Genomic DNA, 230,686 nt, shown 5'->3' on the forward strand with positions numbered 1-230,686 from the left:
GGAAAAATATCAAGAAAGGCTAGGGTATATTCATTTTCATAAAAAACCTTAGAGGCCATTTCCTTATTAACAATTTTACAAAAAATACAATCCATATTTTAACTCCTCGTTTCTTAAATATTTTATAAAAAAAATAAACCTAATGGGGGTTTATTTTTAATTTTATTCGTCTTTATCATCTTCACTTTTAATATATGTTCCAATTTTATCTCAAAGACCAGCATAATAAACATCATCTTTATCCAAGTATTTTGAATATATGATTGTTTTAGCTAAATCACTTGAATTAGCATCTTTTGAAATTCCAAACATAATTTGATTTAATAAAGCTTCTTGTTTTTTTGCATCTGTTGCTAATTGAGCAACATCTTTTGAATGTAAAGTTGAGTTATTTTTATTATTTCATCTATCCTTATAAATAGTGTCATTTCCAATAGTGTTACTAAATTTTATAGCACTTTGTTCTTTATTATCTTTACCAACAATTTTATAAGTTGCTTCTTCACTATTAGATCCACCTAGTAATTCAATCATATAGATTGGAAGAACAATTACTAAATCTGCATAGTTATTATTTTCTGCATCCATAGTTAAGAAGTTTTCTGAACTTGATTTTATAATACCAGGACCATTATTTCATGATTTTACTTTAGCTTCGTAAGCTTTACCTGCAATTGGGCTTTCCCCAATTGCATTATCACCATCATAAATAGTTAAACCTTGATAACCTTGTAATCCAAAGTATGAGTCATAAGCAGTTTTATTATCATTAATAACAAGTGCATCATCTTTAAAGATATCTACAATTTCCTTTATTGATTTTCCTTCTTTTAAAGCACCACTGCTAGTATTTAAAATATCTTTTTTGGCATTAATTTTATTATTTATTTGATCTATTGCTTCTGCTTTAGTAACATCAAATTTTAAAGTTCAAACCATTTTAACATTTGATTTTCAATATTCATTAATTGAGGTTTCATTTAATGTTTGTGTTTTTGAAAACATTGCTGAAGAAGGGTTAATGAATGGTGCTTTTTTTTCTTCAATTGTTTTAATATTAAACATTGTTGATTTTAAGTAGGCATTTGTTAAAAGATTATCATTCATATCTTCTAACAATTTAGATTCAAAATAATCTTGAAATCTTAAATATAATGCAGATTTTGCACTAATATTTTCAAATTCATTTTTTTTATTTTTAACTCAAAACATTGATGAACCATTTTCTTGATATTCTTTTGTTAATTCTTCAATTGTAGGTAGTTTACTTTTACCTGTAATTGTACCATTATTTCCTTGTTCATTTGAGAATTTTCAAATGCTATCTTGAGCTTCACCAGTAGGTTTAGAATCAGAAATATAAATATATGGATTAGAACTATTAACTTCTACTTGTTCACCGCTCACAGAATTTACTTTTGTTTGATCATTTTGAATGTTTAAATTATAATTATTTCTTATTGCTCAATAATCAAGTCTTGTTGTTCCAATTGATTTTGTATAATCTTCAAAAAGTTTATTTTCAGCAATTGTTCTAGATTCAAGACTGTATTTAGTTTTAAATGATTCTTCAATTCCTTTATCTTTATCAGAAGTATAAAGTTCTTTAAAATCTAAACTTTTAAACATAGTGTTTGTTGAATCAAAACTATATTGTAATGATAATAATTCATTTATCATGTTAACAATTACAGATTCAATTTCAGCATCTGTAAATAATGAACCAAAATCAATGTTTGCAAGGTCTTTATTACCAGATATTTGTACTAATAATTTTTTAGCTAATTCTTTATTTAATTTTGGTTTAGTTATTCTTGCACTTGTACAAGCTACAACAAGAGAAGGGGTAGATACAGTTAATGAAACTGCACTAAGTATTCCTAATAATTTTTTCATTATTTACTACCTCCTTTTTTGAAAGAAAGATATGATGTTTCAATGTTTTTAATAATTGAATTATAATCAAAGACTACTGATTTTAAATTATTATTTAAAGTCATATCACCTGTAGTTTCTTCCTTTATTGTTGGTTTTCAGAATATTTCAATAGTTTTTGAAACAATTTTTTCTTTATATTCACTGTTATCTAAAAGTAATTTTGGATAACCACTTGCATCAGTTTTTGTTTTTATTTCATCAGTTCATTTTTCACTAGCTTCAATGAATAAGATAGCTGGATCAATTGCTGTTAAACTTTGTTTTGAATTAACTGCTGCATAGAATCAAGATTGAGTTTTTTGAATAACTTCTTCTTCTTGACTTTTTTCTTCACTTATATTGAAAGTAATATAATTATTTATAAATTCTTCTTGACTAAATGATGAGTCATTTTCTTTTTCTTTTTCTTTTACTTTTGAAATAGTTTTAAAATAATCAAATACTGATGTCATTCAATATGATGCAGAACCATCTGTTGAAGAAGATACTTGTGCTCAAGTTTTAACTTCTGACATGATATCAAAACTATATGCAGAACCTGTAATTCCTTTTAACATTGAAGAGTTTGTTAAATAATGTAAGTAGGGGTTAACTACTGTTTTATTTAATTTCCCATATGTACCATCTTTACTTCTATTTGTTTGTAAAGCAGCTACTTTTTCAGTATCTTGTAAAGCATTATATTTTTTGAATTCATTTAATTCTGCTAGTGTATCTTCATTAATCTTATTGTCTATAATTCCTTCTTGACGTTTACCTTCTTTTGAAGCTGAATTTTCAATTAAATATTTGTATCCGTCAATTTGAACTATGTGTAATCCAGTAGAATCTACATAATAAACTCTTCCTTGTTCTTTACTATATACATAGAATTTTTTACCGTCTTTTTTTTCTCTTGAAATTTCGTTAATTAAATTTTCTAATCTTTTTTCGCCTTCTGTTGGAACAAATTCTTTTCCATTTGCTTTAACATCATCACTTAGAATAAAGTCATAAACAACTGCTCTCATATCTTGAGTAAAATCTGTTGAGTTGCTTAAAGTCATAAGTTTATCGTAGTTTTTTACAGTTGCTTTTGGATGTTTATCTGTTTTTGCTTCAACCATTCATCTTCTTCAAGTATTAGTTGAGTTATCATTTGCTATTTGCTCTAGTAATTCATTAGTATTTTTTTCATCATTTCCATCTAATGATTGGAAATCTGATACTGTAACTCCATCATCGAATTTTCCATTTTCAGAAAATGGAACCACAACTTCACTTATAGCAAGAGGGGCTTGAGTATTATAGAAACGATCTAAGAAAAATTTCTGTGAATTACTTAAGAAACCTGCTCTTGAGTTATTTGTATCACTTATTGTGAAGTTATTTAAATTAACTGGAGTATCATGTAAAATTGTCTCTTTTTCAATTTTGCTTACTTCTTTAGCAGCAGCAGCAATATCGGCATCACTTGATTCAGAAGTTAATTTAGTTTCTTCTCAATTACTTGTATCACTTTTTGTTGAATTTTTAATTTGAGCTATTTGATCTAAATCAGCTCTTAAATAACTTGCAATTATTGCATCGTTATCTTTATTGTCATTAATTACTTTTTTAAGTGCGTTATATTTTTTAATAATATCATTTGAACTTATTCAAGTAACTCCTGTTTGATCAGTGTTAATTAAAACATCTAATAACGTTTTTGAAGCGTTATTATTTGTATCTGTTAACAGAAGATCTGCTTTGTATTTGTTTTCTAGGAAGTTTTTATCCATTGACTTGACATCATCTTGATAAACGCTGTACTTATCTACAAGCATTTTATTTCATTCTTTTTCTCATTTTTTACCGTGTTCTTTTTTATATACATCTTTTTCATTAACTATTTGTCTATCAACAATTGAAATAAGATTTGTTCATCTTTCTTTTAAAGTGTTTTTTAAATCATAGTTTGTATATAAGTTATCTTCATCTATTACAAATTCATTTTCTTCTGAATCTATATTAGCTAGAATAGATAAATTAATCATTTTCAATAGGTCTAAAGTAAGTTTTTCTCTATTTTTTGGACCATTTGATGAGTTAATTAATTTTCATAGAATATCAGTAGATGTAATTTTTGCTTTTCCATCTATTGATTGTAAAAATTGAATAAGAATTGAGTTTCCGTTTTCTTTAATGTCATAGTCAGTACCACAAGCAACAGCCATTGTTGCTGTTGTTGCTGTTAAGCTAACACTTCCTAACAGTGTTAATAATTTTTTCACACCATTCACTCCTTGGTTTGTATCAAAATAATTATAATGAAAAATAACATAAAATAACATTAAATTACAATTAAAAATAAAATATTTGTCATTTTGCTCTTTTAAAGTTCGCTTAACTTTTACTATAATAATAACTATAATAATAGAGCAAGGAGCTTAGAAATGCATAAATTAGAAATTAAAGATCTATATGTAAATATAGAGGACAAAGAAATATTAAAGGGAATTAATTTAATAGTTAAATCAGGAGAAATTCATGCTTTAATGGGACCAAATGGTAATGGAAAATCAACTTTATTGATGGCAATTATGGGTCATCCAAAGTATGAAATCATATCAGGAGATATTTTAGTTGATGGTGAATCAATTTTAGAGATGGATGTTAATGAAAGAAGCAAAGCTGGTTTGTTCTTGGCAATGCAAAACCCTCAAACAATTCCAGGAGTTTCAAACTTAGAGTTTTTAAAATATATAGTAAATGCTCACAGTGATGAAAAGAAAAAATTACAAGAAATCTTTAAAGATATTAAACAAGGAGCAAAGGAATTAGACTTTGATTTAAATATGTTAAAAAGATTTGTTAATGATGGTTTTAGTGGTGGAGAGAAAAAGAAAAATGAAATTTTACAATTAAAAATGCTAAATCCAATTTTTAGCCTAATTGATGAAATTGATTCAGGATTAGATGTTGATGCTTTGGAAGTTGTTTCAAAAAACTTAAATCAAGTTGATTTATCAAGAAACGCAATGGTAATCGTTTCTCATTATGATAGATTCTTTAAAAAGGTAAAACCAACTCATGCTCACGTTATTATTGAGGGAAAAATAATAACAAGTGGGGGTAAAGAAATTGTTGAAAGAATTAATACAGAAGGTTATACATGAGTAAAGGAATTATCTAAATAATGACTAATTTAAAATTAAATGAATCATATATAGATTTTAGAAACAAACTACCTAAAAGTTTTAATTTTGAAGATAATGAAAGCAAAATTATATTATTAGAGAATAAATTTGGAACAATTGATTTAAATATTAAAGAAAATGTTGAAATGAATATTATTGTCTTATTTTTACCTTCAAGTGAGGTAAGTCAAAAGGACTTTAATATAAATTTTAATTTAAGTAAGAACTCTTCATTAAATTTAAAAATATCAAATATTGCAAATTATGATTGTAATGATAATTTTACTATTAACTTAAATGAAGAAAATACAGCAGTGGAATTTTATAATGCTACAATAATAAATAAAAGTTTTAAGAAAAACTCAATTATAAACTCAGTACATAAAGCAAGAAACTCATATTCAAATATTAGAACCTATGAAGTGCTAAAAGATACATCAAAAGGCTTTATTAGATGTATTAGTGATATTAAAAAGGGTTCAAATCAAGCAGAAGCACATCAGGAATTGAGATTATTGGTTCTAGATAAAAAGGCAAAAGCAGATTCTGACCCAGTTTTATTAATTGATGAAAATGATATTGTGGCAAGTCATGCTAATGCAATTGGTATGCTTGACCCTGATCAAGTATTTTACTTGCTTTCAAGAGGTTTAAATGAAACTCAAGCACAAGAATTAATCATAAATGGGTATTTTGAACCAATATTTCAAGAAATTGAAGACGAAAAGCTACTAAAATACTTAAAAGAACAACTAAAGGGAATGATTTAATGAATTTTAAAGATAATTTTTCATATTTTAAAAACAATAGTAAGGAAATTTATTTCGATTCAGCTGCGACATCAATTAAATTTGATAAAGTTATAAAAGCTCAAAGCGACTATGATTTAAAGATTGGAGCAAATACGCACAATAATCTATTTGATAATGCTTATAAAGCAAATCAAATGGTTAGTGAAACTAGGTCTAAAATAGCAAAGTTTATTGGTATTGATGATAAAAATGAAATTATTTTCACAAGTGGAACTACACATTCATTAAATCAATTGGCTTTTGGTATGAGAAATTATCTTAAAAAAAATGATGAAATTTTATTAACTAAGTTGGAGCATTCATCTAATTTATTACCTTGAATGGTGTTGGCACAAGAAGAAAGTTTAAAAATTGATTATTTAGATTTGGATGAAAATTTTTTAATTGACATCTCAAAACTTAAAAATAAAATAACCACTAAAACTAAAATTATTTCTTTTGCAATGAACTCAAATACAACTGCGGGTTTAAATGATGTTGTAGCCATAGTTAAAGAAATTAGAAAACTTAATAAGAAAATTATAATCATTTTAGATTTAGCACAATCAATCAAACAAAATAAAATTAATATTAAACAATTAGATGTTGATTGCATTGCTTTTTCAACACATAAGATTTATGGTCCTTTTGGATTAGGCATCTTATGGGCGAGAAAAGAAATTTTAGAGTTTCTAAATCCAATTTTTTATGGTGGGGGTAATAATATAAGTATTAGTACAAATACTTATAAATTAGCACCAATTCCTGATAAATTTGAGGCAGGAACTCTTAACTTGTCAGCTATTTATGCTTTTAAGGTCTGTTTAGATATATTAGAAGAGTTAAAAATTGAAAAAATGATTGCTTATGAAGAAGAATTGAAAAAATATTTTAGAGATAAAGTTAAAGATATTGATCATAAGAAATTTGAATTCTATAATCTTGAAAATGATCAACCAATTGTGCTATTTAATATGAAAAATGTAAACTCACAAGACTTTGGATCTTTTTTAAATAAAAAATATAATATCTCTGTAAGAGTTGGAAAGCATTGCTCAAGATTGGCAAATGAACTTTTTAAAGTAAGTTCAACTATTAGAGCTAGTTTTTCAATTTATAATACTAAAGAAGATATTGATAAATTTATTGAAGCTTTAAAAGATTGTGATAATTGAATTAATGAGATTTTATAAAGGAGTGATTATGTAATGTTTGATAAAAATGATAAGATTCAATTAAGGCAAATAATTATGGAGCACTATACGCAACCAGATTTTAAAGGCCTTATTGAAAATGAAAAATCAATTATTAAATTTCAAGATTCACCAACTTGTGCAGATGAAATTAATGTTCAATTACTAATAGAAGGTGAAAAAATTGTAGATGCAAGATTTGATGGCAATGCTTGTGCAATATCAACTGCTTCAACTGACATATTATGTTCAAAATTAATAAATTTGACTCGTCAAGAAGCTAAAAAACAGCTTTTTAATTATTTTAATATGATAGCTGGCAATGATTATGATGAAGAAATATTAGATGAATTAATTGCTTTTTGAGAAATTAATAAGCAAGGAAATAGAATTAATTGTGCTCTTTTAGGAGCTGATGGTTTGAAGTGAATTGTAAATAAGGAGGTGTAGGATATGAAAAAATTAAAACAAGAAGAAGAAATTAAACAAATATCTGATTATAAGTATGGGTTTAATGAAGGTGAAGTTTCAACATATAAAGTTCAAAAAGGTTTAAATGAAACTGTTGTAAGAGAAATATCAAAACATAAAAATGAACCACAATGAATGCTTGATTACAGACTAGAAAGTTTAAGGGTTTTTGAGAAAAAAACTCAACCAAGTTTTGGTCCAGACTTAAATTGAATCGATTTTAATGATTATTATTATTATACTGAAGGAGCAGGTAAAACTGTAAGGTCTTGAGATGATATTCCAGATAATATCAAAAGAACTTTTGATCGTCTTGGAATTCCAGAAGCAGAGAAAAACTTTTTAGCAGGAATTAATGCACAATGAGATGCACGCCCAGTTTATGAAAGAATGAATGAAGAATTAGTAAAACAAGGAGTGCTTTTTACTGACTGTGATACAGCTTTAAGAAAATATCCTGAAATCTTTAAAAAGTATTTTGGTCAATTAGTTAAAAATGATGATAATAAATATGCTTCTTTAAATGCAGCTGTTTGATCAGGGGGAACTTTTATTTATATCCCAAAAGGAGTTAAATTAGAAAAACCTTTACAAGCTTATTTCAGAATAAATTATCAATCTTCAGGACAATTTGAAAGAACTTTAATTATTGTAGAAGATGACGCACAATTACATTATATTGAAGGATGTACTGCACCAGTTTATTCAGAAAATAATTTACACGCGGCTATTGTTGAAATATTTGTTGGAAAAAGATCAAGTGTAAGATATACAACAGTTCAAAACTGAAGTGATAATGTTTTAAACTTAGTTACAAAAAGAAGTATTGTTGAAGAAGATGGAAGAATGGAATGAATTGATGGAAATATTGGCTCAAAAGTCAATATGAAATATCCTTCATGTATTTTAAAAGGTGACAGAGCACAGGGAGATACTATCTCAATTGCTGTTGCTAAAAAGGGTGTTTATCAAGACGCAGGAAGTAAAATGATTCATTTAGGAAAAGAAACTAAATCAAAAATAATCTCAAAATCAATTACTTTCCAAGGGGGAACTGCAAATTATAGAGGGCTTGCATATATTGGTCCAGAAGCTATAAACTCAAAAGCAAGAGTTGAATGTGATACATTAATTTTAGATAATCAATCACACTCAGATACAATTCCTCAAAATAAAGTTCATAACAATCAATCTCAAATTGAACATGAGGCAACTGTCTCAAAAGTTAGTGAAGAACAGTTATTCTATTTAATGAGTAGAGGACTTGATGAACAGGAAGCTTTGGAAATAATTGTTATGGGGTTCTTAGAACCATTTACAAAAGAATTACCTCTAGAATATGCAGTTGAACTAAATCAACTTATAAAAATGGATATGGAAGGTTCTGTAGGTTAAGAAAACTTAGTAAGGAGATAATATGTCTATGCTTAAAAAAGATAAGATAAAAAAATGGTTTAAATATTTTTTTTATGTATGGTGTACTTTAGCTTTAGCTTTAGCACTTTTATTAGATCTCATTTGTGGAATCCTATATGATCCAAACAAAAGAGATTTTAATGTTGCTATTATAGAACAATCAATTTATTTTTCAGTTTGAGTTGCAGCTTTAACTTCAATATTTGGTTTAATAAATTGAATTCATTTTCATAGTAAAAATATGGCTAAATGAATGGTTGGCAAAAATATTCATACTTCAATCACAACCTTAAATGTCTTAATTTTTATACTATTTAATGTTACATTTATAGTTCAAAAAGGAGACATAATTGGTTTTGATACTTGATATGGAAGGACTAAATCTATAATTGAGCATTTTATAACACCAATTATGGTTTTAACTTTCTATTTTATTTATCAAAATGAAAAGGTAGAAGATAAAGTATTTATCAAAAAATATTGTTGATTTAATTTAATTTTTGTAACAATTTACTCTTTTTATATTATTTTAAGAATGATTATGCTATTAAAATTAGAGATTGAAACCAATGAAACATTACCCTTAATTCCATATCCACAAATTGATCCAACAATTGTAGGCTATCCTTTATTTATAACAGGTACATTATGTGCTATTTTTGGAACTGTTTTTATCTCAGTCTTTTTTAATAAGATGTCAAATCTTAACTATTCAGCAATTCAAAAGAATTTGGTGGAAAATGAAGCAAAGAAAAAGATTAGTTAAAAAAACGTTGGTTTAACCAACGTTTTTTTATCATTAAATATATCACTCTTATTGAAATAACCTTATGTATTTAGTGCCTTTTTTGTTACTTTTTTATTAGTACATTTATAGCAAAATAGGGCAGTTAATTCAATTTTAAAACTCATTTTTCCAGTTTTAAAAGAGAAATTATTAATTTCAGGAATAGTTTTATCTACTGTTTCAAATCATGACATATATTTTTTTGAGTTACATTTTTTCTTACAATTAGTACATAAAACTGAATTCACTTCATAACGCTTTAAAACAGCTCTTATTTCTGCCAGATATCATTCGAAATCATTTTTTGAATATTCATCTGAGAAGTATTTATTAAAGGCATCTAATAATGCTCTCTCAGCTGCATCAAATTTTTGCTTCTTATCATTGTACTTCTTTACTAAAAAAGGTATTAGTAAAGAAGCTGTAAATACAGTTATTGTTGAAACTGCAGTTAAAATAGTATTTATTATCTCTGTTTCATATGTTAAAAAAATCATTAAATTAGTCTCCTAGTTCCAATTTACATTACAAGTTCTACACCATCAATATCATAGGGGAATTCTTCAATTAAAACTCCCTCAACACCTTCTTTAAAAGTTAATTCAGTAAGTCCACATCCAACACAATTACCCTTAAGACGGATATAAACAAGTCTATCTTTTATAGCAACAAATTCCATATCTCCACCATCTTGTGTAATATACATTCTTAATTGCTCAAGTGTAGCCTTTACTTTCTCTTCTAAATTATTTTTTTCCAAAAAATCACCTACTTTTAAAAATTTTTTTCAAAATAATTATTTCTATCACAATTTAAGTTTATAATTATTTTGTAAGGAGAGCAAGAGTATGTTGAATAAAGGACAAAAAGTAGAAGCAAAGATTACAGCAATTGTTAACTACGGTGCTTTTTGTGAAATTCACGATGACAATGAACTAGTTAAAGGACTAATTCATATTTCTGAAATATCGGATTTTTTTGTTAAAAATATTGACGAATTCTTAATGATAAATGAATCATATGAAGTTGAAGTTATTGAGTATTTAGAAGACAAAAAACAAGTTAAATTGAGTTACAAAGCAAATAGGCCGCATTTATTAAAGTCATCAGAAACCAAAATACCAGAGACAAAAAGTGGTTTTGATAATTTAAAAAATAGCGTAGAATCAAAGTAGTCATAAGGAGAGTATTAGCAATATGATAAAAATAAGTTTTAAAGACTCAAAAATTAAAAGTGAGATTAATAAATTTAGGGAAGCAAAAATTAAAGAAGTACATGATATGATTGAAAATAAAACTGGTGTAGGTAGTGAATTTTTAGGGTGAAATAACTGACCAGTGAATTTTGATAAAGATGAATTAAAAACAATGAAAAAAGTAGCACAAGAGCTTAGAAATAAAATTGACATTCTTCTAGTTGTAGGAATTGGAGGAAGTTATTTAGGAGCACGTGCAGCCGATGAAATGATCAGAGGTTTATACACAAAAGATAAAGTAGAATTAATCTATATAGGAAATACTATATCATCCACATATACTCAACAAGTAGTTGACTATATTAAAGATAAAGAATTTGGTATTGTAAATATATCAAAATCAGGAACTACAACAGAACCTGGAATAGCATTTAGAGTATTTGAAAAACTTTTAGTTGATCTAAAAGGAAAGCAAAATGCAAAAGAAAGAATTGTAGCAGTAACTGATAAAGCTAAGGGAGCTTTAAAAGAACTTGCAACAGCTGAAGGCTATGAAACATTTACAATTCCAGATGATATCGGTGGAAGGTTTTCAGTATTTACACCAGTAGGAATTTTTCCTTTATTAGTAGCGGGAGTTAATGTTGATGAAATCTTTAAGGGAGCTAAAAAAGCTATGCAAGATACAAAAAACATTAATAATGATGCTTATAAGTATGCAATAGCAAGATATATTTTGCATATTGAAAAAGGTTATAAAGCCGAAACTTTAGTAGGTTATGAACTTCAAATGCAAACATTTACAGAATGATGAAAACAATTATTTGGAGAATCAGAAGGTAAAGAAGGCAAAGGTTTATTTCCTACAAGTTGTATTTTTTCAACGGATTTACATTCATTAGGACAATTTATTCAAGAGGGTACAAAAAACATATTATTTGAAACAATAATAGATGTTAAGAAACCTAATTTTGATTTAAAAGTTCCAAAAAATAGTGACGATTTAGATGGTTTAAACTATTTAACAACTAAATCATTTCATGAAATTAATAAGATAGCACTTGAAGGTGTTATTGATGCCCATGCAAATACTGGAGAAGTTCCAAATATTGTATTAGAATTTGATAAGATGGATGCTGAAATGTTTGGCTATGCAGCTTATTGATTTATGAAAGCATGTGCAATGAGCGGATATTTATTAGGTATTAATCCTTTTAATCAACCAGGAGTTGAAGTCTATAAAGCAAATATGTTTAAATTGCTAAAAAAACCAGGATTTTAAAAAAATAAAAAAATGATAGACTACTATCATTTTTTTAAACTAAAATTACTTTATATAGGAGTGAAAAAAAATGTTAACAAAAGAAAATTTGATTTATTTAAAAGAGAAACAGATAATCTTGGATAAATATATAATCGATACAAAAAAAATAGTTGTAGATAAGAAAATAATTAAAAAGAAAATAATAGCTTTTCTTGTTGAGGTATCAGAATTTATTAATGAATATAGAGCCTTTAAATATTGATCAAATAAGCCGGCAAGTGAAAGATCGATAATATTAGAGGAATTAATTGATTGTGTACATTTTATTATAAGTTTAGGAATTGATATAAATTTTGACTTTTTAAAATTTAATAATAAAATTATAAAGGCTAGTGATGTTGATTCATGAAGTATTAATGTTTATAGAAAAGCTTTAATATTTGAAGATAAATTTAATAGTGAATCTTATAGTGAGTTATTAGATGAGTTTTTATCAGTTATGTACATTTTAGAAATTACAACTGATGAAATTATTAGTATTTATAACAAAAAAAATGAAATAAATTTTAATAGACAAGATACTGGTTATTAGTTTTTTAAAAAAGAAGAAGGGGATTAATAATGTCAAATAAAGATTTTAAAAATATATATAATTATCAGCCTTTAGACCCACATGACCCAAAAATGCCTTCTTTAACAAAAACTGAATCAACTTATGATAATTATGAAACTATTAATATTGAAGAGAAAGATATAGTTAGTAAAGATCCAACACAAGAACTTATTTTTGAATCAGAAAGACCAAAAAAAGTAAAAGTGGAAAGTGAGGCTATCATTGAAGGGTTAGAAGATAATAAGAGGAGTGCTTCAAGCATTATTTCAAAACTAAAAAGACAAAATGAAATCACTAAAACAACTGAATTAGATGAAGAATTACTCACTCACGATTTTGTCTTTCCTGACCCCAAATCAGATTTAAATATTCTTAATTCTTTTGCACATAAAAGAAAGACATCTTATAACCAATTAAATGAAACAAAAGCAAGAATAAAAATGTCTCGTGGTGAAGTTAGATTAAAATTAACCGAAAATGAAATACAGTTAATATTAAATAAATTTAAAGCTAAAGTTATTAAAATTACTTCGAAAGAAGTTGTTATAAAAAATAGTAAATATGGTTTTGAAATTTATCGAAATTCTTCTGATAAGCGTTACTGAGTAGCTGCAACAAATTTTGAAGAAATATGAGATCCAAAATCAAGTAATTATATGAATGTATGAACTGGAAATGCCTTTACTGGTTATGGGTTTCATGACTTTAATGAAACTTTGGAGCAAACCGAAACTATGATGACAAAAGGAAAAACTGGTTGAGTAATGTGAAGAGATCATGTAATTGATTGAAATAAAGACACTAATCGTTTTTATTCTGGTAGTGAACCAAAACAATTTACTTATGATGAATATAAAAAAATTGTTAAGTGATATAAAGAGAATAAAATTTGAATTTTAGTAAAACAAGAAAAAGTTAAAGATATTGAAGATTTAATGGAAGAGAATAAAGATAAAAGAAGAAAGGGTGAAGCGATTGCACCAATTGCAACAATTCAAGCCAAATTATTACAACCACCACGTAGAGCCTCATTAGTTTATGGTTATCCAATTGATAATCCAAGTTATAAAGGAAAGGACTATGTAAAACCAGAAAATAAATTATATCAAATTGGTTTTGCTTTTAGTGAATAAAAAATGAAGATAACATCTGTAAATAATTCTTTAATTGAAGAAGTCTTATCATATAAAGAAACTAAAGTTCAAAAAGAACAAAAAAAATACATAATTGAAGGCATCAAAATGGTTGATTTGGCTATTCAAAAAGAGGTAGTTGAACTACTGTTGGTTGAAAGTAAGCTGTTTGATAATTATAAAAATTTTAAAAATGTTGTTGAAATTTCAGATAATGTTTCAAAAAAATTAAGTGATCTAAAAACTAGTCAAGGAATTTATGCAATTTGTCGTATTGAAAAAAAACAAGAGTTATATGGTAATTATCTTATTATTGATGGTGTACAAGATCCAGGAAATTTAGGAACTCTAATCAGAAGCGCTTTTGCTTTTGACTTTAAAAACATTATTTGTTCAAATGATTGTGTAAGTTTTTATCACCCTAAAGTCTTAAGAGCAACTCAATCAAATCACTTTGATTTAAATCTTTTAAATGAAGATTTAAATAATTTTATAGATAATTTAAAGCAAAAGAATATAATAGTTTTAGGAACTTTATTAAAGCAAAAAAGTGACTTACTAGAAAATTTGAAGAATAAAAGAGTAGCTTTAATTCTTGGTAATGAGGGCCAGGGAATTTCAAAAGAAATTTCTCAAAAGATTGATAAGAATATAATAATTAAGACTAATGAAGAACTTGAAAGTTTAAATGTAGGTGTTGCAGGTTCAATATTAATGAATATTATTTATTCACTTTAGAAAAGGAAAGATAATTAAATGAGACAATACAATGCATTGATTAATAATAAATTAATTGATAATGGACAATGATTAGAAATAATGAATCCTGCAACTTTAAAGGTTGCAGGTAAAGTAAGTGCTTTGAATGCTAAAGATATAAGCGAAGCATTTTCAGTGGCAAGAAAATCACAGAAAAATTGAGAAGAGACAAAATTATTAGAAAGAATAAGTATTTTAAAGAAATTTAGAGACTTAATTGACCAAAACAAGCAAGAGATTTCTAAGATAATTTCTGAAGAAATTGCAAAAAACTTAAAAGAATCATTAGCAGAAGTTGTTAGAACAATTGAAATTATTGATTATACTTTTGAAGAAGCAAAAAGGATAGAACCTTCAGCTTTTACAGGTGAAGGTATGGGTGCTCAAAATAAACTAGGAATATTTTCAAGGGTTGCAAAGGGAGTGGTTTTAGCTATTTCACCTTTTAACTATCCTTTTAATTTAGCACTTGCTAAAATAATTCCAGCTTTAGTAATGGGAAATACTGTTGTTTTTAAACCAGCAACAGCAGGAAGTTTAGTAGGAACATTCTTATCTAAATTAGTCATTGAATCTAATTTACCAAAAGGTATTTTTAATATTGTTACAGGACGAGGAAGAGAAATTGGAGATATCATAACTTCAAATCCTGAAATTGATATGATTTCTTTTACTGGAAGTGTGGGTGTGGGAAATCAAATTAGAAAAAATGGTAGCACAACTGATTTAGTTTTAGAATTGGGTGGAAAAGATCCAGCTTTAGTTTTAGATGATTTACAACTTGATAAATATTGTGAGGAAATAATTAATGGAGCTTTTGGTTACTCTGGTCAAAGATGTACTGCAGTAAAAAGAGTTTTAGTAAGTAATAAAATTGCAGATAAGTTAGTTCCGCTATTAAAAACTAAATTAGAATCACTAAGTGTTGGTATGCCAAAAGACAATGCCTTTATTACACCTGTAATTGATGAAAAATCAGCAGATTTTATTCAAACACTAATTGATGATGCAAAACAAAAAGGGGCAAAAATAATTACAGGAGATAAAAGAACTAAAAATCTTATGTGACCCACATTAATAGATAAAGTTTCATTAGATATGAAAGTTGCTTGAGAAGAACCTTTTGGACCAGTTCTACCAATCATAAGAATTGATTCAATTGAAGAAATGATTGAGGTTTCAAATAAGTCACAATTTGGTTTACAAGCAAGTATCTTCTGTCAAGATATTTCAAAAGCTATTAGTACTGCAAAAAAAATAAAAACAGGAACAGTTAATATTAACTCAAGACCTCAAAGAGGACCTGATAGTTTTCCTTTTTTAGGAATTAAAGACTCTGGTGAAGGAGTTCAAGGAATTAGAGAATCATTGTTGAGTATGACAAGATACATGGGATTAGTTATTAATTATTAATATTTAATTAATGAAAAGAACATTTGCTGTTCTTTTTTTTTTTTTTTAATGCCCATGAGTAGAAATAAAATAAAAGCTCAAAAATTTATTTTGGAATTATTGTGAAATATTTTAATAAGTAATATTTAGTTTTTTAGAAATATGTAAAAATTTTTTTTAGTATTTTTATTTTTTTTAATACTTGTCTTTACAATTTAATGGTGCTAAAATAAAGGTATATTTTAGGGCTATATAAGATAGGGGTATCTATTATGAAAAGTATATTTTTAAGCTTGTTTATTTGATTAACAGCTTTACTAACAAGTTTTTTGGGCATTTTTTTAATGCAATGAACTAATTTTATAACGTTTGCATTTGAAGCGGAGTTTGCAATTTTTAATACAATACAAATTTTGGGATTATTATCAATAGGAGTTTTCCTTGTAATTGGAATAGTTAACTTTATTACAAAACCAAATAAAATAACACCAATTATATATGCAATTTCAGCAGTTATTTTAAGTGTAGTTAATGTTGCTTATTTATCGGTTTTAATGTCAAAAATAGCTACACCGATTACTATAATAAATAGTGACTTACAAATTACAAGTGTTGTTTCAAACGCAATCTTGCTTACAATAGCTGCATTTTGTGCACTGAGTTCTATAATAACTATGTTTATGTTTAAATTACAAACAGTTAATAAACCAAAAACAAACCAAACTGTAAATTCAAGCTATTCACAGGTTTCTTCACCTGCAAATAGAGCAGAACCTTTAATTTCAAAAGAAAATCCATCAGCAATTAAAGAATTTAATTCTGAATTTACCTCTACACCAAATGAAAAAACTTATAATATGTCAGATAAGTTGGCACGTTTGAAAGAAGATATTAGCAATAATAATTTTAGACATACTTTAACTGAAACTCCTTTAGAAGAAACAAATAATGAACCTATTAAAAGAGAAGAACCAATAAATGTTCAAAAGGAAGATACAGTTGATAATATTTATCCAATGGAAAGAGAAGAAATACCATTTGAAAATAATCAACCTAAATTAGTTGAAAATGAGCAATTTGTAGAACAAATTCAAGACCCAAATGACTCATTTAATAAGTTATTAAAGCGACCAAATCAAAAAATAGCACCAGTTAATAATCTACCTAAGGTTGAGGATTTACCACCAATTGGAGAACCTAAGGACCCTTATAAACAAACAATTGTTCCTAGAAGATCTGCGAAAAGAGAAAAAGAATTTAACAATCCTATTGGAAATGTAGCAAAACCATTATATGTTGATAGAAATGTTAGAAGAACACCAAAATTGGATGAAAATTACCAAGGGAAAGTATTCTTAGGAGATTCAGATAAAATCTGAGAAGCTATGAAAAATCAAGAACGTAGATTACCTCAAAAGGTATCTAAAACAGCTCCTTTAAGCACTAAATGAAATACAGCAAGTGCTCCAAAAAAGAGTAAATCAAAGAGTATGGAAGTAGATCTTGATAAGATTTTAGACCCAGTCAATGAGCAAAATAGTGTTGATTTAAGACCCACAATTGATTGAGATGAGTAAAATAAAAAAGTTAAAACTTTTTTATTTTTTTTATGCTTTTTAAAATTTAATATGTTATTATCTTTCTTGTCAATGAGAATGCCTATTTTAAAGGGTTTTTGAAAAATTTTGAAGTTTTATTCATAAAAATATTTTACTGAAATAAAAATAATTAATTTTAAAATAATTTTTAAAAAGTATTGCTTATTGGTTTCAAATCATATATATTCTTATATGTCGTTGGTTTGCAAAAAAAACTAACGTGAAACGATCTTTGAAAACTAGATAGAACAACAACAACCAATTAATTTGTACAATTTATACAAGTTCAATTATTTGAGAATAAAGATATAGTCATGAATCAAAATTTTCACATTAATTAAATTTAATGAGAGTTTGATCCTGGCTCAGGATGAACGCTGGCGGCATGCCTAATACATGCAAGTCGAACGGGGTGCTTGCACCCAGTGGCGAACGGGTGAGTAACACGTATCTAATCTACCTTTTAGTGGGGGATAACAGTTGGAAACGACTGCTAATACCGCATACGACATCATTATCGCATGAGAAGATGTTAAAAGGCCCGTCTGGGTCGCTAGAAGATGAGGATGCGGCGTATTAGCTAGTAGGTGGGGTAAAGGCCCACCTAGGCGATGATACGTAGCCGAACTGAGAGGTTGATCGGCCACATTGGGACTGAGATACGGCCCAGACTCCTACGGGAGGCAGCAGTAGGGAATTTTTCACAATGGACGAAAGTCTGATGAAGCAATGCCGCGTGAGTGATGACGGTCTTCGGATTGTAAAGCTCTGTTGTAAGGGAAGAACAGCTAGAAGAGGAAATGCTTTTAGTTTGACGGTACCTTACCAGAAAGCCACGGCTAACTATGTGCCAGCAGCCGCGGTAATACATAGGTGGCAAGCGTTATCCGGATTTATTGGGCGTATAGGGTGCGTAGGAGGTTAGTTAAGTTTGAGGTTAAAGCCCGGAGCTCAACTCCGGTTCGCCTTGAAAACTGGCTAACTAGAATGCAGGAGAGGTAGATGGAATTTCATGTGTAGCGGTGGAATGCGTAGATATATGAAGGAACACCAGTGGCGAAGGCGGTCTACTGGCCTGTGATTGACTCTGAGGCACGAAAGCGTGGGGAGCAAATAGGATTAGATACCCTAGTAGTCCACGCCGTAAACGTTGAGTACTAAGTGTCGGCTTTAAGTCGGTGCTGCAGCTAACGCATTAAGTACTCCGCCTGAGTAGTATGCTCGCAAGAGTGAAACTCAAAGGAATTGACGGGGACCCGCACAAGTGGTGGAGCATGTGGTTTAATTCGAAGCAACGCGAAGAACCTTACCAGGGCTTGACATCCAGTGCAAAGCTACAGAGATGTAGTGGAGGCTAACATTGAGACAGGTGGTGCATGGTTGTCGTCAGCTCGTGCCGTGAGGTGTTGGGTTAAGTCCCGCAACGAGCGCAACCCCTATTATTAGTTACTAACATTAAGTTGAGGACTCTAATGAGACTGCTAGTGTAAGCTAGAGGAAGGTGGGGATGACGTCAAATCATCATGCCCCTTATGTCCTGGGCTACACACGTGCTACAATGGCTGATACAAAGAGTCGCAATCCTGCGAGGGGGAGCTAATCTCAAAAAGTCAGTCTCAGTTCGGATTGAAGTCTGCAACTCGACTTCATGAAGCCGGAATCACTAGTAATCGCGAATCAGCAATGTCGCGGTGAATACGTTCTCGGGTCTTGTACACACCGCCCGTCACACCATGAGAGTTGGTAATACCAGAAGCACGTATCCTAACCGTAAGGAGGGAGCGTACCAAGGTAGGATTAGCGATTAGGGTGAAGTCGTAACAAGGTATCCGTACGGGAACGTGCGGATGGATCACCTCCTTTCTATGGAGTATTCGTAGATTAAGAAAAAATAAGCTGAGTGAAACGATAAAACAGCTTTTGATTATATCTCGTTCTATCTAGTTTTCAGAGATTGTTTTTTAGGGCCATTTAGGCCCGAAAGCAATTTCTGAAAAGAAAATCGTTCTTTGAAAACTGAATATTAGATGAAAATAGACATTTTATTTTTCTTACGTTTATATACAATATAAAACGTATTTAGTAACTTAATTTAGATTAATACTAAGAAAACTAAAATTTCATTAATTTTATAGATTATCTATATATGCAATAGGTTTTTCTTTAGAAAGTATAGTAAGGGCGTATGGTGAATGCCTTGGAAAATGGAGCCGATGAAGGACGTGACTACCTGCGAAAAGCGCCGGGGAGCTGGAAGTAAGCTTTGATCCGACGATGTCCGAATGGGGAAACCCAGCACGATTAATCTCGTGTTATCCATAACTGAATACATAGGTTATGTGAAGGGAACCTTGGGAACTGAAACATCTTAGTACCAAGAGGAAAAGAAAACGAATGTGATTCTGTCAGTAGCGGCGAGCGAAAGCGGAACAGGCCAAACCGGTCTACGGGCCGGGGTTGTAGGACTCTTGTTAGAGTTACAAAGTTAGTGTATAGCAGAAGCTGTTGGGAAGCAGCACCGCAGAGGGTGATAGTCCCGTATGCGAAATGCACTAACCTCGAGAGAGTATCCTGAGTACGGCGGGGCACGAGAAACCCTGTCGGAATCTACCCAGACCACTGGGTAAGCCTAAATACTACCATTTTACCGATAGTGAACCAGTACCGTGAGGGAAAGGTGAAAAGTACCCCGTGAGGGGAGTGAAATAGTACCTGAAACCATATGCTTACAAGAAGTCAGAGCCCGTTAATGGGTGATGGCGTGCTTTTTGTAGAAAGAGCCGGCGAGTTACGATATCGTGCAAGGTTAAGTGGAATACACGGAGCCGTAGTGAAAGCGAGCCTTAATAGGGCGTTTAGTACGATGTCGTAGACACGAAACCAGGTGATCTAGCCATGAGCAGGTTGAAGTTAGGGTAAAACCTAATGGAGGACCGAACCAACGTTCGTTGAAAAGACCGTGGATGACTTGTGGCTAGGGGTGAAATTCCAATCGAACCTGGAGATAGCTAGTTCTCCCCGATATAGCTTTAAGGCTAGCGTCGAGGTAAAGGATTATGGAGGTAGAGCTCTGAATGTGTGATGGCCCCACCTAGGGGTACTGATCACAATTAAACTTCGAATGCCATAATTTCATACTCGGCAGTCAGAACATGGGTGATAAGGTCCATGCTCGTGAGGGAAACAGCCCAGATCAACAACTAAGGTCCCTAAATTTACGCTAAGTGTGTAAGGATGTGGAAGTGCACAGACAGCTAGGATGTTGGCTTAGAAGCAGCCATCATTTAAAGAGTGCGTAACAGCTCACTAGTCGAGTGCTTCTGCGCCGAAAATGTACCGGGGCTTAAGCGTAGTACCGAAGTTTTGGATTTGCAGCAATGCAAGTGGTAGGGGAGCGTTCTAATTGCTATGAAGTTCGACCGTGAGGACGGGTGGAGCGATTAGAAGTGATTATGCCGGCATGAGTAACGTTTGGGAGTGAGAATCTCCCATGCCGTTTGACCAAGGTTTCCTGGGCAAGGTTCGTCCACCCAGGGTTAGTCAGGACCTAAGGCGAGGCCGAAAGGCGTAGTCGATGGACAACAGGTTGATATTCCTGTACCACCTAATAAAGTGATGGAGTGACGGAGAAGGATAGTGGATGCCGGCTGTTGGTTATGCCGGTCTAAGCACAAAGAGGTGTACGTTGGCAAATCCGCGTACTATAACCTTGAAGTGTTATGGGGAGTGAACGCTTCGGCAAGTAGCGAAGTCCATGACTCCACGCTTCCAAGAAAAGCTTCTAGCGTTAATTTATTAGGTGCCTGTACCTAGAACGAACACACGTGGTCAAGGAGAGAATCCTAAGGCAAGCGAGATAACTATAGCTAAGGAACTCTGCAAAATCACCCCGTAAGTTAGCGAGAAGGGGTGCTCACTTTACGTGAGCCGCAGTGAAGAGGAAGGGGCAACTGTTTAGCAAAAACACAGCTCTCTGCAAAGTCGTAAGACGAAGTATAGGGGGTGACGCCTGCCCAGTGCCGGAAGGTTAAGAGGAGATGTTAGCTTCGGTGAAGCATCGAATTGAAGCCCCGGTGAACGGCGGCCGTAACTATAACGGTCCTAAGGTAGCGAAATTCCTTGTCAGGTAAGTTCTGACCCGCACGAAAGGCGTAATGATCCCTTCGCTGTCTCGGCTATAGACTCGGTGAAATTTTAGTACCAGTGAAGATGCTGGTTACCCGCAACTAGACGGAAAGACCCCGTGGAGCTTTACTATAACTTAATATTGAATCTTGGTGTAACATGTAGAGGATAGGTGGGAGACTTTGAAGCGGTCACGCTAGTGATCGTGGAGTCATCCTTGGAATACCACCCTTGTTACATTGAGGTTCTAACCTAGACCCGTTATCCGGGCCAGGGACAGTGTTTGGTGGGTAGTTTGACTGGGGCGGTCGCCTCCTAAAATGTAACGGAGGCGCTCAAAGGTACCCTCAGTACGGTTGGAAATCGTACGAAGAGCGCAAAGGTATAAGGGTGCTTAACTGCGAGACTTACAAGTCGAACAGATGCGAAAGCAGGACTTAGTGATCCGGCGGTCCCGTGTGGAAGGGCCGTCGCTCAACGGATAAAAGTTACCCCGGGGATAACAGGCTGATCTCCCCCAAGAGTTCACATCGACGGGGAGGTTTGGCACCTCGATGTCGGCTCATCGCATCCTGGAGCTGTAGTCGGTTCCAAGGGTTGGGCTGTTCGCCCATTAAAGCGGTACGCGAGCTGGGTTCAGAACGTCGTGAGACAGTTTGGTCCCTATCTGTTGTGGGCGTAGGAAAATTGAGAAGAGCTGTTCCTAGTACGAGAGGACCGGAATGGACGCACCCCTGGTGCTCCTGTTGTCACGCCAGTGGCACAGCAGGGTAGCTATGTGCGGAAAGGATAATCGCTGAAGGCATCTAAGCGAGAAGCCTCCTTCAAGATGAGTTTTCCCATTCTTCGGAAGTAAGATCCCATGTAGACCACATGGTTGATAGGTTGGGTGTGTAAGCACGGTGACGTGTTTAGCTTACCAATACTAATAGATCGAGGACTTTCAAAGAAAAACCTAACAAAATTGCTTGTATAGATATATAAAATCATCTAGTATTCAGTTTTGAGAGTACGATTTAGTTTTTGAAAAAAAACTTTGTCTCTCAGACACAATAAAACTTAAGATCTGGTGGTCATAGCGCTGAGGTCACACCTGTTCCCATGTCGAACACAGAAGTTAAGATCAGCAACGCCGACGATAGTATAATGCAAAAATAGGAAGCTGCCAGTTTAAAGTTTAAAACCCACTCAAAAGAGTGGGTTTTTTTTGTAAAATATAGTTAAAAGAGGTAATTATGATAGTTGAACAAATTTCTAAAAGATTTAAAAAGAAAATTATACAAACAACTTTAGAAGAAATTAATTTTAAGTGAGAATTTGAGAACTTTTTTCAAATTCTAAATATTAATAATTTTCTAACAATGATGCAACATCAGTTAAAAGTTGAGTATAACTTTCAACAAGAAGAAGATATCAAACAAAAAATAATGAGTATTAGAGAGTTTCTTACAAAAATGGTTGAAGAAATTAAAGATTATAAAATAAACTTAAATCAAATAACAATATTGGACAATCTTATTCATATGATTTATATGGAAATTAAAAATATTATTAATGAAGGCTTAATTAAATATCTCTTTTATGAAAAAATTCATTGCTCTGTTGAATATAATCAAAAGGTTTATGATACAGATGACTACTTTAAACTAAAATTTTTGGAGTTTATGGAAAATACTGATAATCATTTTGAAATTTTTACTATATCATTTAAAAATAGAGTAAATAAGGATAATTTTTCTTTTTAATTATATTATTTTTGCAAATAATTATTAAAAATAAGAATATCTTAAACAAAAAATTTATCAAATAATAATTTAATTAATTTATTTAGTATAATTAAATTGCTTTAAATTTAGAAAAGGTGTATTTATGTTAAAAAAAATAGATGAAATATTAAATAGTTTTAATAAGCAATTTAATAAAATTAAAACAAAAGAAGAATTGGAAATTTTGAAGAAAGAATTTACAGGTAAAGAATCTCCATTGACAGATATTCTTAAGAACTTGAAATCAGCTTCGCCTGAAGAAAAAAAAGAAGCAGGAATGAAAGCTAATGAAATTAAGATTTTAATTTTTGACAAATTAAATAATCTAAGTGAAAAATTTGAAAATGAAAAATTAAAAAAAACATTGCAGAATGAAAAAATAGATTTATCTTTATCTGGAGTTAATTTAAAAATTGGAACAAAGCATCCACTTAATTTAGTTATAGATGAGGTATCTTCAATTTTTACTGAGCTAGGTTATGAAATGATTGATGGAACTGAGTTTGAAACGGATGAATATTGTTTTCAAAAACTAAATATGCCTATTGGTCATCCAGCAAGAGATATGCAAGATACATTTTATATAGATAAGCATACTGTTTTAAGAACACATGCAACTAATATGACAGCTAGAATGCTTACACAAGCTTCTAAAACTGGAAATATTAATATGGCAGCTGTCAGTTATGGTAATGTTTATCGTCGTGATGATGATGATGCTACACATTCACATCAATTTATGCAAATGGACGTATTTGCAATTGGAGAAAAAATTAGTTTTGCAAATTTAAAATGAGTTCTAGAATATATGTGTAAACGTTTATTTTCTGAAGATACCATAATTAGAATGCGACCAAGTTTTTTTCCTTTTACGGAACCCTCTGCTGAAGTAGATGTTAGATGTATTAATTGTAGTGGTAAGGGTTGTGCAATTTGTAAATATACTGGCTTTATTGAAATTTTGGGCTCAGGTATGTTAGCGCCAGAAGTATTAGAATCAAATGGATTAGATCCAGAAAAAGTTACTGGATTAGCTTTTGGAGTTGGAATTGAAAGATTAGCAATGTTAAAATATGGTTTAAAAAACATTAGAGATTTATATGAAAATGATATTAGATTTTTAGATCAATTTAAATTTTTTGGAGATTAGAAAGTGAGATTAATATGTATTTAACAAGAAAATGATTAGAAAAGTTAATTGATTTAAAAGGTGTTAAAAATGAACAAATAACAGTTGCATTAAACTCACTTGGATTTGAAGTAGATTCATTTAAAGATTATTCAACTTTAAATGACAAACTAAAAATAGCACATTTAGGAAATGTAGCACCTATTGAAGGAACCCATTTAAATTTTTGTTTTGTAGACAAGGGCGAGGATTTAGTTTCTCCAATTGTTTGTGGAGCAAGTAATGTTAAAGAGGGTCAATATGTTATTTTAGCTGAAGCTGGAAAAAAACTTGCAAATGGAATTACATTAACAAATAAAGAAATTAAGGGCAAAATGTCTGAAGGAATGCTGTGTGCATTACCAGAGATAGGTTTAAACCCTAAGGCTCTTTCAAATAAGGAAAAAGATTGAATTTATCAAATTGTTACAAAAGAAGACACTTATTCAATGATAGGTAGTGAAAATGCATTAGATGAAATAGGTTTTTTAGATGCTGTATGAGAAGTTGATTTAACTCTTAATCGAAGTGATGCCCTTGGTGCAATGCAATTAGCTAAGGAAATAGCTAATTATTTTAATAAGAAGTTAGAAGATATATCAAAAGAATATAAGTTAAAAATAAATAGCTTAAAAGCACCTGTATCAATAAAAATTGATAAAGAAGTAGATAAATTTGTGAGAAGTGCTGTAGTACAAACAATAAAAGTAAAAGATGTTATTAGTATTGGAGATAAAGAATATAAAATTTATTCTAATCAAGATTTATGACTTAAATTTAATGATTCAAAAACAACTCATAATTTTTGATTAGATTTAGCAAATGCCATTGCTATTGAAACAGGTCAACCAGTTATGTTCTTGGATCCAAAAAAATTGAATTCACAATTGGAAATAAAAAATAATAAGAATAGCGAACATGAAGTTAATTTACAGTTATTATGTGATAAAAAAGTTATTTCAACTCTTGGAGTAGAAACTAATTTAGATTTTTTACCAAATGTTGATTCAAAAGAAATTTTAGTAGTGTATTTATCTTTAGACCCAATTTTTATGAGAAAACAACAAAAGGAATTTAATACTTCAACTGTTGATTTACAAAGATATATGAAACCCGTAAGTTCTAAGTTATATACATTGGCTCAAAATAGAGTAATGTATTGATTAGACCAATATAATATTTATGAATCAAATAGCCAATTTGAAATTATAAAAGAATCAAATGAAAAACAAACTCAGGTTAGTGTTAAATTGGAATATATTCATAAGTTAATGGGTATTAAATTATCTATAAGAGAAATCAAAGCCTTATTTAGGGTTTTAGATTTTGAAGTAATTGATAATAAAGATGAAATATTATTTATAATTGATCAGTTTAGAACAGATATTATTCACAAAGCAGATATTGTTGAAGAAATTACAAGAATTTATGGTTACAATAATGTAACTTCAATTGCTCCTAAAATTCTTTCAGATAATAAATCTAAAAAATTAGATCTACGTTTACAAAAGCAAAGTGAAAACTATTTATTAGGTTTAGGATTTACAAATATTAAGACGTATTCATTATTATCTAATGAAGAAGTGCAAAAATGAAATTTATTTAATATCGAGAACCCAATAAACCTAATGAGTCCTTTAAGTAAGCTTAGAGAGACATTTAGATTAAGTTTGTCAAGATCAATTATAGAAAGTGCAGCATTTAATTATTCAAAAGGTAATAAAAATGTCAAATTATATGAATTTGGTGATATTTACAATATGAATAATTTAAGACAAAGACACTTATCTGTTCTTATTAGTGGAGATATTTTAAATCAAAAAGGTTATGACATCTCAATAAAAGCAAGTTATGCATATATTAAAGGGATTTGTGATGCAATTATAGAAGCATATAATATTGATTTAAATGATGTATCATTTGACTCAAATGAAGATATTATTAATGAGATTCACCCTTACATTAACGCAAAAATTAGTTTAAAAGGCAAAACACTAGGCTTTATTTATAAACTAAACCCTAGATTTGAACAATCTCAAAAACTAGATCCAACTTTCATTTTAGAATTGAATATTAGTGAAATACAAAATACTAAAAACTCTATAATTAGAGTTCAAGAAATATCAAAGTTTCAAAAAACTACAAGAGATGTTTCAATTATATTAAAGGCATCAGATAAATACTCAGACGTTATTAATAAAATTATTAAAAAAGTTAATTATTTAGTAAAAATTGAACTGATTGATATTTATCAAGACAATAAAATGAAAGAAAATAACTCTAAATCTGTTTCAATTTCGTTTGAATTTAATAGTGTCTCAAATCAATTAACAGATCAAGAAGTTCAAAAGGAATGGAATAAAGTGCTAAATAATCTCTCAAAACTTAAAATAGAGGTAAGATAATGCTTAAAAAAGATATTGAACTAAAGGGAATTGTAAATTTAGATAAGGAATTTGAAATTAACAAGGAATTAAAATTAAGTAATGACTTAATAAAATCAATTGATAAAGTTCATATTAAGGGTATTATAAACTATCAAGATGCAATGAAATCTGTAATAGTTTATGCCAAAATCACAGCATCATTGACAGCAATCGATGCAAGGGACGGAACAATAATTAAGTTGGAAGATCAATTTTACGATTGAAGTGAAGAATATTACTTTGAAGACATAAATGATGACCAACATAACATTGTTTTTGGTGATAAATTTAATATATTAGAATATGCAATAGAGCAAATTGTTTTAAATATTCCTATGAATTTAAGTAATAATTATGATAAAATTTCATTTGTCGGTAAAGATTACATACTTATGTCTGAAGATGAATACCAACAAGAACAAGAAAATCAAGTAGATTCAAGATGAGATAAACTAAAAGAATTTAACTTTGAAAAATAAAACAACGGAGGTGTCAACATGGCTGTACCATTTAGAAAGACCAGTAAAGCTGCTAAAAACAAAAGAAGAAGTCACTTGGCTTTAGTTAGCTCAGCAATTATTTCATGTCCAAACTGTGGAAGTATGATTAAACCACATAGAGTTTGTCGTGAATGTGGTTTTTACAAAAATAAAGAAGTTAAAAAAGTTGATTAATAAATAGGGTGCTTTATAAGCGCTTTTTTTTGTATTTTTTTTTTTTTTTTGTATTTTTGTAAAAAAAATAAAAAAAGTATCGATTAATGTATTTATGGAGGAACTTTTATGTTAAATAATATTAATGAAATTTCTAAGAATATAATACCCTTATCGGCTTTAAATTCCTTAAATGAAAATGGTTATCACTTTTTTATTAATGAAGTCAATGAAAAGACTTTTTATGAGATAGTAGAAAAATCAGACCCTTTAACTTCAGTGAATTTATTAAGAAGCTTTTATATGTATTATAGAATATACTTAAATAAATACTTTATAAGACCTTTAAAGCTAAGCAATAGTCCGTCTTTAAATGAAGTTTTAACAAACGAAATAAACTTAAAACAAAAACTTGATCGAATTATTAAGTCTTTGGAAAGAAAAATAACTCATTAAAGGTGCTTTTATAGGCATTTTTTTGTTATAAAAAGTGGGTAAAAAAACTTAAAAAATAGTTGATTATGTAAGAAAGTGGTATATAATTGTTTATGTGTGGGAGAAAGTGGGTGACTTTGTGTTATTTGGGACATTTGAACATAATTTGGATGATAAATTTAGATTAACAATCCCTTCAAAATTACGTAACAAATTGGGCGAATTAGTTTATGTAACAAGAAGTATTGATGGTTTATGTTTAGAAATAAGAACTCCAGAGAACTTTAAGGAATGATATAACGAGTTAAAATCACAAAGTGCACTTTCCTCATCTACACGTACTGTTGTTAGAACCATTTTTTCAAATACAGATGAAATTTCAATTGATGGATCAGGAAGAATTAAATTACCTTCAAATTTATTAGAAGAAGTAGGAATCTCTAAAACTGTGCAGATCACCGGGGCTGGTGAATGAGTTGAAATTTGAGATAAAAATAAACATCAAGTATATGATAAAGATGCAAAAAATAAGCTTGTAGAAGCTGCAGAAAAATTGGGCGGAGTAAATTAAAATGGCACATGAACATACATCTGTTTTGCTTAATGAATCAATAGACTTATTAAATATAAAAGGCAACGGAATATATGTTGACTGTACTCTTGGGCGAGCAGGTCATAGTGTTGAAATTTTAAAAAAAATTGATAACGGACATTTATATGCAATTGACCAAGATCAAGAAGCAATTGCTATAAGTAGAAAAAAACTTGAAGATATTTCAAGTAATTTTACTATTTTAGAAGGCAATTTTGCAAATATAAAAGTCCTACTTTCATTAAATAATATTAAAAGAGTTGATGGTATCTTATATGACTTAGGAGTATCAAGTCCACAATTTGATAAAGCAGATAGGGGATTTAGTTATCGTTTTGATTCTGAATTAGATATGAGAATGGATCAAAAGAATAATAAAATCACTGCAAAAGAAGTTATAAATACATTTAATGAAAAACAATTGGCAGATATTTTTTATCAATATGGAGATGAAAAATTTTCATGAGAAATTGCTAAAAAAATAATTGCAAGAAGGAAAATAAAAAGTATTTCTACAACTTTTGAGTTAGTAGATATTATCAAAGAATGTTTACCACAAAAAGTTTTAAAGCAAAAAAAGCACCCTGCAAAGAAAGTGTTTCAAGCTTTAAGAATATATGTAAACAATGAGCTTGAAGTTTTAAAAAGGTCTTTAAGTAACTCACTTGAGCTATTAAATATTGGGGGAGTTATTGTAGTAATATCTTTTCATTCATTAGAAGAAAGGATAATTAAAGATATTTTTAAATCTAAAACTACATCAAAAGAAGATAAATTTTTAAATAAATTACCTATTTTAGTTGAAAAGAAAAAGAATTATGAATTGGTAGTTAAAAGACCTGTAGTAGCAGGTGAAGAGGAACTTGAAAAAAATAGAAGATCTCATAGTGCAAAATTGTGAGCTATTAGAAAGGTTGGTGATTAAATGCAAAATGAAACATATGCAGTTATTGAAATAACTAAAAAGTATATAAAATTTGCTGTTGGAAAATATAAGAAAAGTATTGGTTTAAAAGTTGTCTTTAAAGAAAGAGAAAAATCTAAAAGTAACTGATTAACTGATAAAAATGATATTGTTGATACAAATATTGTTGCTCATCGATTAATAAAAATGATTAATCGATACGAATCAATTTTTAAAGAAAAAATTAGAAGAGCATCAATTGTCTATCCAACAGCAACACTTCAAATAAAAGATGCTAATCCAAGTATTTTTATTGAAAGTGCTGATAAAATTGTTAGAGAAGAACATATAAAAAATTTATATAAGGATGCAAAAAGAGTTGTTTATGAAGATAACTTAATTGTTACAAATATAAAACCGTATGCTTTTAAATTAAACGGTATGCAGAGTTTTGCAAAACCACCAATAAACTCTAAGGCAAATATGGTAGCAATGAGTGCTAAGGTATATACTGCTGAAAAACATGTTGTCGATTCTTTTGAAGGTGTATTAAAAATACTAAAAATTGAAAGATTATCAGCAACAAGTCAATTATTCTCACTGGGAAAACAATGCAGTGAAGGATTGAATTTTAGAGAAACATTTGCTCTAATTAACTGAGATTGAGAAAGTATTGATATTGGTTACTTTTCACGTGAGACACTTGTAAAAAAAGATGTAATTAAATTTGGTTTAAAAGATATTATTGAAAATTTAGCTAAAAAAATGAGTGCTAAATTTGATATTGCTAATAAATATATATTTAAGCTATTAGATTTTTCATCTAATACATTAGATAATACTGTGATGTATAGAAAATATATAGCTTCTGAAAAAAGGTCGTATGAACTAAAAGCAATTGATATTAAATATATGTTGTTGGAAGAAATAAATGGGGTAATTGATAAGGCAGATCTCTTAATTTCAAGAGAAATGGGAAGCATAAAAAACTTTAAAATTTATCACACCGGAAAAAGCACTGAGATTGCAGGTTTTGAAAAACTATTGCTAAGAAGTACTTATAAAAATATTTCAGAAATATATTATTCATTAATTACTGGAGCAAGTGAAATTTGAACTAATTCATTATGCGGAATGATGAGACAATCTCATTTAACAAATAAAAATCTAAGAGAAGTAAAAACAAGTACAGAAACTTATGAGAATCCAAATATGTTAGCTTTAGCTCAAATGCAACATGCACAACAAGTTTTGGGTCAAAAAGCATTTGACCAGCAGTTACGTGCTCAACAAGCTCAAATGCAAGTTCAACAAGCGCAACAAGCTCAGTTGGCACTTGCTCAACAGTTACGTGCTCAACAGTTACGAACAGAGCAATTGCGTTCACAACATGGAGATTTCATTCCACCTTTGATGAATACGCAATTAGTTCAACAAAATAATCAAACTCCACAAAATTTTGTGGGACAACAAAATTATCAAAATAATGAAAACTATTTAAAAAATGGTATTATAAATACGCAAAGAGATAAATATTAAAAGTGAGGGAAATAACATGTCTACAAAATTAGATTTAAATCAAAATGCCAAAATTAAGGTAATTGGAGTTGGTGGAGGTGGCTGTAACGCTGTTAACAGGATGGTTGACGATAATGTTCAAGGAGTTGAATTTATTGTTGCAAATACTGATGCACAAGTTTTAGCTGCAAGTTCTGCTACAACAAAAATTGTTTTAGGGCAAGAAGTCTCAAAAGGGCTGGGAGCTGGAGCAAATCCAGAAATAGGTAAACAAGCAGCAATAGAATCAGAAGAAGAAATTAGAAAATCATTAAAAGGATCAGATTTAATTTTTGTTGCAGCTGGAATGGGTGGAGGAACAGGAACAGGAGCTGCTCCAGAAATAGCTAGAATTGCTATGGAAACCGGAGCATTAGTAATTGCAATTGTTACTAAACCATTCAGATTTGAAGGAAGATTAAGAAATTCTTATGCTGTTCAAGGATTAAATGAATTAAGAAAATTTGTTGATTCAATTATTATAATTTCAAATGACAGATTGTTAGAAATTATTGGTGGAATTCCAGTAAAAGATTCATTTAGAGAAGCTGACAACATTTTAAAACAAGGAGTACAAACAATTACTGATTTAATTGCAGTGCCAGCAGTAATTAACCTAGATTTTGCTGATGTTAGAACTGTAATGAAAGGTAAAGGTAATGCTTTATTTGGAATTGGAATTGGTTCTGGAGAAGATAAAGCAATTGAAGCTGCAAATAAAGCTATAACTTCTTCATTATTAGAAACTTCAATTCGTGGTGCAAAAGATGCTATCATTAACGTTACTGGTGGAAAAACAGTTTCTTTAAATGATGCATATGATGCTGTTGATATTGTTCAACAAGCAAGTGGAGAAGATGTAAATATTATTTTTGGTATAGCAATTAATGAACATTTAGATGATGATCTAATAGTTACAGTTATTGCTACTGGATTTGATGACGATTATAAAGCTCCAAATATATCTCATAAGAAGCCTTCATTATCAAATGAACAATATTCTTCTATGCAACAAGAATTATATTCAAATTATGAACCAGAACCTCAACCTGTAGAGACTGCTTATGATCAAAGAACTTCATTTATGACAAATCATGATAAAAGACCTGATTTTGTAAAACAAACTGAAGAAGAAAGAAGAATTGCACAAGAAAGAGCTGGACAATGAAATCAAAATAATAATTATGAAAAGCATGATGAAAGAGTAGCTCAAAAAATTGAAGAAACCGGGGATGAAGAAGATGGAGATTTCCCAACATTTTTAAGAAAAAAATGATAATTTAATTAAAATTTTTTAATAAATAAATTTAAAATTAATTAATTTTATTAAACTCACTTTTAATTAATTTTTTAAGAAATTTAAAGATAATTACTTACTAATAGATATTTAAATATCTATTTTTTTTAATTTAATAGCCCATACAGTTGCATTTTTAAAGACACTTTGCTACTATGTAAATAGGCGATGAAGGAGATCAAAAAATGCACCAATTATTGACTAATAAAAAATTCAATAAACCAACTGCCTTTTTTGCGTTTTCTACATTGTCATTTAAAAATATGTTTTTTAAAGACAATGCGAATCTAATTATTAAAATGGCTATGTATAATATTACAAAACAAAACATGGCAGAGTGATCGTAAAGGTTTATAGAATTAAACAAATTTTAAATGATATTGTTAGATAAAAATTCAATTTTATTAAGAGCATTTAATATTTAAAAGAGTGATTTTATTTTATAAACAGTTAGGATGAAGATTAAATCTAAACTATTTATTTAATAAAACACTCTTTTTTTTATGGAATATAAAAAAAATTACACTCAAAGTGTAATAGCCAATATTATTGAAGTTATAGACAATACCAAGCAGATTAAAAGGATTATTTTAGAAAGTCTTCTTAAAAATCCTTCATCTTCTGATAAAGTAGTTTGATATCTTCTTGTAATATCATTATAGTATTTTGCAACTTTTCTATTTTTTATTCAATTAGTAATTAAAAAAGCTAAAAGACTGATTAATGCAAAAGCGGTTATGACTCATTCTGATTTCTCTGTACTTTTTAGTGCAAAAATACCAAGAATGAAACTTAATCCGATTAAAGCAGAACTTATAATTAATACTATAAGGTAGTCATATCATCTAAGTTTCTTAGAATCAATGTATCTGGTTTGAGTACCAATTGGTTCTTTAGAAATTTGACTAATTTTATCTTGTACTTGTTGTTTGTGAGCAATTTTTTCTTGCTCACGCAAATCTTTTAGTTTTTTAAAATTACTTGTTTTATTTTTATCTCTCATATTTAACACCTTTATAAAGATTATATAGGTTTTAAATAGTAAAAATTTAGAAAGGATAATATAAATTTATGGAAAAAAAAGCAAATGGCTCTGAAAAAGTTAACTCCTCGATTCTTGAACTACTTGATGAAATTAGTTTAACTGAGGAAGTAAAGTCAACAAAAACAAGCCATAAAGAGAAAATTATAAATGGATTTAGACGTTCAAATTCTACATTTAGTGAATTCATGCAAAGAAATCCATTATTCACATATTCTCTTAAAAGAATTTTATATGCCTTCATTACATTGTATGTAGCAGTAGCTGTTGTATTTGTAATGTTAAGACTTGTTACAACTGATGGTGTTTATTTATCAGATGTAAACCTTGATAAACTGGGACCGGATTTTCAATATGGAACACCAGGTTATGAAAAATTATTAAATAACAGAATGAAATTATTTGGAGTTGCTGGACCAATGTTAAATCAAATGTTTATTTATTTGAGAAACATAACTCCGTTTATTCCAAAAACAATCATAATTAATCCAATTGTTCAAGATAATGGAGATATTGCAGGAACTCCAACAGTAATGTGATTTTATTTAGGTGTATTTATGAATAAAGCTAGTGGGGGACAAGTTTTATCACTAGTTCAAGATGCATTTAAAAGATCAATTCCAACTTCTTTTAAAATAGGAAGTATAGCAGTTACATTATCTTACTTAATTGGAGTACCTTTAGGTATTCTTGCTGCTAAAAATAAGGAAAAAGCAGCAGATAATGCAATTAATGGTTCGAGTTTATTAATTAGTGCTATTCCAGCATTAGTAGTAATTTCGCTTTTATATAAAATGTCGATTTATGTCTTTGGAGCGAATGGAACTTATGAAGGTTCATCTTTTGGAACAAAAATATGGCCAATAATTGGAATAATGTTACTGATTATGCCAATGATTATTGTAAACACAAGGCGATTTGTTTTAGATGAAATGACAGCAGATTATGCGAAATTTGCACTTTCAAAAGGATTAAGTGAAAAATATGTATTTTATGTTCACATTTTTAGAAATGCAGGAATTAGATTAATCAAAACATTACCAGAAGTATTTGTATTAACATTGTTTGGTTCAAGTATTCTGGTTGAAAGACACTGGTCAATTGATGGTATGAGTAAATTTATTTTAAATGGTGTAGCTAATAAAGATACATTCGTTGTTTTAGGATATATTTTCGTATCAGCATCAGCTGGAGTATTTTCAAGTTTAATTGGAGATTTATTACTTGCAACATTAGATCCAAGAATTAAATTAACAAAATAGAGAGGAATTTTTTATGGAACAAAAACAATATACTATTGAAGAAATGAAATCTATAGATAATTCTCTCTTCAAAGTAATCGGTGCTAAGCACGAAGAATCAGAAAGAATAACAAATAAACCTTACAGTTACTGAAAATCAGTATTTGCAAGAGTTTTTAAATCAAAAACTTTTATCATATCATTATTTTTATTAGTAGCAATTATTTTAATGGCCTTCTCTATTGGAATAGGAAAAGACCCAGTTCCAACTGAAAGACCAGGAATTGATATTGAAGCACCAAGCTGACAACATGTATTTGGATTAGGAAAATTTGGTGAAGATTTATGAACTAAAATGTGAATTGGTACACGTACAACATTAATATTTACATTCTTTGTTGCATCAATTCAAATCTTATTAGGAATTTTATTAGGATCAATTTGAGGATTCTTTTCAAAATTAGATTTAGTATTTATTGAAGTTACTAGATTTTTAACACTAATACCATCATTAATTTTATGACTAATTGTTATCTTCTTATTTGGAGGAACTACAACAATTCCAGTTTTAATATTTGGTATTTCAATAACTAGCTGAATTGCTTTAGCTTCAGTTATTAGAGTACAAATTATGCTTGTAAGAAATGCTGAATATAATATAGCTTCAAGAGTTTTAGGAACACCTAGCTCAAAAATTATTAGAAAAAATGTAATGCCAAAAATTTTACCAATAGTTATTCAAACATCAACATTTGCAATTCCATCAGCAATTGCCATCGATTCATTGTTGGCATATTATAACTTTGGATTTGTAACAAATACATTAGATCAAGCATCTTTAGGTTCAATTCTAAATGAATTATTATCTGGTTCAGATTGAGAAGTGTTTCCTCACTTATTAATTATTCCAGTAGCTTTTGTTGGGGGAATATCATTATTATTCTTCTTAGCTGGAAAAGTATTTGCAGATTCATTAGATCCTAAAACACATAGATAGGAAAAAAATTATGAATAAAGAAAATAGAATTATATCTGTTCGTGACATGGAAGTTAAATTTCAAGTTAGAGGTAATTTTTTAACTGCTATTAGAACTGTTGATTTAGATGTTTATGACCAAGAAATTTTGGCAATTGTTGGCGAATCTGGAAGTGGTAAATCAGTTATTACAAAAACTTTTACAGGAATGTTAGAAGCTAATGGATGAGTAAGTAATGGCTCAATTGTTTATCGACCAACTCAAGGATCAATTGATGATCAAGGAGCATATTTTAAAGAACCAATTGATATTGTTAACTTACAAAGTCCTTTAATATCAAAAGATGTAATTAAAAATGTTACAAAAATAAATAATGAAAAAATAAAAGAATTATTTAAAGAAATTAAGCAATTATACAAATTAAATCCTAAATATAGAGAGAATTTAGAAAAACAAGAATTAAAAAAACTAAGATTAGAAAATAAAATTGAATCAGAACAAAATGAATTAGTCTTATTAAGAACTAAACAAGAATTACAAGATTTAACAGAGGATTTAAACTCTCGCTTGTTAGAAGATAATGAAATTTCACTAATTAAGCAAAATAATATCACTAAACAAAATGAACTGTTAGAAACTTTAAAAACTAAATTAAATGCAGTTCAAGAAAATATTGGTTTTAGTGGAAATAATAGAACAGCTAATAAAATAATAAAATTAGAATTAAAAATTAAAGCTGCAGAAGAAACATTAAAAATTATTAATGATAATGTAGTAAGAGATGAGTTAATAAATTCAAAACTTGAATCTATTTTAAAATTAGAAATTGATATTAATAAGGTAAAACCGCTTAATATGAAAAGTAGACATCAAGTTTCAAAAATAACTTCAATGATAGAAAACTTTATTGAAAATAATACTGAATGAGATGAAGTAGAAAAACAATTTATTTTAAATTACTTCCACTCAAAAGAACATTTAAAAAGATTTGAAAATGAATTAAGAGATATTTGTTTATCAATTATTGAAACAAAAACTTTGGATAAAGATCATTTTCATAATATTTTAGTTGACTGAAAAAGAATTAAAAACTCTGATTTAGTTAATAAAATAAAAGCATTGAAAGAAATTAGACAATTAAGAGGAAAAACAATTTCTACAATTTTTCAAGATCCAATGACTTCATTAAACCCATTATTACCAGTAGGTTTTCAAATTACTGAGGTTTTAAGAAAGCAAGTTGGATTAAGTAGAAGTGAAGCAAAAACTGAAGCTATAGAACTTTTACGAAAAGTAGGAATTCCAAATCCAGAAAAACGTTTTAAAGATATTCCAGGTAGATATTCTGGTGGAATGCGTCAAAGAGTTGTAATTGCAATTGCTCTTGCATCAAGACCAAAAATATTAATTTGTGATGAACCAACAACTGCACTTGATGTAACAATTCAAGCTCAGATATTAGATTTAATTAAAGAATTACAACAAGAATATAAATTCTCAGTTGTATTCATTACTCATGACTTAGGAGTAGTTGCCAAAATTGCCGATAGAGTTGCTGTTATGTATGCTGGACAAATTGTGGAAGTGGGAACAACAAAAGAAATTTTTGAAGATTCAAAACATCCATATACTTGAGCATTATTATCTTCATTACCTCAATTAGGTAAAAAAGGAGATGACTTATTCTCAATTGAAGGAACTCCACCATCATTATTCAATGAAATAGTTGGAGATGCATTTGCTCCAAGGAATAAATTTGCATTAGAACTTGATTATATTAAGCAGCCTCCAATGTTTAAAGTTAGTGAAACTCACTTTGCAAAAACTTGATTATTAGATCCACGTTCTCCAAAAGTTAAAAAACCAAATGTCTTAAATAACTTACGCAAAACAATAAAAGAATCAGAAAAGGTAGGCTAAAACTATGTCAACAAATAAAGAAGTACTTTTAAATATTAGGGATTTAGTAATTGAATTCCGTGTTAAAGGTAAAAAATTTAGAGCTGTTAAAGAAACTAGTTTTGATATCTATAAAGGTGAAATATTTGGTTTAGTAGGAGAATCAGGGAGTGGTAAAACTACAATTGGTAGAGCTATTGTTGGAGTGCAACCACTAAAAGATGGTGCAATCTATATGGAAGATAATATCGTTGCTGGTAGTCCAACAAGGTTATATAAATTAAATAAAGAAATTTCTAAAAAACTTGAAAATATGTCATATAAAATGGATATTACAACAAGAGAAATTCAAGCTAGAATTGATGGGTTAAAAGGATTGTATGAAAACTATACTAATAATCCAAGAGTGCTAACTCAAGAAGATCTTGAATTACAAACTAAAACTTCTAAGTTAGCTTATTTAAAAGCAATTATTTTAGAGAATTTAAAATATATAAATTCAATTATTAAAAATGAAGATAGAATGATTAAGTTTGTAGATAATTTACATTCTTATATTCCAGAAGTTTCAAAAGAACTTGAAAGATCTGTTTTATCAAAGTTAAAAGAAACTAAAGAAGCTATCATATCAATTAAAGAAAATGCTGATGAAATTTATTTAAAGGTTCAAGAAGTTTCTGATTATAGAGATGAAATTGATAATGTTCCCCCAGAAAAATTGGACTCAGTATTTAAAAAATTAATAGGCTTATGAAAGGTTATTACTGATAATCATAAAGAGTTTTTATCAAAACTTTCATGAGCTAAATCATTACAATTTCAATTACATGCACTATCTTCTCCAATGAGGAAAAGAGAAAAGTTTATTAATTATTATAATAAATTGATTTATATAAATAGAAATGAATTTTTTGAAGAGTGTAAAAAACAATTTGAGATTATGAAGGCAAATGGTGTACCTTCAACTGATAAGGAATATAAGAAATTAGAATACTTTATTACAGATTTTTGATCTCGTAAAAATTTAAATGTAGCTGCATGTAAAGAAATTTTAAATTTACTTTCAGAACAAAAAGTAATAACACCTAAAATAAATTCATTAGTTTCAAAATTAAAAAATACTGATTTTGAAAATGAATTAAAAAATTTAGCTACAGATGAATCAAAAATAACTGATGAAAAATTAAAAGAATTAAAAAAAGAATTTAGTTATATTACAAAAATAATTGAAAAAAATATAATTAAGGATAGAGAACTTATTGAAAACTTTTATGCTTGAAAAGGAATTGAAAATACTTATACACCAGAAGAAATTGAATCATTTATTGAATTAACAGATTTTCTAGATTTACCTTCAATTGATGAAATTATTCAAGAATCTTATTTCTTTGAGAGTCAATCAAAAAAACAAAGAAGAATTAATAGAAAAAACATTCAAATGATTTTCCAAGATCCAAGTTCTTCATTAAATGATAGAATGGCTATTGAAGAAATTATTGCTGAAGGAATGGAAAACTTCCCTGAACTTTATAAAGGTGAAGAGGCAAAGGAATTATATGTAACAGAATATAATGAACAAAATCCAAATGAAAAAATTACTTTGGATCAAGCAACTCCAGCTTTAGTTAAAAAACACATTATTTTAAAACTTGTTAATTCAGTAGGGTTATTGCCTGAACATTTATCAAGATATCCTCATGAGTTTTCAGGAGGACAAAGACAGCGTGTTGGAATTGCAAGAAGTTTAGCAATGCAACCAAAAATTATTGTTGCTGATGAACCAATCTCAGCTCTTGATGTTTCAATAAGAGCTCAGGTATTAAATTTATTTAAAAAATTCCAAGAGGAATTAGGAATAACATATGTATTTGTGGCTCATGACTTATCTGTTGTTCGCCATATTGCTGACAGAATTGCTGTTATTTATCATGGGCAGATAATTGAAATTGCACCAGCAGAGGAATTATTTAAAAATCCTCTTCATCCTTATACTAGGGCTTTACTTTCTGCAATTCCAATACCAGAACCTGAACTTGCAAAAAGTACTAAACTTGTTGTTTATGATCCAGAAAAAGAGCACAGTGATTACATATTTGACTTACCATATTTTAAAGAGATTACAAAAGACCATTTTGTATGAGCAAATAAAAGAGAAATTAAAGAAATTAAAAAATTAGTAAAAAAATAGAACAACGAAAGGAAGAATAAAATGTCAATATTATTTAAAAAAACATTAGGGCTTTTAGGTTTAGGTTTAACAACAACATTGGTTTCATCTTCTGTTGTTTCTTGTGCAACTTCTTTAAAATATTTAATGGACAGAACAGTAAGCACTGATGTATTCAAATCAATTTATACATCAAATGTAACAAGTTGAAATACTGCATATTCAATGCAAGCAGAAGATTCAAGAATTTGAGCTAATTCATTTGATACATTTTTATCAACAGACCAATATGGAAGAATCTATGGTTCTCTTGTTGAAAGTGAATATGGAGAAGAGCAAAATCAATCAGATGCGCAATATTCTTATGTAGGAGATATGAAAAATGAAGGTCAACAATGAACTTATAAAACAAGACCTATGACTTGAGTTAACTATCAAGGAAAAATAGTTGATCAAAATGGTTATATATCTTCGGATCAAACTAAAACTGGAGAAGGAAAAGCTTCAGTCATTGAAGGAGTTAGACAAGCAGCTTTATTTGCTTTAAATCCAAAAAATGGTTCAGATGTTGCTTCATTGTGAACATCATTTATTAAAGGTGCTGCTGAAATTCAAAAGGGAATCACGATAGCTCAAAGAGCTTATGAAGATAGTGAAAAAACTGATGAAGATGCTGCAAAATTAACTGCAGCCATAAAAGTTGAGAGAGATAAAATATGAAGTAACGATCCTGAGAAATTTGGAATTACTGTAAGCATTGAAACTCCAGAATTACTTACTTTTGACTTAACAAAAAAAGCACCATATTTTGAAAGTTTATTAACATATTCAGTGTTCTCACCAATTTTTACAGCAGAAAAGGGAGATATTAAAGATTTTAAAGAGGCAATGTACAACGCTTCTTACTATCCAACTCAAGCTAATCCAAATGGAAAAATTATTTTACAAAAAAATGAACACTATGTATTAAAAGAAAGTACTAATATTAAAACTTTAGAATATAACTATGTTGATGATGCGTCTGCTACTAAAGAAAGAATCTTATTTGAATCAGGTTCAACAACAGGATTTGAATTAAAATCAGATGACTTAAAAGGATGAAATAACTATATCGGTCAAGGTAAAGAGTCATATGAAAATCCTAAATTTGAAGGAGCATATCCAGTTTCTTCTCCAGATGCTTCTGGTTCATTTCTGTTAGTATACAACTACTATAATTCAGAAATTGATGATTATTCATTAAAACCTGATGAAAGAGAAAGAGCATTAGATGCTTCAAAATTGCTTCAATCAATTGATGCAAGAACATTTATATCAACAGCTTTAGACAGAACTGACTTTGTTAGGTTTTTTTCAAAAACAATTGATGAAGTTGGAGAACCATCACAAATGTTAAGAAATACATATACAGGTTATGGTGTTGCAAGTAATGGTGCAAAAGATTATACACAATATGTATCTGATAGTTATGATGAACTAATTAGTAAAAATGGGGCAACTGTAACTTCTACTGATGCTGATTGAAGTTTAAAAGATGGTAAAGATTCTTACTTCAATAAATCAAAAGAGTTAGCAGGAAAAACTAATGAAGAATTAATTAAAAATATAAATGAATATATTAGTTTGAACAATATTAAAAAAAGAAAAGTAAAAGGGAAATCAGAAAACAAAGTTATTTTAAAACTTATATTAAGTCCATCAAATAACAACTCATTAAATCCATATTTAAATATGATGTTTAAAAAATTTAATGAAATTAAAAATAACCCAATATTTGTACAAACTAAAGTTCTTTCATCAACAGATGAATACAGAACAAATGGTTCAAGAGGGGCAACTGATTTATTTATAAGTGGTTGATCACCTGACTATAAAGACCCATCAAGTTTTTTAGAAACAATGACACTATGAGGACCTTATGGTGCTTATACTGGAACCTCAAGATTATTTAAATCAAAAGCAGCAGCAAGTGAAGATAATACAAATGATGATTCAGAATATAATATAACAACTAAAAAACTTTATGCAAGATCTTTAGAAAAACCAAATGAAGAAAATAGTGCTACAAAGGCATTATTAAAATCATATGAAACATATTCAAATAGTTTTGAATCTACAGATTTAAATGTTGCTGAAACAGAGCGCAGATTTAAAGAATTTGCTGAAACAGAAACACAATTATTATATAAAGATTTTTTAACATTAACTTTATATACTAAGGGAATGCCAACTGTTTGAACAGTTAATCATTTAGCACCCTATACAAAATCATATGAAGCATTTGGTACTGGTCAATATAAGTATTATAATGCTAAAATTAACTCAAAACTTTTATCAAAAGAAGATTGAAAAGCTGCTTATCAACAATATTCAGATGATAAAATAGCTATTGCAGACAATTGAACCCTAAAAAGACAAGGTGCTCATTGAAAAAAATAAACTAAATAATTAATAAAAGTTTTAAAAAATCTACAAATTTGTAGATTTTTTTTATACTATTTAGTAAGTGAGGAAAAATTATGAATAATATACTAATTGAAAAAGTTATAAGTTTAATAAATAGTCGTAATCGTCAAAATTATGATCTATATAAAAATAATGGTTATTTAAACTTATTGAGTTCATATCAACAAGCCATTTTTGAACAGACACATGATCAAGAAATTTTAAATCTTGATATTAAGGAATTTAAAAAAGTCGAATTCAAATCTTTTGACTCAAAAAATATTGTTGGGATATATCATTTAAATAAGAAAAAAACTAAGAAATGAATTATTGCTTGTCATGGTTTTTCGTCTTCAAAAGAATCATCTGCCATTGCAAGTTACTATTTTAATAAGCTTGGTTATAATATTTTTGCATTTGATTTTAGAAACCATGGTGAATCTGATGACGCAATTATTACAATGGGTATTAATGAGGAAAAAGATTTATTAAGGGCTTTAAATTTTGTTAAAACGAATTTTTCATCAAAAGAAATATCTCTAATTGGTTTTTCAATGGGAGCTCATACAGTTAATAGGGTTGCGATTTCAAACAAAATTAAAAAATATAATATTAAATTTGCTGTTGCTGACTCTCCATATTTTGAAACAGCAAAAGTTTTGGAAAGAGTTATAAATACAATTGGTGGAGCATTTATTGGTAATTTTTTAGATAAAATTTTACAAGGGGTTTATAAAGTATATAATGATAAATATAAAATAAATATTGAAGCAGACACTATAACATATAAAATTCCATTGTGTAAAACTTCTTTTCCAATACTTTATTTACATTCTAAAAAAGATAAGGTAACAGATTATCAAGACAGTGAAAAATTTTATAACTTAAGAAAAGTTTTAAAAGTAAAAGATGCTTTACATATTTTTTTAACAGGAGAACATATAAGAACTCAAGTTTTACATACTGAAATGTATTGGAAGCTTGTTGGAAACTTTGTAGATAAAAAATAGAAGGGGTAAAAAGATGAAAAATAGTGAAGTAACCGTTTCTTTGGAAAATGTTTCAAAAATATTTAATAAAAAAAATTGAGTTATTAAAAAAATAAATTTGAAAATTAATAAAGGTGAAGGATTAGCAATTATTGGACCCAATCAATCTGGAAAAAGTGTTTTGGGTAGATTAATAGCTAGTCAAATAAAGCAATCTGGGGGAATTATTCAATATAATTTTAATGATGAAAATGTTATGGCAAATATTGGATTTCAGTTTAGACAAACAACTTGACCTGAAGGTTTTCTTGTAAAAGAAGTTTTTAACTTATATAAGCATATTAATGATATACAAGATAAAGAGTGAATAGATAAACTTGTTGAAGTATTTGGTATTGATTTGAGATGAGAAAAAACATTAACATCATGTAATACCTCTTGATTACAATTATTTTCAATTGCCTTAGCTATTATTAATAGACCAAGATTAGTTGTTTTGGATGAAGTTTCATCTTCAATTGGTCTAGATTTTAAAATTAAAATTTTAAAATTTTTGAAAGAATATAAGGAAAAATATGAAGCTTCATTTGTTGTTATTTCACCAGATGATTCAACTTTTGAATTACTTTGTGAAAGGGTAATCGTTTTAGAAAATGGCTTTATAATATCTGATGACCATATCACTGATTGAGAGAAAAATTTGACTTTTGAAAAGTACTCACTAAATATAATGGATGCTATTAGTCAACAAGAAATTAAAGTCAAACCAGATCCATTATTTAAACCTATTTTAAAAAAATTTGAAGAGAATAGAAAAATATTTAAAGAACAATATGATTACTTTTTAGAAAAAAATATAGGAAATGAACATGAATCAAATATTGTTTATATCAGAAATATTAATTATCATTTAAATGAGCTAGAAAATGTTTTAGTTAGTTTATTATCAACAGCTATTAATAGAAGAAATATTGATGAAGTTTTATTACATACAAAAATGGCTATTAAAATATTTAAAAAAACTAGAAAAAGAGTTACTAAATTAGACATCAAAGTAAAATATAAAAAATCTGCATTAACTTTTTTTAAGAAGACAGAAAAGTTCTTTAATTTTTTAGAAGAGGATCTTTATAATAGTTTTAAATCAAATAAGTATATTGTTTATGCAACTGAGCTTACAGCTCAATTATCGAAAAAAGAGTTGGAGCAGTTATCTTCATTAAAGAAAAAATATATTCAAGAAGAAATTAAATCGATGAAACTAGAGAGTAAATCAGTAAGAAAGCAACAAAAACTAGAAAAGAAACATAAAAATAAATAGGGGGTAGAAATATGAATAAGAGTAATTGAAGTACTTTTAAAATAATCTTTGCAATGCAATTGTCAAATTATAAAAAAGACTTATTTATAGTTTTTTCTGGTTGAATAATTACAACAATTACTCTTGTTGTATGATTGGCTTTTAAAAATGCAGGCACAGGAGCGGGCAATAAGGATTTAGTAGTTGATAATTTTATTGTTGCAAGTGCTATTGGTATTAGTGTTATTAGAAACTGTTTATTCAATCTTGTAAAAACTATCTATGATTTTAAATCCTCTATGTTTCTTGAACGTCTCTTTTCTACTAAAGTTTCAAAGACATTTGTATTCTCGATTATTATTTTATTTAGTCAAATAGTTAATATCTTAGTAGCAATATTTATGTTTGCAATTAGCATGTTATTTCCAGATCAAAGACAAGAAATAGTTAATGTTAATTGACCAGTTCTATTTTTAGGTTTCTTTCTTCTAGCAATTTCATCAAATCTAATTGCTTTAATAATAGTTTTTCATGCAAAAAGTTATGAATGAGCATCTGTAACAGCTAATCTTTTCTACTTTTTACCAATGTTTTTACTAGGATTAGGAATACCTTGAACTTTATTAGAGCAAAATAAACCAATTATAATAATAGGTTTCTTTCTCCCCCAAAGATATTTTTTAAATATTATGGCGTCTGGTTGAGCAGATGATATTGGTATGAAAACAAATCAGTTTGGTTACAATGGTAACTTTTGAATAGCTTATTTGGTCTCATTGATTATATTAATATTATTGACGATCTGATTAGTTATACTGTTGAAAAAGACTTTTGGTTATAAAAAGAAATTACTTAAAAAGTATCCGACTAATTTAAAACATATTGCAATTATTTATAGTATTAAAAAGGCCAATTCAATTGAAGAATTAAATCAAATTATTGAAGTTAAAAATTTAATAATAGAAGCAAAAAAAAGAGAAAATAAAGTAAAGGGAAAAAATAAGAATGATGAATCAAAAAAAATATAAAAAAGTAAATAATAATTTTAAGAGTTTTAAAGACCTTTATATCCTATCTTTAAAGACTTTTGTTTATTCTCCCTTAAATATGTTTCTTGGTGTTTTTCTTGTTATTTTTACTTTATTTATATGATTACTTTTTAAAGGTAATAATCCATTTTTGTTTTCATCAGCTATTGGAGCATTAATTGTAAGAAATGGAATACATACTTTTCATAGAGCACTTTCAAATAATAAGAATACAGGTTTTGACCAGAGAATTAATAATACAGGATTAAATGGTTTTATAAAACCTGGAGCAAATATTTTAGCCAATTTTACAATTAATTTTTGTATTATCTTTTTATTAATGGGTTTAACATTGATATTTTTTAAAGATCAAAGAACTTTATTCTCTTCAGTTAATTGAACTATGTTTATTACAGGAACGATTAGTTTATGATTGCTTTGTGTTTTAATTAGTTACACAATCTTTATGTTTGTAAAATCAACAGTAGTGGGCTCAATTTATGTCTCTTTAATTTATATATTTTCTTATAATTTATTAGGATGTGCCTTTCCTTATGAAGTTGTGGCAAAAATAAAATGGCTAAATTTTATTTTATATTTTTTACCCCAAAGATATATGCTTAATGTTATGCAAGCAGGGTGAGTAAATGCAAAGAATTTAGTATATGAAGGTTTGGGAGAAGAGCAACTATATAAAGTAGATTTTAGGTTAGGAGGAAATTTAGCTGTTCCTTTTATTATTACTTATAGTTTAATTTTAATCTTATCTTTTTGTTTAATAACATTTATAATATTAAAAGTGAAGCAAAAAAAAGTTGATGTTTATGGAACAAGTGTTGTTTTGAAATTATCAACTGATTATATTAAAGAAATTAAAAAATGCTCTAGTATAATAGAATTAAATAGGTTAAGAGATCAACATATTAAAGAATTAAAAAATAATTCTATTCATGTTAAAAAATTCTCTTTAATAAAAATAAAAAAAAGAGGTAATTAAGGGATGAAAATAATTGAGTCAAAAGACAAAAAGTTAAACTCAACAGAAAGCTCAATATTAAATTTGGTTAATAATGACCCAGATTTTTTTTGTAGTAACTCAATACAAGAGGTTTCAAGAAAGAGTAACGTAAGTCCTTCAACTATGACAAGAGTATGTCAGAAACTAGGATTTAAATCGTTTAAAGCAATACAAATGTTTGTTTATGAAAAGTCAAGAATGCAGGGAAGTTATTATAAATTAGGAGAGGACAATACAATTGAAGAAATTATTCATAATGTAAGAGGGGCCGCCGTTTATACAATTAATGAAACTTTAAACAGTATTGATAATGAAGAAATTGAATTGGTTTCTAAAAAAATTTACTCTTCAAAAAGAGTAATGATTTTTGGAATAGAACAACAGCAAATAAGTGCAAGTTCTTTTGTATTAAATTTATCAAGAATTAATATAATGGCACAAGCTGTTTCAAATATTCACAATTATGTTCAAAGAGCAATCTTTTTTGATGAAAATGATTTTGTAATTTTTATTACAAGAACAGGATGAACCAAAGAAATTATTGAATCAATCAAGTGAACTTATAATAAAAATATTCCAATTTTAATTCTAACTTCTGACAAGGAAATAACATTTAAACAATTGGGAAAAGATCTAGATGTTAATCAAATCCACATAATAGAAACACAAACAATTAGTAATGATAAAATAAAATATCCTTCAATTTCATCTGTTCCAGGAGAAATGATTATCTTTGATTTAATTATTAATATAATTGTTAGCAAAAATGAAGAATATCGTGACAAATTTAAAAAAACAGCAGAGATATCATTAAATTGAAATTTTGAGGGAAAATTATAATGGAAAATTCAGAATTATTGTTAAAAATCAAGTTACTAGAAAAAGAACTAGAAAGCTATAAAAACAAGGAAGAATATACAAAAATTGGATTGCAAAGAACCAAAAATGTTTATGAAATTGCAAGAAAAAACTCAGAGATAATAATATCTAAATCAATTAATTTGGCATATGAGTTTAAAAAAGAAATAGAATTGACATTGCAAAAGATTAATAAAAATCCATTAGAATTTAGTCAATATTTACAAGAATTTTTAGCTAAGCATGAATATTTTATTAATAATAAAGATCAAAAAATTGATCAATATTTAGAAGAAATTATTAATAAACTAAATAAAAAATAGTAAGTAATAGCAAAAAGACTTTACCAATTTTTATTGTATAATCATAAAAAGGAGAGATCTTTATGAAAAAATTATTAGCTTTATTGGCTTCTGGTTCATTTCTTGTTTCAACTACATCAACGACTGTTGTTGCTTGTTCTTTTAGTTTGAAAGATATAGAATCTTTCCAATATAATTTTAATCTGGGTGAAATGTCAGAAGTAAATCAAAAGGAAGTTATTAAAAGAATTGCCAAAATTAATAATATAACTGTTGATAGCAAAAAAGATATTGAAAGAATTGCAAATTTTCAATTAGATGTTAATTCAATTAGAGAAGAATCATATACAATTATTAACTCTAATTTTAATTTAAATAATAAAAACGAAAATGAAGAAGAACTGAAAAACTATGTTGCAACTATTAGAGTATCAGAATACTCTTGAATTGCAAAAGGAACAGGAACAATTCATTTTCAAGCAACAGATAAAATTGTCAAAAAAGCTCAAAATCCTATGGAACAATCAGAATCCTCTTTAATGGGTTATTGATGAAATTGAGGAAATGAAATTCCAGAAATAGGTAATTTAGCTTGAAGGCAACCAAAATTAGCATCAGTAATTGAATCTGAAAACAATCCTTATGATGTTATAAATATCTCTTCATTATATACAAAAGAAAAAGAGGGAGATATTGATAGCTTAAATATTAATGATTTTATTACAGAACCTGAAGGTGCTGATTCAGGAGTTTATGATGTTGATAATTCTAAGTATTTAATAGATAGAAAACAAATGCAGATTGATGGTAGTTGAGAAGATGACACTAAAATTATTACAAATTGAGGTGGAGCTACTGCAGATAGAATGATTTGAAAGTGGAAACAAAAAGATAAGCTTAGAGATAGAATGTATTTTTTACTTGATAGTTATGGTTTAGATGGAATAAGTTTGGCTATTGCAGGAAAGAGTCTTTACAATAGAGAAAGTCAAGCAACTATTTCTCAAGTAATAAAAGAAATAATGATTATTTATTGATTAAATGATAAAGATTTTTATTTATCATTATCAACTAAAATTCAATGATTATTTAAGGATGGAGTTTCTACAAACAAACCAACTTCAATTCCCTTCATTGAAGATTTGGCTGGTTGATATGAATGTATTGATTTACTAATGTATAATGTATATAGAGATGTCAATTTTGTAACTGCAAAAGAAGATATTTCAATTAGTTACAAAGGTAATACAACAGTAATTAAAAAAGGGGAAAAAATAAAATCCACATATGGAAATGGAAAAGAAGAAGATCCAGCTTATTTCTATGGAACACTTAAAAATCTAATTGATAAGAAATGAAATGAACAATCAGAAGTTTATTATTTAGGTGATAGGCCTGTAAAAATTGGAGTGGCAAGTACATATTCTTCATCTGCAAGTGGGTTTAGTGTGAAAAATGAAGATGAACCAGAAAATGGAGAAAGTAATTTAGCTGCGGCTTTGGCTAAATTACATAAAGATAAAAATGAATGAGGGAATTCAATAACAAATAATTTATTAGGGCTTGGATTCTTTGGAATAAATATTGATCAAATTTTATCAAATCCAAACATACCTAAAAAAGAGGAATTATTGGAAAATCAAGATAAAAGCAGCAGCAATGGACCTACAAATCCAAAAAAATGAGATAATGGAGTAAACTTAAAAAAATTTATTGAATATAGTGAAGAATATAAAAATAGTAAGACAAGATTTTAATAAGTTCTTTTCACAGAGAGTTAACATTTGCTGAGAGTTAATAAAGAATTATTAAAATTATCACTTATGAATATTAGAAGAAGAAAAGTATTTTTACTTAGTAGAACTTCTCGCAAGAAAAGCGTTAACATTTCAATTGAGATAAATAAATATCTATTTTTAGTATTTATTTAAATTAGGATGGTACCGCGTTAAAACGCTCCTATTATAGGAGCGTTTTTATTTTGAAAGGAAAAAATTATGGAAAAAAATTATAAAGATACATTACTTATTAATCAAACAAGTTTTGATATGAAAGCAGATTTAAAAATTAAAGAACCAAATATTCAAGAAAAATGAGATAGTCAAAAAATTTATAAGAAGAAAATAGAGGCTAATAAACAAAAGCCTAGCTTTGTTTTACATGATGGTCCTCCATATGCTAATGGAAATATTCACGTTGGACATGCTTTAAATAAAATATTAAAAGATATTATAGTAAGATGAAAAAATCAATCTGGTTATTGCTCACCTTATATTATGGGTTGAGATACACATGGTCTTCCAATTGAAACTGCAGTTACAAAAACTGGAGTTGATAGAAAAACTTTAAAACCTGTAGAATTTAGAAATCTTTGTAAACAATATGCTTTAACTCAAGTAAAAAACCAATCTGAACAGTTTAGTAGATTAGGAATTTTTACAGACTATGAACAAAAATATATTACATTAACTGATGATTTTGAGTTAAGTGAACTTAGATTATTTGCAAAAATGGTTGAAAAAAAATTAATATATAGAGATTTAAAACCAATCTATTGATCTCCTTCAAGCGAGTCTGCATTAGCAGAAGCTGAAATTGAATATGCTGAAGTAAAATCACCAACAATCTTTGTATCTTGTAAAATAGTAGATAATGAAAAATTTAAAGATACAAATTTAGTGATATGAACAACTACTCCTTGAACAATTCCTTCAAATCAATTAATTGCAGTTGGAGAAGAGTTGGAGTATGTATGAGTTAAACCAGAAAATGATCAAAGAAAATTTATTATAGCAAAAGATTTAATTAATTCAGTATCAGAACAAATTGGATGAGAGAATGTAAAAGTTTTAGATACTTTTATGGGTTCACAATTAATTAACATTAATTATCAACATCCATGATATGAAAATAAAATGGGATTTACAGTTTTAGGTCATCATGTTACAAGTGAAGCTGGAACAGGACTTGTTCATATTGCTGGAGGTTTTGGAGAAGATGACTTTGAAATTGTTAGCAAAAATAATATTAAAGCTTTTGCTCCAATTGATAATCAAGGTAAATTTGATGTAACAATAAATGATTCAAGACTAGAAGGAGTTTTTTATGAGGATGCAAATAAAATAATTGGTACAACTTTACAAGAAAAGAATCTATTATTAAAACTTAAGTTTGTAAAGCATTCATATCCTCATGATTGAAGAACTAAAAAACCAGTAATTTATCGTGCAACACATCAATGATTTGTTAGTTTAGAAAGTGTAAAAAAAGATATTGATAAAGTTATTGTTAAAGATGTACAAACAAATCCAGAGTGGTCAAAAGAAAGATTAAGAAATATTATTAAAGATAGAAATGATTGAACAATCTCTCGTCAAAGACTTTGAGGAGTACCAATAATTGCATTTTTTGATAAAAATAAGCAACCTCAACTAAATAAAGAAATTGTTGATTATGCAATAGATATTATTGCCCAAAATGGTACTAATGCTTGATTTGATTTACCAGCTGATACTTTTTTACCTGAAAAATTTAAAGGTCTAGGTTGAGAAAAGGAAACTGATATTCTAGACGTTTGATTTGATTCAGGAAGTTCTAATTTAGCAATGGAACAAAATTTTGGTTTAAAAAGACCTTTTGATATTTATTTAGAGGGAAATGATCAATATCGAGGTTGATTTAACTCTTCAATGATTAACTCTGTTATTTATGATGGTAAACCTGCTTATAAACAATTAATTACTCATGGAATGACAAATGATGAAAAAGGTAAAAAAATGTCAAAATCAATTGGTAATACAATTGACCCGTTAGAAATAGCCAATGATTTAGGAGCAGATATTTTAAGACTTTGAGTATTCTCAACAGATTTCACAGATGATCAAAGAATTGGAAAAGACATTTTAAAACAAGTATCTGAATCATATAGAAAAATTAGAAACACAATTAGATTTATTTTATCCAATTTAGTTGATTTTGACCCTAAAAAAGATTATCAAAAAGAATTGGAAGAAGTTGATAAATTTGCTTTAAATAATTTAACTGTTACAAAAAACAAGTTTTTTAATGCAATGGAAAATTATGCTTTTAATAGTGGTTTTAAATTAATTAATAACTATGTTACTAATGATTTATCTTCTTTTTATTTAGATTTTATTAAAGATATTATTTATGTAGAAGCTGCTAATTCAAAAAGAAGAAGGCAAGTTCAAACTGTAATTTATGAACAACTTTGAGCCTTACTTGATATGTTAAAACCAGTCTTAATTCATACAGTTGAAGAGGCATATCAAAGTATTGAAAAAATTAAAAAGGAAGAATCAATTCATTTATTAGATTTAAAAGAACAAAAATTCTTACAAGAAAAAGATTTTGTTTCTAAATGAAATAAAGTCTTAGAATTGCGTGATGTTGTTAATGAAGCTTTAGAAAAAGCAAGAAATGAAAAAATAATAAAAAAAGGTTTTGAAGCAGTTATTAATATAGAAATTAATAAGGAATTTAGTTTCTTTAAAGAAATTAAAGATTTAAATCAAATTTTAATAGTTAATTCAATAAATTTTTTACAGTTAAAAGACAAAATTAACTCTAAGCTAGCAAATGTTAGTGTAGAATTAAAACAAGGGTTAAAATGTCAAAGATGCTGAGCAATTTTTGATGAATTAAAAGAAGATATTTGTCAAAGATGTTTTAACGTAATAAATTAAGGTGAGATGAAATGAAGGATTTTCTATTTAATATTAAGTCAGGGTTAAAAAGTCATAATTATATTTTTAAATTTAAATTAATTTGATGTATACCTTTAATAGCAGTTTTAATAGGATTTGATTGAATTAGTAAAGCTATTGTTGTTAATACAATGAAATATGAAGGCAATGATGCAACATTTATTCCAGGATTTATTAGTTTTAATTATATAATAAATCCTGGTGCAGCATATGGAATGAATGCTGATAATAAGGGATTGGCTATTACAATCGCAACACTTGTTACATTACTTTTAATTACTGTCTTTATTTTTTTAAAAAACAAATATTGACTAATACCAATTAATTTAATGGTAGCTGGAAGTGTAGCTAATTTATTAGGTAGAGCTTGAGCTCCAATTTCAAAAGATGGAATAAGTGGTGGAGTTGTTGACTTTTTAAAATTTGAATTTTGAAACTCAAATTTTATATTTAATTTAGCTGATGCTTGAGTATCAATTGCAGTAGCTATAATCTTTATAATTTTTATAGTATATATAGTTATAGAAATTAGTGAGTTTAATATGAAGAAAAAAAGTCTTGAAAAATATGAATTTTATTGTGATATTAAACATAGAAAAATGCTTTTATTTGAAAGCTATTGATCTAAAATAATTACTAAAAATCAAGAAAAATTCTCATATAAAGATTATTTATCAAAAAATAAACAATTAGAAAAAGAATGAAAAGAATATAAAAACAAGGAGTAGATTATGAATCAATTTGAAATTAAATTAGAACATGATGCAGGAAGATTAGATAAGTTTTTAACTGAATATTTAAAAGAAGAATATGATTTTTCAAGAAGTTACGTTCAAAAATTAATTGAAGCAAAAGATGTTCTTGTAAATGACCAAGAGGTAAGTGTTAAACATAATCTATTAGCAGCTGATATTATAAAAATGAATATTAAAGAACCAACAGAAATGGAAGCAAAACCAGAAGATATTGATTTTGAAATAGTTTATCAAGATAAGGATTTATTAATAGTAAATAAGCCTAATGGTCTTGTTGTTCATCCAGCCGCAGGTAATCCAACTGGGACACTGGTAAATGGCTTATTATATAAAATAAAGGATTTGTCTTCAATTGGGGGAGTACTAAGACCTGGAATTGTCCATCGATTAGATAAAATGACAACTGGTTTGTTAATTGTTGCTAAGAATGATAAAACACATAGAAGTCTTACAAAAATGTTAGCAAATAATGAAATTCACAAAGAATATATTGCTTTAGTTCATGGTGTAGTTGAACCTAATGCAGGTAAAATAAATGCTCCAATTGGTCGTCATAAAGGTGATCGTAAAAAAATGACTACAACAGATATTAACTCAAAACATGCAGTTACTAACTTTAGTGTTTTAGAACGTTATAAAAATAACTCAAAAATAAGTTGTGTAATTGAAACTGGAAGAACACATCAAATTAGGGTTCATTTAGCTTATATTAAGCATCCAGTGGTTGGAGACCCTTTATATGCTTTCAAAGAGGATATGAAAGAAGAATTTGGTCAATATTTACATGCCTATAGATTGGCATTTAATCACCCAATAACTAATGAAAAAATAGATTTAATAAGTGATTTACCAAAAGAATTTAATGATAAAATCAATATGTTTAAAGAATAGGTGAGTATTATATGATAAATTTTAATGAATTGAAATTGAATTTAGTTCACTATTTTGTTAAAGTTGAGAAATATAGAGCTTTAGAAAAGTACAGTAATGATTATGTATCTTATTTAATTAACCCTAAGGCTAAATTTAAAATAATTAGAGTAACCTTAGGTTCTCCAGTTACAATTGATAAAAACTTAAATGAAATAAAAGCTACTTTAAAATCACAAAAAAGAGAAAAGTTAGAAGTTTTAAATATTGCTTTAAGTGACTCTGACATAGATATTGAATTAGAAGGGACAACTTTTAGTGTTTCTAATTTAGAAAATACTAAAATAAAATTAAAACCTTATTTTTCTAAAATAGATTCAATTAAAGAAGAAGAGAAGGAATCAAAAGAGGATTATATTTCAGATGAAGAAATGGTAGAAATCTTAAAAGATCCAACTAAATCTTCTAATATTAAGTTTAAAAAAGCAATTCAGAGAATGAATAGGAATAGTCCTGTTTCAATACTTTTAATTGCTGTATTTATGATTATGCCTTCAATTACAGCAGTATTTAGTATGTTATGATTTCCTCAAATAAATGGTCTTACAATTGACTTATTTTTTGGAGCAACAAATAGAAACTTAACTATTGTAGGTCAACAATGGTGAAGAATTTTCACTTATGGATTCACTTCAAATTCTAATGGACTTTTCATGGCAATTATTCAAATATTTTTAGCTGGAACAGCTATTAAATTAGCAAGATATACAGAAGGATTGGTAGGTTCAATAAAGTTTGCAATTGCAATATTTATTACTTATCCACTTGTTGGTTTTTTTGTTAGTGCAACTGTTCCAACTCAACAAGCTGTTTTTTCAGGCGGTTTAGGGTTTATGGCAAGTGTATTAGGTGTTTTAGCAGTTACTACATGAGATAAAAAGAGAGAACCGATTCAATTATTTTCAAAAAATAGAATGGTATTTCCAATTCTATGTTTAGTTATTTATCCATTATTTTTATCTCAAGCTCACTTATATATAATGATTATTGCATCAGCTGCAATTTCTTCAAGTATTTATTTATTATTAACTTATAAAAAAGATACTTTAGATAAATTAATAATATTGCCAATTACTATTCTAACTATTTCTTTTTTACTACCACTTACATTTTCTTTAATCAGTTATTATTCACCAGCTCATGATCCATATAGTGTAATGACTTTACAACTATATGTTATTAAAGGTTGAATGCCATATACAAAAGGAAATTCAATTATTTTAAGAAATGGTTGAGATTGATATCTTGATTCTAGTGGAAATATTTCAAAATGAGGCTAAAAATATGAAAAAAAGAAGAGATTATATTGATTGAGATACTTATTTTTTAGCAATGGTACAATTAAATGCAATGAGAAGTAAGGACCCAACTACACAAGTGGGGTGTGTTATAGTTAATGATTTAAAGCAAGTTGTTTCAACTGGCTATAATGGATTGCCAAGAGGTCTTAACGATGATAATTATCCATGAGAAAGAGATGGAAAGCTTGAAGAAACTAAATATCCTTATATAGTTCATGCTGAATTAAATGCAATTTTATCTTCAAAAGAATCTGTAAGAGGATGTGAAATGTATACTAGTTTATTTCCTTGTAATGAATGTACAAAAAGCATTATTCAATCAGGTATTAAAAAAATCACTTATTCTTCTGATAAATATGAAGATAAAATAGAAAATAAAATTGCTAAAAAAATGTTAAAGGAAGCCAAAGTTGAATGTACTTATAAAAGGGAAGTAAAAATAGTTTTAAGTTAAAAAATAATTTGATAATTATTTTTTTTTTTTTTTTTATTACCTTATAATTATAAAGTGTTAGTTTACTAGCACTCTGTATTTCGTGTATTATTTATTAATACGATAACAGTAAATACTCATTGCGTCCATCAGTGAGTATCAAAAAAACCCATCATAATAGGGTTTTTTTACTTTTTACTGTTAAAATGCATTTTAGTAAACTTTTCGACTTCGTCTTTCATTTCAACTTTATATTTATTAACAAACTCTTTTACTGTATTACTAGCTCCTAAAGGTAGTTTCACTTTATATTTTTCTTCTAAATTTCTTATGCTTTCTAAAAAATGATATCGAGCAATAATACTTGCACAAGCAACAGATATGTATTTAGATTCTGCTTTTGTTTCAAAATGAATATCTTCTATTATAATTGCTTGATCAGACAAATAATTATAATAATTTTTTTCACTGGCAAATTGATCCATAATTATTGGTATTGTTTTTAAATTATCATTATTTCTAAGTAATCTTTTTAATGCTTGATTATGACAAATAGCCTTTAAAATATGAGTGTTTTTATAAAAATCATAAGCTTGATTATATTTTTGATTCTCTAAAATATATACTTCCCAAATAACTTTATCTGTTATCTTCTTAAAAAGAGAATATATATTTGAATCTGTTATTTTTTTTGAATCTGTTATTTCAACTAATAAATCAGGATATTTTTTCTTAAAGTCCTTTTCCACATAAGCACAACAAGTTACTAAGGGACCAAAAAAATCACCAACTCCAACTTCGTCACAACCAATATTTGGTAATTCAAATGATTTACTTATATTTTTAGAGGGTTGTACTTGTTTTAAATTATATTTTAAGCTAAATTCTAAGGCCTTATTTCCTTGAATTAATAGGGTATTTGTATTATAAATACTTATAACAAGACCATTAATTTTTAATAAAAACCTTATATTTAGGTTATTTGAAGGAGTTATAAAATTCTTATTTTCTGTAATAATTTTATTAATTATTTTCTCGTCTACATTTTTAAAACTTAAACTTTTCATATTTTTTTCAGTCTTTCTAGATAAATTATAATGTAAAATATTGGTTATTATAAAATAATAAAATTGGTATAATTAAATTTAAGTAAGAATGGAGGTAAAGTTTAATGATTAATATAGGACCTTGATGGCTATTTGATATATTGGCTTTTTCCATTATTATTAGTTGTACAGTTTTTGGTATGACAAAAGGTTTTTTTATTACCTTTTATGTATTAATTTTACAATTAATAGTTGTTATTATCTTACTTTTTGTTCCAGCATTGCTAACAAATGCTTTAAACCCTTTGTTAATGCAATTGTGAGTTAAATTAAAAATTGTAGATGTTTTCTCCTATTTTGGTGACACGATAAGTAAATTAATTAGTTCATTGTTACCAGTTGGAGAAAGTGGATCATCATTACCAATTAGTGGATCAGGAACTGGTTATGAAATTTTAAAAACACTATCTGGATTAGTTTTATATCTTATAATGTGTATTTGAATCTTTGTAATAATAAATTTAATTGGTCTTATTTTATATAGAACATTTAAAAGAAAAATTAGTAAAATCAAAGTTATTAGAAAAGTTGATACATTACTTGGAGCATTTAATGGTCTTGCTATTGGTATGACTTTATCAATGGGAGTAAGTCTTGTTGTTAGTTTTCCTTTATTTCAAACCGAAAATCAAAAACTTGGCTTAACAGATTTTTCAAATATGACAGAAGAGCAAATAAGAGATGTTTTTTTAAATGGTAATGCCTATAAAAAATACTCTATATCACGTAAAGTTGCCTCACCATTACCATCAATACCTTTATTTAGTTTTACTTATACAAATGCTTGTGTAAGTAAATATGTAATAAGTCCGTTATCTGTTATGGGAATGCAATTAATTACAAATCAATCAATGCCTAAATTAAAAAACTTTTTTTTAGTATATGAAGATGTTATGGCAGAAGGGTATGCAACAACTAATCCACTTAAATTTCCAATTTCTGCATGTATTGAAACAATGCCACAAGATACACGTGCATTATTTAGATTAACTTCAGAAATGATGTTGATGGGTTCAACAATATTTGTCAATGGTTTAGAAAGTCCAAAAGCAACAATTACAAGTGTTGAATTAATTAATGCCTTTGATAATTATTATTTATCATCTGGTAAAGAGGAAAGTAAAATACATGATGGTTGACTAGATTCTAATGAATTGGAAAAATTTTATAAATGAGCTCAAGAAAAAACAAATAACGAGGGTATTGAAGCAAATCCATTTATTAAGCTCGCAGATAATTTGGATAAAATAACTAGTTCAGAGTCAACTGCAAAACAAAGATATCTATCAAAAATATTAAGGGATGCAAAGATGACTTATAATTTCTTTAAAAGTATTAATTATGTAAATGCTACTACTAGAAATAATTTAGACTCAGTACCATTTTTATCAACTATATATACAGCAACTTATCTAATTGAAGGATTTGAAATTACCCCTTCTGGGGAAATGAAATTAGGAGAATTTTATGACTCAAAAAGTTCTAAGGATGGGGTTAAAGCTTCAAATAATGATATTGAAAAAATAGAGCATGATCAAGAATTTTGAAGAAATAAAGATAATAAGGGTTATAGTGGAAGTTATTGAATAGAACATTACTTTGATTTTGCAAAAGGATACTGAAATTAATTATGGCAAAAATTGGTATTGATATTGTTGAAAATGAAAGAATAAGTTTAAATGAAAGTTTTTTAAAAAAATTCTTACACATTGATGAAATTAGTTTGCTTAATAATTTAGAAAGCAATGATGCCAAACTGCAATTTGCATCAGGAAGATGAGCTGCTAAAGAAGCTTTGATTAAATGTTTAGAAAAGCCTCTAAAAATTAGTGAAATAAATATTATTTATAATAAAAATAAACCCATTATAGAAAATAAAGAATTTAAAAATATTGAATTATCTATTAGTCATGAAAAGAAATATTCAGTTGCAGTAGCTTTAAATTTATAAAAAAAATTTTGAAATAATTCAGAATTATAATTATATTTATGAAAAATTTATTAGTAGGTTATAATAAATTTTTTTGTTTTTCTGAAAATTAAAATAAAGAGTTATAGTTTCTATAACTATTTTCAGTGTTAATGCCTCACGGAACCTTTAACTAATTAATATAAAAAGTTGCTTTTTTTATTTATGTATGTAAAATATTTTTATATTGTAAAAAGTTTTTAGGAGAGAAATAAAATATGAAAAAATTATTAAGCTTATTAGGAGGTGTTAGTTTAATTGCAACATCAGCAATAACAGTAGCTGCTTGTGGAGAAACAACTCCACCAATAATTGTAGAAGATATTAGTGGGGTTATCAATGACTTAAAAGTTGAAACAAATGAAATCTTTAAAAAACACTTAGAAACTAATGTTTATAAAAATTTAATTGGTTTAGAAGAAACTGAAAAAGGTAATGGAAATTGAATGTGAAATGATAGGAATTTTATTTGAATTACAGATAACCATGGAATTAGTCCTAAATGAAATAAAACAAATTACAATATAAATAATAGTATTATTCTTTTTGACTTAGATTATATTAATTTATATATTGATTTAGCTCAAATTACTATGGGTACAAAAACATTGGATGAAAAACACTTTATTAAGTTTTCAAAATAAGGATTTACTAAAAAAATGAAAAAAATGAAAAAAATTATTCCGGGCTTATGAATAATAAAATACAGTTTTAAATCAATTATAAAAGAAAGATCTTTTATAATATTTAATGCACTTTACTTATTATTCTCATTATTTATTGCCTTTTACTCAGTAATTCAAAAAAATAATAGTAATTTTTTATTAGTTTTTGATTATTATGTTTTATTAACTATTTTTATAATTCTCTTTATTTTATGTTTAAGATTAACGCAATATTTTTATATGGTCAAAAGAGAAGATAAAACCTTAAATATAATAGTTACCCAGCAATTATCAAGAAGTAAATTATTTACTCATCAATTTATTGCATTTATTTTACTAATGTTAGTTAATTTATTAATAACTTATTTATTAATAAATTTTATTAATATGATTTTCTTAAGGAAACTCAATATGTTTTTATTAAGAATTACAACAACTTACTTAATTTATTCATTTTTAAGTTGCTTATTTCTAATTAATTTCTTTCTGTTAATATCATTATTTGCCAATATTCAAGTTTCAACAATTATAGCAACTTTAATATTATCAAGCTCTTTCATAAGTAATTTACCTTATACATTTTTAACTCAAGGTGAAGAAAATAAAAGCATAACGTTTTCTTATAAAAACTCAAATACAATTATGCAAGTTAATGAAATATATGATTCATACAATCTTAAAAATCATGTCTTGAATAAAAAAATTAAGTACTCTAATTTAAGTTATGAAATCTATAATTATTTTATAGAAAATCAATTTGAAACTGATCCTAACTCAATTGAAAATAATTTTAATAATACAGAAAGTGTTCAAAAAAGATTAGATTTTTGATTGGACTTGGGAATTGTTGAAGAGAGTCCTCAAATTTTTGAACTAAGTGAACCAACAAAAATAATGTCTGCAAATAATAATTCAGAATTAGGAAATTGAAAAGGTGATGAAATTAACTTAAGATTTGAATTAAAATACAAATTTTTATCAGTTGAGGAATTAGAACAAAAATTAAACTTAAATTTATTTAGTCAAAGTGATCAAAAAATTATTAAAGAGTTTATTGAATTTACAAATTATATAGTGAAGTTTTCCAAAAATTTTCAAGAAAACTTTGCAAGTCTGTTTGACTCATTTATATTTTTAAATGATGAAAGAAACATTGAAAAAAATTATATAAAAAATTTAACATCTCCTGAAAAGGAAAATATACTATTAAATGATAAAAATATAGTTGAAATATATCAAAGCTTTTATTCTTCTTCGGGTAATAAATTAAGATTAGAAAGAGATAAAGTTAGTAGTTTAATAGAAGAGCAATTATTTTTTCCTACAATGATAAGTATGAGAATATTAGAAAATTACTTTATACGTTACACAAATAATATGATTATTTTTGATAATAGTACTGTAATTAAAAATGAAAATTGAGATAAATATATTAAATCTAGAAATGTATACAAGGGTTTCTTTCAACTTAACTTTGTTTCAAATATGTTACAAAGCTATACATATTATGGTGGAAGAAGTTATCAAGATATTTGATTTGAACCTGAAAGTTCAAGCAAAATATTCTTTAATAAACAAGATAATTTATTTATCTCTCAGCCTTCATATACATTTAAAACGGACTCAGAGAATAAACTCAACTCAAAAACTTATAATAATTTTATACCACCATACTTTTATATAATTCTTCAAGGGTTTATAAGTGTTATTAATTATTATATTGCAAAAAATAAATTTAGAAAGTTAGATTTAACAGGTTAAAAAATATGGAAGATATTATAAAATTTGAAAATTATACAAAGAAATTTAAAAAGAAAGTCATAGGACCTTTAAACTGTACTATTAAAAAACAAAGAATTACAGCCTTACTTGGTAGTAGTGGAAGTGGCAAGACTGTTATTTTAAATTCCTTATTAGGAATAATAAAAGACTTTAAAGGCAATATTGAAATTGACAATATATCTAGAAAAGCTTGAAAATATTATTTAGTTAATTTGAAAATCGGTTATTATACTCAAATGGATTTTTCTCTTTATACAGTAAGTGCATATAAGTTTTTATTAGATATTTGTATTATGATGGGTTTAGCAAAAAAAATATCAAAAGAAAAAATTGAACATTGAATGAAATATTTTGATATTTGAGAATCAAGAGAAAAATCAATTAGAAGTTTTTCATGAGGTATGAAAAATAGAATGAATCTAATCTTGTGTTTTATTAAAGATCCAGAAATTATTATTTTAGATGAACCAGGTGCTAACTTAGATTCGTATTGAAGAAATAAAATTAAAATATTATTGATGGATGCAAAAAAAGATGGAAAAACAGTAGTAATCACTGTTCATAACATTGATGAAATTGCTGATATTATTGATGATTTTATAATTATTGATAATGGAGAAAATATTTTTAATGGATCTGCTGAAGACTTAAATGTTTATTCTAAGTATAAAATTTTTATTAACGAGTATTTTAAAGAAGCAGACTTTAGAGATTTTTTAACAAATTTAAATATAAAGACATTTAAGTATGACCCTGATGAAAATTCATTGGTTGTAGCAATTGAAAATTTTAAACAAATAAACTATTTATTTTTATACTTAATAAAAAATAATCTTCCTTTAAAGAATTTGGTTAAGTTGCCAGTTAACATGGAATCAATATATAAGGCTTTAGAAAATAAAAATAGCATTGTATAAAGATTTAAAATTAAATAATTTAACTTAATTCTATAATAAAAGTGTTATTACGAAATTTATAAGCTTTTGCTATTAATTTAAAAAATATAATTTACTTTAGTAAAACTATTTTTTGATAATTTAAAAGCAGTTAAGAAGGGAATGCCAATAAATTGAAAATCAAATCTGTACCACTACATGTAATGTTTAAAATGAATTGAAAATTATTATTTATTGATAAAGCAATATTAATACTATCAATATTTTCTATTGTTATGGGTTTACTTGTAAATGCAATTTTTATTATTATGAAACAAAATTCAGACTTTGTAATTTTTTATAATTTCTATTTTCTATTTTTTACTGGAGCATTTTGAATAATTATTATAATGAGATTGGTATTTTTGTTCTTATATTCCAAAATTGATGATAAGACAATTTATATTATATCCGTCCATCAAATTTCTAGAAAAAAAATATTTACTTCTCAGTGACTTGCAATGATATTTTTTCTATTGTTATTAAGCATGATTAATTTCTTTACCATTAATATTATTTCTTTACTAATAAATTTAAATTTTAATAAGTTGGTTTTTAAAGTTACTCTTGTTCATTTCATATACTCAATATTTATTTCAATTTGCTTAATTAACTTTTTTGTTTTATTAGCAATGATTTTAAAAAGTTCCATTACAACTATATTAATAACTTTAATGTTGTCAGCTACATTTATTTCTAATTTGCCTTATCAATTTTTAGAGAGCAATGAAAAAATTAGTAATATAGCATTTAACTCAAGTGTAGGAACACCCTATGTTGCAAAAACACAGGATGTTTATAAAGCTTTTGATTTACAACAAAGTATTAATAAAGGACACATAAAATATCCAAACTTATCCAAATATATTAATGATTACTATGTTAATGAAAAATTAAGAAAAGATCAGTTTTCTTCTAATGCAAATATTAATCTAAGATACAATTTATGAAACTCATTAGGATTAATAAAAAATGAACCAAAAAAAGTTACTGCTAATAATTTAAAAGTAAAAGCTGTTCCAAGGCAAGGAGTTAACTCTGAAATTGCAGTGGGGACAGCTGTTGATTTAAACCTTACATTTAGTTATACTTTTATTTCATCTGAAGAATTAAAGAAATTGATTGATCAAGAAATAGACTCAACTAAAATTAAAATACTAAAAGAGCTATTAGAATTTTCTGAATCTATAACTGAATTTTATACAAGTGCTTATGAATTTCAAAATGAAACTAAAGACTTTTATGGTGATATGATCAAACTTGATGAAGGTACAATTAAAGCAAAAGATGGAGTAATTGAAACAAATTATTTAGAAAGCAATTTAATTAATAGTTATAAATTATCTTTTACTGATGGGATAGAGGGAATTCAATTTGAAAAAAGTGATAGCTCTAGACAACTATTTGAAAATTTATTATATGAACCTTTATACTTATCCATAAGAGTTTTAGAAAATTACTTTATAAATTATACATCTGATTATGTAATTTACAAAAGCTATGAGGTTAATAAAGATAGCGATGAGTGAAAAAAATATATGAAATCAAGAACAAATTATAATATTTTTAGTATGTTTAACTTTATTGGTAGTACTATGTCAATTTATACATATTATTCGGGTGAATCTTACCAGGATATTTGATTTGAACCTAAGCAAAAATCTTTTATAGATTTAAAAAAACAAAATAATTTATTTCTAAGTTATCAAACTTATACATTTAAATTAAAAAATAATATTATTAATTATGATTCGTATAATAATTATATTAAACCTTACGTCTTTTTAATATTGCAATTAAGCATTTGTGCATTTAATTTTTTTATTGGAATTTACTTATTTAGTAGAAGGGATTTAATTTAATGAATGAAAATCTAATAGAATTTAGCGAATTTTTCAAAAAGTTTAGCAAAACAGAAATTGGTAATTTATCTTTTAAAATTAAACCAAGCAGAGTAACTGCAGTTATCGGTAGAAGCGGTAGTGGTAAGTCTGTAATATTGAATTCTTTAATAGGAGCAATTAAAAAATATAAAGGTAATATTTCTATTAATAATAATAATAGAAAAAAAATGGATAGTTATAAAGAAAACTCACTAATAGGTTTTTATACTCAAATGGACTTTTCACTTTATGATATTTCCGCTTTTAAGTTTTTGCAAATTATTTGTCCCTCATTTGGTATAAAGAAAAAGGAATTAAATGAAAAAATAGAATACTGAATGAGATTTTTTGATATATGAGAAAGCAAGGATAAAAAACTTAAAAACTATTCTTGGGGAATGAAAAATAGAATGAATTTAATTTTATGTTTCATTAAAGATCCCCAAATAGTTATTCTGGATGAACCAGGAGCAAATTTGGACTCAATTTGAAGAAATAAGGTTAAAAATTTATTAATTGATTTTAAAAGGGAAGGTAAAACAGTTATTATAACTGTTCACAATATAGATGAAATAGCTGATATTATTGATGACTATTTGATTATTGATTCTGGAAAAATTGTATTCCAAGGATCAGCTGAGGAATTAAATATCTATACTAAATATAAAATATTTTTCTTTGATAATATAGATTATAAAAGAATGAAATTATTTTTAGATAAAAAAAACATTAGGTCATTTAAATATGATTTTGAAGAAAAGTCATTAGTTTTTGCAACAAATAATGCAAAAGAAATAAACTGAATTTTTTTATACTTATTAAAAGAATCAATTCCTATTTTTAATTTAATTAAATTACCAATTAATATGGACTCAATTTTTAAAGCAATTGAGAGTAAATAAAGTAGCTAATGGAATTCTAATTAAAGATTTTCTTGCTTCCTTTAAATGTAGATAATAAGCTATTATGTCCCAAAATACAAGATTTATCTAATAAAAGATCTTGTATTTTTTCTTTTTCTATCAAAAAAATATCAGTTAGTTGCTTTTCATGGAGAGTCAATTTTGGATATTTTAGTAGTTTCAAATTCTTCATTAGATAGTGTTTTTATACTTCCATGTAAGCGTTCAACTTCAACTTGAATAAGATTGTAAATGTCATTTCCAATTAGTGCATAATACTTCTTATTTATCGTTTCCATAACCATTACTTTTAACTTTGGCTTAAAGTAAATTGGAGTAAAGTTCTTACAAATAAATCACTTAGTTTTTTTAAAACTGATACTATGACCACTATCAATAATTCTTTCACTTCGATATGAGAAAACAATATCTTCATCTTGATCAAATTTTCTAGTTACTTATTCTAATTGGTCTAAGGGCATTGAAAAATCTTGGTTGTATTCCTGAATAAGATGGGGTAAATAATTATTTAACTACTCAATATTTTTTAAATCTGAGAGTCTAATTATTTGAGGTCATCTTCTTTGTAATGTTCCAAAAGTTCTTTCGACTAATGCTTTTTCTTGGGGGATTGATGTTGTTTTTGTATTTATTCCTAAAGAGTGAAAAATAAATTGTAATTTTGTATTTGAAACACTATTACCAAAATGGTCACGCTTATTTTTACTACTAAAAACATTGCGATTATCACTAACATTTAGTTTTGGTAAACCATAATTTTTAAAGCTTTTTTATAGATATTATAATAACTTTCAGTAGTTTCTTGCTCTCTGAAATAGCCTGCCAAAATCCTTTTACTGCTTTATCAATAACAATATACAAATGACATTTTAAGCTCTTAATTCATTGATGATTTGAAGCATCAGTTTCGTAGATTTCTCCAAACTTTACAATTTTCTTTTGCGTAGGATGCGGTTTGCTTGTTATAATTGAATTTGAAAGATACTCGCTTGTTAAATTTTCTTGGTTTGCTACCTTTAAATTTTTACGAATATCTTTTTTGTTTTTCTGTTAAGAGTCTCAATTAAAATATTTTCTTCTATTAATATGTGCCTAATTGCAGAGTGACTTATTTTCTTTTTTCAATTTAGTTCTCAATAATGTTTAATACTAAAGTCATAATATTTTGTTTGAAATAATTCAATTATTTCATCTTTGAATATTTGTTGAAGTTTATTTACAGGTATTTTTATGAATAAAAGCTTTTGCTCCAATTTCTTGATATTCTTTAAGTTTTCTTCTTGTGTGTCTGACACTATAACTTAATTTAAAGGCTGTATTTTTAATAGAGTCTTTTCTTAAAGATAATTGCTTAATTAATCTTAATTGTTCTTGTTTCATGATATTTAATAGTAGTCCTTTCATAAAACCTCCATTTATTGATTATAAACGAGGACAAAGTCGCTTGTTAATATGTAGGGACATAATCGCTTATTACTCATAGTAAAATTATGTAGGCCCCTTTTTGTTGATAAATGCTACATTTTTAATATATAATTAATTTATCCTAATCTAATAGTATTAGGAAAAAAGGGGAAATAAAAATATGAAAAAATTATTAAGTTTATTAGGAGCAGTCAGCATTGCTGCATCAACTAGTGCAACTGTAGTTGCATGTGGAGAAACTGAGCCACCAGTTGAACCTATAAAACCAGATTATGATCAGATTTTTTTAAATTTAGAACAAGAAGTTAATAAGATTTTTTCAAATCACTTATCAAGTAACGTCTCAAAATTACTATATGTGGTTGAAAGTTTTGAACAAAACCATTTGAACTATGCTTTTTTAAATTATAAGAATCTAGAAAAACTATTAAATGAGTCAAATGAAGGTAAAGGATCTTTTGAAGGTTCAGAAGAAAAAAAATTATTGTTAGAAGAGGACCTTAAAAGTATTTTAAATTTATCTGATTTAGAAAATGAATTAAATGAATTAAAAAATGATATTGATAATGGTTATTCATATTATTTAAATAATATTGATAATGTTTTTGATGGAATTAAAATTAAAGATAATTATGAAATTAAAGTGTTAGACGGGAAAGTGGAGGAAGAAAAAGTATATCAGTTTATAGTTGAAATAGATTTTAATTGAAAATATAAAAAAAATGACATTGAACAAATTAAATCTTATACAGGATATAATCTAGTGTTTTCAATGACTAATGATAAAGTATTTTCTAAGTCAATTGAAAATTTTTTAGGTACTTATAAAAAAGCTATATTTGAAAATAAAAGTAGTGTAATGCACTTTACAAATGACACATTTAATTGAAAACAAAATGAAGCTTTTAAATTTAAAGATGATGATTTTATAAATTATGTAAAAACTGATGAAATTTTAAAGAATAAAATAATTAAAGGTGAATTACAAAATATATTAAACTCGTCATCTGGAGAGCAATTTAAATTAAATTTAGTTGCGGATTATGCAACTCTTGCAAAAGAAAATAGTTTAAAGGTAGCTGGGAATTTTAATAATTCAGAAGTTATAATATTATCAGGAAGTGTTGATGAAAATTATTTAATGGTGCAAAATTATATTTTGGGTAATGATCAGAGTTATAATAATATTCTAGATGTACAAAAGCTAGTGCAAACTTGAATGTCTAAATCTATATCTTTTAAATCATTTAATAATAAGTATGAAGAATTTTTAAAAGATTTAAAATTAAATGAATCACTAGATGCAGCAAATGTTTTGGAGTATGGATACATCTCCTTAACAAATGTTGCAATTGGATATAACAATGATTTATTTACTCTGCCCGATATTGATTTACCATTTGAATATTCAGCTATTAACTCAAAGTCGGCAACAACTTTAGCAAATGTTTTAAATAATTCAATCAAAGCTTTTCACAAAATATATAATGTTAAAGATATAAGTGGTTCTAAAAATGATATGAATACTTTGTCTTCATTTGATCCAAAAAGTACTGACTATGACTTATGAAAATATATTGAAGATAACTATTCAAAAAATAAATCTATAACAACAGAGGAACTTGGGAAAATAATGAATGGAAGTTTTGATGGTTCTAAATTAAATCAAGCCATTTTAAATGAAGCAAGTATTAGTGATTTTACATTAAAAATAAGAAGTGATTATAATTTTTTCTATGATGGTTATGGAATTAAAACAGATGCTATACCTTCTACAAGTGGAAAAAAAGATGTGCAAGTAAGATTAGGATGATTTTCTGTGCAATTAAATTACATTAATAATGACATTAAAAAAGAATCAAAAATTAGCAGTATTTTTGATAATTCAACAGACAGTTATATATTTAAAAAATAAATAAATGTAAAATTTATTTTAATATAATGCAATTTTAAAACAGAATTGACAACCTTAAAAAGAGTAAAACTCTCAATATAAAGGTTGTTTTTTTATGTCAAAAGCCATATTTTTCCCCTTATAATAAATGATATTTTTGAATAAATTATTAATTATTATTACTAGTTATTTTATTTTTAGCTAAGTTTATTTAATAACAATCAAGATAAATTCAATTAAATATTAGAAGCACATTTTATTAGTTTCATATATAATTTTAAGTGGTGATAACATGAAACAATATTTAGATTTAGTAAGTGAAGTTTTAAAAACTGGTGAAAAGAGATTAGATCGAACAAATACTGGAACTATTTCAAAATTTGGAACCCAATCAAGATATGATTTGCGAGAGGGTTTTCCACTAGTTACAACTAAAAAGGTATTTTTTAAAGCAATAGTACATGAAATTCTTTGATTTATTAGTGGAGACACTAACATTAAATATTTAGTTGATAATAAAGTAAATATTTGAAATGAATGACCCTATGAAATTTATAAAAAATCTAAAGATTTTAAGAATGAAACTTTAGAAGAATTTGTTGATAAAATTAAGGAAAGTAAAAGATTTGCAGATAAATATGGAGAATTAGGTCCTGTTTATGGAAAGCAATGAAGAGACTTTAATGGAGTAGATCAATTTAAAAATTTAATTACTGATATTAAACAAAATCCTTTTTCAAGAAGACATATAATCTCTGCTTGAAATCCAGCAGAGGTCAATCAAATGGCTCTGCCTCCATGTCACTCATTATTTCAATTCTATGTATCAAAAGACGGCTTTTTAGATTTACAACTTTATCAAAGAAGTGGTGATATATTTTTAGGAGTGCCTTTTAATATTGCTAGTTATTCTTTATTATTAGAACTTATTGCAAATGAGTGCAATTTACAAGCACGTTATTTTATTCATACAATTGGTGATGCACATATCTATTCCAATCATGTTGAGCAATTACATTTGCAATTAACAAGAGAGCCAAAAAAATTGCCAGCATTAATAATTTATTCAAGCAATAAATCAATTTTTGATATTAAATTTGATGATATTATTTTAAAAGATTATGAAAGTCATCCAGCTATAAAAGGAGTTGTGGCCGTTTAATGATTTCTTTAATATGAGCTCAAAGCAAAAATAAGGTTATTGGAAAAGATGATAAATTACCTTGAAATATCAAAGAGGAAATGCAACATTTTATTAATTATACAAAGGGCAAAACTATCTTAATGGGTAGAAATACATGGGAGTCGCTTTCAAAGAAACCTTTACCAAATAGAAAAAATATTTTAATTACTTCAAGAGAATTAGAAAAGGGTTATAATAATTTAGAAGTATATAATAATTTAGAAGAAGTTCTAAAAAAATATAAAACATGTGAGGAAGAACTTGTAATTATTGGAGGCTCTCAAATTTACAAAAGTGCATTAGACTACACGGATAAATTAGTAGTTAGCATTATAAAAGAAGAGTATCAGGGCAATGTTTTTGCTCCGCAATGAGATGAAAGTTTTTTTAAACTAATCGATAAGAAAGAGTTTGATGAATTTACAACTTATTTTTATGAAAGGTAACATCTATGCAAGAATTAGAAGAAAAAAAAGAAGTTAAATTAAAAAATGAAATTGAATCAAAAAAAGAAGTTAAATCAAAAAATGAAATTGCAACTCAAGAAGATAAAGATAAAAAAGAAATGGCTTATGTAAGTAAGTGAAGACTATTTACAAATGCTTGAAGTATTTGAAGAGTAACAGCAAAAGCAAAAAAAATAACAAGAAAAATAAAGCAAGATCCTAACTTATATTCTGAAGAGTGAAGATATAACTGAGTTAAAAAGAAAATTAGAAAAGTTTTAAAAATTGCTAATGTACAAATTGATGTAATTGGAATTGAAAACTGATTAGATCGTGGAATAGTATTGGCTCCAAATCATCAATCAAATTTAGACTCAATTTTAATGTTAGCAATTAATGATTTTTCATTACAACAACCTGTCGCTTTTATAGCAAAACAAGAATTATGAAAAACTAAAATATTTAAGCATTTTATGAATTTAACTGATAATGTTCCTTTAGATCGCAATAACCCAAGAAGTGCATTGAGTGCTATGAAAGAGGCAAAAGAATTAATTTCTGATTATAAAAGATCAGTTGTAATTTTTCCAGAAGGGACTCGTAGTGCAAAACAAGAACCAGAAGAGTTTATGGCAGCAAGTATGAAATTAGCACAGATGGCATATGTGCCAATTGTGCCAGTTTCAATAATTGATTCTTATAAATTATTTCAAAAAAGAGAGCATGGTAGATTTGTTATTAAAGTGGTTTTTGGAAAGCCAATGATGCCAGAAAAATTTATTTCACTTAAAACTGAAATGTTAACAAAAAATGTGCAAAAAGAAGTAGAAAAAAATATCAATTTATATAAAGATTGAGATCCTAAAAAATTAGGTCTTAAACCAAAAAAAATAGATAAAAAAAATAGAACTAATTTTTATTAATTTATATAAGTAGGAGAGATAAGAATGAATTTTGCAGAAATCATCAATAAAAAGAAAAATAAAATAGAATTAACTTCTCAAGAAATTTTTTGAGTGGTTAATTCTTTTGTTAATAATACATTAAAAGATTATCAAATGGCAGCATTTAATATGGCAATTTGGTTTAATGGAATGAGCTCATCTGAAATTGCCAATTTTACACAAGCAATGATTAATTCAGGAATTACTTACAATTTAGATGATGTAGTAGGGTTGAAAGCCGACAAGCATTCAACTGGAGGAGTTGGTGATAAAACAAGTCTTATCTTTTCTCCACTAGTTGCTAAGTTTGGAGTAAAGGTTGCAAAATTATCAGGACGAGGTTTGGGACAAACTGGAGGAACAATTGATAAACTTGAAAGTTGTCCAGGATGAACTGGAGAAATTAGTGAAGAAAAGTTTAAAGAAATTTTAAATACGGTTGGAATGTCAATTATGAGTCAGTCAAGTGATATTGTTCCTGCTGATAAGAAATTATATGCCTTAAGAGATGTTACTGGTACAGTAGATTCAATTCCTTTAATAGCTTCAAGTATTATGTCAAAAAAACTTGTAATCCCTGCTGATAGCATTATTTTAGATGTAAAAATGGGTAGTGGAGCTTTTATGAAGGATTTAGCTAGTGCTATTGCCTTATCTAAAGCAATGATAACAATTGGAAAAGAACACAAGAGAAATGTTAGTGTTATGATTACAAATATGGATCAACCTTTAGGAAGAGCTATTGGTAATGCAATTGAAGTTAAAGAAGCTTGAGATACATTAAATGGAAAAGGACCACAAGATTTAGTTGAATTATGTGTAACTGCAGCTGGTCTAACTTTAGTTCAAAATAAGGTTTTTAAAGACCTAAAAACAGCTAAAATTGAATTAACTAAGGTTTTAAACGATAAGAGTGCTGCTTACTTGCTTAGAGACTTTATAGAGGCTCAAAATGGCGATTTTAGTGTTATATTAGACTATGAAAAAAATTTCTCAACAAAACATGTAATTGAAATTAAGGCAAAAAAAGATGGTTATATTGCATTTTCTTCAGCAGATGAACTAGGTTATCTTTCAATGCATTTAGGAGCAGGTAGAGCTACTAAAGAAGAAGAAATAGATTTTGCTGCAGGGATTTACTTAAATAAAACTACAAATGAGTTTGTTAAATCTGGAGAAATTGTAATGACACTATATACAAATAGAGATGATATAAAAGCTTTTAAACAAAAGGCACAAGATTTAATTTTAATAAAAGATAAGGCTCAAAATGAAAAGCTGATTTTAAAATTATTAACTAATGAGAATATCTAATATTTTGAAATTTCCATTTAATAACCATTGAAATTTAATAAAATTTAAAATATAATAAATAAGTCTGGAATAGTTTTAAAAATCATTAGCCCATAATGTTTATTTAGCCCTATCAAATGAACATAATTATTTAGATTTATAATATTAGCTATTCTAGAAGTTTTAAATAAGTGCTCCGCCCAGAGTGCTTTTTTTTATTTCTTTTGAAAAAATATTGACTTTATATTCTATTTTTTTGTATAATTGAAAAGGTTCTTACTTTTACAAAAAAAGGATAATTGCTGACTTAGCTCAGTTGGTAGAGCAATTGACTAGTAATCAATAGGTCGAAGGTTCAACTCCTTTAGTCAGCACCACAATTTTATATTTTATATCTATGGGGAGTTAGCGAAGTGGCTAAACGCGGGTGGCTGTAAACCATCTCCTTACGGTTCGGCGGTTCGAATCCGTCACTCCCCACCAGTAATTGGGCTATAGCCAAGCGGTAAGGCAAGGGACTTTGACTCCCTCATGCGCCGGTTCGAATCCTGCTAGCCCAGCCATTTATTTTTATTATTAACGTCTCGTTAGCTCAGTCGGTAGAGCAACTGGCTTTTAACCAGTGGGTCATAAGTTCAAGTCTTATACGGGACACCATTTATTTTTATTATTAATCCCCGGGTGGCGGAATTGGTAGACGCACTGGACTTAAAATCCAGCGACTTTAAGCGGTCGTGCCGGTTCAAGTCCGGCCCCGGGGACCATTATTACGGACTTGATTAAAAAAGCACTTTATAAGTGCTTTTTTTATTTCTCTAATTTAAATTTAATTTATACCTTTATAATATGAATATATAAAAATAAAAGAGAATAAAGCAATGAAAAATTTTTTAACTCTATTTGCAATTATAGGTTTAATTTCTTCTACAAGTACTATGGCAATATCGTGTGAAGAGAAAAATCCAAACATAGTAAAAATATATGATTACAATGGAAAACTTGTTGATAAAGTCGATAAGACTACTGTTAAGGGATGATATTGTTTTGGAATGCAATCTAGCAAGTCAAGTTATCTTATAATACGTTTTAAAAGTGGAGAAGAAGAATCTATAAAAGAATACGGGCAATTAGCTGGAGAAGTGGATTGATGAAATATCTATTTATTTAAATTAATTTGAGATATAGATATTGAGCTTTAAATTTAAGAATATGTTTTATAAATAAAAAAATCTTCTAAATTTAGAAGATTTTTTTATTTATTTTTTAAACTATTAAATGAATAACTATTTATTAAATCATCTTGTTCAATTAAGTAGTTAAAATTATATGTATTTGCTATTTCTTCTCCTGGATCGGTTCCTGGTCCCTCTGGATCTGGTGCTTCTGGATCTGGTGCTTCTCCTCCACCAGTTGATTGTCCTTTATTGACTTTATCAATAAATACTGTTTCTTGATCACTGTTATTCATTGCAATGATAAATGGTTCAAATAATTCATCAATTATTTTTTCTGTTCATCCTTGTTCTGATGAACCAAAACCAACTTCTCAAGATACTAATTTACCATTTCTAATAATAATAAACATTGGTACACCGTTATTATTATTAAAATAAGTTTTTACTTTCTTTTTAGATTCATTGTATGCAATTTTATCGCTTATTCCAGTATTTCCAAAAACCTTAGTTTTATAAATTTCAGTTACTTCTTCAATCATTCAATCTAAGATATTTTTACTTCATTTTTCATTGAATTTATTTTGAACTTCTTCTGTTTTAAATTCTCTGAAATCAACTTTATTATTTAATTTTTCACCATAAGCTGTCATTGAATCTGGATAACTTGGTCCTTGATTAACAACTTTTTGTTCATAACTTGTATTTAATTCATTCATTTTTGAATCAAATTTATCACTATAATCTTTTTTAGCATTATCAAAGTCCATACAATGTGGACAATCATCTGCTCCCATATATAAGATAAATGACTCTTTATTGTCAATTCAACCTTTAAATTCATTAAATTTTTTGTTTGAACTACAAGAAATAACTGCTAATGTTGATGTTCCAACTAATGCTGTTGATGAAATTATATTAAGTAATTTTCTCACTTTTCTCACTCCTAAATTACTATTATTATTTTACACATATTTAAGCATTATTACTTTATTTATTAAAAAAATCCTAAAGATAAATATTTTTAAAAATTGGTATAATTTGGTTAATCATAAAAAAAAATTTTTTAAGGAGAATATATGAAAGATAAATATATTGAATTTGCAGAAATTTTTAAAACTCTTGGAGATCCAACAAGATTGCAAATAATAAATATGATCTGCGATTGTGGATGTAGTAAGTGCGCACAAAATATTTTAGATAATTTAAACATAACACAACCAACATTAAGCTATCATATGAAGGTGCTTGAAAAGGTGGGTTTGATTACTTCTATCAAAGAAAAGAATTCTAAAATATATAAAATTAATAATCCAGTAATTGACCAATTAAAACTGTTTGTTTCTGAAATGCAAATTGAAAAAAGTCTACTATTTTGTTCAAACTGTAATGAAAAAAAATAGAGTTCTTTTTTACAAGAACTCTATCTTTTATTTTCCACATTGACAATTTGCACAAGTACATACTTCACAAGTACATAATGAATAAAATCCTAACATATATCCTCCTTAAGATGGTTATCTATATAGATAACCATCTATATAGATAATACTACATATATTTCATAATGCAACAATATTAAAAAAAAAAAAAAAATTTAAAATTATAGTTTTCTGAAAAGCTTTATTTTTAAATAAAATCAGTGAAAATTTAAAAAAACCAAGAATTAATGATTTTTTTTTGGTATTATTAATTTGCTTATTATCTTAAAAACAGTATCAAAAGGAGGATTAAGACTATGCGTGAAGGAGTTATTTTACGTTGTGCAACTTGCAAAGAAGAAAACTACATAGCAAAAAACGACAAAAGAAAAGAAAAGATTGAAGTTAAAAAACATTGCTTTAAATGTAATTCACACCAAGTTCATAAACAAAAAAAATAGGGATAGAAAATACTTTTTATAAGGTTTTTTCATCCCTTTTTTTGTATAGTTATATATAAGGAGTTATTAACTATGAAAAAAGACTTATTAAATAAAATTTTAAAAGAAACAGATGCAGACGCCATTTTATTATATTCACCTCAAAATAGATATTGATTTTCAAGATTTCATTCATCATTAGGATATATTTTATATACAAAGAATAAGTCTTATTTATTTGTAGATGGTAGATATATTACTGCTGCAAGAAACTCAGATTTATTAATAAATATTGATGAAATAGTTGAATTTGGAAAATTGTATGACTTATTAAATAATAAAATTAAAGAGAATAGTGTAAAAACTATTGTATATGAAAGTGATTGAGTTTTTGTAAAAGAAGCTCAAATTTTTCAAAGACATTTAAAAGCAGAAGTTATTTCACATAATTTTGATGCTATAAGAATGATAAAAGAAAAATGAGAAATTGATCAAATTAAAGGAGCTTGTGATATTACTCATAAAGTTTTTTTAGAAGTATTAGATTTTGTTAAACCAGGTATGAGTGAAAAACAATTGGCAAGATTTGTAAGTGATTCATTTTTAAAAAATGGAGCTGAAAAATTAAGTTTTGATACAATTGTTGCTAGTGGTGAAAATGGTAGTATGCCGCATGCAGTACCAACAGATAAAATAATTGCTGAAGGAGATTTTGTTACATTAGATATGGGATGTTACTATAATGGCTATTGTTCTGATCAAACAAGAACATTTGCTGTTGGAAATTCAAATAATGAAAAGTTAAAAGAAATCTATGAAATAGTTTATCAATCACAGCAGTTAGGGATTGAAAGTATTAAACCAGGAATCAAGGGAAATGAAGTACATAAAGTTTGTTATGACTATATAGAGTCTAAAGGTTATGGTCAATATTTTACTCACGGAACTGGTCATGGTTTAGGAATTGAAATTCACGAAGAACCTTATAATTCAATTGCAGGAGATAAAACTTTGCAAGAAGGTATGTGTGTTACTGTTGAACCAGGAGTTTACATTCCTGGAATTGGGGGAGTAAGAATTGAAGATGATATCTTAGTTACAAAAACTGGTTATGAATTCTTAACAACACCCTTGAGAGAATTACAACTAGTTAAATAAAAAAGAGGGATATTCATTAAAAAATTAGAACATGTTGCTTTCATTTTAGATGGTAATGGAAGATGAGCAAAAGAAAAAAGTAAGCAAAGAACCTATGGGCATAAAATTGGCATGGAAAATATTTATCCAACAATTTTAGATGCAAAAAGCTATGGTATAAAATATGTTTCAATGTTTTGTTTTTCAACAGAAAATTGAAAAAGACCACAACAAGAAGTTAATTATTTAATGCAATTTCCATCTGAAATTTTTTCAAAAAAACAACAAGAAAAATATTTAAAAGAAGGTATTAAAGTTGTATGAATTGGTAGAAGAAATATAGTACCTGAAAAAACTCGAAAAGATTTAGAAGAAATGGAAGAAAAAACTAAAGAGGCAAATCAAATTATTGTTCACATTGCTTTAGATTATGGTTCTTATGAAGAGGTGGAAAATTGTTTTAAAATAGTGTTTAATGATATTAATAGTAAAAAATTATCAATTGAAGATTTTTCTATTAATACTGTTATAGATAATTTATATACAAAAAATGCTCCTCAAATAGATTTATTAATTAGAACTGGTGGGGAAAAAAGATTGAGTAATTTTATGTTACTTCAATTAGCATATGCAGAACTATATTTTGTAGATACATATTGACCAGACTTTAAAAAAAACGATTTAAAATTAGCTATTGAAGAATATAATAATAGAAATAGGAGATTTGGGGTTATTCAAGATGAAAAAAAATAAAGATAAAAATGAGTTTGAAATGCCTGAAACAGTTGAAGTTACTCCAGATATAAATGGTGAAATTGGTAAAAACCGTTTCAAACTTCCATCTGCTAAACGTAATTTTAAAATAAGAGCTCTTTCAACAATAGTACTTTTAGCATTACTTTTAGGCTTTGTTGTTTCTGGAGCAATTTATACTTCATTAAAATCTTATACGGATTTAAATGCTGAAGCAGCTTCATATACTTCAATCATTTTAACTATTGGTTTACTATGAATATGTATGTTTGAAATGAATAAAACAATGGGATTTAAAAAATGATATTATCAATTGTTAATGAGTATGTTTGCTTCAGCAATATTTATTTTTCCATTAAGTTTTAAAATGTATAATTTCTCATTTTATACATCAATGAGTTTAGAAAACTGATTACAAGCATGACAATTTCCAGTATTAGTTACAACTTATTTGATCTCAACAATTATAGTTGGATTTGCTGATAAAAAAATTGATGTTAAAAATGCTTTAATAAACTTTGTTATGACAATGATTATAATTATGGGATTAAAAGCATTTTCAATTTCTTCTTTAGGATTAGTAGAAACAATTAATCCAGAAACTAATGAAGTTAAAATTAGTGCCAGATTCTCATTTGTTACAATTGTTTGAATTTGAATGATGATTATTTTAAGTGATTCATTCCAATATATTGGTGGAATGAGATTTGGAAAAACTAAATTAAGTCCAAATATAAGTCCTAAAAAAACTTGAGAGGGTGCTTTAATAGGACTTGGAGTTGCTGCAGGTTCTGGAATTATCTTTGCAATGATCTTTAAATTTGCACCACCACTACAAAACTTTCAACCACTAAGAGAACCAATGCAATCATTGGGTGGTCAATCAATTGCTCTTGAAATAATTGTTTATATTTTGTTGGCAATTGTCTTTCCAATAATTGGATTGTTTGGAGATTTATTATTTTCATGAGTTAAAAGACAAGTTAACATTAAAGATTATTCGAACTTAATTCCAGGTCATGGTGGAGCTTTGGATCGAATGGATTCAATCTTGTTTTCATTATTTGTATTATTTATCTTTATTAGCAGTGTTGCCTAATTAAAGTGAAAAATATTGTATTATTTGGAGCTTCAGGAAATATTGGTCAACAATGCATAGAATTATTACAAGAAAATAAAGATAAATTTAATTTAATAGCTTTGAGTGTAGGTGAAAATGATTCAAAAATTGAATCTTTTTTACTTTGTTTTCCAACAATTAAAAAAGTATATTCAAAGAAAGAATTAGACTCTTTAAAACTAAAATATCCACAGGTTGAGTTTTTAACAAACAATATTTTAGATATTTTTAGCAAGGATGATGAAGTAATTATTAATGCCTTAAGTGGGTTTTATGGTTTACAAGTTACATTAAAAACAATAGAAAATAACTTAGTTTTATTAAATGCTAATAAGGAATCATTTGTTACTGCTGGAAACTTAATAAATAATATGCTAAAAAAAAGTGAGACAAAAATATATCCTTTAGATTCAGAACACTGTGCAATTTTTCAATGTCTAGAAAAAGAAAATTCAGCAAAAGTTTTATTTATAACAGCATCTGGGGGAAGTTTTAGAGACTTAACTTTACAAGAAACTAAAAAAGTAAGTTTAGTTGATGCTTTAAAGCATCCTAATTGAATTATGGGTTCCAAAATAACTATTGATAGTTCAACAATGTTTAATAAAGCTTTTGAAATCCTTGAAGCTTATCATTTATTTGGAATTAAAAATATCATAACTTTATTACATCCTCAATCAATAATTCATTCAATGGTTGGTTATAATGATGGGTCAATAAAAGCACAACTGTCAATACCTGATATGAAACAAGTAATAAATTATTTTTTACACTTTCCTAAAAAAAATTCATATTATAAGCAAAAAGAAATAGATTTTAATGATTTAATAAGATTAGATTTAAAGGAAATTGACCAAGATAGATTTAAACCAATTAAGTTTGCTTTACAATGTTTGGAGTTAAATAATTCAAAATCAATTGCTTTAAATGCAGCAAATGAAATATGTGTTAAATACTTTTTAAAAGAAAAAATAGATTTCTATCAAATAACTGAAATAGTTGAAAAAATATTTAAAGAATCTGAAAATATTGAATTAATAAGTTATGAAGAAATAGTAAAATATGACAAAATTATTAGAGAAAAAACAATGAAAAGAATTGAGGGATAAATATGAATGAAGTTAGTAGTGGAATGGTAGTTCTAGCTTTCTTTATAGGAATAGTGATTATGCTTTTATTAATTACTATTCATGAATTAGGACATTTAATTCTGGCCAAAATAGCTAAAGCGTATGTCTATGAATTCTCAATTGGATTTGGACCAAGGCTTTTTGTTATCAAGGGTAAGGAAACTTGAATCTCAATAAGAGCATTTCCTCTAGGGGGATATTGTTCAATTGCTTCCGATAAAAGTGATCCACCAAAAGATAGAGAAGATATTGAAATTCCTGACGAAAGAAAATTGGATTATATTGCTAGATGAAAAAAAATGTTTTTTATTTTAGCAGGACCTGCTATGAATTTATTTGTGGCCTTACTTTTATTTACAACCATTTTTGCAGCAGTGGGAGCTAAAAAAAATGACATGACTTATTTTGGAGCAATTTATGATCAAAATAAAATAGCTGCACAAGCTATTTTAGAAAATGAAACACAAACAGAAAATAATATTAATTATATTGGTCAAGAATATATCATTTGAGGATGAAGAATGACAGCAATTGAAGAAAAAAAAGAAGTTACTCTTTTTGATAATATCTGTAGTGACTTAGAAAGCACAAGAGAATGTAATGCCAAAATAAATGAAGTTGATAATCAAAAAGCTGTTAGTTATACAAAGACAGTTTATAACTTCATTGATAATTTGCCTCTTTCAAAAGATAAAGAGAATGTTAAAATTCAATTTATGTATAAAAAAGTTGATCCATATAGTGGACTTGCTTTAAAAAATTATGAGCAGGGAAAGTTAACACAATTAAAGGAATTTGAACCAGCAAGTAGTATTGGAATTAGTGCCCCAAGTAGAATTTATAAAACAACAGCTCAAGCATATGGAGCAGGTTGGGGTGAGACATTTAAGGCTTCTATTTCAATTTTAGAAGCATTTGGAAATATATTTACAGGGAAATTTTCAAATTTAGTAGGACCAGTTGGAGTTGCTAAACAAACAGCAACTTTACTTTCAAGTCCTGAACAGTTCTTTATTTATGTTGCTACAATTAGTGCAAATCTATTCATCTTAAACTTAATTTTCATACCACCACTTGATGGGTATAGATTACTTGAAAATTTTATTGAGATGGTTATAAGAAAAGAGTTGCCAACAAAATATAAAGTAATTGTTAACGCAACAGGAGCTATTTTATTTTTAATATTATTTATAATGATAACAATTAAAGATTTCATAGTATAAATATATTAAAGGGGGGAAAATAAATATGCATAAACAAATTAAAGATCTGTTTGATAGTTTAAACGTTTTTTTAAATTCAGATGAAGAAGCATATTTTGAACAAGCCCATTTTTATAAGGAAGCTGAGTTTAGTCAAAGTGCAAATAAATTAAGAGTCTTTATTAAAATTAAAGATTTTTTACCAATTCATTTATTACATAAAATTGAAACTATTATGTTAACAAATACATTAGTTTCTACAAAATTAAATTTTTGAGTGGAAAATGAATTATACTCAAAGGAATTAGTTTGAAATCATATTGAGTATGTCAAAGAACAAAAAGCAGAAGTAAAAACAGGAACTATCAAAATTCTTTCACCATCAAATGTTGATTATATTGAAGAACATAGAATGGTATTTTTTAATGTATCAAATCAAACTGAAAAATTACTTTTAGAAGAACATAAGCAATATTATAAAAATAAATTATTAAAATATGGTTTTAGAGATATTGATTTAGAAATTAGAGTAAAAGAAAATTTAGAAAATGATGTTTTAGAATCTATTAGAGAAAAGTACCAAAAGGCTTCTGAATATATTCCAACAACTCAAAAAAGTAATTTTGAAGCTCAAAGTGTCTCATCATCTGTAAAGTATAAATACAAATCAAACAATGATATTTTAAATACACCAACCTATGAATCAATAATTGATTTAGAAGAGGACGCTCAAAATGTAACAATTCATGGGGAAGTTATTTCTAAGAATGTTAGAAAATCAAAAACTGGAAGAAATGTTTATAATATTGCAATTACTGATGGAACCTCATCTGTAATGTGTATTTTCTTTCAAAGAAATAATGAACCTACTTTTTTTGATGAAATAACAGAAGAAACAAAAAGTAGTTTAATGGGCTTTGAAAATCAAATTATAAATAAGGGTGATTGAGTTTCATTTAATGGGAACTTCAATTATTCTTCTTTTGATAAGGGTTATATTTTTTATATTAGTAAATATAAAAAAATTGAGTCTAAAACAGTCTATAGAAAAGATGATGCAAAAGTTAAAAGAGTTGAACTCCACACTCATACAAAAATGTCAGTTATGGATGGTGTAAGTAGTGCCAAAGATTATATTGATTGTGCAAAAAGATTTGGATGAAAAGCAATTGCAATAACAGATCACTTAAATGTACAAACTTTTCCTGATGCTTATTATTCTTTATTAAATGCCAATAAGGGAGTTAGCGATGAAGAAAAAATTAAATTAATATATGGAAGTGAACTTGTGATGCTAAATGATGAGTCGTGAGTTGTAAAAAACCCAACAGGTAAAAAATTAAGAGAAGCCAAGTTTGTTGTTTTCGACTTAGAAACAACAGGTTTATCTCCTGAATTTGATGAGATCATTGAGTTTGGAGCTAATGTATATGATTATGCAAAGGGAACTTCAAAAAAATATGATATTTTTATCAAACCTAAAAAACCTTTAAAAAAATTTACTACTGATTTAACGGGGATTACAACTGAAATGTTAGAAGATAAAAACTCAATTGAAGTTGAATTTAAAAATATAATGGATATTATTGAAGATGGTATTTTAGTTGCTCACAATGCCAATTTTGACTTTAATTTTTTACAAACATTTGCAAAAAAACTTGGTTATGGAGAATTAAAAAATACAATTATAGATACATTGTCATTGGGGAGACTTTTACAACCAAGATTAAAAAATCATAGACTTGGAACTGTTGCAAAGGCTTATCAAATTCTTTATGATGAAAAAATTGCTCACCGTGCTGATTATGATGCAGAGGTTTTAACTAATATGTATGAACATATGTGAACAGAGGCTAAAAAAATAACTCCAATTGATATTGACAGTGATTGAAATAAATTTAATAAAGAGAAATATGAAAATGAAAACTTTAGAAGAACAAGAGGTTATCATATAAATGTTTTGGCAAAAAACCAAAAAGGTTTGAAGGATTTATATAAATTAATTTCTCACTCGCATACTGAAAGTTTTTTAGGATCTCCAAAAGTCTTTCAATCAAAAATTTTAGAGGTTAGAAATAGAAATAATATTTTAATTGGAAGTGGTTGTGTTAATGGACTAGTTTTTGAAAATGCTAGAACAGGTACTTTTGAAATGTTAGAAAATGCTATACAGTTTTTTGACTATATTGAAATTCAACCTTTAAGTGTGTATAAGAAATTAATTCAAACAGAAGATTTAACTATGGAAGAATTAAAAAATCTTATTATTAAAATCATTGAAGTTGCAAAAAAATTAAATAAAACAATAATTGCAACAAGTGATGCACATTATGTAGAACCAGAGCTTAAAAAAATTAGAGATATTTATATAAACACAAAAGGATTAGGTGGAGCTTATCATCCTCTTTATGACTTCAAACAAAGAGTTAAAGATAATCCAGATCAACATTTAAGAACAACAAAAGAAATGCTTGAAGAATTTAAGTGATTAGAGAATAGTGAACTAATTAATGAAATTGTTCTTGATAATCCAAATAAAATTGCTGATATGATAGATGAAAATATAATTCCAATTAAAACAGGATCTTATCCTCCAAATATTGAAAACGTAGATAAATTATTAACAGATGAATGTTATAAAAATGCAAAAATTCTATATGGAGAAGAGTTACCGGAAATTGTAAAAGAAAGATTGGAAAAAGAGTTACTTTCAATTATTAAACATGGTTTTGCAGTTGTTTATTGAATTAGTCATTTACTTGTTAAAAAATCAAATGAAGATGGTTATTTAGTTGGAAGTCGTGGTTCTGTTGGAAGTTCATTTGTAGCGACAGTTGCACTTATTACAGAAGTTAATCCACTAAAACCTCACTATAGATGTATAGAATGTAAATACTCTGATTTTAAAACCCCACAAGAAATTAAATGTGGTTATGATTTACCAGAAAGAAAATGTCCAAAATGTAATATAAAATTATTAGGTGATGGTCATGATATTCCTTTTGAAACTTTCTTAGGTTTTGACGGAGATAAAGTTCCAGATATTGATTTAAATTTCTCAGGAGAATATCAGCCAATAGCTCATAATTTTACAAAAGAAATTTTTGGAGAAAATAATGTTTTTAGAGCGGGAACAATTTCAACTGTTGCTGAAAAAACAGCCTTTGGTTTTACAATGGGGTATTTTGAAAAACAAAATATTGATTTTGATTTAATTAGAAGAGCAGAAATAGAACGATTAGCAGCACTTTCTACTGGCGTTAAAAGAACAACAGGACAACACCCTGGGGGAATTATTATTCTGCCAAAAGAATATGAGATTGAGGATTTTACTCCAGTAAATTATCCAGCAGATGATGATCAAAGTGATTGAAAAACAACTCATTTTGATTTCCATTCAATTCATGACAATTTACTAAAAATGGATATACTTGGGCACGTTGACCCAACAGCTTTAAGAATGCTTTATGATTTAACTGGTTTCGATCCAATTAAAGTTCCAACAGATGACAAAGCAGTTTATTCTTTATTTTCTGAACTTTCAGCTTTAAATATTGAAGCTGATTCACTTCTGGGTGAAACTACAGGAGCAATCGGACTTCCTGAATTTGGAACACAATTTGTTAGAAATATGTTAAAAGAAACTAAACCAAAAAATTTTGCAGACTTAGTACAAATATCAGGATTAAGTCATGGAACAGATGTATATGTTGGAAATGCTCAATCTCTAATTAAAGAAGGAGTAGCAAATATTTCTCAAGTTATTGGATGTCGTGATGATATTATGGTTTACTTAATGGCGAAAGGATTAGATTCATCTACTTCTTTTAATATTATGGAAAGTGTTAGAAAGGGAAAAGGTCTTTCTAAGGAATGAATTAATCTTATGAAAGAAAATAATATTCCCGAGTGATATATTAATAGTTGTTTAAAAATAAAATATATGTTTCCAAAAGCTCATGCTACTGCCTATGTTTTGATGGCTTATCGTGTTGCTTGATATAAAATATATTATCCAGAAGAATACTATGCTGTTTGATTTTCAACAAGGGCTGACTTCTTTGATTTAGAAACAGTATTAAAAGGAAAAGAAGCAATTATTAAAACAATGGAAGATATTAAAAGCAGACAAAATAATAAGTTGCCTGTAACAGCAAAAGAAAATGCTATGTTAACAATTTTTGAAGTCGTCTTAGAGATGTTTGCAAGAGGAATAGAAATTACAAATATTGATTTTAATATTTCTGAGGCAGAAAGATTTGTCATTATAAAAAATAATGAGGATAAAAAAGTATTAGTGCCTTCATTTAACGTAATTGATTCCTTAGGTTTTGCAGTGGCAAATTCTATTGTAAAGGCTCGAAGTGAGAGACAAATAACAAGTGTTACTGATTTAAAATTGAGAACCCAAGTTACTCAAACTCAAATTGAAATTTTTAATAAATTAAAAATTACAGAAAAATTGAAAGATGATGAGCAACTTTCATTTGACTTTTAAAATGAAAATCATTATCTTTTTTTATTTATTAACTTAAAATGCTATAAAATTAATCTATAAAAGAGGTAAATATGTCATTAGAGATTATTAAAAATAAATATTTAGAAAATATAAAAGAAATTCTTAAGGAGTGTGACTTTTTACTTTATGAACTCAATATTGTAAATGATTTTGACTCAAAAGTACTACAGATTCTAGTAGAAAATCAAGATATTAGTAAAAAAAATATGGATTTTGATTTATTAATAAAAGCTAATGAGAATATATCAAGTTTTTTGGACAATATTAAAGAATTAGATGATACATATATTTTGGAAGTAGCTAGTGCTGGTGCTGAAAGAAATGTTAAATCATTTGAAATATTAAAGCATAATATTGGTAGTTTCTTTTATTTAACAGTAAAAGAGCCGATTGAAGTATTTACAGAATTTTCTGGAACTTTAACTGCAATTAAAGGCGAAGAATTATTGTTTAGTTTTTTTATTAAGGGTAGACCTAAAAAAGTTAGTCTAAAATGAACGGATATTGAATTTATAAGATTTGCCGTTAAATTTTAGCTTTCTTTTTTTTTCTTTTAAAAAAAGCGATTAATTAAATGGTGATAAAATTGGAATATAAATTTTCAATACAAAAAAGTGAAAATGATTGTGGCGTAGCAGTATCAACTATGTTAATAAATTATTATCATAGTAAAAATTTTGGAATTGAAGAAGTTAAATTTGATAATTCTTTAAGTGACGATATGTTGAGTTTATATGATATGGAGCAACTTTTAAATAGTTATAATATTGAGATGACTTCTTATGCATGTAATTATGAAGAGTTTAAAAATATAGAAATTACAAATCCAATAGTTTTAAATGTTTTAAATAAAGAGAAAAATGAGCATTTTATAATTATTTATAAAAAACGAAAAAACTATTATTTAGTTGCAGACTCCAATTTAAAAGATCTAAAGTGATTGAGTGGAGATGAGATAGAAAAGAGTTATCAGGGTTTTTTATCTTTAACAAAACCATATAATAAAATAAAATTTAAATCGAAAACTATTTTGAATTGATTTACTTTTATTAAGCAATTTAAATTAGAAATATTTATGTTATTTTTAATATCTATTCTTTTAAATTTATTAATTTTAATAACAAATAATTTTTTAAAAATATATATGGACAATATTGTAATAAAAAATAATCAAGGAATGAAAATCCTTTTTTTAGTTTTTTTAATTGTTTTTATTATTCAAGTTTCAGTTTCTTATTTTATAAATAAAATAATTTTTAGTATTAAAACAAAAGTAAGTAAAAATATATTTGTTCTGTTTAAAAACAAAATGCTAAATTCGGATATTGAAAAGTTTAACTCGAACTCAAAAGAAGAATGAATAAAAAAACTTGAGTATATAAATCTTTTATCTGAGTTTATTGTTAAATCTAGTATATCTTTTCCTTTGGGTCTAACTCTTTTTTTAATGTCTTCTATTTTTCTAATTTTAATTTCTCCTTTAATATTAACTTTAGTTTTAATTCAAAACTTAATTTCTGTTTCTCTTTCTGTACTCTTATTTTTTATTTTAAAAGAGTATAAAATAAAAAAAGAAAGAGAGTTAATTAATTTTTCTTATAGTTATAGAGAAATCTTGGATGGGTTTGAAGAAATAAAGTATAAAAATATTGAAGAAGAAATAAAATCAATAAACTATAAAAACTTTAACTCCTCTGTAAAACAATCCAAGAGTATTTTTAATTTAAATAATAAGGCAGAATTAATTTTTTCCTTATTAAATAAAATATTTTTCTATTTAATATTTTATATTTCTATAGTATATATAAATCAAGACAAATTTAGTGTAGCAGACTTGTTATTTTATACCTCAATAAGTTTTTATATAAATTTATTTTTTAATCAATTAACAAGTTACATAGTTGATATGCAAGAAATAATAATTGCAGATAAATCATTAAATTTTATTTTCCTAACTGAAGAACTTGAAAATGATTATATAGACATTAAAGAAATAAAAACTATTGAGGCAAAAAGTTTATATAGTTATAAATCTGATAAATGTGCTTTAAATAATTTTAGTTTTAAATTTGATAAAAATACATTTGTTCATGGTAGAAGTGGAAGTGGTAAAACAACTCTGTTAAAAATACTATCGGGACATTTCAAAAAATATGAAGGTGAGATCTTACTAAATAATACTGCTAACACTAATAAAATTAATATAAAAAGTTATCAGAAGAAAAATATTTATTTAGGTCAATATGATTATTTATTTAAGGGAACAGTTTGAAATAATATTCAACAATTTAAAAATAAAATAAATTTAGATATATTAGAAAATTTTAAAATAATAGAAATATTAGAAAGAAATAATATAGATATAAATAAAAAAGTTTATGATAATGGAATAAATCTTAGCAAAGGTCAAAGGCAAATTATTAATTTTTTAAGTTTATTTTTTACTAATAAAGATTTATATTTAATTGATGAGCCTTTAAGTAATGTTGATAAACATACTGCATATTATTTATTTAAGTTATTTATAGAGTTAAAAAAAGATTCTCTAATAATTATGTGTGATCATGATATTGCATATTCTAAATATTTTGAAAATAGAGTAGAGGTGATTTAATGAAAAAATATTTGAGAGTTCATTTCTCTTTATTATTTATACTAGTTATATTTATAATTTTTTTAGTCTTATTAAAAAAACAGCAAATATACACTGGCTCAGTTTTTATTCAGGAATACATTGATGAAGACGGAAATATTAGTGCAGATTTATATTTAATTAGCAATAATAGTTTGAATATAACTCTAATTGATTATATAATTTTAGAAACTAATCAAGGAAATATGTATGTTTATTCTTCTAATCTTGAGTATAGTAACTCTTTAATCAAGATAAACATAAATAATATAGGAAGTATAAAATATCCTTCAAATAATGTTTTAATATTTGGAGAAAAAATATCATTACTTTCCTATTTATTATCAAATGTTTTCTAAAAAAAGAGGATTTATTATGAAGGATTTATTAGAATTTAACTACAATACAGATGAGGATTTAAAAGGCTATGAAGTGCTTTTTAATAAATTATTAAAAGCTGCAAAGCAAATATTAGATATTAATCAAAGTCTTAGTTTTTCAGTAAATTATATTGATGAAGTTAAATCAAGACAACTTAATATGGAATATAGAAAAAAAGACTATGTAGGAGATGTAATTTCATTTCCTATTAATGATGATTTTGGTATATATAATCAACTAGATTTTAAAGAAGTGGGTGATATTTTTATAACATTTGGGGAAGCTAAAAATAAGGCATTAAAATATAAGCATAGTATTGAAGTTGAAATGGCTTGATTATTTGTTCATGGACTTCTACATATTTTAGGATATGACCATGAACTTAGCATAGAGGACGAAAAAGTTATGTTTGATTTGACAGATAGAATTTTAGATAAAGAAAATATCAAGTATAAAATGTCATTTTAATGGCATTTTTTTTAATGTAAAGTATAATAATAAAGCAGAAAAAGGTGTAATAATATGTCAAGAAAAAATGATATTAAAAAGAAATCAAAGGTTGGTACAAGAGTAAAAAATAAATTTGCAAATGCCGCTAGAGGTATCTTTACTGCTTTTAGAGAAGAGTCAACATTAATTGTCTATCTAATTATTGTTATTTTTGCAATTGGATTAGGAATTTGAGTTGGTTTAGATACAACTCAATGATCTATTGTTATTCTAACAATTGGAGTATTGACAGGTTTTGAATTTGTTAATACCTCAATTGAAAACTTTGTAGATCTATTAAGTTTTGAGTATAATATTCAAGCAAAAAAAATTAAAGATATTTGTGCAGCAGCTAGTATTATTAATGCACTATTATCTGTTGTTATTGGTTTTTTGATATATTTGCCAGCATTAATAACAACTATTGAAAACTTATTTAAGTAAATGGAGAAAAAAGATGAATTTAAAAAGAGACAAAGTTTATGAAGAGTTAAAAATATTAAGAAAAAACGCCTATGCACCTTATTCAAATTTTAGAGTAGCTTGTATTATTTATTTAAAAAATGGTAAAAAAATAAAAGGTGTTAATGTTGAAAATGCGGCCTATAATCCTTCAATATGTGCAGAAAGAACTGCTTTACCACAAATGATAACTCAAGGCTATAATAAAAATGATGTTGAATTAGTGGCACTTTATACAGATTCGGAGGGATTTGGTTCTCCATGTGGAACTTGTAGACAAACTCTTTCTGAATTACTTTTAGAAAATCAGACAATATGGGTTTATAATAAAAAAGAATTTATTAATTCATACAGTGTTAAAGATTTTTTACCATATGCTTTTTCAAGTACAAATATTGGTTAAAAATCTTAAATTAATTTAATGAAGAACCAAAAACTATGTATAACAGACATTAAAGTAGATTATAGTTTTTTTTAATATTTATATAAAAAATAATAATAAGGGAGGGTATTAGTATGTTTTATAGAAATAATGATTTTTGAAATGAAAAGGGAGCAGAATACATATCTTCTTATCTAAACTTAATAAAAATTGAAAATTCAAAAGAGGAAATCTTTGAATTACTTGTAGAGAATGATTATACTGATGAAGAATTATTAGAAGAATTTGATGTTGAATTTTTAAATCACATCAAAGCCTGGGAAGTAGTTAGAAAAGTTGTTTTAAAAATAAAAGAATATGAGGAAAGTTTCAAAAAAAGATATGATGAATTAATTCTTGAGGAACTAATAGAAATATATGAATATTTGGATCCTAGTAAAGAATACTCTTATATGTTCAAAGGTGAAAATGATAAGAGTAAAGAGTTTTTAAAAAAATTAAAGAAAATTATTGAAAAACTAAGTATTGTTGAAACTTTTGATTCTGTATTAGAGTATCTATTAGCTGCAGCATTTGACTTAACTTCACATCAATTTCTTGGGGAAAAAACATTCTTGTATTTTTTCTGATTGTTTCAAACTGCAATGATCTCTAGAAATCATGGGATTGCTGTCTTTGAAGAAAAATATGAATTAGATAGAATTTTAGAATTAAGTCAGCAAATTGTAATTTATGCAAGACAAAATAAATCAAGAAATTTCTCATATTGTTCAGAATTTAGAGAATTTGTCTCTTTATGTAGAGATAAAATTGACATTTTTTCCAATTATGAGAGACACAAATACGAGTAAAACTGTAAAAAAATGATATGACTATAAACTATTAATTAAAATTTTTTTAGTAGATTATAGTTTTTTTATATTTATAAAAATTTCCAATTTATATTATAATAATGGAAATTATATGATTAAATAGATTTGAGGCCTAGAGCTTCTGAAAGAGGGAAAAAAGTGGAGAAATGATAGAGAGAAAATTTTTTAACTTTTAATTGAATATTAAAGGACGATATAGAAAGAGAATACTTATGACTAAAAATAATTATGATATTTGTATAATTGGTGCTGGAATCATTGGAGCATCAATTGCAAGAGAATTATCTAAATTTAAGCAGAAGGTTATAATTTTAGAAGCCAATGCTTCTTTTGGTTTAGAAACTACCACAGGAAATTCAGGATTGATTCATGGAGGTTTTGATCCAACTCCTGGAAAATTAAATGCCAAGTTAAACTTATTTGGACGAAAAAGATATAAAGAAAATTGATTTAAGGAATTAGATTTTAATCATAAGCCTGTTAACTCATTAGTTTTGGCTTTTAATAAGGAAGAAGAAAAGCACCTTGATATGTTAATGGAAGGTGGTTTTAAAAATGGATGTACAAAGGAAGAAATAACTTTGATTAATAAAAAGGAGATTCAATTACTTGAACCATCTATAAGCAAAGAAGTAACAAAAGCTTTATTATGTACTAGTTCTTTTATTATTAATCCAGTGGAATTAACTTGTGTACTTCTAAAAAATGCTAAAAAGAATGGAGTAGATATTAAATTTAATCAAAAAGTTATTGCTATTAAGTATGAAAATGATATTTTTGATATATCATCTGAAAATACAAATTATAAGGCAAAGATTATTATAAACTGTGCAGGACATTTTGCGGATAAAATAGCAGCTCTAAGTGGCTATAATGATTTTCAACTATCCACTAAAAGAGGTGAGTATATAGTTTTGAAAAAAACTAAAGAAAATCAAGTTAACAATGTTTTATTTATGGTTCCAACAATTCATGGTAAAGGTGTAATTGTTGCTAAAACATTAGAAGGAAATTTACTAGTAGGTCCAACATCTGAGGATAATGTTGCTAAAGAAGATATTAACTTAATAACTGAAGAGAAATTTAATCAAATAAAGGAAATAGGTAAAAAAATAATACCATCTTTGGATATGTCAAAAGTCATTTCTAGATTTGCAGGATCTAGACCTATTTATAAAGAAACAGATGATTTTTATATTCAATATGCAAAATTTAATAATAAATTTATAAATGTTGCCGGAACAAAAAGTCCAGGTATTTCTTGTGCTCCATCCATTGCTGATTATGTAATTAATATGGTTAAAGAGCAAATGAATTTGGAACTAAAATTAAATTGAGATAAATATGAAAAAAATATTTTATTTTAATAAAGAGGGAAATAATTTTAATATTTCAGCTTTAATATAAAGAGTCTTTTTAATGTATATTAAAAAAATATATTTAATAATACATTAATATTTTTTTAGTGTAATTTACTAACAAAAAATGAAGTATTTTAAATATTTCATAACTTTATATGAAAGGAAAAATATAATGGAAAAATATATTGTAACTTTAGATGAGGGGACAACTAGTGCAAGAACTTTGGTTGTCAATAAAAATGGTGAAATAGTGGCTTCAAATCAAAAGGAATTTTCTCAAATTTACCCTCAAGAAGGATGAGTTGAACAAGATGCAGTTGAAATCTGAAATACACAAAGAACTACGTTAGTCTCTGCATTAAATTCAAAAGATATTGCTCCTGAGCAAATTGAAGCAATAGGAATTACAAATCAAAGAGAAACAGTAGTGGTTTGGGATAAAAATACGGGTAATCCAATTTACAATGCAATAGTTTGACAAGATAGAAGAACAGATAAGTTTTGTATTGAATTGGCAAAAACTCATAAGGATATAATTAAAGAAAAAACTGGATTAGTAATTGATGCTTATTTTTCGGCAAGTAAAGTAAAATGAATTTTAGATAATGTAAAAGATGCAAAACAAAAGGCATTAAATAATGAGTTATATTTTGGAAATATTAATACATGACTTATTTGAAAACTAACTGGTGGAAAGGAGTTTTATACTGATCATACAAATGCTTCAAGAACAATGCTTTATAATATTTCAACTCATGAATGAGATGAAGATTTATTAAAATTATTTGACATACCTTTAAGTATGTTACCTAAAATAAAAGGGAATAGTGAGATTTATGGTTATACATTTCCTGAACTACTATCTAAAAACTCAAATCATAAAATAGCAATTGCATCTTCAATTGGTGATCAACAATCTGCTTTATTTGGTCAAATGTGTTTAGACTCTGGTGATATTAAAGTTACATTTGGTACTGGAGCATTTATTCTAATGAATACTGGTGATAAAAAAATTGACTCAAAAAATGGATTATTAACAGTAATTGGTTATTCAATTAATAATAAATTTACTTATGGTTTAGAAGGATCAGTAATGATGGCGGGAGCTACTTTACAATGATTAAGAGATGATTTAAGAATAATATATAAAACACAATTAAGTGAGTGATATTCAGAACAAGTTAATGATGATAGACAAGTTTATTTCGTTCCAAGTTTTTCAGGCTTGGGTTCTCCATATTGAGATCCTTATTCAAGAGGGGCTATATTTGGTCTTGATAGAGGTGTAAAAAAAGAACATATTATAAAAGCAGCTCTTGAATCAATTGCATTTCAAACAAATGATGTTTTAGAGGCAATGAGAGATGATTCAAAAATAAACATAAAAAGTATTAAAGTAGATGGCGGAGCTTCAAAAAATAATTACTTAATTCAATTCCAATCTGATATTTCAGAGTCCGAGTTAATTAGACCTAAAAATGTAGAAACCACAGCAATGGGGGCTGCTTATTTGGCTGGCCTTGCTGTAGGCTATTGAAAGGACATTGATGATATTAGAGAAAAATGAAAAGTAGATAAAAAAGTTGAGCCAAAAAATGACTCTTCAAAATTAATTAAAGGGTGAAAAGAAGCAGTTTCAAGAACTAGAAATTGATTAAAAGATATTAACAATTAAAAAATTTAAATAGAGTACTTATCAAATTTAAAATTTATTCTTAAGAAAGGATTAAAATATGAATTGATCTGTATTGATATTAACAGAACTATTTGGTACGGCATTACTAATTATTTTAGGTAATGGTATTGTGGCCAATGTAGTTCTAAAAGGAACTAAAGGTAATAATAGTGGATTTTTAGCGATAACTGTAGGATGGGCATTAGCTGTGTTAACAGCAGCTTTAATTGCTAATGCTTTTGGAGGAGTAGCGCATTTTAACCCAGCTGTGACAATTGCAATTGCTATTTCTGATAAAAGTAAGAACTTAGGTTTTGGAGGCTATGTTGGACTTTCACCAGTTGCACTATTCTTTTTAGTAATTTTAATTCAATTTATAGGAGCTATGATGGGTCAGTTAATTGTTAATTTTGTTTATTATAAACATATTAAAAATACTTTAAATTCACTTAAAGTTGAAGACCAATCAAATGTACTTGCTATGCATGCAACAATTCCAACTGAGAGAAACCCACTATTTAATTTTGCTATGGAGTTTTTAGGAACAACAGTTTTAATAGTTGCTATATTGTCTTTTGGAAAATTTGCAAATGGAAATGGATTACCAAACTATTTTGCACCAATATTAGTTGGAACAACAATATTAGCAGTTGGGTTATCACTAGGGGGAACAACTGGTTATGCTATTAATCCCTTTAGAGACTTAGCTCCAAGAGTTGTTCATTCATTAATGCCTTTTAATAATAAAGGAACATCAGATTGAAAATATAGTTGAGTGCCAGTATTAGCACCGTTATTAGCGGGAGTTACAGTAGGATTATTATTTTTAATATAATTTATTAAAAATGTTAGTAATTGTCTTTTAAATTTTTTTAAAAAACTTACTATAAGAAAATATATGTAATAAAACTAGGTTTTTACCTAGTTTTTTTATATAATTTTATAAGATTAAAGGGAGAAAAAAAGATGATCAGATTAGATACAATAGTAACTGATGTATTAGCTGCAATTGGTTTATTTATAATAGTATTTTCTCCTTTGATATTTTCTAAAATTCAAAGAAAAATTTTGAATCAAAGATTACATACATCAATAGATGGTGAAAAGCTATTTGAAAAACTTAAATATGATCTTAAGTTATCAAAACTAACAGGAATTAATAAAAAAAGACTTTACAAGGATATTGATTATGCAAAGACTATTTTTAGAGGAGCTATGGAATATAATTCAAGAGAATTGGTTTGATATTTTAATGAATTATATGCAAAAACATACATTCACAAAACTATTAAGAAAAAGGCTGTAATTTATACATGAGTTTGAATAGTAACTATTGGAGTTATTATGGGGGGTTCATATTTAGATATTCTTTCATGACTATTTGATATGAAAAAACTTAATTCTTCATCAGGGATTGTATCAATTTGAATACTATTTTTCTGTGCAATGGGATTTAGTATCTTTATTAAATATCTAGAATTTTTTAAGGTAAGAAAAGTTATAAATGATGAAGTTAGACAAATAAATTTAACTAAAAAGGAAAAAGTTTGAAAAGACTATTTAATAATTTATTGAGTATCTTGTTCAGTTCCTTTTGTTGGTTTTGCATTAATTTTAATAAATATTTTATTTATGTAATTATTTTTTTAGAGAAAAGGTGGTGAAAATATGAAGAAGACTGATTTACTAATTAGAGGAAAATTAGGAGAAATTATTACAAAAAGATTTCTAAAATCAAAGCATGTTAAAATGGTTTCTGAAGGAGATTATATTGCGAGATTAAGAGCTTGTTGTAAAGTAATCTACAGTATTCCAATTCAAGCAATTTGAATTGGCTTTTTCTTTTATGCACGTATTATTGTTCAAAATCATGTTGCAAATACACCATCAATACCAGAAAGTGAACTGTGACTGTATACTGATCAAATTAATGTTTTAAATACTTTTATTTTGATTCAATCATATCATCTCTTTATAATGTCTTGTGTTTTAATTGTTATGCTTAATATGACCATGTCTCGAGGAACTTCCATATTTACAGCAATATTTAATATTTTGTATATATCTGAAGCACTTCTTTATGGTAGTTTCTTATTCATTCTTGATTGAGTTGGTTTACTTCATAAATTTCAAAGTCCACAAGAATTATTAATGGCAATAAGAACTCAATGATTATGAGTTATTGCAATATTTATTGCAATCTTTTCTTGATTACCTTTAAAATCAGTTTTTGCAGATGTAAATATGTGAAATAGAGAATGAATTAGAGTTGATCGTTATAGAAAAACTGAAGATAGAGAAAATGGTTTTGTATTTAAAACTTGAGTAACACCTGGAGAAATTAGTGCAAGAAGATTAATGATCTCAACAGGGTGGTATCTAATATTTACAGCAAGTATTTTTCACTTAATGGATATATTTGCAAATACACAATTTAATACTGTAAAATATGTTTTATTAGTTGCAGGTTATATTATCTTTTTATCTGCCTATGTAGTACCATATAATAGTTTAAGTTTAATTTTTTATTGAGCCAACTTTATATTCTTATTCTCTTTTACAGTTTATGGTTTATATATGGTTCAAAATGTAGCATGACAATCAACAATGTGATATTTATACTTATATCTATTATTAATAATTCCTTGTATAATTTCGTTTAAATCAGCTGTAAGATATACTTGAACGATTAAAGATAAAGAAGAAATTAAAGCAGTTGTTTTGAATATGTTTGAAAGTGAGAGTGCCTTTGAACAATTTATAGAAGAACGCGATAGTAAAGAAATAGTTAAACAATCAGAAGATACACTTTAGGAGACAATACATTGGAAAAAATAAGATCAGGATTTATTAGTATTATAGGTAGACCTAATGTTGGTAAATCAACATTATTAAATACTTTATTAGGTAAGAAAGTTTCAATTGTTACTAATAAAGCACAAACAACAAGAAATCGTATTAATGGAATATTAACTCATCAAGATGCTCAATATATTTTTGTAGATACACCAGGAGTTCATAAAGCTCAACATGAATTGGGAAGATATATGAACAAAGTAGCGTTATCTTCAACAAAAGGAGTAGATGTTATTTTATTTTTAGCACCTAGCGATGAATTTATTGGAGAAAATGATAGATTTATTTTAAATGCTTTAAGGGAAAGGGATGTACCAGTATTTTTAATTATTACTAAAAGTGATTTACTTTCAGAAAGTCAACTTCTAAATAAAGTTGAAGAATGAAAACAACAAGATTTTGAATTTGAAAAAATTCTTAGTGTTTCATCAACAATGGGAAGTAATTTAGCAATGCTTTTAGATGAAATTAAAAAAAGTTTACCTGAAACAGGAATTAAATTTTATCCTGATGAAACTTTTACTGATCAACCTGAACGTTTCTTAATTCGTGAGGTTATTCGTGAAGAAATTTTATTGCAAACAGAGCAAGAAATTCCACATTCAGTTGCTATTTTAATAGATATTTTAGAGGAGAAAAAAGATATTATTAAAGTAATTGCTTCAATAATATGTGAAAGACAAAGCCAAAAGGGAATTATTATTGGTAATAAAGGTAGCAAAATTAAATCAATTGGTATTAATTCTCGTGAAAAGCTTGAAACATTATTTAACAAAAAATTCTATTTAGAGTTATTTGTTAAAACAAAAGAAAAATGAAGACAATCAGCATCATTAATCAAACAATTGGGGTATGACAAAGATAGTTATTAGGTGATGAAAATGGGAGCAATAAAAATAAATGCAGTAGTTATTGAATCTAGTGATTTTGATGATTATGCCAAAATTGTTAAAGTATTTAGCAAACAATTTGGTAAATTAAGTTTTATAGCTCCAGGTGTTAATAAATCAACTTCAAAAAATAAGTATTCAGTTCAAACTTTTAGTTGAAGTGACTTTGAAATCTTTAAATCAAGAGGCGAAGATAGAATAAGTAAATTAAAAACAGGAGTTTTAAAGAAGGAATATTTTGACATAGCTAAAAATTATAATAACTATGTTTATGGATCAATTATTTTTAAAATTGTTGATCAAATAGAACAAATTAGTAATAAAAATTATAAGATTTTCAAAATGCTAATTTTTGTTTTAGAAAATATAAATAATAATAAAAATCCATTTATAAACTATTTATTTTTTATTACTCATTTAATTCAAGAAACAGTACAACCTTTTAGGTTGAATGGTTGCATCAGATGTAAAAAAACAACTTTTCCAATTGTAAGATTTGAATATAGTGAAAATGGGTTTGTTTGTGCGAGATGTCTATGACCTGGTGAAATTGTTCACCCAGAGTCATTTATAAAAGTACTTTCAAATATTCATAAAAAGACAATTCACTTTAATATTGAGCAAAAGTATGAGTATATTGATTTAATAGTTATTCACAATATTGTAATTAACTATTATGAAAATAATTTAGGATTTTATTTAGGACCAATATATCTATTAAAAAATACAGTAGCTTTAAATGTAAATGAAAAAATAGCAGAGCGTTATAAATAACACTTATAATGTATTGACAAGACTAATTTAATGTAAGAAAATTCATAAGTATCTCGATATGTGCAAACATCAAGTTTGCTTTTTTTATTGTTAGGAGAAAAAATGAAAGTAGAAATAGAAAAACTAATTTCGCATTTAAAAACACAAGGTTTTGTATTTCCAGGATCAGAAATTTATGGTGGTCTTGCTAATTCTTGAGACTATGGACCGTTAGGCTCAGAAGTAAAAAATAAATTAAAAAAACTTTGATGGGATTTTTTTGTAAGAAGAAATCAATATAATATTGGTTTAGATTCATCAATAATATTAAATCCAAAAGTATGAAATGCATCAGGTCATTTAGGTAATTTTAATGACCCATTAATTGATTGTAAAAAGTGTAAATCTCGTTTTAGAGCAGATAAGTTAATTGAAGAAAAATTTAATGATATTAATGTTGGTGGATGAAATAATCAAAAAATCGAAGAATTTATTAAAGAAAAATTAATAAATTGTCCAAAATGTAACGCTAATGATTTTACAAATATTAGACAGTTCACATTAATGTTTAAAACAAATCAAGGTGTTGTTGAAGATGAAGCATCAACAGTATACTTGAGACCAGAAACAGCTCAGGGTATTTTTGTGCAATATAAAAATTCTCAGCGAGCTTTAAGAAAAAAACTGCCTTTTGGTATTGGACAAATTGGTAAATCATTTAGAAATGAAATAACACCAGGGAATTTTATTTTTAGAACAAGAGAATTTGAACAAATGGAATTAGAATTTTTCTTTTCACCCAATGATAAAACTGACTGATTTGAGTATTGATTGGAAAAGGTTAAGTTTTTTTTAGAAAAAGTAGTACTCATTGATGAAAAAAAATACTCGATAAGAGAACATGAAAAAGATGAGTTAGCTCATTATGCTAAACGAACAGTAGATATTGAATTTGATTTCCCATTTGGGAGAGGTGAACTATGGGGTATTGCTCATAGAAGTGATTTTGATTTAAAACAACATCAAACCCATTCTGGACAGGATTTAACTTATTTAGATCCAGAAACAAATGAAAAATATTTAGCCAATGTAATTGAACCAAGTGTTGGAGTTGAAAGATTGCTTTTAGCAATTTTTTGTCAAAGTTATGTTGAAGAAAAAATTGACAGTGGAGAAAGAATTGTAATGAAACTTCCTTATAAACTTGCTCCATATTCAATAGCAATTATGCCTTTGCAAAAACAGCAAAATAAAAGGGCAAAAGAACTTTATGATACAATGTTAATTGATTTCGATGCAACATTTGATGAGACAGGAAATATAGGAAAACGTTATAGAAGACAAGATGCAATTGGAACACCATATTGCATAACTATTGATTTTGATACTGAAACAGATAACAGTGTTACTGTTAGAAATAGAGACACTATGAATCAAGAGAGAATTGAAATTAAAAGTCTCAAAGAGTATTTATTAAAAAAAATAATTTAAGTAAGGAGTGATAAATTTGGCAATATCACAGAATCAAATTGATTCAGTTTTATTAAAAGCTAATATTGTGGATGTTATTGGCAAATATATTGACCTTCAAAAAAAGGGAAGAAATTATGTATCAATTTGTCCATTTCATGATGATTCAGATCCATCCATGAATGTATCCCCAGATAAAAAAATTTTTAAGTGTTTTGTATGTGGCACTGGTGGAAACGTTATTACATTTGTACAAGAATTCAATAATATAACTTTTTTTAAGGCACTTTCCTTAATTGCAAAAGATTTAAATATTAAAATTGATGGTTTAAGGGAATTTGAAAATAAAGTAAAACATAACTCAAAAGAGAGTACTTTGTTTGAAATAAATAAAGCTGCTGCAAACTTCTTCAATGGTTTATTAATTTCTTCACTTTCAATTAAGGCTAGAGATTACTTAAAAGAAAGACACATTAGTGAGCAAGAAATTGAAAAATTTAAAATAGGTTTTTGTCCAAAAAATATAAAAGTTTATGATTATTTAATTAAACTTGGCTTTTCACAAGAAAGTATTTTTGACTCAGGAATAGTTTATAAAAGTGGAGTAGATTATAATTGTACTTTTGAAAATAGATTAATTTTTCCAATAACTGATGAAGACTCAAATATTATTGGTTTTTCTGGAAGAGTAATTAATTCAAAGGATTCTCCAAAATATAAAAATAGTAGTGAAAATTTAATTTTTAAAAAATCTCAATTGGCTTATAATTTTGATAAGGCAAAAAAAGAAGCTAGAATTAAAAATGAAATAATTATTTTGGAAGGTTTCATGGATGTTATAAGTTTAGAAGCCATTAATATAAAAAACTCAGTTGCTATTATGGGAACCACAATGAGTGATTATCATTTAAAATTATTTTCAAGAGTAGCTAAAAGATATAAATTGTTTCTTGATGGAGATAAAGCAGGAGTCAACGCAGCATTAAAAATTTCTCAGTTTTTACTTGAAAAAAATATTGATGTAACAATTGTGGAAAATAATACTGGTAAAGATCCAGATGAACTAGTTAAAGCTGGAGAAAAAAATTTAATTAATCAAATGATTGAAAATAGTTCCCATCCTGCAAACTTTGCTACTAGATTTTTTTCAAAAGATTTAGATATACAAAATTCTTTAAAGGTTAATGATTTTATTGAAAAGGTTATTGCAGTTCTGAAATATGAAAGTAAAGAAAACATTATTGAATCAGTTGTTGCGAATTTGGCAGATATTACAAGACTTGAAAAAAGTACTATATTTAAAACTTTAAACAAAGCAACTAGTAAAGTAAAGGCCAATATTTCAAAAAATATAGATATAAATTATCAAGAAAATAATATGGTTGACTTTAACGAGGGACAAGAATATATCAACAGAATGCTAAATACTTTTGTAAATGATGAAAATAGTCAATTTGAAATTCCTGAATATGGTTATGAAACTATTAAGAAGGATAAAATAGTACAGTCTAATCTTCAAAAAGTTAAAAAAAATCATTCTAAAAATTTTGCAGAGGCTGCAATTGTTTGAAATATTTTAGATAATGATTCTTTACTTGATAATTTGGATAGAAAAATAAATAATATTGAAAATATTAATGTTAAAAGAACAATAAATTTTATAATTGAACAATATAAAAAAAATGGCTATGTTGGTCATAATTGAGAACAAATAGCAAATGAAATAAAAAAACTAAATAAAAATTATTGTGAATACATTTATGAAATTAAAAATAGACATTTCACAGCTTTGCAAAAAACTTTATCACCCAAGGGTTTAGAAGATTGTTTTGATGCAATAGAACTTTATAAAATTGAAGATGAAATAATGCTTTATAGCGAAAAAATTAATTCAACTCAAGACAATGAATTAAAAATTAATTATGCAGAACATAGAGAAGAATTATTAAAACTTAGAAATAAAATATATGAAAAAAGGAGAAAAATATAATGGCACTAAACTTAAAAAAATTTGAAACAATGGAAGAATTTAAAGATTATCTTTGAACTTATTTAGATAAAAATGACAATGAGATAGCACAAGAGGAAATTCAAGAAGTTATTTTTAAAAAATTTCAAGATATAGAAGAAGAAGAAATTAGTTTACTTTTTGATGAATTAGCAAAAAGAGAAGTAGTATTTACAGATGACCTTATTGAAGAAGAACTAGATGAAGATGAAGATGAAGAAGAGGATGAAGATGAAGCTGATGAACTTGAAGGTGAGTTTAGAAAAAGAGATAAAGAAAGAAAAGATCTAAAAAAAGCAAACGAAAATAATGCTCCTGTTAAATATCGTGTTGGGGGAATTAGTAATGAAACAAAAATTCAAGATATTATTAAATCATACTTTAACCAAATTGGATCTTCAAAAATTTTAACAAAAGATGAAGAAGTTGAATATGCAAAAATGTTAGAAGATAGTGATCCAATTATTGCTAAAGAAGGTCGAGATAAATTAATTACTTCAAACCTTAAATTAGTTATTTCTGTTGCTAGAAAACATTTAAATAGAGGACTTGATTTTGCTGACCTAATTGAAGAAGGAAATATTGGATTAATGAAAGCAGTTGATAAATTTGATTATAAAAAAGGATTTAAATTTTCAACGTATGCAACTTGATGAATTCGTCAAGCAATAACAAGAGCTATTGCTGACCAAGCAAGAACAATTCGTATTCCAGTTCACATGGTAGAAACAATTAATAAACTTACAAGAATTGAAAGACAATTAACTCAAGAATTAGGAAGAGATCCAACTTCAAAAGAAATTGCAAAAACTTTTGGTAAAGGGATTACTCCACAAAAAGTTATTGAAATTAAAAAATTATCAATTGAACCAGTTAGTTTAGAAAAACCATTTGGAGATGAAGATGATACTCACTTTGGTGACTTTGTGGAAGATAAAGATATTTCTTCACCTGATGAATATGCTGAAAAAGAAGCTTTAAGAGAAGTGATTGATGAAGTATTTTGTGATATTCTTGCACCAAGAGAAGAAAAAGTTGTAAGAATGAGATTTGGAATTCTGCCAACTAAATTAAGAACACTAGTTAGATTAGCAGAAGAATGTGATGATGAAAGTTTTGAAGATTTAAAACAAGAAATTGCTAATTTAGATATTCACTATGATACATCAATTGAAAGAATTCAAAAATACAAAAGTGCTATTATCCAGTTACATCTTTCAAAATTTGATTCACCTAAAACTTTAGAAGAAGTTGGAAAAGAATTAAAAGTTACTAGAGAAAGAATTCGACAAATTGAAGCAAAAACAATTAGAAAATTTAAACCATCTGCATCAAATCCTAAAGCAAGAGTTTTAAGAGATTTCTTTAAAGGATAAGAAATGAGTTTTCTTACACCAAGATTATTTTCATTGGCAAAGTTAATTACGGAAGGAGAAGTTGTAGCTGATATTGGAACAGATCATGCATATCTTCCTATTTATCTTGCCAAAGATGGTAAAGCAAAAAAAATATATGCAACAGATGTTGCAAAAAAACCACTTGCTGTAGCAACAAACAATATTGCTTCATTTGGAGTTACAGATAAAGTTGAGACAATCCTTGCAGATGGAATTGAGTGAACAATTTCTAAGAACATAAAACTTGACTCTTGTATTATTGCAGGGATGGGTTCTACATCAATTTTAGATATATTAGAACAAGATAATGAAAATATTTATTCTTATGTTATTGCACCTAATACGAATTTAGAACCAATTAGAAGTTGAGCCAAAAAATTTAAATATTTTGTAGAGAATGAAATAATTGTTGAAGATAATAAGATTATTTATGAAATAATAAAAATTAATAAATTTGCTGGAACAAAAATTAAAAGTCAAAAAGATATTATATTTGGACCTTTATTAAGACGTGAAAAAAATAATAAATTATTTTTACAAAAATGATTAGAAGAAGAACAAAAACTTTTAAATTTGTTACAACATGTACCTAAAAAAGATATGAAATATAAGGAAATTGCAAAAAAGAAAAAAATTATAAATAAACTTCTAAGAAGGAGAAATTTAATTAATGAATAAAATAAAAGCAAATGCTTTAATTAACTATTTAAATGATGTATTTCCACAAAAAAATGCATCTGAATGAGATAAGGTAGGATTACAATTAGAAGAGGTATATAACTTGGAAAGTCAAGATGAGATTGAACACATAGTTATTTGTCTTGATGTAACAAAAGAAGTCGTTGAGTTTGCAATTGCAAACAATTCGAACTTTATTATTAGTAGACATCCATTTTTATTTTTTGATCTGGATACAGAATTAAAAAATTTAGCAAAAAAGGAAATTTATGAACTATGTATAAAAAATGAAATTCAATTATTTTCTATACATACTAATTACGATAATAGTGATAAGCAAAATATTATTGATTTAATTGAAACGCAATTAAATGTAAAAAATGTTGAAAAGGTGGGAGTATTTAATGAAGGTTATAAAATTAAATTATTAAGTTCATTAAGTTTAAAAGAAATAATTGAAAAGCTAAAATTTATTTTTGGAAAACAGCAAGCGCTTCTAACTAGAAATTCAAATTTAGAAAAAGAAATCGATTATATTTTCCTAACACCAGGTTCTGGGGCATCAACTATGATGGACTTACAGTTGCAAAATGAGTTTTTTATAACTGGAGAGGCAAAGTGAAATGAATGACTTTATGCTGATCAAAATAAAATGGATTTATTAACTCTAGGTCATTATATGGAAAATCATTTTATTGATGATTTAGAAAATAAATTATTAAAAACATTTAATGATGAAGTTAAAATAAGTGCCTTTGATATTAAAAATACTTTTATCATTTTATAAAATATATTAAAAAAACGAAATTACTTAATTTCGTTTTTTATTTCCTCAAGATATTTTATAACCTGATTTTGAATAATACTTGATGTAGATGCTCCTGCAGTAACTGCCACTGTGTCAATATTTTCTAAGTCATTAATTTCAATATCTTCTTTACGATTTATTCTTATTGACTTTATTCCTTTATCTGATGCCAACTCTACTAATTTCATTGTGTTATTACTTCTTTCATCGCCAACAACGTATAATAGATCAACTTCTTTTGGATTTAAATCAAGTATTGCTTGCTGTCTTACAAGAGTGGCCTCACAAATATCATTTTTAAAAATGGCATTTTTATATTTTTCCTTTATTTTTTTATAAATTAAATCAGTGTCAATTATTGACAATGTTGTTTGATTTGTTATAAAAATATCTTTATTAGATATATTTAAATTTTCAACTTCTTGACTGTTTGTTACTAAATGAATTTTTTTATTATCCAAACTTGTTAAAGCTATTGTTTCAGGGTGAGAATGTTTACCAATAAAAACAATATCAAATCCAAGATTTAAGTATTTTTTTATTATATTTTCTGTTTCTAAAACTCATTCACATTTAGTATCTACAACAATTAATCCTTGCTCTTCAGCCACCTTTAAAACTTTTAAATCGGTTCCATGAGCTGAAAAAATAACAACACTCCCTTGTGGAATAGTTTTTATAATATCTAAACGAGACTTTTTTCAATCATCAATAGCTATTATGCCAAGTTCTTCAAGTTCATTTACTATTATTTTATTGTGCACTAAAAGACCAATCATATATATTTTTTTGTCTGGATATGCTTTTACTGTATCTTTTGCCATTTTTATAGAAACTACAACTCCAAGACAAAAACCACGTGGTGTTACTTTTAAGACTTTCATTAATTACCTCACTTTTCTTATTTTACTATTTATTTAAGAGTAAAGATAGGAAAGTATTATTTTTGCTTTTCTTCTAAAATTTTAACTCTTTATTAACTTTTATAAAGTAGAAAAAAAATCATTAAGGTTATTGGGGTGCATATCTTCATCATCAAGTATTGGTTCTTGTTTAATAGTACATCATGGATTAATTCTACATTTAAAGGTGTTTTTTTAATTTAGAAAGAATTTTAAGAGTAAAAGAATTAGCAATTATTAAAGATATATGAATTAATTTCAAAAGTTTACAAAAAGTTTTAAAATTAAAATGATCAATAGGTTTAAAAGATATGCTATTTATTAAGGAAGCAATAGCTAAGGAATGTGTATTAAAGTTTTTGAAAATAAGGTTTATCAAATCTTAACTGGAGAAGCCAAATTTATATATATGAGAAATAAAAAAACTATAATGAAGGAAAAAAAAGTAATCTAAGTTTACAAGTAGTAAAACTACTGGTTTTTTATTTTTAATAGTATTTATAAATTAAAAATAGTATATTTTCTGGAATTCTATATTAGTGTTTTCAAATATCTTTAATTTTATAATTGCAAAAATATTTATTAAAAGACAAATGAGAAGAATAGTATTGTAAATAGAATTAAAAGTCAAATTTTATTAAAAAAAATATGATAAAAATAATTGAGGTATTAATAATATTGCATTTTGCAATTTATTTAAATTTTTCATATAAAACTTTTAGAATACAAGGATTTTAAAAATATTTTATAATTTTAATTACTATTACTATAATATATGTTTTGTTTTTAAAGAGAATAAACTTAACTCTATAGTTATAAATAATTAAGGAGAAAACATGAAAAAATTACTTAGCTTATTAGGGGGATTGAGTTTAATTGTAACCTCAAGTGCCACTGTAGTTGCTTGTGGTAACACAACAAAACCAGAAATAACAGATTATAACAAATTAATTAAGGACCTTAAAGAAAATGTTAATGAGATTTTTGTAGAACATTTAGAAAATAATGTTTATAAAAATTTAATAGGTTTAACTATGAACGAAAATGAGAACAAGTTTTTAAATAGAACAACTATTAAAGTATTTAAAGGTAAATCCGCAAGTGAAATAGGAGAAAAAAATTTAGGTCATTTAGTTGATGATATTAGTAAAATATTAGAGCTTGATCAATTGGAATCTAAATTAAATGAATTAAAACTTTTTAATAAGTATAATATTCTTTTAAACGATGTAAATACTTTATACAAGGGAATTGTTTTTGATTGAGATACTTTGGATATTAATACAAATGAAAATGACAATTTATATTTAGCTAATGTTTTAATAGATTATAAAATAGAAGTTCAATATAAAGGCGAAAAAGAAATTGAAGTTATAGAAATGAGCGATTCAGTTAAATATACGTTAACAAATGAACAGACTTTAAAGAACTCCTCTGATAAATTTTACAAAAATATTACAAAAGATTATTTTTTAGGACAAGATTCAGATTCTAAAAAATACTCAAATTTACTTTGAAACGATATCAAAGGTTCAAAAAGTAAGTTAGATGGATATGGAAATATTGATAAAGAGATGGACAATTACTGAAATAATACTGTGCAAGAAAATAGCTTTAAAGATTCTATTAGTAACTTTATTAAAACTAATTATTTTAGTGAATTGCCTACATTACCTCTATTTTTTGAAGAAGATAATTTTTATAAGAGCTCAGAATTAAATAAAACATCTTTATTTAATTCAATTAATAAACCAAAAGCTTTTAGTGATAGCGAAGCAATTAAGTTTGATTATAAAACTGAGAAAGGTCAATTAATGTTGGAAAGTATTTTTAGAAAAAATCCTGATATTAATCCGACAGATTTTATATTAAGAAATAATTATTTTACTGAAGAAAATTTTAGTATTTGAATAAAAGATTATAAAATATTAAAAGAGGAGTTTATTAAAAAGTTAAATGTAGACTTACAAGAGATTGAAAAAACTGAGGAATACAATAGTTCATTTTCAATGGGTTATGTTAATTTAACTGGACCTTCAATTAATTTTCCTGAGGATAAATATGTACATCATTTGCCTGATTTTAAAATAGCTATTAATTATATAATTGATTTAAATCAAACTTCAGATGAAATTTTGAATGATATGAATGAGTTTTCTATAAATTCCATTAAGTCATTTCATAAAGTTTATGGTGTGGATTACAATTATAATTATTTGGATAATAATTCGAAAAAAGATATACTAATGGCTATTAAAAAGTCTGATTTTACAAGGGACCTTCAATTCTCAAACACAAATTCATCAACACCATTTAATCTATTTATGTCATTACATAAAAATAATTTAGCCTCTTATAGAGAAGAATTATTAAATACTTCAAAATTACCATTAGATTCAATATATTTATTTGATTTTAGAAAATATTACGAGGATTCAAGTATTCCAGGAAGTACTCCTATAAGCAGATACTATAAAGAATATGATCTTGAAAGAGGTATAGTTTTGAAAACAGATTCGAATGCTAATTATCAGAACGAGAAAATAATGTATTGAAATTTAGGTTACCTAAACTTACACTTTGATTTAGCTGAAATAATTGAGGGAATAAGTGTTTTATATGAAAAGGACTTTATTGTATTTTCATAAAAAGTATTTGTATTTCTGATTATAAATAAAAATATTGCTTTTGAGTTTAAACCTAAAAGTAATATATCAAGTATATATATTTTATAAGGAAAATATAGTAATTTATGTTTAACAGTTTGCAAGATATTGCAAACTGTTTTTATATTATATTTAAACGCAATATTTGTTTTTAAAATTTTTAAAAAATCTAAAAGTATACTATAAAATTTAAATAAAGAGCAATTCTGACCCAATATGCAAGTTCATCTAATAAATAGTTTTTTTATTTTCTAGCAATAAAATAGCAATTAATATATTATATTCTATTAATAAGTTTATAATTATATAGGACTTATTATTTAATTTTCGTCTCTTGTTTATTATATATAATCTAGTTTAAAGATTCTGGTTTAACAAATTTTTTTAAGGATCTATAGTTAATCTTAGTTGTTCTTGCTTAAATGTATTAATACTAGTTCTTTCATAAAATCTCCATTTATTGATTATAAAAGAGGATATAATAGTTTGCCAATTTGTTAGTACATAGTTATTTCTCTTTTAAGAGAAATCAATTTTTTCTTTTTCTTAAATTAAAAGAGAGATTTTCATTTAAAATAATATTATGGAGTAAAAATATGAAAAAAATTAGTGAGTTTTTAATAAAATTAAAGCCATATAAAAGACTATATAAAATGTTTTGAATGATATTAACAATTACGATTTTGTTATTTTTTCAAATTTTTATGTTGTCGCTTTCATATGCTGTTCCACATGCCAATGGGGGATTTCATTATTGATTTAAGGGATTACATTCTTTACTTGGTGAGTCAAGACATGAACCTAATTCAAGTCAAGGTTTTATCTTTGCAGCAACAATAATTGGCTATATTCCAATTATTCCAATTATTCCATTTTTATATTTCACATTTACAAATTGATTAATTCAAGAGAAATTGAGTGATAAATTTATTGATGTTCCAAAAAGTAAATATTTATATTGATCAACTTTTATTCATTTTTCAGCAATAGCATTAGTTTTTTTAATAATTCCAGGACTTTTAACTTATCTTGGTGGAGGAGGAATTCTTCCTCATCAAGCCTTTATAGCTGTGCAAAATACTTTTAGTGACAATGTCGGTGAAAGAATAGCTGCAATAAGTGGAATTTTATATTATGGTGTTGGTTGTCTATTTGCCACAATTATAATTTTTTGAGTAATATGAATGATGCTTTCTTGAGTTGGTAAGCAATTTCAAAAACTTATTGATATTTTTAATAATTGAAGGTATTCAAGAAAAGAAATGAAACGTGAATTAAAACTTCAAAAACTAGAAGCAAAAGCAAACAAGAAGAAAAAACAAGAATAAGAAGAGTATAATAAAATAAAATTGAAAGGGAGTTAAGTTATGAAAAAGTTGTGTTCAATTTTAGGTTCATTGAGTTTGGCTGTATTTTCATCTGCAAGTGTTGTTGCTTGTAAGGGTGGTCTTGATCTTAGTTTAAATTACACTGATGAAGAAAAAATTATGTCTATTTATAACTTGACAACCAAAGATTTAGTTAAAAACGGTGTTAAAATAAAAACTTTAGTATCTCCTGAAGATATCGATGCTGTTATTGAATCACTAGAACTGAGTGAAATTGTTAATAAAAATCCTAATGGAAGCTTATTAAAAAGCAGTTTGGGTGTTTTTATTATGTCAAATCAATTATTAAATGAAATATCTTCAAAAGTTCCTGGATATGGATGAATTTCAAATAAATTAACTTGACAGTCACAATGGTCAATAAAAGATTTAATGGCAAGAGAGGATTTATCATTATTTAATAATGTAAGCGGATGAATGTACAAAGGAAAAGAAGAAGATAACTCAAAATGATCTTTATCTGTTACATTCTTAAATGAAGATAAAACTGGTTGAAATGGTGTTGAACCTGCTAAATATGCAAGAATTAATATAAATAGAAAACTTGTTGCAGATGATTTTGGAACAGTTGATGGTAATTTATCGAATAAGGATGTAGTATATGGTGGTAATACTGCTAATGCTCAAGATAGTTTTTTAAATCCTAATAATCCTAAGTTAGGTGTAATTTATCAAGGTTATGCTAATTCGTCTAAATTAATTGACTTAGAAAAAATTTTAAGCGATGATATTGGAACAATTCCAATTGGCTTTTTTAATTATTCACCTAGTGCAACTGATTTTGTGAATAATAAAATAATCTTATTAGATTTTGCAAATAAGGTTTTACAAGCAAGTAAAAAAGAAATTGAAGAAAGTTTAAATGATTATCTTTTAAATAACCCAATTTATTTGGGAGAAGGTTTAGTTGTTGAGGAAATTAATAATATTATAAAAAATCAAATATATATTATTTTAATGACCAACTCAATTGATAGAGAAAACTTAAGAGATAAAGAAGGAAAGCCATTATTTGTTGATGAAGCAGAGCAAGCAGAATCTCTAATTATAGTTAAATCAATGATAAATAAACTTAAAAAATTATGTGAACAAATGTTATTATCTTATAATACAAAATCTAATTCACAAAATATTGAAAAGTTAATTAATATGTTAAACACAATTCAAAATGAAGATGGTAGGTTTAGAACAGTTAATAAAAAAGATTTTAAAGAAACTCTAAAATTAGTAATTGAGAACTCAAGAGATGAAAATGATCCTAATTCATATCAAAAAGCTTTTTATAATGGAGAACTAAATGCAATTTTATTTAAAGTTGAAGATCAAAGTGGTCAACAAAACCCTCTAACATTAATAAATGATTATTTAGATTTTGGTTTTAATGATCAATACAAATTTAAAGTTCAATATTGAGGTAATTCAACACCAATTAGTGGGGGAGAAGATCAATGATATTCTCCTGATGATCAAAGAAGTAAGGATGAATATATTGCAGATAAAGGTTTTAGAAATATATTCTTAAAACACAGATTTGACAATTCCAAAAATTCAGAAGACAGTGCTCAACTACTGAAAAATTATGAAGAAAAAGTAGGGATAACTTATGATATTTTTGACTTTGATGAATCTATTGCCAATCCAACTGATCAACAAATAGAAGTAAAAATGCTAGAAAAATTAAAAGAAGCTATTAAATTAGATCCAGAGGGTTCAATTGAAAATGTAACAGCAGATTCATGAAGAATTTATCATTTAATGGCGTTAATAAATAGTAGGGCAAATGAAAAAATAAAGTCTTTATTATCATATGATAAAAATAATAAAATAGGAATTCATGAGGGCAATATTTCACTTGATTATTGAAATAAAACACCAGGTGATTTTGCAAAAGCTGATGATGATATTGCTTTTGCACAATTGATTAAAGAAAATCAAGTTCCTCTTATTGTTACTGATCAAAAGTACAATAGTAGCAATACTAATAGAAAAGATATTTATAATTCAGGAGTAGAGTCTATTTGAACAAATAAATTAGAATTAAACATTTATGTAGGACAAACAAATATTTATGGAAAAAGATATGATCAAGATATAAGTGATATAAATAATTGGTGAACTCAAAAAGATAGAATATATTGAAGCTTTAATTCACTAGTAGCAATACCTGATCAATATAAAAATAAATTAATGGAATATTGACAAAAACATGTTTCAAATAATCCTAAAAATCCAGATTATAATCCATCTTTATAGTGAAAAGAAGCAGTAAAAGTAACTAATTAGATAGTTAATTAGTTATTAGTTAATTTAAAAAATAGTTTGATAATACTAGCAATTAATTGTATTATTGTTTATAATATATACTTTAAATAGGAAGTAATATTATGTTATAATAACTATATAGAATTTTAAAAAAAGTGGGGGTTAAAAATGTATATTATAAATTATATTGACGGAAATTATTGTGTAATTAATACTCTCTCTAATTTATTGGTTGCAAAATTTATTAAATTAGAAGATGCAACAAATTTTATTCAAGCAGCAAATACTATCAATTTTGGTTTTCCAAATAATATTAATAAATTCTCTAACCCAGTACCTCAAAATGTACCTGTTGCTAGAAATAATACGCGTATAAAAAGAACTTACGATTGTTGCTCTCATGGAAAATGTCAACAAAATCATAATAAATCTGATGAAACAATGATGGTTGTTAAAAATATGAGTGAGCAAAATAAAATGTTGCAAAAAAAATTAAGAGATCTTAATAGCAAAATTAATTCAGTTATTGAAGAGAAAACAGCAATTTTAAATGAAAATGAAATATTAAAATCAATTATTGTAAACTCAGATGATGACGACGATGATGATGAAGTAATTGAAAAAGTAGAAGTAAAACAAGAGTTTAATCCTCAAGCTCAAGCTTCAATTATTGAGCAAGAGTCTGAAGATGAAGAAGATGAAGAAGACGAGGAAAATGATGACGAATCTGATGAAGATGATGAAGATGATGAAAATGAAGATGAAGAAGATGAAGAAGATGAAGAAGATGAATCAGATGATGATGAAGTAATTGAAAATAATACAAATAAAGATACTAAGGAAGCTGAACTTGAAGCAGCAGAAAAGGTTTATTTAAATAGAGAAAATGTAGATGAACCAATGTCTAAAAAAGAATTAAAGAAACTTAAAAAAGAACAAAAAAAAGCTTTAAAAAAAGCAGACTAAAATTTATAAGATATTAATAAAACGAAAAAAAAGCACTTTAGGGAAGTGCTTTTTTTATATATTATTATTAATCATGCTTTCGCATATTATTGATTTGCTAATAATTAAAAAGATATGAATGAGTAATGAAAGGTCACATAAAAGGCTATGAAAACAAGTGACCTAATCGAAAGAAAGGATGTTATATTGAATTAAAGAATGAATTTTTACAAACTATTGACAAATTTGTAGTATCAAAATTTAATATTCATAGCCCTGTCCAAAGGACATAATTAAATATATCAAAAAAATATAAAAAAATCAATTTTTTTTTAAAAAAATTTTAAAAAGTAATATCTTTTTAAAATTTTAAAATATAAATATAAATAGTATTTTTTTTAAATATAATGTTTATATCTTAGAATTGAAGTGAAAGATATGCAAACCTATATATGTGAAAATTGTAAAAAACCAGCATCTTACAAAAAAATTAATCAAGTAAATATACTAGTTTTTATTTGTAAAGATTGCATTATAACTGCATCAGGTGCTAAAATTGCAAACAATAGTTCTCTATGTAATGAGTGTAATAGGGAATCAAATTATATTGTAATCAATCAACTAAATAGATTAAAACAAATTTGTGAAGAATGTTTATTAAAACAATATCAAAAAATTTAATATTAGTTTTCATTATAGTCAAAAAACTTTAAAAATTTCAAACTATTTTAATATATTTTTATAAAAGTATTAGCATAAAGACAATTAAACATAAGTAATAAAAACTCTATTTCTCTTGAAATAACTTGTTTGAAATTGAATAATATTTCTTTTAGAAAATTGTATAATATTTATATTATTAAAGGACAAATATGAACTCAATATATACAAGAATTGATAACTTAGGCAGAGAAAATAGAAATACAGTATTTAGAATAATATCTAGAAAAATTTTAGAAGATTTTTCAAATGGAGTATTTAGAAGTCAAGATGATCTAGCATTTATTTGTAATTGTTCTAAAGCAACTATAACTGCATTTTCCAAAGCAGCTTTAGTTAGTGGATATAGAGAGTTACAAATAAGGTTAAAAATTGAATATGAGAATAATTTTACTTTAAATAAATCGGATGAGAAATTAATTGATAATAAGGTTAAAAATGATTTTTTTATAAATAATCAATATTTAGAAAAGTGAACAGTTGAAAGCTATGAGCAAATAAGTAATTTTTTCTTAACAAACTTGGAACATAAAATTCAGGTTTTTTCTGGTTATCAAACACTTTATTCAACTAATTTTCTTGAAGATATTTTACAAAAAAATAATATTGATGTATGAACATTAAAGTTGGATAAGGATATTATTAGCATTAAAAATAGAAGCTATGAAAAAGTAAAGTCTGTCTTTATTTTATCTGGAAGAGATACTAACTCATTAAAAGGTTTTTTTGAGTATGTCTATAATAAAAACTCAAATATAATTGTGATTGCTTCTTTAAATTGAGAAAAGTATTTGCAGTCTAAAAAAATTAAAGCAATTTTTTTTGATAATGAGCATTTTAATAGAAACTATATTGATAGAAATTTTCAACTAATATATCTTTGAAAATATTTAGATTATCAAATGAGTCTAATAAACTAGTTTGCTCTTTGTAAACTAATTCATTTAACTTTCATATACACATATAATTTGCAAAAATATGTATGGAGGTTTTTATGGATTATAAAAATGAAGATATTAAAGAAATAACTTTTTTAGTAGGTGGTGTTGAAAACATAGAAAAAGTATATCATTGTATGACCAGACTTCGTTTTGTCTTAAAAGATGATAAGCTTTTTGATACCCAAGCTATTAAAAAACTGAAATTTGTACAGGGAGTAATACTCTCTTCAGGAGAGTTTCAAATTATTATTGGAACAAGTGTCAATAAACTTTATAAATTATTTTGTGAGCAAAATGCAATAACAACTGATTTATCAAAAAAAGATACTTCTGAGTTAGATGTTAAGAAACCTAAAAAATCATTTTTGACATTTATATCACAAGTATTTGCACCTTTATTAATTGTTTTGGTTGCAATTGGATTTTGAGAAATGTTACGTATGCCCATATTTTTGGCATCTAATACAAGTGATAAAAAATGACTACAAGATTTAAATGAATTTACAGAAACTATTTCAAGAGGTTTTACTTATTTCATAGTTATAGGGGTAGCTTGATCAACATTTAAAGTGATGGGTGGTAATGAAATCTATGGTATTGTTATTGCTGTTATCTTATGTAACCCCAAACTTACTGCTTTAAGTGATCTTAAAGTTGAAAATGGCCAAACTATATTAGGTCAAATGCCTGGATGAAGTATTTTTGGAGATGTTGTTTATCCATGAAAAATTTCTTTTGAAGGTTTAGTTATTCCCATGGTACTTGTAGCTTTTATGGGTGTAAGTATACAAAAACTATTAGCAAAAGCTAATTTTGGAAATTTTAGAATGTTGATTGAACCTTTAATAGTAATAATTACTACAGTTTTAATTTCTATTTTAATTATTGCTCCAATTGGTTTATTATTTACAAGCTACTTATCAATTGCATTTAAATACTTAATGACAAACAATATTACAAAGTATATATTTACTCCAATTATTGGAGCACTATATTCTCCAATGGTTATATTTGGAATTCATAGAACTATTACACCAATAATTATGCAAGATATTGCCCAATTTAAAGGTAGTTTAATACTAGGTTTATTAATTCTTTCAAATGTCTCTACAGCAGTAGCTACTTTTGCCTTTGGGTTAAGATATAAAAATAATAGTAAAGTAAAACAAATAGCTTGAACAAATGCTACTTCTGGATTTATTGCAGGAGTAACTGAACCTTGCATATACTCAATAGGGTTAAAATATATTTTCCCAATGTTAGGTGCAGTAATAGGGACATATTTTGGATGTTTATTATACACTGCTTCGGGAGTATGAACATCAACAGCTCCCTTTGGTTTTTTAGGAGTAATAGGATTTATTTCAGGACCGCCCCAAGAGATTGAGTTAACTACATGAATTGGAGGTAGTGGTCTATGAGGAACAATTAGTATGTTAACAACAATTCTAGTTAGCTTCTTTAGTACTTTATTACTTTCAAAAATAAAATTCTTTAATAAAAGAACTTTAAAAATATTTAAAGAGGAGTATGATTTTGATTTTTATAAAGTTAATAGTGAAATTATAAAACTAAGACAAGATTATAAAAGTGAATTAAAAACTTATTTAAAAGAAACTGAAAATAAAAAAGAAAATCATATAAAAATTAAAGAGTTGAAATTAGATTATAAAAGAAATATTAATTTATTAAAAGGAGTAGCAAATGAAAAAAATTAGTAAAGATTTAATGTTAGGGTGTTCTATATCAGCAAATCAAGCAGAGGGTGCTTTTGATGTTAATGGAAAAGGACTTTCAATTGCCGAATTAAGAAGGTATAACCCTAATTTAGATAGAAAAGATATAAATACTGAAAGAAAAATGACAAAATCAAAATTAAAAGAAGCTTTAAATGATAACGGAACTTATATATATCCAAAAAAAATTGGTGTTAATTTCTATGAAAGATATAAAGAAGATGTAAAGCTAATAGCAGATATGAAAAACGATTGTTTTAGAACTTCAATTGCTTGAACAAGAATTTTTCCCAATGGAGATGAGAAAGAACCAAATCAAAAAGGATTAGAGTTCTATGACAACTTAATAGATGAGTTAATAAAAAATAAAATAGAACCTATTATTACAATGTCTCATTATGAAATGCCCTATCATTTAGTTGAAAAATATGGAGGGTGAAAAAATCCAATATTAATTGATTTTTATACTAATTTTTCAAAAACAATTATGCAAAGATATAAGGATAAAGTTAAATACTGAATTCCCTTTAATGAAGTGAATGCAGCAAATTATAGTGTCTGAGCAGGGGCTGGATTGCTAGATGATGAAGATTCAAATATTTTAGGTTTATCAATGATTGCATTACATAATATTTTTATTGCTAATGCAAAAACAATAAAAATTGGTAAAGAGATTAACAAGAATTTCTTATTTGGTTCTATGGTAGCAACTTTATTAAGTTATGCAGAGAATTGTGATCCACAATTAGTTTTAAAAACTGAAAAAGATCAGCAGCTAAAAATATATTCATTTTTTGATGTTATGCATAGAGGAGAGTATTCAAAATTTTCATTGAACTTGTTAAAAAAATTATCAATTGATTTAAAAATTACAGAGCAAGAAAAAAAATTGCTTAAAGAAAATACTTGTGACTTCTTAGGATTTAGTTATTATATGAGTGGAGTAGTAAATCAAATTGAAGGAGAAGTAACTGAGGGAAACCTTGCTAAAATTGGTAAAAATAAATTCTTAAAAGCAAATGAATGAGGGTGACAAATTGATCCGATAGGTCTAAGAATTTTAATGAATAGATTATATGACAGATATCAACAACCATTATTTATATTAGAAAATGGAATTGGTTTTGATGAAAAACCTGAAAAAGGTAAAATTAATGATGATTATAGAATTGAATATATCAAAAATCATTTAGAGCAAATTCAAAATGCAATAGATGATGGTGTTGAATGTATTGGATATACTGCTTGAAGTTTAATGGATATTATTTCACATGGTACAAGTGAAATGACAAAACGCTATGGGTTAGTTTATGTTGATCAAGATAGTTTTGGAAAGGGTACACAGAATCGAATACCAAAAAAATCTTATGAATGATATAAAAAAGTTTGCATATCTAGAGAAATTTAATTAAAAGAACGTTATTTTAGAATGACGTTTTTTTATGCGGAGCTAAATATGGGAGTGGAAAATAGCTTAAAAAAAGGTATAATAAAATTATGTTTTAATGAGGATAAATATGAGAAAACATTTTAATAAAATAGCAGGTAAGAATGGTTTTTTTGATTTTAAAGAGAAATTAAATTTTTTTGAGTATTTTGATATTAATAATAATGATTTAGTGAATGCATTTGATGTATTAAAAAAATATGAAAAAAATATGAAGAATTTAAGAAATATGATGGAAAATCAAATTATTGAAAGATTTAATTTTTATGTCAATAACTCTTTTAACAAAAAAGATAATAGTTTTGTTGAAAATAAAACAGAACAAGAAAAAAAACTTTCAAAGGCATTAGTAATTAGTGCTATTTTTTTAGCAGCTAGATTAATTTCTCAAGAATATATTACATTGAGTACCTCAAATGAATTTTTATATCAAGAGGAAAATAATTCAGATAACAGTTTTAATTTTAAAAATTACAAAAACAGCTTAAAAGGTTTTTATGAAACCCTAACAGCTTGAGGATTATATTTTACTGATGATAGCATTGAAAATTTAAGTATTTTATCAAGAATGGATGAATATATTAAAAAAGATGTTTACTCAATGAAAAGATATAAAGATATTTTTTTATATCTTTGACTTTATACCCATGTTAAAAATTCTTGTGATTTAACTACATATAAAAATAATGCAAGTGAAATAAAGTCGTTCTTTCCAAAGATTACAGGAAATGCTTTAGCTCCTTTAAATTATGAATATATTTTTGATCAAGGAGAATATAGTGATGAAACTGAAGCAAGAAAAAATATTATTAATGAATTTAAAGCATGATCGCTTGAAGCATATGATAATGTAATAAATAATCAAATCAAAAAATATTATAAGAGTGCAAATTTTTTAGAAAATCTTAATTTTGAAGAATATTTTAACTTAGTAGATTTACTAAAAAATATGTTTTTAAAAAGAAACTTTTATTCTCTTGGTGACATTCAAACAAATATGGCACAGGAAAGTTCTGATGCGGGTTCTAAAAATTACTCAGCTGAACAGATAGAATTAACAAGCAATTATTTAGTATTTAATAAAAATTCAGGAGAATTTAATAATAAAAATATTGATGAATATTATAGTTTAATTTATAAAAAACCAATACTATCTTTTTTAAATCAAAATAAAACTAAAATTTTGATAACTTATCCAGAGTTTTTATGAATGGCAAAGCATATGCAAAAGAAATATCATTTCTTTGATAGCAATATTTCAAACAAACTTTTTTTAATGTTGAAAAAGGATTATTCATTAATACTAAATCAACAATTAAAGAAAATTGAAAGAAGATTTAATAATATTAAGGTATTTAATGCAAATGAACTTTTGATTTTTAAACCAAGTGATGATAAAGAACAAAATAATAATATTGCCAACAGTATTATTTATGATCCTTGATTAAACAAAATATTTGTCATATTAGTAAATTTCTTTCCTCCAGAAAATATTGATTGATTAAATGAAAAAAGAACAACTGATGCTTTATCTGAAAATTCAAATTATGTTGCAAATATATTTTCAGAACCTTTAAATTTTGTTTTAAAGGAATTGAAAAAAGTAAAGAAACAATTAAAAAAATTAGAACTTAAATTTAGTAATGAAAAAACTGTTGAAGTAGAGGGGATCTTATTTGTCAATGACATTTTAAATGCTATTCCAAAAGTTGAAGTAAATGGAGTAAATGTTTATGTAAGTTCAATTTCTGCAATGGAACATTTTACAAATAGTTATATTTATAAAAAATAACTTATTTTTAACACTAACAATGTGATTATTTTAGTTCAATATTGTAAAATAAGTTTGGAGGATATAATATTATGAAATTACCTTATATTGGAAGTGACTTGGATGGAACTGTTGTTCAAAATAGTGACTTTAAAATATTGCAAAGCACAGTTAAAAACATCAATGAATACCAAAGCTTATCAAATAATAAGCTTTTTGTAGTAACTGGAAGATCTTTGCAAAATATAAAATATTATATCAAGCAATTAAATATTAAATTGCCAGTTATTTGTTCTAATGGGGCTGTAATAGTAGATCCAATAACTTGAGAAGTTTATTATGAAGAAGTTATGAAAAAAGAAATTATAATTGATTTATTAAAATATGCTATGGAAAATGATTTAGATGTATCTTTATATACACCAACTAGTGTTTGTTCATTAACAATTGCAGAAAGAATAAAAACCTATAAAAAACTTTATGGTCACTATCCCAAAGATTGCCAACCTGACTTTATTTTATATGAAGATTATAATCAACTACTTAAAGATATTAACAATGATGTTCATAAAATTATTAGAGTAATGTACTCACTTGATTATGAAAAAGAAACACAAGTTGCTAATAAACTAAAAGATTATTTAGAGTCAAAAAACTTATATTATCCAACAACGATCATTCAATCAAGAATTTTAATTGATGCAATGCCAAAGGGGATAAATAAAGCCACAGGTGTTCAAAAATGAGCTGAAATAATGAAAGTAGATTTAAAAGATATAATTGTTATTGGAGATAACAACAATGATTTAGAAATGATAAGTGAAATGCCCTTTGGGATTGCTGTGGGAAATGCCCACGATGAAGTTAAAAAGAAGGCTTGAAAAGTAATTGATAGAATTGAAAATAATGGTGTGGGTAAATTTCTAAAGGAATTAATTAGTAAAGGATAATAAGATGAAAAGAATTGCATTATTTGGGGGAAGTTTTGATCCAGTTCACAGTGATCACATAAATATAATCAAGAGCTGTAAAAAAAACTTAAACTTTGATGAAGTTTGAATAATGCCAGCTTATGTTAATCCTTTTAAAAAACTTTCAACTTCAAGTGTCACTCAAAGATTGGAAATGCTAAAAATAGCAACTCAAAATTTAAACTATGTAAAAATTAAAACTTATGAAATTTCAAAGCATACTTCAAGTTTTACATATGACACAGTTAAATATTACAAAGCAAAATTCCCTAAAATGAAGTTTTCCTTTGTAATGGGTTCAGATCAATTAGATGACTTTGAAAAATGAGATAACTTTAAGCAATTAATTGAAGAAATAGACTTTAAAGTCTTTTTACGAACAAAAGACTTTAATCAAATTATTGTTGAGAAGTATAATTTGGAAACTTTTGAATTTGAAAATAATTATCTAAGTTCAACAAAAATTAGAAATCTTGTTGATTTGAACTTACAAATTAAAGAAGTTAATGATTATGTTAACAATAATTTAATGTATTTATATGAAAGAGTTGAAAGTAAAATGGATGAAAAGAGGTATTTTCATTCACTTAATGTAGGTCAAATGGCTATGGAATTAGCTAGGTTGAACAATTATGACTTAAATAAAGCTTTGATTGCTGGAACGCTTCACGATATAGCAAAAAGGTGAAGTAACGATGAGATGAAAGTCTCTCTTTTAAAGTATAACAAGGCCTTATTAGAAGAACCAGAACCAACATGACATTCATTTGTAGGAGCTTACCACTTAAAATATGATTGGTTATTTAAAGATGAAGAAATTATTCAAGCAGTCTACAATCATACTGTAGGTTCAAAAGATATGACTATGCTTGATATGATAGTTTTTTGTGCAGATAAGATTTCATCAGAAAGAGATTATCCTGGAGTTGATAATTTGAGAGCCTTAGTAAAATCTGATTTATTAACTGGATTTAAACAATTGCTTAAAAACCAATATGAAGTAGCTATTAAGAAACACTCTAAAGATTCAATTGGCAGAAATTTAATTGAAGCTTATAATTTTTGAGTTAGGGAGAATAAATAATGAAAACCTATGCTATTTTGTTTGCAATGAAAGAAGAAGCCAAAAGTTTAATTGAACATCTTTCACCAAAATTAGTAAAAGATGAGCACTTTGAAATTTATCAAAAAGATAATATTTACATTGCAATATCTAAAATTGGATTAATTAATGCAGCAAGTTGCTTTACTTATATTAATCAAAAATTTACAATTGATTACTTTATTAATGCAGGTTTAGTAGGTACATTTTCTAAAAAATTAAAGTCATTAGAACCAATTATAGTAAGAAAATCATATTTAGGTAATGCTGATGCTAGGGGATTTGGCTATAAATTAGGTCAAATTCCAGGAATGGAGCAATTTTACTGTTCAAATGATGAACTTTTAAGTTTATTTGAGGCTTTTAAACAAGTAGATATTTGTTCAAGTGATATTTTTATTAACTCACAAGAAAAAGTTGAGGAAATCATTGTTCCAATTAGTAATTCTATAGCAATTTTTGATATGGAATGCTTTGGTTTTTATCAAGCAGCACATCTATTTAAAAAGCCAATAATAGCTTTAAAATTAGTAAGTGATCATATTGATAATGGTAGCAATGAGTTACAATTTAAAGAGATTTTACAAAAAGGTAGTTTAAAACTTAGTCAATTACTTTTAAATATTATAAAGAAATAAATATTATTCTACATATATATTATAATTTACTTGGAAGGAAGTGAGTATTCATGGAATGTACAAAAGATTGCAAAGATTGTAATTGTAAATGTGAATTTGATGATAACTGTGCTAACTGTCAAATGTGTTCAACTGACACAAATCACGGTTAGTCAAAAAGATTAAAAAGACCTAAAGATTTTTAGGTTTTTTTAATGCTCTAATTACTATTGCTTAAATTTTTTACGCCTCATTCAGAAAGCGAATCTAATATTGGTTTTAAACTTAAACCTAAATCAGTTAAAGAATAGGTAACTTTTATTGGAGTAGTTTCTTCAACTTCACGGCTAACTATTTGCATTTTTTCCAAATGCTTTAAAGTTTCAGTTAAAACTTTAGTAGTTATACCATTAATTTTTCTCTTTAACTCATTAAATCTTTTTTCAGTTGTTAATAATTCTCTAATAATAAAAATAGTTCACTTATTTTTTAGAATAGATAAGCTAAATTCAACGGGACATACTTGCATTTTAATTACTCCTTTTTAAAGTAAGTTACTTTAAAGTGCCTACTTACATTGTTATTTAATAATAGTTATTATAACAAATAAGGGAGGTGAAAAAAAATGTCATTAGACTTAAATAACGTAGTTGAAATTACTAACGGTGATTTTGGTGAAATTGATAATCAATTGAAACAAGGAAAAACAGTTTTAGCAGCTTTACAAAAAGGTGAATTATTATCACAAGCATTAAGTAAAGGTGAAATGAATGATGGATTTGCAAAAATACAGTTCAAAGAAGCAAAAGAAAATTGTGGAACTTGTGGTTGTCAAAAACCTGCAGATACTTTAGTTTATCTTTGAAGATAATTATAAAACTTTAAATAAACAATTACTTATGGACAGTAATTTTGTATAAATAAACCAGGATCTAACTCATTAGAAAAGTTAAATTATGGTTTATTTTTTATTAAAATGTCTTAAAATAATAGAGAAAGGAATGATAAAAGGATGAAGTGATGAATTAGTGACTTTGATGGAACTCTTACATTAAAAGAAAATAATCATAAAATTTCTCTTGAAGATGAGAAATTTATTAAGCAATGAACAAAATCGAATAAATTTGTAATTGCTACAGGTAGGGGTTTTTTAGAGTTGGATGAAATAATCAAAGAAAAGGGCTTTGATGTAGAATATCGAATAACTAATAATGGAGCTGCAATGTTTAAAAATAGTGAGTCTATTTATGAACTGTCAATTCCAATGAAAGAAAGAAAACAAATATTAGAAAATCTTAAAAAACTGCACAAGTTTTGTGGTATTAAAATTTCAGATACAAAAAATACTAATATAATATCTGGAATTGACGAAGTAATTCCGAGATTTAAAGAAACATTAGTATTTTCACATTGATTTAATGTAGAAGATCGATTTCAAGATTTTATGGAAGAAATTTTGCAAAATGAAAAATTGAACAATATTTCATTATATGCACATGTTCCAGATTTTGATTTAATAACTTACTTATTTAAAAATGTAGAGGGCATTAAAATAGTTAAAACAGCGCCATTTGTATTAGAAATAATGCATGAAGATGTTTCTAAACATTTAGGGATCAAATACTTACAAGATAAGTATAAAATTGACAGTAATGATATTGTTGTTAGTGGTGATGGTGACAATGATTTTGAAATGTTAAAGAGTTTTGAAAACTCATTTGTAATAAAATCAGCTACACCATTAGCGTTAAGTGCTGGTAAAACTAAAATTAGCTCAGTTAGTGAAATTGGTAAATATATTAAATAGATTAAATCAACATTAATGTTGGTTTTTTCTTTTTAAATGGTTAATTTTAAAATATAATTAAAGAGATAAGAGGTATAAAATGGCAAATCACTATAAACAAATTAGTAGTTTAATATATGACTTTACCAAGCCTCCAGGAACAAGCATTGATGGAGATTTAGAATTTTATAAGTCTCAACTTTTACCAATTCAGGGAAAGGTATTAGAAGCAGGAGTAGGTAATGGCAGATTATTCATTCCGCTTTTAAAATATAAAGTTGATATTGTTGGTATTGATAAGTCACAAGAAATGATCAATATTTGTCAAAAAAATTTGGAAAAGGAAAATTTAACAGGGAACTTAATTTGTCAAGATTTAGAAGAATATAGAGAACTTGAAACTTATGATTATATTATAGTTCCTAATGCAACTTTCAATTTACTTGAAACAAGAACTAAAGCTAAAAAAGTTTTAAAGAACTTTTATGACTCTTTAAAACCACAAGGGACCATTATTATTGACTTAATATTGCCCATTGAGTTTAAAGCAGGAACTAATCATGAATATAGTCACTATATTGATGATCAAATAATAGTTGTAAAAAATTTAAGTAAGGAAATTAATTGAATTGAACAATATAGCATTAATCAAATAGATTATTATATTAATGAACAATTACAAGAAAGCCAAGAATTCAAATTATCTTGATATGGGTGTGAAGAATTTTGTAATATATTAGCAAATATTGGTTTTAATGATGGAGTTTTTATTATAAACTATGGTAATAAAAGAAACTTAAATGTTAAAACAATTACATTTATTTTTAAAAAAGTTTAAAGAAAGAAAAAGGTAAGTAAATATGAAGTTAGCAGTAGATATTGGTGGAACATCGATTAGGTTTGCTTTAATTGAAAATAATCAAATAATAAAAAAAGAAGTTATTGATACAGATGGCAATAACATGAAAAAAAACTTAGATGAAATTAAAGCAACAGTTGATAGTTGAAATGAACAAATTGATTTTATTGGTATTTGTTGTCCTGGGCCTTTAAACTTAAAAAGAGGAACAATTTTAGTTACTTATAATTTACCTGATTGAAATAATAAATGTATTTTACAAGAATTTAAAGAACTATTTAAAATTGAAAATGTCAAAATAAACAATGATGGTAATGTAGCTGCTTTAGGTCAATTTAGCATAAGAAAAAATTTACACTCACTTTTATACTTTACCTTTTCAACTGGAATAGGTGCTGGTTTTATTAACCAAGGAGAAATATTTGAAGGTTTTAGTGGGGCTGCTTTAGAGATCGCCAATGCTTTACCAATGTATAATAGTGAAAATTCAAATAGAAGTGGAATTGAATTTTTAGCAAGTGGTAAAAATATTTGCTTACAATTAGCTAAATTAGGAGTAGAAGTTAATTCATCAAAAGAGGCTTTTGACTTATACAAAAAAGGTGATAATCAAATTGTCAATGCATTTTTTTCAATGATTGAAGAAAAATTAATAAGTTTAATATCTACTGCAATTTACTTTTTTAATCCAGAAATAATAGTATTTGGGGGAAGTGTTGCAATGTTTAATCAAGACTTTTTTGAATCAATATTTAAAAAAGTAATTGAAATTACAGCAGATATTGGCTATCAAACAAGATTTGAATTTGCTTTAGATTTAGATGACTCAACTTTACTAGGATGTTGTCAAATGTAAAGAAATTTGTTTTTTTATTATAAACTCTTTAAGTAATTTAAGGAGAAAGCATATAATATTTTTAGAAAAAATTCTAATTTTAGGTTTGGTATTATTTTACAATTGTTGGTTTTAAAAGAGCAAAAAGTGGAGATATTTGAGGACTTTTATTAGCAACTATTGGTTTAGGATTTTTTAAGGTTTGTAATTGCATATTGTCATTATGAAACTTGAAAAATTAGCAAAAAAAACAAAAACAAAAACAAGATTTATTAAATAATTTAGTTATAAAAAAAATCAAGAAGTTTAATATATATCTGCAAAGATATATATTTTCTTTTTTAAGGGCTTGTAATATAAGCTAAAACCATTTATTATAAGAAAAGTGAGGTTATTTATGAGTGAAATTAAATTTATTGACTTATTTGCTGGTATTGGAGGATTTCATTATGCTCTTAAATCGGCTTTAAATGAACTTCAAAGTAATCTAAACTCAAAATGTGTATTTGTAAGTGAAATTGATGAATATGCAAAAAAAGTATATTCTAATAATTTTAATTATGATATAAATAAAATTATTAATATCAGAGATATTGATAAAAATGATATAGAAAATCATGATTTTTTGTTTGCTGGTTTTCCATGTCAAACGTTTTCTAATGCAGGGAAAAAACTTGGTTTTATAGATAAAACAAGAGGAACTTTATTTTTTGAAATAGCTGAAATTTTAAAAGTTAAAAAGCCTAAATTTTTTCTCCTTGAAAATGTGAAGCACTTAGTGAAACATGATAAATCAAGAACTTTCAATTTAATATTAGATACGATTAGAGAATTAGGTTATATAACAACAAAAGAACCATTAATTTTATCTGCAACGGAAATAGGTGTTCCCCAAAAAAGAGAAAGAGTATATATAATCGGTGTAAGACAAGATTTGGTATCTGATTTGGAATTTATTGATAAACCAAAAATGAACTTAGAAAATAAGTATTTGTATAATGAAATAATTGAAAAAGAAGTATTAGAAGATTATTTTGATATGGTTGATAATAAAGTTAAAATAGCAATTGAAGCTTGGGGAAAGTTTTTAAAAAAAATAAAATTACCTACAAATAGAAGTTTGCCAGTTATTTGATTTGATGATTTGTTTACTTCAAAAAAAAGACAGAATGAAATATTAAATGATAACTCAGTTTCTGAATGAAGAAAAAAATATTTAAAGGATATGTGATTAGTTTATAAAGAAAATAAGGAATTTATTGATAAGTGAAAAGAAGAATATGGAGTTAAAAATTGACAAGCAAGAGAAAAAAAATTTGAATGACAAGCAGGAAGGGAAAATAAGGACATTAAAAACTCTTTTATCCAACTAAGACAATCTGGAATAAGATGTAGAAGAAAAGAAAGTTTTCCAACCTTAGTTGCAATGGTACAAACTCCTCTTGTTTATGATGATAAAAGAAAAAAATGAAGATTTTTGACACCTAATGAAACTGGTAAATTGCAAAACTTTTATAAAATTAAAAGTGATGATTTTGATTTTAAATTTAAATCTTATTCTGATATATATGGTACTAGTTTAAGACATGATTTTATTTCTCAGAAACAATTTGGCAATTCAATTAATATAAATGTTGTTAAACAAATTATCAAGTACATTTTAGAAAATTTTTATAAATAGGAGAAAGTAAAATGATTAAATATAAGAACTTAGTTGATATGATTGAGATAGAAGAAGATTCGAATCAATTTGATATTAGACAAGAAAAATCTAAGGAGATTTTTGATGAGTTTATAAAAATACTTTCATCAAAGACTAATATAAAGAGTTTAAAATTTACTTCAAATTCTAAAAAAATTTCTAATAGTTCTTTTGAATTTGATTTTAATAATAAAAAATATAGTTTAAATATGAATTACATTAAAAACTCTGGAACCAAAAATAATAACAATAAGAGATTTCAAATCAAAAATAATTTATATTTAAAAAATGCAATTAATTCATATTTTGCCTTTTTAAATATAGGAAAAGAAAATTTATTTTTTATTACAAAAGATATTACTAAATTTATAGAAAATTATATTCAAAAAGAAGTCTCAAAAAGTTATTCCTCTTTCTGAATTAGTTATAATGATATAAGGAATTTTTTAAATAATAAGGATGATAATTTATTTATTGATAAAAAAGGCACTCTTTTTTCAAAGGACCTTAATTTATTAATTGATGCCTTTTTAAATGACTATAATAATAAAAATTCTGAAAGTCCGGCAAAACTCAAAACCAGTTTTGATGAAATTGATGATGAGGATATTTTTGATTTTGTTATTGATAATTTTGTAGAAAATGAAGTTGAAGATTTTGATCATAATAATATAAAAAATATTGATAATAATAATAAATTAAAAAGAGATAGTAGAATCATTTCTGATTTTTTGAAACAAAATCAATTTTGTAAAGCATGTGACTCTACAACAACTTTTAGAAAAAGAAATGAAGATATTCAATATTTTGAAGTACATCATTTCATACCATATAATATGAAAACTCAAAAAAATTTTAAAAAAACTTTAGACTCAAAATTAAATCTCGTTACATTATGTGCAAATTGCCATAGAAAAATTCATTTATCTTGTAAAGATGAACAAATAATAGTAATAAATAAAATAGCTGATAAAATAATAGGTGGTACTTTCATTGAAACGTATCCAGAATATAATCTTGATACGCTTATAAAATGATATGAAGATTTATATAAAAAGGGGTAAAATATGGAAAATATTTATGAATTAGATTTTAGACCAGACACAAGTATCTATGCAACTTATAAAAGACTTAGTTATACTCAACCATATGCAATAGCAGAATTTGTTGATAATTCAACTGCTAGTTTTTTTGAAAATAAAGAAAAACTTTGTGATTTTTATAAAAATAATAATAAAAATTACAAATTATCAATATTTATTCTTTATTCAAATAGTGGTTCAGAGTCAACTTTGGAAATAAGAGATAATGCTTATGGAATGGAATTAGAAAATTTTAAAAGAGCTGTTATTTTAGGAAAACCACCAAAAAATAAGGGCGGAAGAAATGAATTTGGAATGGGATTAAAGACAGCAGCAACTTGATTTAGTGATAAATGAACTGTGGAATCATCTGAACTTGGTTCTGATAAAAAGTATAAAGTCTTAATGGATATTGATAAGATCTCAAAAGAAAGTCCTAACTCTATTCCAATTGATGTTAGCTCAGAAGTTAAAACAAAGCATTATACAAAAATAACTTTAGAAAAATTAAATAAACCTTTAAGAACTAAAAAACAAAAGGAAACTTTAGTAAATCTTTTGACGGGTATTTATAGAAAAGATATTAGTAGCAAGGAAATAAATATTACTTTTGCAGAATTAAAAGAAAATAAGCTTTATGACTTTAAAGGTGAAGAATTTGAAAAATTATCTTTGATACCACCATTAAAATTCTTAAAGGTTGAACCAAGAATTGTTCAACCTGGTGAAATAGTAGGTATTGATAAACCAACAGTATGTACAAAAACTATTAATGGAAGTTTTAACTTTGATGGTACAGTATATCCCATAAAAGGATTTGTAGGTATTCGTAAAGAGGGTTCAAGAAGTAAAGCAGGTTTGATATTATTTAGAAGGGGTAGAGCAATTATTGGAGGTTATGAAAATAACTACAGACCAAAGGAAATGTTTGGAGACCAAAGTAGTTTTTCATATCAAAGATTATATGGAGAAATAGAATTGGACAATTTCCCTGCAAATCAGGCAAAGGATGGTTTTAGTTGAGATGATGGTTTAGAAGATAGCTTCATTAATTTTATTACTAGAGAAACTTTACAATTAAGAAACTGATCTAATATTTTAAGAAAAGTAGATAAAACTGCTATTTCTAAGATAAATAATGAAGACATAAATATTGGTAATAATAATATTAAAAAAATGTTAGGTTCAGATATTAAAGATATTATTAGTTCAAATAATAAAATTGAATTCATTAGAGCATCAAATGAAATGGAATTAAAAGAAGATAATAGAGAAGAAGAAGTTAAACAATTAGATAATATTATTTTCCTAGAAAATAATGGAAAACTTAAAATGACTATTGATAATAGTCAAAAGCCCAAAGAGTGAATTAGTATAAAAATTATAAATGAAATAAAAAATCATTTTGAGGTTGTGATTCATATTGAACACCAATTTTTTAAGCCATACACAGAAATGCCAGATTTTATAATATTTATTAAAACATTTTCTTTTGCTTATGTTGCTTCAATTTTAAAATTAAGAAGAGAATCTAATGATTCTAGAGTAGACCCACTTAGAATAACAAATGTAATTAATGATTATTTATTAAACTATATAAAAAATAATTAAAAGGAGAAAATATGAGTATTAATTTTATTAAGAATTTTGAAGATAAGTACACCTCAAAAATTGGTAAAGAAGGTGTTTCTGAAATAATATCAAAAGCTAATGAAATAATAGAAGAATGTATCGATGAAAAAGGTAACACAAAAAACTCAGTTGGAGTTATTGTAGGTAAGGTTCAATCAGGTAAAACATCAAATTTCTTAGGCATAATTTCATTAGCATTTGATAAAGGTTTTGATACTGTTTTATTAATTGGAGGATGAGATAATACATTATTGGATCAGAATTATACAAGAGCTGAAGAAGTCTTTGGATCTGTTAAAGAAAAAAATAGTTTTAGAATTGAAAGTAAAGTTTATCAAACAAGCGTATTTGATAGTTCAGAAAGTATTACAAGTGGATCGGCCGGTAGTTTTTTTGATCCTAAAAATGAAAAAAAAGTTATTGTAACTATTCTTAAGCAACATACTCACTTTAAAAAAGTTATTAAAGCAATAAAAGATAATAAAAATATTTTTGATAATCGAAGGGTTTTGATAATAGATGATGAAGGTGATCAAGCTAGTTTGGATGGCAATTTTAGCAAAAAAGAAAATCAAAAAAATAAGGATGAACCAAAATTTATTGACAAAACTAAACTAAACAAACAGATAATAGAAATGACAGAAGAGCTTAGAAATTTCTCATATTTAACTGTTACAGCAACTCCTTATGCAAATTTTTTACTTGCCAAACAAGAAGAACTGTCGCCAAAATTTATTAAATTAACTAAACCAGGAAAAGATTATATAGGATTAACTGACTTTCATTTGGATGATGATTCAAATTTCATAGAATTAATTGACGATATTGATGCTGAAACTTTTGAAAGTGATAAAAATAATATGGATCCCCCAATTTCGATAAGAAAGGCAATTTCATATTTTATTATTAGTATCATAAATGCAACTAAAAATAAAATAGAGTTGAAAAATTATGAAATGCTTGTTCACATTGAAAGAAATATTAAGAAGCATGAAGTTATTAAAAGTCAATTGGATAAAATGCTACTAGAATATAAAAAATGTAGTGAGGATCCTTTTGATGCAAAATATTTGATTTTTAAAAATTTTGTTAATCTTGGATTTGAAATTATAAATAATAGAAAAGTTGATTTAGAAAAAGATAGAGAATTTATAGAGAATTTTTCAGAAGTGCTTGGAGAATTATCTATTCAAGTAATTAATGGAACAAAAAATAGTCTTAAAATTAAAGATATTAAGGATCCATATGTTATATATATAGGTTCAGATTTATTGCAAAGAGGCGTTACTTTAGAAAATCTTTTAGTTACATATATCACAAGAATTGCTAAAAAGAATAATGTAGATACAGTTTTACAAAGAGCAAGATGATTTGGATATAGAAAAAAAATACTTGATTATGTAAAAGTTTTTACAACACCAAAATTAAAAGAAATGTATTCAATTATAGCCAATTTTGAAGAATCCTTATGACAAGAATTGTATAGTCTTGACGAGGGAGAAATAGATACACAGATTTTTTTAAATAATCTTATTTATTCTTTACCCAAGGAAGAAAGATTAACAAGAAGAAATGTTGCGAAGGTAAACTATGTATCTATAAAAAAATGACAGACACAAAAAAAATACAAGGAAACTAATAACTTAGAGTGAATTTTTTGTGAAGAATTAAAAAATAATGGAATAAAAGAGGTCTATAATAATTCTGTTGAAAGTAAATATAGGGAGTTTTTAAACTGGGAAGAATTTTCAAAAGAAATTAACATTGATCAAGCAATTCTTGAAAAAATTGATATTAATTTTTCACATATATTTAAAGATGGAAATTATAATAGTAAAAAAGTTAAGACTATTTTAATAAGATCTGATAATGAAAAGCAAGAACGTAAAGTTTGAGATAAGGATTTAAAGTTTACTTTGCCAGCAGCTGGTAAAAGAAGTTATGAAGAGTTAAATGAAAAAAACTACTTTGGAGATTCAAATCTTCATAAATACGTAACAAACAAAGATAAAATATTAATTGTTATTTACAAAATAAATTTTAAAGATAGCATGTCTAATAAATTGGACACTCAAATTGCTTATAATGTTTATTTGCCAGGTATTGAATTAGAAGGATTTATAAGAGGATAAGAAAATGAATGTAGCTTGAACTTATGATGATGAAAAAGTATGCGTTGAGGCATTTTTTAAATTTATTGATTTTGATAAAACTTTAAAAATGGTAAGAAAAGAGATTATTGAATACATAAAATTAAATGTTAAAAATTATGAAATAAGAACTCATACCTCATGAGTTTTAAAAATAGATAATATTCATTATTTATTCCGAGTTTGATGTGGTCTTCCAAAAGCCGGACTGAAAGGAAAAACAAGTAAACAAGTTGAAATAATGAATATTTTTTTTGAAAATAGTAAATTTAAAAATAGTACTGATAAATTTTCAAAAGAATGATTTATTAGTAAAAAATCAGAATTTTATAAATTAAAAAAGTATGACCCAGAAAGTGATAAAAAGGAAACTATTATAGTGAAACTTATCAGAAATAAAAAAATAGTTACTGATTATTTAAACCAAGTAAATTTTTGTGAGAATTGTTTAAAAGAAAATACCTTCATTAGCTTATCAAGTGGAAAAATGTATTTTGAAGTTCATCATTTCATTCCATATAATGAGGAGGTTCAAAAGAATTATGAAATAAATTTAGATAATTATTATAATCTTGTTTCGCTTTGTCCGGAATGTCATAGAGCAATACATCTATCTGAACAAAGAAATACTATTATAAAAAATTTATTTGACAAAAAAATTAGAATTAAAGAGTTTAAAGGTTTTTACGGAGAAAATGGTATTGAAAAAATAATTAGTGACTATAAAAAGACAAATATGACAAAAGATCATGAAGTAAATTTTGCAGATTTTGATGATGATTTATATGATTTTGTAATTTAATAATATTACTTTATTTCTCAAAATTTTTAATAAATCAGAAAATAAAATATATTAGTTTGACTACTAATAAAACTAGTGGTTTTAATAAAATCGGAAAATAAAATTTATATAAAATAATTATTTTTTAAAAAGCAAGTTCTATTTAATAGAAGAACTTGCTTTTTTTGGGAGCTCTTTCCATAGATATTATTTTCAATTTTTAGTCTAAAATAAATTAGAATAAAACATTTATATATAAAATGTTTATCTTTTATAAAATTAATACTGTGGAAATCCCCAATAGTTCTTTCACTTCGATATGAAAAGAAAATATTTTCATATTTTTCTAATTTTCTAGCTAATGATTATAATTAATTTAAGGATTCGTATTTGAGGTTATTTAGAACCTATTTTTTTTATTATATTTATTAGTAGTCCTTTCATAAAACCTCCATTTATTGATTGTATAGGATGATAAAATTACTTGTTAATATGTAATTACATAATCGTTTATTACTCATATAATAGGAATTCAAAATGCATAAATATTTTTACAATAAGAATAGAGTTAGTTATATAATAAAGATATATAAAAAAAGAAAAAGAATATATTTTAATTAGTAATATGAAGATTAAAATTTATTTAGAAAAGTGGAGGAAGTAAATTATGAAAGCCTTATTGATAGGAAATGGATTTGAAATTCAATTCAATAAAAATATGGAATTAAACAATATGAAAACTAAAATAATAAACTCCATAGAAAATTTTGAAATAATTACTTTATTTTCAGATAGTTTTTTAGAAGAAAGAAACTATAATGAAATTGAAAAAAATTTTGTTAAAAATAATTATAATAAAATTTTTGAAGAGATTATTTACTCCATTTTAGTTTCTAATATTAATCAATATTCAATTGAAAATTACATATCCGATATTTCTTTTAGGATTCAAGAATTTTTTAATGAAGATACTGAAGAAATTATATCAACTTTTGTAAAAAATTTATTTCTCTTTTATATTGAAGAGCAGTGAAAAATAACTGAACAAAGAGTAAGAAAATTTTTAAATCATAATAATAAAATTACTAATTTTCTAAATAGTTATGATATTTTATTAACAACAAATTATACTAAAATATTAAGTTTAATTAATGAGCATTGTTCTAGAAAAAAAATAATTTTAAATCTACATGGAAAAATAGGAGAAAATGATGTAAATATTTTATGGAAAAATAAAAAAAATAGTAATCAAAATTTAGTTATAAATAAATTAAATTCTCTTAGTATAACTGATATTGATATTATAGGACTAAGTTTTAATCAAGACAATATTTTATTTTTAAATATTTTGAATTCGCTTAAATTTATTGAAAATAGAGAAAGTGTAATAAATTATTATTATTACAATGATAAAGATTGTAATAATGTTAAAAAATTAATAGATATTAAAACAATGGATTATTTAAAAAATTTTAATGTAAATATTAATAAGTTTAAGAAACAAGGGTTTTGATATACTATTACAAATAAATATGAAAATTTAAAAGGTGATAAATATATCAATCTTGAAAATTTGAAAAAGGAAAACAATGAAATAGCTTTTTGATCAGAAAAAATAGATAGAGATAGTTATTCGTTATTTTTATACCTTGGATACTTAAAAAGCAATATTATTTTTATAAAGGGTGATATTCCAGAAGATGAAATATCCATAGCCATAGAATCAGAATTTTATGGTTATAAAGTAGAGCGAATATATTTTAATGAAATTAGTGACTTAATATATAAAAATCAATCATCAATAAGGCTAAATATTATAGATTATAAAGATAATTTTTTTGGAGTATACAATAATTTATTTAATAATTATTTTCTATAAATTTAATTTATTATTTTTATAACAATAAAAAAGTAAATTTAGAGTAATCAGTATTAAGTTTTCGAATAAAATTTATAATATAAAATACAAATAGTGTAGATGTTATGCAAAAATTTAAACTTCATTTATTAAATGAAAATTATTTTTTTATTCTCTATCAAAAAATATAATTTAGCACTTTTAATAAAGAATTAATTTTGGATGTTTTAAAAGCTTCAAACTTCTCATTTAATAATGTTTTAATACACCATATAAATTATTCTTTTTCATTTGAACTAAACTGTAAGTATAATTTCAAATTAATACGACATATTTCTTATTTCCATAGCCCTTACTTTTAACTTTTATTTAAAGTAAAAGAGAATGAATATTTTATGTATAAATCACTTATATTTTTTAAAATTAATATTATGATATCATCAATAATTCTTGTACTTCGGTAAGAGAAAATAATATATTCATCTTGATTAATTTTTTTAGTTAGTCAGTCTAAATATTCTAAATATTATTGAAAATCTTTATTATATTTTTTAATAATATTTGGTAAATAATTATTTAACTGCTCAATATTTTTTAAATCAAAGAGTATAATTATTTACTGTACCTTGTTTGCAACATTCCCAAAACTCTTACGAATAATAATTTTTTTGAGATATTTAAATTGATATTACTTATTTTAAAAAAGTTTAAATAAACTAAAGATATCTTCAATTTTTAATTAATTGTTGATTTGAAATATTATTTTTATATATTTCCCTAAACTTGAAGTTTATTTAATATAAAGTTTGCCTGTTATAAAATATGAGTGTGAGATTTTCTTATTTTAGCAATTTAATAGTAATCTTTTCATAAAACTTTCATTTATTGATTATAAAGGAAGACAAAGTCGCGTGTTAATATGTAGGTACATAATAACTTATTACTAAGAGCCAAGAGTAGGCAGATTGACAAGGAATAGGCAATGGATATGAAGTACTCTTAAAAGAGAAACGTTCAAGGACTGTTATAAATATAATATTGTGAATGAATATATTTATAATTTGAAAATGTATTAATATTTTTATAATAATAGAGTTATTAATAAAATATAGGTGTCCAAAAAAAATAACAGTACAGTAGTTATTTGCGTAAATAAATTTTTTAATACTTCCATTACCTATATTAAAATGGTAGGATTAAATTAAAATTAAGGATGGTAATAAAATGTTAACTTGACTTGGGTGGATTATCTCTCCAATACTTACTATTATTTTTTGGTTTTTAACTTGGCATTTCTTTAGAAAAAATAGGGATGAAATTTTTTTATTGAATAAGTTCACTAATAAAATTCAAAAACTTCATAAATTAAACCTTTTTTATTTAGAAGATAACTATAATGAGAGTATCAATAATTGGACTAATAAATTTTCATATATTGAAATAGAGAATTTTAATCAATTAGTTTCAATTTTTATTTCAATGCTTCAAAAATATGTTGATAATAATAGTAATTTTTTATTAAAAAAAGATATAAGAAAGAAGTTAAATTTATTAATAGTAAAATATAAAAAATATTTCACTCAGTTTAATGATTCTTACTTAAAATTTAAAACAAAAAATTATGAATTTTTTGATTATAAAAACGCATTTCAAATAGTTTCACAAAATTATAAATTAAAAAATAAGTGTTATAATATAATTGAAGAACTTAATTTAAATAAATCAATTGAACAACTTTTTAAAAACATTTCAAATTTAAATAAGAATGAGGTATTAACAAAATTAAGCGATTTACTTTTTATTAAAGTAGATTATTCAGAAGTATTTCATTCATATTCAACAGTAGAAGCGTATTTACGACCTATTGGTTCCATAAAAATAAAGTTAGATCTATATAAAGATCCATTTAAGAAATTTTTAATTCAGGAAGATATGATACCAAACTTTAACAATAAAATAAAAGGATTTGATAATGAGAGATTAGATAAAATAGGTAAAGATATTGGTTTAAAATTAAGTAATGCATGTAAAAATCATGATTTTGATTTTTGAACACCAACAGGTAATAAAATTAGAATAATTAAAAAAACATATTTTGAATTTATAAATAATAACCATATTTTCTCAATTTCTCCAGACTTTAAAATTTATTTTAGTTTAGATATAAAACCAACAAAAAATAGTGATCTAATAATTATTGATAGAAATAATAATGCTCTAACAATTCAAGATTTTAAAAAGGAATTAAATAATTTAAATAAAACAGAGAGTAGTAAAGCAGAATTATTTATATATGAATGTTTTTTAAGAGAGTTAAAACTTTTATAAAGTATTTAGATAATAATAGATTATGCATAAAATACCCGAGAAAAAGGAAACCTATGTTTACCAGTAGTAAAACTTCTTCTTTTTTTAATTAAATAAAAAAACAAAAATACAGTAAAGAATTAAAAATAGAGGTTAAAAAAAGTTTAATCAAGGTCATACACCAAGAAAAGTAGAATAGTACAATTTAATTTTTTGATTACAATAAGCCTATTTATGAAATGTAGATAATAAGCGAATATGTCCAAAATACTAGGATTTATATAATAAATATATCTTGTATTTTTTCTTTTCTATCAAAAAATATTAGTTAGTTGCTTTCCAAGGAGAGTCAATTTTGGATATTTAAGTAGTTTAAATTCATCATTTAATAGTGTTTTCATACTTCCATGTAAACGTTCATCTTTAACTTGAATAAGATTGTAAATGTCATTTCCAATTAGTGCATAATACTTTTTATTTATCGTCTTCATAACCATTACTTTTAACTTTGGCTTAAAGTAAATTGGAGTATAGCCCTTACATATAAATCACTTAGTTTTTTTAAAAATACTATGAACATTATCAATAGTTCTTTCACTTTGATAAGAGAAAAAAATATATTGATCTTGATCAAACTTTCTAGTTACTGATTCTAATTGGTCTAAAGGTATTAAAAAATCTTGATTGTATTTCTGAATAAGATGGGGTAAATAATTATTTAACTGCTCAATATTTTTTAAATCTAAGAGTCTAATTAATTGAGGCCATCTTCTTTGTAGTGTTCAAAAAGTCCTTTCAACTAATGCTTTTTCTTGAGGTATTGACGTTGTTTTTGTATTTACTCCTAAAGAGTGAGAAATAAACTGCAATTGTGTATTTGAGACACTATCACCAAAATGGTCACGATTATTTTTACTACTAAAAACATTGGGATTATCACTAGCATTTAGTTTTGGTAAACCATAATGTTTAAAGACTTTTTTATAGATATTATAATAACTTTCAGTAGTTTCTTGTTCGCTGAAATAGCCTGCCAAAATCCTTTTACTAACTTTATCAATTACAATATGCAAATGACTTTTTAAGTTCTTAATTCATTGATGATTTGAAGCATCAGTTTCGTAGATTTCTCCAAATTTTACAATTTTCCTTTGCGTAGGATGGGGTCTGCTTGTTATAATTGAATTTGAAAGATACTCGCTTGTTAAATTTTCTTGGTTTGCTACCTTTAAATTTTTACGAATATCTTTTTTTATTTTTCTGTTAAGATTTTCAATTAAAATATTTTCTTCTATTAATATGTGCCTAATTGCAGAGTAACTTATTCTCTTTTTTCAAGTTAGTTCTCAATAATGTTTAATACTAAAGTCATAATATTTTGTTTGAAATAATTGTTGAATTTTATTTATAGGTGTTTTATTTGCATTTTTATGAATAAAAGCTTTTGCTCCAATTTCTTGATATTCTTTAAGTTTTCTTCTTGTGTGTCTAACACTATAACCTAATTTATAGGCTGTATTTTTCAATAGAGTCCTTTCATAAAACCTCCATTTATTGATTATAAAGGAGGACAAAGTCGCTTGTTAATATGTAGGGACATAATCGCTTATTACTCATAAAAAATATTGATTTATCTTTTAATTTACTATAAAAAAATAATTTTTTATTATATAATAAAAAAGTCGTCTTAGTAGTTGTCCATTGATGGAAGAACAATATTATATTTTTAAGCTAAAAATAAATAACCTAATTCTCTAGAAATTTTATATTTGATAGATTTACATCTACAAATCTAAAATATCTAGATAATTTGGTTCTTCGTTCCTAAGAACCAAAGGCTAGGATTTATTTTTATGTAAGACGAAGAAAAGGGTGAAAAGCATGATTAATATTTTTAGAAAATGAAATATTGATTTGCTTTCACCAATTTTGCTTTTTGGAGCAGATATAAGAGTTGATGATAAAAGAAATCTTTTAGTAAAAAAATTAAGAGAATTTCCTGAATTTAAAAACTCTTTTTTTTTAATTCCTGATAACATTGAATGAAAACGCATTCAAGAAAAATTAGAGTTTAATTTAGAGGAGCAAGAATCACTTATGATTCAATTAGCAAGACTAATTATTTGTTTCGATGATACTGATGCAACTAGCATGGAAAAAATGCTATCAACACTAATTTCAAAAGAAAAAAAAATAATTTATATTAAAAATAAAGATTATAATAACGAATCAGAATTTTCAAACATAGTTATGAAGGAAAAATATTTTGTTATAGAAAATAAATTTAAAAAAATCAAAAATAATATTAAAAAGACAAAAAAGAATACTTTATTTTGAACTTCTTTATATAAAAATGATAATAATAATAGACAATTATTTTATAACATAAGAAAAATGGACAAAACTATTAGATTAAATAATAATTTAACATATATGTTTTTTAAAGATAAAAAAAGAGAGGAAAAGCATGACTTTAATAGTCAAAATATAAAGTATAATATAGATTATGAAAATAAGGTTATTAATGTTGAAATTCCATATAGACAATTTTTTAATATAATACTTTGTATAATAGCATCTTACAATACTAAAAAAATATCAAAATCTACTATTTGTAAAGATATTTTAGATGAGTTTAATCTCGAAGCTCTTCAAACTATAAAGTGATTATCTTCAAGACATAAGCACAAAAATAGAAGGGAAGTTCTAATTGAAGACCTTTTAATTGATTTTAGAGTTAAAACAAAATTGAATATAGTTAATAAATTATGCATACCATATAAATATATAGAATTTACATTAGAGATACTAAATTTATTAGAAATAATATCGCTTGATAATGATATATTAGAATTGGAAAATTCTGTCTATAATAATCTATTACAAAATAGTTTAATTTTAAAAAAAGATTTTTATAAAATGAAAATTACTAATTTTAAGAAACAAATAAGTGAAATATCTGATTTAATAGAATTAAAAGATCTTAACTATTTAATTCTAAAAAAGATAAAATTCTGATGTTCATTTCGTATATATAGGAATTTAAAGTTTAGACAGATATATACCTATAAAAAAGAGTTTAAGTATTATAAGGAATATCATAATTTTTTTGAAATTATTTTTAATTCCCAATATCTTTTTAATAAAAAATCTATTTTTATAGATAACTTATTTTCTTATAGAGAAAATAAAAATTATATTCAAATGTTAGAAAAACATGTAGATAATAGTTCTGAATATTTTTTGACTATTGATATTAAAAAGTATTTTGATAGTATTGATATTAATATTCTTTCTAAAATGATATGAAAAAAACTAAATAAAATTCTTTGATTTGAAGATATAAAGAAAATTGTAAAACACTTTTGTATTAAAAATAGAGGACTGAAAATAGGTTTTTCTTGCTCACCATTTTTATCAAATTTATATTTAACTGATTTTGATGAGCAAATATTAAAAGAATGTAAAAAAGAAGAATTAATTTATACAAGGTATGCAGATGATATACTTATTTCATCAAAAATTGAAATAGATCAAAAATCAATTTTGGAAATTATTAGTTCAAAATTTGAAAAGTTAAAATTAGAAATAAATAAAGTAAAGCAAAAAAGTATAGACATAAATAAGAATAATTTCAAATATATGGGTGCCACATTTATTAAAAATAACAATAAAATTATTTTAAAAAAACCCAACTCATATTTTAATAAAATTAAACAAATTTTTAGAAATGATTTTGATTATAAAAAACTAGTTGGCATGATTCAGCACTCTTTTTTAATTAATAGTGAAAATAGTCTTAAACAAATAAATAATATTTTTAAAAAAGAATTTAAAAATGAAGAAGATATTATTTTATTTTTAAAGGAATATAATAAAAATTACAAAAAATAGGAGTTTATATCTTTAAAGGCATTGTGTTAATCTAAGTACATAGGTCACCCAGTTTTTAGTTTTATAACTCCGAACAAAATTATAATTATATGACCAATAATATTTGTATATAAATGAAATATTCTAATGTTTTAAAAATTCAAGATGTTAATCATTATATTAATGTAGTTAAATTAAAAGATATTGCATTAAATATAATATAAAAGCTAATTCAAGTATTTTAGATAGATATCAAAAACATCATGAGTAATCTGATATTAAAGTATTTGATAGTAAAAAAAGCGTAGTAAAACCAATGAAGTTAAACTTATAAATAAAGTTAGTAGATATAGTAAAGAAAATAAAGAATTAGAAAAGAAACTTTTTGAATTAGAAGCCCAAATTAAAGGGGCTGTTTATTTAATAGAGTTTAAGAAGCAAAAGAAAAAAGGAAAATGCAGAAAAAGAGGTTGAATTATTTTAAAATTCTATAGAACTATTTATAATAGTTTATCAAAAAGTTAATAAAAACACATATAAAAAAAATGTAATTAGATATATAAATCAGTATATGAATTATCATTAATGGGAAAGAATGCGAAGGGAAACTCTTCCAATTTATGGTGTTCGTTATCATAGATATAGATTATAATTGGATACTTTTAAAACATATTCCATAAATTTGTGAATATGTTTTTTTATTAGAGTATATTGCTCTACGGTATTAATGAGGAGTCTAAGTTGATAGTATTTAGTTTGAAATAACTCTAGTATTTCATCTTTAAAACATTGTTGAGTTTTATTTACAGATATTTTATTAGTATTTAATAGTAGTTATTTTATAAAATCTCTATTTATTGATTATAAAGGAAGAAAAAAGGTGCTTATTAGTGTTTTGGATATAATTATTTATGCTTATAAAAATATTTTAATATAATAAAAATATTTTTATTATAATATATAATTATTATATGTATAAATAAAAAAAGGGGTAAAAGTATGAAAAAATTATTATCAATTTTATCTGCAATAGCATTTACTGCTTCAACATCATCAGCTGTTGTAAGCTGTAATTCAACTTCAGATAATACAAAAAACATTGATAAGATTATCAAGAAAAAGGATTTAGGTAAAATTAACAATGTAAGTGAGAATATTTTAAAAAAAGCACTTAAAGAGAATAATCCAAAAGTGGATGTTGATAAATTAGCACTAAAAGATGTTGATTTATTTAATGGAAATGCAGTCTTTGTTCCCAAAAATAAAGCAACTGACTATTCTGGAGAAGCTCGTGTTAAATTTGATTTTGGTAATAGAAAAGCAGATTCTCAATATTTATGAGAATCTATTACAAATACTTGATTGGGAACAATTGACAAAAATGATGAAAATACAATAAAAGAAGAGCTAAAAGGACTTAATCCTTTACTTAATACAGACCAATTAGAAGTTAAAAATATTAATTCATGAGGGGCTACAATTGAAGCAAAGAGTGATTCAACTCTTTATAAAGGTCAATCAACAGTTTCTTATAGTGTAATTAATGATGCATCTTCTTCAAAAAAAGCTCTTTCTTCTGTAGTAAAAAACAGTTGATTAGGTGATATTAGTGTTGGTGCAAACAAAGAAGAAACTGAAAGAAATATATTAACTGCTTTAGAGCAAAAAAATAGTGGAATTAAAACTAGTGAGTTAGAAGTTAGATCAATAAGTGATTGAGGAGCACAAGTAAGTGCTAAAGAAAACTCAGAAGTATATCAAGATGAATGCTACATTAGTTTTACTTTAAAAGGAAATTCAGCAGGTCAAGGAGCAGGAGCAACTTCACTTTATAATGAAGTTAAAACAACTTGATTGGGTAATATTTCAGATACAAAAGAAGCAACCATTATGGAAGCTGTTAAAAGAAACAATCCAAATTTAGATACTTCAAAATTAACTTTAAAAGGTACTAATCAATATAACTCAATTTTAATTCCTAATGAAGCTGGTAAAGAAGTATATAAAGATGAAGTATGACTTTCATATGGTATTTCAGAAAATGCTAAACCATTTGAAAAAGAAGAATTAAGTAAAGTTATTGAAAATAAAAACTTTGATACAAATTCTGCTATTAAATTAGCAGAAGGTGAAGAACTAAAAGATTTAAAAGTAAAAGAATTAGTTTACAATTCAAATAGAAGTTTAGATTCAAATCAAATTGAAATCTCTTATATAACAGAAATTTCAAGTGATAATAATGAATATCAAAAATTCTCAGCAAAAGTAAATGCCAAAGAAAATTCATATAGTTATAAAGGTTCTGCCGAGATTAATTTCTATACTTCAACAACTGTTATAGAGGCCAAAGAATTAAGCAATGTTATTGAAAACAATCAGTTGGGGGAACTTAATGAAAATACAGAAGCTGCAATTTTAAGTACTTTAGTAGAAAAAAACCCAAACTTAGACTTAGGAAGTATTGAAGTTAAAAATATAACACAAACAAGTGCAACTATTAATTCTATTAGTGAAAGCAAAATTTATAAAGGTTCTGCTGAAGTTAACTTTACAGTTAAACAAGAAGAAGTTGTACCTGAAAATAAAAAAGATTTAGCAGAAGACTTAAAACAAACTGATTTAGGAGAGCTTGATGGCGCAAATACTTCAGCAATCTTGGATGCAGTTTATGGCAAAAATAAAAATGTAATAAAAAATGAAATTGAAGTTAAAAATATTACTACAACTGGAGCAAAAATTAAAGCAAAAGCAAAATCTGAATTTTATAAAGAAGAGTCTGAAGTTTTAATTACTTATACTTTAAAAGCTAATGGTGAAAAACCAAAACCATCTAATGACGCTTTATTAGTAGGATACTGATATGAGTGAGGTGGATCAGAACAACACAATAATCCAGTTGATCTATTAAATAGTAATGAATTATTAAATTCTGCATATAATGTAATTGATATTTCATTCTTATATACATGAGAACCATATGCAATGCCTACTTTTGAACCATTTAGTCCAACAAGCAAAACTAGAATTAAAGAAGGAATTAAATCTTTACAAAATGCTGGTAAAAAAGTAATTCTATCAATGGGTGGAGCTACTGGTGGAGAAATGAGATTTAGACAAGACCAAACTGATCAATTAACTGCTACATTTATTAAGTACATGGATGAATATGGATTTGATGGAATTGATATCGATTGAGAAGGTGGAGCACTTGGAGACAGAGAAAGTCAACAAACTACAATCTCAGCTTTAAAAGAAGCTAAAAAAATTCAAAACTCAAAAGGTAAAGAATTTATGTTAACAATGGCTCCAGAATTACCGTACTTAAAATATAATACAGAAGCTGGTAGTCAAGGAAGTTATATTCCTTTCTTAAAAGGGCTTGATGGTATTTATGATTTTATTAATCCTCAATACTATAATGGATGAGCATTTGGACCATTTATTGATCAAGAAGAAAAAGACTATTTAGGAGTTAATAAATCTTATATTTCAAATGATGATAGTGAGTATAGAGGAGAATTCTACTACTTAGTAACAAAATATTTAACAACAAAATATAGTTCTCAAAATGATTTCTATGAAAAAATTCCAACAAATAAATTTGTTTTAGGAGCTGCTACTAATGAAACTGCAGGTAGAGGTGCAGCAACAAGAGAATCAATTTATAAAGCATATGTTTTATTAGAAAATGACAATATTCACATTCGTGGATTAATGACATGAGCTATTAACTTTGATGCTGTTGCAAATTGAATGTTTGAAGCTTGATTCAAAGAAACTTGAGGAAATAAATAGTTTATAGTTAAATTTAAGTAAATCAAAGAACTTATACAAATTATATGTATAAGTTTTTTTTATTCTAATTTTTAATAAATTCTAATACTAAAGTCATAATGTTTAGTTTGAAATAATTCCATTATTTCATCTTTTAAAGATGCTAAATTTTATTTGCAAGTAATGTATTGGTATTTTATAAATAAAATTTCTAGTTTCAATCTCTTTATCCTTTTTAAGTTTTTATCTTGTATATCTAATACTATAAACTAACTTAAATCTCTGTGTTTTAAAAGAGTCTTTTCTTAAAGATAATCCATTAATTAATCTTAATTGTTTTTGCTTCATTATATTTAATAGTAGTTGTTTCATAAAAAATTCATTTATTGATTATAAAGGGGAACAAAGGCGCTTGTTAATATGTAGCGAAATAATTGCTTATTACTCATACTATAATTTGAAAATGTGTCAATATTTTTATAATAATAGAGTTAGTTATAAACTATAGGTGCCATAAAAAAAATGGTATTGGGTGGTCTAAGTACATAGGTCTCCCAATTTTTTCGTTTTATAATTTAGAACAAGATTATAATTGTATTAGCAAGAAAGGTTGTATCTAAATGAAATATTCAAATGAGTTAAAAATTCAAGCTGTTAATGATTATATTAATGGAATTAAATTAAAAGATATTGCAATTAAATATAATATAAAAGCTAATTCAAGTATTTTAGATTGATATCAAAAATATCATGAGTCATCTGATATTAAAGTATTTGAGAGGAAAAAACGTAGTAAAACCAATGAAGTTAGACTTAAAAATAAAGTTAGCAAATATAGTGAAGAGAATAAAGAATTGAAAAAGAGGCTTTTTGAATTAGAATCACAAATTAAACGAAGTGCTGATTTAATAGAACTTAAGAAGGAAAAGAAGAAAAGAGAACAAGCAGAGAAGGAAGTTGAGTTATTAAAAAAGTCCATAGCATCATTTCTAATAGGTTATCAAAAGGTTAATAAAAAGGCATATACAAAAAAAGATATAACTCAGATATATCAAACAGTATATGAATTATCATTAATGGGAAATGATGCAAAACAAACTATTCTAATTTATGGTGTTGGTTATCGTAGTTATACTAATTGAATTAAAAGAGGAAAACCCAAATATAAAAGACAATATCATATTCATGCAAAAGAAGCCGTAGAAAGTATTTATTCAAGGAAGGACGGTATCTTTGGTGCTGAAAAAGCTAGATTAAAGATATTAAAAGACTTCAATATAAATCTTTCTAGAGAGACAATTATTGAACTTAGAAGAGAAGTTTTATTAAAATTAAAAAAAGAAATAGCATCTTCTAAATCAAAAACAAGAATGGGAATAAGTACTCATAAAAAATATACCTCATTAGATCTTATAAAAGGAGATTATAGCTCTAATAAATATTTAGAAAGGATTGGAATCGATGGTACATGATTTAAAAATATTTATATTGGAGGAGTTAAAACAAACGCTTATTTTTACCTGCATATGACTTTTACTCTAATGAAATTAGTTCATATTCAGTTGGCAACTCTGAAAATATACTAGTAACTCTTGAAATGCTAGAAGGTTTAGTAAGAAAAATGGACTTAGTTAGAATAAATAAAATTATTATGCATAGTGATTTAGGTTCTGCATTTACAAGTAAAGAAACGGAAAAATTTTGTAAGCAACATAATATAATTAGATCAAATTCAGTATCAGGATTTAAAGGTAATCAATTTGTAGAACAAACACATAGATGAGTCAAAAAGTATTTTTATTTAATATTTGGTAATAAATTTAATAATGATCAACATTTTAGAATTTGTATATATAAATTTGTTAAAATTTTTAATAGTACAAATATAATCTTAAAAAATGGATGTACACCAAACGAAATGATCCAAAATTTTAGGAAATAATGTTACTTAGCCTCCCCAATACCTACCAAATAAAGTTTTTTAGTATTATTATTTTCCAATAAAACTCTTGCTTTTTTTTTTTTTTTTTAAATATACTAAAAATAGTTTTATAAAAGGAGAAGATAAAATGAAAAAAATATTAGGTTTTTTAGGAGCAATGACTTTTACTATTTCAACTAGTGTTAGTGTTATTGCTTGTGGTAATAAAGAGGTAACTGACCCTGCTCCAGATGAAAATGTCTTTGAGGAACTATTTAAAGACTTTGAAAATGAAATTCAAAACATATTTAATAAGCATTACTCAGAAAAAAGCTTAGGTTTTTCTGTAATGAATGATAGTGTTGAAGAAAAGGGGTTTACTTTTTTAAATGAAAGTAAGCTTAGTAGTCTAAAAAATGGAGAGCATGTATTAGAAGGGGAATTATTAAATGATTTTAAGCACGACTTAAACATTTTACTAGATGATACTGCTTTAAGAACAAAAATAAATGCCTTAGGAAATCAACCAGAATATAACTTGTTAACAACAGGATTACCAAATGGTATCTATAATGATCTTAATTTAAAAGAAAATAAAATAGATATCAATATTAAAAGCAACAACGAAAGTAATGCTGCAGGAAAAAGTAAATTTTCAGCAACAGTTTCATTTTCAATAGCAATTGATATAAATTATATGAAGAATAATGAATTGCAACATAAAAATAGTGACTACTTAGCATTAACTTTCTCATTGTTAAATGATGAGACAATTAGTGAATCAATTAATCAAATTCAATTATTATTAGGAGAGCAGTTATATAAAAGTGAAAAGTCACCCTTATTTTTAACAGATTCAAAATTAGGTATATCAGATTCTGCTTTTAAAGAAAATATTCAAGAAGATGTAAAAAATTATACTAATACTTCTTCTACTGAAGGAAGTTTTAAAAGTCAAATAGCTGATGCTACAAAAAAAATTTTAGAAGAGAATTCAATTATTGGTTCTGAAGTTATAACAAATGAACAGTCTACTGAAAATATTGTATGAGATAAACAATATGCTAAATTTAACTCTTCAAATGCAAAAACTATAACTACTCAATCAGATATATTTAATAAAATTTTAATTAATAAAGACCCAAATGTTAGTTATGAACAAAAACAAGAAATAATTAAAAAGGAATATGAAAAGCAATTAGATGATACAAATTTTAAAAAAAGTTTTGAAAGCTTTATAAAGGATAGAGGATTTAGTTCAATTGAAAGCAAAACTAATTTCGAAAGTGTTTTAGGTTTTGGAACTTTAAATATAAGTGGACTACAAATAAAAGTAGCAGATATAATTTATGAAATACCAACACTAGTTTTAGGTTTTGACTATAGTGTTGAAAATGACAATAGCTCTCTTTTTAAAAGAGCAGACTATTCAAAACAAATTTTAGATAGCATGCAAGCCTTTAGAAATTCATATGATATTAGTTCTAGTGAAGATAGTATTATGACTTTCTCAGATGAAAGAGTTTGAAAAAATGCTAATGAGTTATTTAAAAATAATAAAGATAATTTTTCAAAATCTGAACTAAACACTTTAATTGTTGGTTCAGGATTAGAAACAAGTCCAGAATATAATAAAGAAATAGCAAAGAATGGAAAAATAGGACAATTTAATTTTTATTTAAATTCAAGTGCAAGATTTTCTTTAACAGATGATGGTATTAAATATAAGTCAGGTAGTGCAACTGGTAACCAATTAAGAATTCAACTTGGAGTATTTTTCATTGATATACATTTTAATTCAAATGACAATGATCTACTATCAAATGGAGGATTTTTGTTTAAAAAGGGTGTTAGTTAATATGATAGTTGAAAATAAAAAGTCGATTCCATTAGCAAAACTAATTGGGTTCAATCTTAAACTATATTTAAAAGACAAATCTATTATAATTTTGTCTTTTATTATTTTAATACTAACTTTATTTTTCAGTATTTTAATATCAGTGTATAAAAAATCAAATACAAGTATTATACTTTTTTATAATTACTTTTTTATAATTACTTTTTCAGTTTTATTATTTCTCTTAATTTTAAGAATGGTTCAGTTGATGCTTAATAATAAAATTGATGATAAAACAATTTATTTAATGATTTCTACTAATATCTCTAGAAAAAAAATAATATTTACATTAGTAATAACGACTTTAATTTATTTGCTAGCAATTCAAACAATTATTTTTTTACTACCCAATATTTTTCTTTCACTTGCATCTTTAAAAATAAACGAAGTTCTTTTAAGAATAACATTAGTTCACTTTATTTATGCTTTATGTTATGGCTTTTGTTTAACTTCATTTTTTATTTTTTTATCCACTACATTAAAAATGCAGGTTTCAACAATTTTATGTTCCCTTATTTTGGCTACAAATTTTATTAATAGCTTACCAGCACAATTTATGAAAGAATCTGAAAAAAGTATTGTATTAAGTTTTGAGGGTGGTCAAGCTTTTCAAGTTACTGAAATTTATAAGGCTTTTGATTTACAAGAACACATTAAAAACGAACAAATTAAATATCCATTACTTAGTAAGTATATTAATAATTTTTTTATTGAAAATGAGTTACTATCAGGACAGTCTTTTCAAACAGCAAATATTATTAATTTAAGAAAGCAGTTTTGAAGAAATTTAGGTTTAATAAATAGTGAAAATAAAAATTACAGTTTAACTAATCAAAGACTAGCAAAAGTTCCAGATAACTGATCTAAAGCAGATTGAAAAGTTGGTGATCAAGTAGATATTAATTTTTCTGTTGAAGATACTTTCATTACCAGAGATGAACTAATTGAATTATCAAAGGATTCAAATAATGAATATCAAAAGATTTTAATGGAGTTTTTAAATTTTATGTCTTATATTAATAAATACTTTATTAATGATTTAACTTTTCAAAAAAATTTTTATCAGCTATATGATGACTTTCCTTCAATAGTAGAAGGATCTGATGTATCTTATATCCAAAATAAAACCTCAAAGGTTTCAAAAGTGTCGTTCAAAATTGAAACAACTGGTGAGGAAGTTATATTAGGAGCAAAAAATAATCTAACAAGCGAGCTTATAAAATCAATGTATACAAATTATTTAGGAAGAAATACTAGTGGAATTGCTTTGAGTGAATCACCAGAAATGGATACTCTGATTAATTCAGAAGAGGGTTTATTTAGCCCAGTTATGTTAACAGCTAGAATTCTTGAAGATTATTTTATTAAATATTGTTCTATTTATACAATTGCAACTACTAAAGCAATTTCATTGAATAAAAGTTATTTTGATTATCAAAAGGCAAGAACAAAAAATGAACTTTTTTTTCAAATGAACTTTATTGCAAATAATTTATTGAATTTTACATATTATGCAAAGAATGCTTCAGAGGGTATCTGATTTAATGAAGAAAATACTAGTGTAATTAACTTTAATAATCAAGATAATTCATTTTTGCCTTATAAACTTTATTCCTTTAAGATAAATAAAAATGAATTAGGTTTAGATACTATTGATCCCTTATCCTATAATAATTTTATTCCACCATATATCTATTTAATCATTCAATTAACTTTTGCCATTATTAATTTATTTATCTCTATCCTATTATTAAATAGAAAGGATTTAAACTAGAATGAAAGATTTAACAATAATTAAATTTGAAAATTTTTTAAAAAAGTTTAAAAAAAGTTCTATTGGACCAATTGACTTTGAGATTAAACAAAATCGAATTGTTGCCTTTCTAGGTAGCAGTGGTAGTGGGAAAACTGTAATTTTAAATTCTCTAATTGGAGCTACTAAAAAATATAAGGGAGATATTTTTATTGAAGATAGTAATAGAAAAAAAATTAGCAATCATATTTTAAATAAGCAAATTGGGATTTATATTCAAATGGATTTCTCACTATATGATATGAAAGCTTATAATTTTTTAAAAACTATGGCTTCAATATATGGAGTTAAGAAGGATCTAATTAAGGAAAGAGTTAAATACTGAATGGAGTATTTTAATTTGTGAGAATCAAAAGATAAAAGTTTAAAAAATTTCTCATGAGGAATGAAAAATAGAATAAATTTTATTCTTTGCTTTTTAAAAGACCCTAATATAATTATTATGGATGAGCCAGGAGCTAACTTAGATTCAATTTGAAGAAATAAAGTTAAAAATTTATTGATTAAATTTAAGCAAGAAGGTAAAACAATTATTTTCACTGTTCATAATATTGATGAAATGACAGATATAATTGATGACTATATAATTATTGAAAAGGGAAAACTAATTTTTTTAGGTTCAAAGGAAGAGTTAAATATTTATAATAAGTATAAATTATTTCTAGATTCTGAATTTGATGTAAAAGAGTTAAGAAATTTTTTAGATAGACATAATATTAAAAGTTTTAAATTTGATTTACAAGAAAACTCAATTGTAATTGCAACAAATAATACAAAAGAAATTAATTGACTATTCTTATTTTTTTTGAAAAAAAACATACCTATAAAAAACTTAGTAAAATTACCAGTTAATATGGAATCTATTCATAAGGCTCTTGAATCAAAAACTGGTATTTAATTTAAAAGCACATTGATATTTCTCATTTATTTAAATTTTATAAAATATATTAATATCAAAGGTATTGGGGGGTCTAAAAAAATAGGTCTCCCAATTTTTTTTGTTTTATAATTTAGAACAAGATTATAATTGTATTAGCAAGAAAGGTTGCATCTAAATGAAATATTCGAATGAGTTAAAAATTCAAGCTGTTAATGATTATATTAATGGAATTAAATTAAAAGACATTGCAATTAAATATAATATAAAAGCTAATTCAAGTATTTTAGATTGATATCAAAAATATCATGAGTCATCTGAAATTAAAGTATTTGATAGGAAAAACATAGTAAAACCAATGAAGTTAGATTTAAAAATAAAGTTAGCAAATATGGCAAAGAGAATAAAGAATTGAAAAAGAGGCTTTTTGAATTAGAAGCGCAAATTAAACAAAGTGCTGATTTAATAGAACTTAAGAAGGAAAAGAAGAAAGGAGAACAAGCAGAAAAGGAAGTTGAGTTATTAAAAAAGTTCATAGCATCATTTCTAATAGGTTATCAAAAGGTTAATAAAAAAGTATATACAAAAAAAGATATAACTCAGATATATCAAACAGTATATGAATTATTATTAATGGGAAATGATGCAAAAAAACTCTTCTAATTTATGGTGTTGGTTATCGTAGTTATACTAATTGAATTAAAAGAGGAAAACCCGAATATAAGAGACAATATCATCTTCATGCCAAAGAAGTTGTAGAAAGTATTTATTCAAGGAAGGACGATATATTTGGTGCCGAAAAGCTAGATTAAAGATATTAAAAGACTTCAATATAAATCTTTCTAGAGAGACAATTATTGAACTTAGAACGGAAGTTTTATTGAAATTAAAAAAAGAAATAGCTTCTTCTAAATAAAAAAAACAAGAATGGGAATAAGTACTCATAAGAAACATACATCTTTAGATCTTATAAAAGGAGATTATAGCTCTAATAAATATTTAGAAAAGATTGGAATTGATGGTACATGATTTAAAAATATTTATATTAGAGGAGTTAAAACAAAACTCTTATTTCTACCTGCATATGACTTTTACTCTAATGAAATTAGTTCATATTCAGTCGTCAACTCTGAAAATATACTAGTAACTCTTGAAATGTTAGAAGGTTTAGTAAGAAAAATGGATTTAGTTATAATAAAGAAAATTATTATGCATAGTGATTTAGACTCTGCATTTACAAGTAAAGAAACAAAAAAATTTTGTAAGCAACATAATATAATTAGATCAAATTCAGCTTCAAGTTTTAAAGAAAATCAATTTATAGAACAAACACATAGATGAGTTAAAAAGTATTTTTATTTAATATTTGGTAATAAATTTTATAAGGATTAATATTTTAGAAGTTGTATTTATAAATTTGTTAAAATTTTTAATAGTACAAATATAATCTTAAAAAATGGATGCACACGAAGCGAAATGATCCAAAATTTTAGGAAATAATCTTACTTAGCATCCCCAATACCTAAAGTCTTTTATTAGTATTATTATTTTTCCAATAAAACTCTTGCTTTTTTTTTTTTTTTTTGAATATACTAAAAATAGTTTTATAAAAGGAGAAGATAAAATGAAAAAATTATTAGGTTTTTTAGGAGCAATGACTTTTACTATTTCAACTAGTGTTAGTGTTATTGCTTGTGGTAATAAAGAGGTCACTGACCCTGCTCCAGATGAAAATGTCTTTGAGGAACTATTTAAAGACTTTGAAAATGAAATTCAAAACATATTTAATAAACATTACTCAGAAAAAAGCTTAGGTTTTTCTGTAATGAATGATAGTGTTGAAGAAAAAGGGTTTACTTTTTTAAATGAAAGTAAACTTAGTAGTCTAAACAATGGAGAGCATCTATTAGAAGGCGAATTATTAAATGATTTTAAGCACGACTTAAACATTTTACTAGATGATACTGCTTTAAGAACAAAAATAAATGCCTTAGAAAATCAACCAAAATATAACTTGTTAACAACAGGATTACCAAATGGTATTTATAATGATCTTAATTTAAAAGAAAATAAAATAGATATCAATATTAAAAACAACAATGAAAGTAATGCTGCAGGAAAAAGTAAATTCTCAGCAACAGTTTCATTTTCAATAGCAATTGATATAAATTATATAAAGAATAATGAATTGCAACATAAAAATAGTGACTACTTACCATTAACATTTTCCCTGTTAAATGATGAGTTAATTGGTAAAGCAATTAATCAAATTCAATTATTATTAGCAAAGCAACTATATACAAGTGAAAAGTCACCATTATTTTTAACAGATACAAAATTAGGTATATCAGATGTTGCTTTTAAAGAAAATATTCATGGAGATATAAAAGATTATACTAATGCTTCTTCTACTGAAGAAAGTTTTAAAAGTAAAATGGCTGAAGCTACAACAAAAATTTTAGAAGAAAATAAGATTAATAATTCTAAGGTTATAACAGAAAAACAGTCTACTACAAATATTTATTGAGATAATCTATATGGTAGAGTTAGTTTTTCAAATTCAAAAATTATAACTACTAAATCAGATGTATTTAATAAAATTTTAATGAATAAAGACCCAAATGTTAGTTATGAACAAAAACAGGAAATAATTAAAAAGGAATATAAAACGGAATTAGATGATACAAATTTTAAAAAAAGTTTTGAAAGCTTTATAAGGGATAGAGGATTTAGTTCAATTGAAAGTAAAACTAATTTCGAAAGTGTATTAGGATTTGGAACTTTTAATATAAGTGGACTACAAATAGAAGTAGCAAATATGATTTATGAAATACCAACAATAGTTTTTGGTTTTGATTATAGTGTTGAAAATGATAATAATTCTCTTTTTAAAAGATCGGACTACTCAAAACAAATCTTAGATACTATGCAAGCTTTTATAAATTCATATGATATTAGTTATACTAAAGATAGTATTATGACTTTCTCAGATGAAAGAATTTGAAAAAGAGCTGATGAGGTATATAAAGATTATAAAGATAATATTTCATATCAAAATATAAACAATTTTCATTTGGGTTCAGAATTAGAATTTAATAAGGAAATAGCAAAGAATGCAAGAACAGGACATTTTTATTGATTTTTATATACATCTGCAGATTTTGTTTTAACAGATGGGGGTATTAAATATAAATCAGGTAGTTCATCAACTACTGTTAACAAGTTTGAAATTAGACTTGGAGTATTTACACTTAGGTTACACCTTACTTCAGATGACGATAAGCTGCTATCAAATGGAGGATTTTTGTATAAAAAGGGTGTTAGCTAATATGATAGTTGAAAATAAAAAGTCAATTCCATTAGCAAAACTAATTGGGTTCAATCTTAAACTATATTTAAAAGACAAATCTATTATAATTTTGTCTTTTATTATTTTAATATTAACTTTATTTTTCAGTATTTTAATATCAGTGTATAAAAAATCAAATACGAGTATTATACTTTTTTATAATTACTTTTTTATAATTACTTTTTCAGTTTTATTATTTCTCCTAATTTTAAGAATGGTTCAGTTGATGCTTAATAATAAAATTGATGATAAAACAATTTATTTAATGATTTCCACTAATATTTCTAGAAAAAAAATAATATTTACATTAGTAATAACGAATTTAATTTATTTGCTAGCAATTCAAACAACTATTTTTTTACTACCCAATATTTTTCTTTCACTTGCATCTTTAAAAGTAAACGAAGTTCTTTTAAGAATAACATTAGTTCACTTTATTTATGCTTTATGTTATGGCTTTTGTTTAACTTCATTTTTTATTTTTTTATCCACTACATTAAAAATGCATGTTTCAACAATTTTATGTTCTCTTATTTTAGCTACAAATTTTATTAATAGTTTACCAACACAATTTATGAAGGAATCTGAAAAAAGTATTGTATTAAGTTTTGAGGGTGGTCAAGCTTTTCAAGTTACTGAAATTTATAAGGCTTTTGATTTACAAGAACACATTAAAAAGGAACAAATTAAATATCCGTTACTTAGTAAGTATATTAATAATTTCTTTATTGAAAATGAGTTACTATCAGGACAGTCTTTTCAAACAGCAAATATTATTAATTTAAGAAAGCAGTTTTGAAAAAATTTAGGTTTAATAAATAGTGAAAATAAAAATTATAGTTTAACTAATCAGACACTAGCAAAAGTTCCAGATAACTGATCTAAAGCAGATTGAAAAGTTGGTGATCAAGTAGATATTAATTTTTCTGTTGAAGATACTTTCATAACCAGAGATGAACTAATTGAATTATCAAAAGATTCAAATAATGAAAATCAAAATATTTTAATGGAGTTTTTAAATTTTATGTCTTATATTAATAAATACTTTATTAATGATTTAACTTTTCAAAAAAATTTTTATCAGCTATTTGATGACTTTCCTTCAATAGTAGAAGGTTCTGATGTATCTTATATCCAAAATAAAACCTCAAAAGTTTCAAAAGTATCGTTCAAAATTGAAACAACTGGTGAGGAAGTTATATTAGGAGCAAAAAATAATCTAACAAGCGAGCTTATAAAATCAATGTATACAAATTATTTAGGAAGAAATACTAGTGGGATTGCTTTGAGTGAATCACCAGAAATGGATACTCTGATTAATTCAGAAGAGGGTTTATTTAGCCCAGTTATGTTAACAGCTAGAATTCTTGAAGATTATTTTATTAAGTATTGTTCTATTTATACAATTGCAACTACTAAAGCAATTTCATTGAATAAAAGTTATTTTGATTATCAAAAGGCAAGAACAAAAAATGAACTTTTTTTTCAAATGAACTTTATTGCAAATAATTTATTGAATTTTACATATTATGCAAAAAATGCTTCAGAGGGTATCTGATTTAATGAAGAAAATACTAGTGTAATTAACTTTAATAATCAAGATAATTCATTTTTGCCTTATAAACTTTATTCCTTTAAGATAAATAAAAATGAATTAGGTTTAGATACTATTGATCCCTTATCCTATAATAATTTTATTCCACCATATATCTATTTAATTATTCAATTAACTTTTGCCATTATTAATTTATTTATCTCTATCCTATTATTAAATAGAAAGGATTTAAACTAGAATGAAAGATTTAACAATAATTAAATTTGAAAATTTTTTAAAAAAGTTTAAAAAAAGTTCTATTGGACCAATTGACTTTGAGATTAAACAAAATCGAATTGTTGCTTTTCTAGGTAGCAGTGGTAGTGGGAAAACTGTGATTTTAAATTCTTTAATTGGAGCTACTAAAAAATATAAGGGAGATATTTTTATTGAAGATAGTAATAGAAAAAAAATCAGCAATCATATTTTAAATAAGCAAATTGGGATTTATATTCAAATGGATTTCTCACTATATGATATGAAAGCTTATAATTTTTTAAAAACTATGGCTTCAATATATGGAGTTAAGAAGGATCTAATTAAGGAAAGAGTTAAATACTGAATGGAGTATTTTAATTTGTGAGAATCAAAAGATAAAAGTTTAAAAAATTTCTCATGAGGAATGAAAAATAGAATAAATTTTATTCTTTGCTTTTTAAAAGACCCTAATATAATTATTATGGATGAGCCAGGAGCAAACTTAGATTCAATTTGAAGAAATAAAGTCAAAAATTTATTGATTAAATTTAAGCAAGAAGGTAAAACAATTATTTTTACTGTTCACAATATTGATGAAATGACAGATATAATTGATGACTATATAATTATTGAAAAGGGAAAACTAATTTTTTTAGGTTCAAAGGAAGAGTTAAATATTTATAATAAGTATAAATTATTTCTAGATTCTGAATTTGATGTAAAAGAGTTAAGAAATTTTTTAGATAGACATAATATTAAAAGTTTTAAATTTGATTTACAAGAAAACTCAATTGTAATTGCAACAAATAATACAAAAGAAATTAATTGACTATTCTTATTTTTTTTGAAAAAAAACATACCTATAAAAAACTTAGTAAAATTACCAGTTAATATGGAATCTATTCATAAGGCTCTTGAATCAAAAACTGGTATTTAATTTAAAAACACATTGATATTTCTCATTTATTTAAATTTTATAAAATATAGTAATATCAAATAAATTAACTCCAATCAAACATTTAATAATTTTTATTAAATGTTTTTTTTATTTTTTTGAGAGCTTATATTCCTAAGTAAAGTACTTTAATCTTTTTAAATAAGAGAGTATCTCTAAATAATAAATATATAATAAAAATGTTGTATTTATAAAAAAGGGATGCTAGGGTGGGTTATGAAAGAAAAGGAGATTACAATTAATATATGAAAAAATTATTAAACATTTTTGGAATTTTTTCACTATCAGCAGTTAACTTATTTCAAAACTCCTGAGTGAAAAATTCAAAAGAGGATATTAAAATATCAAATAGAGTTGAGCAACAATTAAATAAGAATTCTTGTGATTGTTCAGATGTAATAACAAGTTATAAAGAATTTGTAGCTTATGAAAGTTATGCTTATACATCAAGAGTTAATCAATTATCTTTAGATCAATGAACTCTAAATTTTTTATACAATGCTTTTCAAGCTAATGCAAAATTGGACTATACAGATGTAGAAATTTTTTTGTCCAATTCAATATTAGACTTTTCTTATAGCAAAAATACCAATGCTAAAGAGGCAATATCTAAAGCAATAATAAGTCATGGATTTAAATATGCCAATTATCAAGTTGGTGGAGTTTTTATAAAAGTAGAGGAAAGAAGATACAACTCACCTGGTGAGGAATGACGAATTAATGGTTTGGAAGTGGGAATTTTTGATACTACAAAAAGACAGCCTTTAGAGCAGGAAATATACTCTGATATAAAATTTAGTAAAGCTTTAAACTTATCTAAACCATTTAAAGAAAAAACAATTGAGAGTGGGGGTTTAATGAGTTATCATTCAATTCCAAGATTTGCATCACATATCCTATCGCTTAAAGAGGAATTTAACTATCTTTCTTTTCCTGATGCTAAAATGGAAGCTATTTTAATTGATGATTATAAAGGAATCTATGAGAGATATGACTACTCAAGAACTTTTAATGGTTCACATATAGCTCAATCATTTAACATGCATGATTTAAAGTGGAATGGAGACAATGAAAAGGAGCATTATTTAAGTACACAATTACAAGAAACATTTACTTATGAAAAGTTAGATCCATTTATTTTTCTAATTAATGATATTGAGTTTAAATTAATTTTTAGACAAAACTCTGAATTTGAAAACAAATACGACATTTGACTAGAAAATAAACATCATTTTAAAAATATTAGTCCTTTTTTTGAAGAAACTTCTATGACTTTTAACTTTAATTTAAATAATAAAATAGCTTTTTTTAATACGTTAGAGTTAAAAGAAATTGAGAATGTATATAATAAAAAAATATTGGCAAGAGAAAAAAAACTTTCTAATGAGAGAATATTTCCTCCTATTGGAGGAAGTCCATTTTTAACAAGAATTATTTATGATAATTTTCATAATGGTTTTTGAGGAATGGAAGTTTATTTAAATAGAGAAGCACTTAACTCACTAGCTAATATGATTTGTATTGGAAAAGATAATAATCAACCTTTTATAAATACAGTAAGAGAATTATTAATGTTAGCAGCACCCGAATATTTTGAATACACTATTGAGGAGCAAAACTTAATTGTAACTTACATTGATGCAGCAATTAGAAATAGATATAATAATCATCCAAATTATTTATCTCTTTTCTTTAATGAATTTTATTATAATGAAGAGGCTACCTTTGGTGTTTGAATTCAAGCAAAGAACTTTGAAAATGAAGACCCTAATATTGTTGACTATGATATAGAGATTTGAAATTCTCCACCTCATGATTAAATAATAAGATTTTAATAAATTTCTATTTTTATAACTAATATATAAAAAGTAAATATTTATTATGACAATTAGATATTAGAAAAAGCAGATTATAAATCTGCTTTTTCTAATAAACTATTTTGATAGTTGATATAAAGTTTTAAATAAACCTTCTATAGAAATAAGTCTTTCAAAGTTCCCAGTTTCAACTATTCCTTTATCTTGTTCTAATACATAAATTTCATCAAAGTTTTTAATTGTACTTAATCGATGGGCAATTGAAATTGTTGTTCTTCCTTTCATTAGTTTTTCTAACTCTTTTTGAATTTCAGATTCAACAATATTATCAAGTGCACTTGTAGCTTCATCCAAAATTAGTATTTCAGGATTTTTTAAAATAAGTCTTGCTATCACAAGTCTTTGTTTTTGACCACCACTTAATTGTGCACCACGTTCAGATAGAATTGTTTCATATTGATTTGGTCATTGCATAATTAATTCATGCATTTTTGCCTTTTTACAAGCTTCAATAATTTCTTCATTAGTTTTATTTTCTAATCCATAGGCAACATTTTCAAAGATGGTACCACTTAAAATTTGTGGTTCTTGATCAACATAACCAATTTTATCTAATCATGATTTTAAATTTAAATCCTTTAATTTGACTTTATTATTTATTAGAATTTCTCCTTGTTGGGGATCATAAAATCGCAATAATAATTTTGCTATTGTAGATTTCCCACTTCCTGTTGGTCCAACAAAAGCATATTTTTTACCTTTGACCAATGTAACATTTAAATCTTTAATAACATGCTTATCAGTGTCAGGGTACATAAAACCAATATTTTTTAGTTCAATAGAATTAATTTTTTCTTTAATTTCTTTTTCATTAAATTTTTCAATAGTAATTTCACTTTTTAGAATTTCACTAACATTGTTAGCTGAAATTCTGGCATGGGGAACAGCTGAAATTACTTGTCTTAATTGCATAATTGGAATTGTCATAACAATTACACCTGTTGTAAAAGCAGTGATAATACTGATTAAAGATTGAGTATTATTATAGAATAGAAATACTCCAAAGATAATAGAGGCCATTGAGAAACTACCAATTCCTCCAATTATTAATGCAGAAGGAACTTCTGAAGCAAAGAATTTTTTCTTTTCTTTTTTTGAAACTCTTTCAATCATTTCATTAAAATGATTTTTCTCATGTTTAAATGTTCCCATAGATTTTATTAATCTAATACTGTAAATTTTTTCACTAATATCATTGTCTAAATTTTGTGTAATTTTATTAATTTTTTTAGTAGCACTATTTGATATTAAAATAGTGATAAAAATTATTATCATAAATGCTAATAATAAACCAAAGACACAAAGTGCTAATTTTCAACTAATATTAAACATTAGAATAGCTGAAAATAGAATTGTAACTGTTGAAAGTAAATAAATAATTGGAGCTTCTTTAATAAAAGAAGATACAATTGAACTGTCCTTAACAATAGTTGAAATCAATTGTCCTGCTTTATTAGAATTAAAATAATTTAAATCTTGATCAACTATTTTATTAATTAATTTAGCTTTTAATTGATTCTCGTATGCCTGAGCAATATAGCCACTTACAATAAAGTTTAAGTAAGAAAGCATAACAACAAAAATGACATCAACAATCATTGAATAGGCAAGAGTGAATAGTTTAAAATCTCCTCCTAAAATCTTAATATAAAGTTTGTTACCATCATAATAAACAAAATCATAAAAAAACTTTTGAATGATTTGTTCATAGACATTAGAACCTAGTGATATTGAACTAAGTATTTTTTCTAATTCTTCTTGTGTAATTTGAAGTCCAATTTCTTGAACTATTTCATAGATATCTGTTGTATTAATTGATTTCATAGAATCAAGAACACTTTTTGATACTAATAAAGCTGTAATAAGTTCAATTGCTTTAATATTTCATATAAATAATAAAGCAATTGAAATTGTTAAAGTTAACATTAAAAAGGTTAAAACCTTTTTATTTTTCATAGCTTGAAATAAGTGAGAATAGAGCTCAACTTTTTTTCTTTTTTTAATAACCATTTTTCAATTCCTTTCATTTTTTCTTTATAATATTTAATAGTTATAAAATGATTTATTATTAATAAAATCATTTATTTCAAATAAACTTACTTGTTTCATTTGAAATAAGATAATCTTATAACATTATTAGTGGGGTGTCAATGAAAAAGCAATATAACTTAGATAATTTAAGTACACTTGTTAAAGGTAATTTAGTTATTATTATAATAAGTAAAAGAATCAGTAAAGATATGATGAAAAAGTATCCAGATTTATATTCATTGGCATATCTACATTTAATGTTTATTAAAAATGTTGAGGGAATTAGTCAAGTAGAGTTAGCAGATTTAACTAATACAAATACTTCAACCATGCACAGAAACATCAAATCATTAACTGATAATAACTATATTGTCAAAAAAATTTCTACAAGAGCAAATGAAAATGAAATTTACTTAACTCAAAAAGGTGAACAAGTAGTAAAAGATATAATTGAATGAGTTAATGAATATGAAAAAGAAATGGGCTTTAATGAAGAAAATACAAGAGAATTAACAATGATGTTTAAAAAAATAATCAATAAGTATTCTGATTTTTAATATCAGAAATTATTAAAACAATTTAAATAATGGCTTATTAAAAAGTTATATGAGAATAAGCAAAATAATAGATCTTTTAATAGTATGCTATCATTTTATCATCTTTAAATTCACAATAAATAACACTTTTATATTTGAATTTTATACAATAAGTTATAAAATAATTATGTAATTAAATAAACTATAATAATTTTTTAGTTTATAAAATTATAAAATAGGTATTAATAATAAAGGGGTAAAATTATGAAAAAATTATTAGGATTATTAGGGACAAGTTGTTTATCAATTGCAGTTAGTTCTAACGTAGTTTCTTGTTTTGATACTACACCAAAAATTAAACATACATTTGCTGATGAATTTGACATCTTTGAACTTGGCGATATTTCAGGACAAGAAGATGTACCAACATTGGAAACAATATATGATGCTATATTCAAAGCTCATGAAAATGTTATTGACTGAAGATTAACAGTCGAGTTTGAATGAATTGTATTTGTAGATACACCAACAAAGGAATCTTGTACAATTAAAGTAATTGATAAAATGGCTGTTCCTTTTCATACAGGAGAAGTCACATTTACATATAAATATCAACAGATATTGGAACCTGAAATTTCTTATGATTTATTTGTTGAACAAAGAGATATCAAAAGGAGAACTGGATCTATAGAAGAAATAAGTAAATTTTCAAATTTAGTCTATAATTGAAAATGAATCGCAGATTTGACATCATCATCTCAATTAGTTTATACTGATTTGAAAAGTTATGGAACAAGTAGTGGTCAAGGATTATGCGAATATATAGCATTAAATATGTTAATAAATTATTCTCAAATATTTGGTAAGCATAATTTATATTCTACTTATTATAAAAATAAATATTTTTATCAGTTAAATTCTAAAGATGTAAGGCATTATGAATATGGTAGTGGTAATAAAAGAGCGATTCCTTATTTAATGTATGATAAAATTCGCTCAGATAAAGGGGGAAAATGAACTGACATTCGTGAAGGTAAAAGTATGAGAAAAATTATGAAGAAATGACTAGGTGATTATTCAAATAATTTAATTGATGATTATTCAGTTAGTTGATCACATACTTCAAAACCTGAAACTTGAATAAAAAAATATAATAGACCAGTATTACTTTCATTTTTTGCTAAAGGAGAGGCCCACTCAATTGTAATATATGGTTATAATAGTTCAACTGAAGAATATGCAGTTAATTATGGTTGACCTGGTATTGATAATGGGAAACAAATAATTAAAAAATCTGAAATATGATCATATTTTAGTATGGGCTTTTGATATGGTCTAAGAGATAAATAAAATTAAATAATTTATTTATCCGAAATAATCAGTCAATAAAATAGATAACTTTAAAAAGACTAAGCAGTTAATAGAAAGGTTGTCAATTTTTTCTGACCAAATAATAGATCTTTTAAGAGTATTCTATCTTTTTATCATCTTTAAACTTCCAATAAATAACACTTTTATGTTTTAATTTTATACAATAAGTTATAAAATAATTATGTATTAAATAAACTATAGTATTTTTTTAGTTTATAAAATTATAAAATAGGTATTAATAATGAAAGGGTAACATTATGAAAAAATTATTAGGATTATTAGGGGCAAGCTGCTTATCAATTACAGCTAGTTCTAACGTAGTTTCTTGTTTTGATACTAGACCAAAAATTAAACAAACATTTGCCGATGAATTTAAAGTTTTTGAGCTTGGTAATATTTCAGGAGAAGAAGATGTACCAACTTTGGAAACAATATATGATGCTATATTAAAAGCTCATGAAAATATTACTGACTGAAGATTAACAGTTGATTTTGAATGAATTGTATTTGTAGATATACCAACTAATGAATCTTGTACAATTAAAGTGATTGATAAATGAGCTATTCCTTTTTATACAGGAGAAGTCACATTTACATATAAATATCAAAAGATATTGGAACCTGAAATTTCTTAAGTTTTTTTTCTTGTACAAAGAGATATCAAAAAGAGAACTGGATCTATAGAAGAAATAAGTAAATTCTCAAATTTACTTTCTAATTGAGAATGAATAGCAAATTTAGAATCAGCATCTCAATTAGATTATACTGATATTTCTAAAGGCAAGAGTAAGAGAAAACTATGATTATTTAGTTGCTTGATCATAACTTATGATCTTGAAATCTGAATTAAAAAAGCAGGATAGACCAGTATTTCTTTCATTTTTTGCTAACGATGAGGACATTTAATTTTAGTATATTGTTATAATAGTTAACCTAAGGAATATGTAGTTCATTATGGTTAACCTTTTAATGATAATGGAGTAGAAATAATTAAAAAAGCTGAAATATAATCATATTTCAGCTTGGGATTTTGATATGGTCTAAGAGATAAATAGAATTAAATAATTTATTTATATAATTTTTTAAATTTTTATATTTAGGTCTGGAGGAAATACTATTCTAACTTTATCAGTAGTTAAAACTACTGGTTTTTTTATAATAAAAAATGGCAATTATAATTCTTAAAAGTTGTATAAGGTATTGGGGGGTCTAAGTACATAGGTCTCCCAATTTTTTTGTTTTATAATTTAGAACAAGATTATAATTGTATTAGCAAAAGAGATTGTATTTAAATTAAATATTTAAATGAGTTAAAAATTCAAACTGTTAATGATTATATTAATCCTATTAAATTAAAAGATATTTCAATTAAATATAACATAAAAGCCAACTCAAGTATTTTAGATTGATATTAAAAATGTCATGAGTCATCTGTTATTAAAGTATTTGATAGAAATAAACGTAGTTAAACAAATTAAGCTAGATTTAAAAATAAAGCTAGTGAATATAGCAAAGAAAATAAAGAAATAAAAAAACTTTTTGAATTAGCAGCAAAAATTAAGCGAAGTGCATATTTAATAGAAGTTAAGAAGAAAAAAAGGAAAGAAAATAGGTAGAAAAACAAGTTGAATTATTTAAAAAGTTCATAGCATTATTTCTAATAGTTTATCAAAAGGTTAATAAAAAACCATATACAAAAAAATATCATTCGGATATATAAAACAGTATATGAATTATCGTTAATAGGAAATGATGCAATACAAAATTCTCTAATTTATGGTGTTGGTTATCGTAGTTATACTAATTGAATTAAAAGAGGAAAACTCGAATATAAAAGACAATATTATATTCATGTTAAAGAAGTTTTAGAGAGTATTTATTCAAGGAAGTATTGTATATTTTGTGTTGAGAATGCTAGATTAAAAATATTAAAGAACTTCAATATAAAGCTTTCAAGAGAGACAATTATTGAACGCAGAAAGGAAATTTTATTAAAACTAAAAAAGAAAATAGTTTCCACTAAATCAAAAACAGCAATGGCAATAAGTAATCATAAAAGAAATACATCGTTAGATCTTATAAAAAGAAAATATAGATCTGATAAATATTTAAAAAAAATTGGAACTGAAGGTACCTGATTTAAAAATATTTATATTAATGGAGCTAAAAAGAAACACTTATTTTCACTTGTCTATGACTTTTACTCTAATGAAATTAGCTCATATTCAGTTGGCAACTCTGAAAATATAACAGTAACTCTTGAAATGAAAGAAAGTTTAATAAGAAAAATGATTTTAGGTTGAATAAAGAAAATTTTTATACATAGTGATTTATCATCTGCACTTATCAGTAAAGAAATAGAAAAATTTTGTAATCAGAATAATATACTTAGGTCAAATTCAGTCTCATGATTTAAAGGAAATCAATCTCTAGAACAAATATATAGATGACTCAAAAAGTATTTTAATTAAAGGTACGCTTATTCGCTTAAAAAATTTTATTATATTTTAAAATAGTCTCCACACTTAAAAATGTTTTAAATTTAATAAAACATTTTTAAGTGTTTTAACTTAATTTGCTTTTCTTGATTTTTTTTTTTTTTTTATAAAATAAAAAAAGATTATTAAAAAATAATCAAGGAGAATATAAAATGAAAAAATTATTAAGCTTATTAGGTACAGTAAGTCTAGTTGCTACAAGTAGTGCAACTGTAATAGCATGTGGGGATAAAACAGTTACTCCCCCAATTATTGAAGACAATAGTCAATTAATTAAAGAGTTAGAAACTGAAACTAATGAAATTTTTAAAAAGCACTTAGAGAATAATGTTTATAAAAATTTAATTGGCTTACCAGAAATGGAAGTAAATAATAAGTTTTTAACTAAAAATAAAATTAAGCAGTACCAAGGTAAAACAGTAGGAGAAATTGATCCATATGATTTACAACAATTAGAAATAGATATGAAAAAAATTTTAGATATTAATGAATTAACAAAGTCACTAAATCAATTAAAAAATGTAAACAAATATAAAATCCTTTTAAATGATGTTGATAGTTTAATTAAAAATGTAATTTTCGATTGAGAATCATTAGTAATTAAGACTTATGAAAAAGAAGGAATATATTTAGGGAATGTAATTGTTGATTATAAAATTGAAGTTCAATATAAAGGAGTCAAAGATATTGAAACTTTTAATATCAGTGATAATTTTAAGTATACTTCAACTAATAATGAAGCTTTGAAAAAAGGAAGTGATGACTTTTATCAAAATATTGCTAGAGATTACTTTTCATCTGATAAGGCCAGTGATAAAAAACATACAAATTTAAAATGAAATGATATTAAAGATTTAAAAGATGAATCAGATGGTTATGGAACCTATGAAACTGAGTTTAAAAAATATTATCAAGAGAATGCTAAGTCAAATGGTTTTGAAACTTCAATGACAAATTTTATTAAAGATAATTATTTTAGTGAAATAAGTAGTACATTGCCGCTTTCTTTTGAAGGAGATTTGATTTACAGATCATCTGACATGACTAAATACTCGCTGTTTAATTCAATAAATACCGTAAAAAGTTATAATGATTCAAATTCAATTAAATTAGATTATAAAAATGATGAGGGAAAAATATTGCTAAATACTGTTTTTAGAAATGATCCAAATAAGTCAGAAACTCAACAAGCATTAGTAAATAGTTATTTTACAAATGATAATTATAAAATTTGAGAAGAGCAATATAAACTTGCAAAAGAAAATTTCTTAAAAGAATTATCAATTGATAAAGGATCTTCAATTGTTGATTCAAATGAATTTAAAAGTTCTTTAGCATTAGGTTATGTTAATTTAACTGGTTTATCAATTAATTTAGCAGATGGTAGTTATATTCATGAATTACCAGATTTTAGAATAGCTGTTAATTATTTAATTGATGTTGAACAGTCTAATAGTAAAATATTAGATAACTTAGCTAAATTCTCTGTGAATAGTTTAAAGGCTTGACATAAAACAATGGGAGTATCTTATGATTATAAATATCCAGAATATAATTCTGCTCAGGATTTTTTAATGGTTATTAAAAGTTCAAAACTGACTAATAAATTTGTAGAAAAAAATAAAACAACAAATTGAGGTAAGAATCACTCATATAATTTTTATTTAAATTTTGGTTTAAGCGATTCATTTGATTTTACAGAAGATAGATTAAATATGCTAAATCAAGCTAAACTTTCTGAAGATTCAATATACTCAATAGGATTACAAAAAAAAGAATTATCAAGTCCAACTAATGTATGAAACTATACGGACTTTGATTGAATTACAGAGAAAAATGGTTTGAGCTTAAAATGAAATAATGGAACTGCAAATATAAATAATAGTCTTATGCTTTTTGATTTAGGTTTTATTAATTTCTATATTGATTTAGATCAAATTACATTAGGTTCTAAAACATTAGGTCAAAAGGACTTTATTAAATTCATCTAATGGATTTTTCTATTTAATGAAAAAAGTTATACCAGGAATTTGAATAATCAAATATAGTTTTAAATCTATTATAAAGGAGCGATCTTTTATAATATTTAATGGACTATATTTACTATTTTCCTTATTAATAGCAATCTACTCAGTTTTTCAAAAGAATAATAGTAGTTTCTTACTAATTTTTGATTATTATGTTTTATTAACTATATTTATAATATTATTTATTTTATGTTTGCGATTAGCTCAATATTTTTATGTAGTAAAAAGAGATGATAAGACTTTAAATATAATAGTCACTCAGCAGTTATCAAGAGCTAAATTATTTAGTTATCAATTTATGGCATTTATTTTATTAATGTTTTTTAATATATCAATTACGTATTTATTGATAAATATTATTAATATGCTTTTTTTAGTGCAAGTAAATTTATTCTTATTAAGAGTTACAACTACTTATTTTGTTTATGCTTTTATAAGCTGTTTATTTTTAATTAACTTTTTTCTACTAATATCTTTATTTGCAAATATTCAAGTTTCGACTATTATAGCGACTTTAATATTGGCAAGTTCCTTTATTAGTAATTTACCTTATACTTTTTTAATCCAAGGTGAAGAAAATAAGAGCATAACTTTTTCTTATAAAAATGCAAATACCGCTATGTCAGTTAATGAGATATATGATTCTTATAATCTTAAAAATCACGTATTAAATAAAAAAATTAAATATTCTAATTTGAGTTTTGAAATATATAACAATTTTATAGATAATCAATTTGAAACAGATCCTAATTCAATAAATAATAATTTTAATAATGCTTCTAGTATTCAAAAAAGAATTAATTTTTGAATGGATTTGGGAGTTGTAGAAGAAAAGCAACAGATAGTAGAATTAAATGAACCTACAAAAATTATTGCAGTAAATAATAATACACAATTATCAAAATGAAAAGGTGATGAAGTTAATTTAAAGTTTGAATTAAAGTATAGATTCTTAACAGTTGAGGAGTTAGAAAATAAAATTAAAGCAAATTTTTTTAGTAAAGAAAAGGAAAAAATTATTAAAGAGTTTATTGAATTTACAAATTTTATAACAAAAGTTAATAATAATTTTCAAGATAAGTTTTATGATTTATTTGATGTATTTATTTTTCTTAATGAGAAAGATAATATTGAAAAAAACTACATAAAAAATGCTACAAAACCACAGGAAGAAAAGATGTTATTAAAAGATAAAGACATAGTAGAAATTTACCAAAGTTATTTCTCATTTTCTGATAATAAATTAAGATTAGAAAGTTCTAAAGTAAGTAATTTAATACAAGAAACACTATTTTTCCCTACAATGTTAAGTATTAGGATTTTGGAAAACTATTTTATACGTTATACAAATAATATGGTTATTTTTGAAAATAGCACTGTAATTAAAAATGAAAATTGAACAAAATATATTAAATCGAGAAATTTATATAATATTTCATTTCAGTTTAATTTTATTTCCAATATGTTGCAAAATTATACATATTTTGGGGGGAGAAGCTATGATCATATATGATTTGAACCAGAGAGTTCAAGTAAAATATATTTTAATAAGCAAGATAACTTGTTTATTTCTCAACCATCTTATGCATTTAAAATTAATTCAGAAAATAAATTAGACTCTCAAACATATAATAATTTCATTGCACCTTATTATTATGTAATTTTTCAAGCCATGATTGCTATTATTAATTATTATGTTGCTAAAAATAAATTTAGAAAGTTAGATTTAACAGGATAAAGTATGGAACAAATAATAAAATTTGAAAATTATACAAAAAAATTTAAAAAGAAAGTTATTGGCCCTTTGAATTGTTCAATTCAAAAAGGGAGAATAACAGCTTTGCTTGGAAGTAGTGGGAGTGGTAAAACAGTTGTAATCAATTCACTATTAGGAATAATCAAGGAATTTAAAGGAGATATTAAAATTGAAAATATATCTAGAAAAAAAAGAAAATACTTTTTAGTAAATAATAAAATAGGCTATTATACTCAGATGGATTTTTCCTTATATGTTGTAAGTGCCTATAAATTTTTACTGGATATGTGTATAATGATGGGTCTAACTAAAGTTATTTCAAGAAAAAGAATTGAATATTGAATGAAATATTTTGATATTTGAGAGTCAAGAAATAAACCAATTAAAAGTTTTTCATGAGGAATGAAAAATAGAATGAATTTAATATTGTGCTTTATTAAAGAACCAGAAATTCTTATTCTTGATGAACCTGGAGCTAATTTAGATTCGTATTGAAGAAATAAAATTAAAATATTATTAATGGATGCAAAAAAAGATGGCAAAACAATAATAGTTACTGTTCATAATATTGATGAAATAGCAGATATTATTGATGATTTTATAATTATTGATAATGGGCAAAACATTTTTAATGGTTCAGCTGAAAAACTAAATGTTTATTCAAAATATAAAGTATATATAAGTGAACAATTTGAAGTACAAAATTTTAGAAATTTTTTATCAACTAATAATATAAAATCCTTTAAATATGATGAAATTGAAAACTCCTTAGTAGTCGCAATTGAAAATTTTAAGCAATTAAACTTCTTATTTTTATATTTAATTAAAAATAATTTGCCCTTAAAAAACTTGCTTAAATTGCCAATTAATATGGAAGCTATTTATAAAGCTTTGGAAAATTAATTTTATATTTAACTTTAATTATTAAGAGTAGGTATTGGGGGGCTAAGTACATAGGCCTCCCAATTTTTTTGTTTTATAATTTAGAACAAGATTATAATTGTATTAGCAAAAGAGGTTGCATTTAAATGAAATACTTAAATGAGTTAAAAATTCAAACTGTTAATGATTATATTAATCCTATTAAATTAAAAGATATTGCAATTAAATATATTATAAAAGATAATTCAAGTCTCTTAGATTGATATCAAAAATGTCATGAGTCATCTGTTATTAAAGTATTTGATAGGAAAAAATATAGTTAAACCAATGAAGTTGGACTTAAAAATAAAGTTAGTAAATATAGCAAAGAAAATAAAGAAATAAAAAAGCTTTTTAAATTAGAAGCAAAAATTAAGCGAAGGGCATATTTAATAGAAGTTAAGAAGGAAAAAAGGGAAAGAGAATAGGTAGAAAAACAAGTTGAATTATTAAAAAAGTTCATAGCATTATTTCTAATAGTTTATCAAAAGGTTAATAAAAAACCATATACAAAAAAATATCATTCGGATATATAAAACAGTATATGAATTATCGTTAATAGGAAATGATGCAATGCAAAATTCTCTAATTTATTGTGTTGGTTATCGTAGTTATACTAATTGAATTAAAAGAGGAAAACTCGAATATAAAAGACAATATCGCATTCATGCCAAAGAAGTTTGGGAGAGTATTTAATCAAGGAAGTATTCTATATTTGGTGTCGAGAATGCTAGATTAAAAATATTAAGGGGCTTCAATATAAATTTTTCGAGAGAGACAATTATTAAACTCAGAAAGGAAGGTTTATTAAAAGTAAAAAAAGAAATAGTTTCTACTAAATCAAAAACAGGAATGGCAATAAGTAATTATAAAAGAAATACATCATTTGATCTTATAAAAGGAGAATATAGATTTGATAAATATTTAAAAAAATGGGAATTGATGGTCGTGACTTAAAAATATTCATATTAGTGGAGTTAAAACGAAACACTTATTTTTATCAGCATATGACTTTTACTTTAATGAAATTAGTTATCAGTTGGCAAGTCTGAAAATATAAAAGTAACTCTTGAAATGCTAGAAAGTTTAATAAGAAAAAGAGGTTTTAGTTTGAATAAACAAAATTTTTATAGATAGTGACTTAGCTTTTTCACTTACAATTAAAGAAGTAGAAAAATTTTGTAATCAACATAATATACTTAGGTCAAGTTCAGTCTCAGGATTTCAAACAAATCAAGTTGTAGTGCAAATACATAGATGACTCAAAAAGTGTTTTAATTAAATATGTTTTTACTCGCTCAAAAATTTATTTTTATATCTTAAAATAACTACTACACTTAAAAATGTTTTAAGTTTAATAAAAAATTTTTAAGTGTTTTAAATTACTTTACTTTTTTTTTTTTTTTTTAATAATCTAAAAATAGATTATTAAAAAATAATCAAGGAGGATAATATGAAAAAATTATTAAGCTTATTAGCTGCTTTTAGTTTAGTTACAACAAGTAGTGTAACTGTAGTTTCTTGTGGAGACAAAACAGTTGTTTCCCCAATTATTGAAGACAATAGTCAATTAATTAAGGAGTTAAAAACTGAAACTAATGAAATTTTTAAAAAACACTTAAAGAATAATGTTTATAAAAATTTAATTAGCTTACCAGAAATGGAAGTAAATAATAAGTTTTTAACTAAAAATAAAATTAAGCAGTATCAAGGTAAAACAGTAGGAGAAATTGATTCATATGATTTACAAAAATTAGAAATAGATATGAATAAAGTTTTAGATATTAATGAATTAACAAAGTCACTAAATCAATTGAAAAATATAAACAAATATAAAATTCTTTTAAATGATGTTGATAGTTTAATTAAAAATGTAATTTTTGATTGAGAATCATTAGTAATTAAGGCTTATGAAAAAGAAAGAATATATTTAGGGAATGTAATTATGGATTATAAAATTGAAGTTCAATATAAAGGAGTCAAAGATATTGAAACTTTTAATATCAGTGATAATTTTAAGTATACTTCAACAAATAATGAAGCTTTGAAAAAAGGAAGTGATGACTTTTATAAAGGAATTGCAAAAGATTATTTTTCATCAGAAGATGCTCTTGATAAAAAACATACAAATTTAAAATGAAATGAAATTAAGGATTCTAAAGATGAATCAGATGGTTATGGAACCTATGAAACTGAGTTTAAAAAACATTATCAAGAGAAAGCTAAAACAAATGGTTTTGAAACTTCAATGACAAATTTTATTAAAAATAATTATTTTAGTGAAATAAGTAGTACATTGCCGCTTTCTTTTGAAGGAGATTTGATTTATAAATCATCTGACATGAATAAATACTCGCTGTTTAAATCAATAAATACCGGAAAAACTTATAATGATTCAAATTCAATTAAATTAGATTATAAAACTGCTGAGGGAAGAATAATGCTGAATACTGTTTTTAGAAATGATCCAAATAAGTCAGAAACTCAACAAGCATTAGTAAATAGTTATTTTACAAATGATAATTATAAAATTTGAGAAGAGCAATATAAACTTGCAAAAGAAAATTTCCTAAAAGAATTATCAATTGATAAAGAATCTTCAATTGTTCAGGCAAATGAATTTAAAAGTTCTTTAGCATTAGGATATGTTAATTTAACTGGTTTATCAATTAATTTAGCAGATGGTGGCTATATTCATGAATTACCAGATTTTAGAATAGCTGTTAATTATTTAATTGATGTTAAACAGTCTAATAGTAAAATATTAGATAACTTAGCTAAATTCTCTGTGAATAGTTTAAAGGCTTGACATAAAACAATGGGAGTAGTTTATGGTTATGAATATCCAGAATATAATTCTGCTCAGGATTTCCTGATGGTCATTAAAAGCTCAAAACTGACTAATGAATTTGTAGAAAAAAGTAAAAATAAAGTTCCAGGTTGAAGTGATGATAACACAGCCAAATTTAATTGAAATTTTGGTTTAAGTGATAAATTTGATTTTAAAGAAGATAGATTAAATATGTTAAATCAAGCAAAACTTCCTGAAGATTCAATATACACAATACAATTCCAGAATAAGAACTTTGTATTTCCAACTAGTAGATGAACCCATACAGACTTTGAATGAATTACAGAAAAAAATGGACTAAGTTTAAAATGACATAAAGCATATGAAGGAAATATCACTAACAATAATATTATGCTTTGAGACTTAGGCTATATCAATTTTTATATTGATTTAGATCAAATTACATTAGGTTGTAAAACATTAGGTCAAAAGGACTTTATTAAATTCATCTAATGGAATTTTATATTTAATGAAAAAAGTGATACCAGGAATTTGAATAATCAAATATAGTTTTAAATCTATTATAAAAGAGCGATCTTTTATAATATTTAATGGACTATATTTACTATTTTCCTTATTAATAGCAATCTACTCAGTTTTTCAAAAGAATAATAGTAGTTTCTTATTAATTTTTGACTATTATGTTTTATTAACTATATTTATAATATTATTTATTTTATGTTTGCGATTAGCTCAATATTTTTATGTAGTAAAAAGAGATGATATGACTTTAAATATAATAGTCACTCAGCAGTTATCAAGAGCCAAATTATTTAGTTATCAATTTATGGCATTTATTTTATTAATGTTTTTTAATATATCAATTACGTATTTATTGATAAATCTTATTAATATGCTTTTTTTAGTGCAAGTAAATTTCTTTTTACTAAGAGTTACAACTACTTATTTTGTTTATGCTTTTATAAGCTGTTTATTTTTAATTAATTTTTTTCTACTAATATCTTTATTTGCAAATATTCAAGTTTCGACTATTATAGCGACTTTAATATTGGCAAGTTCCTTTATTAGTAATTTACCTTATACTTTTTTAATCCAAGGTGAAGAAAATAAAAACATAACTTTTTCTTATAAAAATGCAAATACCGCTATGTCAGTTAATGAGATATATGATTCTTATAATCTTAAAAATCAAGTTTTAAATAAAAAAATTAAATATTCTAATTTGAGTTTTGAAATATATAATAATTTTATAGATAATCAATTTGAAACAGACCCTAATTCAATAAATAATAATTTTAACAATGCTTCTAGCATTCAAAAAAGAATTAATTTTTGAATGGATTTGGGAGTTGTAGAAGAAAAACAACAGATAGTAGAATTAAATGAGCCTACAAAAATTATTGCAGTAAATAATAATTCACAATTATCAAAATGAAAAGGTGATGAAGTTAATTTAAAGTTTGAATTAAAGTATAGATTCTTAACAATTGAAGAGTTAGAAAATAAAATTAAAGTAAATTTTTTTAGTAAAGAAAAGGAAAAAATTATTAAAGAGTTTATTGAATTTACAAATTTTATAACAAAAGTTAATAATAATTTTCAAGATAAATTTTATGATTTATTTGATGTATTTATTTTTCTTAATGAAAAATATAATATTGAAAAAAACTACATAAAAAATGTTACAAAACCACAGGAAGAAAAGATGTTATTAAAAGATAAAGACATAGTAGAAATTTATCAAAGTTATTTCTCATTTTCTGATAATAAATTAAGATTAGAAAGTTCTAAAGTAAGTAATTTAATACAAGAAACACTATTTTTCCCTACAATGTTAAGTATTAGAATTTTAGAAAACTATTTTATACGTTATACAAATAATATGGTTATTTTTGAAAATAGCACTGTAATTAAAAACGAAAATTGAACAAAATATATTAAATCAAGAAATTTATATAATATTTCATTTCAGTTTAATTTTATTTCCAATATGTTGCAAAATTATACATATTTTGGGGGGAGAAGCTATGATCATATTTGATTTGAACCAGAGAGCTCAAGTAAAATATATTTTAATAGGCAAGATAACTTGTTTATTTCTCAACCATCTTATGCATTTAAAATTAATTCAGAAAATAAATTAGACTCTCAAACATATAATAATTTTATTGCACCTTATTATTATGTAATTTTTCAAGCCATGATTGCTATTATTAATTATTATGTTGCAAAAAATAAATTTAGAAAGTTAGATTTAACAGGATAAAGTATGGAACAAATAATAAAATTTGAAAATTATATAAAAAAATTTAAAAAGAAAGTTATTGGTCCTTTGAATTGCTCAATTCAAAAAGGAAGAATAACAGCTTTGCTTGGAAGTAGTGGGAGTGGTAAAACTGTTATAATCAATTCACTATTAGGAATAATCAAGGAATTTAAAGGAGATATTAAAATTGAAAATATCTCTAGAAAAAAGGGTAAATACTTTTTAGTAAATAGCAAAATAGGCTATTATACTCAGATGGATTTTTCCTTATATGTTGTAAGTGCCTATAAGTTTTTATTGGATATGTGTATAATGATGGGTCTAACTAAAGTTATTTCAAGAAAAAGAATTGAATATTGAATGAAATATTTTGATATTTGAGAGTCAAGAAATAAACCAATTAAAAGTTTTTCATGAGGAATGAAAAATAGAATGAATTTAATATTGTGCTTTATTAAAGAACCAGAAATTCTTATTCTTGATGAACCTGGAGCTAATTTAGATTCATATTGAAGAAATAAAATTAAAATATTATTGATGGATGCTAAAAAAGATGGCAAAACAATAATAGTTACTGTTCATAATATTGATGAAATAGCAGATATTATTGATGATTTTATAATTATTGATAATGGGCAAAACATTTTTAATGGTTCAGCTGAAAAACTAAATGTTTACTCAAAATATAAAGTATATATAAGTGAACAATTTGAAGTACAAAACTTTAGAAATTTTTTATCAACTAATAATATAAAATCATTTAAATATGATGAAATTGAAAACTCTTTAGTAGTTGCAATTGAAAATTTTAAACAATTAAACTTCCTATTTTTATATTTAATTAAAAATAATTTGCCCTTAAAAAACTTGCTTAAATTGCCAATTAATATGGAAGCTATTTATAAAGCTTTGGAAAATTAGTTTTATATTTAACTTTAATTATTAGGGGTAGGTATTGGGGGGTCTAAGTACATAGGTCTCCCATTTTTATTTATATAATTCCGAACAAAATTATAATTGTATTAGCAAAATAGGTTTTATTTAAATGAGTTAAAAACTCATGCTGTTAATGATTATATTAATGGTATTAAATTAAAAGATATTGCAATTAAATATAATATAAAAGCCAACTGAAGTATTTTAGATTGATATCAAAAATGTCATAAGTCATCTGATATTAAAGTATTTGATAGAAAAAAACGTAGTTAAACCAATCAAACTAGACTTAAAAATAAAGCTAGTAAATATAGCAAAGAAAATAAAGAAATAAAAAAACTTTTTTAAATTAGAAGCAAAAATTAAGTGAAGTGCTCATTTAATAGTAATTAAGATGGAAAAAAAGGAAAGGGAACAAGTAGAAAAACAAATTGAAATATTTAAAAAATTTATAGTCTCATTTCTAATAGTTTATCAAAAGGTTAATAAAAAACCATATACAAAAAAGATATCATTCGGATATATAAAACAGTATATGAATTATTGTTAAGGAAAAGTGATGCAATACAAAATCTTCTAATTTATGATGCTGGTTATCGTAGGTATATTAATTGAATTAAAAGAGGAAAACTTGAATATAAAAGAAAATATCATATTCATGCCAAAGAAGTTTTAGAGAGTATTTAATCAAGGAAGTATTCTATATTTGGTGTCGAGAATGCTAGATTAAAAATATTAAGGGGCTTCAATATAAATTTTTCGAGAGAGACAATTATTAAACTCAGAAAGAAATTTTTATTAAAACTAAAAAAGGAAAGAGTTTCTACTAAATAAAAAACAAGAATGGCAATAAGTAATCATAAAAGAAATCCATCATTAGATCTTGTAAAAGGAGAATATAGATTTGCTAAATATTTTAAAAAGTTGAAATTGATGGTACGGGATTTAAAAATATTTATATTAGTGGAGTTAAAACGAAACACTTATTTTTATCAGCATATGACTTTTACTTTAATGAAATTAGCTTTAAGTTAGCAAGTCTGAAAATATAACAGTAACTCTTGAAAATCTAGAAAGTTTAACAAGAAAAATGGTTTTAGGTTAAATAAAGAAAATTTTTATACATAGTGATTTAGGTTTTGCACTTACAATTAAAGAAACAGAAAAATTCTGTAATCAAAATAATATACTTAGGTCAAATTCAGTCTCGCGATTTAAAGGAAATCAATTTCTAGACCAAATACATAGATGACTCAAAAAGTATTTTAATTAAAGGTACGCTTATTCGCTCAAAAAATTTTTATATCTTAAAATAGTCACTACACTTAAAAATGTTTTAAATTTAATAAAACATTTTTAAGTGTTTTAAATCACTTTGCTTTTTTTTTTTTTTTTTAAATAATCTAAAAATAGATTATTAAAAAATAATCAAGGAGGATAAAATGAAAAAATTATTAAGCTTATTAGCTGCTTTTAGTTTAGTTACAACAAGTAGCGTGACTGTAGTTTCTTGCGGAGACAAAACAGTTGTTCTTCCAATCATTGAAGACAATAGTCAATTAATTAAGGAGTTAAAAACTGAAACTAATGAAATTTTTAAAAAACACTTAAAGAATAATGTTTATAAAAATTTAATTAGCTTACCAGAAATGGAAGTAAATAATAAGTTTTTAACTAAAAATAAAATTAATCAGTATCAAGGTAAAACAGTAGGAGAAATTGATTCATATGATTTACAAAAATTAGAAATAGATATGAAGAAAGTTTTAGATATTAATGAATTAACAAAGTCACTAAATCAATTGAAAAATGTAAACAAATATAAAATACTTTTAAATGATGTTGATAGTTTAATTAAAAATGTAATTTTTGATTGAGAATCATTAGTAATTAAGTCTTATGAAAAAGAGAAAATATATTTAGGGAATGTAATTGTTGATTATAAAATTGAAGTTCAATATAAAGGAGTCAAGGATATTGAAACTTTTAATATTAGTGATAATTTTAAGTATACTTCAACTAATAATGAAGCTTTGAAAAAAGGAAGTGATGACTTTTATAAAGGAATTGCAAAAGATTATTTTTCCTCAGAAGATGCTCTTGATAAAAAACATACAAATTTAAAATGAAATAAAATTAAGGATTCTAAAGATGAATCAGATGGTTATGGAACCTATGAAACTGAGTTTAAAAAATATTATCAAGAGGCAGCTAAAACAAATGGTTTTGAAACTTCAATGACAAATTTTATTAAAAATAATTATTTTAGTGAAATAAGTAGTACATTACCGCTTTCTTTTGAAGGAGATTTGATTTACAAATCATCTGACATGAATAAATACTCGCTGTTTAAATCAATAAATACTGGAAAAAGTTATAATGATTCAAATTCAATTAAATTAGATTATAAAACTGCTGAGGGAAGAATAATGCTGAATACTGTTTTTAGAAATGATCCAAATAAGTCAGAAACTCAACAAGCATTAGTAAATAGTTATTTTACAAATGATAATTATAAAGTTTGAGAAGAGCAATATAAACTTGCAAAAGAAAATTTCCTAAAAGAATTATCAATTGATAAAGAATCTTCAATTGTTCAGACAAATGAATTTAAAAGTTCTTTAGCATTAGGATATGTTAATTTAACTGGTTTATCAATTAATTTAGCAGATGGTGGTTATATTCATGAGTTACCAGATTTTAGAATAGCTGTTAATTATTTAATTGATGTTGAACAGTCTAAAAGTAAAATATTAGATAACTTAGCTAAATTCTCTGTGAATAGTTTAAAGGTTTGACATAAAACAATGGGAGTAGTTTATGGTTATGAATATCCAGAATATAATTCTGCTCAAGATTTCTTGATGGTCATTAAAAGCTCAAAACTGACTAATGAGTTTGTAGAAAAAAGTAAAAAAGCTCCAGGTTGAGGTGATTTATGATCAGCCATATTTAATTGAAGTTTTGGTTTAAGTGATAGATTTGAATTTACAGAAGATAGATTAAATATGTTAAATCAAGCAAAACTTCCTGAAGATTCAATGTACACAATAGGATTCCAGGAAAAGAACTTTGCATTTCCAGCTAGTAGATGAACATGGACAGACTTTGATTGAATTACAGAAAAAAATGGACTTAGTTTAAAATGACATAAAGCACCTGATAAAGAGATCACTAACAATAATATTATGCTTTGAGACTTAGGCTATATCAATTTTTATATTGATTTAGATCAAATTACATTAGGTTGTAAAACATTAGGTCAAAAGGACTTTATTAAATTCATCTAATGGAATTTTATATTTAATGAAAAAAGTGATACCAGGAATTTGAATAATCAAATATAGTTTTAAATCTATTATAAAAGAGCGATCTTTTATAATATTTAATGGACTGTATTTATTATTTTCCTTATTAATAGCAATCTACTCAGTTTTTCAAAAGAATAATAGTAGTTTCTTATTAATTTTTGATTATTATGTTTTATTAACTATATTTATAATATTATTTATTTTATGTTTGCGATTAGCTCAATATTTTTATGTAGTAAAAAGAGATGATAAGACTTTAAATATAATAGTCACTCAGCAGTTATCAAGAACTAAATTATTTAGTTATCAATTTATGGCATTTATTTTATTAATATTATTTAATATATCAATTACGTATTTATTGATAAATATTATTAATATGCTTTTTTTAGTGCAATTAAATTTATTCTTATTAAGAGTTACAACTACTTATTTTGTTTATGCTTTTATAAGCTGTTTATTTTTAATTAATTTTTTTCTACTAATATCTTTATTTGCAAATATTCAAGTTTCAACTATTATAGCTACTTTAATATTGGCAAGTTCTTTTATTAGTAACTTACCTTATACTTTTTTAATCCAAGGTGAAGAAAATAAAAGTATAACTTTTTCTTATAAAAATGCAAATACCGCTATGTCAGTTAATGAGATATATGATTCTTATAATCTTAAAAGTCATGTTTTAAATAAAAAAATTAAATATTCTAATTTGAGTTTTGAGATATATAACAATTTTATAGATAATCAATTTGAAACAGATCCTAATTCCATAAATAATAATTTTAATAATGCTTCTAGTATTCAAAAAAGAATTAATTTTTGAATGGATTTGGGAGTTGTAGAAGAAAGGCAACAGATAGTAGAATTTAATGAACCTACAAAAATTATTGCAGTAAATAATAATTCACAATTATCAAAATGAAAAGGTGATGAAGTTAATTTAAAGTTTGAATTAAAGTATAGATTCTTAACAGTTGAGGAGCTAGAAAATAAAATTAAAGCAAATTTTTTTAGTAAAGAAAAGGAAAAAATTATTAAAGAGTTTATTGAATTTACAAATTTTATAACAAAAGTTAATAATAATTTTCAAGATAAGTTTTATGATTTATTTGATGTATTTATTTTTCTTAATGAGAAAGATAATATTGAAAAAAACTACATAAAAAATGTTACAAAACCACAGGATAAAAAGATGTTATTAAAAGATAAAGACATAGTAGAAATTTATCAAAGTTATTTCTCATTCTCTAATAATAAATTAAGATTAGAAAGTTCTAAAGTAAGTAATTTAATACAAGAAACACTATTTTTCCCTACAATGTTAAGTATTAGGATTTTAGAAAACTATTTTATACGTTATACAAATAATATGGTTATTTTTGAAAATAGCACTATAATTAAAAATGAAAATTGAACAAAATATATTAAATCAAGAAATTTATATAATATTTCATTTCAGTTTAATTTTATTTCCAATATGTTGCAAAATTATACATATTTTGGTGGAAGAAGCTATGATCATATATGATTTGAACCAGAAAGTTCAAGTAAAATATATTTTAATAAGCAAGATAACTTGTTTATTTCTCAACCATCTTATGCATTTAAAATTAATTCAGTCAATAAATTAGACTCTCAAACATATAATAATTTTATAGCACCTTATTATTATGTAATTTTTCAAGCCATGATTGCTATTATTAATTATTATGTTGCAAAAAATAAATTTAGAAAGTTAGATTTAACAGGATAAAGATAAAGTATGGAACAAATAATAAAATTTGAAAATTATATAAAAAGATTTAAAAAGAAAGTTATTGGTCCTTTGAATTGCTCAATTCAAAAAGGAAGAATAACAGCTTTGCTTGGAAGTAGTGGGAGTGGTAAAACTGTTATAATCAATTCACTATTAGGAATAATCAAGGAATTTAAAGGAGATATTAAAATTGAAAATATCTCTAGAAAAAAGGGTAAATACTTTTTAGTAAATAGTAAAATAGGCTATTATACTCAGATGGATTTTTCATTATATGTTGTAAGTGCCTATAAGTTTTTATTGGATATGTGTATAATGATGGGTCTAACTAAAGTTATTTCAAGAGAAAGAATTGAATATTGAATGAAATATTTTGATATTTGAGAGTCAAGAAATAAACCAATTAAAAGTTTTTCATGAGGAATGAAAAATAGAATGAATTTAATATTGTGCTTTATTAAAGAACCAGAAATTCTTATTCTTGATGAACCTGGAGCTAATTTAGATTCATATTGAAGAAATAAAATTAAAATATTATTGATGGATGCTAAAAAAGATGGCAAAACAATAATAGTTACTGTTCATAATATTGATGAAATAGCAGATATTATTGATGATTTTATAATTATTGATAATGGGCAAAACATTTTTAATGGTTCAGCTGAAAAACTAAATGTTTACTCAAAATATAAAGTATATATAAGTGAACAATTTGAAGTACAAAACTTTAGAAATTTTTTATCAACTAATAATATAAAATCCTTTAAATATGATGAAATTGAAAACTCCTTAGTAGTTGCAATTGAAAATTTTAAGCAATTAAACTTCTTATTTTTATATTTAATTAAAAATAATTTGCCCTTAAAAAACTTGCTTAAATTGCCAATTAATATGGAAGCTATTTATAAAGCTTTGGAAAATTAATTTTATATTTAACTTTAATTATTAACAGTAGATATTGGGGGGCTAAGTACATAGGCCTCCCAATTTTTTTGTTTTATAATTTAGAATAAGATTATAATTGTATTAGCAAAAGAGGTTGCATTTAAATGAAATACTTAAATGAGTTAAAAATTTAAACTGTTAATGATTATATTAATCCTATTAAATTAAAAGATATTGCAATTAAATATATTATAAAAGATAACTCAAGTCTTTTAGATTGATATCAAAAATGTCATAAGTCATCTGTTATTAAAGTATTTGATAGAAAAAAAACGTAGTTAAACCAATCAAACTAGACTTAAAAATAAAGATAGTAAATATAGCGAAGAAAATAAAGAAATAAAAAAACTTTTTAAATTAGAAGCAAAAATTAAGCGAAGTGTCATTTAATATAAGTTAAGAATGAAAAGAGCAAAAGAGAACAGGTAGAAAAACAAGTTGAAATATTTAAAAACTTTATAACTTCATTTCTAATAGTTTATCAAAAGGTTAATAAAAAACCATATACAAAAAAATATTATTCGGATATATAAAACAGTATATGAATTATCCTTAATGAAAAATGATGCAATAAAAAATTCTCTAATTTATGGTGTTGGTTATCGTAGTTATACTAATTGAATTAAAAGAGGAAAACTCGAATATAAAAGATAATATTATATTCATGCTAAAGGAGTTTTAGAGAGTATTTATTCAAGGAAGTATTGTATATTTTGTGTCGAGAATGCTAGATTAAAAACATTAAAGAACTTCAATATAAAGCTTTTAAGAGAGACAATTATTGAACGCAGAAAGGAAATTTTATTAAAACTAAAAAAGAAAATAGTTTCCACTAAATCAAAAACAGGAATGGCAATAAGTAATCATAAAAGAAATACATTATTAGATCTTATAAAAAGAGAATATAGATCTGATAAATATTTAAAAAAAATTGAAATTGAAGGTACCTGATTTAAAAATATTTATATTAATGGAGCTAAAAATAAACACTTATTTTCACCTGTATATGACTTTTACTCTAATGAAATTAGCTCATATTCAGTTGGCAACTCTGAAAATATAACAGTAACTCTTGAAATGTTAGAAAGTTTAATAAGAAAAACGGGTTTAGGCTGAATAAAGAAAATTTTTATACATAGTGATTTATCATCTGCACTTATAAGTAAAGAAACAGAAAAATTTTGTAATCAGAATAATATACTTAGGTCAAATTTAGTCTCACGATTTAAAGGAATTAAATTTCTAGAGCAAATACATAGATGACTCAAACAGTATTTTAATTAAATGTACCTTTATTCGCTTAAAAAATTTTATTATACTTTAAAATAACCACTACACTTAAAAATGTTTTAAATTTAATAAAACATTTTTAAGTGTTTTAACTTAATTTGCTTTTCTTGATTTTTTTTTTTTTTTTTATAAAATAAAAAAAGATTATTAAAAAATAATCAAGGAGGATAAAATGAAAAAACTATTAAGTTTATTAGCTGCTTTTAGTTTAGTTACAACAAGTAGTGTAGCTGTAGTTGCTTGTGGAGATAAAACAGTTACTCCCCCAATTATTGAAGACAATAGTCAATTAATTAAGGAGTTAGAAACTGAAACTAATAAAATTTTTGTAGAGCACTTAGAGAATAATGTTTATAAAAAATCAATAATAGAAGCAGATAATAAGTTTTTAACTAAAAGTAAAATTAAGCAGTACCAAGGTAAAGCAGTAGAAGAAATTGATCCATATGATTTACAACAATTAGAAATAGATATAAAGAAAATTTTAGATATTAATGAATTAACAAAGTCACTAAATCAATTAAAAAATGTAAACAAATATAAAATCCTTTTAAATGATGTTGATAGTTTAATTAAAAATGTAATTTTTGATTGAAAATCATTAATAATTAAAATCTATGAACAAGATGGTTTTGATTTAGGGAAAGTAATTGTTGATTATAAAATTGAAGTTCAATATAAATATAAAGGAGTCAAAGATATTCAAAGTTTTAATATCAGTAATATTTTTAGGTATACTTCAAAATAATGAAGCTTTGAAAAAATGAAGTGATGACTTTTATAAAGAAATTGCAAGAGATTATTTTTCATCAGAAGATGCTCTTGATAAAAAAATACAAATTTAAAATGAAATGACATTAAGGGTTCTAAAGATGAATCAGATGGTTATAGTAATTATGATGCCTAGTTTAAAAAATATTATCAAGAGAATGCTAAGTCAAATGGTTTTGAAACTTCAATGACAAATTTTATTAAAAATAATTATTTTAGTAAAATAAGTAATACATTGCCACTTTCCTTTGAAGGAGACCTTATTTATAAATCTTCAGAAATGAATAAATACTCATTATTTAATACAATAAATACTGTAAAAAGTTATAATGATTCAAATTCAATTAAGCTTGATTATAAAACTGATGAAGGAATATTAATGCTGAATACTGTTTTTAAAAATGATCCAAATAATTCAGAAACATAACAATCATTAGTAAATAACTACTTTACAAGTAAGAAATATAAAATCTGACAAGACCAATATGCTATTTCAAAACAAAATTTCTTAAAAGAATTGTAAATTGATAATGAATTTTCTATTGCTCAAGCAAATGAGTTCAAAATCTCATTGGCACTAGGATATGTTAATTTAACTGACTTATAAATTAATTTAGCAGATGGTAGCTATATTCATGAGTTACCAGATTTTAGATTAGTTGTTAATTATTTAATTGATGCTCAACAATCAGATAGTAAAATTTTAGATAATATGGCTAAATTTTCTGTAAATAGTTTAAAGGCTTGACATAAAAAATGGGAGTTGCTTATGGTTATAAATATCTTGAATATAATTCTGCTCAAGATTTCTTGATGATCATTAGATGTTCAAATTTAACTAGCAGATTTATTGAAAAAGATAAAACAGTATCTTGACATAGCAATAACTCATTCATTCTTATTTGAATTTTGGTTTAAGTGATAGATTTGAATTTACAGAAGATAGATTAAATATGTTAAATCAAGCAAAACTTCCTGATAATTCAATGTACTCAATAGGATTACAGCAAAAAGGATTATCAAATCCAACTAATGTATGAAAGTATACAGACTTTAATTTAATTACAGGGAAAAATGGATTGAGCTTAAAATGAAATAATGGAACCGCAAATATAAATAATAGTCTTATGCTTTTTGATTTAGGTTTTAATAATTTTTATATTGATTTAGATCAAATAACATTAGGTTCAAAAAAATGGGATGAAAAAGACTTTATTAAATTTATATAATGGAGGTTTTATAAACAATGAAAAAAAACATACCAGGAATATGAATAATAAAATATACTTTTAAATCTATTATAAAAGAGCGATCCTTTATAATATTTAATGGACTGTATTTATTATTTTCTTTATTAATAGCAATCTACTCAGTTTTTCAAAAGAATAATAGTACTTTCTTATTAATTTTTGACTATTATGTTTTATTAACTATATTTATAATATTATTTATTTTGTGTTTGCGATTAGCTCAATATTTTTATGTAGTAAAAAGAGATGATAAGACTTTAAATATAATAGTCACTCAGCAGTTATCAAGAGCTAAATTATTTAGTTATCAATTTATGGCATTTATTTTATTAATATTATTTAATATATCAATTACGTATTTATTAATAAATATTATTAATATGCTTTTTTTAGTGCAATTAAATTTATTCTTATTAAGAGTTACAACTACTTATTTTGTTTATGCTTTTATAAGCTGTTTATTTTTAATTAATTTTTTTCTACTAATATCTTTATTTGCAAATATTCAAGTTTCGACTATTATAGCGACTTTAATATTGGCAAGTTCCTTTATTAGTAATTTACCTTATACTTTTTTAATCCAAGGTGAAGAAAATAAAAGCATAACTTTTTCTTATAAAAATGCAAATACCGCTATGTCAGTTAATGAGATATATGATTCTTATAATCTTAAAAATCAAGTTTTAAATAAAAAAAATAAATATTCTAATTTGAGTTTTGAAATATATAACAATTTTATAAATAATCAATTTGAAACAGATCCTAATTCAATAAATAATAATTTTAATAATGCTTCTAGTATTCAAAAAAGAATTAATTTTTGAATGAATTTGGGAGTTGTAGAAGAAAAGCAACAGATAGTAGAATTAAATGAACCTACAAAAATTATTGCAGTAAATAATAATTCACAATTATCAAAATGAAAAGGTGATGAAGTTAATTTAAAGTTTGAATTAAAGTGTAGATTCTTAACAGTTGAGGAGCTAGAAAATAAAATTAAAGCAAATTTTTTTAGTAAAGAAAAGGAAAAAATTATTAAAGAGTTTATTGAATTTACAAATTTTATAACAAAAGTTAATAATAATTTTCAAGATAAGTTTTATGATTTATTTGATGTATTTATTTTTCTTAATGAGAAAGATAATATTGAAAAAAACTACATAAAAAATGTTACAAAACCACAGGATGAAAAGATGTTATTAAAAGATAAAGACATAGTAGAAATTTACCAAAGTTATTTCTCATTCTCTGATAATAAATTAAGATTAGAAAGTTCTAAAGTAAGTAATTTAATACAAGAAACACTATTTTTCCCTACAATGTTAAGTATTAGGATTTTAGAAAACTATTTTATACGTTATACAAATAATATGGTTATTTTTGAAAATAGCACTGTAATTAAAAATGAAAATTGAACAAAATATATTAAATCAAGAAATTTATATAATATTTCATTTCAGTTTAATTTTATTTCCAATATGTTGCAAAATTATACATATTTTGGGGGGAGAAGCTATGATCATATATGATTTGAACCAGAGAGTTCAAGTAAAATATATTTTAATAAGCAAGATAACTTGTTTATTTCTCAACCATCTTATGCTTTTAAAATTAATTCAGAAAATAAATTAGACTCTCAAACATATAATAATTTCATTGCACCTTATTATTATGTAATTTTTCAAGCCATGATTGCTATTATTAATTATTATGTTGCAAAAAATAAATTTAGAAAGTTAGATTTAACAGGATAAAGATAATGTATGGAACAAATAATAAAATTTGAAAATTATATAAAAAGATTTAAAAAGAAAGTTATTGGTCCTTTGAATTGCTCAATTCAAAAAGGAAGAATAACAGCTTTGCTTGGAAGTAGTGGGAGTGGTAAAACTGTTATAATCAATTCAGTATTAGGAATAATCAAGGAATTTAAAGGAGATATTAAAATTGAAAATATCTCTAGAAAAAAGGGTAAATACTTTTTAGTAAATAGTAAAATAGGCTATTATACTCAGATGGATTTTTCATTATATGTTGTAAGTGCCTATAAGTTTTTATTGGATATGTGTATAATGATGGGTCTAACTAAAGTTATTTCAAGAAAAAGAATTGAATACTGAATGAAATATTTTGATATTTGAGAGTCAAGAAATAAACCAATTAAAAGTTTTTCATGAGGAATGAAAAATAGAATGAATTTAATATTGTGCTTTATTAAAGAGCCAGAAATTCTTATTCTTGATGAACCTGGAGCTAATTTAGATTCGTATTGAAGAAATAAAATTAAAATATTATTGATGGATGCTAAAAAAGAAGGCAAAACAATAATAGTTACTGTTCATAATATTGATGAAATAGCAGATATTATTGATGATTTTATAATTATTGATAATGGACAAAACATTTTTAATGGTTCAGCTGAAAAACTAAATGTTTATTCAAAATATAAAGTATATATAAGTGAACAATTTGAAGTACAAAACTTTAGAAATTTTTTATCAACTAATAATATAAAATCCTTTAAATATGATGAAATTGAAAACTCTTTAGTAGTTGCAATTGAAAATTTTAAACAATTAAACTTCTTATTTTTATATTTAATTAAAAATAATTTGCCCTTAAAAAACTTGCTTAAATTGCCAATTAATATGGAAGCTATTTATAAGGCTTTAGAAAACAATATTTAGAATAAAGTGTTTTGCAATTAATTTAAGCAATTTAGTTTGAATTAATTTAAGAATATTTTTTACTTATTGACCAAACTACACTTATTTGTTAAGATAAGTCAATAAGGGAGAAAATTAGTATGATATTAACATCAGCTTCAAAATTACTTGCAAATGATATTCTTGGATGAGTTGGTTTTGCAACAAGTTTTTCAATGCTATTACCTCAAGTAATTAAGGTATGTGTGACTAAAAATACAAAAGCATTATCTCCAATTATGTTCTTTTTAACTTTTCTAAATGCTTGTATCTGAACTAGTTATGCATTTATTAAAGAACCTGTTGACTTACAAGTTGGGTGTGCTAACTTATCTGCAATGGCAGCTTCATTATTCATTTTATGCTTTATAATTTCAAATAAAATAAAAGATAAAATGACTTTAAATCGACTTAAAAAAGATAAGAAGATAAATGAAAATTTGGAAGAGATGTCTGTAGTTGAAATAAAAAATGAAAATGAATTACTAAGTGAAGAGATAATTAATATGCAAGAGAAAATTGAAGAACTTCAAGAAAATGTTGAAGTTCTAGAAGAACAAGTGGAAGTACTTGAAGATCAAGTTGAAGTATTAGAAGAAAAAATGTAATAATTATACATTAATATTACATTTTTTTTTTTTTTTTTAAGAACAGTGCTTTTCTGTTCTTATAAAAATATTTTTATATTACAAACTAAAAAATTAAAATTGTTAAAGTAAATTATAATGATAATATAACTTGATATTATTCTGGTGACTTTTAGAAAAAGAAATGAGAAAAATAAAAAATGAGAAAATTATTAGGATTATTAGCTACTTTTAGTTTAGTTACAACAAGTAGTGTAGCTGTAGTTGCTTGTGGAGATAAAACAGTTACTCCCCCAATTATTGAAGACAATAGTCAATTAATTAAGGAGTTAGAAACTGAAACTAATGAAATTTTTAAAAAGCACTTAGAGAATAATGTTTATAAAAATTTAATTGGCTTACCAGAAATGGAAGTAAATAATAAGTTTTTAACTAAAAATAAAATTAAGCAGTACCAAGGTAAAACAGTTGGAGAAATTGATCCATATGATTTACAACAATTAGAAATAGATATGAAGAAAGTTTTAGATATTAATGAATTAACAAAGTCACTAAATCAATTGAAAAATGTAAATAAATATAAAATTCTTTTAAATGATGTTGATAATTTACTTAAAAATGTAATTTTTGATTGAAAATCATTAGTAATTAAGGCTTATGAAAAAGAAGGAATATATTTAGGGAATGTAATTGTTGATTATAAAATTGAGGTTCAATATAAAGGAGTCAAAGATATTGAAACTTTTAATATCAGTGATAATTTTAAGTATACTTCAACTAATAATGAAGCTTTGAAAAAAGGAAGTGATGACTTTTATCAAAATATTGCTAGAGATTACTTTTCATCTGACAAGGCTAGTGATCAGAAACATACAAATTTAAAATGAAATGTTATTAACGAGTCAAAAGATGAATCAGATGGTTATGGAACCTATGAAACTGAGTTGAAAAAATACTATCAAGAGAAAGCTAAATCAAATGGATTTGAAGACTCAATGACAAACTTTATTAAAGATAATTATTTTAGTGAAATAAGTAGTACATTGCCACTTTCTTTTGAAGGAGATTTAATTTATAAATCATCTGACATGAATAAATACTCGTTGTTTAATTCAATAAATACCGTAAAAAGTTATGAAGATGTTAATTCAATTAAATTAGATTATAAAAATGATGAGGGAAAATTATTGCTAAATACTATTTTTAGAAATGATCCAAATAAGTCAGAAACTCAACAATCATTAGTAAATAATTATTTTACAAATGATAATTATGAAATTTGAGAAGAGCAATATAAACTTGTAAAAGAAAATTTCCTAAAAGAGTTATCAATTGATAAGGAATCTTCAATTGTTCAGACAAATGAGTTTAAAAGTTCTTTAGCATTAGGATATGTTAATTTAACTGGTTTATCAATTAATTTAGCAGATGGTGGTTATATTCATGAATTACCAGATTTTAGAATAGCTGTTAATTATTTAATTGATGTTGGACAATCTAATAGTAAAATATTAGATAACTTAGCTAAATTCTCTGTGAATAGTTTAAAGGCTTGACATAAAACAATGGGAGTATCTTATGGTTATGAATATCCAGAATATAATTCTGCTCAGGATTTTTTAATGGTTATTAAAAGCTCAAAACTGACTAATAAATTTGTAGAAAAAGATAAAACAACAGGATATTGAGGAAAATATAACTCATTTAATTTTTATTTAAATCTTGGTTTAAGTGATAAATTTGAATTTACAGAAGATAGATTAAATATGTTAAATCAAGCTAAACTTTCTGAAGATTCAATATACTCAATAGGATTACAACAAAAAGGCCTAGCAAGCGCAACTAATGTATGAAACTATACAGCCTTTAATTGAATTATGGATAAAAATGGAATTAGTTTAGAATGAAATGATAGAGATTATAATATAAACAATAATATTATGCTTTGGGACTTAGGCTATATTAATTTTTATATTGATTTAGATCAAATTACATTAGGTTCTAAAACATTAGGTCAAAAGGACTTCATTAAATTCATCTAATAGAATTTTCTATTTAATGAAAAAATTATATAAGGAATTTAAATAATCAAATATAGTTTTAAATCTATTATAAAAGAGAGGTCTTTTATAATATTTAATGGACTATATTTTTTATTTTTATTGCTCCTTGCAGTTTACTCACTTTTTCAAAGAAATAATAGTAATTTCCTATTAATTTTTTAATTACTTTGTTTTATTAACTGTATCTATAATATTATTTATTTTATGTCTTTAGAAGTTTTTTATTTCAAATAATTTTTCTTATTAATATCTCTATTTGCAAATATTCAAGTATCAACAATAATTGACACACTAATATTATCAAGTACATTTATTACTAATTTACTTTATACTTTTTTAATACAAGCAGAATAAAATAAGAGTCTAATTTTTTTATAAAAATGATAATAGTACTATGGTAGTTAGCGAAATATATGACTTTAAATGGACTTAAAAAAGATAAGAAGATAAATAAAAATTTGGAAGAGATGTCTGTAGTTGAAATAAAAAAGGAAAATAAATTGTTAAGTGAAGAGATAATTAATATGCAAGAGAAAATTGAAGAATTTCAAGAAAATGTTGAAGTACTTGAAGATCAAGTTCAAGTATTAAAAGAAAAATTAATATTTATTATACATTAATATTGCATTTTTTTTTTTTTTTTGATGAAAGAAATAATTTTTTATTCTTATAAAAATATTTTTATATTCCAAACCGGGAAATTAAAATCCTTAAAGTAAATTATAATAATAATAACTTGATATGTGTGTGTGGTACTTTCAAAAAAAGTATGGAGGAATAAAAAATGAAAAAATTATTAGGATTATTAGGAGCAGCTGGTTTAGTTGCTACAACTAGTGCAACAGTTGTTGCATGTGGTGGACAAAAAGTAGTAGATAAGTCTCTAGAAATTTCAAAACTTGAGGCAAAAAATATAACAATTAATGTTGGTAAAAAAACTGATAAAGCAGTTGTTAAAATAGTATCTGATGCAAAAGATAAATCAATTTTAACAGTAACTGCTGGTAACGTTGCTGATAATGGTGATGTAGTAATTACTGTAACACCATCTAAATTGCCAACTGAAAAAGATGTTAAAGAAGTTTTAACAGTTACATATGGTGTTGAAAAAGATGGAAAACAAACAGTTTTAACAACAACAAAAATTAACGTTACTGTTAAAAAACAGGAAGCTACAACTCCTGAATTAGTAAAAATTGAAACTCATGTAACAGTTAAAACATTAACAATTACTGAAGTTAAAACTGCTGATGCTTATTTAACAGATGTTAAAGGGAAAAATGCTAACTTAAATGTTGCAGAAGTAAAAGCTACATTAAAAAAAGCTCCAGAAGCAGCTGTTCCAGCTGAGGGAGAAAACCCAGCAAAAGAAGCAGTAAATGGTACATTATTAATTACAGTTAATGAAGGTTCAAAAGTTTATGAACAAGGTACAATTGAGATTGCTTTAAACTGATAATCAATTTAAAATTAATACTTAGATTTTTATAAAGAGATTCTTTAATTAGAATCTTTTTTTTATTTTTATAAATTAAGCATAAAAAAGTTACAAAGTTAATAATATCTACTAATTAAAAATAAAATTAATTTTAAGTGTTGTCATTTTTAAGTCACTAATTAGTTATAATAGAACTAGACTTGAGTGAGAAGCAAGGTACTTTTATTATAAAAATAATAAAAGGAGAAAGAATGAAAAAATTATTAGGATTATTAGGAGCAGCTGGTTTAGTTGCTACAACTAGTGCAACAGTTGTTGCATGTGGTAAAAAAGATGATGGAGAGAAAATTGAAAGCTTAGAGTTTTTAAATCTGGAATCTAAAAAGATAACAATAAATTTAGGGAAAAAAACTGATAAGGCAGTTGTTAAATCAGTATCAAATGTAAAGGAATCAATTTTAACAGTTACTTTTGGTGAGGTTAGTGATAATGGTGATGTAGTAGTTACTATAACACCATCTAAATTACCAAAAGATAAAGATGTTAAAGAAACTATAACAATTACATATGGTGTTGAAGTTGAAGGGAAACAAAATGTTTTATCAACAAAAAAAATTAATGTTACTGTTAAAAAAGATACTTCATCAGAGGTTAAAGAAGCTTTAACAAATGAAGTTCAAAGCATTTTAGATGCAACAGTAAAAGAAAAAGAGTTTAGTACTAAACAAGAGGCTATTAATGTTGTTAAAGCTGCTCAATTAGGAGAAGGTTTACAATTTGATGGTGAACCTACGACTAAGGGTGAAACAGGTGATATAACTGTTAATGTTATTGTAAAAGCAAAAGATGGTTATAAAATTAAAGATGGAGAAGAAACTAAATTCTCTGTTATTGCAAAAGTTACTGGAGTTGTAAAAGAAGTTTCAACAAGTGGTGTTCAAAGCGCACTAGAAGCAACTACAAGTGGAGGAGAATTTGACAATAAACAACAAGCAATTAAAGCTGTAAAAGCAGCTAAATTAGTAGAAGGTTTGGAGTTTGATGGTGATCCGACAAGTGAAGGTGAAATTGAAGATATAACTATTAATGTTGTTGTGAAAGCAACAGAAGGTTATAAAATTAATGATGGAGAAGAAACTAAATTCTCTGTTATTGCAAAAGTTAAAGTACCTTTAAAAGAAGTTTCAACAAGTGGTGTTCAAAGTGCACTAGAAGCAACTACAAGTGGAGGAGAATTTGACAATAAACAACAAGCAATTGAAGCTGTAAAAGCAGCTAAATTAGCAGAAGGTTTAGAATTTGATGGTGATCCAACAAGTGAAGGTGAAATTGAAGATATAACTATTAATGTTGTTGTGAAAGCAACAGATGGTTATAAAATTAATGATGGAGAAGAAACTAAATTTTCTGTTAATGCAAAAGTTAAAGTACCTTTAAAAGAAGTTTCAACAAGTGGTGTTCAAAGCGCACTAGAAGCAACTACAAATGGAGAAGAATTTGACAATAAACAACAAGCAATTGAAGCTGTAAAAACAGCTAAATTAGCAGAAGGTTTAGAGTTTGATGGTGATCCGACAAGTGAAGGTGAAACTGCAGATATAACTATTAAAGTTATTGTGAAAGCAATAGATGGTTATATTATTCAAACTGGAGAAGAAACTACTTTTTCAGTTGTTGCTAAAATTAAATCAGCTTAGTTACAATAAAAAAATATTAAAAAAAAGATTCCTTTAAGAATCTTTTTCTTTTATTTAAAAATGACATCTTTATTAATTCAAAATTCATATGCTGGAATTTCAAATTCCTTATCATTTACTTTATAAATTGTGTTATTTGCTTTCTTGCTTTTTCTTAAATGAATAGCTAAGTTATCTTTAATTTTAGTAAAATTTGGATCAATATCTTTTGTTATACCAAGAGATATAATTCTTTGAATTTCTTTTCTTGCATTGTAAAAAACACTTTGAGCTTTTTTAATATTTTCATCACTTAATCTAAATAACTTAAAGTTTAAAACCTGGTTGTTTATCTTATCAATCATTATTACAATATAGGTTTTTAAAATTATATCTTGATAAAATGTACTTTCTTCAAATTCATCATTTAAGATTTCAAAAGGGTCTAATTCATAATTGGTTGAGATTTGTTCTTGAAGGTTACTATTATCAGTTAATTTATGAATTAGCTTATAATTAGTTACTTTAATAAAGTCATACATTGCTCTATTATGTTCTTTTAAATAATTTTCAAAAGCCATTTGATGTCATTGGTTTGCTTTTGACTGTGTATATTTAGAGATGTCTGTACCAATAATACTTGTTAGATACTCTTCAATTTGTTCATTTTTAAAATCTGCAATATCGTTAACTTCTTTTTCTTCAAATATTTCATTTAAATAATCAATTTTTCTGATTTTTTTTGAAATAATTTCTTTTAAGAAATTAATATTAAATGAATAGTTTCTAAATCTTACTAAAACATTTGAATAGGGCTGCTTTTTTAAATCAATTCGATTTTGACTTTTTGTTGAAGCTGACAAAATATTTGTAAATCCTTCATTTAAATCTTCAGCTTTACCTTTTTTAACTTTTTCTTGAATTGCTAATCAATCATTAACAATTAAAAAGAACTCTTTTTGTCGACTAATATCAATAATAAAAGCATCTTTAATTTGATAATCTAAAAAGTCTTTTTCATAATCATGAATATAGGTCATGATTAGCAATAATTGATTTTTATTAATAAATCTACTTGTTTTAAATGTTTCATTAACAATTTCATCGTAATAAATGTCATTTAATACCATTCTCTCTTTTACAATTAATTCTCCATATTTATTATATTTTAATGCAACTGGTTTTAATTCTAATTGTAGATCTTCAAAGGTATATTCCATTTTACTCATTAAACCAATGTCAAAAACAGCTTGTTGAATAACATGTTTTACTTTTTCTTTATTATCAAAGTATCTTATTCTATCTAATTTATTGCCAGCTAGTTCTCTTAGTGTTTTGCCAATAGCTTTTTGTGCTACTTCAAAGACTTCTAATAAGTCTTGTTTATATTGTTTATCATCCATGATATTAAAGTTCCTCTTTACTACTTGATTATAAAGTAATTTTCTACTTAATGGTCTATCAATAAGCAATATTTATCTTTAATTTTCTATTTAGATTCAAGAGATTATATAAACTTATGGTTTATATAATCTTTTTAAAACACTAGAGAATGTAAAGAAAAAGTAGATTTTCGAAAATAAATTAATAATTGACTAAGAATAATTAATTTGTCAACAAATGTATTTTTTATAAAGTTTTAGGTTATATCTTTCTTTCAAATATAATATTAATATTGATTTGAGGGTAAAAAAATGCAAGTGAAAATAAAAGAATTTGGTCCAATTAGTAATTTATCTTTTGTGTCTGAAAAGAATTCAATGGTCATAATAACAGGAGATAATGCCACTGGAAAAACAACTTTATTAAAAATATTGAAAGTCTATAATCAAACCATAGAGATTACATCTGACATAAACTTAGATAATCAAAAAATGGATTTTATTGAAGCTATTATTAAAAGAATTAATGGTTTAAATAGAGAAATAGAGAAGCTTTTAAATATTCAAATAGAAGATTTAAAAAGTGACAATAATTATGAAATTAGTAAGTTTGAAGAAATTATAGATTATTTAGGAAAAATAGTAAGCAATTATCTTAAAGTCATATTTAAAAATCCTATTGGTGCTCTTTTTAATGTTTTGCAAAATGTACCTAATATTCATGAAAGTATAGAAAAAATTAAAGAAGAGTTTCAAAAAATTGAAAATCTAGTAAACTTTTATATTGTAAATTATGATAATAAAGAAAGTTTACTTAATAGATTTGCTAAAATAATTTATAAAAAATTAATAGAGTTAAATTTTAAAGATTTTATTCAAAATGATGAATTTGAAATAGTTATTAAAGATGATAAAAATGCTCTTTATCATAATAAAGAGAATGTAGACTTTAGTATTTCATATTTTAATATAATTACTGGAAGAGTAAAATATATATCAAATTTGAATGAAATAACAAATGGAATAGATATGATGGATAATGATATTAGACTAAGTTTTGTAGATAGTGAACTGGAAGGGTTTTTATTTGAGTTTGAGGAAAATAAAGGTAATTATTTTATAAAAGAAAATAAATTTATAGGAAGACATAGTCTTTCATTTGATGAAAATGGCTTTAAATGCTTAGACGATGAAGATTCAAATTCAAAAAATAATGAACAAGAAAGAGAAAAGATACTAAAATTAATTAAGAACTTATTGCTTAAGATGGACCCAAATTTAGATCTTAATAAACTTAAAACAAATAATAATATTTTTAATAAAGATAATGGAGTTAGTTTATCTAATGGATTAAAAACTGTTTTAGGTTTATATTTTTTTATTGAAAATGCAAGTGATTTAGTACTTAATGCCATGTTTTTTGATGAGATTGAAGTTTCATTAAACTCTTTTTAACAAATTGATTTAATTAACATTATTATTCAATTACAAAAAAATTTTTTCTCAGATGTATTTATAACAACTCATAGTCCTTATGTTGTTAGTGCCTTTAGAAAATTTGAGAAGCAAGAAGATAAAAGTACTTACATATTTTTTGAACGCATTGATGGTAAAAATTTTTCATATGTTTCAAATAATTGTTTAGAGATTCTGACAAGATTTTCTTCTACTTATGATTATATGGAGGATTTAAAAAATGAATATTAAATTTCATAAAACCTTAGAGGTTTATAAAAGCTCTTGAAAAGTAGTATCTAAGACAGCAGAAGAGGAAAGTGTCTTGTCTAGTGAAAATCAAGAGGTAATAAATTTTGAGGAAGCTATGGAATTGGAAGAGAAATTTTTTAATCAAATTAAAAGATGTGATGCATTAAGTATTTATAACAAAAAGACAATTGCTCTTATAGAATTCAAAATGCTTAAAAATTTTTTAAATTTTGAAAAGGAATTTAAACTTAAAAAGGCCAAAGAAATATCTGAACAATTAATCAAATCTTGAGAATCATTAAATTATCGCTCATGAGCAAATCATTTTGGATCAGTAATATTCATATGTGCAATTTTTTCGGACTGAGATGAAAACCATTCAAAAAATAGGCAAAAATTGGAAGAGTTCAAAGAAATGATTAATATTAATTTAGAAAAAGAGCAATTGAAAAATAAGATTGAAATTTATACAAATAATACATTTAGGTATAAAAAATTTTCATTAAAAATTGAATTTTAAATTAATAATAAAGCAAAAGAATATCAGTAATGCTTTTAAAAATTAGAAGTTAATATATAAAAATATTTAATAAATAGTGTAAAATATAAAATTTAAATCATATTGATTATTAACATTGAGTTTATTGTAATAAAAATTATAATAAGTATATCTTATCTATTCAAATTTGTTTGAAAGATAATAAGAGGAGAACAAAAAAATGTTAAAAGATTTTAAAGGGTATCAACTAAATGAAATTGAAACAAGTGTGACAGAATTTATTAATAAAGAGAAATTTACATTAATGTATTTGAAAGAAACAGTATTCTTTCCAGAATCAGCAGGACAAATTAGTGATAAAGGAGTTATCATATTTAATAAAAAAGAATATAAAATCCTTGGACTAGCTATTAGCGAAGATAAAGTAGTACATAAAGTAGAGTTAATTAACGATATTAAAGTAGGGTCACAAGTAATAGCAAAATTAGATAAAAATCACAGAGATCTTGTTAGTCAAAATCACAGTGCAGCTCATTTACTTTTTGACACTTTACGTGAACTTTTTCCTACCAGTATTGGTAAAGGATATTTCAATGATGAAACTGGTTTAAGAATGGATATGTATATTGAACAAAAAATATCTTGATCAAATATTTATGAACTAAATAATATAGTGAAACATAAAATGACAACTAATGCCAAAAAAGAGGAGCTTATTGTTGATGCAAAAACTGCAAAAGAGAAATATAATTTAGCAATTGAATTTAATCAAAAACAATTAGAAGGGGACTTAAGAATTGTAAAGTTTGATAATGCTTCAATTCAACTTTGTAGTGGAACACATGTTAATTCTTTAAAAGATATTGAAGATTTTCTTATTACAAGTTATGAATCAAAGGGAAGTGGTATTTATCGTTTCTATGCTAAAACAAAAAACTTTGAAATTAACTTAGCATATAATAGTTTTTGTGAAACAGAATTTAAAGAAGTTGAACAACTTATTTTAAAATATAGTAATTTAAAAAAGTATGGCAAAGATGATAATGTCGAAATGATGTTAAGTGCATGAGTACACTTAACAAAAAAATATAGTCAGCAAAAAGAAACTAGTTGACAAGATTATATAAAATTTAAATCACTGGCAACTGATTTAAAAATTCAAATCCCAGATTTTTTAAATGAAATTGATTCTAAAAAGAAAGATTTACTATATAAAAAATATAAAGATATTAGTCCAATTTCTTCACTAGATTATAATTTATTTTTAATAGAAGAATCTTCTTTAGAAAATAAGGATTTAAATTTTATTGCAGATTTAATTTTAAAAAATAATAGTAATGCCTTTGTTGAAGTATTTGATTTATCTTCGAAAATTTATTTATGTAAATCAAATTCTAAAATTAATGCTTTAGAAAAAATGTTGAATCATTTAACTTTTGAAATTAAAGGTGGAGGAAATGATAAAACCGCCCAAGGGAAAATCATAATTAAAAGTGTCAATGAACCACTTAATTAAAAAGTCTTTACTGAAAACAATCTTTTCTATGAGTTTCTTAAACTAAAAGAAAAAATGCTTTTATTCTATTAGAGAATAAGATACTTTTGTAGCATCAAGTAATTGGTGCTACAAAAAGGAGAGAAAGAAAAGAATGAATTTATTATTAGGCTTTATTGCAAGCGTGGGATTAACTTCTCCAAGCGTTGCTACTATAGCAAATAATAGCAACTTGAATAACATAATAGTACTAAATGAAAATGACCAAGAAAAGATAGTATTGACAAAAATAAAAACTAAAAACACTGTTAGTAATATGAATTGAACTACAGAATCAACAACTGAACAGGAAATTTCAGACTCTATAATAATGGATTTAATGTCATCAAATACTGACGATGAGATTATTTTAGCAGTTTTAATGGATGTTTTTTACTATCCAGAAAATTGAATAATGATTGGATTTCCAATTCCAGTACCTGAACCAAATACTAAAATCAATAGAAAATTAAAATTTATGGCTGGATTAGATAATCCTAGTTACACAGGATTTTTATTATTTGATGTAGATATAATTAATGAAGAAGAAAGTAAAGAATTAGAAAATGCTGTTAAAAGCAAAAATTTAGGAATTATAGAGAATCCAACTCAAGAAAAAGTTTTGAATAAGTTTTTCAAAGATAACTCTAATATACAAAGAACAGATGTTACTGTAAAAGAACTAAACTATAAGACTTTATTATTGGAAGCAAGTAGTACAAGTAAGTATATTGGTAGAGTATTAGTTACATATTACGCCAAAGTAAAATTATATGAAACTTGAGAGTCAGAAAAAATAGAAGTTGAAGCATATAATTCAACTCAAACTGATTCAAGACATTATCAAGTTGAATATAGACCAGAATTTGGAGTTGATTATTTTCAACAAAAATTTAAAAAAATGGATCTTACCTATTCAGGAGAATACAAAATAAAGAATTATAATGAAGATAACTGAACTAATGTAAAGCAAACTACAGAGTCTATGAGTTTATCAAATGGTATGACAAATGATTTATGAAATGATGGATATTTTGGAAGTGTTAATTGAAATACTACTAAAGCTTGAACTTCAATAAAAATGGAAAATAATGTTATAACCATAAATTTTGATATTGAAGTTAAGGCTTATGCTAGTTGAATGAACGCTTATTGATCAAGAGCAGGAGCACAATTGAATATTAAAAATATTGAATTTAGCTAGAGTATGAAAAAAATATTCTTATTACTTAGTATAAATTCAATATTATTTCCATCTCTATATACAATATCTTGTTCTTCATTTTATCCCTATTCAGGGGGTGAGGCACCACTACTAAAAGATTTTACTTTAATAAATTATTCAATAAATAAATATAATAGTCCAGATGAAGAAAGAAATTTTATATCTTTCTTAAGAACAGGCGGAACAGCTTATAATAATGAGTTTAGTATGGGTGGTGTATCTGAAATTACTTATAAAGATCCAGAAACTATGAAGGCTAGAGCAACAAATGAACATTTAGTTCATATTAAAGAAATTGAAAAATTTAATTATGATGTTTATAAATTTGAATTATCTATTTATACTTCTCAAATAGGTGGAAAATTTTTGTGAGTTGAATCAAGGCAATTTGAAGTGAAAATGATTTATGATCTAGAAAACTCAGAAGCTAAAAAAATTGTGAAAAATTATCAATTTTTCATAAAAGATTTCATTGGTATAAATATTCTAACAATAACTTATAAAAAGTTTTTTGATAGTTTTGAGTTATATATAAAGGATCTAGCAAGTGAGTACTTTTTAAATAAATTTAAAACAGATTTTGATATTCTAAATACTTCAATTGATAATATAAATTTATGAGATAGGTATGGAGAAATAATAAGAAATACATCTAATGAAAAATATATTTACTTAAAAGATGATGATTATTTTTATTTGAAAAGTTTAGATTTTAAAAAAGAGAATGAGATAAATAATAACTCAAGATTTTGAGGTAACCTTTATTTTAGTAAGTATCCTGGGGAGCCAGAAATCCCACCAGAACCAAATATTATAGATGTTAGTGATGTTGTTATTAAAGATATTGAGTCTTATAAACAAATTAATGTTTTATTCTTTATATTTAGACAAAAAACAATGCCACCTGATATAAGTAAAATAATATCTGATTCAATTAAAGAGCAGAAGCAAATTAATGATGCAAATATAAATTGAAAAGATAATCGAAACTTCTTTTTGTGTTTTGATAAGTATGGTAAGAATTATTTTTCTTCTGAAGAAGATATGCAAGCTTACTTTGATAGTGGTGAAACAGAGATAGAACTTTATTTAGGGATAAGCGAACATAATAATAACCCGGAATTAGTAGGCGAAATTCGAATTAATATTAACTGTGATAAGAAGTAAAGATAAGTATTAGTACTTATCTTTTTTTAATTAATTTTATTTCTCTTAAAATTTACTTTGTATCAAACTAAAAAATATTTAAAATACGAATTAAAGGCATAAGAGTTATAATAATATGAGTAATAAATAGCAGAGGATACTTTTTAAAAATAAAAATTTATTTTATTAAAATTAATACTATTTATTTATAATAAGAAGTAATTAAATACCTTTGAATATTAAAATATAATTTACATGTTCTAAAATTAATACTAGTATTAATAGTCTTATTCAGCTGTTAAAATTGAATATGTAATTATAAAGAACATATCAACATAATAATTGAATACGAAAGGAATATTATAAAATGAAAAATTTATTTTTTATTAAAACTATCTTTAATATTAGAAATAAAAAAACAGAGATTGCTTTTAAGAAAAAAAATTTTTTAAATTTAGATTTATCTAATGATAATGAAATAGTTAATTTTTATTCCTTAGAACAAAGTTATAAATTTATAAAAGAAATTGGACCAAGAGGTGGAATAAAGAGATATACAATAAAAGAATCTAATAAAATAAATCCTTTCATTGAAAATTTAGAGTTTAATAAGTTTAATAATTTGAATGAATATAGTTCATATCAAATAGATAAAAGAAAGCAAGCTAAAGATTTAGATCAAAAACTGGAAAAGGAAAATAAAAAGGGTGGTTTTATCCTTTTAACATCAATAATAAGTTTTTTACTTATATTTTTATTTGGCATTTCATTAATGATAAATCTTTCTAATGATAAACCTATGAACAATTTTTTACTTGTTATGCTGACACTTTCTTTTATAGTATGTTTATCATTTCTTATTTGATATTGTCTCTTATTAAATTATTTACGTAATTTATTTCATAATTTTTATTGTAATATTGAAATAATAAATAAAGAAACATACTTTAATTTAAAGTATAAAGTACTTGATAAAAATAATAATTCTTTAGATAATTTTTTTAATATAAAAAGAGGAATTAGTTTTAATAATATAAAAAATGGCTTATATCAAAATAGTAATCAAGGTATTTATGGAATAAAAATTATAAATGATAATCAAAAAGATACTTATAAAATTCCAATCTATATTGGTCAAGCAAATAATATTTTTAGTAGGTGAAAACAACATATTAATAGTATAGAAAAAGTTTTCTATCAGAATAGACAAGATTTAGAACTAAAATATGAAAAAATAGTTGAATATGTAAAACACTATGACTTAAAATTAGAAAATATTTACTTCTTTATTTTAGAAGAAAACTTATCACAGATAAGTTGAACAAGAGAGGAATTAAAGCAGTTAGAAACTAATTGAATAAAGGATACAAACTCTGGTTCAAGAGGCTTTAATGCTATTAGATAGACTTTTTGCACATAAAACTTTAAACTTTTATGACTTTTTTATGTTTTTTTTGCTACTATATAAGTGTTGCAATATGCAACACTCAAACAATTTAAAAGTTTAAATTATTACTGATGGATAAATAGTTCCTGATGTGTAAGTATAACTTATTCCAGCTCCTCTCAAAGAAAGAAAAAGAGGAAATAAATATGAAAAAATTACTAATAACTTGTTCAAATTGTAATCAAGAAATTGATTTAATGCAATTAGAAACTAGAGATAGTGAAAGTATCAATGAGTTTAAAAAGCACTTAGAAGAAGAGTTAACAAAAGCAATTGAAACTCAAATTACACAAAGACTGCAAAAAACTTACAGTCTTGAACTAGATTCTTATAAAAAAGATTTGGAACTTCAAAATGAAAAGACCATTTCTGCTTTAAGAAACAATATTGATACATTAAATACAAGTATTGAAACTATTAAACTTAATAATCAAAGAGATTTAAAGGAATTAGAAGCAAATTTAAAAGCGAAATTCTTGGAAGAAAAACAAGTTGAAGTTACAACTTTAATGAATAAAATTCAAAAATTGGAAGCTGAAGCAAATTCCATAGATCAATTACATGAACAAAAAGTGGAAAAACTAAAATTAGAATTAGAAAGTAACTTTAATTTGCAAAAAGCACAATGAGAAGCTAAAACAAATCAAGCTCTTTTAGAAGTGGAAAAAATTGAAAGTGAAAACAAATTAATATTAAATCAAAAAGAGCTGGAGCTTAAAACTAAATATGAAGAAATTATTTCTTTAAAAGAAAAAGAAATAACTGATTTAAAAGTTGCTAATGCAACAAATAGAATTTTAAACAACAAAACAAAAGGTGAAAATTGAGAGAACGAAGTAGAGTTAGAATTAAGAAAATTAGCTTCTTTAACAGGAGATGAAATAAATAAAATTACAAGAACAGGTACTAAAGCTGACTTTTTACAAATAGTAAGAGAGAAAGAATTGGATCTTGGAAAAATAGTTTTTGAGTGTAAAAATGGTGAATGAAAAGATAGTTGAGAGCCAAAATTAACAGAGGATATGGCAAAAGAAGGGGCTAACTATGCTGTACTTGTTGCAACAAGTACAAATGAAAAATTTAAAGTACCATTCTTAGTTTCACAAAAAAACAAAAATATTTTAATTGCAGATCCTGATAGTTTTGTCTTTGTGTCTTCAATGGTAAGAAAATTAATTTTAATTGAATCAAATTTAAGAGGCAAATCTGATAATAATGAAGCATTTGATAAATTTAATTTATGAAAACTTAAATCATTTGAAACATTTAAAGGCATTATACAAAAGTCAATTGAAGGAATTGAAGCAGATGAAAGAACAATTGTAAATAAAGTTGAAGATATTAAAAAAAATCGTGAAAAATTATGAAGAAATTGACAGACGCTAATGCTAGATTTCTTAGAAAATTTTAGTGTTTAAAAAGTATAATATGAAAGTATAAAAGGGGTAATAAAAATGAATTTTAAATTTTATAAAAATTATGGTAATAAAGAGTTTTACGAAAAAATCATTACAGTTGAAGAAAATATTAACTCTAAAAAATATCCATTTCCAGTAGAAATTAGAAAGCTTTTAGAATTATTTATTGACTATGAATTTAGTAATGTAGAAAATATAAAAACTGTTGGTTCTAAAATAAAATATATAGTTGACAATAAGCAAGCAAGTATTTCAATTACAAATAAAATATCAAAACTAAATGAGATTGTAAAGCCTTTTGCTCATTCAGGTTCTGATTTTAGTGATGTCAAATTTGATCAAAAAAAGGATATGCTTAATAAAATGCATGAGATAATTACAGATTATAAAGAGGTTTATGATGAAGAATTTAAGGAAAGCTTTTATACAGATGAAAATAAGATGTATTTTGAAAAAAAATATTCTAAAAAATATTTTCAACAACTTTTAGATGAAAAAGAATTAAAGGATTCTGAATGTTTTGAATTATTTTCTTCAAAATACTTAATGAAATTGGACGAATTAGAATATGAACAAAGAGTGGTTGGCGGTAAAAACGATGGAGGTATTAATATATTTTTTATTGATGATGAAAATTATTCAATAAATATAGCCCAATGTAGATATGTAAGTTCTATTACAAAAGAAGATATAGAGTCTAGTATTGATAAAATAATTAATACAATTAATTGTTTTAATGAAAATAGATACAATGACAAAAAAGATGAAATTAAAAGTATTGGATCAAATTGATTGAATTATTTAGAAGAGAACAACTCAATTAGTGTATCATTTATAACATCTGCTAAAATTGAATTTGAAATTTCAACTATACTTAGCAAATACAAAAAGCAAATACAAAAAAAATTGGGCAATGAAATAAAAGTAAATTTTAGTATAATTTGTGAAAAGGAAATAGAAGAAATATTAAAAAATGATGCATTAAAGGCTGGAGTTAAGGAATGCAAATTAGAATTAGTAGATAAAGATTCATATATTGAAATAAAAACAGAGAACTATTCCGATGTCTTGCTGGCAGTTATCACTGGTGAGTCTTTGAGAAAAGTATATGAATCACAGTCAAGAGAAGGTCAAATATTTGAAAAAAATGTAAGAGGATATATTAAAAATGGAAAAATAGATAGTGGTATTAAAAATACACTTAAAGATAATCCAGAAAAATTTCTTATTTTAAATAATGGTTTAACTATAATTGCAAAGAATATTAATAGAGATGGTAGACATTTAAAATTTGATGAATTATTTATCGTTAATGGAGGACAAACAACTTCCCTTATAGGAGATTCTTCAATTAACTCATCAATAAAAGAAGTTAAAGTTTTTGTAAAAATAATTGATAATAGTAATGAAAATATAATTGAAGAAATCTCTGAAGCCTCAAATAATCAAAAACCAATTAAACCTATTGACTTAATTGCAAATAATAGAAATGTTAAAAAATTTCATGACTTAATCAATTCAAAAAAATCAAAATATAGACTTATATACAAAAGAGCTGATAGACTAAATCAAGAAGCTAAAAGAATGAATAAAAAAATTGTAAAAACTGAAGACTTAATGAAATTATATTTTTCATTTATTGAGCAAAAGCCTGGTACAGCAAGAAGTGGATTTAAAAATCAAATAACTAAAGATAACTCTGATGTTATTTTTAGAAAATTCAACTCTACTAAGGGTAATGGATATGATTTTTTTCTAGATTTAATGTATTTAGAGGAAATATATGAACATAATTTTAAAAAATGAAAAACTTCAAATGATAAAGATGAATTAAATAAAGGAAAAGACTTAAATGAATTTGAGTTCTTAAAAAATGGTAAAAATGCCACTGTAGCTTTAATTGGAGCTATGGTATATTATATTACTTGTTTTAATAAGAATGTAAAACCAAACATTGAAAGTTATCAAAATCAAAGATCAAAAATTTTATTATCTTCATTTATAAAAAAATCTGAATTTGAAAATAAATCAGATAAGGATGATAAATTTATTACACTAATAAATTTAATTGCCCAAGAAAGTGCTAGTGTAATTAAAAACTCAGGTATGATCACAACTAATTTTCTAAAAACAGATGCAAATTATTCAAAACTATTCGATGAAATAATACTAAATTTTGGATCAAGAAATGTAACATTAGTAGAACAAAATTGTAAAGAATTATTAACAGGAATGAAATTTAAAAAATAATTAATGAGCTAGAATATAATTGCTTGAATTTTAATATTCTACACTATTTTAATTTTTCTCTATTATAGTATTTTTAAAATTGTTATTTTAGATATTATTTTTAAAAAATTTAAATCATAATATAGAAATGCTTTAATTATGAAAACTTTAAATATATCTAGTATATTTTCATTAAAGGTATTATTTCCTAAAATATTAGAACTCAGAAAAAAATCGTCTATTCAAGAATAACTTATTCTATTAATTTGATTTAAATCTGATTTTTTTCATGAATCTTTATTTAATTTTGATAAATGCGGATAAAGTGACTTATTAATTTTTGGGTATATAATTACTTATTACTCATAAATTTTAACAATTAAATAATCTAAAAGATCTAGATAATAAGCGATTATGTCCCAAAATACAAGATTTATCTAATAAGTAGATCTTGTATTTTTTCTTTTTCTATCAAAAAAATATCAGTTAGTTGCTTTCCAAGGAGAGTCAATTTTGGGCACTTTAGTAGTTTCAAATTCTTCATTAGATAGTGGTTTAATACTTCCATGTAAGCGTTCATATTAAACTTGAATAAGATTGTAAATGTCATTTCCAATTAGTGCATAATACTTTTTATTTATCGTTTTCATAACTATTACTTTTAACTTTGACTTAAAGTAAATTGGAGTAAAGGCCTTACAAATAAATTACTTAGTTTTTTTAAAACTGATACTATGACCATTATCAATAATTCTTTCACTTCGATAAGAGAAAACAATATTTTCATCTTGATCAAATTTTCTAGTTACTGATTCTAATTGGTCTAAAGGAATTGAAAAATCTTGATTGTATTCTTGAATAAGGTGGGGTAAATATTTATATAACTGCTCAATATTTTTTAAATCTAAGGGTCTAATTATTTGAGGTCATATTCTTTGCAATGTTCCAAAAGTTCTTTCGACTAATGCTTTTTCTTGAGGGATTGACATTGTTTTTGTATTTACTCCTAAAGAGTGAAAAATAAATTGCAATTGAGTATTCGAAACACTATCACCAAAATGGCCACAATTATTTTTACTACTAAAAATATCTCAATTATTACTAACATTTAATTTTGGTAAACCATAATGTTTAAGGGTTTTTTTATAGATATTATAATAACTTTCAGTAGTTTCTTGCTCACTAAAATAACCTGCCAAAATCCTTTTACTAGCTTTATCAATTACAATATGCAAATGACATTTTAAGTTCTTAATTCATTGATCATTTGAAGCATCAGTTTCATAGATTTCTTCAAATTTTACAATTTTCTTTTGCGTAGGAGGGGGGTTGCTTGTTATAATTAATTTTAAAAGATACTCGCTTGTTAATTTTTCTTGGTTTGGAACCTTTAAATTTTTACGAATATCTTTTTTTTGTTTTTCTGTTGAGAGTCTCAATTAAAATATTTTCTTCTATTAATATGTGTCCAATTGCAGAGTAACTTATTTTCTTTTTTCAAGTTAGTTCTCAATAATGTTTAATACTAAAGTCATAATATTTAGTTTGAGGTAATTTAATTATTTCATCTTTAAATAATTGTTAAATTTTATTTAAAGGTATTTTATTGGTATTTTTATGAATAAAATCTTTTGCTCCAATCTCTTGATATTCTTTAAGGTTTCGTCTTGTATGTCTAACACTATAACCTAATTTATAGGCTGTATTTTTAATAGAGTTTTTCTTAAAGAAAATTGCTTCATTAATCTTAGTTTTTCTTGTTTCATGGTATTTAATAGTAGTCCTTTAATAAAACCTCCATTTATTGATTATAAAGTAGGACAAAGTCGCCTGTTAATATGTAGGGACATAATCGCTTATTACTATATATTTTTAAACTCTAAAATAGAAATTTGTAGATAAGAAGCGATTATGTCCCAAAATACAAGATTTATGTAATAAATAGATCTTGTATTTTTTCTTTTTCTATCAAAAAAATATCAGTTAGTTGCTTTCCAAGGAGATTCAATTTTGGGCACTTTAGTAGTTTCAAATTCTTCATTAGATAGTGTTTTAATACTTCCATGTAAGCGTTCGTCTTCAACTTGAATAAGATTGTAAATGTCATTTCCAATTAGTGCATAATACTTTTTATTTATCGTTTCCATAACCATTACTTTTAACTTTGGCTTAAAGTAAATTGGAGTAAAGCCCTTACAAATAAATCACTTAGTTTTTTTAAAACTGATACTATGACCATTATCAATAATTCTTTCACTTCGATAAGAGAATACAATATCTTCATCTTGATCAAATTTTCTAGTTACTGATTCTAATTGGTCTAAAGGTATTGAAAAATCTTGGTTGTATTCCTGAATAAGATGGGGTAAATAATTATTTAACTGCTCAATATTTTTTAAATCTAAGAGTCTAATTATTTGAGGTCATCTTCTTTGCAGTGTTCCAAAAGTTCTTTCGACTAATGCCTTTTCTTGAGGGATTGACGTTGTTTTTGTATTTACTCCTAAAGAGTGAAAAATAAACTGCAATTGTGTATTTGAGACACTATCACCAAAATGGTCACGATTATTTTTACTACTAAAAACATTTCGATTATCACTAACATTTAATTTTGGTAAACCATAATGTTTGAAGGCTTTTTTATAGATATTATAATAACTTTCAGTAGTTTCTTGCTCACTGAAATAGCCTGCTAAAATCCTTTTACTAGCTTTATCAATTACAATATGCAAATGACATTTTAAGTTCTTAATTCATTGATGATTTGAAGCATCAGTTTCGTAGATTTCTCCAAACTTTACAATTTTCTTTTGCGTAGGATGGGGTTTGCTTGTTATAATTGAATTTGAAAGATACTTGCGTGTTAAATTTTCTTGGTTGGTGGCCTTTAAATTTTTACGAATATCTTTTTTTGTTTTTCTGTTAAGAGTATCAATTAAAACATTTTCTTCTATTAATATGTGCCTAATTGCAGAGTAACTTATTTTCTTTTTTCAAGTTAGTTCTCAATAATGCTTAATACTAAAGTCATAATATTTTGTTTGAAACAATTCAATTATTTCATCTTTAAATAACTGTGGTATTTTATTTATAGGTATTTTATTTGTATTTTTATGAATAAAAGCTTTTGCTCCAATTTCTTGATATTCTTTAAGTTTTCTTCTTGTGTGTCTAACACTATAACCTAATTTATAGGCTGTATTTTTAATAGACTCTTTTCTTAAAGATAATTGTTTAATTAATCTTAGTTGTTCTTGTTTCATGGTATTTAATAGTAGTCCTTTCATAAAACCTCCATTTATTGATTATAAAGGAGGACAAAGTCGCTTGTTAATATGTAGGGACATAATCGCTTATTACTCATAAATTATTTTTTAAGTTAAAGTAGTAAATATAAAACTGACTAAATATTTGTGTTAAAATATTTTTTAGATATCTATGGAGGAATAATTATGGAGTACATAGGTTCTAAAAAAAGACTGTGAAAGTTTATTGAAAAATTAATTTATCCTTATATTAAAGATATTAATAGTGTTTGTGACTTATTTTCTGGAACTGGAGTTGTAGCATATAATTTTAAAATAAAATTGGAAAAAAAAATTATAGCAAATGATATTCAATTTTATAGTTATGTACAACTTAAGGCTATATTAAATAATGGTAAAAATTTAAAATATTTAAATTATGGAGGATTAGAAAAATTTATTAATAAGTTAAACTCATTAAAGTTTAAAGAAGGTTATTTTTATAAAAATTATTGCCCATCAGATTTAAATGAATTTAATAGAATGTTTTTTACTATTGATAATGCTAAAAAAATAGATGCAATTAGAATTTATATAGAAAAAATTTATAAGAATAATAAAATTAATGAAACCGAATATTTTTATGCATTATTTTTATTATTAAACTCAGTAGATAAATGTTCAAATACTGCTGTTGTTTTTGAGGCTTATCTTAAAAAATTTAAAAATAGCGCTATTAAACCTATTGAAATTAAAACTTATGAAAATATTAAATTTAATAGTATTACATATAAAGTTTATAATCAAGATGCACTAAAATTAATAAAAAAAATAAAAGGAGATTTACTTTACTTAGATCCACCTTATAATTCAAGGCAATACTCGCGAAATTATCATATTTTGGAAACTCTTGTAAAATATGATAATCCTAAAATAAAGGGTAAAGCTGGAGTAAGAATTGATTCCTTTATATCAGGTTTATCTCAGAAAAGAACAGCACTTTTGAATATGGAAGAAATTGTTAAAGAGGCAAAATTTAAATATATTTTAATAAGTTATAGTAATGAAGGAATAATTGATTTTAATTTATTTATAGAAATGTTAGAAAAGTATGGATCACTTTCAATTACAGAAATTGATTATTCAAGGTTTAAATCAAATATAATAAATACAAAAGCAAAGAGAGTTACAGAGTATCTAATTTTATTAAAAAAGGAGAATTAATATGATTATAAAAGAGCAAATAGATATAAAACAAAAAATTACTCAAAATGAAGTAAAAAAAATATTCTCAAATTCTCAGAATTTGAAATACTTTTTAAATAAAAAGGGTATAGATATTAAAAAGAATATGAGCACTCAAATGCTAAAAGATTTAGTTGTAGAAAATTGAAATTATGAGGAAGATAAAAAAATTATAAGAGAAATGTTCAAGAATTCAAGTAAATATCAAAGTGGTTTATTTGCTCAAAGCTCACTTTTAGAATTAATTAAAAGTTGATATGATAAATATCAATCAGAAATTGAATGACCTTTTGTAGCAAATAATTTTGATCAATTTACAGCTAACATTAACAGAAAAGAAATTGAAGAAGAAGAAAAGGATAGACTAATAGCAGTTGCAGCACAAAAATTTAGATTAATAAAGGAAATAAATACTCTTAGAAATGATTTTGTTGAAAAAATAATTTTTGAAAATAGTGAGAGTATTATACCTACTTTATCTCACTCAAAATCTGTAGACTTCTTTATAAATGGAATAATGTTTGACCAAAAGGTATCAAAATCTCTAGGAAAAAAACTTATTGAGAAACTAAATATGGAAAATCCCATGGATTATTTAAAGAAAAATCCTCATATTTTAGCCAAGTGAATGTATGAAAATCAAGATCAAGAAAGATTTGATTATGATTATAGGTTATATGTTGCCTTTGGAGATAATGATTTAGAACCAAATAGAATAGTAAATATTATTAAGTCTACAAATTTTTCTGACCCAATAGATATAGAATTTTCATACAAACATAAAAGTTCAGGAATTTTAGAATATAAAACTAAGTGTCTTGTCATTATAATTGGATAGAATAAGTAATTTTAAAAACTTATTTTAAAAAATGTAATTTACTTCTTTTTCTCTAAACAAAAAAAAAAAAAAATCTATTAATTTACTTGTTGTTAATAAGAAAAATACTATTTCCATAAAAATACTATTTGTACAATTTAATCTCTATAATTAATTTATTAGTATTTTTTAGTGAGGTTAAAATGAAATTAAAAGACTTATTTTATATAAAAAGAGGAGCTGTTTTAAATAGAAGTGAACATTTTATAAAAGAATGCAAAAACTGCTCTAGTAATAAATTTCAAACTATAAATGTTTTTCCAAATAATCAAAGAGACTTTTGTAAGGAAATAACAAAAGAAGTTTTTATTAAAGAAAATGATATATTAGTTTATTTAAATTATCCTTATACAATAAAAATTGCTACAAAAGAAGATAATAATAAAATAATTTCATCGAATTATTTAATTTTAAGATCAATTAATAAAGTCAATAGTAAAAAAACTGTTCAAATTATCAAAGAGGGAATTGTTGCTAATCAAGATAAAAGTAAAAAAGAAATTATTAAAATAGAGGAATTTAATGATTACAATTTAAGAGATTATGAGTATTTGATGATAACTTCAAAAGTAAGTTTGGATAGAATCTTAACTAACTTATTAAAATTAATAATTATTAATTTCACATTATTGATGTTATGGTTATTGCTTACTTCTGTTTTAGCAAGTATCGTTCAAGGAACAATAATTTATACTTTTGTAATTGTTTCAATTTGTTTAACTATTACAATAGGAGTTGAAATTATCGTATTTCTTGTTTTATATTTTACAAATAAAAATCGAGTTAAAATCTCTAAGACAAGTAAACGCTTAATAAAGTTACAAGAACTATATAAAAATGAGTTGATATCATTAGAAGAATATCAAAAACAACGTAAAGAAATTTTAAACTCTATTTAGACATGTCATTGTTTTTCAATGACATTTTTATTTATTTTTTTCCACTAAATTAATAGTGGAGGAACAAAATATGTCAAAATTTTGAATTAGTTTTTATACAAAAGTATTTTTCTGTTTTATTGTTATATCAATTAAAGGTGTCATTATTATATCAACTGCTATAAATGGGGCAGTTAATGATAATATGCATTGAAGTGTAAAGTTCATCACTTCGCTGTTGTTAATGTTATTGTGAAGCTTGTGAGTCATTATTGATATTCTAGCTTGTATTTATTCAATTAAAGCAGAAAAGGCAAAAACTGCATTGAGTTGAAATATTGTGGGAATAGTTTTTAGCTCTATTAATTTTATTACAGCTATATCAGTATATTGTAATGATTATACTTATGATTACTTAATCTTAATGATTTGTTCATTGGGATTAATATTGATGTATGGTTTAACAATTTATTTTGAAAAAAATAAAAAGCAGATTTGATAATCTGCTTTTTATAATTACAAAGTATAGTCTTTAAATAATTTAAGCTCTATTATTTGCACCAAAAGCTCTAATTTTAATAATGGCTTGTTTTTTTACATTTTCAATTGCAAATCTACCATATTTTCTGGCATCAAAGTCATTTGGGTTTTCTGTAAAATATTGCTTTAATCCATCAGCACAAGCTATTTTTAAATCAGTGCCAATATTAATTTTTGTAATTCCTAATTTTATAGCTTTTTGTAAATCTTTTAATGGAACTTGACTAGACCCATGTAAAACTAGGGGAGTTTTAATTTTGCTAGCAATTTCTTTTAGTAAGTCAAATTGCAATTTAACTTCACCTTTAAATAAACCATGACTTGTTCCAATTGCAATAGCTAAAGCATCAACTTTTGTTAAATTGTTAAATTCAATTGTTTGATTAATATCACTATAACCATTTGATTTTGAATTTCTATCATCTTCTTTACCACCAACATGACCAATTTCTGACTCTACTTCAACACCTTTACTTTTTGCATAATTAACAACTTCCAAAGTCTCTTTGACATTTTCATCAAAGGGTTTTAGAGAAGAATCTAACATTACACTAGAGAAACCAGCATCAATTGCTTTTTTTATTAAAGCAATATCAAAGCCATGATCTCAGTGTAAAACAACAGGTACTTTGGATTTATTGGATGCTGTTAAAGCAAGGGCAAAGACATAATCTAGTCCCATATATTTAGCAGCACTTTCAGTTACCATTAAAATTACTGGAGAGTTTTCTTCTTCAGCAGCTTCAATAATAGCTTTCATCATTTCAAGGTTATCAAAATTAAAAGCAGGTAAAGCATAACCTAATTTTTGAGCTTTTAATAGTTCCATTTTTAAACTTGTTTTCATATAACATTCTCATTCTTTCTTTTCACTAATATCTTACTACCTTTTAAACTTTTTTAAACTTTTTTAAACTTTTTTAACAGTATAATGTACTATAAAAGTGGGAGGAATATTTTTGCTTAAAGATGAAAGAAGAAAATTAATTGTTGAATTAATTGATAAACAAGGTTTTATGAAAAACATTACTTTATCTGAAATGACAGATTCAACAATTCAAACAATTATTATGGATATAAAAGACTTAGACCAAGAGGGTCGCTTAATAAAAGTTTATGGAGGGGGTAAATCAATAAATAGTAATCAAAAAGTAGCTTCAAGAGAATCTTTTGATGAAGAAAAAGCTAGTTTAAATATAAATGCCAAAAATAAAATTGGTGAAGTAGCTGCTAGCTTAATTGAAGATGGTGATCTAATATTTATTGATACAGGAACAACTACTAAACAAATGATTAAATTTTTAATAGGCAAACAAATAGAGGTTGTTACAAATGGTTATTCAATTGCTTTAGAACTTTTAGAAAACGATATTTCTGTTTGCTTAGTTGGGGGAACAATTATAACTTCAACCCATGCAACAGCTGGTGAGTTAGCTTTAAAATTTTTAGATAACTTTTACTTTGATAAATCTTTTGTTGGTATGAATAGTTTATATGGAAGAGATTTTTATACTACCAATATTGAAGAAGCTATGATAAAAGAAAAAGTTTTTAAAAACTCGGCAAAATCGTATGTCTTAATGGATTCAACTAAATTTGAGTCACGCAATAGAATTAAAGTTGAGGTTTCAAAAGAGACAGTGCTAATCAGTGAAAATTTTCCTTCTAAATAAAGAAAGGAATAATATTTTTTCATAGGTTAAAAATTGACATTAATCTATGAAAAAATATTAAAATAATGAGTAAGGATGAAAAAAATAAAATTGTAATAGAAAGTATTTTTAACAATGTTGGTGGAGTTGAAAAAGATTAAAGATATTTATCATTGTGCTACAAGAAGGAGACTTATTTTGTTTTAATTTAAAAATAGCAGATTTAAAGGAAATAAAAAAGTTAGAAAAAAATAAGGCAGTACTTTAACTGCATGGTGAATTACATTTAGTTATTGTTTTAAGAGGTTTCTAAAATTACATAACTTCCCAAAAAAAATTAACTGTATTTAAAACCAATAATATTGAATTTAAAATTGAAATAAAAGAGAATTTAACTAACTTTTCTTTAGGGAGAAAATTTAGCAAAACCATTTATGTTATTTTTGAGTCTTTGATTCCATTTTTACTAGGTGTTGGACTAATTATGAGTTTTCAACAATTACTATTAAGAACATGATTAGACAATGAACCAAATTTAGAGAATATTATTCTAGGTTAAGATTACAATGTATTTGATGTTATATTAGAAGTTATTGATAACTCTGGTTTAAAATGATGAGAGTTATTTTAATTTGATCAAGATTAAGATACTTAAATGGTAAAACATTAATTCAATTGCCTTGGGGTTAATAAAGATTACACAAATTATTTCTCAAGAGGGAATTAAACTTTTTGAAATTGTACAGTGAGATATTTCTATAAAACCATTTTATTCAAAAATATTAGTTTTTATTATTATAAGAATTATGAAAGTTATTTTCAAAAGCTAATTGAGATGTATTTTAATTCTGTAGTAAATTTTATACTTAATCCATTTTTAATATTATTGCTAGGTGAGTTATTAGCTTTTTTATTATGGGACCAATAATGGGGATTTTAGAAAATTTACTATTAAGTTTTTCTAATTGATTTATGAATTGACCAATTTATTTAGAGGCATTAATAGTTGGTTTAACTGGACAAGCTTTGGTTGCACTTGGAGTTCATAATATATTATTTTTTGTAGCAAGTGCAGATATTAAAAAAGAGAATTCTTTTTTTCTTTTTTTATCAGCAACATTTGCTACTAGATTAAAAATCTGAAAATACAATGGCTAAGTCTGCTTGTTTTGCTGCAATGTATGAAACTTTCCTTTATTCATTAAAAGACGAATAAAAAAATGAGTTAAAAGTAAACTTCTTTGAAAAATTGGAGTGTTCTATTAGTAAATATATTCATTTCTATAATTATAAAATAGTATGTGTAATTTAAATTAAAAAGAAATGAAAAAAAAAAAAAAAATTATTTGATCAAATTTAACTTATAAGTTTTTTTGGTATTAATTTAATTGTCACTTAAGTGTTAAAAAATAAAAATTTATAAAACAATTTTTATTAAAATAAATATTCTTTATAAATCTTGCTTTTTTTTAATTTGTTTCTAAAATCACACTATGATTATAAAAATAATCAGAGGAGAAATTATGAGAAAATTATTAAGTTTACTAGGTGCAATAAGTATAGTTGCTACAAGTAGTGCTACAGTAGTGGCCTGTGGAAATAAAGTCGACCCTATTATTGAACCAGGAGTTAATTATGATGAAATAATTAACAATTTAAAAATCGAGGTGGATGAAATTTTTTGAAAGCACCTTAATGAGAATGTTTATAAAAACTTAATTGGTTTGCCAGATACAGAAGGACAATTTTATTTCTTAACAAGAAATAAAATAATTGAAAATAGTGGTAAGAACTCTGATGAGCTTGATCCTTTTGAATTAGAACAGTTAGAAAAGGATATAAAAAGAGTTTTAGAATACGATCAATTATCAACTGACTTAAATAAATTAAAAAGTGTAAATGAATATAAAATTATTTTAAATGATGTTGATAGTTTATTAAAAAATATAATTTTTGACTGAAAGTCATTAGTAATTAAATCATATGTATCAGAAAATTCAGATAAACTTTACTTAGGAAATGTAATTGTGGATTACAAAATTCAAATTCAATATAAGGGAGAAAAAGATATTGAAACTTTTGATATAAGTGAAAATTTTAAATTTACCTCAACAAATAGTGATTCATTAAAAAAAGCAAGTGATGATTTTTATAAAAATATAGCAAAAGATTATTTTTCTTCAACAGATTTAGAAGATAGAAAACATACAAATTTAAATTGAGAAGAGCTTAGAGATACTAAAAAATCATATGAAGGTTTTGGTAGAGTTGATAAAGAATTTAAAGAATATTACCAAGATAATTCAAAAGATAATGGATTTGAATCTTCAATAGTAAACTTTATTAAAAAAAATTATTTTGAAAAAGTGGGTAATACATTACCTCTTTCATTTGAAGGAGATCTAATATATAAATCTTCAGAAATGGATAAATATTCTTTATTTAAAACAGTAAATCAATATAGAAAGTATGATGATGAAAAAAATATCAAGTTTGACTATAACAGTGATAGTGGAAGAATATTTTTAAACACTATTTTTAGAAATGATCCAAATAATTCTTCTACAAAAAATACTTTATTAAGTCAATATTTTACAACTTCTAATTATTCAATTTGAAAAAATGATTTTGAAACTAAAAAAGATAGTTTTATAAAAGAATTAAAGTTGGAGGAAAATCAAATAAAAGAAACAAATGAGTATAAAAGTTCAGCTGCTTTAGGTTATATTAACTTGACAGGTTTATCAATTAATTTATCTAATGGGATGTATATACATGAGTTGCCAGATTTTAAATTAGCTGTAAATTATTTTGTGAATATTAATCAAAGTGATAATCAGATTTTATCTAACATGTCTGAATTCTCTGTTGAAACTTTAAAAGAATGACATAAAATTTTTGGAGTTTCACATAATTATAAATATCCAGAGTATAATTCAAAAGAAGATTTATTAATGACTTTAAATTCTTCAAAACTTACTGAAGAAATAACTGAAAAATTTACTTTACAGGTATGAAACCAAAATAGTACATCTTTCTTTAATGATGCATTTACTTTAAGAGGTAGACCTTATTTAGCAGAAACTAAGATTAATTTACTTAATAATGCAAACCTTAGTGAAAACTCATTATATAATATGTCAATTAGTGATCTAGAAACTAATTATCACGGCTGAACATATTCAACTTTTAATTGAAGTGCAAATAAAAAAACTGGTATTAATATTAAAGCAAACGGAAAAAGTGAATTAAGAAATAATAAGGTAATGAATTTTACTTTTGGTTATTTTAATTTTCATATTGATTTAGATCAAATTACTATGGGAGCTATGGAACTTGAAGATAAGGAAATAGTTAAATTTATATAATAAAGGGATTGGATAATATTTATGAGAAAAGTGATACCAGGAATATGAATAGTAAAATTTAGTTTTAAATTAATTATAAAAGAAAGATCTTTTTTGATATTTAATGGATTATATATTCTGTTCTCTTTATTTATAGCAATTTATTCTATCATTCAAAAAAATATTAGTAACTTCTTAATGATTTTTGATTACTATGTTTTATTAACAATATTTGTTATATTATTTATTATTTGTTTGCGATTAACTCAGTACTTTTATGTAGCCAAACGTGATGATAAGACTATGAATATAATTGTAACTCAGCAACTATCAAGAAAAAAATTATTTGCATATCAATTTATTGCATTTATATTATTGATTTTTATTAATTTATTTATTAGCTTTTTATTAATAAACATTATAAACATGCTTTTTCTTTTAGAAATTAACTTATTCTTGTTAAGAATAACATTAACTTATTTAATATACTCTTTTATTAGTTGTGTATTTTTAATAAGTTTCTTTTTACTAATTTCTCTATTCACAAATATTCAAGTTTCTACAATTGTAGCTACTTTAATATTGGCAAGTACATTCATTAGTAATCTTCCATATACTTTTTTAATTCAAGGAGAAGAAAGTAAAAATATTTCTTTATCTTATAAGGGAAAAAATACAGTTTTTTCTGTTAATGAAGTATATGATAGTTATGATTTAAAAAAGCATGTTTTAAATAAGCAAATGAAATATCCAAACTTAGGTTTTGCTATTTATGAAAATTTTATTAATAATAAATATGAAACAGATCCAAACTCATTGGTTAATAATTTTGATTCTGAAAAAAATATTCAAGAAAGAATAGAGTTTTGAAAAAAAATAGGAATTGTTGAAGAAAAAAATCAAATAGTAGACTTTAAAACTCCAACAAAAATAATTGCAGCTAATAGTAGCTCAAAGATTTCAAAGTGAAAAGGTGATGAGATTTCTTTTAGATTTGAATTGAAATATAGATTTTTATCTATAGAAGAATTAAAAAATAAAATTAGTAATAGTAGTGATGAAATAGATAAAAAAAACCTTGAAGAGTTTATTAATTTTACAGAATATATTACTTCTAAATTCAGTGATTTTCAAAATAAGTTTTATAACTTATTTGATACATTTATTTTATTAAATGATCAGGAAAATATTGAAAAAAATTATATTAAAAACATAACTAAGCCAGAAGAGGAAAATATTTTATTTGATAGTAAAAATTTATTGGATATTTATCAAAGTTATTTTTCCTATTCAAATAACAAATTAATTTTAGAAAACTCAAAAATTAAATCATTAGTGGAAGAGGATTTATTTTTTCCTACAATGTTAAGTGCACGTATATTAGAAAATTATTTTATACGTTATACAAATAATATGGTTATTTTTGAAAATAGCACTGTAATTAAAAACGAAAATTGAAATAGATATTCAAAGTCAAGAAAAGTATATAATATATTTTTTCAATTAAACTTTATCTCAAATATGATGCAAAATTACGCTTATTATGGTGGAAGAAATTATGAAGATATGTGATTTGAATCAGAGAGCTCAAGTAAAATAATTTTTAATAAACAAGATAATTTATTTATGGCTAAACCAACTTATACATTTAAACTTAATTCCGAAAATAAAATTGAAACCAATACCTATGAAAATTTTATAGAGCCATATTTTTATATATTATTACAATTGGCAATTTCAGTAATTAATTATTATGTGGCAAAATTCAAATTTAAAAAATTGGATTTAGGGGGGTAAAATTATGGAAGAAATTATAAAATTTGATAATTATACTAAAAAATATAAAAAAAAGATAATTGGCCCTTTAAATTGTTCAATTAAAAAGGCAAGAATCACAGCTTTACTTGGGTCTAGTGGAAGTGGAAAAACTGTTATTTTAAATTCTTTATTAGGAATAATTAAAGATTTTAAAGGTAAGATTGAAATCGAGTCTAGTTCAAGAAAATCAGAAAAATATTATTTAGTGAATAAAAAAATTGGTTATTATACTCAAATGGATTTTTCTTTATATGTAGTTAGTTCATATAAATTTCTATTGGATATTTGTATTATGATGGGTATTGAAAAAAAAGAGTCAATTAAAAAAATCGAATATTGAATGAAATATTTTGATATTTGAGAAGCAAAGGATAAATCAATTAGAAGTTTTTCATGAGGAATGAAAAATCGTATGAATCTGATATTATGCTTTATCAAAGATCCAGAAATTATTATTCTTGATGAACCTGGAGCAAATCTTGATTCATATTGAAGAAATAAAATTAAGACTCTTCTAATAGATGCAAAAAAGGCTGGAAAAACTGTTGTGATAACAGTTCACAACATTGATGAAATAGCAGACATTATTGATGATTTTATAATTATTGATGATGGAAAAAATATTTTTAATGGATCTACTAAAGAACTAAATGTTTATGCAAAATATAAGTTATATGTAAATGAGAAGTTTGATGAAAAAGATTTCAGATTATTTTTAAACGACTTAAATATAAAAACTTTTAAATATGATATCGATGAAAACTCTTTAGTTGTAGCAATTGAAAACTTTAAGCAAATCAATTACTTATTTTTATATTTAATAAAAAATAATCTGCCATTAAAAAACCTTGTAAAATTACCTATAAATATGGAATCTATTTATAAGGCATTGGAAGCAAAGGAATAAACATTTTTAAAATATTAAATCTCCAACTTTAAATAATACTTATAGTATTTCTTAGAGAAGGAGTTTTTTTATTTTCTTAATAAAATATCCTTCTAAATCAAATAGTTTTTAAAACAAGTCAAAGTCTATCCGTATATTATTTTTAAAATATTTTCTATTTTTTTTATTAAAAAGTAGAAAATTTTTCAAATATTTGATAAAATATTTTTGGATAAAGGAGTAAGAATTAAATTAACTACGTAAATATTAAAAATAGCTTTTGCTAAAAAGGGAGTTAGGGTGGGTTATGAAAGAAGGGTAAAGAAATTTATGAAACTATTATTAGGTTTACTTGGGACAATAGTAATTCCAAGTGCTTCAATATCAAACATAGTAGTTAAAGAACAAATACAAATTAATCAAGAAACTTATAGATGAACGGAAATGACAGCGTCAAAAGTTAAATTTAATAATGAAAGGTTAATGCCTGACATTAACTACTCAAATAAAACAGCTTTTATTGAGAATTATGATATATGAGATAGTTGAGCATTAATGAATAATGATGGAAGTGTTGCCACTGTAAATGGATATCAAATATGATTTGCTTTATCAAAACCAGTAGATGGCAGTGGAGAAACAAAAATAATGTATTTTTATTCTGAAACAGGAAGTAATTGAATCCCAGGGGGGTATGTTCTATCTGAAAATTTAGTTAAAGGTTCAGAGGAATGATCTGGTTCTGCTTTATATGATGAAGATACTAAAGAAGTTAATTTATTTTATACTGTATCTAATCTTACTTATGGTAACAACTGAAATCAAAGAATTGCATTAGCAAAAATAAACTTAAATTTTGATGATGTAATTCCAAAATTTGAGAAACCTACTTTTCATAAAATAATTGCGGAAGCTGATGGGAACTTATATCAAACTCATGAAGCAGCTGAAGCAGTGGGATATGCTAAACAAAAATGAGCTTTTAGAGATCCATTTTACTTTAGAGATCCAAAAACAGGTCAAGAATATTTATTATTTGAAGGAAATACAGGTTTATTAACTGGTAAAGAAGGCGAACGACTACCTGAATATACTGGTGGTTTTGAAGATTATCCTGACGATTATGATTTTGAGAGATCAAATATGGCAAATTCAGCTATTGGAATTGCAAAATTAGATTTAGATAGTGGAGATGTTGAATTATTAAACCCACTATGAGCTTCAAATTTGGTCTCTGATGAGACTGAAAGACCAAGTTTAATTTATAATAAAAAATTTGATAGATATTATATGTTTACAACAACTCATGGATACTATAATATGAATTTGGCTCCTGGTTTAAATGAAAATGATAGTTTACATGGCTTCACAACAAAAGGAAGTTTATTTGGTGAAATGACTCCTATAAATGAAGATGGTTTAATTTTATATTCTAAACCTGAAAAAACTGAAATTGAAAATGAGATAGTTTGAAATGAGAATTATGCATACGCATGGGGAGTAATCTCAGATAATTTGGACTCTGAATATTTATTAACCTTAGCATTTAGCAATTTCTCATCTGATGGTAAAAATGAATTGAAAAAAATAAGAGGAGCAGCTCCAAGTTTATTATTAAAAATCGTGGATGATAAAATATTAATAGAAGAGGAACTTCTACCAGCTCAAGTTATGAGATAAAAACATACAAACATACAAACATACAAACATACAAACATATAAAAATTTAAAAAAGAAAAAATGTAACCCAGTTTTACCAGTAGTTTCACTACTGGTTTTTTTAATCAAGGAAAAAATTAAAAAATAAAATACAGTAAAAAATTGAAAGTAGAGTTTGCAAAAAAGTTTAATTAAGGTCATACACCTAAAAAATTAGTAGAAGAATATAATTTAACTTCTGGAATACAATTATTTTATTTATGAAACATAAAATACTCAAATTTGATATATATAATACTAATTTTTGTAAGGAGTTTACTATAATGGCAAATAAATTGAAAAATATTTTAAAGATAAAAGTATAAAAAGTTATAAAAAGAAATAGCTAAATTATAGAGAAAATTAATGGAGTCAAATGAATTAGTAATACTTTTAAATGCAAGGTATCAAATTTTAAAAAAATTCATCCCTTCTTGTAAAGCGGAGATGATCATCAACACAATGAAAGTGAACAAGAAATACTTAATTCAGATAACAAAAATAAAAATTTATAAGCATTATTATATTCAGTTTTATTAATAATAATAGAAATTTTTTAACTCATTCTATGTTTGAGGCGTGTTTTAAACATAATGCTCCAAGCGAATTACTTAATGGTTTTGTAAAAAAATTTATAAACAATATACTAATGAATTTACTTCAATAGAAGATTTTTATATTCATCATAAGTAAATTGTTTTGGTTCACTACCAGAATAAAAACGATTAGTTCTTTATTTCAATCAATATTTTGAAATATAGATATTTATAGTATGAAAACATTAAATCATTGTTTTTTTTTTTTTTTTTATTATTAATAATTATATTTGACTATAATGGAGGCACAATATGAAATCTGTTCTAAATCAATTATTCATTAATATAAATATTAATCCAAATTCTGCTAATAATGCTATTTCAAAGATTTTATTAAAATCTTATTTAACAAAAGTTACACCTAGTATGAAAGAATTGGCTAAGTTATCAAATGTAGCAGAGTCTACAATTTCCAAGTTTTCCATTTCCCTTGGTTATAAAGGATATAGAGAATTAATTTTTAAAATAAAATTGGAAATATCTGATCGTGAAACTAATCAAAATTTAGACAGTTCTAATAAAAATTACTTAGATGTTGAAAAAGAAATAGTTAGTGTTATAAAAGAGTTTAGAAGTTATGAAAATAAAATTGTTAACTCAAAAGCAAGTATAAAAAAATCTAAAAAAGTATATATATTTTCTTCTTATCAATTTCAATTTGAAGCCTTATTTTTTGCTGAATTAATAAGAAGAAACGGAAAGGAATGTGTTTTCTATACTCAAATGTTTGATCAAATTAATCAAATAACAAAAGTTGATGAAAATGACTTTGTTATTTTTATTATTGGAGGACAAGATACTAAAACTTTAGAAATGCTTTTAAATGATTTTCTATATAGTAATTATTTAGTATTATGTACCCATTCGAAAGTGAATGAATTTAGCAATAAACAAAAAATTATATGTATTGATTCAAAAGAATTAAAACATATTTATGAGTATAGAAGCTTTATTTTAAAATATTTATTTCTACAACTTTGTAATTAATTATGTGGTCAATTTCACTAATAGGAAAGTAAAATACTCTTAGCTATTTTTTATATATATTATTTTTTTATAATTGTATTCTTTTTATGAAAGGAGATTTCATAAATGGAAAAAAATATTAAAATTTATTCTCCCATAGATGGAAAAGTAAAACCATTAAAAAATTTAAATGATGGTGTATTTTCTGAAAATATGTTGGGAGATGGGGTTTATATTGAACCAACTTCAAGTGACTTTTATTCACCTTTTGAAGAAGGAACGGTTGCTCAAATATTTCATACTAAGCATGCTTTTCATTTTAAAAGTAAGCAAGGACCAGTAATTCTTATGCATATTGGTCTTGATACAATTCATTTACAGGGAAAACCATTTGATGTTAAAGTCAATGAGGGAGATTCCATTAATTTAAAAACAAAAATTGTGGCTGTAGATTTTAAGCTTTTAGAGGAAAAAAATATTATCAAATCTACACCCATAGTAATTGATTTACAGGAATTTAAAGATTGAAGTTTTAATAGCAATATTAAAGATGAAAAATTAATAAAAAGAGGAGATTTAATTGGAGAGTTAGTATTTAAAGAAAAAACTGTTGAGAACTCAACAGTAGAACAAGTTCAAAAACTATTAAATACTAAAAATAAATATGAACAAGCAGCAGAAGAAATTTATAAAGCCGTAGGAAAAAAGGAAAATTATAAACAAGTTTATAATTGTATGACTAGATTACGTTTTGAAGTGCTTGATACTAAAAAAGTAGATGTTGAAGCAATTAAAAATATTAATTTAGTTAAAGGTATTATTTGAGCTGGAAATCAGATTCAAATTGTAATTGGAGGAGAAGTTTATAAAGTCAAAGAGGCTGTAGAAAATGTTGCTCAAGGTATTACCACTAATAAAAATAAAATTAAAACTGCAAACAAACAAAGTCTAGCTCGAAGATTTATGATTGCTGTTGGAGCAATTATTATGCCCTCACTTCCAATAATGATGGCATCAGGATTATTAATGGGTTTAAAAACTTTACTTGTAATGGGAAATGTAATTACTGATATGAAATTTGGTACTGGAGCTCCAATTGATATGAATGTGGATTTATTTTCATTATTTATTAATATTGCTTCAGAGACTGGATTAAAATTAATGGGAATTTTTATTGGTTATAATGCTATGAAATGATTAGGGGGACCTACAATAATGCAGCTGTTGCTATCATTATTAATTGCAGGAGCTCCATTAGGATTGGGAATTCAACCTGACTTAACATTATTTAGTATTAATGGATTTGCTGTAAAAGCAGCACTATATACTTCATCAATTATTCCCCATGTGGCTATGGCATTTATTATTTTTTATTTAGATAAATGAATTAAAGTTTGAATGCCTACATCAATTGATGTTTTATTTAGACCATTATTAATAGTTATCATTGCTTATGGATCAATGTTTTTCTTATTAGGTCCAATATTATTTTTAATAGAGCAATTTATGGCATTAATTGTTGGATATTTATCACAAATTCCTTATGGAGTTGGAGTTATGATATTCGTAGCAGCTTGGCAACCGTTGGTTCTTACAGGTATGCATGTACCAGTAGTTATGACTGTGTTAATGCCAATGGCAGCGGGGCATTTCTCAACTTTAATGGCCATTAATATTGCTGTTTTTGCTCAAGTTGGAGCTGCAATTGGTGTTGCTATTAGAACTAAAAATGGTCAATTAAGGTCAACTGTTATTGCAGCAATTCCTGGGGGAATTGTTGGTGTAACTGAACCTATACTTTATGGAATTAACTTACCGAAAATGAGACCATTTATTGCAGGAATTATTGCAGCTGGACTATTTGGATTATTGTCTGGTTTATTGGGAATTGAAGCAAGAACCTCTGGTGGTTTAGGAATTTTTGGTTTTACAGGTACTTTAATGGAACCAAGATATGCTGAAACCGTAATTAATGGAGTAAAATTAATGCCTTCTGCAAATAATATTTTTACAGGAGTGCCTAACTCTGCTGTATTAAATTGTGTTCTATGATTTATTCTTAACATTGGAGTTGTTCCTGTAGCTGCAGGAGTTGCGCTCTTAATGTATGTTGAAAGAAAAGATGAAAAAAAATCTGTTAAATCAGCAAATAAAGCACTTTTAAAATATTATGGTTTAGCTAAAAAGATTAAAGTTAATGTTGCAAAAACACAATTAGAAGCGGAAATAAAAAAAATTGATTCTGTAATTTCTTTAGAAGATAGTTTGAGGTCAAAAGAAATTGAAAAAATATTTATTAAAATTAATTCATTAGAGTCAAAAATAGATATTTGATATTCTAAATTAGAAAAGAAAAAACAAGCTATTATTACAAAATTAGCAAGGGTTTCAATTAGAGATAATAATGAAGCAGAGTTAAAAAGATTATTAGATAATTATAATCAATTAGAAAATAATGTAAAACTTAAAGAGTTAAGTGATGAATTAATAAAAGTGAAAACAGAAAGCAATAAAGCAATTAGTGAATTTAATACATGAAAAAGAAAATCTTATGAATCTATCAATGCTATTGTTTTAGAAATAAGTCAAAAAGCTGATAATAAAATATTGGCAGAAGTTGGGGACTTATATTACAATGCCATTAATGCCTTAGAAATTGGTTATATGTTAATTGATTCAAAAGATTTTTATATTAGTAAAAAAAGAATTAGAGAATAAAAAGGAGAAAATGTATGAATAAAATACCAAAAAAATTTTTGTGAGGTGCCTCTACAAGTGCTTACCAGGTGGAAGGAGCTTGAAATGAAGATGGTAAGGGTTTATCTGTTCAAGATGTTAATGCAGGGGGATTTATTAAAGGTTTAAATTTTAAAGATATTACTGATTTTAAAATTGCTGCAGATCATTATCATCATTTTAAAGAAGATATTGCCTTAATGGCAGAAATGGGTTTTAAATCTTATCGCTTCTCAATTAATTGAACGCGAATTTATCCAAAAGGGATTGAATCAGAACCAAATAAAAAGGGAATTGAGTTTTATCATAAGTTATTAGATGAACTTATTAAATATAAAATAGAGCCCTTAGTTACAATTCATCATTTTGATTTACCAAATTATTTAGAAGAAAAGGGTGGTTGACAAAATAAGGAGTTAGTAGTAGAAGCTTATTTAAAATATGCTAAGACTTTATTTTTTGAGTATAAAGATAAAATTAAATATTGACAAACAATTAATGAGCAAAATATGGTAGTTATGTTTGGTCATTTACTTGGAAAACAAATGACGGGAATTGATAAAGGACAAGAATCATATCAAATGTTTCATAATATGAATGTCGCTCAAGCAAAAGCAATTATTCATTTAAAAGCTATTGATAAAAAAGCAAAAATTGGCGTTGCACCAAATATTTCCTTAGTTTATCCCCAAACTAATAAACCTGAAGATGTTTTAGCAGCTCACAATGCTAATTTAATTAGAAATTGAATTTATATTGATCCTTTTGTAAAAGGAAGTTATGATAAAATTTTGCTTAATTTTTGAAAGGCAAATAATTATAATATTGAAATTACTAATGAGGAATTAAAACTTTTTAAAAGGGCAAAAATTGATTTTATTGCTTTTAACTATTATAGTTCTATGAGTGTTAAAGCACCAACAACAGATCAAGAATTTAAAGTTGGAGATCAACAAATGGGCTTTAACTTAGAAGATATGTTTCAATCAACAAAAAATAAACACCTAGAAACTAGTGAATATGGATGAGAAATTGATCCATTGGGATTTAGATTGACTGCAAGAGCTTTACATGATAGATATAATTTGCCAATAATTATTACTGAAAATGGTTTAGGAGCCAAAGATGAACTAACAAGTGAGGGTAAAATACATGATAAATATCGTATTGACTATTTAAGAAAACACATTGAACAGATTCCAAAGATTATAAATGATGGTGTGAAACTATTTGGTTATAACCCTTGAAGTGCCATTGATTTGGTTTCAACACATCAGGGAATATCAAAGCGCTATGGTTTTGTTTATGTTAATCGTGATGAATTTGATCTAAAGGATATGAAGCGTTATCGAAAAGATAGTTTTTATTGATACCAAAAGGTAATTAGTTCTAATGGAGAAGATATTATTTAATAAAAAAATGAAGAATTAGTATTTTTATTGTGAATGTAATTCTTCAATTATACAAGTAATTTATTAATAAAATTAATGCACTTAATCATGAGACTACTTTGATTTTGTTCAACTTATTAAAGCATTATAATATTGAACTTTACATGTCTTAAATTGTCTTGTTTTATAGTTATAAAACGCAGTATACTTACTAATAAAATATTTTAATTTTTTAAAAGAGTTTATTTTAAGCTCTTTTTTATTTTCTTATTAAATAGTTTTTTGCAGAAATGATTGATATTTTACACCGTTATCACAGTTTCTTATGATTCATTTATTAATGTCAGTTTGATACTATTGTTAATTAATAATTAGGGTATATACTCTAAAAATGTACAAATATTGCAAAGTAAGTTATATTAAATTTAAATTTATTAAATTCAGTTATAGATTATTATTTTATTATCATATCTTGTGCTAATATTTGATTGTGAGAAGAAGGTTTTCTCAAATTGTTCAAAATTATTTTGATATGTTTTCAATGCATTAAATAAGATTAGGCACAATTTTCACAAAGAATAATATTTTTTATAACTGGTTTATAGCTTTTATAAATTATTAAAAAATATTATGGTAAATGTACCAGAAGGAAAATAAAATATGAAAAACAATCAAAAGATAATTTATAATGCAGGTAGTTTATTTACAAACGCACAGTGTAAAACAAGAAAAGAAGAAGGAGATATATTACGAAAAATGTTTCCAGAGTTGTTAGTTGAAAACCCAGCTGATATTGATATAAATTCAATAGGAAGACCAAGTAACAAAATAATTTTTGAGATGGGTATTAGTGATTTAAAAGATGCTGACTATGTAATTTTAGAAATAGATGGATGGGATTCTGGGACATATATGGAATTTGGTTTATTAGTTCAACAAGCAATTGATAATAAACAAAAATATTTATTACCAGTAATTTCTGATTTTAGATTTAAATTAGGAATTTTACGTGGTGAAATTCCTGGATTTTCTCTTAATGAAATGATTTCAGGAGCATTTTATTATGACAAATTAAATCAAGGAGATGTACCTCAAATGATAGTTTGTGACTCACATGAATCAGCATGTAAAGCAATTAAAGCAATTGAATCAGGAGACACAAAAAATTTTAAAGAGCGTTTTGATATAAAAAACTTATACTTAAACGATTCTGTTTATCATGGTTTTAAAAATAAATAAATTGTTAAAACTGAGTTAGTAAATATAATTTAAATAGTAAAAAATATGTAGGATTTGAAAACTATTTTAGTAATTTATTAATATTATTTTTTTAACTATATGTATAGTTAAAAAAATTTAATTAGAGCTTCTTGCAATGTGAATATAGATGATAATTAATTCATTTATAAAAAATGCATAGAAATAAATTAATATGATATTAAAGATACTTGCAGTCAATCTTATTAATACAAAAACCTTTATATAAAAAGCATTACGTAAAATTTCTTATATTAATGTTAAAAATTGAAGAAATAATTCATGATGATTCAATTCCAGCATTTAAATTATCAGCAAATATTATGCATTAATAATGATTTTATTATTTGCTGATAAAAAAGAATTTATATTTAAATATCAAATATAAGATAGTAGACAACCTTAAAGAGACTTGTACTTGATTTTAAATAGGAATCTTTTAAATATTAAAGGTTTATAATAATCAGTAAAGGAAAACGAAATGAATAAAATACTCAATAAAACTTTAAAATTTAATAATGGTTTAGAAATACCACAAATAGGATTAGGAACTTATGAATTAGTAGATGAAAAAGAAACTTTGGCATCTATTAAAGCAGCTTTAAAAGCAGGATATAAACATATAGATACAGCTTCTATTTATAAAAACCACGAAATAATTGCTCAAGCAATTAAAGAAAGCGGCCTTGATCGCAATTCGTTATTTATTACTTCAAAAGTGTGAAATTCACATAATAAATATGAATTAGCAAAACAAGCTATTAATGATATTTTAAAAGAATTGGAAATAGACTATATTGATTTACTTCTAATTCATTGACCAACTGAAGATAAAATTGAATGTTGAAAAGCATTAGAAGAAGCAGTTGATCAAGGAAAAGTAAGATCAATTGGTGTAAGTAATTTTCAAGTACATCATCTGAAAGAAATGCT

At 25.0% G+C, this 230,686-nt stretch carries 183 protein-coding genes, 5 tRNA genes, 3 rRNA genes and 4 pseudogenes (2 of these 195 only partly in view); 177 read left to right on the forward strand and 18 right to left on the reverse strand.

Going from position 1 to position 230,686, the window contains the following annotated elements; translation table 4 throughout:
- The 3 genes from AAHM84_RS00260 to AAHM84_RS00270 form a co-directional block, all read right to left on the reverse strand.
- Positions 1 to 95 carry the beginning of an HIT family protein gene (locus AAHM84_RS00260; RefSeq protein ID WP_342258920.1) on the reverse strand. It extends 310 nt beyond the left edge of the window, so only the first 95 of its 405 coding nucleotides appear in the window; it begins with the start codon at positions 93 to 95; its stop codon lies beyond the left edge, outside the window.
- Between the two features lie 67 nt (positions 96 to 162).
- Positions 163 to 1,896, reverse strand: a complete 1,734-nt coding sequence (locus tag AAHM84_RS00265; RefSeq protein ID WP_342258921.1) for a lipoprotein — start codon at positions 1,894 to 1,896, stop codon at positions 163 to 165.
- Positions 1,896 to 4,190 carry a lipoprotein gene (locus AAHM84_RS00270; RefSeq protein WP_342258922.1) on the reverse strand — a complete coding sequence of 765 codons (2,295 nt, stop codon included), beginning with the start codon at positions 4,188 to 4,190 and terminating at the stop codon, positions 1,896 to 1,898. Before AAHM84_RS00270 ends, AAHM84_RS00265 begins: the two co-directional genes overlap by 1 nt.
- Before the next feature lie 162 nt (positions 4,191 to 4,352).
- On the opposite strand from AAHM84_RS00270, the gene sufC reads away from it, so the two are divergent.
- From sufC to AAHM84_RS00300, 6 genes are read left to right on the forward strand one after another with little or no spacing between them, the layout of a single operon-like run.
- On the forward strand, positions 4,353 to 5,096 hold the full coding sequence (gene sufC, locus AAHM84_RS00275; protein WP_342258923.1) for a Fe-S cluster assembly ATPase SufC: 744 nt from the start codon (positions 4,353 to 4,355) through the stop codon (positions 5,094 to 5,096).
- A complete protein-coding gene (locus AAHM84_RS00280; RefSeq protein WP_342258924.1) occupies positions 5,096 to 5,866 on the forward strand; it encodes a SufD family Fe-S cluster assembly protein in 771 nt (256 codons plus the stop codon). The genes sufC and AAHM84_RS00280 overlap by 1 nt, the downstream gene beginning before the upstream one ends.
- Positions 5,866 to 7,080, forward strand: coding sequence for a cysteine desulfurase (locus tag AAHM84_RS00285; RefSeq protein ID WP_342258925.1), 1,215 nt, complete (start codon positions 5,866 to 5,868; stop codon positions 7,078 to 7,080). Before AAHM84_RS00280 ends, AAHM84_RS00285 begins: the two co-directional genes overlap by 1 nt.
- A 15-nt stretch (positions 7,081 to 7,095) precedes the next feature.
- The gene (sufU, locus tag AAHM84_RS00290) at positions 7,096 to 7,530 is read left to right on the forward strand and encodes a Fe-S cluster assembly sulfur transfer protein SufU (protein WP_342258926.1); all 435 of its coding nucleotides are present in this window, start codon (positions 7,096 to 7,098) and stop codon (positions 7,528 to 7,530) included.
- Between the two features lie 3 nt (positions 7,531 to 7,533).
- Positions 7,534 to 8,946 carry a Fe-S cluster assembly protein SufB gene (gene sufB, locus AAHM84_RS00295; protein ID WP_342258927.1) on the forward strand — a complete coding sequence of 471 codons (1,413 nt, stop codon included), beginning with the start codon at positions 7,534 to 7,536 and terminating at the stop codon, positions 8,944 to 8,946.
- Between the two features lie 22 nt (positions 8,947 to 8,968).
- Entirely contained in the window at positions 8,969 to 9,733 is a 765-nt protein-coding gene (locus AAHM84_RS00300) for a hypothetical protein (RefSeq protein ID WP_342258928.1), read from the forward strand.
- A 62-nt stretch (positions 9,734 to 9,795) separates the two neighbouring features.
- On the opposite strand, the gene AAHM84_RS00305 is transcribed toward AAHM84_RS00300, so the two are convergent.
- Together AAHM84_RS00305 and AAHM84_RS00310 are read right to left on the reverse strand one after the other, a co-directional pair.
- Complete coding sequence (locus AAHM84_RS00305) at positions 9,796 to 10,251, reverse strand: hypothetical protein (RefSeq protein ID WP_342258929.1); 456 nt, start codon at positions 10,249 to 10,251, stop codon at positions 9,796 to 9,798.
- A gap of 23 nt (positions 10,252 to 10,274) precedes the next feature.
- Positions 10,275 to 10,514, reverse strand: coding sequence for a NifU family protein (locus tag AAHM84_RS00310; protein WP_053946452.1), 240 nt, complete (start codon positions 10,512 to 10,514; stop codon positions 10,275 to 10,277).
- Positions 10,515 to 10,602: 88 nt separating this feature from the next.
- Here AAHM84_RS00310 and AAHM84_RS00315 point away from each other — a divergent pair, with 88 nt between their 5' ends.
- The 21 genes from AAHM84_RS00315 to AAHM84_RS00415 all read left to right on the forward strand — a co-directional run bounded on the left by AAHM84_RS00315 (position 10,603) and on the right by AAHM84_RS00415 (position 32,979).
- A complete protein-coding gene (locus AAHM84_RS00315; RefSeq protein ID WP_342258930.1) occupies positions 10,603 to 10,929 on the forward strand; it encodes a S1 RNA-binding domain-containing protein in 327 nt (108 codons plus the stop codon).
- A 22-nt stretch (positions 10,930 to 10,951) separates the two neighbouring features.
- Positions 10,952 to 12,232, forward strand: a complete 1,281-nt coding sequence (locus tag AAHM84_RS00320) for a glucose-6-phosphate isomerase (RefSeq protein WP_342258931.1) — start codon at positions 10,952 to 10,954, stop codon at positions 12,230 to 12,232.
- A gap of 70 nt (positions 12,233 to 12,302) precedes the next feature.
- A complete protein-coding gene (locus AAHM84_RS00325; protein ID WP_342258932.1) occupies positions 12,303 to 12,806 on the forward strand; it encodes a dUTP diphosphatase in 504 nt (167 codons plus the stop codon).
- Between the two features lie 29 nt (positions 12,807 to 12,835).
- Positions 12,836 to 13,960: a hypothetical protein gene (locus AAHM84_RS00330; protein ID WP_342258933.1), complete on the forward strand. Its 1,125-nt coding sequence runs from the start codon at positions 12,836 to 12,838 to the stop codon at positions 13,958 to 13,960.
- Between the two features lie 3 nt (positions 13,961 to 13,963).
- Positions 13,964 to 14,698: an RNA methyltransferase gene (locus tag AAHM84_RS00335; RefSeq protein WP_342258934.1), complete on the forward strand. Its 735-nt coding sequence runs from the start codon at positions 13,964 to 13,966 to the stop codon at positions 14,696 to 14,698.
- Between the two features lie 18 nt (positions 14,699 to 14,716).
- Positions 14,717 to 16,132 carry an NADP-dependent glyceraldehyde-3-phosphate dehydrogenase gene (locus AAHM84_RS00340; RefSeq protein ID WP_342258935.1) on the forward strand — a complete coding sequence of 472 codons (1,416 nt, stop codon included), beginning with the start codon at positions 14,717 to 14,719 and terminating at the stop codon, positions 16,130 to 16,132.
- Between the two features lie 251 nt (positions 16,133 to 16,383).
- The gene (locus AAHM84_RS00345) at positions 16,384 to 17,688 is read left to right on the forward strand and encodes a hypothetical protein (RefSeq protein WP_342258936.1); all 1,305 of its coding nucleotides are present in this window, start codon (positions 16,384 to 16,386) and stop codon (positions 17,686 to 17,688) included.
- Between the two features lie 363 nt (positions 17,689 to 18,051).
- A 16S ribosomal RNA gene (locus AAHM84_RS00350) occupies positions 18,052 to 19,572 on the forward strand.
- Positions 19,573 to 19,872: 300 nt separating this feature from the next.
- Positions 19,873 to 22,784 (forward strand): 23S ribosomal RNA (locus AAHM84_RS00355).
- Between the two features lie 115 nt (positions 22,785 to 22,899).
- Positions 22,900 to 23,005: ribosomal RNA gene (gene rrf / locus AAHM84_RS00360) — 5S ribosomal RNA — on the forward strand.
- The 16S, 23S and 5S rRNA genes sit together here, the layout of an rRNA operon.
- 64 nt (positions 23,006 to 23,069) lie before the next feature.
- A complete protein-coding gene (locus AAHM84_RS00365; protein WP_342258937.1) occupies positions 23,070 to 23,579 on the forward strand; it encodes a hypothetical protein in 510 nt (169 codons plus the stop codon).
- Positions 23,580 to 23,703: 124 nt separating this feature from the next.
- Positions 23,704 to 24,750, forward strand: a complete 1,047-nt coding sequence (pheS, locus tag AAHM84_RS00370) for a phenylalanine--tRNA ligase subunit alpha (RefSeq protein WP_342258938.1) — start codon at positions 23,704 to 23,706, stop codon at positions 24,748 to 24,750.
- Positions 24,751 to 24,764: 14 nt separating this feature from the next.
- Positions 24,765 to 27,173, forward strand: coding sequence for a phenylalanine--tRNA ligase subunit beta (pheT, locus tag AAHM84_RS00375; protein ID WP_342258939.1), 2,409 nt, complete (start codon positions 24,765 to 24,767; stop codon positions 27,171 to 27,173).
- Positions 27,173 to 27,673 (forward strand): YceD family protein, encoded by a 501-nt coding sequence (locus AAHM84_RS00380; RefSeq protein ID WP_342258940.1) that lies wholly within the window; start codon positions 27,173 to 27,175, stop codon positions 27,671 to 27,673. Before pheT ends, AAHM84_RS00380 begins: the two co-directional genes overlap by 1 nt.
- A gap of 18 nt (positions 27,674 to 27,691) precedes the next feature.
- Entirely contained in the window at positions 27,692 to 27,868 is a 177-nt protein-coding gene (rpmF, locus tag AAHM84_RS00385; protein ID WP_053946439.1) for a 50S ribosomal protein L32, read from the forward strand.
- 108 nt (positions 27,869 to 27,976) lie between these two features.
- Positions 27,977 to 28,303 carry a hypothetical protein gene (locus tag AAHM84_RS00390; RefSeq protein ID WP_342258941.1) on the forward strand — a complete coding sequence of 109 codons (327 nt, stop codon included), beginning with the start codon at positions 27,977 to 27,979 and terminating at the stop codon, positions 28,301 to 28,303.
- Between the two features lie 106 nt (positions 28,304 to 28,409).
- Positions 28,410 to 28,853 carry a division/cell wall cluster transcriptional repressor MraZ gene (gene mraZ / locus AAHM84_RS00395; protein WP_339030384.1) on the forward strand — a complete coding sequence of 148 codons (444 nt, stop codon included), beginning with the start codon at positions 28,410 to 28,412 and terminating at the stop codon, positions 28,851 to 28,853.
- Position 28,854: 1 nt separating this feature from the next.
- Positions 28,855 to 29,799 carry a 16S rRNA (cytosine(1402)-N(4))-methyltransferase RsmH gene (rsmH, locus tag AAHM84_RS00400; protein ID WP_342258942.1) on the forward strand — a complete coding sequence of 315 codons (945 nt, stop codon included), beginning with the start codon at positions 28,855 to 28,857 and terminating at the stop codon, positions 29,797 to 29,799.
- Positions 29,800 to 31,317, forward strand: a complete 1,518-nt coding sequence (locus tag AAHM84_RS00405; protein ID WP_342258943.1) for a hypothetical protein — start codon at positions 29,800 to 29,802, stop codon at positions 31,315 to 31,317.
- A 16-nt stretch (positions 31,318 to 31,333) separates the two neighbouring features.
- A complete protein-coding gene (gene ftsZ, locus AAHM84_RS00410; protein ID WP_342258944.1) occupies positions 31,334 to 32,614 on the forward strand; it encodes a cell division protein FtsZ in 1,281 nt (426 codons plus the stop codon).
- A 203-nt stretch (positions 32,615 to 32,817) separates the two neighbouring features.
- On the forward strand, positions 32,818 to 32,979 hold the full coding sequence (locus AAHM84_RS00415) for a hypothetical protein (RefSeq protein ID WP_342258945.1): 162 nt from the start codon (positions 32,818 to 32,820) through the stop codon (positions 32,977 to 32,979).
- A gap of 173 nt (positions 32,980 to 33,152) precedes the next feature.
- Here AAHM84_RS00415 and AAHM84_RS00420 read toward each other — a convergent pair whose 3' ends face one another.
- Positions 33,153 to 33,635, reverse strand: coding sequence for a hypothetical protein (locus AAHM84_RS00420; protein ID WP_342258946.1), 483 nt, complete (start codon positions 33,633 to 33,635; stop codon positions 33,153 to 33,155).
- A 68-nt stretch (positions 33,636 to 33,703) separates the two neighbouring features.
- On the opposite strand from AAHM84_RS00420, the gene oppB reads away from it, so the two are divergent.
- The 17 genes from oppB (at position 33,704) to AAHM84_RS00505 (ending at position 56,065) form a co-directional block, all read left to right on the forward strand.
- A complete protein-coding gene (gene oppB, locus AAHM84_RS00425) occupies positions 33,704 to 34,936 on the forward strand; it encodes an oligopeptide ABC transporter permease OppB (RefSeq protein WP_342258947.1) in 1,233 nt (410 codons plus the stop codon).
- Between the two features lie 13 nt (positions 34,937 to 34,949).
- Positions 34,950 to 35,912, forward strand: coding sequence for an oligopeptide ABC transporter permease OppC (gene oppC, locus AAHM84_RS00430; protein WP_342258948.1), 963 nt, complete (start codon positions 34,950 to 34,952; stop codon positions 35,910 to 35,912).
- Between the two features lie 10 nt (positions 35,913 to 35,922).
- Positions 35,923 to 37,812, forward strand: coding sequence for an oligopeptide ABC transporter ATP-binding protein OppD (gene oppD / locus AAHM84_RS00435; RefSeq protein ID WP_342258949.1), 1,890 nt, complete (start codon positions 35,923 to 35,925; stop codon positions 37,810 to 37,812).
- A 4-nt stretch (positions 37,813 to 37,816) separates the two neighbouring features.
- On the forward strand, positions 37,817 to 39,979 hold the full coding sequence (oppF, locus tag AAHM84_RS00440; protein WP_342258950.1) for an oligopeptide ABC transporter ATP-binding protein OppF: 2,163 nt from the start codon (positions 37,817 to 37,819) through the stop codon (positions 39,977 to 39,979).
- A 21-nt stretch (positions 39,980 to 40,000) separates the two neighbouring features.
- Positions 40,001 to 42,397 (forward strand): ABC transporter substrate-binding protein, encoded by a 2,397-nt coding sequence (locus tag AAHM84_RS00445; protein ID WP_342258951.1) that lies wholly within the window; start codon positions 40,001 to 40,003, stop codon positions 42,395 to 42,397.
- Between the two features lie 80 nt (positions 42,398 to 42,477).
- Entirely contained in the window at positions 42,478 to 43,413 is a 936-nt protein-coding gene (locus AAHM84_RS00450; RefSeq protein ID WP_342258952.1) for an alpha/beta hydrolase, read from the forward strand.
- 13 nt (positions 43,414 to 43,426) lie between these two features.
- Positions 43,427 to 44,713 carry an ATP-binding cassette domain-containing protein gene (locus AAHM84_RS00455; RefSeq protein WP_342258953.1) on the forward strand — a complete coding sequence of 429 codons (1,287 nt, stop codon included), beginning with the start codon at positions 43,427 to 43,429 and terminating at the stop codon, positions 44,711 to 44,713.
- A gap of 11 nt (positions 44,714 to 44,724) precedes the next feature.
- Entirely contained in the window at positions 44,725 to 45,720 is a 996-nt protein-coding gene (locus tag AAHM84_RS00460; RefSeq protein ID WP_342258954.1) for a hypothetical protein, read from the forward strand.
- Complete coding sequence (locus AAHM84_RS00465; protein ID WP_342258955.1) at positions 45,701 to 46,717, forward strand: hypothetical protein; 1,017 nt, start codon at positions 45,701 to 45,703, stop codon at positions 46,715 to 46,717. The genes AAHM84_RS00460 and AAHM84_RS00465 overlap by 20 nt, the downstream gene beginning before the upstream one ends.
- 3 nt (positions 46,718 to 46,720) lie before the next feature.
- Positions 46,721 to 47,578, forward strand: coding sequence for a MurR/RpiR family transcriptional regulator (locus AAHM84_RS00470; RefSeq protein WP_342258956.1), 858 nt, complete (start codon positions 46,721 to 46,723; stop codon positions 47,576 to 47,578).
- On the forward strand, positions 47,578 to 47,919 hold the full coding sequence (locus tag AAHM84_RS00475; protein ID WP_342258957.1) for a hypothetical protein: 342 nt from the start codon (positions 47,578 to 47,580) through the stop codon (positions 47,917 to 47,919). The genes AAHM84_RS00470 and AAHM84_RS00475 overlap by 1 nt, the downstream gene beginning before the upstream one ends.
- Before the next feature lie 62 nt (positions 47,920 to 47,981).
- Positions 47,982 to 49,655 (forward strand): hypothetical protein, encoded by a 1,674-nt coding sequence (locus AAHM84_RS00480; protein ID WP_342258958.1) that lies wholly within the window; start codon positions 47,982 to 47,984, stop codon positions 49,653 to 49,655.
- Positions 49,656 to 49,895: 240 nt separating this feature from the next.
- The gene (ileS, locus tag AAHM84_RS00485; RefSeq protein ID WP_342258959.1) at positions 49,896 to 52,604 is read left to right on the forward strand and encodes an isoleucine--tRNA ligase; all 2,709 of its coding nucleotides are present in this window, start codon (positions 49,896 to 49,898) and stop codon (positions 52,602 to 52,604) included.
- 11 nt (positions 52,605 to 52,615) lie between these two features.
- Entirely contained in the window at positions 52,616 to 53,353 is a 738-nt protein-coding gene (locus AAHM84_RS00490; protein ID WP_342258960.1) for a signal peptidase II, read from the forward strand.
- A gap of 3 nt (positions 53,354 to 53,356) precedes the next feature.
- Positions 53,357 to 54,271: an RluA family pseudouridine synthase gene (locus tag AAHM84_RS00495; protein ID WP_342258961.1), complete on the forward strand. Its 915-nt coding sequence runs from the start codon at positions 53,357 to 53,359 to the stop codon at positions 54,269 to 54,271.
- 11 nt (positions 54,272 to 54,282) lie between these two features.
- Positions 54,283 to 55,590, forward strand: a complete 1,308-nt coding sequence (locus tag AAHM84_RS00500) for a hypothetical protein (protein WP_342258962.1) — start codon at positions 54,283 to 54,285, stop codon at positions 55,588 to 55,590.
- Positions 55,591 to 55,594: 4 nt separating this feature from the next.
- A complete protein-coding gene (locus AAHM84_RS00505) occupies positions 55,595 to 56,065 on the forward strand; it encodes a dCMP deaminase family protein (protein WP_342258963.1) in 471 nt (156 codons plus the stop codon).
- Between the two features lie 167 nt (positions 56,066 to 56,232).
- Here the strand turns inward: AAHM84_RS00505 and rnhC are convergent, their stop codons facing one another.
- A complete protein-coding gene (gene rnhC / locus AAHM84_RS00510) occupies positions 56,233 to 57,111 on the reverse strand; it encodes a ribonuclease HIII (RefSeq protein WP_342258964.1) in 879 nt (292 codons plus the stop codon).
- A gap of 104 nt (positions 57,112 to 57,215) precedes the next feature.
- Here rnhC and AAHM84_RS00515 point away from each other — a divergent pair, with 104 nt between their 5' ends.
- The 7 genes from AAHM84_RS00515 to AAHM84_RS00545 all read left to right on the forward strand — a co-directional run bounded on the left by AAHM84_RS00515 (position 57,216) and on the right by AAHM84_RS00545 (position 65,286).
- Positions 57,216 to 58,778, forward strand: a complete 1,563-nt coding sequence (locus AAHM84_RS00515; protein ID WP_342258965.1) for a hypothetical protein — start codon at positions 57,216 to 57,218, stop codon at positions 58,776 to 58,778.
- A gap of 2 nt (positions 58,779 to 58,780) precedes the next feature.
- Positions 58,781 to 59,101 carry a holo-ACP synthase gene (locus AAHM84_RS00520; protein WP_342258966.1) on the forward strand — a complete coding sequence of 107 codons (321 nt, stop codon included), beginning with the start codon at positions 58,781 to 58,783 and terminating at the stop codon, positions 59,099 to 59,101.
- A 236-nt stretch (positions 59,102 to 59,337) separates the two neighbouring features.
- Positions 59,338 to 59,763, forward strand: coding sequence for a lipoprotein (locus tag AAHM84_RS00525; protein ID WP_342258967.1), 426 nt, complete (start codon positions 59,338 to 59,340; stop codon positions 59,761 to 59,763).
- A 432-nt stretch (positions 59,764 to 60,195) separates the two neighbouring features.
- The gene (locus tag AAHM84_RS00530; protein ID WP_342258968.1) at positions 60,196 to 61,545 is read left to right on the forward strand and encodes a hypothetical protein; all 1,350 of its coding nucleotides are present in this window, start codon (positions 60,196 to 60,198) and stop codon (positions 61,543 to 61,545) included.
- Positions 61,546 to 61,550: 5 nt separating this feature from the next.
- Positions 61,551 to 62,483: an ABC transporter ATP-binding protein gene (locus AAHM84_RS00535; RefSeq protein WP_342258969.1), complete on the forward strand. Its 933-nt coding sequence runs from the start codon at positions 61,551 to 61,553 to the stop codon at positions 62,481 to 62,483.
- Between the two features lie 191 nt (positions 62,484 to 62,674).
- Entirely contained in the window at positions 62,675 to 64,363 is a 1,689-nt protein-coding gene (locus AAHM84_RS00540) for an ABC transporter permease (protein ID WP_342258970.1), read from the forward strand.
- Complete coding sequence (locus AAHM84_RS00545; RefSeq protein WP_342258971.1) at positions 64,363 to 65,286, forward strand: ABC transporter ATP-binding protein; 924 nt, start codon at positions 64,363 to 64,365, stop codon at positions 65,284 to 65,286. The genes AAHM84_RS00540 and AAHM84_RS00545 overlap by 1 nt, the downstream gene beginning before the upstream one ends.
- Before the next feature lie 83 nt (positions 65,287 to 65,369).
- Here the strand turns inward: AAHM84_RS00545 and AAHM84_RS05450 are convergent.
- Positions 65,370 to 66,711, reverse strand: a pseudogene (locus AAHM84_RS05450) (ISNCY family transposase).
- A 181-nt stretch (positions 66,712 to 66,892) separates the two neighbouring features.
- Between AAHM84_RS05450 and AAHM84_RS00560 the strand changes: the two are divergent.
- The 11 genes from AAHM84_RS00560 (at position 66,893) to AAHM84_RS00610 (ending at position 73,691) form a co-directional block, all read left to right on the forward strand.
- Entirely contained in the window at positions 66,893 to 68,647 is a 1,755-nt protein-coding gene (locus tag AAHM84_RS00560) for a lipoprotein (protein WP_342258974.1), read from the forward strand.
- Positions 68,648 to 68,918: 271 nt separating this feature from the next.
- On the forward strand, positions 68,919 to 69,788 hold the full coding sequence (locus tag AAHM84_RS00565; RefSeq protein WP_342258975.1) for a thymidylate synthase: 870 nt from the start codon (positions 68,919 to 68,921) through the stop codon (positions 69,786 to 69,788).
- Complete coding sequence (locus AAHM84_RS00570) at positions 69,788 to 70,255, forward strand: dihydrofolate reductase (RefSeq protein ID WP_342258976.1); 468 nt, start codon at positions 69,788 to 69,790, stop codon at positions 70,253 to 70,255. The genes AAHM84_RS00565 and AAHM84_RS00570 overlap by 1 nt, the downstream gene beginning before the upstream one ends.
- 5 nt (positions 70,256 to 70,260) lie before the next feature.
- Positions 70,261 to 71,178, forward strand: a complete 918-nt coding sequence (locus tag AAHM84_RS00575; protein ID WP_342258977.1) for a lysophospholipid acyltransferase family protein — start codon at positions 70,261 to 70,263, stop codon at positions 71,176 to 71,178.
- A 24-nt stretch (positions 71,179 to 71,202) separates the two neighbouring features.
- Positions 71,203 to 72,513, forward strand: a complete 1,311-nt coding sequence (locus AAHM84_RS00580; RefSeq protein WP_342258978.1) for a thymidine phosphorylase — start codon at positions 71,203 to 71,205, stop codon at positions 72,511 to 72,513.
- A 280-nt stretch (positions 72,514 to 72,793) separates the two neighbouring features.
- Positions 72,794 to 72,869 (forward strand) — tRNA-Thr (locus AAHM84_RS00585).
- 22 nt (positions 72,870 to 72,891) lie between these two features.
- A tRNA-Tyr gene (locus AAHM84_RS00590) sits at positions 72,892 to 72,975 on the forward strand.
- Between the two features lie 5 nt (positions 72,976 to 72,980).
- Positions 72,981 to 73,055: transfer RNA gene (locus AAHM84_RS00595), tRNA-Gln, on the forward strand.
- An 18-nt stretch (positions 73,056 to 73,073) separates the two neighbouring features.
- Positions 73,074 to 73,149, forward strand: a tRNA-Lys gene (locus tag AAHM84_RS00600).
- A gap of 18 nt (positions 73,150 to 73,167) precedes the next feature.
- Positions 73,168 to 73,256 (forward strand) — tRNA-Leu (locus AAHM84_RS00605).
- Positions 73,257 to 73,370: 114 nt separating this feature from the next.
- Entirely contained in the window at positions 73,371 to 73,691 is a 321-nt protein-coding gene (locus tag AAHM84_RS00610; protein ID WP_342258979.1) for a hypothetical protein, read from the forward strand.
- Positions 73,692 to 73,744: 53 nt separating this feature from the next.
- Here AAHM84_RS00610 and AAHM84_RS00615 read toward each other — a convergent pair whose 3' ends face one another.
- Positions 73,745 to 74,599, reverse strand: coding sequence for a lipoprotein (locus AAHM84_RS00615; protein WP_342258980.1), 855 nt, complete (start codon positions 74,597 to 74,599; stop codon positions 73,745 to 73,747).
- 144 nt (positions 74,600 to 74,743) lie between these two features.
- Between AAHM84_RS00615 and AAHM84_RS00620 the strand changes: the two genes are divergently transcribed.
- The 27 genes and pseudogenes from AAHM84_RS00620 to AAHM84_RS00750 all read left to right on the forward strand — a co-directional run bounded on the left by AAHM84_RS00620 (position 74,744) and on the right by AAHM84_RS00750 (position 104,479).
- A complete protein-coding gene (locus tag AAHM84_RS00620) occupies positions 74,744 to 75,067 on the forward strand; it encodes a metalloregulator ArsR/SmtB family transcription factor (RefSeq protein WP_342258981.1) in 324 nt (107 codons plus the stop codon).
- 335 nt (positions 75,068 to 75,402) lie between these two features.
- Positions 75,403 to 75,546, forward strand: a complete 144-nt coding sequence (rpmG, locus tag AAHM84_RS00625) for a 50S ribosomal protein L33 (protein WP_053946403.1) — start codon at positions 75,403 to 75,405, stop codon at positions 75,544 to 75,546.
- 72 nt (positions 75,547 to 75,618) lie between these two features.
- Entirely contained in the window at positions 75,619 to 76,683 is a 1,065-nt protein-coding gene (locus AAHM84_RS00630; RefSeq protein ID WP_342258982.1) for an aminopeptidase P family protein, read from the forward strand.
- 45 nt (positions 76,684 to 76,728) lie between these two features.
- Positions 76,729 to 77,331: pseudogene (uppS, locus tag AAHM84_RS00635) on the forward strand (polyprenyl diphosphate synthase); the annotation flags it as partial.
- 745 nt (positions 77,332 to 78,076) lie between these two features.
- Positions 78,077 to 78,514 carry a phosphatidate cytidylyltransferase gene (locus tag AAHM84_RS05455; RefSeq protein WP_425289568.1) on the forward strand — a complete coding sequence of 146 codons (438 nt, stop codon included), beginning with the start codon at positions 78,077 to 78,079 and terminating at the stop codon, positions 78,512 to 78,514.
- 5 nt (positions 78,515 to 78,519) lie between these two features.
- Complete coding sequence (gene dxr / locus AAHM84_RS00645) at positions 78,520 to 79,644, forward strand: 1-deoxy-D-xylulose-5-phosphate reductoisomerase (RefSeq protein WP_342258984.1); 1,125 nt, start codon at positions 78,520 to 78,522, stop codon at positions 79,642 to 79,644.
- 2 nt (positions 79,645 to 79,646) lie between these two features.
- Positions 79,647 to 80,888 carry an RIP metalloprotease RseP gene (gene rseP / locus AAHM84_RS00650; protein ID WP_342258985.1) on the forward strand — a complete coding sequence of 414 codons (1,242 nt, stop codon included), beginning with the start codon at positions 79,647 to 79,649 and terminating at the stop codon, positions 80,886 to 80,888.
- 25 nt (positions 80,889 to 80,913) lie between these two features.
- Complete coding sequence (locus tag AAHM84_RS00655; protein ID WP_342258986.1) at positions 80,914 to 85,365, forward strand: PolC-type DNA polymerase III; 4,452 nt, start codon at positions 80,914 to 80,916, stop codon at positions 85,363 to 85,365.
- A 71-nt stretch (positions 85,366 to 85,436) separates the two neighbouring features.
- The gene (locus tag AAHM84_RS00660) at positions 85,437 to 85,922 is read left to right on the forward strand and encodes a hypothetical protein (protein WP_342258987.1); all 486 of its coding nucleotides are present in this window, start codon (positions 85,437 to 85,439) and stop codon (positions 85,920 to 85,922) included.
- Positions 85,923 to 85,972: 50 nt separating this feature from the next.
- Positions 85,973 to 88,000 (forward strand): ATP-binding cassette domain-containing protein, encoded by a 2,028-nt coding sequence (locus AAHM84_RS00665; RefSeq protein ID WP_425289569.1) that lies wholly within the window; start codon positions 85,973 to 85,975, stop codon positions 87,998 to 88,000.
- Positions 88,000 to 88,377, forward strand: coding sequence for a hypothetical protein (locus AAHM84_RS00670; protein WP_342258989.1), 378 nt, complete (start codon positions 88,000 to 88,002; stop codon positions 88,375 to 88,377). Before AAHM84_RS00665 ends, AAHM84_RS00670 begins: the two co-directional genes overlap by 1 nt.
- Before the next feature lie 16 nt (positions 88,378 to 88,393).
- The gene (ybeY, locus tag AAHM84_RS00675) at positions 88,394 to 88,867 is read left to right on the forward strand and encodes an rRNA maturation RNase YbeY (RefSeq protein WP_342258990.1); all 474 of its coding nucleotides are present in this window, start codon (positions 88,394 to 88,396) and stop codon (positions 88,865 to 88,867) included.
- A 54-nt stretch (positions 88,868 to 88,921) separates the two neighbouring features.
- A complete protein-coding gene (locus AAHM84_RS00680; RefSeq protein WP_339030471.1) occupies positions 88,922 to 89,332 on the forward strand; it encodes a diacylglycerol kinase family protein in 411 nt (136 codons plus the stop codon).
- 13 nt (positions 89,333 to 89,345) lie between these two features.
- Complete coding sequence (gene cdd, locus AAHM84_RS00685) at positions 89,346 to 89,753, forward strand: cytidine deaminase (protein WP_342258991.1); 408 nt, start codon at positions 89,346 to 89,348, stop codon at positions 89,751 to 89,753.
- Between the two features lie 113 nt (positions 89,754 to 89,866).
- Entirely contained in the window at positions 89,867 to 90,583 is a 717-nt protein-coding gene (locus tag AAHM84_RS00690; protein ID WP_342258992.1) for a hypothetical protein, read from the forward strand.
- 233 nt (positions 90,584 to 90,816) lie between these two features.
- A complete protein-coding gene (glpO, locus tag AAHM84_RS00695; RefSeq protein ID WP_342258993.1) occupies positions 90,817 to 91,971 on the forward strand; it encodes a type 2 glycerol-3-phosphate oxidase in 1,155 nt (384 codons plus the stop codon).
- A 166-nt stretch (positions 91,972 to 92,137) separates the two neighbouring features.
- A complete protein-coding gene (gene glpK / locus AAHM84_RS00700; RefSeq protein WP_342258994.1) occupies positions 92,138 to 93,640 on the forward strand; it encodes a glycerol kinase GlpK in 1,503 nt (500 codons plus the stop codon).
- A gap of 58 nt (positions 93,641 to 93,698) precedes the next feature.
- On the forward strand, positions 93,699 to 94,475 hold the full coding sequence (locus AAHM84_RS00705) for an MIP/aquaporin family protein (RefSeq protein ID WP_342258995.1): 777 nt from the start codon (positions 93,699 to 93,701) through the stop codon (positions 94,473 to 94,475).
- 131 nt (positions 94,476 to 94,606) lie between these two features.
- Entirely contained in the window at positions 94,607 to 95,278 is a 672-nt protein-coding gene (locus tag AAHM84_RS00710) for a hypothetical protein (RefSeq protein ID WP_342258996.1), read from the forward strand.
- A 30-nt stretch (positions 95,279 to 95,308) separates the two neighbouring features.
- Entirely contained in the window at positions 95,309 to 96,454 is a 1,146-nt protein-coding gene (locus tag AAHM84_RS00715) for a hypothetical protein (protein WP_342258997.1), read from the forward strand.
- Positions 96,455 to 96,465: 11 nt separating this feature from the next.
- A complete protein-coding gene (gene era / locus AAHM84_RS00720; protein ID WP_339030489.1) occupies positions 96,466 to 97,368 on the forward strand; it encodes a GTPase Era in 903 nt (300 codons plus the stop codon).
- Between the two features lie 9 nt (positions 97,369 to 97,377).
- Entirely contained in the window at positions 97,378 to 98,160 is a 783-nt protein-coding gene (gene recO, locus AAHM84_RS00725; RefSeq protein ID WP_342258998.1) for a DNA repair protein RecO, read from the forward strand.
- 102 nt (positions 98,161 to 98,262) lie between these two features.
- The gene (locus AAHM84_RS00730) at positions 98,263 to 99,630 is read left to right on the forward strand and encodes a glycine--tRNA ligase (RefSeq protein ID WP_342258999.1); all 1,368 of its coding nucleotides are present in this window, start codon (positions 98,263 to 98,265) and stop codon (positions 99,628 to 99,630) included.
- 16 nt (positions 99,631 to 99,646) lie between these two features.
- Positions 99,647 to 101,599: a DNA primase gene (gene dnaG, locus AAHM84_RS00735; RefSeq protein ID WP_342259000.1), complete on the forward strand. Its 1,953-nt coding sequence runs from the start codon at positions 99,647 to 99,649 to the stop codon at positions 101,597 to 101,599.
- Complete coding sequence (locus AAHM84_RS00740; protein WP_342259001.1) at positions 101,599 to 102,993, forward strand: sigma-70 family RNA polymerase sigma factor; 1,395 nt, start codon at positions 101,599 to 101,601, stop codon at positions 102,991 to 102,993. The genes dnaG and AAHM84_RS00740 overlap by 1 nt, the downstream gene beginning before the upstream one ends.
- Positions 102,994 to 102,996: 3 nt before the next feature.
- On the forward strand, positions 102,997 to 103,692 hold the full coding sequence (locus AAHM84_RS00745; protein ID WP_342259002.1) for a class I SAM-dependent methyltransferase: 696 nt from the start codon (positions 102,997 to 102,999) through the stop codon (positions 103,690 to 103,692).
- Positions 103,685 to 104,479, forward strand: coding sequence for a Nif3-like dinuclear metal center hexameric protein (locus AAHM84_RS00750; RefSeq protein WP_342259003.1), 795 nt, complete (start codon positions 103,685 to 103,687; stop codon positions 104,477 to 104,479). Before AAHM84_RS00745 ends, AAHM84_RS00750 begins: the two co-directional genes overlap by 8 nt.
- A 20-nt stretch (positions 104,480 to 104,499) precedes the next feature.
- Here AAHM84_RS00750 and ispH read toward each other — a convergent pair whose 3' ends face one another.
- Entirely contained in the window at positions 104,500 to 105,384 is an 885-nt protein-coding gene (ispH, locus tag AAHM84_RS00755) for a 4-hydroxy-3-methylbut-2-enyl diphosphate reductase (protein WP_342259004.1), read from the reverse strand.
- 854 nt (positions 105,385 to 106,238) lie between these two features.
- On the opposite strand from ispH, the gene AAHM84_RS00760 reads away from it, so the two are divergent.
- The 12 genes from AAHM84_RS00760 (at position 106,239) to mtnN (ending at position 121,989) form a co-directional block, all read left to right on the forward strand.
- A complete protein-coding gene (locus AAHM84_RS00760) occupies positions 106,239 to 108,050 on the forward strand; it encodes a lipoprotein (protein WP_342259005.1) in 1,812 nt (603 codons plus the stop codon).
- Between the two features lie 614 nt (positions 108,051 to 108,664).
- Positions 108,665 to 109,396: a hypothetical protein gene (locus AAHM84_RS00765; RefSeq protein ID WP_342259006.1), complete on the forward strand. Its 732-nt coding sequence runs from the start codon at positions 108,665 to 108,667 to the stop codon at positions 109,394 to 109,396.
- 39 nt (positions 109,397 to 109,435) lie between these two features.
- Positions 109,436 to 111,709, forward strand: a complete 2,274-nt coding sequence (locus tag AAHM84_RS00770; RefSeq protein WP_342259007.1) for a hypothetical protein — start codon at positions 109,436 to 109,438, stop codon at positions 111,707 to 111,709.
- Between the two features lie 177 nt (positions 111,710 to 111,886).
- A complete protein-coding gene (locus AAHM84_RS00775; RefSeq protein WP_342259008.1) occupies positions 111,887 to 112,684 on the forward strand; it encodes a hypothetical protein in 798 nt (265 codons plus the stop codon).
- Positions 112,685 to 113,101: 417 nt separating this feature from the next.
- Complete coding sequence (locus tag AAHM84_RS00780) at positions 113,102 to 113,344, forward strand: hypothetical protein (protein WP_342259009.1); 243 nt, start codon at positions 113,102 to 113,104, stop codon at positions 113,342 to 113,344.
- A gap of 191 nt (positions 113,345 to 113,535) precedes the next feature.
- Entirely contained in the window at positions 113,536 to 114,303 is a 768-nt protein-coding gene (locus AAHM84_RS00785) for a hypothetical protein (protein WP_342259010.1), read from the forward strand.
- A 74-nt stretch (positions 114,304 to 114,377) separates the two neighbouring features.
- Positions 114,378 to 116,042 carry a PTS transporter subunit EIIB gene (locus tag AAHM84_RS00790; protein ID WP_342259011.1) on the forward strand — a complete coding sequence of 555 codons (1,665 nt, stop codon included), beginning with the start codon at positions 114,378 to 114,380 and terminating at the stop codon, positions 116,040 to 116,042.
- Positions 116,029 to 117,468: a glycoside hydrolase family 1 protein gene (locus AAHM84_RS00795; RefSeq protein WP_342259012.1), complete on the forward strand. Its 1,440-nt coding sequence runs from the start codon at positions 116,029 to 116,031 to the stop codon at positions 117,466 to 117,468. The genes AAHM84_RS00790 and AAHM84_RS00795 overlap by 14 nt, the downstream gene beginning before the upstream one ends.
- A 109-nt stretch (positions 117,469 to 117,577) precedes the next feature.
- The gene (locus AAHM84_RS00800) at positions 117,578 to 119,299 is read left to right on the forward strand and encodes a hypothetical protein (protein ID WP_342259013.1); all 1,722 of its coding nucleotides are present in this window, start codon (positions 117,578 to 117,580) and stop codon (positions 119,297 to 119,299) included.
- Positions 119,300 to 119,370: 71 nt separating this feature from the next.
- Entirely contained in the window at positions 119,371 to 120,228 is an 858-nt protein-coding gene (locus AAHM84_RS00805; protein ID WP_342259014.1) for an HAD family hydrolase, read from the forward strand.
- 4 nt (positions 120,229 to 120,232) lie between these two features.
- Positions 120,233 to 121,333: a nicotinate-nucleotide adenylyltransferase gene (locus tag AAHM84_RS00810; RefSeq protein ID WP_342259015.1), complete on the forward strand. Its 1,101-nt coding sequence runs from the start codon at positions 120,233 to 120,235 to the stop codon at positions 121,331 to 121,333.
- Complete coding sequence (gene mtnN, locus AAHM84_RS00815; RefSeq protein WP_342259016.1) at positions 121,333 to 121,989, forward strand: 5'-methylthioadenosine/S-adenosylhomocysteine nucleosidase; 657 nt, start codon at positions 121,333 to 121,335, stop codon at positions 121,987 to 121,989. The genes AAHM84_RS00810 and mtnN overlap by 1 nt, the downstream gene beginning before the upstream one ends.
- 199 nt (positions 121,990 to 122,188) lie before the next feature.
- Here the strand turns inward: mtnN and AAHM84_RS00820 are convergent, their stop codons facing one another.
- A complete protein-coding gene (locus AAHM84_RS00820) occupies positions 122,189 to 122,497 on the reverse strand; it encodes a helix-turn-helix domain-containing protein (protein WP_342259017.1) in 309 nt (102 codons plus the stop codon).
- Between the two features lie 96 nt (positions 122,498 to 122,593).
- Here AAHM84_RS00820 and AAHM84_RS00825 point away from each other — a divergent pair, with 96 nt between their 5' ends.
- The 11 genes from AAHM84_RS00825 to AAHM84_RS00875 all read left to right on the forward strand — a co-directional run bounded on the left by AAHM84_RS00825 (position 122,594) and on the right by AAHM84_RS00875 (position 136,981).
- Complete coding sequence (locus tag AAHM84_RS00825; protein WP_342259018.1) at positions 122,594 to 122,839, forward strand: hypothetical protein; 246 nt, start codon at positions 122,594 to 122,596, stop codon at positions 122,837 to 122,839.
- Positions 122,840 to 122,980: 141 nt separating this feature from the next.
- Positions 122,981 to 123,775, forward strand: a complete 795-nt coding sequence (locus AAHM84_RS00830) for an HAD-IIB family hydrolase (protein WP_342259019.1) — start codon at positions 122,981 to 122,983, stop codon at positions 123,773 to 123,775.
- 79 nt (positions 123,776 to 123,854) lie between these two features.
- Positions 123,855 to 124,592: a class I SAM-dependent methyltransferase gene (locus AAHM84_RS00835; protein WP_342259020.1), complete on the forward strand. Its 738-nt coding sequence runs from the start codon at positions 123,855 to 123,857 to the stop codon at positions 124,590 to 124,592.
- 22 nt (positions 124,593 to 124,614) lie between these two features.
- Complete coding sequence (locus AAHM84_RS00840; RefSeq protein ID WP_342259021.1) at positions 124,615 to 125,469, forward strand: ROK family protein; 855 nt, start codon at positions 124,615 to 124,617, stop codon at positions 125,467 to 125,469.
- Positions 125,470 to 125,845: 376 nt separating this feature from the next.
- Positions 125,846 to 127,129: a DNA (cytosine-5-)-methyltransferase gene (gene dcm, locus AAHM84_RS00845; protein ID WP_342259022.1), complete on the forward strand. Its 1,284-nt coding sequence runs from the start codon at positions 125,846 to 125,848 to the stop codon at positions 127,127 to 127,129.
- Between the two features lie 11 nt (positions 127,130 to 127,140).
- Positions 127,141 to 128,214 carry an HNH endonuclease signature motif containing protein gene (locus AAHM84_RS00850; RefSeq protein ID WP_342259023.1) on the forward strand — a complete coding sequence of 358 codons (1,074 nt, stop codon included), beginning with the start codon at positions 127,141 to 127,143 and terminating at the stop codon, positions 128,212 to 128,214.
- Between the two features lie 3 nt (positions 128,215 to 128,217).
- Positions 128,218 to 129,843, forward strand: a complete 1,626-nt coding sequence (locus tag AAHM84_RS00855) for an ATP-binding protein (protein ID WP_342259024.1) — start codon at positions 128,218 to 128,220, stop codon at positions 129,841 to 129,843.
- Between the two features lie 11 nt (positions 129,844 to 129,854).
- Entirely contained in the window at positions 129,855 to 131,996 is a 2,142-nt protein-coding gene (locus AAHM84_RS00860) for a Z1 domain-containing protein (RefSeq protein WP_342259025.1), read from the forward strand.
- Positions 131,997 to 132,000: 4 nt separating this feature from the next.
- A complete protein-coding gene (locus tag AAHM84_RS00865; RefSeq protein ID WP_342259026.1) occupies positions 132,001 to 132,816 on the forward strand; it encodes an HNH endonuclease signature motif containing protein in 816 nt (271 codons plus the stop codon).
- Positions 132,817 to 133,462: 646 nt separating this feature from the next.
- Entirely contained in the window at positions 133,463 to 134,674 is a 1,212-nt protein-coding gene (locus AAHM84_RS00870; protein WP_342259027.1) for a hypothetical protein, read from the forward strand.
- Between the two features lie 1,305 nt (positions 134,675 to 135,979).
- Positions 135,980 to 136,981: a hypothetical protein gene (locus tag AAHM84_RS00875; RefSeq protein WP_342259028.1), complete on the forward strand. Its 1,002-nt coding sequence runs from the start codon at positions 135,980 to 135,982 to the stop codon at positions 136,979 to 136,981.
- A gap of 290 nt (positions 136,982 to 137,271) precedes the next feature.
- On the opposite strand, the gene AAHM84_RS00880 is transcribed toward AAHM84_RS00875, so the two are convergent.
- Complete coding sequence (locus AAHM84_RS00880; RefSeq protein WP_342259029.1) at positions 137,272 to 138,486, reverse strand: hypothetical protein; 1,215 nt, start codon at positions 138,484 to 138,486, stop codon at positions 137,272 to 137,274.
- 355 nt (positions 138,487 to 138,841) lie between these two features.
- On the opposite strand from AAHM84_RS00880, the gene AAHM84_RS00885 reads away from it, so the two are divergent.
- Both AAHM84_RS00885 and AAHM84_RS00890 read left to right on the forward strand, forming a co-directional pair.
- Complete coding sequence (locus AAHM84_RS00885) at positions 138,842 to 140,854, forward strand: reverse transcriptase domain-containing protein (RefSeq protein ID WP_342259030.1); 2,013 nt, start codon at positions 138,842 to 138,844, stop codon at positions 140,852 to 140,854.
- A gap of 978 nt (positions 140,855 to 141,832) precedes the next feature.
- Positions 141,833 to 144,628 (forward strand): glycosyl hydrolase family 18 protein, encoded by a 2,796-nt coding sequence (locus AAHM84_RS00890; RefSeq protein WP_342259031.1) that lies wholly within the window; start codon positions 141,833 to 141,835, stop codon positions 144,626 to 144,628.
- Positions 144,629 to 144,850: 222 nt separating this feature from the next.
- On the opposite strand, the gene AAHM84_RS00895 is transcribed toward AAHM84_RS00890, so the two are convergent.
- Positions 144,851 to 144,979 carry a hypothetical protein gene (locus AAHM84_RS00895; protein WP_342259032.1) on the reverse strand — a complete coding sequence of 43 codons (129 nt, stop codon included), beginning with the start codon at positions 144,977 to 144,979 and terminating at the stop codon, positions 144,851 to 144,853.
- A 248-nt stretch (positions 144,980 to 145,227) separates the two neighbouring features.
- Between AAHM84_RS00895 and AAHM84_RS00900 the strand changes: the two genes are divergently transcribed.
- The 12 genes from AAHM84_RS00900 (at position 145,228) to AAHM84_RS00955 (ending at position 159,031) form a co-directional block, all read left to right on the forward strand.
- The gene (locus AAHM84_RS00900) at positions 145,228 to 146,193 is read left to right on the forward strand and encodes a transposase (RefSeq protein ID WP_342259033.1); all 966 of its coding nucleotides are present in this window, start codon (positions 145,228 to 145,230) and stop codon (positions 146,191 to 146,193) included.
- Positions 146,154 to 146,549: a hypothetical protein gene (locus AAHM84_RS00905; protein ID WP_342259359.1), complete on the forward strand. Its 396-nt coding sequence runs from the start codon at positions 146,154 to 146,156 to the stop codon at positions 146,547 to 146,549. Before AAHM84_RS00900 ends, AAHM84_RS00905 begins: the two co-directional genes overlap by 40 nt.
- Positions 146,550 to 146,676: 127 nt before the next feature.
- Positions 146,677 to 148,386 (forward strand): lipoprotein, encoded by a 1,710-nt coding sequence (locus AAHM84_RS00910; RefSeq protein WP_342259034.1) that lies wholly within the window; start codon positions 146,677 to 146,679, stop codon positions 148,384 to 148,386.
- On the forward strand, positions 148,310 to 150,199 hold the full coding sequence (locus tag AAHM84_RS00915) for an ABC transporter permease (RefSeq protein WP_342259035.1): 1,890 nt from the start codon (positions 148,310 to 148,312) through the stop codon (positions 150,197 to 150,199). The genes AAHM84_RS00910 and AAHM84_RS00915 overlap by 77 nt, the downstream gene beginning before the upstream one ends.
- A 1-nt stretch (position 150,200) precedes the next feature.
- Positions 150,201 to 151,136: an ABC transporter ATP-binding protein gene (locus AAHM84_RS00920; RefSeq protein ID WP_342259036.1), complete on the forward strand. Its 936-nt coding sequence runs from the start codon at positions 150,201 to 150,203 to the stop codon at positions 151,134 to 151,136.
- A gap of 157 nt (positions 151,137 to 151,293) precedes the next feature.
- The gene (locus AAHM84_RS00925; protein ID WP_342259037.1) at positions 151,294 to 151,551 is read left to right on the forward strand and encodes a transposase; all 258 of its coding nucleotides are present in this window, start codon (positions 151,294 to 151,296) and stop codon (positions 151,549 to 151,551) included.
- Positions 151,527 to 151,778 (forward strand): hypothetical protein, encoded by a 252-nt coding sequence (locus AAHM84_RS00930; protein ID WP_342259038.1) that lies wholly within the window; start codon positions 151,527 to 151,529, stop codon positions 151,776 to 151,778. The genes AAHM84_RS00925 and AAHM84_RS00930 overlap by 25 nt, the downstream gene beginning before the upstream one ends.
- A gap of 264 nt (positions 151,779 to 152,042) precedes the next feature.
- Complete coding sequence (locus AAHM84_RS00935) at positions 152,043 to 152,507, forward strand: hypothetical protein (RefSeq protein WP_342259039.1); 465 nt, start codon at positions 152,043 to 152,045, stop codon at positions 152,505 to 152,507.
- A 232-nt stretch (positions 152,508 to 152,739) separates the two neighbouring features.
- Complete coding sequence (locus AAHM84_RS00940) at positions 152,740 to 154,443, forward strand: lipoprotein (protein ID WP_342259040.1); 1,704 nt, start codon at positions 152,740 to 152,742, stop codon at positions 154,441 to 154,443.
- Position 154,444: 1 nt separating this feature from the next.
- A complete protein-coding gene (locus AAHM84_RS00945; protein ID WP_342259041.1) occupies positions 154,445 to 156,256 on the forward strand; it encodes a hypothetical protein in 1,812 nt (603 codons plus the stop codon).
- A 1-nt stretch (position 156,257) separates the two neighbouring features.
- Positions 156,258 to 157,193, forward strand: coding sequence for an ABC transporter ATP-binding protein (locus AAHM84_RS00950; protein WP_342259036.1), 936 nt, complete (start codon positions 156,258 to 156,260; stop codon positions 157,191 to 157,193).
- Positions 157,194 to 157,456: 263 nt separating this feature from the next.
- Complete coding sequence (locus AAHM84_RS00955; RefSeq protein WP_342259042.1) at positions 157,457 to 159,031, forward strand: hypothetical protein; 1,575 nt, start codon at positions 157,457 to 157,459, stop codon at positions 159,029 to 159,031.
- Between the two features lie 114 nt (positions 159,032 to 159,145).
- On the opposite strand, the gene AAHM84_RS00960 is transcribed toward AAHM84_RS00955, so the two are convergent.
- Complete coding sequence (locus AAHM84_RS00960) at positions 159,146 to 161,098, reverse strand: ABC transporter ATP-binding protein (protein WP_342259043.1); 1,953 nt, start codon at positions 161,096 to 161,098, stop codon at positions 159,146 to 159,148.
- 140 nt (positions 161,099 to 161,238) lie between these two features.
- Between AAHM84_RS00960 and AAHM84_RS00965 the strand changes: the two genes are divergently transcribed.
- The 28 genes from AAHM84_RS00965 (at position 161,239) to AAHM84_RS01100 (ending at position 194,055) form a co-directional block, all read left to right on the forward strand.
- Positions 161,239 to 161,676 (forward strand): MarR family winged helix-turn-helix transcriptional regulator, encoded by a 438-nt coding sequence (locus AAHM84_RS00965; protein ID WP_342259044.1) that lies wholly within the window; start codon positions 161,239 to 161,241, stop codon positions 161,674 to 161,676.
- 243 nt (positions 161,677 to 161,919) lie between these two features.
- Positions 161,920 to 163,005, forward strand: a complete 1,086-nt coding sequence (locus AAHM84_RS00970; protein ID WP_342259045.1) for a putative cysteine peptidase — start codon at positions 161,920 to 161,922, stop codon at positions 163,003 to 163,005.
- Between the two features lie 278 nt (positions 163,006 to 163,283).
- Complete coding sequence (locus tag AAHM84_RS00975) at positions 163,284 to 163,661, forward strand: lipoprotein (RefSeq protein WP_342259046.1); 378 nt, start codon at positions 163,284 to 163,286, stop codon at positions 163,659 to 163,661.
- A gap of 1,401 nt (positions 163,662 to 165,062) precedes the next feature.
- A complete protein-coding gene (locus AAHM84_RS00980; protein ID WP_342259047.1) occupies positions 165,063 to 165,497 on the forward strand; it encodes a transposase family protein in 435 nt (144 codons plus the stop codon).
- Positions 165,498 to 165,676: 179 nt separating this feature from the next.
- A complete protein-coding gene (locus AAHM84_RS00985; protein ID WP_342259048.1) occupies positions 165,677 to 167,515 on the forward strand; it encodes a lipoprotein in 1,839 nt (612 codons plus the stop codon).
- 16 nt (positions 167,516 to 167,531) lie between these two features.
- Positions 167,532 to 169,289 (forward strand): ABC transporter permease, encoded by a 1,758-nt coding sequence (locus tag AAHM84_RS00990; protein WP_342259049.1) that lies wholly within the window; start codon positions 167,532 to 167,534, stop codon positions 169,287 to 169,289.
- Positions 169,290 to 169,292: 3 nt separating this feature from the next.
- The gene (locus tag AAHM84_RS00995; RefSeq protein WP_342259050.1) at positions 169,293 to 170,210 is read left to right on the forward strand and encodes an ABC transporter ATP-binding protein; all 918 of its coding nucleotides are present in this window, start codon (positions 169,293 to 169,295) and stop codon (positions 170,208 to 170,210) included.
- Between the two features lie 125 nt (positions 170,211 to 170,335).
- On the forward strand, positions 170,336 to 170,512 hold the full coding sequence (locus tag AAHM84_RS01000) for a hypothetical protein (RefSeq protein ID WP_342259051.1): 177 nt from the start codon (positions 170,336 to 170,338) through the stop codon (positions 170,510 to 170,512).
- A 1,169-nt stretch (positions 170,513 to 171,681) separates the two neighbouring features.
- Complete coding sequence (locus AAHM84_RS01005; RefSeq protein ID WP_342259052.1) at positions 171,682 to 173,532, forward strand: lipoprotein; 1,851 nt, start codon at positions 171,682 to 171,684, stop codon at positions 173,530 to 173,532.
- A gap of 16 nt (positions 173,533 to 173,548) precedes the next feature.
- A complete protein-coding gene (locus tag AAHM84_RS01010) occupies positions 173,549 to 175,306 on the forward strand; it encodes an ABC transporter permease (RefSeq protein ID WP_342259053.1) in 1,758 nt (585 codons plus the stop codon).
- 3 nt (positions 175,307 to 175,309) lie between these two features.
- Positions 175,310 to 176,227 (forward strand): ABC transporter ATP-binding protein, encoded by a 918-nt coding sequence (locus AAHM84_RS01015; protein ID WP_342259054.1) that lies wholly within the window; start codon positions 175,310 to 175,312, stop codon positions 176,225 to 176,227.
- 558 nt (positions 176,228 to 176,785) lie between these two features.
- Positions 176,786 to 176,929, forward strand: a complete 144-nt coding sequence (locus AAHM84_RS01020) for a hypothetical protein (protein ID WP_342259055.1) — start codon at positions 176,786 to 176,788, stop codon at positions 176,927 to 176,929.
- Between the two features lie 156 nt (positions 176,930 to 177,085).
- A complete protein-coding gene (locus AAHM84_RS01025; RefSeq protein WP_342259056.1) occupies positions 177,086 to 177,277 on the forward strand; it encodes a hypothetical protein in 192 nt (63 codons plus the stop codon).
- A 407-nt stretch (positions 177,278 to 177,684) separates the two neighbouring features.
- Positions 177,685 to 179,532, forward strand: coding sequence for a lipoprotein (locus AAHM84_RS01030; protein WP_342259057.1), 1,848 nt, complete (start codon positions 177,685 to 177,687; stop codon positions 179,530 to 179,532).
- A 16-nt stretch (positions 179,533 to 179,548) separates the two neighbouring features.
- Complete coding sequence (locus tag AAHM84_RS01035; RefSeq protein WP_342259058.1) at positions 179,549 to 181,306, forward strand: ABC transporter permease; 1,758 nt, start codon at positions 179,549 to 179,551, stop codon at positions 181,304 to 181,306.
- A gap of 9 nt (positions 181,307 to 181,315) precedes the next feature.
- A complete protein-coding gene (locus AAHM84_RS01040) occupies positions 181,316 to 182,233 on the forward strand; it encodes an ABC transporter ATP-binding protein (RefSeq protein WP_342259059.1) in 918 nt (305 codons plus the stop codon).
- Between the two features lie 870 nt (positions 182,234 to 183,103).
- Positions 183,104 to 183,538: a hypothetical protein gene (locus AAHM84_RS01045; protein WP_342259060.1), complete on the forward strand. Its 435-nt coding sequence runs from the start codon at positions 183,104 to 183,106 to the stop codon at positions 183,536 to 183,538.
- Between the two features lie 178 nt (positions 183,539 to 183,716).
- Positions 183,717 to 184,292, forward strand: coding sequence for a lipoprotein (locus AAHM84_RS01050; protein WP_342259061.1), 576 nt, complete (start codon positions 183,717 to 183,719; stop codon positions 184,290 to 184,292).
- 210 nt (positions 184,293 to 184,502) lie between these two features.
- Positions 184,503 to 184,742: a hypothetical protein gene (locus AAHM84_RS01055; RefSeq protein WP_342259062.1), complete on the forward strand. Its 240-nt coding sequence runs from the start codon at positions 184,503 to 184,505 to the stop codon at positions 184,740 to 184,742.
- Between the two features lie 329 nt (positions 184,743 to 185,071).
- Positions 185,072 to 185,233: a hypothetical protein gene (locus AAHM84_RS01060; RefSeq protein WP_342259063.1), complete on the forward strand. Its 162-nt coding sequence runs from the start codon at positions 185,072 to 185,074 to the stop codon at positions 185,231 to 185,233.
- A gap of 35 nt (positions 185,234 to 185,268) precedes the next feature.
- Positions 185,269 to 185,544 (forward strand): hypothetical protein, encoded by a 276-nt coding sequence (locus AAHM84_RS01065; protein ID WP_342259064.1) that lies wholly within the window; start codon positions 185,269 to 185,271, stop codon positions 185,542 to 185,544.
- 17 nt (positions 185,545 to 185,561) lie between these two features.
- Positions 185,562 to 187,319: an ABC transporter permease gene (locus AAHM84_RS01070; RefSeq protein ID WP_342259065.1), complete on the forward strand. Its 1,758-nt coding sequence runs from the start codon at positions 185,562 to 185,564 to the stop codon at positions 187,317 to 187,319.
- Between the two features lie 9 nt (positions 187,320 to 187,328).
- Positions 187,329 to 188,252, forward strand: a complete 924-nt coding sequence (locus AAHM84_RS01075; protein WP_342259066.1) for an ABC transporter ATP-binding protein — start codon at positions 187,329 to 187,331, stop codon at positions 188,250 to 188,252.
- Between the two features lie 119 nt (positions 188,253 to 188,371).
- On the forward strand, positions 188,372 to 188,878 hold the full coding sequence (locus tag AAHM84_RS01080; protein ID WP_342259067.1) for a PQ-loop repeat-containing protein: 507 nt from the start codon (positions 188,372 to 188,374) through the stop codon (positions 188,876 to 188,878).
- Positions 188,879 to 189,057: 179 nt separating this feature from the next.
- Positions 189,058 to 190,899 carry a lipoprotein gene (locus AAHM84_RS01085; RefSeq protein WP_342259068.1) on the forward strand — a complete coding sequence of 614 codons (1,842 nt, stop codon included), beginning with the start codon at positions 189,058 to 189,060 and terminating at the stop codon, positions 190,897 to 190,899.
- Between the two features lie 434 nt (positions 190,900 to 191,333).
- Complete coding sequence (locus AAHM84_RS01090; RefSeq protein WP_342259069.1) at positions 191,334 to 191,540, forward strand: hypothetical protein; 207 nt, start codon at positions 191,334 to 191,336, stop codon at positions 191,538 to 191,540.
- A gap of 164 nt (positions 191,541 to 191,704) precedes the next feature.
- Entirely contained in the window at positions 191,705 to 192,379 is a 675-nt protein-coding gene (locus AAHM84_RS01095) for a lipoprotein (protein ID WP_342259070.1), read from the forward strand.
- Between the two features lie 230 nt (positions 192,380 to 192,609).
- Positions 192,610 to 194,055 carry a lipoprotein gene (locus AAHM84_RS01100; RefSeq protein WP_342259071.1) on the forward strand — a complete coding sequence of 482 codons (1,446 nt, stop codon included), beginning with the start codon at positions 192,610 to 192,612 and terminating at the stop codon, positions 194,053 to 194,055.
- Positions 194,056 to 194,105: 50 nt separating this feature from the next.
- Here AAHM84_RS01100 and AAHM84_RS01105 read toward each other — a convergent pair whose 3' ends face one another.
- A complete protein-coding gene (locus tag AAHM84_RS01105; RefSeq protein ID WP_342259072.1) occupies positions 194,106 to 195,437 on the reverse strand; it encodes a MutH/Sau3AI family endonuclease in 1,332 nt (443 codons plus the stop codon).
- A gap of 291 nt (positions 195,438 to 195,728) precedes the next feature.
- Here AAHM84_RS01105 and AAHM84_RS01110 point away from each other — a divergent pair, with 291 nt between their 5' ends.
- The 8 genes from AAHM84_RS01110 (at position 195,729) to AAHM84_RS01145 (ending at position 206,642) form a co-directional block, all read left to right on the forward strand.
- On the forward strand, positions 195,729 to 196,871 hold the full coding sequence (locus AAHM84_RS01110; protein WP_342259073.1) for a hypothetical protein: 1,143 nt from the start codon (positions 195,729 to 195,731) through the stop codon (positions 196,869 to 196,871).
- A gap of 241 nt (positions 196,872 to 197,112) precedes the next feature.
- Positions 197,113 to 197,643, forward strand: coding sequence for a hypothetical protein (locus tag AAHM84_RS01115; RefSeq protein WP_342259074.1), 531 nt, complete (start codon positions 197,113 to 197,115; stop codon positions 197,641 to 197,643).
- 199 nt (positions 197,644 to 197,842) lie between these two features.
- Complete coding sequence (locus AAHM84_RS01120) at positions 197,843 to 199,138, forward strand: alanine--tRNA ligase-related protein (protein ID WP_342259075.1); 1,296 nt, start codon at positions 197,843 to 197,845, stop codon at positions 199,136 to 199,138.
- A 133-nt stretch (positions 199,139 to 199,271) separates the two neighbouring features.
- Complete coding sequence (locus tag AAHM84_RS01125) at positions 199,272 to 200,360, forward strand: hypothetical protein (RefSeq protein ID WP_342259076.1); 1,089 nt, start codon at positions 199,272 to 199,274, stop codon at positions 200,358 to 200,360.
- Between the two features lie 3 nt (positions 200,361 to 200,363).
- Complete coding sequence (locus AAHM84_RS01130; RefSeq protein WP_342259077.1) at positions 200,364 to 201,548, forward strand: hypothetical protein; 1,185 nt, start codon at positions 200,364 to 200,366, stop codon at positions 201,546 to 201,548.
- Between the two features lie 346 nt (positions 201,549 to 201,894).
- Entirely contained in the window at positions 201,895 to 202,932 is a 1,038-nt protein-coding gene (locus tag AAHM84_RS01135) for a GIY-YIG nuclease family protein (protein WP_342259078.1), read from the forward strand.
- Between the two features lie 188 nt (positions 202,933 to 203,120).
- Complete coding sequence (locus AAHM84_RS01140; protein WP_342259079.1) at positions 203,121 to 204,392, forward strand: DUF2130 domain-containing protein; 1,272 nt, start codon at positions 203,121 to 203,123, stop codon at positions 204,390 to 204,392.
- 36 nt (positions 204,393 to 204,428) lie between these two features.
- Positions 204,429 to 206,642 (forward strand): AIPR family protein, encoded by a 2,214-nt coding sequence (locus tag AAHM84_RS01145; protein WP_342259080.1) that lies wholly within the window; start codon positions 204,429 to 204,431, stop codon positions 206,640 to 206,642.
- A 416-nt stretch (positions 206,643 to 207,058) separates the two neighbouring features.
- Here the strand turns inward: AAHM84_RS01145 and AAHM84_RS05460 are convergent.
- A pseudogene (locus tag AAHM84_RS05460) lies at positions 207,059 to 208,411 on the reverse strand (ISNCY family transposase).
- Positions 208,412 to 208,558: 147 nt separating this feature from the next.
- Positions 208,559 to 209,908: pseudogene (locus AAHM84_RS01155) on the reverse strand (ISNCY family transposase); the annotation flags it as partial.
- 165 nt (positions 209,909 to 210,073) lie between these two features.
- Between AAHM84_RS01155 and AAHM84_RS01160 the strand changes: the two are divergent.
- The 4 genes from AAHM84_RS01160 to AAHM84_RS01175 all read left to right on the forward strand — a co-directional run bounded on the left by AAHM84_RS01160 (position 210,074) and on the right by AAHM84_RS01175 (position 213,368).
- Complete coding sequence (locus AAHM84_RS01160) at positions 210,074 to 211,090, forward strand: DNA adenine methylase (protein ID WP_342259083.1); 1,017 nt, start codon at positions 210,074 to 210,076, stop codon at positions 211,088 to 211,090.
- A 1-nt stretch (position 211,091) separates the two neighbouring features.
- Positions 211,092 to 211,949, forward strand: coding sequence for a hypothetical protein (locus tag AAHM84_RS01165; RefSeq protein ID WP_342259084.1), 858 nt, complete (start codon positions 211,092 to 211,094; stop codon positions 211,947 to 211,949).
- Positions 211,950 to 212,131: 182 nt separating this feature from the next.
- The gene (locus AAHM84_RS01170) at positions 212,132 to 212,887 is read left to right on the forward strand and encodes an SHOCT domain-containing protein (RefSeq protein ID WP_342259085.1); all 756 of its coding nucleotides are present in this window, start codon (positions 212,132 to 212,134) and stop codon (positions 212,885 to 212,887) included.
- Between the two features lie 70 nt (positions 212,888 to 212,957).
- Complete coding sequence (locus AAHM84_RS01175) at positions 212,958 to 213,368, forward strand: hypothetical protein (RefSeq protein WP_342259086.1); 411 nt, start codon at positions 212,958 to 212,960, stop codon at positions 213,366 to 213,368.
- A 39-nt stretch (positions 213,369 to 213,407) separates the two neighbouring features.
- On the opposite strand, the gene AAHM84_RS01180 is transcribed toward AAHM84_RS01175, so the two are convergent.
- Entirely contained in the window at positions 213,408 to 214,253 is an 846-nt protein-coding gene (locus AAHM84_RS01180; RefSeq protein ID WP_342259087.1) for a class II fructose-bisphosphate aldolase, read from the reverse strand.
- A 112-nt stretch (positions 214,254 to 214,365) separates the two neighbouring features.
- On the opposite strand from AAHM84_RS01180, the gene AAHM84_RS01185 reads away from it, so the two are divergent.
- The 11 genes from AAHM84_RS01185 to AAHM84_RS01235 all read left to right on the forward strand — a co-directional run.
- Positions 214,366 to 215,079 (forward strand): DeoR/GlpR family DNA-binding transcription regulator, encoded by a 714-nt coding sequence (locus tag AAHM84_RS01185; protein WP_342259088.1) that lies wholly within the window; start codon positions 214,366 to 214,368, stop codon positions 215,077 to 215,079.
- Between the two features lie 906 nt (positions 215,080 to 215,985).
- On the forward strand, positions 215,986 to 216,216 hold the full coding sequence (locus tag AAHM84_RS01190) for a hypothetical protein (protein ID WP_342259089.1): 231 nt from the start codon (positions 215,986 to 215,988) through the stop codon (positions 216,214 to 216,216).
- A gap of 365 nt (positions 216,217 to 216,581) precedes the next feature.
- Complete coding sequence (locus AAHM84_RS01195; RefSeq protein ID WP_342259090.1) at positions 216,582 to 218,426, forward strand: lipoprotein; 1,845 nt, start codon at positions 216,582 to 216,584, stop codon at positions 218,424 to 218,426.
- A gap of 21 nt (positions 218,427 to 218,447) precedes the next feature.
- Positions 218,448 to 220,202: an ABC transporter permease gene (locus AAHM84_RS01200; protein ID WP_342259091.1), complete on the forward strand. Its 1,755-nt coding sequence runs from the start codon at positions 218,448 to 218,450 to the stop codon at positions 220,200 to 220,202.
- Between the two features lie 4 nt (positions 220,203 to 220,206).
- Entirely contained in the window at positions 220,207 to 221,130 is a 924-nt protein-coding gene (locus AAHM84_RS01205; protein WP_342259092.1) for an ABC transporter ATP-binding protein, read from the forward strand.
- Between the two features lie 309 nt (positions 221,131 to 221,439).
- Positions 221,440 to 222,789 carry a glycoside hydrolase family 68 protein gene (locus AAHM84_RS01210; RefSeq protein WP_342259093.1) on the forward strand — a complete coding sequence of 450 codons (1,350 nt, stop codon included), beginning with the start codon at positions 221,440 to 221,442 and terminating at the stop codon, positions 222,787 to 222,789.
- 866 nt (positions 222,790 to 223,655) lie between these two features.
- Positions 223,656 to 224,390, forward strand: coding sequence for a hypothetical protein (locus tag AAHM84_RS01215; RefSeq protein ID WP_342259094.1), 735 nt, complete (start codon positions 223,656 to 223,658; stop codon positions 224,388 to 224,390).
- A 105-nt stretch (positions 224,391 to 224,495) separates the two neighbouring features.
- Entirely contained in the window at positions 224,496 to 227,087 is a 2,592-nt protein-coding gene (locus AAHM84_RS01220; protein ID WP_342259095.1) for a glucose PTS transporter subunit IIA, read from the forward strand.
- A gap of 14 nt (positions 227,088 to 227,101) precedes the next feature.
- Positions 227,102 to 228,517, forward strand: a complete 1,416-nt coding sequence (locus AAHM84_RS01225) for a glycoside hydrolase family 1 protein (protein WP_342259096.1) — start codon at positions 227,102 to 227,104, stop codon at positions 228,515 to 228,517.
- A gap of 639 nt (positions 228,518 to 229,156) precedes the next feature.
- Entirely contained in the window at positions 229,157 to 229,735 is a 579-nt protein-coding gene (locus tag AAHM84_RS01230; RefSeq protein WP_342259097.1) for a hypothetical protein, read from the forward strand.
- Positions 229,736 to 230,234: 499 nt separating this feature from the next.
- On the forward strand, positions 230,235 to 230,686 hold the 5' portion of the coding sequence (locus AAHM84_RS01235; RefSeq protein ID WP_342259098.1) for an aldo/keto reductase. The gene runs 373 nt beyond the window's last position; 452 of the gene's 825 nt are visible here — the first part of the coding sequence; it begins with the start codon at positions 230,235 to 230,237; its stop codon lies off the right edge, out of view.

This window comes from Spiroplasma endosymbiont of Dioctria linearis (assembly GCF_964030865.1).
In the GTDB taxonomy this organism is placed as follows: Bacteria; Bacillota_I; Bacilli_A; order Mycoplasmatales; family Mycoplasmataceae; genus Spiroplasma_A.